228 protein-coding genes, 4 tRNA genes and 3 pseudogenes (1 of these 235 cut by a window edge) are annotated in these 224,764 nt (G+C 70.3%); 171 read left to right on the top strand and 64 right to left on the bottom strand.

Annotated features, from left to right (window positions below; translation table 11 throughout):
- Nucleotides 1-148: 148 nt before the first annotated feature.
- Nucleotides 149-1,540 (bottom strand): hypothetical protein, encoded by a 1,392-nt coding sequence (locus tag ACH34S_RS05825; RefSeq protein WP_395951302.1) that lies wholly within the window; start codon nt 1,538-1,540, stop codon nt 149-151.
- 286 nt (nt 1,541-1,826) lie between these two features.
- A complete protein-coding gene (locus ACH34S_RS05820) occupies nt 1,827-2,909 on the bottom strand; it encodes a hypothetical protein (RefSeq protein WP_395951301.1) in 1,083 nt (360 codons plus the stop codon).
- A 358-nt stretch (nt 2,910-3,267) separates the two neighbouring features.
- On the opposite strand from ACH34S_RS05820, the gene ACH34S_RS05815 reads away from it, so the two are divergent.
- The 4 genes and pseudogenes from ACH34S_RS05815 to ACH34S_RS05800 all read left to right on the top strand — a co-directional run bounded on the left by ACH34S_RS05815 (nt 3,268) and on the right by ACH34S_RS05800 (nt 6,381).
- Nucleotides 3,268-3,639: an NADH-quinone oxidoreductase subunit A gene (locus ACH34S_RS05815; protein WP_207937043.1), complete on the top strand. Its 372-nt coding sequence runs from the start codon at nt 3,268-3,270 to the stop codon at nt 3,637-3,639.
- Between the two features lie 162 nt (nt 3,640-3,801).
- Nucleotides 3,802-4,272, top strand: a pseudogene (locus ACH34S_RS05810) (NADH-quinone oxidoreductase subunit B); the annotation flags it as partial.
- A gap of 506 nt (nt 4,273-4,778) precedes the next feature.
- Nucleotides 4,779-5,435 (top strand): NADH-quinone oxidoreductase subunit C, encoded by a 657-nt coding sequence (locus tag ACH34S_RS05805; protein ID WP_395951300.1) that lies wholly within the window; start codon nt 4,779-4,781, stop codon nt 5,433-5,435.
- Nucleotides 5,428-6,381 (top strand): NADH-quinone oxidoreductase subunit H, encoded by a 954-nt coding sequence (locus ACH34S_RS05800; protein WP_395951299.1) that lies wholly within the window; start codon nt 5,428-5,430, stop codon nt 6,379-6,381. Before ACH34S_RS05805 ends, ACH34S_RS05800 begins: the two co-directional genes overlap by 8 nt.
- A gap of 15 nt (nt 6,382-6,396) precedes the next feature.
- On the opposite strand, the gene ACH34S_RS05795 is transcribed toward ACH34S_RS05800, so the two are convergent.
- The gene (locus ACH34S_RS05795; protein WP_395951298.1) at nt 6,397-6,993 is read right to left on the bottom strand and encodes a ComEA family DNA-binding protein; all 597 of its coding nucleotides are present in this window, start codon (nt 6,991-6,993) and stop codon (nt 6,397-6,399) included.
- A gap of 372 nt (nt 6,994-7,365) precedes the next feature.
- On the opposite strand from ACH34S_RS05795, the gene ACH34S_RS05790 reads away from it, so the two are divergent.
- The 7 genes and pseudogenes from ACH34S_RS05790 (at nt 7,366) to htpX (ending at nt 14,732) form a co-directional block, all read left to right on the top strand.
- Entirely contained in the window at nt 7,366-7,809 is a 444-nt protein-coding gene (locus ACH34S_RS05790; RefSeq protein WP_395951297.1) for a 4Fe-4S binding protein, read from the top strand.
- Nucleotides 7,810-7,858: 49 nt separating this feature from the next.
- The gene (locus tag ACH34S_RS05785) at nt 7,859-8,407 is read left to right on the top strand and encodes an NADH-quinone oxidoreductase subunit J (RefSeq protein WP_395951296.1); all 549 of its coding nucleotides are present in this window, start codon (nt 7,859-7,861) and stop codon (nt 8,405-8,407) included.
- Nucleotides 8,407-8,703 (top strand): annotated as a pseudogene (nuoK, locus tag ACH34S_RS05780) (NADH-quinone oxidoreductase subunit NuoK); the annotation flags it as partial. The gene ACH34S_RS05785 and the pseudogene nuoK, both read left to right, overlap by 1 nt.
- Nucleotides 8,704-8,801: 98 nt before the next feature.
- Nucleotides 8,802-10,784, top strand: a complete 1,983-nt coding sequence (locus tag ACH34S_RS05775; protein WP_395951295.1) for an NADH-quinone oxidoreductase subunit L — start codon at nt 8,802-8,804, stop codon at nt 10,782-10,784.
- The gene (locus tag ACH34S_RS05770; protein ID WP_395951294.1) at nt 10,781-12,319 is read left to right on the top strand and encodes a NuoM family protein; all 1,539 of its coding nucleotides are present in this window, start codon (nt 10,781-10,783) and stop codon (nt 12,317-12,319) included. The genes ACH34S_RS05775 and ACH34S_RS05770 overlap by 4 nt, the downstream gene beginning before the upstream one ends.
- On the top strand, nt 12,319-13,809 hold the full coding sequence (locus ACH34S_RS05765; protein WP_395951293.1) for an NADH-quinone oxidoreductase subunit N: 1,491 nt from the start codon (nt 12,319-12,321) through the stop codon (nt 13,807-13,809). Before ACH34S_RS05770 ends, ACH34S_RS05765 begins: the two co-directional genes overlap by 1 nt.
- 65 nt (nt 13,810-13,874) lie before the next feature.
- Nucleotides 13,875-14,732, top strand: a complete 858-nt coding sequence (gene htpX, locus ACH34S_RS05760; protein WP_395951292.1) for a zinc metalloprotease HtpX — start codon at nt 13,875-13,877, stop codon at nt 14,730-14,732.
- Here the strand turns inward: htpX and map (ACH34S_RS05755) are convergent.
- Entirely contained in the window at nt 14,729-15,496 is a 768-nt protein-coding gene (gene map / locus ACH34S_RS05755) for a type I methionyl aminopeptidase (protein WP_395951291.1), read from the bottom strand. The genes htpX and map (ACH34S_RS05755) overlap by 4 nt on opposite strands.
- Before the next feature lie 35 nt (nt 15,497-15,531).
- On the opposite strand from map (ACH34S_RS05755), the gene ACH34S_RS05750 reads away from it, so the two are divergent.
- Nucleotides 15,532-15,807 carry a helix-turn-helix domain-containing protein gene (locus tag ACH34S_RS05750; RefSeq protein ID WP_132181232.1) on the top strand — a complete coding sequence of 92 codons (276 nt, stop codon included), beginning with the start codon at nt 15,532-15,534 and terminating at the stop codon, nt 15,805-15,807.
- A gap of 65 nt (nt 15,808-15,872) precedes the next feature.
- Here ACH34S_RS05750 and ACH34S_RS05745 read toward each other — a convergent pair whose 3' ends face one another.
- Nucleotides 15,873-16,361, bottom strand: a complete 489-nt coding sequence (locus ACH34S_RS05745; protein ID WP_395951290.1) for a YajQ family cyclic di-GMP-binding protein — start codon at nt 16,359-16,361, stop codon at nt 15,873-15,875.
- Nucleotides 16,362-16,487: 126 nt separating this feature from the next.
- On the opposite strand from ACH34S_RS05745, the gene ACH34S_RS05740 reads away from it, so the two are divergent.
- The 10 genes from ACH34S_RS05740 (at nt 16,488) to ACH34S_RS05695 (ending at nt 24,968) form a co-directional block, all read left to right on the top strand.
- Nucleotides 16,488-16,569, top strand: a tRNA-Tyr gene (locus tag ACH34S_RS05740).
- A gap of 518 nt (nt 16,570-17,087) precedes the next feature.
- On the top strand, nt 17,088-17,456 hold the full coding sequence (locus tag ACH34S_RS05735) for a hypothetical protein (RefSeq protein WP_395951289.1): 369 nt from the start codon (nt 17,088-17,090) through the stop codon (nt 17,454-17,456).
- A gap of 313 nt (nt 17,457-17,769) precedes the next feature.
- The gene (locus ACH34S_RS05730) at nt 17,770-18,120 is read left to right on the top strand and encodes a hypothetical protein (protein WP_395951288.1); all 351 of its coding nucleotides are present in this window, start codon (nt 17,770-17,772) and stop codon (nt 18,118-18,120) included.
- 108 nt (nt 18,121-18,228) lie between these two features.
- Nucleotides 18,229-19,125: a hypothetical protein gene (locus ACH34S_RS05725; RefSeq protein ID WP_395951287.1), complete on the top strand. Its 897-nt coding sequence runs from the start codon at nt 18,229-18,231 to the stop codon at nt 19,123-19,125.
- 360 nt (nt 19,126-19,485) lie between these two features.
- Nucleotides 19,486-19,989 carry an FBP domain-containing protein gene (locus tag ACH34S_RS05720; protein WP_395951286.1) on the top strand — a complete coding sequence of 168 codons (504 nt, stop codon included), beginning with the start codon at nt 19,486-19,488 and terminating at the stop codon, nt 19,987-19,989.
- A 262-nt stretch (nt 19,990-20,251) separates the two neighbouring features.
- Nucleotides 20,252-20,617, top strand: a complete 366-nt coding sequence (locus ACH34S_RS05715; RefSeq protein ID WP_395951285.1) for a hypothetical protein — start codon at nt 20,252-20,254, stop codon at nt 20,615-20,617.
- Nucleotides 20,618-20,623: 6 nt separating this feature from the next.
- The gene (locus ACH34S_RS05710) at nt 20,624-22,396 is read left to right on the top strand and encodes a tetratricopeptide repeat protein (protein WP_395951284.1); all 1,773 of its coding nucleotides are present in this window, start codon (nt 20,624-20,626) and stop codon (nt 22,394-22,396) included.
- A 95-nt stretch (nt 22,397-22,491) separates the two neighbouring features.
- Entirely contained in the window at nt 22,492-23,211 is a 720-nt protein-coding gene (locus tag ACH34S_RS05705; RefSeq protein WP_395951283.1) for a MerR family transcriptional regulator, read from the top strand.
- Nucleotides 23,205-24,032, top strand: coding sequence for a hypothetical protein (locus ACH34S_RS05700; RefSeq protein ID WP_395951282.1), 828 nt, complete (start codon nt 23,205-23,207; stop codon nt 24,030-24,032). Before ACH34S_RS05705 ends, ACH34S_RS05700 begins: the two co-directional genes overlap by 7 nt.
- A 213-nt stretch (nt 24,033-24,245) precedes the next feature.
- Entirely contained in the window at nt 24,246-24,968 is a 723-nt protein-coding gene (locus ACH34S_RS05695; RefSeq protein WP_395951281.1) for a hypothetical protein, read from the top strand.
- 3 nt (nt 24,969-24,971) lie between these two features.
- Here the strand turns inward: ACH34S_RS05695 and ACH34S_RS05690 are convergent, their stop codons facing one another.
- The gene (locus tag ACH34S_RS05690) at nt 24,972-26,003 is read right to left on the bottom strand and encodes a hypothetical protein (protein WP_395951280.1); all 1,032 of its coding nucleotides are present in this window, start codon (nt 26,001-26,003) and stop codon (nt 24,972-24,974) included.
- Between the two features lie 169 nt (nt 26,004-26,172).
- Between ACH34S_RS05690 and ACH34S_RS05685 the strand changes: the two genes are divergently transcribed.
- From ACH34S_RS05685 to ACH34S_RS05655, 7 genes are all read left to right on the top strand, one after another.
- Nucleotides 26,173-26,245 (top strand) — tRNA-Thr (locus ACH34S_RS05685).
- A 330-nt stretch (nt 26,246-26,575) separates the two neighbouring features.
- Nucleotides 26,576-26,649 (top strand) — tRNA-Met (locus tag ACH34S_RS05680).
- 121 nt (nt 26,650-26,770) lie between these two features.
- Nucleotides 26,771-26,935 (top strand): 50S ribosomal protein L33, encoded by a 165-nt coding sequence (gene rpmG / locus ACH34S_RS05675; RefSeq protein ID WP_026404241.1) that lies wholly within the window; start codon nt 26,771-26,773, stop codon nt 26,933-26,935.
- Nucleotides 26,936-27,238: 303 nt separating this feature from the next.
- The gene (locus tag ACH34S_RS05670; RefSeq protein ID WP_395951279.1) at nt 27,239-27,676 is read left to right on the top strand and encodes a MaoC family dehydratase N-terminal domain-containing protein; all 438 of its coding nucleotides are present in this window, start codon (nt 27,239-27,241) and stop codon (nt 27,674-27,676) included.
- 1 nt (nt 27,677) lies between these two features.
- The gene (locus ACH34S_RS05665) at nt 27,678-28,103 is read left to right on the top strand and encodes a MaoC/PaaZ C-terminal domain-containing protein (protein WP_395951278.1); all 426 of its coding nucleotides are present in this window, start codon (nt 27,678-27,680) and stop codon (nt 28,101-28,103) included.
- A gap of 38 nt (nt 28,104-28,141) precedes the next feature.
- A complete protein-coding gene (locus ACH34S_RS05660) occupies nt 28,142-29,209 on the top strand; it encodes a UDP-N-acetylmuramate dehydrogenase (RefSeq protein ID WP_395951277.1) in 1,068 nt (355 codons plus the stop codon).
- A gap of 260 nt (nt 29,210-29,469) precedes the next feature.
- Nucleotides 29,470-30,051 (top strand): TMEM165/GDT1 family protein, encoded by a 582-nt coding sequence (locus tag ACH34S_RS05655; RefSeq protein ID WP_395951276.1) that lies wholly within the window; start codon nt 29,470-29,472, stop codon nt 30,049-30,051.
- A 13-nt stretch (nt 30,052-30,064) separates the two neighbouring features.
- On the opposite strand, the gene ACH34S_RS05650 is transcribed toward ACH34S_RS05655, so the two are convergent.
- Entirely contained in the window at nt 30,065-31,135 is a 1,071-nt protein-coding gene (locus ACH34S_RS05650) for an adenosine deaminase (RefSeq protein ID WP_395951275.1), read from the bottom strand.
- A gap of 220 nt (nt 31,136-31,355) precedes the next feature.
- Between ACH34S_RS05650 and ACH34S_RS05645 the strand changes: the two genes are divergently transcribed.
- From ACH34S_RS05645 to ACH34S_RS05635, 3 genes are all read left to right on the top strand, one after another.
- Nucleotides 31,356-32,357 carry a hypothetical protein gene (locus tag ACH34S_RS05645; protein ID WP_395951274.1) on the top strand — a complete coding sequence of 334 codons (1,002 nt, stop codon included), beginning with the start codon at nt 31,356-31,358 and terminating at the stop codon, nt 32,355-32,357.
- A gap of 207 nt (nt 32,358-32,564) precedes the next feature.
- Nucleotides 32,565-33,074, top strand: a complete 510-nt coding sequence (locus ACH34S_RS05640; protein ID WP_395951273.1) for a SigE family RNA polymerase sigma factor — start codon at nt 32,565-32,567, stop codon at nt 33,072-33,074.
- Between the two features lie 3 nt (nt 33,075-33,077).
- Complete coding sequence (locus ACH34S_RS05635; protein WP_395951272.1) at nt 33,078-33,821, top strand: hypothetical protein; 744 nt, start codon at nt 33,078-33,080, stop codon at nt 33,819-33,821.
- Nucleotides 33,822-34,014: 193 nt separating this feature from the next.
- On the opposite strand, the gene ACH34S_RS05630 is transcribed toward ACH34S_RS05635, so the two are convergent.
- Nucleotides 34,015-35,226: a pyridoxal phosphate-dependent aminotransferase gene (locus tag ACH34S_RS05630; protein ID WP_395951271.1), complete on the bottom strand. Its 1,212-nt coding sequence runs from the start codon at nt 35,224-35,226 to the stop codon at nt 34,015-34,017.
- A gap of 289 nt (nt 35,227-35,515) precedes the next feature.
- On the opposite strand from ACH34S_RS05630, the gene ACH34S_RS05625 reads away from it, so the two are divergent.
- The 27 genes from ACH34S_RS05625 to ACH34S_RS05495 all read left to right on the top strand — a co-directional run bounded on the left by ACH34S_RS05625 (nt 35,516) and on the right by ACH34S_RS05495 (nt 66,090).
- A tRNA-Trp gene (locus ACH34S_RS05625) sits at nt 35,516-35,588 on the top strand.
- A gap of 109 nt (nt 35,589-35,697) precedes the next feature.
- Entirely contained in the window at nt 35,698-35,961 is a 264-nt protein-coding gene (secE, locus tag ACH34S_RS05620) for a preprotein translocase subunit SecE (RefSeq protein WP_395951270.1), read from the top strand.
- 81 nt (nt 35,962-36,042) lie between these two features.
- Nucleotides 36,043-36,921: a transcription termination/antitermination protein NusG gene (nusG, locus tag ACH34S_RS05615; protein WP_395951269.1), complete on the top strand. Its 879-nt coding sequence runs from the start codon at nt 36,043-36,045 to the stop codon at nt 36,919-36,921.
- Nucleotides 36,922-37,301: 380 nt separating this feature from the next.
- Complete coding sequence (rplK, locus tag ACH34S_RS05610; RefSeq protein WP_138644186.1) at nt 37,302-37,730, top strand: 50S ribosomal protein L11; 429 nt, start codon at nt 37,302-37,304, stop codon at nt 37,728-37,730.
- Nucleotides 37,731-37,790: 60 nt separating this feature from the next.
- Complete coding sequence (gene rplA, locus ACH34S_RS05605) at nt 37,791-38,507, top strand: 50S ribosomal protein L1 (RefSeq protein ID WP_395951268.1); 717 nt, start codon at nt 37,791-37,793, stop codon at nt 38,505-38,507.
- Between the two features lie 128 nt (nt 38,508-38,635).
- Nucleotides 38,636-40,180: a class I adenylate-forming enzyme family protein gene (locus ACH34S_RS05600; protein ID WP_395951267.1), complete on the top strand. Its 1,545-nt coding sequence runs from the start codon at nt 38,636-38,638 to the stop codon at nt 40,178-40,180.
- Between the two features lie 189 nt (nt 40,181-40,369).
- Nucleotides 40,370-41,221: a hypothetical protein gene (locus ACH34S_RS05595; RefSeq protein ID WP_395951266.1), complete on the top strand. Its 852-nt coding sequence runs from the start codon at nt 40,370-40,372 to the stop codon at nt 41,219-41,221.
- Nucleotides 41,222-41,380: 159 nt separating this feature from the next.
- Nucleotides 41,381-42,268: an LppX_LprAFG lipoprotein gene (locus ACH34S_RS05590; RefSeq protein ID WP_395951265.1), complete on the top strand. Its 888-nt coding sequence runs from the start codon at nt 41,381-41,383 to the stop codon at nt 42,266-42,268.
- Between the two features lie 362 nt (nt 42,269-42,630).
- Entirely contained in the window at nt 42,631-43,224 is a 594-nt protein-coding gene (rplJ, locus tag ACH34S_RS05585; protein WP_395951264.1) for a 50S ribosomal protein L10, read from the top strand.
- 51 nt (nt 43,225-43,275) lie between these two features.
- Nucleotides 43,276-43,662, top strand: a complete 387-nt coding sequence (gene rplL, locus ACH34S_RS05580; protein WP_395951263.1) for a 50S ribosomal protein L7/L12 — start codon at nt 43,276-43,278, stop codon at nt 43,660-43,662.
- 425 nt (nt 43,663-44,087) lie between these two features.
- Complete coding sequence (locus ACH34S_RS05575) at nt 44,088-45,221, top strand: ABC transporter ATP-binding protein (protein ID WP_395951262.1); 1,134 nt, start codon at nt 44,088-44,090, stop codon at nt 45,219-45,221.
- 65 nt (nt 45,222-45,286) lie between these two features.
- Nucleotides 45,287-46,078 (top strand): MlaE family ABC transporter permease, encoded by a 792-nt coding sequence (locus ACH34S_RS05570; protein WP_395951261.1) that lies wholly within the window; start codon nt 45,287-45,289, stop codon nt 46,076-46,078.
- Entirely contained in the window at nt 46,078-46,926 is an 849-nt protein-coding gene (locus tag ACH34S_RS05565; protein ID WP_395951260.1) for an MlaE family ABC transporter permease, read from the top strand. The genes ACH34S_RS05570 and ACH34S_RS05565 overlap by 1 nt, the downstream gene beginning before the upstream one ends.
- A 7-nt stretch (nt 46,927-46,933) precedes the next feature.
- On the top strand, nt 46,934-48,241 hold the full coding sequence (locus ACH34S_RS05560) for an MCE family protein (RefSeq protein ID WP_395951259.1): 1,308 nt from the start codon (nt 46,934-46,936) through the stop codon (nt 48,239-48,241).
- Complete coding sequence (locus ACH34S_RS05555) at nt 48,238-49,269, top strand: MCE family protein (RefSeq protein ID WP_395951258.1); 1,032 nt, start codon at nt 48,238-48,240, stop codon at nt 49,267-49,269. The genes ACH34S_RS05560 and ACH34S_RS05555 overlap by 4 nt, the downstream gene beginning before the upstream one ends.
- Nucleotides 49,270-50,307, top strand: a complete 1,038-nt coding sequence (locus tag ACH34S_RS05550; protein WP_395951257.1) for an MCE family protein — start codon at nt 49,270-49,272, stop codon at nt 50,305-50,307.
- A gap of 37 nt (nt 50,308-50,344) precedes the next feature.
- Nucleotides 50,345-51,592, top strand: coding sequence for an MCE family protein (locus tag ACH34S_RS05545; RefSeq protein WP_395951256.1), 1,248 nt, complete (start codon nt 50,345-50,347; stop codon nt 51,590-51,592).
- On the top strand, nt 51,589-52,881 hold the full coding sequence (locus ACH34S_RS05540) for an MCE family protein (RefSeq protein ID WP_395951255.1): 1,293 nt from the start codon (nt 51,589-51,591) through the stop codon (nt 52,879-52,881). Before ACH34S_RS05545 ends, ACH34S_RS05540 begins: the two co-directional genes overlap by 4 nt.
- The gene (locus ACH34S_RS05535) at nt 52,878-54,350 is read left to right on the top strand and encodes an MCE family protein (RefSeq protein WP_395951254.1); all 1,473 of its coding nucleotides are present in this window, start codon (nt 52,878-52,880) and stop codon (nt 54,348-54,350) included. Before ACH34S_RS05540 ends, ACH34S_RS05535 begins: the two co-directional genes overlap by 4 nt.
- Complete coding sequence (locus ACH34S_RS05530) at nt 54,347-54,835, top strand: hypothetical protein (RefSeq protein ID WP_395951253.1); 489 nt, start codon at nt 54,347-54,349, stop codon at nt 54,833-54,835. Before ACH34S_RS05535 ends, ACH34S_RS05530 begins: the two co-directional genes overlap by 4 nt.
- Nucleotides 54,832-55,866 carry a hypothetical protein gene (locus tag ACH34S_RS05525; protein WP_395951252.1) on the top strand — a complete coding sequence of 345 codons (1,035 nt, stop codon included), beginning with the start codon at nt 54,832-54,834 and terminating at the stop codon, nt 55,864-55,866. Before ACH34S_RS05530 ends, ACH34S_RS05525 begins: the two co-directional genes overlap by 4 nt.
- Nucleotides 55,867-56,219: 353 nt before the next feature.
- Nucleotides 56,220-59,687 carry a DNA-directed RNA polymerase subunit beta gene (gene rpoB / locus ACH34S_RS05520; protein ID WP_395951251.1) on the top strand — a complete coding sequence of 1,156 codons (3,468 nt, stop codon included), beginning with the start codon at nt 56,220-56,222 and terminating at the stop codon, nt 59,685-59,687.
- A gap of 20 nt (nt 59,688-59,707) precedes the next feature.
- Nucleotides 59,708-63,580, top strand: a complete 3,873-nt coding sequence (locus tag ACH34S_RS05515) for a DNA-directed RNA polymerase subunit beta' (protein WP_395951250.1) — start codon at nt 59,708-59,710, stop codon at nt 63,578-63,580.
- 66 nt (nt 63,581-63,646) lie between these two features.
- Nucleotides 63,647-64,093: a nitroreductase family deazaflavin-dependent oxidoreductase gene (locus ACH34S_RS05510; protein ID WP_395951249.1), complete on the top strand. Its 447-nt coding sequence runs from the start codon at nt 63,647-63,649 to the stop codon at nt 64,091-64,093.
- A 115-nt stretch (nt 64,094-64,208) separates the two neighbouring features.
- Nucleotides 64,209-64,439 (top strand): hypothetical protein, encoded by a 231-nt coding sequence (locus tag ACH34S_RS05505; protein ID WP_395951248.1) that lies wholly within the window; start codon nt 64,209-64,211, stop codon nt 64,437-64,439.
- A gap of 396 nt (nt 64,440-64,835) precedes the next feature.
- Nucleotides 64,836-65,471, top strand: a complete 636-nt coding sequence (locus ACH34S_RS05500) for a DUF4360 domain-containing protein (RefSeq protein ID WP_395951247.1) — start codon at nt 64,836-64,838, stop codon at nt 65,469-65,471.
- Between the two features lie 55 nt (nt 65,472-65,526).
- Nucleotides 65,527-66,090, top strand: a complete 564-nt coding sequence (locus ACH34S_RS05495; RefSeq protein WP_395951246.1) for a dihydrofolate reductase family protein — start codon at nt 65,527-65,529, stop codon at nt 66,088-66,090.
- On the opposite strand, the gene ACH34S_RS05490 is transcribed toward ACH34S_RS05495, so the two are convergent.
- Nucleotides 66,069-66,467, bottom strand: coding sequence for a hypothetical protein (locus tag ACH34S_RS05490; RefSeq protein ID WP_395951245.1), 399 nt, complete (start codon nt 66,465-66,467; stop codon nt 66,069-66,071). The genes ACH34S_RS05495 and ACH34S_RS05490 overlap by 22 nt on opposite strands.
- Nucleotides 66,452-66,841, bottom strand: coding sequence for an ATP-binding protein (locus tag ACH34S_RS05485; RefSeq protein WP_395951244.1), 390 nt, complete (start codon nt 66,839-66,841; stop codon nt 66,452-66,454). The genes ACH34S_RS05490 and ACH34S_RS05485 overlap by 16 nt, the downstream gene beginning before the upstream one ends.
- 161 nt (nt 66,842-67,002) lie before the next feature.
- Here ACH34S_RS05485 and ACH34S_RS05480 point away from each other — a divergent pair, with 161 nt between their 5' ends.
- From ACH34S_RS05480 to ACH34S_RS05470, 3 genes are read left to right on the top strand one after another with little or no spacing between them, the layout of a single operon-like run.
- Nucleotides 67,003-67,818: a Scr1 family TA system antitoxin-like transcriptional regulator gene (locus tag ACH34S_RS05480; protein WP_395951243.1), complete on the top strand. Its 816-nt coding sequence runs from the start codon at nt 67,003-67,005 to the stop codon at nt 67,816-67,818.
- Nucleotides 67,809-67,991 (top strand): DUF397 domain-containing protein, encoded by a 183-nt coding sequence (locus ACH34S_RS05475; protein ID WP_395951242.1) that lies wholly within the window; start codon nt 67,809-67,811, stop codon nt 67,989-67,991. The genes ACH34S_RS05480 and ACH34S_RS05475 overlap by 10 nt, the downstream gene beginning before the upstream one ends.
- A 3-nt stretch (nt 67,992-67,994) precedes the next feature.
- Nucleotides 67,995-68,180, top strand: a complete 186-nt coding sequence (locus ACH34S_RS05470) for a DUF397 domain-containing protein (RefSeq protein ID WP_395951241.1) — start codon at nt 67,995-67,997, stop codon at nt 68,178-68,180.
- Here ACH34S_RS05470 and ACH34S_RS05465 read toward each other — a convergent pair.
- Nucleotides 68,177-68,386, bottom strand: a complete 210-nt coding sequence (locus ACH34S_RS05465; protein ID WP_395951240.1) for a hypothetical protein — start codon at nt 68,384-68,386, stop codon at nt 68,177-68,179. The genes ACH34S_RS05470 and ACH34S_RS05465 overlap by 4 nt on opposite strands.
- A gap of 203 nt (nt 68,387-68,589) precedes the next feature.
- On the opposite strand from ACH34S_RS05465, the gene ACH34S_RS05460 reads away from it, so the two are divergent.
- The 8 genes from ACH34S_RS05460 to ACH34S_RS05425 all read left to right on the top strand — a co-directional run bounded on the left by ACH34S_RS05460 (nt 68,590) and on the right by ACH34S_RS05425 (nt 76,405).
- Nucleotides 68,590-69,189 carry a hypothetical protein gene (locus ACH34S_RS05460; RefSeq protein ID WP_395951239.1) on the top strand — a complete coding sequence of 200 codons (600 nt, stop codon included), beginning with the start codon at nt 68,590-68,592 and terminating at the stop codon, nt 69,187-69,189.
- Nucleotides 69,190-69,411: 222 nt separating this feature from the next.
- On the top strand, nt 69,412-69,873 hold the full coding sequence (locus ACH34S_RS05455; RefSeq protein WP_395951238.1) for a hypothetical protein: 462 nt from the start codon (nt 69,412-69,414) through the stop codon (nt 69,871-69,873).
- Nucleotides 69,874-69,905: 32 nt separating this feature from the next.
- Nucleotides 69,906-71,912, top strand: a complete 2,007-nt coding sequence (locus ACH34S_RS05450; protein ID WP_395951237.1) for a serine/threonine-protein kinase — start codon at nt 69,906-69,908, stop codon at nt 71,910-71,912.
- Between the two features lie 75 nt (nt 71,913-71,987).
- Nucleotides 71,988-73,799 (top strand): alkyl/aryl-sulfatase, encoded by a 1,812-nt coding sequence (locus tag ACH34S_RS05445; protein ID WP_395951236.1) that lies wholly within the window; start codon nt 71,988-71,990, stop codon nt 73,797-73,799.
- Between the two features lie 29 nt (nt 73,800-73,828).
- The gene (locus ACH34S_RS05440) at nt 73,829-74,509 is read left to right on the top strand and encodes a GAP family protein (protein WP_395951235.1); all 681 of its coding nucleotides are present in this window, start codon (nt 73,829-73,831) and stop codon (nt 74,507-74,509) included.
- 58 nt (nt 74,510-74,567) lie between these two features.
- Nucleotides 74,568-74,951: a hypothetical protein gene (locus tag ACH34S_RS05435; protein WP_395951234.1), complete on the top strand. Its 384-nt coding sequence runs from the start codon at nt 74,568-74,570 to the stop codon at nt 74,949-74,951.
- Nucleotides 74,952-74,969: 18 nt separating this feature from the next.
- Nucleotides 74,970-75,707, top strand: coding sequence for a prolyl aminopeptidase (gene pip, locus ACH34S_RS05430; protein WP_395951233.1), 738 nt, complete (start codon nt 74,970-74,972; stop codon nt 75,705-75,707).
- 230 nt (nt 75,708-75,937) lie between these two features.
- Nucleotides 75,938-76,405 carry an NUDIX hydrolase gene (locus ACH34S_RS05425; protein ID WP_395951232.1) on the top strand — a complete coding sequence of 156 codons (468 nt, stop codon included), beginning with the start codon at nt 75,938-75,940 and terminating at the stop codon, nt 76,403-76,405.
- A gap of 33 nt (nt 76,406-76,438) precedes the next feature.
- Here ACH34S_RS05425 and ACH34S_RS05420 read toward each other — a convergent pair whose 3' ends face one another.
- The 5 genes and pseudogenes from ACH34S_RS05420 to ACH34S_RS05400 all read right to left on the bottom strand — a co-directional run bounded on the left by ACH34S_RS05420 (nt 76,439) and on the right by ACH34S_RS05400 (nt 79,630).
- Nucleotides 76,439-76,819 carry a transcriptional regulator gene (locus ACH34S_RS05420; RefSeq protein WP_395951231.1) on the bottom strand — a complete coding sequence of 127 codons (381 nt, stop codon included), beginning with the start codon at nt 76,817-76,819 and terminating at the stop codon, nt 76,439-76,441.
- A complete protein-coding gene (locus ACH34S_RS05415; RefSeq protein WP_395951230.1) occupies nt 76,816-77,286 on the bottom strand; it encodes a hypothetical protein in 471 nt (156 codons plus the stop codon). The genes ACH34S_RS05420 and ACH34S_RS05415 overlap by 4 nt, the downstream gene beginning before the upstream one ends.
- 69 nt (nt 77,287-77,355) lie before the next feature.
- Nucleotides 77,356-77,736 (bottom strand): hypothetical protein, encoded by a 381-nt coding sequence (locus tag ACH34S_RS05410; RefSeq protein WP_395951462.1) that lies wholly within the window; start codon nt 77,734-77,736, stop codon nt 77,356-77,358.
- Nucleotides 77,737-77,851: 115 nt separating this feature from the next.
- Nucleotides 77,852-78,028, bottom strand: a pseudogene (locus ACH34S_RS05405) (ankyrin repeat domain-containing protein); the annotation flags it as partial.
- Nucleotides 78,029-78,160: 132 nt separating this feature from the next.
- Nucleotides 78,161-79,630, bottom strand: coding sequence for an MFS transporter (locus ACH34S_RS05400; RefSeq protein WP_395951229.1), 1,470 nt, complete (start codon nt 79,628-79,630; stop codon nt 78,161-78,163).
- A gap of 96 nt (nt 79,631-79,726) precedes the next feature.
- Here ACH34S_RS05400 and ACH34S_RS05395 point away from each other — a divergent pair, with 96 nt between their 5' ends.
- The 3 genes from ACH34S_RS05395 to ACH34S_RS05385 all read left to right on the top strand — a co-directional run bounded on the left by ACH34S_RS05395 (nt 79,727) and on the right by ACH34S_RS05385 (nt 82,020).
- The gene (locus ACH34S_RS05395; RefSeq protein WP_395951228.1) at nt 79,727-80,410 is read left to right on the top strand and encodes a TetR/AcrR family transcriptional regulator C-terminal domain-containing protein; all 684 of its coding nucleotides are present in this window, start codon (nt 79,727-79,729) and stop codon (nt 80,408-80,410) included.
- A gap of 56 nt (nt 80,411-80,466) precedes the next feature.
- Nucleotides 80,467-81,486 (top strand): DNA polymerase IV, encoded by a 1,020-nt coding sequence (locus tag ACH34S_RS05390; RefSeq protein ID WP_395951227.1) that lies wholly within the window; start codon nt 80,467-80,469, stop codon nt 81,484-81,486.
- A gap of 99 nt (nt 81,487-81,585) precedes the next feature.
- Nucleotides 81,586-82,020 carry a hypothetical protein gene (locus ACH34S_RS05385; RefSeq protein WP_395951226.1) on the top strand — a complete coding sequence of 145 codons (435 nt, stop codon included), beginning with the start codon at nt 81,586-81,588 and terminating at the stop codon, nt 82,018-82,020.
- A gap of 51 nt (nt 82,021-82,071) precedes the next feature.
- Here ACH34S_RS05385 and ACH34S_RS05380 read toward each other — a convergent pair whose 3' ends face one another.
- The 3 genes from ACH34S_RS05380 to ACH34S_RS05370 form a co-directional block, all read right to left on the bottom strand.
- Complete coding sequence (locus tag ACH34S_RS05380; protein ID WP_395951225.1) at nt 82,072-82,722, bottom strand: NADPH-dependent F420 reductase; 651 nt, start codon at nt 82,720-82,722, stop codon at nt 82,072-82,074.
- 67 nt (nt 82,723-82,789) lie between these two features.
- Nucleotides 82,790-83,140 (bottom strand): winged helix-turn-helix transcriptional regulator, encoded by a 351-nt coding sequence (locus ACH34S_RS05375; RefSeq protein WP_395951224.1) that lies wholly within the window; start codon nt 83,138-83,140, stop codon nt 82,790-82,792.
- Between the two features lie 33 nt (nt 83,141-83,173).
- Nucleotides 83,174-83,656 carry an Lrp/AsnC family transcriptional regulator gene (locus ACH34S_RS05370; RefSeq protein WP_395951223.1) on the bottom strand — a complete coding sequence of 161 codons (483 nt, stop codon included), beginning with the start codon at nt 83,654-83,656 and terminating at the stop codon, nt 83,174-83,176.
- 34 nt (nt 83,657-83,690) lie between these two features.
- Between ACH34S_RS05370 and ACH34S_RS05365 the strand changes: the two genes are divergently transcribed.
- The 32 genes from ACH34S_RS05365 (at nt 83,691) to ACH34S_RS05210 (ending at nt 105,431) form a co-directional block, all read left to right on the top strand.
- Entirely contained in the window at nt 83,691-84,512 is an 822-nt protein-coding gene (locus ACH34S_RS05365; protein WP_395951222.1) for an EamA family transporter, read from the top strand.
- 12 nt (nt 84,513-84,524) lie between these two features.
- Nucleotides 84,525-85,505 carry an aldo/keto reductase gene (locus ACH34S_RS05360; protein ID WP_395951221.1) on the top strand — a complete coding sequence of 327 codons (981 nt, stop codon included), beginning with the start codon at nt 84,525-84,527 and terminating at the stop codon, nt 85,503-85,505.
- A gap of 150 nt (nt 85,506-85,655) precedes the next feature.
- Nucleotides 85,656-87,188 carry a hypothetical protein gene (locus tag ACH34S_RS05355; RefSeq protein WP_395951220.1) on the top strand — a complete coding sequence of 511 codons (1,533 nt, stop codon included), beginning with the start codon at nt 85,656-85,658 and terminating at the stop codon, nt 87,186-87,188.
- A gap of 596 nt (nt 87,189-87,784) precedes the next feature.
- Nucleotides 87,785-88,159 (top strand): 30S ribosomal protein S12, encoded by a 375-nt coding sequence (rpsL, locus tag ACH34S_RS05350; protein ID WP_067889275.1) that lies wholly within the window; start codon nt 87,785-87,787, stop codon nt 88,157-88,159.
- Nucleotides 88,159-88,629: a 30S ribosomal protein S7 gene (rpsG, locus tag ACH34S_RS05345; RefSeq protein ID WP_021597494.1), complete on the top strand. Its 471-nt coding sequence runs from the start codon at nt 88,159-88,161 to the stop codon at nt 88,627-88,629. Before rpsL ends, rpsG begins: the two co-directional genes overlap by 1 nt.
- Nucleotides 88,630-88,669: 40 nt before the next feature.
- A complete protein-coding gene (gene fusA, locus ACH34S_RS05340) occupies nt 88,670-90,781 on the top strand; it encodes an elongation factor G (RefSeq protein ID WP_395951219.1) in 2,112 nt (703 codons plus the stop codon).
- An 88-nt stretch (nt 90,782-90,869) separates the two neighbouring features.
- Nucleotides 90,870-92,063 (top strand): elongation factor Tu, encoded by a 1,194-nt coding sequence (tuf, locus tag ACH34S_RS05335; protein ID WP_395951218.1) that lies wholly within the window; start codon nt 90,870-90,872, stop codon nt 92,061-92,063.
- Nucleotides 92,064-92,237: 174 nt separating this feature from the next.
- Entirely contained in the window at nt 92,238-92,546 is a 309-nt protein-coding gene (rpsJ, locus tag ACH34S_RS05330) for a 30S ribosomal protein S10 (protein WP_018657599.1), read from the top strand.
- A gap of 13 nt (nt 92,547-92,559) precedes the next feature.
- Nucleotides 92,560-93,210 (top strand): 50S ribosomal protein L3, encoded by a 651-nt coding sequence (rplC, locus tag ACH34S_RS05325; RefSeq protein WP_395951217.1) that lies wholly within the window; start codon nt 92,560-92,562, stop codon nt 93,208-93,210.
- Nucleotides 93,207-93,809, top strand: coding sequence for a 50S ribosomal protein L4 (gene rplD / locus ACH34S_RS05320; RefSeq protein WP_395951216.1), 603 nt, complete (start codon nt 93,207-93,209; stop codon nt 93,807-93,809). Before rplC ends, rplD begins: the two co-directional genes overlap by 4 nt.
- Nucleotides 93,810-93,821: 12 nt before the next feature.
- Nucleotides 93,822-94,121 (top strand): 50S ribosomal protein L23, encoded by a 300-nt coding sequence (gene rplW, locus ACH34S_RS05315; RefSeq protein WP_395951215.1) that lies wholly within the window; start codon nt 93,822-93,824, stop codon nt 94,119-94,121.
- Between the two features lie 41 nt (nt 94,122-94,162).
- Nucleotides 94,163-94,996, top strand: coding sequence for a 50S ribosomal protein L2 (rplB, locus tag ACH34S_RS05310; protein WP_395951214.1), 834 nt, complete (start codon nt 94,163-94,165; stop codon nt 94,994-94,996).
- Nucleotides 94,997-95,008: 12 nt separating this feature from the next.
- Nucleotides 95,009-95,290: a 30S ribosomal protein S19 gene (gene rpsS, locus ACH34S_RS05305; protein WP_131963170.1), complete on the top strand. Its 282-nt coding sequence runs from the start codon at nt 95,009-95,011 to the stop codon at nt 95,288-95,290.
- Nucleotides 95,291-95,316: 26 nt separating this feature from the next.
- Nucleotides 95,317-95,700: a 50S ribosomal protein L22 gene (gene rplV / locus ACH34S_RS05300; RefSeq protein WP_131963169.1), complete on the top strand. Its 384-nt coding sequence runs from the start codon at nt 95,317-95,319 to the stop codon at nt 95,698-95,700.
- Nucleotides 95,700-96,575, top strand: coding sequence for a 30S ribosomal protein S3 (gene rpsC / locus ACH34S_RS05295; RefSeq protein WP_395951213.1), 876 nt, complete (start codon nt 95,700-95,702; stop codon nt 96,573-96,575). Before rplV ends, rpsC begins: the two co-directional genes overlap by 1 nt.
- Before the next feature lie 6 nt (nt 96,576-96,581).
- Nucleotides 96,582-97,001: a 50S ribosomal protein L16 gene (rplP, locus tag ACH34S_RS05290; protein ID WP_395951212.1), complete on the top strand. Its 420-nt coding sequence runs from the start codon at nt 96,582-96,584 to the stop codon at nt 96,999-97,001.
- On the top strand, nt 97,001-97,240 hold the full coding sequence (gene rpmC, locus ACH34S_RS05285; protein WP_395951211.1) for a 50S ribosomal protein L29: 240 nt from the start codon (nt 97,001-97,003) through the stop codon (nt 97,238-97,240). Before rplP ends, rpmC begins: the two co-directional genes overlap by 1 nt.
- Nucleotides 97,237-97,521 carry a 30S ribosomal protein S17 gene (gene rpsQ, locus ACH34S_RS05280; RefSeq protein WP_395951210.1) on the top strand — a complete coding sequence of 95 codons (285 nt, stop codon included), beginning with the start codon at nt 97,237-97,239 and terminating at the stop codon, nt 97,519-97,521. Before rpmC ends, rpsQ begins: the two co-directional genes overlap by 4 nt.
- A gap of 64 nt (nt 97,522-97,585) precedes the next feature.
- Nucleotides 97,586-97,954, top strand: coding sequence for a 50S ribosomal protein L14 (gene rplN / locus ACH34S_RS05275; protein ID WP_021596728.1), 369 nt, complete (start codon nt 97,586-97,588; stop codon nt 97,952-97,954).
- Complete coding sequence (gene rplX / locus ACH34S_RS05270) at nt 97,954-98,274, top strand: 50S ribosomal protein L24 (RefSeq protein ID WP_395951209.1); 321 nt, start codon at nt 97,954-97,956, stop codon at nt 98,272-98,274. The genes rplN and rplX overlap by 1 nt, the downstream gene beginning before the upstream one ends.
- A 5-nt stretch (nt 98,275-98,279) precedes the next feature.
- A complete protein-coding gene (gene rplE, locus ACH34S_RS05265) occupies nt 98,280-98,870 on the top strand; it encodes a 50S ribosomal protein L5 (protein WP_132169037.1) in 591 nt (196 codons plus the stop codon).
- Nucleotides 98,871-98,874: 4 nt separating this feature from the next.
- Nucleotides 98,875-99,060 carry a type Z 30S ribosomal protein S14 gene (locus tag ACH34S_RS05260; protein WP_131963156.1) on the top strand — a complete coding sequence of 62 codons (186 nt, stop codon included), beginning with the start codon at nt 98,875-98,877 and terminating at the stop codon, nt 99,058-99,060.
- Nucleotides 99,061-99,205: 145 nt separating this feature from the next.
- Nucleotides 99,206-99,604, top strand: coding sequence for a 30S ribosomal protein S8 (rpsH, locus tag ACH34S_RS05255; RefSeq protein WP_067454634.1), 399 nt, complete (start codon nt 99,206-99,208; stop codon nt 99,602-99,604).
- A 15-nt stretch (nt 99,605-99,619) separates the two neighbouring features.
- Nucleotides 99,620-100,156 carry a 50S ribosomal protein L6 gene (gene rplF, locus ACH34S_RS05250; RefSeq protein WP_395951208.1) on the top strand — a complete coding sequence of 179 codons (537 nt, stop codon included), beginning with the start codon at nt 99,620-99,622 and terminating at the stop codon, nt 100,154-100,156.
- 2 nt (nt 100,157-100,158) lie between these two features.
- Complete coding sequence (gene rplR, locus ACH34S_RS05245; RefSeq protein ID WP_395951207.1) at nt 100,159-100,545, top strand: 50S ribosomal protein L18; 387 nt, start codon at nt 100,159-100,161, stop codon at nt 100,543-100,545.
- Between the two features lie 31 nt (nt 100,546-100,576).
- Complete coding sequence (gene rpsE, locus ACH34S_RS05240; RefSeq protein ID WP_021596721.1) at nt 100,577-101,197, top strand: 30S ribosomal protein S5; 621 nt, start codon at nt 100,577-100,579, stop codon at nt 101,195-101,197.
- Nucleotides 101,194-101,376, top strand: coding sequence for a 50S ribosomal protein L30 (gene rpmD, locus ACH34S_RS05235; RefSeq protein WP_395951206.1), 183 nt, complete (start codon nt 101,194-101,196; stop codon nt 101,374-101,376). The genes rpsE and rpmD overlap by 4 nt, the downstream gene beginning before the upstream one ends.
- Before the next feature lies 1 nt (nt 101,377).
- Complete coding sequence (gene rplO, locus ACH34S_RS05230; protein WP_395951205.1) at nt 101,378-101,857, top strand: 50S ribosomal protein L15; 480 nt, start codon at nt 101,378-101,380, stop codon at nt 101,855-101,857.
- A 224-nt stretch (nt 101,858-102,081) separates the two neighbouring features.
- A complete protein-coding gene (secY, locus tag ACH34S_RS05225; RefSeq protein WP_395951204.1) occupies nt 102,082-103,380 on the top strand; it encodes a preprotein translocase subunit SecY in 1,299 nt (432 codons plus the stop codon).
- Nucleotides 103,381-104,031: an adenylate kinase gene (locus tag ACH34S_RS05220; RefSeq protein WP_395951203.1), complete on the top strand. Its 651-nt coding sequence runs from the start codon at nt 103,381-103,383 to the stop codon at nt 104,029-104,031.
- 105 nt (nt 104,032-104,136) lie between these two features.
- Nucleotides 104,137-104,973 carry a type I methionyl aminopeptidase gene (map, locus tag ACH34S_RS05215; protein WP_395951202.1) on the top strand — a complete coding sequence of 279 codons (837 nt, stop codon included), beginning with the start codon at nt 104,137-104,139 and terminating at the stop codon, nt 104,971-104,973.
- Between the two features lie 14 nt (nt 104,974-104,987).
- The gene (locus ACH34S_RS05210) at nt 104,988-105,431 is read left to right on the top strand and encodes a DUF1707 domain-containing protein (protein WP_395951201.1); all 444 of its coding nucleotides are present in this window, start codon (nt 104,988-104,990) and stop codon (nt 105,429-105,431) included.
- Nucleotides 105,432-105,503: 72 nt separating this feature from the next.
- Here ACH34S_RS05210 and ACH34S_RS05205 read toward each other — a convergent pair whose 3' ends face one another.
- Both ACH34S_RS05205 and ACH34S_RS05200 read right to left on the bottom strand, forming a co-directional pair.
- Nucleotides 105,504-106,319 (bottom strand): phosphodiesterase, encoded by an 816-nt coding sequence (locus ACH34S_RS05205; RefSeq protein ID WP_395951200.1) that lies wholly within the window; start codon nt 106,317-106,319, stop codon nt 105,504-105,506.
- Between the two features lie 254 nt (nt 106,320-106,573).
- Nucleotides 106,574-107,131, bottom strand: a complete 558-nt coding sequence (locus tag ACH34S_RS05200; protein WP_395951199.1) for a hypothetical protein — start codon at nt 107,129-107,131, stop codon at nt 106,574-106,576.
- Between the two features lie 260 nt (nt 107,132-107,391).
- Between ACH34S_RS05200 and infA the strand changes: the two genes are divergently transcribed.
- From infA to truA, 8 genes are all read left to right on the top strand, one after another.
- Complete coding sequence (gene infA, locus ACH34S_RS05195; protein WP_018657567.1) at nt 107,392-107,613, top strand: translation initiation factor IF-1; 222 nt, start codon at nt 107,392-107,394, stop codon at nt 107,611-107,613.
- Between the two features lie 65 nt (nt 107,614-107,678).
- A complete protein-coding gene (gene rpmJ, locus ACH34S_RS05190) occupies nt 107,679-107,792 on the top strand; it encodes a 50S ribosomal protein L36 (protein WP_131963138.1) in 114 nt (37 codons plus the stop codon).
- A 220-nt stretch (nt 107,793-108,012) separates the two neighbouring features.
- Entirely contained in the window at nt 108,013-108,393 is a 381-nt protein-coding gene (rpsM, locus tag ACH34S_RS05185; protein ID WP_395951198.1) for a 30S ribosomal protein S13, read from the top strand.
- A 48-nt stretch (nt 108,394-108,441) separates the two neighbouring features.
- Nucleotides 108,442-108,843, top strand: coding sequence for a 30S ribosomal protein S11 (rpsK, locus tag ACH34S_RS05180; protein WP_021596710.1), 402 nt, complete (start codon nt 108,442-108,444; stop codon nt 108,841-108,843).
- A 20-nt stretch (nt 108,844-108,863) separates the two neighbouring features.
- On the top strand, nt 108,864-109,490 hold the full coding sequence (gene rpsD, locus ACH34S_RS05175) for a 30S ribosomal protein S4 (RefSeq protein ID WP_395951197.1): 627 nt from the start codon (nt 108,864-108,866) through the stop codon (nt 109,488-109,490).
- Nucleotides 109,491-109,598: 108 nt separating this feature from the next.
- Nucleotides 109,599-110,612: a DNA-directed RNA polymerase subunit alpha gene (locus ACH34S_RS05170; protein WP_131963133.1), complete on the top strand. Its 1,014-nt coding sequence runs from the start codon at nt 109,599-109,601 to the stop codon at nt 110,610-110,612.
- 95 nt (nt 110,613-110,707) lie between these two features.
- The gene (rplQ, locus tag ACH34S_RS05165; protein ID WP_395951196.1) at nt 110,708-111,226 is read left to right on the top strand and encodes a 50S ribosomal protein L17; all 519 of its coding nucleotides are present in this window, start codon (nt 110,708-110,710) and stop codon (nt 111,224-111,226) included.
- Nucleotides 111,227-111,551: 325 nt separating this feature from the next.
- Nucleotides 111,552-112,469, top strand: a complete 918-nt coding sequence (truA, locus tag ACH34S_RS05160) for a tRNA pseudouridine(38-40) synthase TruA (RefSeq protein WP_395951195.1) — start codon at nt 111,552-111,554, stop codon at nt 112,467-112,469.
- 18 nt (nt 112,470-112,487) lie between these two features.
- Here truA and ACH34S_RS05155 read toward each other — a convergent pair whose 3' ends face one another.
- The 3 genes from ACH34S_RS05155 to ACH34S_RS05145 form a co-directional block, all read right to left on the bottom strand.
- The gene (locus ACH34S_RS05155) at nt 112,488-113,975 is read right to left on the bottom strand and encodes a hypothetical protein (protein WP_395951194.1); all 1,488 of its coding nucleotides are present in this window, start codon (nt 113,973-113,975) and stop codon (nt 112,488-112,490) included.
- 24 nt (nt 113,976-113,999) lie between these two features.
- Nucleotides 114,000-115,115, bottom strand: a complete 1,116-nt coding sequence (locus ACH34S_RS05150; protein ID WP_395951193.1) for a hypothetical protein — start codon at nt 115,113-115,115, stop codon at nt 114,000-114,002.
- Between the two features lie 106 nt (nt 115,116-115,221).
- Complete coding sequence (locus ACH34S_RS05145; protein ID WP_395951192.1) at nt 115,222-116,220, bottom strand: CAP domain-containing protein; 999 nt, start codon at nt 116,218-116,220, stop codon at nt 115,222-115,224.
- A gap of 451 nt (nt 116,221-116,671) precedes the next feature.
- Here ACH34S_RS05145 and rplM point away from each other — a divergent pair, with 451 nt between their 5' ends.
- The 3 genes from rplM (at nt 116,672) to glmM (ending at nt 119,577) form a co-directional block, all read left to right on the top strand.
- Nucleotides 116,672-117,124 carry a 50S ribosomal protein L13 gene (gene rplM / locus ACH34S_RS05140; RefSeq protein WP_395951191.1) on the top strand — a complete coding sequence of 151 codons (453 nt, stop codon included), beginning with the start codon at nt 116,672-116,674 and terminating at the stop codon, nt 117,122-117,124.
- A 100-nt stretch (nt 117,125-117,224) separates the two neighbouring features.
- Nucleotides 117,225-117,728, top strand: coding sequence for a 30S ribosomal protein S9 (gene rpsI / locus ACH34S_RS05135; protein ID WP_395951190.1), 504 nt, complete (start codon nt 117,225-117,227; stop codon nt 117,726-117,728).
- A gap of 505 nt (nt 117,729-118,233) precedes the next feature.
- The gene (gene glmM, locus ACH34S_RS05130; RefSeq protein WP_395951189.1) at nt 118,234-119,577 is read left to right on the top strand and encodes a phosphoglucosamine mutase; all 1,344 of its coding nucleotides are present in this window, start codon (nt 118,234-118,236) and stop codon (nt 119,575-119,577) included.
- Here the strand turns inward: glmM and ACH34S_RS05125 are convergent.
- Nucleotides 119,574-119,882 carry a hypothetical protein gene (locus ACH34S_RS05125; RefSeq protein ID WP_395951188.1) on the bottom strand — a complete coding sequence of 103 codons (309 nt, stop codon included), beginning with the start codon at nt 119,880-119,882 and terminating at the stop codon, nt 119,574-119,576. The genes glmM and ACH34S_RS05125 overlap by 4 nt on opposite strands.
- A gap of 23 nt (nt 119,883-119,905) precedes the next feature.
- On the bottom strand, nt 119,906-120,577 hold the full coding sequence (locus ACH34S_RS05120; RefSeq protein WP_395951187.1) for an HNH endonuclease family protein: 672 nt from the start codon (nt 120,575-120,577) through the stop codon (nt 119,906-119,908).
- Between the two features lie 108 nt (nt 120,578-120,685).
- On the opposite strand from ACH34S_RS05120, the gene ACH34S_RS05115 reads away from it, so the two are divergent.
- From ACH34S_RS05115 to ACH34S_RS05090, 6 genes are all read left to right on the top strand, one after another.
- Nucleotides 120,686-121,642 carry a DUF389 domain-containing protein gene (locus ACH34S_RS05115; RefSeq protein WP_395951186.1) on the top strand — a complete coding sequence of 319 codons (957 nt, stop codon included), beginning with the start codon at nt 120,686-120,688 and terminating at the stop codon, nt 121,640-121,642.
- Between the two features lie 86 nt (nt 121,643-121,728).
- The gene (locus tag ACH34S_RS05110) at nt 121,729-122,682 is read left to right on the top strand and encodes an ABC transporter ATP-binding protein (RefSeq protein WP_395951185.1); all 954 of its coding nucleotides are present in this window, start codon (nt 121,729-121,731) and stop codon (nt 122,680-122,682) included.
- Nucleotides 122,683-122,732: 50 nt separating this feature from the next.
- Nucleotides 122,733-123,611, top strand: coding sequence for an ABC transporter permease (locus tag ACH34S_RS05105; protein ID WP_395951184.1), 879 nt, complete (start codon nt 122,733-122,735; stop codon nt 123,609-123,611).
- On the top strand, nt 123,608-124,519 hold the full coding sequence (locus tag ACH34S_RS05100; protein WP_395951183.1) for an ABC transporter ATP-binding protein: 912 nt from the start codon (nt 123,608-123,610) through the stop codon (nt 124,517-124,519). Before ACH34S_RS05105 ends, ACH34S_RS05100 begins: the two co-directional genes overlap by 4 nt.
- Nucleotides 124,516-125,232, top strand: a complete 717-nt coding sequence (locus ACH34S_RS05095; protein ID WP_395951182.1) for an ABC transporter permease — start codon at nt 124,516-124,518, stop codon at nt 125,230-125,232. Before ACH34S_RS05100 ends, ACH34S_RS05095 begins: the two co-directional genes overlap by 4 nt.
- An 87-nt stretch (nt 125,233-125,319) precedes the next feature.
- Entirely contained in the window at nt 125,320-126,708 is a 1,389-nt protein-coding gene (locus ACH34S_RS05090) for an alkaline phosphatase PhoX (RefSeq protein ID WP_395951181.1), read from the top strand.
- Here ACH34S_RS05090 and ACH34S_RS05085 read toward each other — a convergent pair.
- The 3 genes from ACH34S_RS05085 to coaA form a co-directional block, all read right to left on the bottom strand.
- Nucleotides 126,705-127,754 carry a hypothetical protein gene (locus ACH34S_RS05085; protein ID WP_395951180.1) on the bottom strand — a complete coding sequence of 350 codons (1,050 nt, stop codon included), beginning with the start codon at nt 127,752-127,754 and terminating at the stop codon, nt 126,705-126,707. The genes ACH34S_RS05090 and ACH34S_RS05085 overlap by 4 nt on opposite strands.
- Nucleotides 127,754-128,953, bottom strand: a complete 1,200-nt coding sequence (locus ACH34S_RS05080; protein ID WP_395951179.1) for an agmatinase family protein — start codon at nt 128,951-128,953, stop codon at nt 127,754-127,756. The genes ACH34S_RS05085 and ACH34S_RS05080 overlap by 1 nt, the downstream gene beginning before the upstream one ends.
- A gap of 108 nt (nt 128,954-129,061) precedes the next feature.
- Nucleotides 129,062-130,003 (bottom strand): type I pantothenate kinase, encoded by a 942-nt coding sequence (coaA, locus tag ACH34S_RS05075; RefSeq protein WP_395951178.1) that lies wholly within the window; start codon nt 130,001-130,003, stop codon nt 129,062-129,064.
- 123 nt (nt 130,004-130,126) lie between these two features.
- On the opposite strand from coaA, the gene glmS reads away from it, so the two are divergent.
- The 3 genes from glmS to ACH34S_RS05060 all read left to right on the top strand — a co-directional run bounded on the left by glmS (nt 130,127) and on the right by ACH34S_RS05060 (nt 134,112).
- Complete coding sequence (glmS, locus tag ACH34S_RS05070; protein WP_395951177.1) at nt 130,127-131,971, top strand: glutamine--fructose-6-phosphate transaminase (isomerizing); 1,845 nt, start codon at nt 130,127-130,129, stop codon at nt 131,969-131,971.
- A 79-nt stretch (nt 131,972-132,050) separates the two neighbouring features.
- A complete protein-coding gene (locus tag ACH34S_RS05065) occupies nt 132,051-133,079 on the top strand; it encodes an ABC transporter ATP-binding protein (protein ID WP_395951176.1) in 1,029 nt (342 codons plus the stop codon).
- A gap of 7 nt (nt 133,080-133,086) precedes the next feature.
- The gene (locus ACH34S_RS05060) at nt 133,087-134,112 is read left to right on the top strand and encodes an ABC transporter permease (RefSeq protein WP_395951175.1); all 1,026 of its coding nucleotides are present in this window, start codon (nt 133,087-133,089) and stop codon (nt 134,110-134,112) included.
- 93 nt (nt 134,113-134,205) lie between these two features.
- On the opposite strand, the gene ACH34S_RS05055 is transcribed toward ACH34S_RS05060, so the two are convergent.
- The 3 genes from ACH34S_RS05055 to ACH34S_RS05045 all read right to left on the bottom strand — a co-directional run bounded on the left by ACH34S_RS05055 (nt 134,206) and on the right by ACH34S_RS05045 (nt 135,779).
- Nucleotides 134,206-134,412: a DUF397 domain-containing protein gene (locus ACH34S_RS05055; RefSeq protein WP_395951174.1), complete on the bottom strand. Its 207-nt coding sequence runs from the start codon at nt 134,410-134,412 to the stop codon at nt 134,206-134,208.
- A gap of 247 nt (nt 134,413-134,659) precedes the next feature.
- On the bottom strand, nt 134,660-134,881 hold the full coding sequence (locus ACH34S_RS05050) for a DUF397 domain-containing protein (protein ID WP_395951173.1): 222 nt from the start codon (nt 134,879-134,881) through the stop codon (nt 134,660-134,662).
- A 37-nt stretch (nt 134,882-134,918) separates the two neighbouring features.
- On the bottom strand, nt 134,919-135,779 hold the full coding sequence (locus ACH34S_RS05045; RefSeq protein WP_395951172.1) for a helix-turn-helix domain-containing protein: 861 nt from the start codon (nt 135,777-135,779) through the stop codon (nt 134,919-134,921).
- A 241-nt stretch (nt 135,780-136,020) separates the two neighbouring features.
- On the opposite strand from ACH34S_RS05045, the gene ACH34S_RS05040 reads away from it, so the two are divergent.
- From ACH34S_RS05040 to tsaD, 8 genes are all read left to right on the top strand, one after another.
- Nucleotides 136,021-137,511 carry an NAD(P)H-hydrate dehydratase gene (locus ACH34S_RS05040; protein ID WP_395951171.1) on the top strand — a complete coding sequence of 497 codons (1,491 nt, stop codon included), beginning with the start codon at nt 136,021-136,023 and terminating at the stop codon, nt 137,509-137,511.
- A 129-nt stretch (nt 137,512-137,640) separates the two neighbouring features.
- Nucleotides 137,641-138,765, top strand: a complete 1,125-nt coding sequence (gene alr / locus ACH34S_RS05035; RefSeq protein ID WP_395951170.1) for an alanine racemase — start codon at nt 137,641-137,643, stop codon at nt 138,763-138,765.
- A gap of 13 nt (nt 138,766-138,778) precedes the next feature.
- Nucleotides 138,779-139,852: an alpha/beta fold hydrolase gene (locus tag ACH34S_RS05030; RefSeq protein ID WP_395951169.1), complete on the top strand. Its 1,074-nt coding sequence runs from the start codon at nt 138,779-138,781 to the stop codon at nt 139,850-139,852.
- 5 nt (nt 139,853-139,857) lie between these two features.
- Nucleotides 139,858-140,319: a tRNA (adenosine(37)-N6)-threonylcarbamoyltransferase complex ATPase subunit type 1 TsaE gene (tsaE, locus tag ACH34S_RS05025; RefSeq protein WP_395951453.1), complete on the top strand. Its 462-nt coding sequence runs from the start codon at nt 139,858-139,860 to the stop codon at nt 140,317-140,319.
- Between the two features lie 126 nt (nt 140,320-140,445).
- Entirely contained in the window at nt 140,446-141,339 is an 894-nt protein-coding gene (locus ACH34S_RS05020) for a hypothetical protein (protein ID WP_395951168.1), read from the top strand.
- Nucleotides 141,340-141,392: 53 nt separating this feature from the next.
- Nucleotides 141,393-142,073 (top strand): tRNA (adenosine(37)-N6)-threonylcarbamoyltransferase complex dimerization subunit type 1 TsaB, encoded by a 681-nt coding sequence (gene tsaB / locus ACH34S_RS05015; protein ID WP_395951167.1) that lies wholly within the window; start codon nt 141,393-141,395, stop codon nt 142,071-142,073.
- Nucleotides 142,074-142,078: 5 nt separating this feature from the next.
- Complete coding sequence (gene rimI / locus ACH34S_RS05010; RefSeq protein WP_395951452.1) at nt 142,079-142,564, top strand: ribosomal protein S18-alanine N-acetyltransferase; 486 nt, start codon at nt 142,079-142,081, stop codon at nt 142,562-142,564.
- A complete protein-coding gene (tsaD, locus tag ACH34S_RS05005) occupies nt 142,561-143,595 on the top strand; it encodes a tRNA (adenosine(37)-N6)-threonylcarbamoyltransferase complex transferase subunit TsaD (RefSeq protein ID WP_395951166.1) in 1,035 nt (344 codons plus the stop codon). The genes rimI and tsaD overlap by 4 nt, the downstream gene beginning before the upstream one ends.
- Before the next feature lie 9 nt (nt 143,596-143,604).
- Here tsaD and ACH34S_RS05000 read toward each other — a convergent pair whose 3' ends face one another.
- The 3 genes from ACH34S_RS05000 to ACH34S_RS04990 all read right to left on the bottom strand — a co-directional run bounded on the left by ACH34S_RS05000 (nt 143,605) and on the right by ACH34S_RS04990 (nt 148,371).
- Nucleotides 143,605-144,543: a phosphotransferase family protein gene (locus ACH34S_RS05000; RefSeq protein WP_395951165.1), complete on the bottom strand. Its 939-nt coding sequence runs from the start codon at nt 144,541-144,543 to the stop codon at nt 143,605-143,607.
- Between the two features lie 330 nt (nt 144,544-144,873).
- Entirely contained in the window at nt 144,874-146,523 is a 1,650-nt protein-coding gene (locus tag ACH34S_RS04995; protein ID WP_395951164.1) for a hypothetical protein, read from the bottom strand.
- Between the two features lie 630 nt (nt 146,524-147,153).
- Entirely contained in the window at nt 147,154-148,371 is a 1,218-nt protein-coding gene (locus tag ACH34S_RS04990; RefSeq protein ID WP_395951163.1) for an SAM-dependent methyltransferase, read from the bottom strand.
- 315 nt (nt 148,372-148,686) lie between these two features.
- On the opposite strand from ACH34S_RS04990, the gene groES reads away from it, so the two are divergent.
- The 4 genes from groES to ACH34S_RS04970 all read left to right on the top strand — a co-directional run bounded on the left by groES (nt 148,687) and on the right by ACH34S_RS04970 (nt 152,671).
- Entirely contained in the window at nt 148,687-148,998 is a 312-nt protein-coding gene (groES, locus tag ACH34S_RS04985; protein ID WP_199487366.1) for a co-chaperone GroES, read from the top strand.
- 85 nt (nt 148,999-149,083) lie between these two features.
- On the top strand, nt 149,084-150,709 hold the full coding sequence (groL, locus tag ACH34S_RS04980; RefSeq protein ID WP_395951162.1) for a chaperonin GroEL: 1,626 nt from the start codon (nt 149,084-149,086) through the stop codon (nt 150,707-150,709).
- 364 nt (nt 150,710-151,073) lie between these two features.
- Nucleotides 151,074-151,661, top strand: coding sequence for a sigma-70 family RNA polymerase sigma factor (locus ACH34S_RS04975; protein WP_132169069.1), 588 nt, complete (start codon nt 151,074-151,076; stop codon nt 151,659-151,661).
- Nucleotides 151,658-152,671 (top strand): hypothetical protein, encoded by a 1,014-nt coding sequence (locus tag ACH34S_RS04970; protein ID WP_395951161.1) that lies wholly within the window; start codon nt 151,658-151,660, stop codon nt 152,669-152,671. Before ACH34S_RS04975 ends, ACH34S_RS04970 begins: the two co-directional genes overlap by 4 nt.
- Before the next feature lie 296 nt (nt 152,672-152,967).
- Here the strand turns inward: ACH34S_RS04970 and ACH34S_RS04965 are convergent, their stop codons facing one another.
- A complete protein-coding gene (locus ACH34S_RS04965; protein WP_138649375.1) occupies nt 152,968-153,357 on the bottom strand; it encodes a DUF5319 domain-containing protein in 390 nt (129 codons plus the stop codon).
- A gap of 241 nt (nt 153,358-153,598) precedes the next feature.
- Between ACH34S_RS04965 and guaB the strand changes: the two genes are divergently transcribed.
- The 4 genes from guaB (at nt 153,599) to ACH34S_RS04945 (ending at nt 159,051) form a co-directional block, all read left to right on the top strand.
- The gene (gene guaB / locus ACH34S_RS04960; RefSeq protein WP_395951160.1) at nt 153,599-155,092 is read left to right on the top strand and encodes an IMP dehydrogenase; all 1,494 of its coding nucleotides are present in this window, start codon (nt 153,599-153,601) and stop codon (nt 155,090-155,092) included.
- Nucleotides 155,093-155,470: 378 nt separating this feature from the next.
- Entirely contained in the window at nt 155,471-156,586 is a 1,116-nt protein-coding gene (locus ACH34S_RS04955) for a GuaB3 family IMP dehydrogenase-related protein (RefSeq protein ID WP_395951451.1), read from the top strand.
- A 111-nt stretch (nt 156,587-156,697) separates the two neighbouring features.
- A complete protein-coding gene (locus ACH34S_RS04950; RefSeq protein ID WP_395951159.1) occupies nt 156,698-158,431 on the top strand; it encodes a glycerol-3-phosphate dehydrogenase/oxidase in 1,734 nt (577 codons plus the stop codon).
- A 65-nt stretch (nt 158,432-158,496) separates the two neighbouring features.
- The gene (locus ACH34S_RS04945; RefSeq protein ID WP_395951158.1) at nt 158,497-159,051 is read left to right on the top strand and encodes a dihydrofolate reductase family protein; all 555 of its coding nucleotides are present in this window, start codon (nt 158,497-158,499) and stop codon (nt 159,049-159,051) included.
- A 282-nt stretch (nt 159,052-159,333) separates the two neighbouring features.
- Here ACH34S_RS04945 and ACH34S_RS04940 read toward each other — a convergent pair whose 3' ends face one another.
- Nucleotides 159,334-159,981 carry a TetR/AcrR family transcriptional regulator gene (locus ACH34S_RS04940; RefSeq protein ID WP_395951157.1) on the bottom strand — a complete coding sequence of 216 codons (648 nt, stop codon included), beginning with the start codon at nt 159,979-159,981 and terminating at the stop codon, nt 159,334-159,336.
- Nucleotides 159,982-160,209: 228 nt separating this feature from the next.
- Here ACH34S_RS04940 and ACH34S_RS04935 point away from each other — a divergent pair, with 228 nt between their 5' ends.
- Both ACH34S_RS04935 and ACH34S_RS04930 read left to right on the top strand, forming a co-directional pair.
- Complete coding sequence (locus ACH34S_RS04935) at nt 160,210-161,790, top strand: succinic semialdehyde dehydrogenase (protein ID WP_395951156.1); 1,581 nt, start codon at nt 160,210-160,212, stop codon at nt 161,788-161,790.
- 9 nt (nt 161,791-161,799) lie between these two features.
- Nucleotides 161,800-163,551, top strand: a complete 1,752-nt coding sequence (locus ACH34S_RS04930) for a GMC oxidoreductase (RefSeq protein WP_395951155.1) — start codon at nt 161,800-161,802, stop codon at nt 163,549-163,551.
- Nucleotides 163,552-163,653: 102 nt separating this feature from the next.
- Here ACH34S_RS04930 and ACH34S_RS04925 read toward each other — a convergent pair whose 3' ends face one another.
- On the bottom strand, nt 163,654-164,082 hold the full coding sequence (locus ACH34S_RS04925) for a hypothetical protein (protein WP_395951154.1): 429 nt from the start codon (nt 164,080-164,082) through the stop codon (nt 163,654-163,656).
- 141 nt (nt 164,083-164,223) lie between these two features.
- On the bottom strand, nt 164,224-164,925 hold the full coding sequence (locus ACH34S_RS04920) for a zinc metalloprotease (RefSeq protein ID WP_395951450.1): 702 nt from the start codon (nt 164,923-164,925) through the stop codon (nt 164,224-164,226).
- Between the two features lie 372 nt (nt 164,926-165,297).
- Between ACH34S_RS04920 and ACH34S_RS04915 the strand changes: the two genes are divergently transcribed.
- Nucleotides 165,298-166,020 carry a DNA alkylation repair protein gene (locus tag ACH34S_RS04915; RefSeq protein WP_395951153.1) on the top strand — a complete coding sequence of 241 codons (723 nt, stop codon included), beginning with the start codon at nt 165,298-165,300 and terminating at the stop codon, nt 166,018-166,020.
- A 20-nt stretch (nt 166,021-166,040) separates the two neighbouring features.
- On the opposite strand, the gene ACH34S_RS04910 is transcribed toward ACH34S_RS04915, so the two are convergent.
- Nucleotides 166,041-167,018: a zinc metalloprotease gene (locus ACH34S_RS04910; RefSeq protein ID WP_395951152.1), complete on the bottom strand. Its 978-nt coding sequence runs from the start codon at nt 167,016-167,018 to the stop codon at nt 166,041-166,043.
- 252 nt (nt 167,019-167,270) lie between these two features.
- Between ACH34S_RS04910 and guaA the strand changes: the two genes are divergently transcribed.
- From guaA to ACH34S_RS04890, 4 genes are all read left to right on the top strand, one after another.
- Nucleotides 167,271-168,896: a glutamine-hydrolyzing GMP synthase gene (gene guaA, locus ACH34S_RS04905; RefSeq protein ID WP_395951151.1), complete on the top strand. Its 1,626-nt coding sequence runs from the start codon at nt 167,271-167,273 to the stop codon at nt 168,894-168,896.
- 251 nt (nt 168,897-169,147) lie between these two features.
- Nucleotides 169,148-172,663 carry a CDP-glycerol glycerophosphotransferase family protein gene (locus tag ACH34S_RS04900; protein ID WP_395951150.1) on the top strand — a complete coding sequence of 1,172 codons (3,516 nt, stop codon included), beginning with the start codon at nt 169,148-169,150 and terminating at the stop codon, nt 172,661-172,663.
- Nucleotides 172,664-172,684: 21 nt separating this feature from the next.
- Nucleotides 172,685-176,257: a CDP-glycerol glycerophosphotransferase family protein gene (locus ACH34S_RS04895; RefSeq protein ID WP_395951149.1), complete on the top strand. Its 3,573-nt coding sequence runs from the start codon at nt 172,685-172,687 to the stop codon at nt 176,255-176,257.
- Between the two features lie 87 nt (nt 176,258-176,344).
- Nucleotides 176,345-177,565 carry a serpin family protein gene (locus tag ACH34S_RS04890; RefSeq protein WP_395951148.1) on the top strand — a complete coding sequence of 407 codons (1,221 nt, stop codon included), beginning with the start codon at nt 176,345-176,347 and terminating at the stop codon, nt 177,563-177,565.
- Between the two features lie 7 nt (nt 177,566-177,572).
- On the opposite strand, the gene ACH34S_RS04885 is transcribed toward ACH34S_RS04890, so the two are convergent.
- The 9 genes from ACH34S_RS04885 to ACH34S_RS04845 form a co-directional block, all read right to left on the bottom strand.
- On the bottom strand, nt 177,573-178,268 hold the full coding sequence (locus tag ACH34S_RS04885) for a class I SAM-dependent methyltransferase (RefSeq protein WP_395951449.1): 696 nt from the start codon (nt 178,266-178,268) through the stop codon (nt 177,573-177,575).
- 115 nt (nt 178,269-178,383) lie between these two features.
- Complete coding sequence (locus ACH34S_RS04880) at nt 178,384-179,241, bottom strand: SRPBCC family protein (RefSeq protein ID WP_395951147.1); 858 nt, start codon at nt 179,239-179,241, stop codon at nt 178,384-178,386.
- Between the two features lie 113 nt (nt 179,242-179,354).
- On the bottom strand, nt 179,355-180,209 hold the full coding sequence (locus ACH34S_RS04875) for an FAD binding domain-containing protein (RefSeq protein ID WP_395951146.1): 855 nt from the start codon (nt 180,207-180,209) through the stop codon (nt 179,355-179,357).
- Complete coding sequence (locus ACH34S_RS04870) at nt 180,206-182,647, bottom strand: xanthine dehydrogenase family protein molybdopterin-binding subunit (protein WP_395951145.1); 2,442 nt, start codon at nt 182,645-182,647, stop codon at nt 180,206-180,208. The genes ACH34S_RS04875 and ACH34S_RS04870 overlap by 4 nt, the downstream gene beginning before the upstream one ends.
- Nucleotides 182,644-183,135: a (2Fe-2S)-binding protein gene (locus ACH34S_RS04865; RefSeq protein WP_395951144.1), complete on the bottom strand. Its 492-nt coding sequence runs from the start codon at nt 183,133-183,135 to the stop codon at nt 182,644-182,646. Before ACH34S_RS04865 ends, ACH34S_RS04870 begins: the two co-directional genes overlap by 4 nt.
- 267 nt (nt 183,136-183,402) lie before the next feature.
- Entirely contained in the window at nt 183,403-184,110 is a 708-nt protein-coding gene (locus ACH34S_RS04860) for a peptidoglycan-binding protein (RefSeq protein ID WP_395951143.1), read from the bottom strand.
- A complete protein-coding gene (locus ACH34S_RS04855) occupies nt 184,107-184,229 on the bottom strand; it encodes a hypothetical protein (RefSeq protein ID WP_395951142.1) in 123 nt (40 codons plus the stop codon). Before ACH34S_RS04855 ends, ACH34S_RS04860 begins: the two co-directional genes overlap by 4 nt.
- Before the next feature lie 360 nt (nt 184,230-184,589).
- The gene (locus tag ACH34S_RS04850) at nt 184,590-184,919 is read right to left on the bottom strand and encodes a hypothetical protein (RefSeq protein ID WP_395951141.1); all 330 of its coding nucleotides are present in this window, start codon (nt 184,917-184,919) and stop codon (nt 184,590-184,592) included.
- A 25-nt stretch (nt 184,920-184,944) separates the two neighbouring features.
- The gene (locus ACH34S_RS04845; protein ID WP_395951140.1) at nt 184,945-186,531 is read right to left on the bottom strand and encodes an alkaline phosphatase D family protein; all 1,587 of its coding nucleotides are present in this window, start codon (nt 186,529-186,531) and stop codon (nt 184,945-184,947) included.
- A gap of 248 nt (nt 186,532-186,779) precedes the next feature.
- Between ACH34S_RS04845 and ACH34S_RS04840 the strand changes: the two genes are divergently transcribed.
- Complete coding sequence (locus tag ACH34S_RS04840; RefSeq protein ID WP_395951139.1) at nt 186,780-187,217, top strand: cysteine dioxygenase; 438 nt, start codon at nt 186,780-186,782, stop codon at nt 187,215-187,217.
- Nucleotides 187,218-187,237: 20 nt separating this feature from the next.
- Here ACH34S_RS04840 and ACH34S_RS04835 read toward each other — a convergent pair whose 3' ends face one another.
- Nucleotides 187,238-187,456, bottom strand: coding sequence for a hypothetical protein (locus ACH34S_RS04835; protein WP_395951138.1), 219 nt, complete (start codon nt 187,454-187,456; stop codon nt 187,238-187,240).
- A 16-nt stretch (nt 187,457-187,472) separates the two neighbouring features.
- A complete protein-coding gene (locus ACH34S_RS04830) occupies nt 187,473-188,846 on the bottom strand; it encodes a PspC domain-containing protein (RefSeq protein WP_395951137.1) in 1,374 nt (457 codons plus the stop codon).
- Nucleotides 188,847-189,042: 196 nt separating this feature from the next.
- On the opposite strand from ACH34S_RS04830, the gene ACH34S_RS04825 reads away from it, so the two are divergent.
- From ACH34S_RS04825 to ACH34S_RS04815, 3 genes are all read left to right on the top strand, one after another.
- Entirely contained in the window at nt 189,043-190,266 is a 1,224-nt protein-coding gene (locus ACH34S_RS04825) for a PspC domain-containing protein (protein WP_395951448.1), read from the top strand.
- Nucleotides 190,263-190,904, top strand: a complete 642-nt coding sequence (locus ACH34S_RS04820; protein WP_395951136.1) for a LuxR C-terminal-related transcriptional regulator — start codon at nt 190,263-190,265, stop codon at nt 190,902-190,904. Before ACH34S_RS04825 ends, ACH34S_RS04820 begins: the two co-directional genes overlap by 4 nt.
- Before the next feature lie 374 nt (nt 190,905-191,278).
- Entirely contained in the window at nt 191,279-191,917 is a 639-nt protein-coding gene (locus tag ACH34S_RS04815; RefSeq protein ID WP_395951135.1) for a DUF4190 domain-containing protein, read from the top strand.
- 82 nt (nt 191,918-191,999) lie between these two features.
- On the opposite strand, the gene ACH34S_RS04810 is transcribed toward ACH34S_RS04815, so the two are convergent.
- The 3 genes from ACH34S_RS04810 to ACH34S_RS04800 form a co-directional block, all read right to left on the bottom strand.
- Complete coding sequence (locus ACH34S_RS04810; RefSeq protein WP_395951134.1) at nt 192,000-192,962, bottom strand: serine hydrolase; 963 nt, start codon at nt 192,960-192,962, stop codon at nt 192,000-192,002.
- Between the two features lie 210 nt (nt 192,963-193,172).
- Nucleotides 193,173-193,700 (bottom strand): SRPBCC family protein, encoded by a 528-nt coding sequence (locus ACH34S_RS04805; protein ID WP_395951133.1) that lies wholly within the window; start codon nt 193,698-193,700, stop codon nt 193,173-193,175.
- Between the two features lie 151 nt (nt 193,701-193,851).
- Entirely contained in the window at nt 193,852-194,535 is a 684-nt protein-coding gene (locus ACH34S_RS04800; protein ID WP_395951447.1) for a PIG-L deacetylase family protein, read from the bottom strand.
- Between the two features lie 167 nt (nt 194,536-194,702).
- Between ACH34S_RS04800 and dhaK the strand changes: the two genes are divergently transcribed.
- From dhaK to dhaM, 3 genes are read left to right on the top strand one after another with little or no spacing between them, the layout of a single operon-like run.
- On the top strand, nt 194,703-195,698 hold the full coding sequence (dhaK, locus tag ACH34S_RS04795; protein WP_395951132.1) for a dihydroxyacetone kinase subunit DhaK: 996 nt from the start codon (nt 194,703-194,705) through the stop codon (nt 195,696-195,698).
- Nucleotides 195,695-196,399 (top strand): dihydroxyacetone kinase subunit DhaL, encoded by a 705-nt coding sequence (dhaL, locus tag ACH34S_RS04790; RefSeq protein ID WP_395951131.1) that lies wholly within the window; start codon nt 195,695-195,697, stop codon nt 196,397-196,399. Before dhaK ends, dhaL begins: the two co-directional genes overlap by 4 nt.
- Nucleotides 196,399-196,785, top strand: coding sequence for a dihydroxyacetone kinase phosphoryl donor subunit DhaM (dhaM, locus tag ACH34S_RS04785; RefSeq protein WP_395951130.1), 387 nt, complete (start codon nt 196,399-196,401; stop codon nt 196,783-196,785). The genes dhaL and dhaM overlap by 1 nt, the downstream gene beginning before the upstream one ends.
- Before the next feature lie 38 nt (nt 196,786-196,823).
- Here the strand turns inward: dhaM and ACH34S_RS04780 are convergent, their stop codons facing one another.
- Nucleotides 196,824-197,120, bottom strand: coding sequence for a protealysin inhibitor emfourin (locus ACH34S_RS04780; protein WP_395951129.1), 297 nt, complete (start codon nt 197,118-197,120; stop codon nt 196,824-196,826).
- 35 nt (nt 197,121-197,155) lie between these two features.
- Nucleotides 197,156-198,628, bottom strand: a complete 1,473-nt coding sequence (locus ACH34S_RS04775; protein ID WP_395951128.1) for a hypothetical protein — start codon at nt 198,626-198,628, stop codon at nt 197,156-197,158.
- A 404-nt stretch (nt 198,629-199,032) separates the two neighbouring features.
- Here ACH34S_RS04775 and pcrA point away from each other — a divergent pair, with 404 nt between their 5' ends.
- Complete coding sequence (gene pcrA / locus ACH34S_RS04770; protein WP_395951127.1) at nt 199,033-201,288, top strand: DNA helicase PcrA; 2,256 nt, start codon at nt 199,033-199,035, stop codon at nt 201,286-201,288.
- A gap of 465 nt (nt 201,289-201,753) precedes the next feature.
- On the top strand, nt 201,754-202,983 hold the full coding sequence (locus ACH34S_RS04765) for a DUF222 domain-containing protein (RefSeq protein WP_395951126.1): 1,230 nt from the start codon (nt 201,754-201,756) through the stop codon (nt 202,981-202,983).
- A gap of 667 nt (nt 202,984-203,650) precedes the next feature.
- Here ACH34S_RS04765 and ACH34S_RS04760 read toward each other — a convergent pair.
- Both ACH34S_RS04760 and ACH34S_RS04755 read right to left on the bottom strand, forming a co-directional pair.
- Nucleotides 203,651-204,061 carry an HIT family protein gene (locus ACH34S_RS04760; RefSeq protein WP_395951125.1) on the bottom strand — a complete coding sequence of 137 codons (411 nt, stop codon included), beginning with the start codon at nt 204,059-204,061 and terminating at the stop codon, nt 203,651-203,653.
- A gap of 315 nt (nt 204,062-204,376) precedes the next feature.
- On the bottom strand, nt 204,377-205,018 hold the full coding sequence (locus ACH34S_RS04755) for a TetR/AcrR family transcriptional regulator (protein WP_395951124.1): 642 nt from the start codon (nt 205,016-205,018) through the stop codon (nt 204,377-204,379).
- A gap of 49 nt (nt 205,019-205,067) precedes the next feature.
- Between ACH34S_RS04755 and ACH34S_RS04750 the strand changes: the two genes are divergently transcribed.
- The gene (locus tag ACH34S_RS04750) at nt 205,068-205,631 is read left to right on the top strand and encodes a GNAT family N-acetyltransferase (protein WP_395951123.1); all 564 of its coding nucleotides are present in this window, start codon (nt 205,068-205,070) and stop codon (nt 205,629-205,631) included.
- 383 nt (nt 205,632-206,014) lie between these two features.
- On the top strand, nt 206,015-206,782 hold the full coding sequence (locus ACH34S_RS04745; protein ID WP_395951122.1) for a sulfite exporter TauE/SafE family protein: 768 nt from the start codon (nt 206,015-206,017) through the stop codon (nt 206,780-206,782).
- Between the two features lie 36 nt (nt 206,783-206,818).
- Here ACH34S_RS04745 and ACH34S_RS04740 read toward each other — a convergent pair whose 3' ends face one another.
- Nucleotides 206,819-208,231 (bottom strand): glycoside hydrolase family 15 protein, encoded by a 1,413-nt coding sequence (locus ACH34S_RS04740; protein ID WP_395951121.1) that lies wholly within the window; start codon nt 208,229-208,231, stop codon nt 206,819-206,821.
- A 692-nt stretch (nt 208,232-208,923) separates the two neighbouring features.
- Here ACH34S_RS04740 and sucC point away from each other — a divergent pair.
- The 3 genes from sucC to ACH34S_RS04725 all read left to right on the top strand — a co-directional run bounded on the left by sucC (nt 208,924) and on the right by ACH34S_RS04725 (nt 213,121).
- Complete coding sequence (gene sucC, locus ACH34S_RS04735; protein WP_395951120.1) at nt 208,924-210,102, top strand: ADP-forming succinate--CoA ligase subunit beta; 1,179 nt, start codon at nt 208,924-208,926, stop codon at nt 210,100-210,102.
- Nucleotides 210,103-210,105: 3 nt separating this feature from the next.
- Nucleotides 210,106-210,993: a succinate--CoA ligase subunit alpha gene (gene sucD, locus ACH34S_RS04730; RefSeq protein WP_395951119.1), complete on the top strand. Its 888-nt coding sequence runs from the start codon at nt 210,106-210,108 to the stop codon at nt 210,991-210,993.
- Nucleotides 210,994-211,183: 190 nt separating this feature from the next.
- Nucleotides 211,184-213,121, top strand: coding sequence for a DUF6350 family protein (locus ACH34S_RS04725; protein WP_395951118.1), 1,938 nt, complete (start codon nt 211,184-211,186; stop codon nt 213,119-213,121).
- Nucleotides 213,122-213,130: 9 nt separating this feature from the next.
- Here ACH34S_RS04725 and ACH34S_RS04720 read toward each other — a convergent pair whose 3' ends face one another.
- Nucleotides 213,131-213,676, bottom strand: coding sequence for a hypothetical protein (locus ACH34S_RS04720; protein ID WP_395951117.1), 546 nt, complete (start codon nt 213,674-213,676; stop codon nt 213,131-213,133).
- Nucleotides 213,677-213,821: 145 nt separating this feature from the next.
- Between ACH34S_RS04720 and purN the strand changes: the two genes are divergently transcribed.
- The 3 genes from purN (at nt 213,822) to ACH34S_RS04705 (ending at nt 216,441) form a co-directional block, all read left to right on the top strand.
- On the top strand, nt 213,822-214,553 hold the full coding sequence (gene purN / locus ACH34S_RS04715) for a phosphoribosylglycinamide formyltransferase (RefSeq protein ID WP_395951446.1): 732 nt from the start codon (nt 213,822-213,824) through the stop codon (nt 214,551-214,553).
- Nucleotides 214,534-216,099 carry a bifunctional phosphoribosylaminoimidazolecarboxamide formyltransferase/IMP cyclohydrolase gene (gene purH, locus ACH34S_RS04710; protein ID WP_395951116.1) on the top strand — a complete coding sequence of 522 codons (1,566 nt, stop codon included), beginning with the start codon at nt 214,534-214,536 and terminating at the stop codon, nt 216,097-216,099. The genes purN and purH overlap by 20 nt, the downstream gene beginning before the upstream one ends.
- A 165-nt stretch (nt 216,100-216,264) precedes the next feature.
- Nucleotides 216,265-216,441 (top strand): hypothetical protein, encoded by a 177-nt coding sequence (locus ACH34S_RS04705; protein WP_395951115.1) that lies wholly within the window; start codon nt 216,265-216,267, stop codon nt 216,439-216,441.
- A gap of 31 nt (nt 216,442-216,472) precedes the next feature.
- On the opposite strand, the gene ACH34S_RS04700 is transcribed toward ACH34S_RS04705, so the two are convergent.
- Nucleotides 216,473-217,066, bottom strand: coding sequence for a GNAT family N-acetyltransferase (locus ACH34S_RS04700; protein ID WP_395951114.1), 594 nt, complete (start codon nt 217,064-217,066; stop codon nt 216,473-216,475).
- 226 nt (nt 217,067-217,292) lie between these two features.
- Between ACH34S_RS04700 and ACH34S_RS04695 the strand changes: the two genes are divergently transcribed.
- Nucleotides 217,293-218,144, top strand: a complete 852-nt coding sequence (locus tag ACH34S_RS04695) for a bifunctional methylenetetrahydrofolate dehydrogenase/methenyltetrahydrofolate cyclohydrolase (RefSeq protein ID WP_395951113.1) — start codon at nt 217,293-217,295, stop codon at nt 218,142-218,144.
- 154 nt (nt 218,145-218,298) lie between these two features.
- Here ACH34S_RS04695 and ACH34S_RS04690 read toward each other — a convergent pair whose 3' ends face one another.
- On the bottom strand, nt 218,299-219,009 hold the full coding sequence (locus ACH34S_RS04690; protein ID WP_395951112.1) for an FHA domain-containing protein: 711 nt from the start codon (nt 219,007-219,009) through the stop codon (nt 218,299-218,301).
- 285 nt (nt 219,010-219,294) lie between these two features.
- Here ACH34S_RS04690 and ACH34S_RS04685 point away from each other — a divergent pair, with 285 nt between their 5' ends.
- The 3 genes from ACH34S_RS04685 to ACH34S_RS04675 all read left to right on the top strand — a co-directional run bounded on the left by ACH34S_RS04685 (nt 219,295) and on the right by ACH34S_RS04675 (nt 222,357).
- The gene (locus ACH34S_RS04685; protein WP_395951111.1) at nt 219,295-219,852 is read left to right on the top strand and encodes a DUF3017 domain-containing protein; all 558 of its coding nucleotides are present in this window, start codon (nt 219,295-219,297) and stop codon (nt 219,850-219,852) included.
- A gap of 94 nt (nt 219,853-219,946) precedes the next feature.
- Nucleotides 219,947-221,164, top strand: coding sequence for an NADP-dependent isocitrate dehydrogenase (locus ACH34S_RS04680; RefSeq protein WP_395951110.1), 1,218 nt, complete (start codon nt 219,947-219,949; stop codon nt 221,162-221,164).
- Nucleotides 221,165-221,367: 203 nt separating this feature from the next.
- Nucleotides 221,368-222,357, top strand: a complete 990-nt coding sequence (locus tag ACH34S_RS04675; protein WP_395951109.1) for a malate dehydrogenase — start codon at nt 221,368-221,370, stop codon at nt 222,355-222,357.
- A 51-nt stretch (nt 222,358-222,408) separates the two neighbouring features.
- Here the strand turns inward: ACH34S_RS04675 and ACH34S_RS04670 are convergent, their stop codons facing one another.
- The gene (locus ACH34S_RS04670) at nt 222,409-223,071 is read right to left on the bottom strand and encodes a hypothetical protein (RefSeq protein ID WP_395951108.1); all 663 of its coding nucleotides are present in this window, start codon (nt 223,069-223,071) and stop codon (nt 222,409-222,411) included.
- A 50-nt stretch (nt 223,072-223,121) separates the two neighbouring features.
- Nucleotides 223,122-223,730: a hypothetical protein gene (locus ACH34S_RS04665; protein WP_395951107.1), complete on the bottom strand. Its 609-nt coding sequence runs from the start codon at nt 223,728-223,730 to the stop codon at nt 223,122-223,124.
- A 508-nt stretch (nt 223,731-224,238) separates the two neighbouring features.
- On the opposite strand from ACH34S_RS04665, the gene ACH34S_RS04660 reads away from it, so the two are divergent.
- Both ACH34S_RS04660 and ACH34S_RS04655 read left to right on the top strand, forming a co-directional pair.
- Complete coding sequence (locus ACH34S_RS04660) at nt 224,239-224,631, top strand: trypco2 family protein (protein ID WP_395951106.1); 393 nt, start codon at nt 224,239-224,241, stop codon at nt 224,629-224,631.
- 1 nt (nt 224,632) lies between these two features.
- Nucleotides 224,633-224,764 carry the start of a tetratricopeptide repeat protein gene (locus ACH34S_RS04655; protein ID WP_395951105.1) on the top strand. The gene runs 2,520 nt beyond the window's last position, so the window shows 132 of its 2,652 coding nt (coding positions 1-132); the start codon lies at nt 224,633-224,635; the stop codon falls past the right edge of the window.

Here is a 224,764-nt window from a genome sequence, read left to right as displayed (position 1 = left end):
CCGCGGCTCCCTCGGGGCGTGGGGTTCACGTCCCGAAGTGTAGACAGCCGGGCTTGAGCGCGGCTGAAGCGCCCCTGCCCCGGACCGCGTCGCCGGTCGGCCACGGCGCCGGTTTCGGGCGGCTGGTACGGCGTGGCTTCGCCGTCCGCTACGGCGTCGCTTTCGGGGTCGGGGTCGTCGGCGCCGGGGTCGCCGGGTTCGTGATGGTGCGGCGTTCGCGGTCGACCAGGGCGAGCAGCTTCTGGACGCCGTCCGGCGCCACCGCCTCCCCGACCAGGTGCGCCGTCGCCGCGTACGGGTACGAGCCGGGGCGGTCGAGCGCGGCGCGCACCCACCTGCCCCACAGCCCGCCGGTCACGGTGCAGCGCAGCGTCAGCGCCCGGTCGGCCGGAACCGGCGCGGACGCCGTGCACGAGCCGAGCGGCCGGCCCCGGGAGTTGAGCGCCGCCCGCAACGCCGCCCGCGCGCCGGACGGCACCGTGCCCTGCGGCGTTGTCAGCGTGGCCGGGACGGTGACCGTGCAGCCGTTGGTGTTCAGATCGCAGTTGCTGAACGTCAGCGTTCCAGGACGGAAGCGCAACGACGGGTCGGCGGCGCCGCCGAGCGCGGCGACGCGCGACCTGAGCTCGCCGAACACCCCGGTGGGCGCTGCTAGCGGTGTTGCCGTGAACCACGGCGCGTTCCGGCCGACCGCGCGCACGGACACCAGCCGGTGCGGCGCCGCCTTCGCCACCAGGTACTCGGCGGCCCTTGTCTTGATCTTGTAGGTGGGGACGCCGTTCACGGTCTCCGTGGGCGTCTTCGGCGCCGCCCGGGTGATGGCCTGGGCGATGGACTTCGGGCCCAGGACGTCCGGGACGTCGAAGCCCGGGATGGACGCGGGGGCCTTGGACCACCGTCCGGCGTAGTACTCCGGGTGACGCGCCTCACCTGCGTAGTCGCGCCAGAAGGTCATTCCGGCCTTGATGTAGGTGGTGCCGTCGATCGCGACGACGTCCGCTTTCAGCATGCCTGTCGTGAGCGTTCCGGTCGCCATGCCTGCGGGAGTGACGCGCAGATTCGCCTGGACGGGCCTGCCGCCCACCGTCATGGCCCCGTCGTAGCGCATGCCCTTCCCGGACGTGAGCCACTGCCCCGCCTTCAGCGACCACGCGGGCGGCCCGGCCGGCGCGGTCGGTTCGCCTGGACGTTCGGGCCCGTCCTCGCCGCGCGCGAACACGACGGCCAGCACCACGCTGACCAGCACGACCATCGCCGCCGCGCCCGCCGCGAAGATCAGGCCCCGCTGCTGCCGCAGCCGCTCCGGGCCGGGCGGAAAGGGCGGCGTGCCGGGTGAGGGAGGAGGCGGGGGTGCGGCGTTCGGCGGAGGCGCGGCGTTTGCCGAGGGCGCGGCGTTCGGTGGGGGCGCGGCGTTCGGTGGGGGCGCGGGCTGCGGCGGGTACGGCGTGTTCGGCGGGAAGGGCGCGTTCGGCGGGTACGGGGTGCCCGGCTGCGGGCGGGAGGCGGTCGTCGAGGACGCCTCGTCCTGTCCAGGGCTCACGTGGGGGCTCACTCTGCTCACTTCCCGGGGCCCGGTTTCCGGGCCCGACAGTCAGGCCAAAGCAAGGGTCTGAAGGCGTCCTCCGGGGGATGCCGACGTGCGTGCTGCGAGGGGGAGGGGCGCCGTCGGCCCTGGAGCGGCGTTCTCAAGAGCATAAAGGGTGCCCGGTGGCGCTTTCCCCACGTCGGGGGAGAGCGCCACCGGGCACCCATGGTTCCCGGATCAGCGCGCGAGACGCGTCACCTGCGGTCCGATCTGCGGCCTGACCTGCGGTTCGGCTGCCGCCTCACTCGCTGTCGAGCCCGCTCTGCATCGACTGGACCTCTTCGGTCGTGGCGCCGATCACCTTGTACGACGCGTGCTTGTAGAAGGTTCCACCGCTGCCCTTGGCCCAGCTCGTCCACGCGCTGCTGGCGACGCGGCAGCTCGCCCACTGCGGGAGCGAGCTGGTGATCGTGATGCGGGTCGTGCAGTTGCCGAGATCACGGCCGGTCAGCGTGTTCGCGGTGATCCGGAACCGGACGTCGATGGTGACGGGCGTCTCCACGTCGTACGGCGGACGGATCTTGGCCTGCACCGTGCAACCGGAGTCGCCGTTGCAGCCGCCGCGCTTCCACTCCGACACGCGCGGCTGCGCCGCGCTGTTGAAGGAGTCCTTCAGCTCGCCGATGTTGGTCCGCATCGTCGAGATGATCGACGACGCGTCCCCGGCGCTCTTCGGGGTCACGTCCACGCGGACGCGCGGCACGGTGGACTCGAAGCGCAGGAGCTCGGAGTCGTCCTCGTCGGTGATGTAGACGGTCGAGGAGAACGAGCTGAACTTCAGCGCCTTCTGGCCCTGCCACGTCGTCTTGAGCGGCTTGATGGTCGTCGACCTCGCCGAGCGCATCTTGCCCGCCAGCGCGTCCGGCGTGAGGTGCTGCTTGAAGTCGACGTTGATCTCGTCGGGGTCCAGCCGGCCCCACTGATCGCCGGAGGTCAGGTAGAACGCCTCGTCGGAGGACGAGATCTCCCGCTTCCAGTAGGACTGGTCGGCCTTCACGAACAGCTTCCCGTCGGCCGACAGGACCGTGACGCGGCTGCCGTTCATGGTGACGTCCCCGGACGCACGGCCGCCCTTGGTGACGTTCAGCTCACCGTTCAGTGCCCCGGCGCTGCCGAAGGAGCCCTTGAGCCCCACGGCGCGGGCCGTGGCCATGCTGGTCGCCGCCGTGGCGAGCTTCTCCTCGGGCGTCTTGCCGCCGCTCGCGGCGATCACGAACACCACGACGCCGATGAGGACCAGGACGACGAGGCCGCCGCCGAGCAGGGCCGCGATCAGTACCCCGCCACCACCGCTGCGCCGCGGCGGCGGCATGCTCGGGCCCATCGGGCTCCCGGGCGGTGGGGGGAAGAACGGCGGCGGTGTGCCTTGGCCGCCGTAGCCGCCGGGGGGCGGTGGCGCCCCCGGACCGCCCACTCCACCGGGCCCGCCCGGGCTTCCGGGTCCGCCCGGCCCAGCGGGCGGTGGCGGAGGAGGCCAGGAGGCACCGCCCGGGGATTCCCACCCCGGGGGCGGCGGAGGGTTGCTCATCTGGTCACGTCCTTCCAGGTCAACTGACCCCAATGCAAACCTAGTGTGCAGTAAAACTGTGACATCGCGCGCCTCGGATGTGGAGGTGCTCGGTCACATTCCCCCGGACCCCGTTCCGGGGGATACTTGCTACGACGCAGGCGAGGAGGGTCTGGTGCATAACTATTTCGACACATATGTCGTCGTAGTCGTACTGCTCGTCGTCGGTGCCGGGATCGTCGTCGGCGGTCTCGCCGCGAACCGGATGCTGCGTCCGCACCGTCCCACCGTCGAGAAGCTGACCACCTACGAATGCGGTGTCGACCCTGTCGGCGAGGGCTGGGCGCACTCCTACGTCCGGTACTACGTGTTCGCCTACCTTTACGTCGTGTTCGCAGTGGACGCCGTGTTCCTCTTCCCCTGGGCGACGGTCTTCTCCGCGCCAGGCTACGGTGCCACGACGCTCGGCGAGATGTTCGTCTTCCTGGCGTTCCTCGCCGCCGGGCTGGGCTACGCGGGCAAGAAGGGCGTCCTGTCCTGGGTTTAGGGCCTGCCGTTTCCGGGTTTAGGGCCTGCCGTCAGGGGTGTGGGGCCTGCCATCGTGCGCCTGAGGCCCGGTCGCATGGTTCCGGACGGGCCGGATCGTTCCGGCCGGGATTGATCGCCTTGGGCCTCTGGCCAGACGGCGAGGGGCTGTAACAATGCTCCCGTGGGCACCATCGATCTACCTCCGCCGAGCGTCGGGCCGCTGTCGCGGCTCGCGCCGAAGCCGGTCAAGTTCGTGCTCAACTGGGGACGCCGCTACTCGCTGTGGGTCTTCAACTTCGGCCTGGCCTGCTGCGCCATCGAGTTCATCGCGACGTCGATGGCCCGGCACGACTTCATCCGGCTCGGCGTCATCCCGTTCGCGCCGGGGCCCCGGCAGGCCGACCTCATGGTCGTGTCCGGCACGGTCAGCGACAAGATGGCGCCCGCCATCCGCCGCCTCTACGAGCAGATGCCCGAGCCGAAGTACGTCATCTCCTTCGGCGCCTGCTCCAACTGCGGCGGCCCGTACTGGGACTCCTACTGCGTGACGAAGGGCGTCGACCAGATCATCCCGGTGGACGTGTACGTGCCCGGCTGCCCGCCCCGCCCGGAGGCGCTGCTGCACGGGATCGTCCGGCTGCAGGAGAAGATCGCGGGCGAGTCGCTCGGCGACCGCTACACCGCGAACGGGCCGGGCGGCGAACCGGTGTCCCCGCCGCCCGCGCCGCGCCCGCTGTCGCCGACCGTCCTGCGCCGCCCGATCCAGCCCCCGCCGCCCCCGGTCGTCGACGAGGCCCCCGGCGAGGCTCCGGGCGGCGCGACGACGGAGCTGCCGGAAGGCGGCAATGAGGCGGGCCCGAACGACGAGACCGTGCCCGTCTGGCCCCTGGGCGAGCCCGACCCCGAGGGGCAGGGCGAGGGCCCCGCGGCCGAGACCGCGGAGGTCCCGATCTTCGGGGAGCTGGCCGCGGAACCCGACGGGCCGACCGTCGAGGTGCCGGTCGTCGCGGAGATCCCGCCCGGCGTGCATCCGGCCGATGACGTGACCATGCCCGTCCCGCACCTGGAGGACGACGAGGCCGCGACCAACGACCATGACCCGTCGATCATCCCGGGGCTGACCGACGACGGCCACGACGACGAGATCGGCCGCTACCGGTGAGCGCCGGAGCGGAGGGCCGGCCCGTCCAGCAGGAGCTGGTGGACGCCTGGACGGCCCGCTTCGGCGACGAGATCACCACCGAGGAGACGACCGGCGGCCTCGCCGTCGGGGTACCGCCCGAGCACTGGCTGGACGCGCTGGTCTTCGCCCGCGACGACCTGTCCTGCGGCTTCTTCGACTGGCTGACCGGCGTGGACGAGCTGGACGAGGGCTTCGCCGTCGTCGTCCACGTCTACTCGCTGGAACGCCGCCACCATCTGCTGGTCAGGACGCGCGTCCCGAAGCGGGCGCCCGTCCTGCCGACCGCGACGGGCGTCTACCGCGGGGCGGAGTGGCACGAGCGGGAGACGGCGGAGATGTTCGGCGTGCTGTTCGAGGGCCATCCGAACCTCGTCCCGCTGCTGCTCCCGGACGGGTTCGAGGGCCATCCGCTCCGCAAGGACTTCGTGCTCGCCGCCCGCGTCGCCAAGCCGTGGCCGGGCGCCAAGGAGCCGGGCGAGTCGGGCCACGGCGCGCCGAGCCGCCGCCGCGTCCGCCCGCCGGGCGTGCCCGACGAGGGCGCCTGGGGCGCCGCGGCCGAACGCGCCGGACGCCGCGCCGCCCCGCCCGCGCAGGACGCCGCCCCGCCCGCGCAGGAGGCGCCCGATGCTTGAGATCGTCGTCAAGCTGGCGCTGGTCGCCGCCGCGTTCGCGCTGCTGCCGCTGCTCGTCGGGCAGGCCGAGCACAAGGTCATGGCGCACATGCAGGGCCGTCTCGGCCCCATGTACGCGGGCGCCTTCCATGGCTGGGCGCAGCTCGTCGCCGACGGCGTGAAGTTCGCGCAGAAGGAGGACGTGGTCCCGCGCGACGCCGACCGGTGGGTGTTCAAGCTGGCCCCTGGCGTGGCGCTCGTCCCGTACCTGCTGGTCCTGCTCGTGATCCCGATCGGGCCGGGCGGCCAGGTCGCGCTCGACCTCGGGCCCGGGATCTTCTTCGCGCTCGCCGTGATGGGCGTCGGCGTCATCGGCGCGATCATGGCGGGCTGGGCGAGCGCGAACAAGTACTCGCTGCTCGGCGGGATGCGGGTCGCCGCGCAGCTGATGTCCTACGAGCTGCCGATGGTGTTCGCGGCGTCGTCGGTGGCGATGGCGGCCGGGACGCTGTCGCTCCAGGGCGTCGTGGACGAATGGCGCTGGTACTGGCTGCCCTGGCAGGCGGTCGGCGCCGTCGTCTTCTTCGTCGCGGGCCTCGCCGAGCTGCGCCGCCCGCCGTTCGACATGCCGGTCGCCGACTCCGAGATCATCTTCGGCCCGTACACGGAGTACGGCGGGCTGCGGTTCGCGCTGTTCCTGCTCGCCGAGTACGCCGGGATCGTGGTGCTCTGCGGGCTGACGACCGTGCTGTTCCTCGGCGGCTGGAAGGGCCCGTTCCTGAACACCGAGCTCGGCTGGCTCTGGACGCTGCTCAAGGCCGGCGTGCTGGCGTTCTGCGTGATCTGGTTCCGCGTCAGCTACCCGCGCATGCGCGAGGACCAGCTGCAGAAGCTCGCCTGGGCGTGGCTGGTGCCGCTCTCGCTGGCCCAGCTCGCGCTCACCGGCGTCCTCAAGGTCGCGCTCTGACCCGCCTGCCCGGGGTCACCTGAGGAAGATGGTGAAGTCGGCCATCTCCGGGAGGACGTCCGGCGGGATGTCGACGTCCACCGCCATCTCCTCGACGGACACGAACCCGCCGTGCTCCTCGCGGTGCCGGACGACCCGCTCCGCCAGCTCGGGCGTCATGCCGGGCAGCGCGGCGAGGATCTCCGCGGGCACGTGGTTGACGTCCACGAGCCCGCCGTCGTCGTAGGTGCGGGGCACGTCCGGGCGGCCGATCCGCAGCTCGCGGGCGAGCGCCGGGTCTTCGGCGGCGAGCGCGCGGGCCTGCTCGCGCAGCGACCTGCGGTACTTGGCGAACTCGATCGCGTGCTCGTTGAGGCGGTTGCGCGGCACCTCGCGGGGGAAGACCGACGACCGCACGGCGAACGCGTGCGCGGTCCCCGAGATCCACAGCAGGATCGCGATGAACGTGCCGAGCACGGTGAGGATCACGTTGTCCAGCTGCAGGAGCGTGATGACGCCCGCCGTCCCGGCGCCGTATCCGGCCGCCGTCGCGCCGAGGTTCCACGAACCCCGGCGGATGGCCGCGTAGAGGAACGAGAACGGCGTCCCGTACCCGAGCGTGATGAACGGCACGAACGCCCACAAGATGCCGCGCGCAGTCTCGCGCGGCGCGCCGGGCGCGGGTGGAACCGGACGGACCGGAACCGGTGGAAGGGGCGCCCCCGGATACGGGCGCCATCCGGGCTGACCGTAAGGCCGCTGTGCGGGCCGCCGCCCAGGGTGGTCTGCGTGATGACTCACATGCCCTCCCTGCCCGCGACCCACGCCATGACCTCGGGGCCTATGCCTGGTTGGACGAACGCGGAGCCGAGCGCGTTCCCCCGAAGGCGATCGTGCGCAATCATGGGGCGCGTGGGACGGCTACCAGGAGGCGGGCTGGCCAAGGGGCTGGCGGTCACGTTGCGAACGATGACGCGGCGTTCCATAACGCGTCAATACCCGGAAGTGCAGCCTGATCTGCCTCCGCGCAGCAGGGGCGTCATCGCGCTTTTCGAGGAGAACTGCACCGTCTGCATGCTGTGCGCCCGCGAGTGCCCCGACTGGTGCATCTACATCGACTCCCACAAGGAGACCCTCCCCGCCGAAGGCGGCGGACGCGCCCGCACCCGCAACGTCCTCGACCGGTTCGCGATCGACTTCGCGCTGTGCATGTACTGCGGCATCTGCATCGAGGCATGCCCGTTCGACGCGCTGTTCTGGTCCCCGGAGTTCGAGTACGCCGAGTACGACATCGCGGAGCTCACCCACGAGAAGGACCGGCTGCGCGAATGGATGTGGACGGTCCCGCCGCCGCAGGCGCACGACCCGTCCGGTGAGCCGCCGAAGGAAGTCACCACCGCCGAGAAGGCCGCCGCCCGCGCCCGCCCTTCGCGCGGGGAGCAGAAATGAGCGAAGCGAACCGGGGGGCGTGGGGGGTCGCCCCCCACAGGAGGAGCGCATGAGCGGCCAGGAGATCGTGTTCGCGCTGCTCGGCGTCGTCGCCGTCGGGTCCGCGATCCTGGTGGTGACGACGCGGAACCTCGTCCACGCGGCGCTGTGGCTGGTGGTGTCGTTCGGCGCGCTCGCGGGCGGCTACCTCGTCCTCACCGCGGAGTTCGTCGCCTGGGTGCAGGTGCTGATCTACGTCGGCGCGATCGTCGTGCTGCTGCTGTTCGGGATCATGCTGACCCGGGCGCCGATCGGCGAGTCCGCCGACCTGGACTCGGGCAACCGGTGGGCCGCCGCGACCGTCGCCACCGCCACCGCCGCCGTGCTGGTCACCGTGATGATCATGGGGTTCCGGGACGAGCGGATGCCGCTGCGCGAGGGCGCCGGATCGGCCGAGGAGCTCGGCGCCGCCGTGTTCCGGACGTGGGTGCTGCCGTTCGAGGTGCTGTCGGTGCTGCTGCTCTCGTCGCTGGTCGGCGCCATCGTCCTGTCCCGCTCCGACATAGGCCCGCAGCCCGAAGCGGGCGCGAAAACGGCGGACGAGGAGGGCGACGGCTGATGCATCTCGCCTACCCGACGGTCGTCGCCGCGCTGCTGTTCTCCGTCGGCGTGTACGGGGTGCTGGCGCGGCGCAACGCGATCCTCGTCCTGATGTCGGTCGAGCTGATGCTGAACGCGGTGAACCTCAACCTCGTCACCTTCGACATCTGGTACCGGGACCGGCTGCACGGCGGGCAGGTCCTCACGCTGTTCACGATCGTGATCGCGGCGGCGGAGGTCGGGCTGGGGCTGGCGATCGTCCTGCTGGTGTACCGGAACCGGCGGATGGTGGACGTCGACCGCCTCCGCACCCTGGCGGAGGATCCGTCCCGTCCCGCCGCGGCTGAACCCGAACCCGCGGATGCCGCCGAACCGGAGGCCCGGAAGGCCGGCGCGGTCGAGGAGGCCGCCCCGTGATCTGGCTAGCCACGCTGGTGGCGCTGCTGCCGTTCGTCGCCGCGTTCGTCGGGATGCTGTTCGGCCCCTCCCTGACCCGCCTCCTCGGCGGCCGCCGTCCCAGCGAAGGGACACCGCCGGCGCCCGCCCGCAACGGGCCCGCGCTGATCGCATGCCTGCCGATCGCGGTGTCGCTCGTCCTCGCCGCGATCATCGCGTTCACCGTGTGGCGCGAGCCCGGCGAGCGCATGGGCTCGCTGACGCTCATCGAGACCGGCTCGGTGCCGATCCGGGTCGGGCTGCAGGTGGACGGCCTGTCCGCCGTCGTCGGGCTCATGGTCTGCTGCGTGGCGCTCGCCGTCCAGGTGTACTCGATCGCCTACATGAGGGACGACAGGCGCTACTCGTCCTACGCCGCGTTCATCTCGATGTTCACGGCCGCGATGCTGCTGGTCGTCTACTCCGGCGATCTTCTGGTCCTGTACGCGGGCTGGGAGGTCATGGGCATCTGCTCGTACTTCCTGATCGGCCACCACTGGGAGGACCGGGCGAACTCGCGGGCGGCGGTCAAGGCGTTCCTCGTCACCCGGCTCGGCGACGCCGGGTTCCTGATCGGCGTGCTCGTCCTCGGCATCGGCGCCGGATCGTTCGAGATCGGCACCGTCCTGCAGAAGGTGTGGACGATGCCGGACGCGACGGTCACCGCGGGCGCGCTGCTGCTGCTCGCCGGCGTCGCGGGCAAGAGCGCGCAGTTCCCGCTGCACACCTGGCTCCCGGACGCGATGGCCGGCCCCACCCCGATCAGCGCCCTGATCCACGCCGCCACGATGGTCGCCGCGGGCGTCTACGTGGTCGCCCGCGTGTACGAGGTGTTCGTGTCGGCGTCGGCGGCGCTCGCCGTGCTCGGCGTCCTCGCGGTGGTCTCCATGGTGGGCTCCGCGCTCGCGGCGCTGGCGCAGGACGACATCAAGCGCGTCCTCGCGTACTCGACGATCAGCCAGCTCGCCGTGATGGCCGCCGGGCTCGCGGTCGGCGCCAAGTCCGCCGCGATCTTCCACCTGCTGACGCACGGCGCGTTCAAGGCGCTGCTGTTCCTCGCCGCCGGATGCGTGATCGTCGTGGCGGGCTCCAACATGCTGGCCCACTACGGCGGGATGCGGCGCGGCATGCCCATCACGTTCTGGTCGATGACGGTCGGGCTCGCCGCGCTCGCGGGCCTCCCACCGTTCAGCGGCTGGTTCAGCAAGGACTCCGTCATCGAGGCGGCCCAGCACGCCGCCCTCCACAGCGGCCCGGCCGAGGCCGTGCCCGGCTCCGGCCACCCGGCGAGCGGCACCATCATCGCCTTCACCGGCGAGACGCCCGTTCCGACCTTCCTTCCCAACTCCTCGTACGACGTCGGCCTCTCGGGCGGGGTCGCGTGGCTGGTGTATCTGGGGCTGCTGCTGACGGTCGCGCTGACGGCGGCGTACGCGATGCGCGCCTGGCTGATGACGTTCTTCGGCGAGCCGCGCGGGACGTTCGAGATCCGCGAACCGTCCAGGTTCATGGCGTGGACGGTCGCCGTCCTGGCCGTCCCCGCCGCGATCCTCGGCTTCTTCGGCCTCGGCGCCGAGGAACTGCGCCCCCACCTCGGAGCGGCGCTGCTGAGCCTGCTCCTGGTCGTGCTCGGCGGCGGCGCCGCGTTCCTTGTCTGGAACCGTGACCCCGCACTCGATCCTGCACGCGTGCTCGGCCCTGCCCGCCCGGTCTTCGCGCGAGCCTTCTACGTGGACGAGCTGTACGCGCTGACGATCGTCCGGCCAATCCGGGCCCTGGCCCGCCAGGTCGTGACCTTCGACGCCCGCCGCGTGGACGGCGCCGTCGTCGGGGCCGGACGCGGCGCCCGGTGGCTCGGCGGGTTCCTCCGCGTCCCGCAGAACGGCAACGTGCAGAACTACCTGACCGGCCTGCTCGCCGGTGTCGTCGTCATCGTGGCCGGGGTGGTGATCTTCCTGTGATCTTCGTGCTGATGATGGCGATCCCCCTGGTGGGGGCGCTGGCGATGCTCGTCCCGGCGAACCGGTTCCTGCGCACCGACGTCGCGGTCCGGGTGTTCGGGACGGCGGTGTCCGGCGCGACCCTGCTCGTCGCGATCTCCGCCGCCACGGCGTTCGACTTCGGCGCCACGTCCCGCATGCAGCTCGAAGCCGACCGGGAATGGGCGCCGGCGATCGCGCTGCGCTTCCACCTGGGCGTGGACGGGATCTCCCTCCCGCTCGTCGTCCTGACGGCGCTGCTGACGTTCCTGTGCTTCCTCTACACGCTGCGGCACCCGCCGGCGGGAGGCCGTATCCGGCTCCTCACGGCGCTCCTGCTCGTCCTGGAGATCGGGCTGATCGGCACGTTCGTCGCGCTCGACCTCGTGCTGTTCTTCGTGTTCTTCGAGACCGTCCTGATCCCCATGTACGTGGTGATCATGCTGTGGGGCGGGCCGGGACGCCGCGCCGCCGCCACCAAGTTCATCCTCTACACGCTCCTCGGCTCCGGGCTTCTCCTCGCCGGGATGCTGCTCGTCGGCGCGAAGGCGGGCACGCTCGACATGACCGAGCTCGCCGCCCGGCACGGATCAGGGCTCTCGCACGGCCTCCAGATCACGGCGTTCGCGCTGATGGGCCTCGGTTTCGCGGTCAAGGCGCCGATGTGGCCGCTGCACACCTGGCTGCCGGACGCGCACACCGAGGCCCCGACCGTCGGGTCGGTCCTGCTGGCCGGGGTGCTGCTGAAGATGGGCACGTACGGCCTCGTCCGCGTAGCCCTCCCCCTGGCACCCGACGGAGCGGAGTTCTGGGCCCCGTGGCTCGGCCTCCTGGCGGTCATCGGGATCATCTACGGCGCTTTGGCCTGCCTCGCCCAGCGCGACCTGAAACGGATGATCGCCTACTCCTCCGTCGGCCACATGGGCTTCGTCCTGCTCGGCATCGCGACGCTCACCCCGGTCGGCGTCAACGCCGCGCTGTTCGGCAACATCGCGCACGGCCTGATCACCAGCCTGCTGTTCTTCCTCGCCGGATCGGTCAAGGAACGCTGGGGCACCGCCGACATGGACGCGCTCGGCGGCGGGATGCTCGGCACGTCCCCGCGGCTCGCGTCCGTCCTGACGTTCGCGTCCGTCGCCTCGCTCGGGCTGCCGGGCCTCGCCGGGTTCTGGGGCGAGATGATGGCGCTGCTCGGCGCGTACCGCCCGCACGGCGACCTGCCGCGCGAGACGTTCGTGACGTTCATGGCGGTCGCGGCGCTCGGCGCGGTGCTCACCGCCGCGTACTTCCTGCGCATGCTCGCCAAACTCACCCACGGCCCGCCGGACGGCGCGGCCAGCGTCCCGGCTTCGGAACCGGCCCCGGCTTCGGAACGCGCCCCGGCGGCGGCCGTCTCCCTGCACGAGTACGCGGCCTGGGTCCCGCTGATCGCGCTCACGCTGCTCGTCGGCCTGTGGCCGAAGACCCTGCTGGACGTGACCACCGAACCGGTCCGCGCCCTGTTCGGAGGCGGCTGATGATCCAGAGCATCGACTACGCGGCGATCGCGCCGCCGCTGATCCTCGCCGTGGCCGCCATCGGCCTCCTCCTGGCCGACGCCTTCGACGCGCCCCGCCGCGTCCTGTCCCTGCTGAGCGGCGGCTCCCTGGCGATCGCCCTGCTGGCCGTGATCGCCCTGGCCTTCGGCGACCGCCGCGACACCCTCTGCCTCCCGGACGGCCTACGCGGCAACGGCCCACGTTCCTGCTCCTACGTCGCCGACGACTTCACGCTCCTGTTCCAGGGCATAGTCCTGGGCGCAGCGGTCGTCGTCGTCCTGCTCTCCCTCCAGGAGATCACCGACTCCAAGATGCCGGTGGGGGAGTACCACTTCCTCCTCCTCGCCGCCGTGATCGGCGCGCTGACCCTCGTCGCCGCCCGCGACCTCGTCCTCCTCCTCGTCGCGCTGGAGACCCTCTCCCTGCCGGTGTTCGCGCTGGTGGCGCTGCGCCGCTACGACGGGACGGCGTCCGAGGCCGCGCTGAAACTCTTCCTCGTCTCCGTGGTCTCCACCGCGGTCATGCTCTTCGGGATCAGCCTCATCTACGGCGCGACGGGTGCCATGCACCTGGACCGCATAGCTCCCGCACTCTCCAAGCTCCCCGCTGACCTGGACCCGGTCGCCACCGCCGGATCGGTACTCGTCCTGGCCGGGTTCGCGTTCAAGGTCGCCGCCGTCCCGTTCCATTTCTGGGCGCCGGACGTCTACCAGGGCTCCCCGCTGCCCGTAGCCGCATTCCTGTCCGTGGTCTCAAAGGCCGCCGGATTCGCGGGCCTGGTGATCATCCTGGCCCTGGGCCTTCCGGCCTACGCCCACGTGTGGGGCCCGACGATAGCCGTGCTCGCCGCCCTGACCATGACCATCGGCAACCTGATCGCCCTGCGCCAGAAAACGGCGATCCGCCTCCTGGCCTGGTCATCCGTCGCGCAATCCGGCTACATGCTGGCGCCGCTCTCCGTCGGCGACGACCGGCTCCCGGAGGCCGTCGCCGCCACCACCGCCTACGTGGCGCTGTACGCCGTAATGAACATGGGCGCGTTCGCAGTAGTAATCGGCTTCCGCCGCCGCACAGCCGGTGCGCTCAGCCCGTCCTGGGACACCCTCGACGACTACCGCGGCCTCGCCCGCCGCAGCCCCGCCGTAGCCACCGCCCTGGCGTTCTTCCTCATCTGCCTCGCCGGCCTGCCGCCCGGCGTCATGGGACTGTTCGCCAAGGTCGTCGTATTCCGCGCCACCGTCGCCGGGGACGTCACCTGGCTGGCCGTCGTGATGGCGATCAACACGGCCATCGGCCTGTACTACTACCTGGTGTGGGCCGTGCGCCTGTTCACCCCAGCCGCCGGTCCGTCCTACGATCCGGCGCCCGGAATGCCGGTCCGCGCCGCGATCACCGCAACCGCGACCGCCGCGCTTGTACTCTCAGCCGCCCCGCAAATCGTCCTACAAACGGTGACTCAAGCCACCTAGCGGGAACGTTGACCCAGGTCACCCCGTTGTTCGGATTACGGGGGCCTACGGGGAGGCAGGCGGAAGTGCAGTTCAACGGCGTCAAGACGGCGGCGCTGATCGGCACGCTGTCGGCATTGATGCTGGCGGCCGGATGGCTGATCGGCGGCGGCGCCGGGCTGACGATCGCGCTGATCATCGCGCTCGCGACCAACGGCGTCGCGTACGCGTTCAGCGACCGGATCGCCCTGCGCTCCATGCGCGCGCACCCGGTCGGCGAGGTCGAGGCGCCGGTGCTGTACCGGCTCGTCCGGGAACTGGCGACGTCCGCGCACCAGCCGATGCCGCGCCTGTTCGTCTCCGAGACCCGCCAGCCCAACGCGTTCGCCACCGGCCGCAACCCGCGCAACGCCGCCGTCTGCTGCACCCGCGGCATCCTGCAGATGCTGGACGAACGCGAACTGCGCGCCGTCCTCGGGCACGAGCTGTCGCACGTCTACAACCGCGACATCCTCATCTCCTCCGTCGCCGCCGCCATCGCCACCGTGATCACCTACCTCTCCCACCTGGCGATCTTCATCCCCATCGGCCGCTCCGACGACGACGAGGGCCCCGGCCTGCTCGGCGCACTCCTCATGCTCGTCCTGGGCCCGGTGGCCGCCGCCGTCGTCCAGATGGCGATCAGCCGCACCCGCGAATACTCCGCCGACGCCGCCGGCGCCCGCCTCACCGGCGACCCGCTCGCGCTGGCCTCCGCCCTCCGCAAGATCGAGGCCGGCACCCGCGCGATGCCCCTGCCGCAGGACCCCGAGCTGGCCACCACCAGCTCCCTGATGATCGCCAACCCGTTCACCGGCGCAGGCATAGGCAAGCTGTTCTCCACCCACCCCCCGACCGCCGACCGCATAGCCCGCCTGGAACGCATGGCCGGCCACCGCCGCTAGAGAGCGGTAAGAATCATCGGCCCGTCCCCGGTGACCGCAATCGAGTGCTCGAAATGCGCCGCCCGCCCCCCATCAACGGTCGCCACCGCCCACCCATCATCGAGAACCCGCGTCGCGTCCCGCCCGCTCTCGGTTACCAGCGGCTCGATCGCGATCGTCAGCCCTTCCTTGATCCTCATCCCGCGCCCGGCCCGCCCCTTGTTGGGCACGGACGGATCTTCATGCATCTCCGTCCCGATCCCGTGCCCACCGGACCCGTCCGCGATCCCGAACCCGGCGGCCCGGGCAGCACCCTCGATCGCCGCCGCGACGTCCCCGATCCGGTTCCCGGGCACAGCCGCCGCGATACCCCGCTCCAGCGCACCCTTCGTGACCTCGATCAGCCGCAGACCACCCGCGTCGGCCGTCCCCACCATGAACGAGATCGCCGCGTCCCCGCAGTACCCACCAACCCGGGCCCCGGCGTCGACGGTCACGAGATCCCCGTCCTTCAACAGGCCCGTGCCCGGAATGCCGTGCACCACCACATCATTCACCGACACACAGATGTTCGCCGGATACGGCACCGGCGCCCAACTGGGCTTGTAGTGCAGAAACGGCGACGTGGCCCCATGCTCCTTGAGAACCCTCGCCGCCACCGCGTCCAGCTCGGCCAGCGGCACCCCGGGCTCCGCCACGTCCCGCACACTCGCCAGAATCCGGGCGACGACCCGCCCCGCGTCCCGCATGCGCTCCCACTCCCGTGGGCTTCGATAGGTCACCATGCAGAATATTTTAATACCAGTATTACAATGCTCGCATGGTCCGTACCCCGCTCACCGACGAACAGCGCGACCGCGGCAAGGCCCTAGGCCAGATCCTCCGCGCCGCCCGCGGTCCCCGTCCGGCCGCCGCCGTCGCCGCCGAGGCCGGCATCTCCCTCGACACCCTCCGCAAGATCGAACGCGGCGCCATCGCCGTCCCCGCGTTCTACACCGTCGCGTCCCTGGCCCGCGTCCTGGACCTCGACCTCACCGACCTCGCCAAAAAACTGGATGAATTCGACCGAACCATCCCGGAGTCAGCGGCGTCATAACACACGAGAGCGCGCCGGCCACTTCTGCGGGGGATGGGGCCGGCGCGCTCCCTGTATGCGGGCGACTACCTGTAGTTCACGAACTGCAGCGCAACATCCAGGTCCTTGCCCTTCAGCAGCGTGATGACGTCCTGCAGATCGTCCTTCTTCTTCGAGCTGACCCGCAGCTCGTCCCCCTGGATCTGCGCCTTGACGCCCTTGGGCCCCTCGTCCCGGATGATCTTGCCGATCTTCTTGGCGTCCTCCTGGGCGATGCCCTCCTTCAGGGCCACCCCCAGCCGGTGCACCTTCCCCGAGAGCTTCGGCTCGCCCGCGTCGATCGCCTTCAGCGAGATCCCCCGCTTCACGAGCTTGTCCTTGAACACGTCCAGCACCGCGTTCGCCCGCTCCTCCGTGTTCGCCTGGATCTCGATCGACTCCCCCGACCACTTGATCCCCGCGTCCACGTTCCTGAAGTCGAACCGGTTCGCCACCTCCTTGGCGGCCTGGTTCAACGCGTTGTCGACCTCCTGCCGGTCGAGCTTGCTGACGATGTCAAAAGAGCTGTCGGCCATCGCACACATCCCCTAACCAGCGCGGTTCACGATCCAGAGAGCCTAGCGCCCGGAGATCAAGCCCGATGTCACACCCGCTCCCACCGTCCGCTATCCTTTCCAGTGCCGTCGCGACAGCGACGCCACGGCGGGTTGCCCGAGTGGCCAATGGGAGCGGACTGTAAATCCGTCGGCTTAGCCTACGCAGGTTCGAACCCTGCACCCGCCACACCACCGAAAACAGCCCCTGACCAGGAGCAACCCGGTCCGGGGCTGTTCTCATTGCACCCACCGCCTCTGACCGCCAACGGCCGTCTCTCGTTCGCTCAACGCCGCCTCTCTGGCCCTGCGCCAGACCCAGAGGTACGTCCTGCCAGTCGTGATCCCGCCGCGGGGCCCAATAACAGCCGTCCACCCACCGGGGAAGATGAACGCCTCACGTGGTGGCACAGGAGCGTGACGAGCTCGGAATGGATTGGTACGGGCCGAGTCTCGCCGGGTGCCCGATGCTGTGAGCGGTTGCCGATCGGGAGGCTTGCCGCTGTCCGTCCACCGGATAGCTAGTTATCGCTTTCTGGCTCAGGTAATTCGCATATACGCCGTTGCTGGTTGACGGCGCCAGACCAAGAGCCCCCAGCTCGGGGTCTACAGGTCGAGCCCGCAAGCACGAGCTACAAGTTCGAGCCGTAATGGACGTAATAGGGTGGGCCTCCCGAGGGGTAACCCAGACCCATGAGGAGCACTGGTATGGCTGCTTCCATCATTAATAGGTGGGCGCCTCCGGAGGCGCGTCCCACCAGTCCTCCTGAATATGAGGCTGTGGCGCGCCTGTGGCGGGAACACGTGAGTGCGCCTTTCCCCGCACGACTGAATGGCGCGGACCGAGCAGGCTTCGACATGGTGATGCTCGACGCGGACCCCTCCGGTTGTGTTTGGACCTGGCTGACGCACGGCGGCTCTCTCGACGAACGCCGCCACCGCACCCTGCTCGTCAACATCGATCGGCTGGACCAGGTTCTGCCCTGCCTGGACGAGGCAGACGACCCGCCTTACTGGCGGCGCCTGCACCAGATGTCACAGCTGGTCGCGGACGCCATGGCGCGATCTACTGAATGAAGAGGGAGAAGGGCATGGTCGGCGTCCTCGTGGGCCCAGAGGCAGCGGTCGAAGTCACGCCGACGAACGCGGAGGCTGCCGTTCGGGACGATGCAGCCCGGCGCTCGCCCCTTCTGACGTCGGTCAGGACTTTGATCAGTGCCGGTTTGCTGTGTCCCAGTCGTTGCTTGCCTGAAGAGGGCGATCAGCTCTCAGGCTGTCTAGAAGCGGGTTGAACTGAGGTCCCATTTCGATTCTGGACCTTCGTGAATCGCGATGTTTCAGGCGGGCGATGCATATATCGTGCAGCTTTGTGACTCGATCGAAAGTCGCTGTGGCGACGGTACTCTTCTCGGTCATCGTGCTCGTCGGCTGGCATCCCGTGCTGGTCATTTACACGCTTGTGTTCGGCGAGCGCGGCACGGCCTGGGTGGCCGACTGCGAGGGCATCAGCACAGGGACCGACTGCAAGGGCACGTGGCGTACCGCCAGCGGAGAGCCAGGGGCCGGACACATCTCCGGGGTGTCCCACGGCGACGAAAGAAAATCCATCTTGGTGCGCGTGGGGCCGCTCGGGCCGTACTCCGACGATGTCGTCGACGCATTGCCGTCGTTCATCCTCCCGGTCATTGCGTTCGGCCTGTTCACGGCTGCTGCCTGGAAACTACGGCGTCTGGTCGGCTGATCTTTACGAAGGCGGCAGGTGGTTCGGTGTTTGGTCGGAGTACGTCGAGTTCGCCGGTCGTGATCGATTCACGAGACCTTGGTCGTCGTCGTCCGGGAGGAGATGGGTGTGGCGCTACTGAAGGACAGCAGGGCGTGGGAGCTGCCGTCGGGGATGGAGGTGACTGACGCGGGTTTGGTCACTCGCGATGCCCGAGTTCGGCTGGTGGCGGCTTGGCCGCCGGGTGCGGCGTGGCGGCGCTATGCGGGCGGCGCCCTGCCCGCCGCGGCGATCTGGCGGGCGGCGCGCGCCTACACCGTGCTCGCCGCCACGGCGGCGGTCGTGGGCGTCGGCGGTGGCCTGATCGCGGCCGGGATCAACAGCCTGGTCGCCCTCGGCATCGTGGCCGACGATCATGACAGTGCGGTGACGGTAATGCTGCAGGTCACGCTAGGAGCCGTCCCGGTGGCGGCCGTGCTGGGCTGGGTGGCGGCGTGGTTGCTGCGGCTGGCTCGCCGGGTGGACGCCAGCACCCCGCAGGCCCTGCCCGCCTCCGCGTACGCACCGGCGCAGATGACCGCGGATCTCGGCCAGGCCGGGGTCCGGTTCCCCTTCGCGCTGCCGACCTCATTCGCCCTAGTGAGCGTCGGCGTCTTCTTCCTGGCGTTCGTTCCCACCAATTTGGGCGGGGACGATGGCATGGCCGTGATCTTCGGAACCGGCTTTCTGGTCGTGATCCCGCTGACGATCGGCTCGATGTGGCTGCTGATGCTGCCCCGGGCGCTGCGTGGCGGGGTCTCCGCCGCGCGGCTCCGGGTCATCGGCTGGGTCTACATCACCGTTGGTGTGGTTCCTCCTGCCGTGTCTGCGGTGTCCATCGTCGCGATGTCGGGGGCGGATGCCCTTCCCTCGGGCCTGGCCCCCGTCATCTTCGGCGCCCTGCTGGTCGCGCGTGGCGTCAACCTGGCCAAAATCGCTCGCGACTTGGCCGACGCCGGGGCGGCACCCCTGCCGGGGCACACCTGACGGTTCCGGCGTGTGCGGGCCCGCAGCTGCCAGCGCTGGCACGCTTGTGAACCTGTGTGGACGTCTCGCTTGCCCTTCACCAGTAGGTCGAGCGCTAGCGCGTGCCGCCTGACAGGCGCTCACCCAGAGCCGACGCGCCCGGTTCTACGCCGCGTCGGCCGGCAGTTCCTCCTCGCGTACAGGCAATGCGTGGTGGACGGCCTGAGCGAGCTCCCGCACGATGGGGGCACCACGGCGCCTGAGGCGGTAACCCCCTCGACGCTTGAGACGGAGGCTGTCCACGGCGTCGGCTGCTCCCTGCTTCCGGCAGGCCGATAACCCTTTGCCTGTGCTGCGAATGCGAACCTAGGCTCGCAACTCATGCGAGCGATTACAGAGCACGACCTGCGGTCATGCTTCGTCAACTGCTCCAAGGGCGACGCCAAGCGCCTCAACCTCCCCAAGGATTTCGCCCAGTCGCCCTGGGACGACCTTGACTTCCTCGGCTGGCGAGACCCAAAGGCGCCCGAGCGCGCCTATCTGGTCGCCGAGACGGGCGGGCGGCTCACCGGGATCGCGCTGCGACTGGCGTCCACACCCGGCAAGGCTCGCGGGTTCAACTCGACCAGCCTCTGCTCGTTCTGCCAGACCGTGCACACCGGCGGCGGTGTCGCGTTGATGAGCGCGCGGCGCAGCGGTGAGGCCGGCAAGCGGGGCAACACCGTCGGGCAGTATTTGTGCACTGACTTGGCTTGCTCCCTATACGTGCGGGGCAGGAAGCAGACCCTCCTGAGCGACGGCCACGACGACGGCGTCCCCCTTGAGGAGAAGGTGGCGCGCATCAGGGCGAACCTGGATGCCTTCGTCGCCTCGGTCGTCGTCTGATCAGCAGGCGCGCGGGCTCGGCGGCGCGGCGTTCGCGCGAATGAGCACCCCGGAGCGTCGGTGGCCGGTGCAGGTTTGGACGGGCCGCTGAGCGGGGGACGCGGGTGGGTGTACCGGTTTCTGTGTTTACGTCCGAGAGTTGGAGTGGTGCGTCTAGCCTCCTGTGACGGTCGGTGGCCATGCGGTCACAAATGATCGTTTAGTGGAGAGTGCAGGGATGTCTGGGGATCTGGTGCAGTTAGCCGGGGATGTAACGCAGTACGTGACCATGGCAGCGGGCGCCTACGGGGTCGCGGTGCTGGCGCGCACGCAGGACCAGGCGGCCGACGCCACGGTGAGGTTCGGGCAGCGGCTGGCCCAGCGGATCTTCGGTGTCCGCGCGGAGGGCGAGGCGATCCCCGAGCCGCTGGCCGGTGTGATCGACGACCCCGACGACCCGGCCGCCTTGCGCCAGGCCATCCGGAAGGCCCTGGCCGCCGATGCCGAGCTGGCTGCGCAGGTCCAGCGGTGGGTCCAGGACGCGCACAGCACGTGGGCGCGCGTCCTGACGTCCGGGGAGCGGTCCCCGGCGGTGTACGCCAACCACGGCATCATCGCCACCGGCGATGGCCACACCTTCCCGCAGTGAGTCGCCATGATCGACGACACCGCGGAAGCCGGGCAGCGGGTCGGTTCCTCACTTGCCGCCGACCTTCAGACGTCAGGGGCCCGGTCGCCAGGGGTCGGTGTCAACTTCGGCAGCGTCAAGACCGGTGATGAGATCACGCAGGCCGCGGTGTCGCTCCCGGCGCCGGAGACGGTACGGCCCGCCGCGCGGATAGTCGGATTGCCGCGCCCGGCCACGCCGGTGTTCCTCGGCCGCCACGACGACTACCAGCGGCTTGAACAGGTGCTGGCCACCGCCGGTGAGACGGTGGTGGTGACGCAGGCCCTGTACGGCATGGGCGGCGTGGGCAAGTCGGAGATGGCGTTGCAGTACGCCCACCGGTCCCGGACGCGGTACGAGGCGGTGTGGTGGGTGACCGCCGAGAGCCCGCAGCAGGTCGAGGCCGGGTTGGCGGAGTTGACCCATCATCTGGTTCAGGACGCCGCGCGGGCGGCGACCACCGAGGACGCCGCCGCGTGGGCGGTCGGCTGGTTGCGGGCGCATCCGGGATGGTTGCTGCTGTTGGACAACGTCACCGACCCGACCCACGTCGACGAGCTGTTAGGACGCTTGGAGGGCGGGCACGCGCTGATCACCAGTCGCCGGGACGTGCGCTGGCCCGGCACCACGCGCACCCTGCGGCTGGGGTTGCTCGACCCGGGGCCGGCCGCCGAACTGATCACCACCATCACCGGGCGCACCACCCCGCACGACCGGCAGACGGCCGCATTGATCGCCGAGGAACTCGGCTATCTGCCCTTGGCGCTGGACCAGGCCGCCGCCTACATCCGTCAGACCCGCATCACGTTGGGACGCTATCTGAGGCGCCTGCAAGAGCGTCCGGCCCGCTACCACGCCAAGGCCGCCGACGGCGACAAGGCCCAGGCCACCATCGCCCGCCTGTGGGACATCACCCTGGAAACCCTCCAAGAGCAGGCCCCGGAGGCGGCCGAACTCGCTTGGGTACTGGCGCAGTACGCGCCTTCGGACGTCCCCCGGCTGATGCTCGGAGGCGGGGACGAGGAGGCCACCGAAGCCGCGGACGCGGCGTTGGGCGTCCTGGCCTCCCACAGCATGATCGACCTGACCGACGAGGTGGTGGTTATGCACCGCCTCACCCGAGCCGCCGTCCTGACCCGGGCCAAGGACTCCAGCGAAGATCACGCACACGGCGCGGTCCGTGACCTCGCCCTCGGCTGGCTCCAGACGACCCTTCCCGGCGACCCCGACTCCGATGTGACCGGTTGGCCTGTCTGGCGATCCCTGGTCGTCCATGTGGAAGCGATCGCCGCCGCGCTCGCCTCGTCCCGCCCGTCGGAGCAGCTCAGCCACGTGCTCGACCAGACGGGACTGTTCCTCATCGCGCAGGGCGAGTATCAACGCGCCAACTCCGTGCTCTCCACCGCGGCCACCATCGCCGAGGCCGCGCTGGGCCCCGACCACCCCGACGTCGCCACCCGGCTAGGGAACCTGGCCGCAACCCACCGCGCGCTGGGACGGGCCACCGAGGCGTTGCCGTTGGATCAGCGAGCGCTGGCCATCGCCGAGGCGGCGCTAGGCCCCGACCACCCCGACGTCGCCATCGGGCTGGGCAACCTGGCGGCCACCTACCGCGATCTGGGCCGAGCCGTCGAATCGCTCGCAGCGATCACCCGAGCCCAGCAATGCGCACTGGCCGCGCTAGGCACGCAGCACCCCACAACACGATCACTCCAGCAGTACGCCGACCACTTGAAGGACCTGTTCGGCGTCCCGGACTGAACCAGGGCCCACAGCGCACACCCGCAGCGAATCGCTGACGCGGGCGCAGTCCGCGACCTTGACCTTCACGTTGCGTCAACGTGTGTCATGGAGGCATGCGGATCGGCGAACTGGCCGCGCTGGTCGGGGTGTCCACCCGGACCGTGCGGCATTACCACCATCTGGGGTTGCTGCCCGAGCCCGAGCGGCTGGCGAACGGGTACCGGGAGTACCGGCTGCGGGACGCCGTCGTCCTCGCCCGGGTCCGGAGGCTGGCGGAGCTCGGGCTCACGCTGGACGAGATCAAGGACGTCCTCGCCGACGAGCAAGGCCGGGAGCTGCGTGAAATATTGGCCGAGCTGGACGCGGACCTGGCCAGGCAGCAGGAGACGATCCGGACGCGCAGAGCGCGGCTCGCCGTGTTGCTGGCGGACGCGGAACTGGACGCCGACTCGGCGGTGTCGCCGGAAATGGCGGACATCCTGCGCGTCCTGCCGGGCGACTCGGGGTTCGCCGACGCCGACCGGGGGATGCTCGCGCTTGTCGAGACCGCGGCGGGGCCCGGTTTCGCGGCGATGCTGCGGCCGCTGACGGAACCGGGAGCGGCGGCGCGGGCGGAACGGATCTACGCGCGGCTCGACGAGATCGCCGATGCGGCGACGGACGACCCCGGAATCCCCGGAATCGCCAAGGACATCGTTGACCTTCTCCCAGAAGACCTGGCGAGCCTCATGGTCACCGAAGAGGCGAGCAGCGAGTGGCTGGACGAGATGTCCCCCGCGCAGGCCGAAGTCTTCCGGCTGGTCCTGAAGATGCTGCAGGACAGGCCGTGCTGACCGTCGCGCGGGCCGCCCTGTACGCGGTGGTGCCGGCCGAGGTGATCTTCGCGGTGCTTCTCGTGGCGGGCGTGCCGCTGCCGCGCCTCGTGGTGGTGACCGGGGAGGCCCTGGTCACGGCGGTGATCGCGCTGGAGGCCATCGCCGCCGGCCGGCTGGTGTGGGAGCGGCGGCGGGACGGCGCCGGCTGGGGCGACGCCCTCCGCAGCGTCAATCGGCTTGTCCCGGAGCGGGTCCGCCGGATCATGGCGTTCGACATGAAGGGCCTGGTCAGCGTCGTGCTCCTGGTGGTGCGCCGGCGGCACGGGGTACCGCCGGGCGCCGTGGGCCTCCCGTACGCGGGCGGGCAGCTCACCCTGCAGCTGGCGTTTCTGTTCGCGATGGTCGTGGAGGCCGCCGTCGCCGAAATGCTGTTGCGCGGAGTCGGCGCGGCCGAGGGTGTGCGCTCGCTGGTCCTGGTGGTCGACCTGTACTCGATCCTGGTCGTGGTGGCGATCATCGCCGCCTGCGTGACCCGGCCGCATGTGCTGTCGGACGACGAACTGCGCGTCCGGTACGGGGCCTTCTTCGACCTGCGCGTGCCACGCGACCTGCTCTCGTCGGTCCGGGTGGCGCGGAACTTCAACGAGAGCGGCATGGTCAGGGTGGAGGACGAGCGGTTGTCGGTGGCGGTCGCGTCCCAGACGAATGTCGTCGTCGAGCTGAGCGAGCCGATCGTGGCCGTCCGCCCTCTGGGCAAGCGGGTCACGGTACGGACGGTCCGCTTCTTCACCGACGACCCGACAGCCCTGGTCAACGCCCTCACCGAAACCCAAAACTGATTTCGCCGGACGAGCCGTCTTGCGCTGGTCACCAGCCGCCAGTTCGTCGATCAGGCGTTGCTTGGACGGGGCCGACATCCTTCAGTGTCTGCGGGGCGGCGTTCGTCAATACCGGAGCGGGGCAGGTTGGCGGGACGCGGGGTGAGGGTTTGGTCTACCTGTCCCCGCCGGGCCGGTTCAGCGGGTAGACCTGCATCTGTGCAGGTGAGTTATGTGAGTGAGGCGACTCCGGGACGGGAGAACGAGGACTTCGTCGCGGCGGGGCCGGGGTGGGTCGTGCTGCTGGACGGGGCGACGGCGCCCGTGGGGGTGGACAGCGGCTGCCGGCACGACCCGGCGTGGCTGGTGCGGAGGCTGGGCGGGCGGATCGCGGCGCTGCTGGCCCTAGAGGACGGCAAGCCGCTGCCCGACCTGGTGGCCGAGGCGATCAAGGTGACCGGGGAGGCGCACACGAGGACCTGCGATCTGGAGAACCCGGACAGCCCGTCCGCGACGGTGTCGCTGCTGCGGCGCAGCGGGGAGGCGGTGGAGTGGTTCGTGCTGGCCGATTCGCCGATCGTGATGGACGTCGGCGAGATCCGGGTCTTCCGCGACGACCGTGTCGATCATCTGCCCAGCTACACGCTCGAAGGCGTCCGGAGGTCGCGGAACAGCCCGGGCGGGTTCTGGGTGGCCAGCACGAAACCGGAGGCCGCGTACGAGGGGCTGACCGGTGAGGTGCCGGTGGAGGGGCTGCGGCGGGCGGCGGTGCTCAGCGACGGCGCGTCCAGGCTGGTGGAGCGGTTCGGGCAGATGGGGTGGGACGACCTGCTCCGGCTGCTGGACGAGGAAGGCCCGCGCGAACTGGTCAGAAGGACCAGGGAGGCGGAGGCGTCGGCGGACGGCCCCCGAGGGAAGCGCTACGACGACGCCACCGCGGTCCTGGTCCGGTTCTGACCCTCAGTGCTTGGCGGGCGGGATGTGGGGCCACCAGTCGCCGAGGTGTTCGGGGAGGTGCGCGCCGTCGACGCGGATGGTGGCGGGCATCATCGGGAAGCGGCGTCCCGCCGGGAAGGTCCGCTCGTAGGACGGCGGGTCGAGCACGACGACGCGGGTGCCGTTGACGACCGGGATGTCGGCGGGCACGCCCTCGTTCCAGATCCATTCGCCGTGGGCGTCGACCAGGTTCCAGGGGCTGGAGACGATGGGCGGCCCGGGCGGGACGTCGGCGTTCAGGAAGCAGGCGAGGATCTCGGGGGCGGGACGGTCCCCGGTCAGGCCGTCCGGGCGTCCGATGAGGGCGCCGGCGAGCAGGACGTGCAGCTGGAAGTTGTCGCCGATGCCGCCGATGGTGACCGTCCAGCCCTTGCCGCTCGCACGGTCGAGGACGAGGAGGTTCTCGCCGTCCAGGACGCGCAGCAGCGCGTGGTAGTGGTCCATCTGCCCGAGGTACTGGACGGCCTGCCCCGCGGTGCGGGCGTGCAGGTCGCGGTCGGTCAGCCCGGCGCGGATGGACGCCGATTTCTGCAGCACCGTGCACCCCGCCATCACGTACTGCGGCAGCGCGAACCACGCCAACATCGCGCCGACCGCGCCGTCCTCGAGCTTGGGCCCGACCGTGTCGACGGCCTGCTGGGACGGCTGCTCGTCCTGCATGTCGGGCGGTTTGCCGCCGGTGGCCTCCTCCCATGCGTTGGCGAACGCCAGCGCCCCGGAGGTGACCTCGGTGATCCGCTCGACGACGGCCAGCCCGGCGGCCGAGTCGGCGTCGGCGCCGTTCTCGATCCAGGCGCCGGTCAGGACGGCGAGCCAGCCGCCGAGGTTCGGCGGCGCCTGGGCGATGCCCTCGGCGAGGCGGGGCATCGCGGCGCTCATGTCGGCGGGGGAGGCGGTCTGGGACGCCTCCATGAGCTGCGGCAGGAGGTCGCCGAAGGTCCTGTCCTCGACGATCGCCGCCCGGACGATCTGGTCAGCGAGATGGTTGAGAGCCATGGTCGATCACCCTGGCACAGCGAACCGGACGGACGCACAGCGGGGACGCATACCCGCCAAATCGCCGAATCTCATTCTGATGGGCGGGTCGGGGGGTGCCGTGCGGGGCCCAAACCGGTTCGCACCATCTGCTCGGGGCGTGTATGGTTTCACTGCGCGAACGGCGCAGGCCCCTTTAGCTCAGTCGGCAGAGCGTCTCCATGGTAAGGAGAAGGTCTACGGTTCGATTCCGTAAAGGGGCTCACGGCATTCCGGCCGCCATCCGACCAGGACGGCGGCCTTCGTCGTTCCAGGACTTTCCCGGCCGCGCCTAGGAGTCTCTCGGCTGCGTCTAGGAGTCTCCCGGCCGCCCGGGCGGCCCGACTGGCCCGGATTCGCTCCATACAGGGGGCTGTGGTACCGTCCCACCGGTTCCAGTCCGACGTTTCGCAGGTCATCGGCGCAGCCGGTAACCTGGGACACGGTTCGGGGGAGCCCTCGAAACCGATTCCCGATCATCAGCCGGGTTTTCGTGTTTCCGGGGTTCGGTGAGCATCCGGTATCCTTGCATTCCGGTCCACACCGACCAGCGCGGCGGGGTAGCTCAGTCAGGCAGAGCAAGCGGCTCATAATCGCTGTGTCGCCGGTTCAAGTCCGGCCCTCGCTACTACCCATGTCTCTCACCTCCGTCCCGGGGGTGAGCGGGCCTGGGTCCAACCGCCGGCCGCCCGCTCCGGGCGACCGACGTCCGAACGTTCCTTGTCCCCAGCTCAGAAAGGCACTCCATCGTGGCTGCCACCGACGTCCGGCCGAAGATCACGCTGGCCTGCCAGGAGTGCAAGCACCGCAACTACATCACGCGGAAGAACCGGCGCAACGACCCGGACCGCCTGGAGATCAAGAAGTACTGCCCCAACTGCCGGACCCACCGTCCGCACCGGGAGACCCGCTAGCCGATCCCGGACGGAGCCGCGGCCGCCCGAGAGCGCACGCGCCCGCGAGTCACCGTCCGCGCCGTGAAAACCGGCGGTCGCGCGAGCCAACCGCCCGCGACGCAGCGACTTCTTCACCCACCTGCCATCCGGCTTTTCGCCCGCTTGCCACCTGGCTTCACCGCGCACCTGCCAACCGGCTCCCTGCGCGCCTGCACGACCCGATCAGCCCGTCCTTGCCAGTGAGACCCGCGAGGGCGGGCTGAACGCTGTTCTGTTACCGTCCGTCCGAAGCCCCCCGCGCGACCTGGAGGACGGCACGGCATGGCACTGAACCGTGATTTCATCGGGCGGACCTTCCCGCCGAGCGAACCCTACGAGGTGAGCCGGGTGAAGATCCGGGAGTTCGCGGACGCCATCGGCGACCACAACCCGATCTACCACGACCAGGAGGCCGCCAAGGCGGCCGGCTATCCGGACGTGATCGCGCCGCCCACCCTGCCGATCATCGTCTCCTTCGGCGCCGCCGCCCTCAACGACCCCGACCTCGGGCTCAACTTCGCGATGGTCGTCCACGGCGAGCAGCGGTTCGAGTACACCCGCCCGCTCCGCGCCGGCGACGTGGTCATCACCACCACGACCATCACCGAGATCAAGTCGATCGGCAACAACGAGAAGCTCACCGCCGAGACCGAGGTCAGGACCGTCGAGGGCGAGATGGTCTGCAAGTCGTACAACACGATCGTGGAGCGAGGTGCCTGAGATGACCGCCACCGTGAAGTACGCCGACGTCGAGGTCGGCACCGAGATCCCCGCCCGGACGTTCCCGGTCGACCGCGCCGACCTCGTCATGTACGCGGGCGCGTCCCGCGACTTCAACCCGATCCACTGGCGCGAGTCCGCCGCGAAGGCCGTCGGGCTGCCGAACGTCATCGCACACGGCATGTACACGATGGCCCAGGGCGGCCGGTTCGTCACCGACTGGGCCGGCGACCCGGGCTCCGTGGTCGACTACGGGGTACGGTTCTCCTCGCCGGTCGTCGTCCCGGACGAGGGCGGCGCGACGCTGGAGATCAGCGGCGTGGTGGAGGAGAAACTCGACGACAACAAGGTCGTCGTGGCGCTCACCGCCAGGTCGGAAGGCCAGAAGGTCCTCACGCGCGCGAAGGCGGTCGTCAGGCTGGCCTGAGGGACGCGGGGCAGGCAGGTACGGGGAGGAAAGTCGACGTGGCGGTGTTCGCTGAAGAGGTGAACCTGGCCGGGTACACCACGCTGCGGCTGGGCGGTCCCGCCCGGCGCTTCGTCGAGGCGACGACCGAGGCGGAGCTCGTCACCGCGATCCGCGACGCCGACGACGCGGGCGAACCCGTCCTCGTGCTCGGCGGCGGCAGCAACCTGGTCGTGTCCGACGCGGGCTTCGCCGGCACCGTCGTGCACGTCGGGACCCGCGGCGCCGAGCGCGCCGGCGCCGACGGTGACAGGGTCCTCGTCCGCGTCCAGGCGGGCGAGGACTGGGACCCGTTCGTCGCCCGCTGCGTCGCCGACGGCCTGTCCGGTGTCGAATGCCTGTCCGGCATCCCCGGACGTGTCGGCGCGACCCCGATCCAGAACGTCGGCGCCTACGGCCAGGATGTCAGCGAGACGGTCGTCGGGGTCCGCGCCTACGACCGGCACACCCGCGCCCTCGTCACCCTCGACCGCGACGCATGCCGGTTCACCTACCGGCACAGCGCGTTCAAGGGCCACGACCGGTACGTCATCCTGGACGTGACGTACGCGCTGCACGAATCCGAGGAATCGCAGCCGATCGCCTACGCGGAGCTGGCGAGACGGCTCGGCGTCCAGCCCGGTGACAGGGTGACGCTGAAGGAGGCGCGCGACGCCGTCCTCGAACTGCGCCGCGGCAAGGGCATGGTCCTGGACGCCGCCGACCCCGACACCCGCAGCGCCGGATCGTTCTTCACCAACCCGATCCTGGAGCCGGACCGGCTCGCCGACCTGGAACGCCGCGTCGCCGAACGCCTCGGACCTGACGCGGCCTTCCCCCGCTACCCGGAGACCGGCGGGCGGATCAAGACGTCCGCCGCCTGGCTCATCGACCGCGCCGGCTTCGCCAAGGGCCACACCCTCGGACCGGCGCGGATCTCCACCAAGCACACCCTCGCCCTCACCAACCCGGGCGGCGCCAGCACCGCCGACCTGCTCGCCCTCGCCCGCGAGGTCCGCGGCGGCGTCCGCGACGCGTTCGGCGTCGAGCTGGTGAACGAGCCCGTCCTGATCGGCGTGACCCTCTGACCCGCCCCGTCGCCCGGCTCCGGTGTGACGTTTCGAACATTGGGCCAATGGGCGGCGCTTGATACCGTCGAAACGTCGAGGGGGAGTAGTCCCAATCGCGTTGATCGACATACTGGCGCCGCCTGTGGCGCCCGGTCACGCGGGCCCGGCCCTGACAGGGGCGGGCGGACGAGACCTTCGGCCTGGCAGTAATGCCGGGCCGAGGTCGTCTGCTCCAGAAGCTCCCGCCCTCCGCTCGGCATCCGAGCGAGAGGGAACCGGTGTCCGCCTTCCTCATCAGCCTGGCCGTGATCTTCGTCGCCGAGCTCGGCGACAAGAGCCAGCTCATGGCCATGACCTTCGCCACCCGCTTCCGGGCGCTCCCGGTGCTGATCGGCATCACCGCCGCGACCGCGCTCGTCCACCTGGCGAGCGTCGCGGTCGGCGCCGCGCTGGGCGCCGCGCTCCCGACCGGCCCGATCTCGATCCTCGCCGGTCTCGCCTTCATCGGCTTCGCGCTGTGGACGCTCCGCGGCGACGAGCTGGACGACACCGAACGCGACAAGGCCCGGCTCGCCACCGGCTCGGCGATCCTGGCCGTCGGCGGGGCGTTCTTCCTGGCCGAGCTGGGCGACAAGACGATGCTGGCCACCGTCACCCTCGCCGCCGACAACGGCGGGCTCCTCGCGCTGACCGGCGTGTGGGCCGGTTCGACGATCGGCATGGTCGCCGCCGACGCGCTCGCCATCGTGGTCGGTCAGATCCTCGGCCGCAAGCTCCCCGAGCGCGTCATCAAGTACGGCGCGGCCGCCGGGTTCGCGATCTTCGGCGTCCTTCTCCTCATCGAAGGCGCAACCGCGTAGAAGCGTCGTCCGATCAGTCGTTGAGCCAGGCGTCGACGCCGGCCAGCAGCCGGCGCCGGACGTCGTCGGGCGCCGCCGAGGCCCTGATCGACTGGCGGGCCAGCTCCGCCAGCTCGGCGTCGGAGAAACCGTGCTCCGCGCGGACGAGGTCGTACTGGCGGGCCAGCCGCGACCCGAACAGCAGCGGGTCGTCGGCGCCGAGCGCGATGGGCGCGCCCGCCTCGTACAGCCGCCGCACGGGGACCTCCGACGCCGTCGCCGCCACCCCGAGGCTCACGTTCGACGCCGGGCAGACCTCCAGCGTCACGCCCCGCTCGGCGATCGCCGCGACCAGCCGCGGGTCGGCGGCCGCACGGATGCCATGGCCGATCCGGTCGGCCCGCAGCGTCTCCAGGCACTCCCGGACGCTCGCCGGCCCGAGCAGCTCGCCGCCGTGCGGGACCGACAGCAGCCCGCCGCGCTTCGCGATCCGGAACGCGCCCTCGAAGTCGTAGGCCCGGCCCCGCCGCTCGTCGTTGGACAGCCCGAACCCGACGACGCCCTCGCCGGCGTACCGGACCGCCAGCCGCGCGAGCGTCTTCGCGTCCAGCGGGTGCCGGGTCCGGTTCGCCGCGATCACCACGCCGATGCCGACGCCGGACGCCTCCGCCGCCTGCCTGGCCGCGTCCAGCACCAGCTCGACGGTCGGGGTCAGCCCGCCGAACATCGCCGCGTAGCCGCTCGGATCGACCTGGATCTCCAGCCAGCCCGAGCCTTCGGCGGCCTCGTCCTCGGCGGTCTCGCGGAGCAGGCGGCGCAGGTCGTCCGGCGTCCGCAGCACCGAGCGGGCGATGTCGTACAGGCGCTGGAACCGGAACCAGCCGCGCTCGTCGGTCGCGTGCAGCCGGGGCGGCCAGTCCTCGACGAGCGCGTCCGGCAGATGGACGCCGTGCACGCCGGCGAGCTCCACCAGCGTCGTGTGCCGCATCGAGCCCGTGAAGTGCAGGTGCAGGTGCGCTTTCGGGAGCAGGGCCACGTCCGGGCGGGGGGAGCCGCACGCGACGCGTGGGTGCTCCGAGCGGGGTGAAACGGTACGGGCCTCCATGAGCCAATGTTGCCGGATCTTCGCCTCCGCCGGACCCCGGCCCGCAAAGATCACCACACCGGACTACCTCGCATGACACGGCACGGCCATCCCGCCCATGGCATCTCCGAAAAAACTTTGGAATCACGTGCAACCCCGTCCGGGCACCGTGCGTATACGAGGGGCGCCAGAGAGAAACAAGGCACACCCCCGCATGGAAGACGGGCAGAAGGGATACACGATGATCACGCTGAAGGCCGCTCTGATCGCGGCGTCCGCCATCGGCACCGTTGCCGTGGGCGGCGGCGCGACGTGGGCGATGACCGGCGCCTCCGACCCCGCGACCACGCTGCCCGCGGGCGCCAAGGCGCCCGCGGCCGAACGCCAGGTCCAGGGCAAGGCGCCCGCCACGCCCCCGACCTGCCTGCCGGCCCAGCCGGGCCTGCCCGGCGCGAAGCTCCCGGACGGCAAGCTCCCCGACGCCGCCGCCAAGAAGGAGATCGAGAAGCACCTCAAGCAGAACCCGGCCGGCAAGAACCTGCCGCAGGGCCAGCTGCCGAAGCCCGCCGTCCCGGCCGTCCCCGGCGCGCCCGCCGCCCCCGCCGTTCCCGCCGTTCCCGGGGCGCCGAACCCGGGCGTCCCCGGGAACCTGCCGAAGGCCGACGTCCCGAAGACCGACGTCCCCGGCGTCAAGGCCCCGGACGCCAAGACGCTCCCCAAGAACCTGCCGTCGTGCGCGCCGTCCACCGGTGACCTCGGCAAGAACCTCCCGGCGCCCGCGCCGGAGAACGGCCGCGTCCCCGGCAAGCCCGGCCTGCCGTCCGTCCCCAAGCTCGACTGCAGCAAGCTGAAGCCGGCGGTGAAGGTCGGCAGCCCGGTCGAGAAGGCCGTCATGCTGACCAAGGGCCTGCGCTACACCTCGGCCGTCCCGGGCTCCGCTGAGCTGCGCAAGCACAACGTGTGCGCCGTCACGCAGAAGTGGACCGGCACCGGCGGCCAGTGGATCACCGTCGAAACGCTGAAGACCCCGGCCGGGATGACGCAGAATCAGCTCCGGCAGGCGCTGAACCTCCCGCAGGGCGGCACCCCGATCACCGTGTACGGGGCGGCCGGCTGGATGGGCCCGGGCGGCAGCGGTGTGCTGCTGTTCGACCCGAACGGCTACTCGATGTTCGTCAACGGCAGCCCGGTTCTCGCGGGCGGTCTCAAGGACGTGACCACCGCGCTGCGCCAGGCCCAGTAGAAGCCAGGCCCAGCTGAAGAAGGGACGCGGGCGGCCTGAGGGACGCAGGCCGCCCGCGTCAAGCCCGCGAAGCGTACCGGCTGCACACATCGCGCGGGGGAGCCGGTACGCGGGCGCGACAAAGAAAGACGCGGGCGGGCGGCCCGGCGCGGAGGCCGCCCGCTCTCGGTAACACGCCGAATCCGCTCTAGCCGGGACGGAGCACAGGTGGGGCGTCGAGAAGACGGATCGTTCGTGGAGTTCGTGACGGAACGCGGCGATGCCCTGCTGCGCACCGCGGCACTGATGTGCGGGGCCAGGCAGGACGCCGAGGACATCCTGCAGACCGCGCTGGAGAAGGCCTACCGGCACTGGGGCCGGCTGGAGGCGGGCAGCGATCCGGAACCCTACGTCCGCCGGATCCTGGTCAACCTCGTGATCAGCCGGTCCCGCCGCTGGAAGGTGCTACGGGAGATCCACATGGCGAGGCTTCCGGAGACGCCGGCCGTCTCGCCGAACCACGCCGTCGAGCTGAGGGGGACGCTCATGGACGAGCTGCGCAAGCTCGGGCCACGGCAGCGAGCCGTCCTGGTCCTGCGTTTCTGGGAGGACCTGTCGGAGGCGGAGACGGCGCAGGCGCTCGGCTGTTCGGTCGGAACGGTCAAGAGCCAGGCGTCCCGGGGGCTGGCCAGGCTCCGGGAACGCCTCGACAAGAACCTGGCGCCACTGGGGAGATGAGCGATGGATCTGGAGAACGAACTGCGGAAGGCCATGGCCGAGCAGGTGGCCGGCGCGTCCGCGTCGCCGTCGCTCGTCGCGGACGTCAGGCGCCGCCACCGGCGCCGGAAGACCCGGATCCACGCGGCCGCCGGAGCGGTCGCCGCGTCGGTCGCCGCGCTCGCCCTGGTGCCCACCTATCAGTCGTTCCGGGCCACACCTGCCGGAAACTCCGAGACGACACGTCCGACGAGCAGTGTCTCGGCGTTCCAGCAGCCGGAACGGCCGCCCGCCCCGGGCCAGTCCCGGCCCCCGTCAGCAAAGGAACGGCCCGGGGCGGGTCCGACCAGGCATCCGGAGGGTCACCCTCCCGGCGTCCCCGGCGGGCCGCGCAAGCCCGGCATCGGCGGGCTGCCCGCCGTGCCGAGCTGGGTCACCTACCTCCCGGACGGCCTCACCGCCGCCGCGCCGTGCGCCACGACGGGCACCGCCAAGCGCAAGACGACGACCTGCAAATGGCACGGGGACGCCGGCTGGGTGGAGATCGTCCTGGTGAAGGGCGCGCTCGCCGGGCCGCAGGAGCTCATGAAGTCGACGGGTCTCCCCGGCCGCACCTCGGTGCGCGGGACGCCCGCGCTCACCGGCGACCTCCCCGGCTCCGGACGCCAGATCTCCTGGCTGGCCGGGCCGAACCTCGGCGTGACAGTGTCCGCCGCCGGACCGGTCAGCGGCCAGCTCATGCGCATCGCCGAAGGCGTCCGCCCATGAACCTGAAAAGCCGTACGACGGCCAGATGACCCCGCTCCGGCGGGACGTTCCGAAGCGGAGAGGGGCCGCTCGGAACGTCCCGCCGGACATCCGGGAACGGGATCAGGAGGCGGGCCCGTTCCACACGAGACCGGCCCCGGGCAAATTGTGTGCGCCCGGGGCCGGCTCGTGAGAAGAGGTCGGTGAGGGCGGGTCAGCCCGCTTCGGAGAGCAGCTTCGCGACCCGCGAGACGCCCTCGACGAGGTCGTCGTCGCCGAGCGCGTACGACAGGCGGAAGTACCCCGGCGTGCCGAACGCCTCGCCCGGCACCAGCGCGACCTCCGCCTCCTCCAGGATCAGCGACGCCAGCTCCACCGACGTCTCCGGACGCTTCCCGCGGATCTCCCTGCCCAGCAGCTCCTTGACCGACGGGTAGGCGTAGAACGCGCCCTCCGGCTCGGGGCACACCATGCCCGGGATGTCGTTCAGCATCTTCACGATCGTCTTGCGGCGCCGGTCGAAAGCCTTGCGCATCTCCGCCACCGCCGACAGGTCGCCGGTCACCGCGGCGAGCGCCGCCGCCTGCGACACGTTCGCCACGTTGGACGTCGCGTGCGACTGGAGGTTCTGCGCGGCCTTCACCACGTCCGCGGGGCCGACCATCCAGCCGACCCGCCAGCCCGTCATCGCGTACGTCTTCGCGACGCCGTTCAGCACGAGCGTCCGGTCGGCCAGCTCCGGCACCACCACGGGGATGGAGTGGAACTCGGCGTCGCCGTACACGAGGTGCTCGTAGATCTCGTCCGTGATGACCCACAGGCCGTGCCCGTCGGCCCAGCGGCCGATCGCCTCGACCTCGTCGCGCGAGTACACCGCGCCGGTCGGGTTGGACGGCGACACGAACAGCAGCACCTTCGTCCGGTCGGTGCGGGCCGCCTCCAGCTGCTCGACGCTCACCTTGTAACCGGTGGTCTCGTCGGCGACGACGTCCACGGGCACCCCGCCCGCCAGCTTGATCGACTCGGGGTAGGTCGTCCAGTACGGCGTCGGGACGAGCACCTCGTCGCCCGGGTCGAGCAGCGCCGCGAACGCCTCGTACACCGCCTGCTTGCCGCCGTTGGTGATCAGGACCTGGGAGGCGTCCACCCGGAATCCGGAGTCGCGCTCGGTCTTCTCGGCGACGGCGGCGCGCAGCTCGGGCAGCCCGCCCGCCGGCGTGTACTTGTGGAAGCGGGGCACCCTGCACGCGGTGACCGCCGCCTCGACGATGTAGCCGGGAGTCGGAAAGTCGGGCTCGCCCGCGCCGAACCCGATGACCGGGCGGCCCGCCGCCTTCAGCGCCTTGGCCTTGGCGTCGACGGCCAGCGTGGCGGATTCGGATATCGCGGCGATGCGCTTGGAGATGCGAGGACGGTCGATGCTCATGCCCCTATCGTTACAGACGCCGTCCGGGCACCCGAGCCATATATCGCCGCCGGTGGGACGGCACGCTCCGCCGCACGTCCCGCCGTGCGCCGGCGGCGCCGCGCGCCCGCGCGCGGATCTCCGGCGCATCCGGTTCGACGCGGGCGCCTTGTGCCCGTAGACTCACCGTCCTAGTGACGCGTCCCCGCCATATGAGCCTGTCCGCACACCGATGCCGGACGAGGTCGTAAGCTGGGACGCGGCACCACCCGGCCCAATGGCCGGGGTTCTCCTCACCAGGAGAAACTGAAGGGCAGTGGCTCAATTGGCAGAGCTCCGGTCTCCAAAACCGGCGGTTGGGGGTTCGAGTCCCTCCTGCCCTGCGAGGTGCGGTGCGCGCACCCGTGCCCGCTACCCGTGGCACCCCACGGCGCGGGACCGCGCGGCAACCACATGGTGGTTGGATCACGACCGATGAGGTGAACGGCGGCAATGGCTACCGAGACTGACGAGCGCGACGAGCCCGAGGCCAAGGACGAAGGCAAGGGCAAAAAGGAGAGGTCTTCCTCCAGGCGGACGTCTCCGGCGCTTTTCGTGCGCCAGATCGTCGCCGAGCTGCGCAAGGTCATCTGGCCGACGCGGCGGGAGCTGGTCACCTATACGACGGTGTCCCTCGTCTTCGTGCTGATCATGGTCGCGTTCGTTTCCGCCGTGGACTACGGGCTGCAGGAGGGCGTCTACGCCGTCTTCGGCTAGCCGCCGCGGCCCGAGTCGTCACCCGGCGACCGCCCGCACCATCGCAAGTTCATCACCGAAGCACCGAGAGAAAGAGTCACCGTGTCCGAGCCCTCACAGCCCTACGACGAGGCCGTTGACGAGGCCCAGTCCGCTGCGGCTGCTGCGGCGGACCAGGCGGCGCAGCCCGCAGAAGAGACGGCCGAAGCGGTCGTCTCCGCCGGCGACGCCGAACCCGCGGACACGAAGCTCGAGGGCGAGGGCGCCGAGGAGCCGGGCGACGCCGAAGAGGCCGGCGATCTCGCCGCCGCCGTCACGGGCGAGGAGGACGCCGACGAGAAGGCGGACGAAGCCGACGCGGAGCCCGAGGCTCCCGCCGAGCCGCCCGTCGACCCGTACGCCGACTTCAAGCTGCAGCTCCGCCTCCAGCCGGGCGACTGGTACGTCGTGCACTCCTACGCGGGGTACGAGAACCGGGTCAAGACCAACATCGAGACCCGCACCCAGACCCTCAACATGGAGGACTACATCTTCCAGATCGAGGTCCCGCAGCACGAGGTCACCGAGATCAAGGGCGGCAAGCGCCAGAAGGTCAACGAGAAGGTCCTGCCGGGCTACATCCTGGTCCGCATGGAGCTCACCGACGAGTCGTGGGCCGCGGTCCGCAACACGCCTGGTGTGACCGGGTTCGTCGGGCTGCTGAACAAGCCGTCCCCGCTGAGCCTGGACGAGGTCGCCAACCTGCTGGCCCCCGAGCCGGAGGAGGGCACCGCGCCCGCCAAGGAGGCCGCGAAGGCCGCCGCCGCGACCGTCGACTACGAGGTCGGCGAGTCCGTCACCGTCATGGACGGCCCGTTCGCCACCCTCCCCGCCACCGTCAACGAGATCAACGCCGAGCAGCAGAAGCTCAAGGTCCTGGTTTCGATCTTCGGCCGCGAAACGCCGGTCGAGCTCAGCTTCAACCAGGTCTCCAAGATCTGAGGGCCGACCGGCCCACGTCCGGGCCGTCCCCGCCAACGCGGAGACGGCCCGTTCGCTTGTCCGAGGTTCTCGCGTCCGAGGTTTCGCTCGGCCAGGCCAGCACGGCGGACGACTCACTTCGCCAAGGCCGTATCCTGGACGGGTTGTCTCCGTTCACGCGGGGACATAGCTCATGGTTCGCGGCCGTCGATAGCGATGTTCCCCGCACATGCGGGGATGGTCCGGTCCAGCTCCAAGCCGGACAGGCGACGCCAGCGATGCTCCCCGTGCATACGGGGTTGTGAGTTTCAGATGGTCCCCACACGGCGGGTCAGTCCCGCCGCCGTGTTGCCCGCGAACCGGGAGTCGGGATCAAAGCCAATTGGGACCAAGGGGTTCACGTGCCTCCGAAGAAAAAGATTGCCGCGCTCGTCAAAGTGCAGTTGCAGGCTGGGCAGGCCACGCCGGCGCCGCCGGTCGGTACCGCGCTCGGTCCGCACGGCGTCAACATCATGGACTTCTGCAAGCAGTACAACGCTGCTACGGACTCCCAGCGCGGCAACGTCATCCCCGTAGAGATCACCATCTACGAGGACCGCTCGTTCACCTTCGTCACCAAGACCCCGCCGGCCGCGCAGCTCATCCTGAAGGCCGCGGGCGTCGAGAAGGGCAGCGGCGAGCCGCACAAGACCAAGGTCGGCTCCGTCACCCGCGACCAGGTCCGCGAGATCGCCACGACCAAGATGCCCGACCTCAACGCCAAGGACCTCGACGCCGCCGAGAAGATCGTCGCCGGCACCGCGCGGTCGATGGGCATCGAGGTCAAGTAAGTCACCCCAGTGGCAGGGCCGGCGCTGGCCCGTACCACGAGTTCCAGTGGAGGAACGCACATGAAGCGCAGCAAGGGCTACCGCCAGGCGGCCGAGAAGATCGACCGGGAGCGGCTGTACAGCCCGGCGGAGGCCGTGAAGCTGGCCAAGGAGACGTCGGTCGTCAAGTTCGACCCGACCGTCGAGGTCGCGCTGCGGCTCGGCGTCGACCCGCGCAAGGCCGACCAGATGGTGCGCGGCACCGTGAACCTGCCGCACGGCACCGGTAAGACCGCCCGCGTGCTGGTGTTCGCGGTCGGCGCGAAGGCGCAGGAGGCGGAGTCCGCGGGCGCCGACCTGGTGGGTTCGGACGACCTGATCGAGCGGATCCAGGGCGGCTTCCTGGACTTCGACGCGGTCGTGGCGACGCCCGACCAGATGGGCAAGGTCGGCCGCCTCGGCCGGGTGCTCGGCCCGCGCGGCCTGATGCCGAACCCGAAGACGGGCACGGTCACCATGGACGTGGCGAAGGCCGTCACCGACATCAAGGGCGGCAAGATCGAGTTCCGGGTCGACCGGCACGCGAACCTGCACTTCATCATCGGCAGGGCGTCCTTCGACGAGCGCCAGCTGGTGGAGAACTACGCCGCCGCCGTCGACGAGATCCAGCGGCTCAAGCCGTCCGCGGCCAAGGGCCGGTACGTCAAGAAGGCGGTCCTGACCACCTCGATGGGTCCGAGCATCCCGGTGGACCCGAACGCGATCCGCAACCTGACCGCGGAGCTCGAAGAGGTCTGACCGAGGCCGAGCGTCATCGAGCAGGGCGTCCCCGCTTTCCGCGGGGGCGCCCTGCCGCTTTGTGCGACCTCCTGTGCCGACCGGCCGTTTGGTAGATTCGGCGGCGCGGCGAGCGAGGGGAGCGATCGATGGACGGAACGCGGCGAACGCGGCTCTACGACGTGCTCGACGCCGCCGCACGGAACGCTCCCGACGCCCCGGCGCTGTCCATGGACGGCACCACATGGACGTTCCGCGAGCTCCGCCGCCGCACGGACGCGCTCAGCGCCCACCTCGCCGCCCGCTGCTCGGCCGGGGCGCGGGTGGCGCTGCTGGCGCACAACCGCCCGGAGTACGTGGCCGCCTACTACGGGGTGCCGCGGGACGGCCGGATTCTCGTCCCGCTCAACCAGCGGCTGCATCCGCGCGAATGGGCCGACCAGATCGTCCGGAGCGGCGCGGAACTCGTCATCGGCGAATCCGACCTGCTCGACCGCCTCGCCGCCGAGGGCGAGTTCCCCGGCGGGCGTCCTCCCGTGGTCGCCGTCGATGAAATCCCCTGGGACGCTCCCGCCGCCTCCCACCGCGAGACCGCGACAGGCTCGGACTCCGACGTCGCCTGGCTGATGTTCACCAGCGGGACGACCGGCCGTCCCAAGGGGGTGCGGCTCACGCACAAGAGCCTGCTGGCGGGCATCGAGGTGTCGGCGTCGGGCAGGCCCGTGCGGCCCGGCGACGTGTTCCTCACCCCGTTCCCGCTCTGCCATGTCGCCGGCTACCAGGTCATGCTGCACCACCTGTTCCGGCGGCATGCCGTCGTGCTGCGCCGGTTCACCCCGGCCGCCCTCGTGGAGGCGGCGCGGCGGCACGTGGTGACGAGCCTGTCCCTCGCCCCGACGATGCTGGAAGACCTGCTCGCGCACGTGGAGGCCGACCCGGCGGCACGCGACGTCCTGCGAACCAGCCTGCGAGTGATCTCCTACGGGTCGGCGCCGATGCCGGTCCCGCTCCTTCGCCGCGCCGTCGACGTGCTGGGCTGCGATCTCAACCAGGGGTTCGGCATGACCGAGCTGTCCGGCAACGCCACGTTCCTCTCGCCCGCCGACCACCGCACCGCCATCGCGTCCAGGCCGGAGCTGGCGGCGTCCGCGGGACGGCCCGGCGACGGCGTGGAGATCGCGGTGATCGGCGCGGACGGGACGGCGCCCCTCCCGCCCGGGACGCTGGGCGAGGTCGTCGTCCGGGGCGCGCAGGTCACGACCGGCTACTGGGACGATCCAGACGCGACCGCGGAGGCGTTCGCCGGCGGCTGGTTCCGCACCGGCGACGTCGGCCGCATCGACGCGGACGGCTATCTCTACCTGGTCGACCGCCTCAAGGACGTGATCATCACGGGGGGCGAGAACGTGTCGTCGCGCGAGGTCGAGGACGTGCTGCGCACGGTCCCCGGCGTCGGCGACGTCGCCGTGGTCGGGCTGCCCGATCCGCGCTGGGGCCAGTCGGTGTGCGCGGTGATCGTGCCCGACGGCGTCCAGCCGGACGGCGCCGAGCTGATCGGCGCGTGCCGGGCCAGGCTCGCCGGGTTCAAGGCGCCGCGCCGCATCGAGTTCGCCGACGCGCTGCCGCGCACCGGCACCGGCAAGATCCGCAAGTCCGCCCTCCGCGCCCGCCTGAGCGAAGGCCGTCCCACCTGAGCGAACGCCCCCGGAACGCCCGGGAACGCCGCCCGGGCGCCGATCCGGCACTGGCCATTCGGCTCCCATGGGGCTACGCCGAGGGTCGTACCGCCGTCGCGGGCATTCGTACCACCGGGGGATGTAGTGCCGTTACCGCCTCGGGAGACTGGGAACACCAGCAGGGCGATCAAGGGAGGCTCAACCCTCATGAACCGACGACTCATGGTGGCGGCCGGTGGCACCGCCGTGGGTGCCGCGCTCTTCCTGTCCGGATGCGGCGGGGACGGGACGACGAGCACCGAGAACATGAAACTCAGCGCCGGTCAGGCGTTGCTGAAGGCGTCCCAGAAGACCGGTCAGACCGACACGTTCAAGGCCGACCTGACGGTGACGGGCACCGGCGAGCACGGCGGCAAGGTCCATGCCAACGGCCAGTTCCAGCTGCGCCCGAAGCTGAAGTTCAGCGCGAAGCTCGACGAGTTCAGCAGCAACGGGCGGACCGTCCCGGGCGCCAAGGGCCAGGCGCTGTTCACCGACAACGTCCTGTACGCGAAGGTCCCGCAGCTCGCCCAGTTCGTCAGCGGCGGCAAGCCGTGGCTGAAGATCGACGTCAACCAGATGGCGCAGCGGACCGGGTTCGACGTCCAGAGCCTGCTCCAGCAGGTCCAGCAGGTCGACCCGGCCGAGCAGACGAAGATGTTCACCGGTTCCAAGGACGCCCGCCGGGTCGGCACCGAGACGGTCGACGGCGTCAAGACGACGCACTACACCGGGACGGTGACCGTCCAGGACGCGCTGAACCAGCTCGACGCCCAGTCCCGCGAGAAGGTGAGCAGGTGGCTGCCGAAGGACCGCGCGAACAGCAAGATCAACTTTGATCTGTGGACGGACGGCGACAACCTGCCCCGCAAGCTCGTCTCCACGGCGACCGGCCCGCAGGGCGAGAAGGGCACCGTGACCGTCCTCTACAGCGACTACGGCGACTCGTTCAGCGTGAACGCGCCGCCGTCCGACCAGGTGGGGCAGCTGTCGCTCGGCGGGATGTTCGGCGGCAACTGAGCACTCGTCACGCCCGCCATTTTCGGACTTATGTGAACCTGCGGGGTCTCCTCAGCGTCTGATCCAGCATTCGGCTCTGACGGCAAATGGTTCGCCCACAGCGGCCCTGAGCTGGCAAGATCGGACCCGTTTGCAGAACAGACCAAGGAGACCCCCCACATGATCCGTCGTTTCGCCGCGGGCACTGCGCTGGCGACCGGCCTCGTCCTCTCGCTGACCGGCTGTCTCGGGGACGCCGGCAACAAGGTGGACCAGGCCGGCAAGAACCTGAAGCTGTCGGCCGCGCAGGTGCTGGGCAAGGCAGCGGAGAAGACCGGCAGCGTCGACTCGTTCAAGGCCGACCTGTCGATGCAGATGACCGGCGGCAGCGACGGCAACGTCAACGCGACCGGCCGGATGCAGTACCGGACGAAGCCCGACCTGGCCTACAGCATGAGCTTCGACCAGATGTCGGTGGGCAGCCAGTCCATGGGCGGCATGGAGTACCTGCTGGTCGACCGGACCATGTACATGAAGATCCCGATGCTGTCGCAGCTCGGCGGCGGGTCCGCGGGCAAGCCGTGGCTGAAGATCTCGCTGGACGAGCTGGGCCGCAAGTCCGGGATGAACATCGAGCAGCTGCTCCAGCAGTCGCAGCAGATGGACCCCGTCCAGAACACGAAGATGCTCACGGCGTCCAAGGACGTGCGCGAGGTCGGCAAGGAGACGGTGAACGGCGTCGAGACGACGCACTACACCGGCACCTACCGGCTGGAGGACGCGCTCGCCAAGCTGCCCGCCGACTCGCGGGAGATGGTCCGCAAGAGCTACGCGGAAAGCGGCATGCAGAACATGACCTTCGACCTGTGGGTGGACGGCGAGCAGCTTCCGCGCAAGATGGCGATGAAGTCGGCGCAGACGGCCGCCGGTGTCATGAACATGACGATGACGTACCACGACTACGGCAAGCCGGTGCAGATCACCGCGCCGCCGGAGAGCGAGACCACCGACTTCAGCAAGATGCTGGAGGGCCTCGGCGGCGGCGGTACCGGCCTCCCCGGCACCTGATCCTCGCCAGCGATTCCCGAACGACGGAAGGGCCGCGCCGGAACACCACCGGCGCGGCCCTCACCGCGCGGCCTTCGCCGCGCCTGGCCTGGGGACCCGCGGATTTGGTTTAGTTGTAGTCCATACGTATGCTGTTCTCTGCCGAAGACCGCCGGTCGTCACTTCGCAAGAGGTGGCCGAAGGACCCGAACTCGTTCGGGCGGCCTGCGCAGGTGAGACGAGAGCTTCCGCATGGCCTCCCGTGCCGTGCCTGGACGCCCCGCGCGCCTGCGCCGGGGCGTTTTTTGGTCGATCCGAACCTTCCCGGACGTTGCCGGGACCGGCGAGGGTCGTGACCACCCAGGTAATCGGAAGGAGGCCGCATGGCCAAGGCCGATAAGGACGCGGCGATCGCCGAGCTCAAGAACGAGTTCGAGAGCTCCAACGGCGCCGTGCTGACCGAGTACCGCGGGCTTACCGTCGCGCAGGTGCAGGAGCTGCGCGGCAACCTCGGCGAGACCGCACGGTTTCGCGTGGTGAAGAACACGCTGACCAAGCGCGCGGCGAACGAGGCCGGTGTCGACGAGCAGTTCCGTGAGCTGCTCGAAGGCCCGTCGGCCATCGCGTTCGTCCACGGCGACGTGGTCGAGGCCGCCAAGGGCCTGCGCGACTTCGCCAAGGCCAACCCGATGCTGGTGATCAAGGGCGGTTTCATCGACGGTCAGTCGATGGACGCCAAGGAGATCACCAAGCTGGCGGACCTGGAGTCTCGCGAGGTGCTCCTCGCGAAGCTCGCCGGTGCGATGAAGGGCTCCATGGCGAACGCGGCCGCGCTCTTCAACGCCCTGCCGACGCAGGCGGCCCAGCTCGCCGAGGCGCTGCGCGTCAAGCGCGCGGAGGCCGGCGAGACCGTCGAGGCCCCGGCCGCCGACGCGCCCGCCGACGAGGCTCCGGCCGCCGAGGCGTCCGCCGAATAGGCACCCGCGGTTCGTAATCCCCAGTTCTCAAGCCATAGCGGAGGAAAGATCATGGCGAAGCTCAGCACCGACGACCTGCTCGATGCGTTCAAGGAGATGACCCTTCTCGAGCTCTCGGACTTCGTGAAGCAGTTCGAGGAGGTCTTCGACGTCAAGGCCGCCGCCCCGGTCGCGGCCGTGGCCGCGGCGCCGGGCGCCGCCGCCCCGGCCGAGGAGGCCGCTGCCCAGGACGAGTTCGACGTCATCCTGGAGGGCGCGGGCGACAAGAAGATCCAGGTCATCAAGGAGGTCCGCGCGCTCACGAGCCTCGGCCTCAAGGAGGCCAAGGATCTGGTCGACGGCGCGCCGAAGCCGCTGCTGGAGAAGGTCAACAAGGAGGCCGCCGACAAGGCCAAGGAGGCCCTGGAGAAGGCCGGCGCGACGGTCACCGTCAAGTAAGGCGCTCCAAGCCACCCGCTTCACAGGGAGGCGGTCGTCCCACCACCGCGTGGGTACGGCCGCCTCTTTTGCGTGGCCGGGGGGCGTCTTTGCGTGGCCGGGAAGGCGTCGCGTACCGTCCGGTTTCCGGTGTTCGTGGCCACACCTGGCCGTCCAGGTCTTGGACCGCTAGTCTCATAGGGCTCTAAGTAACGATTGTCTTACGACGTCGCATTTAGCCGCTGATCTGGGCTGGAACCCCTTCCATTTGGCCGGGGTGCCGCTACGGTAGGGGAACCCTCCCGGCTACCGAACGGTAGCAATGTGGTGGCCACAGAGTGTGACGACAGGACGTGCGACTGACAGACAGAGCGTGACAGACAGAGCCTCTGTGCTACTCGCTCATTGGTTCGGGATTTCCCCCCGGCCTGGACGAAAGGTGACGAGTGGGCGTCGAGATCAGAGTCGAGGGCCTGACCAAGTCCTTCGGCCGCCAGGTGATCTGGCAGGACGTGTCGCTGACGATCCCCGCCGGCGAGATCTCCGTGCTGCTGGGGCCGTCCGGCACCGGCAAGTCGGTCTTCCTCAAGTCGCTCGTCGGGCTGCTCAAGCCCGACCGCGGCCACATCTGGATCGGTGACCGGGACCTGCCCCGCCTGCCCGAGGCCAAGCTCTACGAGACGCGGAAGCTGTTCGGCGTCCTGTTCCAGGACGGCGCCCTGTTCGGCTCCATGAACCTCTTCGACAACATCGCCTTCCCGCTGCGCGAGCACACCAGGAAGCGCGAGTCGGAGATCAAGAACATCGTCCTCGAGAAGATGGACATGGTCGGCCTGCTCGGCGCCGAGCACAAGCTGCCCGGCGAGATCTCCGGCGGGATGAAGAAGCGCGCCGGGCTGGCCCGCGCGCTGGTGCTGGACCCCGAGATCCTGCTGGTGGACGAGCCCGACTCCGGCCTCGACCCCGTCCGCACCGCGTTCCTGAACCAGGTCTTCATCGACCTCAACGCGCAGATCGGCGCGACGTTCCTCATCGTCACCCACGACATCAACACGGCCCGGACGCTGCCCGACAACATCGGCCTGCTGTACCAGCGCCACCTCGCGATGTTCGGCCCGCGGGAGATGCTGCTGACCAGCGAGGAGCCGGTCGTCCGGCAGTTCCTCAACGCCAGCAAGGTCGGCCCGATCGGCATGTCCGAGGAGAAGGACGAGTCCGAGCTGGAGGCCGAGGCGAAGCTCGGCCACGACCCCGGCAAGCTGCCGCCGATCCCGCCGCAGCAGATGCCGAGCAACGGGATGCTCCGCGCCGGGATGCACGCGCCCGGCGCCTGGTGCGCGGCGCACGGCGTCGTCCCGCCGCCCGGCTCGTTCGTCGACGACCTCGGCCGCAACTGGGTGGACGAGTGGCCGCGGTACGTGGCGTCCATGACCCCGGTCGGCGCCTCCGGCATGGCCGGCGGCCCGGCCGGTACCGGCGGTTCCGGTGGTTCCGGTGCGCCCAGATTGCCGGGCGGTCCCGGCGGGCGGTTCCCGGGCAGCCCGCCGCCAGGCGGCCAGGGATCGGGTGCTGGGTACTGATGACCAATCCCGATACCGGTATCGGCGCGAGCCGGCGGAGGGGTGGGAAGGGCGGCGGCTCTTCCATGACGTTCCGCAAGATCGGCGACGGCGCTGCCAACGTCCTGGTCAAGGAGCCCGGACGGTTCTTCGCCCTGTGCCTGGACACGGGCCGCGCGATGTTCAAGATGCCGTTCCAGTGGCGCGAGTTCATCCAGCAGGCGTGGTTCATCGTCAGCGTCACCGTCGTCCCGACGATGCTGGTCGCGATCCCGTTCGGCGGCATCCTGTCGCTGCAGGTCGGCGGGCTGATCCGGCAGTTCGGCGCGCAGTCGTTCACCGGTGCGACGGCCGTGGCGGCGATCGTCCGGGAGGCGAGCCCGCTGGTCACCTCGCTGCTGGTGGCGGGCGCCGCCGGGTCGGCGATCTGCGCCGACATCGGCTCCCGGAAGATCCGCGAGGAGATCGACGCCATGGAGGTGCTGGGCATCAACCCCCTGCACCGCCTGGTCGTCCCGCGGATGCTCGCGTGCGCGTTCGTCGCGCTGTTCCTGAACGGCCTGGTCTCGGTGGTCGGCCTGATGGGCGGCTACTTCTTCAACGTCATGCTGCAGGGCGGCACCCCGGGCGCGTACCTGGCGTCGTTCAACGCGATCGCGCAGCTCCCCGACCTGCTCCAGGCCGAGGTCAAGGCGTTCGTGTTCGGCATCACCGCCGGGCTCGTCGCCGCCTACAAGGGCCTGAACGCCAAGGGCGGCCCGAAGGGCGTCGGCGACGCGGTCAACCAAACCGTCGTGATCACGTTCATGCTGCTCTTCGTGGAGAACTTCCTGATCTCCAGCCTGTACTTCCAGCTCGTCCCGTCGAAGGGCATGTGATGGCGGCGCCTGGAAAGACGGGGAAGGCGGTCACCCGGGCGGTGAACGCCCCACTGCAGCGGCTCGACGACTTCGGTCACCAGATCTCGTTCTACGTCCGCGCGTTCGCGTGGACGTTCCGGGTGCTGCGCCGCTACCGCGCCGAGGTGCTGCGGCTGCTGGCCGAGGTCAGCCTCGGCACCGGCGGCCTCGCGGTGATCGGCGGCTCGGTGGTGATCGTCGGCTTCATGACGTTCTTCACCGGCAGCCAGGTCGGGCTGCAGGGCTACGAGTCGCTGAACCAGATCGGCACGGCCGCGTTCACCGGGTTCGTCGCGTCGTACTTCAACACCCGCGAGATCGCGCCGCTGGTGTCGGCGCTGGCGCTGTCGGCGACGGTCGGCTGCGGGTTCACCGCGCAGCTCGGCGCGATGCGGATCTCCGACGAGATCGACGCGCTGGAGGTCATGGCCGTCCCGTCGATGCCGTTCCTGGTCACGACGCGGATGCTGGCCGGGATGATCGCGGTCGTCCCGCTCTACATCGTGGGGCTGCTCGCGTCCTACGGCGCGACGCGGGTGATCGTGACCGTGTTCTACGGGCAGTCGACGGGCACCTACGATCACTATTTCCATCTATTCCTACCGCCTGATGACATTCTCTGGTCATTCGGAAAAGTGATCGTCTTCTCGGTGCTGGTGATGCTGATCCACTGCTATTACGGCTACCACGCGAGCGGCGGCCCGGCGGGCGTCGGCGTCGCGGTGGGCCGCGCCGTCCGCACCAGCATCGTGGTGATCAACGTGGCCGACCTGCTGCTCGGCATGGCGATCTGGGGCACCAGCACCGGCGTACGGATCGGCGGGTGACGGCGCGGTGAGCGAACGGATCAGGTACCGGCTGCTGGGCACGGCGATGCTCGTCGTGATCGCGCTGCTGCTGGCGCTGACGGTCGCCTTCTACAACAAGGCGTTCACCCCGGTGACCGAGGTGACCGTGGACGCCGAGCGCGCCGGCCTGCAACTGCTCCCGCAGTCGGACGTGAAGGTGCGCGGCCTTATCGTCGGCGAGGTGCGCGAGATCGACGCGACCGGGAAGGGCGCGACGCTGCATCTCGCGCTCGATCCCGGCAAGGCGAAGCTGATCCCGGCCAACGTCCAGGCGCGGCTGCTGCCGAAGACGCTGTTCGGCGAGAAGTACGTCGACCTGCAGATCCCCGCGCAGCCGGGCCGGCTGGGCCTGGCGGAGGGCGCGGTCATCCAGCAGGACCGCTCGCAGGCCGCCGTAGAGATCGACAAGCTGCTGAACGACCTGCTGCCGCTGCTGCGCGCGGTGAAACCGGCGCAGCTGAACGCCACGCTCAACGCCCTCGCCACCGCCCTGCAGGGACGCGGCGACCAGATCGGCCAGAACCTGGAGCAGGCGGACGCGCTGCTGAAGAAGATCAACCCGCAGCTCGGCACGCTGGTGCACGACCTGAACGGCCTCGCGGACGTGTCCGACATCTACAACGCCGCGGCGCCCGACCTGCTGAAGACGCTCCGCAACCTCAACGTGACCAGCAAGACGATCACCGACGAGAAGGCGACGATCGAGCAGCTGATCCCCGCCACGACCGCGCTGGCCCGGGACGGTGACACCTTCATGCGGCACAACGCCCCGAAGATCATCGGCGTGAACATCGCGAACCGCGACGTGCTGGGCCTGGTCGCCCGCTACTCGCCCTCCCTGCCCTGCGTGTTCGCCGGGCTTAACAAGATCAGGCCGGACGCCGAGGAGGCGGGCGGCGGCAACGGCTCCAAGACCTTCAACCTGACCATCGAGATCGTCAAGCCGCGGCCGGGCTACAAGTACCCGCTGGACTCGCCCGAGGCCAAGGACCAGCGCAACCCGCGCTGCTACGGCCTGCCGAACCCGAAGGTCCCCTTCCCCGACTACCTGGCCCTGGACGGCACGCAGGACGACCTGTGGTGGAAGAACCCCGATGACCCGAACGCCCCGGCCACCGGACGGGGCCGGGCGCTGTCCAACGTGTTCGTCGACCCGGGCTCGATGAGCGAACAGGAAAAGATCAAGAACGTGGTCGGGCCGATGACGCGGACCCCCGCCGGCGAGGTCTCCGACGTGGCCACGCTGCTGTTCGGCCCGCTGCTCGCGGACGGATCGGTGGTGACGATCAGGTGAGGACGACCAGCGCCGCGATCAAGCTGACGATCTTCGTGGTCGTCACCTCGGTGGCGACCGGCGTGCTGGCGATGACGATCGCCAACATGCGGTTCCGGGACACGATCGAGTACAAGGCGATCTTCACGGACGTGACCGGGCTGCTCGACAACGACGACGTCCGGGTCGCCGGCGTCAGGGTCGGGCAGATCGAGGGCGTCCGGCTGTACAAGGGGAACCAGGCGGAGGTGACGTTCAGCGTCGAGGAGGGCGGCGTGTTCAGGAACGGGCTGCCGTCGTCCACGAAGGCGCAGATCCGCTACCGCAACCTGATGGGCCAGCGGTATCTCGCGCTGACCGACGGCGCGGGCGCGTCCAACGCCTACCTCGACCCCGGCGACACGATCCCGGTCACGCAGACCTCGCCCGCGCTCGACCTGACGACGCTGTTCAACGGGTTCCGGCCGCTGTTCCGCGCGCTGGAGCCGAAGGACGTCAACACGCTCGCCATGCAGCTCGTCCAGGTGCTGCAGGGTGAGGGCGGGACGATCAACAGCCTGCTCGCGCACGTCGCGTCGCTCACCAACACCCTCGCCGACCGCGACCGGGTCATCGGCCGGGTGATCGACAACCTGAACACCGTGCTCGGCACCATCGACCAGCGGCACGCCCAGGTCGACCGGCTGATCAGGGATCTGCGCAGCCTCGTCAGCGGCGTCTCCGCCGACCGGCAGGCGATCTTCGACTCGGTCACGGCGATCAACGGCCTCACCGGCACCACGCAGGATCTGCTCGCCGGCGCCCGCCCGAGCCTCCAGAACGACATCGCGGGGCTCCGCAAGCTGACCGCCACGCTGGACGCCAACAAGCGCGACCTCGACAAGGGCCTGCAGCGGACGCCGGAGCGGCTGGAGAAGCTGGTCAACATCTCGTCCTACGGGTCCTGGTTCAACATGTACATCTGCGGCATGGACGCGAAGGTGCGCCTGCCCGGCGGCCCCGTCTACCAGACACCCGCGATCATGAACGAGAACGCGAGGTGCAAGTAGATGAGGGTCTCGTTCCGGGAGCGCAACCCGGTCCCCATCGGCCTCTCCGGGTTCGCGATCATCATCGTGCTGGTGGTGCTGGCGCTGAACCTGGAGAGCCTCCCGCTGATCTCGGGCGGCGAGACGCACACCGCCGCGTTCAAGGAGGCCGCCGGGCTGAAGAAGGACGAGGAGGTCCGCATCGCGGGCGTCAAGGTCGGCAAGGTCACCGATCTCGAACTCGACGGCGACCACGTCAAGGTCACCTTCAAGGTGGACGACGGCGTCCGGCTCGGCGACCGCACCGAGGCCGGTATCAAGATCAAGACGGTGCTCGGCGCGCACTACGTGGCGCTCACCCCGCGCGGCAAGGGCAGGCTCGGCCGCCATATCCCGATCGAGCGGACGCACGTCCCGTTCGAGGTCGTCCCGGCGATCAGCGAGCTGAGCCAGCGGGTCGGGGCGATCGACGTCCAGCAGGTCGCGAAGTCGTTCGACGTCCTGTCGGACACGTTCAAGAACTCCCCGGAGGAGGTCCGCGCGTCCTTGCAGGGCCTGCGGCGCCTCTCCAACACGGTCGCCTCGCGCGACGACCAGCTCCACGAGCTCGCCGGGCGGGCCAAGGACGTGTCGAAGCTGCTGGCCGACCGCAACCAGGACTTCGCCAAGCTCGTCGCGGACGGCGACAAGGTGCTCCAGGCCGTCCAGGCGAGGCGCGCGGTCATCCACCAGCTCCTCCTCAACACCGTGGCCCTGTCCCAGCAGGTCAACGCGCTGATCCAGGAGAACGAGAAGCAGCTGCGGCCGATGCTGGACGACCTGGCCAAGGTCAACCAGGTGCTCCTCAAGAACCAGAACAACCTCGACCGGATCCTGCAGCTGTTCGCGCCGTTCGCGCGGCAGTTCGCGGACGTCACCGGCACCGGACGCTGGTTCGACTCCTGGATCCAGAACCTCGTCCCGATCCCCGCGTCGATCCAGCCCCCGAAGAGCGGTACCACCGGCAGGCAGGGCGGCCAGACCGGCAACACCGACAACCCCCTCCCCTTCCTCCCGTGACCCCCGATGACTCCCTCCGTGACCAGGCAGGTTCGTAGTGCGTAACCCGGCAACCATCCTTCGCCTCGGCGGCGCGGTCCTCGCCGTCGCGGTGCTGGCGGCCGTGCTCCTGCCGATGTTCCAGGGGCCGGAACAGCGCCACATGACCGCGTACTTCACCAAGACCGTCGGCCTGTACAAGGGCGCGGACGTCCGCATCCTGGGCATCCCGGTCGGCGAGGTCACGAGCGTCGAGCCGGTCGGCAACGCGGTGAAGGTCGAGCTGAAGTACGACGCCAAGTACAAGGTGCCCGCGACCGCGCAGGCCGTCATCATCAACCAGACGCTGGTCGCCGACCGCTACATCCAGCTCACGCCCGTCTACAAGGGCGGCCCCGTCCTGGCCGACAAGGCGACGCTGACGGTGAGCCGCACCGCCGTCCCCGTCGAGGTGGACGAGGTCGGCGGCAGCCTGAACGACCTGTCCAAGGCCCTCGGCCCGCAGGGCGCGAACGCCCCAGGCCCGAACGGGCAGGAGGGCTCGCTGTCGCGGCTGCTGCAGGTCGGCGCGGCGAACCTGAACGGGCAGGGCGACGACATCCGGCAGACGATCGAGGACGCGTCCAAGGCGCTCAGCACGCTCAGCACCGACCGCGGCGACGTCGCCGAGACGATCAGGAACCTGCGGATCATCACGGACGCGATGAAGGCGAACGACCAGCAGATCAAGTCGTTCAGCGGGCACCTCAACGGCGTGTCCGGGCAGCTCGCGGGGGAGAAGGAGGAGCTCAGCGCGGCCCTCAACACCCTCGCCCCGACGCTGCGGAACGTGCAGCGGTTCGTCAAGGACAACCGGACCGAGCTGGCCGCGAACGTCCGGCAGCTCGCGCAGATCACCGGCGTGCTCGTCAAGGAGAAGGACGCGCTCGCCGAGATCCTCACGGCCGGCCCGCTCGCGATCAACAACCTGGCCCGCGCGTACGACCCGATCAGCGGCACCATCCACACCCGCGACAACTTCCGCCAGTTCCACAACCTCGCCGACTGGATCTGCTCGCTCGCCTACTCGGTGGGGACGCCGGCGAAGCAGTGCCTCGACTTCGTCCGCCCGTACAACGGCATCGGCAAGGCGCTGACGGGCTTCAGCCTCGACCTGTCGTGGATCACGGCGCTGACCACGCACTACGACCCGGTCCCGATCCCGCCGGACGCCTACGGCCCGCAGGGGCCGCCCAAGTCGGGCACTCCCAACAACGCGTCCAGGCCGACCGACCTCAGCGCGCTCCTGCCCGGAGGTGGCCGATGACCACGAGACGGCGGAGGTGGCTGGCCGGTGTCGCCGCGGCGGCCGCGGGCGCGGTGGCCCTGTCGGGCTGCTCGTTCAACGGCGTCGAGTCGATCCCGCTGCCCGGCGGCGCCGACCTCGGTTCCAACCCGAAGACCGTGAAGATCGAGTTCGCGAACGTGCTGGACCTCGTCCCGCAGTCGGCGGTCAAGGTCAACGACGTCTCGGTCGGCCGGGTCGACAAGATCGACCTCGCCGGCGGCGCCGCGGGGACGGGCGGGCGGAGCGGCTGGCACGCCGTCGTCACCGTCAAGGTGCGCGGGGACGTCAAGCTGCCCGACAACGCCGTCGCCACGATCGGCCAGACCAGCCTCCTCGGCGAGAAGTTCGTGCAGATCGAGCCGCCCCGGAACGAGGCCCCGGCCGGTGAGCTGGCCTCGGGCGACCTGATCCCGCTGAACCGCACGATCCAGGGCACCGAGATCGAAGAGGTGCTGTCGGCGATGTCGCTGCTGCTGAACGGCGGCGGGCTGGAGCAGGTCTCCACGATCAGCCACGAGCTGCAGGCCGCGATGCGCGGCCGCGAGCCCACGATCAGGTCGGTGCTGTCGCAGGTCAACACCTTCGCCGGGACGCTCGACCGCAACCGCGCCGCGATCACCCGCGCGCTGGACAGCATCGACCGGCTGACCGGCAAGCTGTCGGCCGAGCGCAAGACGATCCAGGACACGATCGACGAGACGGGCCCGGCGATCTCCGTCCTGAACCGCAACCGCGCCGACCTGACCAAGATGCTCGTGGCGCTGGACAAGCTCAGCCGCACCACCACCTTCGTGATCAACGAGTCGAAGGCCGACCTGCTGGCCAACCTCCGGGACCTCGACAAGATCCTGCGCAACCTCAACAAGGCGGGCGCCGACCTGCCGAAGTCGCTGGAGTCGCTGATCACCTTCCCGTTCCCGGCGACGTTCGGGAACACGATCGAAGGCGACTACGGCAACGTCCGGCTGACCCTTGAACTCGACTTCGAGTCCATCGCGCAGAACCTGCTCGGCGGCACCGACCTGGAGGGCCTGCTCGGCAGCGGCCACCAGATGCGCAACATGCTCCAGGTGCCGAACGTCACGCTGCCCGACACGCCGCTCGGCGTGCTGCCCGAGATGCCCGGCGACACCGGCACCGGCGGCGCGGGCGGCTCTGGCCCCGGCGGCCTGCTGCCGGGCCTCCCCGGCCTGCCGGGCGTTCCGGGCGCGACCACTCCGGCACCGACGAAATCACCGTCCGGCACGAAGAAGAGGGGGACCCCGTGATCCTCAAGCGCGGCGTCATCCTCCAGCTGATCGCGTTCGCGGTCATCACCGTCGTCGGCGTGACGATCGTGTCGGTGAACTACATCGGCATCGGCCGCGACCTGCTCGGCCGCCAGTACATCGCCTACGTCGACCTCACCGACTCCGGCGGCGTGTTCACCAACGCCGAGGTCACCTACCGGGGCGTCCCGGTCGGGCGGGTCGGCCCGATCGAGCTCACCAAGGACGGAATCCGCGTCAAGCTCCTCCTCGACCGGGGCGAGCGGATCCCGCGCGACGGGACGAAGGCGGTCGTCGCGAACCGGTCGGCGGTCGGCGAGCAGTACGTCGACCTGGAGCCCATCAAGAAGACCGGCCCCTACCTGGACGAAGGCGACCCGTACACGATCCCGCGCAACCGCACCACGCTGCCCGTGTCGACCGCCGAGCTGCTCCGCAACGTCGACTCGCTGGTCGGCTCGGTGAACACCAAGGACGTCGGCGTCATCGTGGACGAGCTCGACAAGGCGTTCTCCGGCTCCGCCGAAGATCTCCAGTCGATCCTGGACGACACCGACCGCCTGCTGAAGACCGCCGAGGCCGCCTACCCCGACACCAAGCGGCTTCTGGACAACAGCGTCACCGTCCTGGCCACCCAGCGCGGCGAGGCCGCCAACATCCGCGGTTTCGCCCGCAACCTGAACGACCTCACCACCTCGCTGCGCAACGACGACCCGGCCCTGCGCAAGACCATCGAGAACGCACCGGGCGCCGTAGACGAGACCCACAAGGCCATCAACCAGCTGGCGCCCACGCTGCCCGTGTTCCTGGCAAACCTCACCACCACGGGCCAGATCATCTCGTCGCGCAAGGCGGGCCTGCGTTCGCTGTTCATCCTTTATCCGGTGACGGTCGCGGGCGCGTCCACGGTGAATCCGGGCGATGGAACCCAGCACCTGGGCCTCGCACTCAACATCGACGATCCGCCCGCGTGCACCGAGGGCTACGAGAAGACCAAGCACCGCTGGCCGCAGGACACGTCCAAGAAGAAGCCGCGCCTGGACGCCGGGTGCAAGGCCCCGCACGACGCGCCCACGGGCGTGCGCGGCCCCCGCAATTTCCCGCGCGACGCCATCGCGCCGTACCCGCAGGTCCCGCCGGGCGCGACCGCCGGCGCCGGATTCCCGGAAGGCGGCGCCACCGGAGGCGACGGCGAAGGTAAGAACCAAGCCAAGCCCTCGGGTCAGAACACCACCCCGAATTCCGGAAAGACCAGTACCGCCGCGGCCCCGACCGGCCGGCTGTCCGATGGACGCCTCTACCTGTCGTATCCGGCCGATTCAGTCGAATTCGCTGGATACGATCCAACGACCGGTGCGGTCTATGGCCCCGATGGCAAGCGATACCTCATGCCCCGCAGCGCCGGTACCCGTCAGTTGGGAGAGGAATCCTCGTGGAAGTGGCTCCTTCTCGGACCGCTGAGCCAATGAGGCGCGGACTGTCTCCGACGATCACGATCGTCCTGAGCGTCGTCGTGATCGGCCTCGCCGTCGCGTCCGGCTGGCTCGGCGTGATCACCCTCCAGAACCGGGACGAGGCCGACCAGAAGGCCAAGGCGATGCAGTCGGCGCGGCAGATGGGCGTCAACCTGATGTCGCTCGACGCGGCCACCGCCCAGCGCGACCTGGACCGCATCGTGTCCGGCACCACCGGAAACCTGAAGAACAAGCTGGGCTCCCAGTCGAAGGCCTTCCTGGACCAGATCACCAAGTACAAGGCCAAGTCGACGGTCAGCGACGTCGACGCCGCACTGGTCTCCATCGACGACGATTCCGCCGAGGTGATGGTCTCCCTCAACGGCACCGTCACGAACGACAAGGTGAAGAACGGCACGCCCCAGGGCTACCGGTACCAGATGGACCTTTCGCGGGTCGGCGACCGGTGGCTCGTGTCCGGACTGGAGGTCGTCCCGTGACGATCAAGCCGAAGGACCGGGCGGCGGAACAGGCCGCCAAGGCAGCGGAGGCGGCGGAAGCGGCCCGGCTCGCCGAGGAGGCCGCCGAGACGGCCCGGCTTGCCGAGGAGGCGGCCGAGACCGCGCGGATCGCGCAGGAGGCCGCCATCGCGGCCCGCGAGGCCCGCGAGGCCGCGCGCCTGGCGAAGATCGCCGCGGACAGGGCCGCCGCCGAAGCCGCCGAAGCCGCTGAGGCGGAGCAGGCCGACGAGGCGCCCGAAGAGGTCGAAGCGGCCGATGAGGACGAGGAGGCCGAAGAAGCCACCAAATCCCTCCAGAAGCCACAAGACCCCTCGGACGACTCCGAAGGCGCGTCCGACGGTGACAGCGCGCCAGGAGACGGCTCAGCGTCCCCGGAGGACGCCTCCGCCCCTGCGGACGCCACCAAAGCCGACGAAGACCCCAAAAGTGCAGCGAAGTCGGTCAAGCTCCGGAAGACCGCGGCGCGCAAGACGGCCAAGAAGGCCAAGGCCGCCGACTCGCCCCGTCGGCGCCGGTTCGGTTCGGGGAGCATGGGGACGGTCATCGCCGTCCTGACAGTCCTCGTGATCGCGTTCGGTGCCGGCACCGTCGCGCTCGCCCTGAAGGTCCGCGAGCAGAATGCGACCGAGGCGGCGGGCAAGGACGCCGCGCAGGCCGCGTCGCACGCGGCGCAGAAGCTGTCGTCGTACGACTACCGGACGCTGGACGCCGACCTGAAGGAGGCGTCCGCGACGACGACCGGCAAGCTGCACACCGACTACGACAAGCTCGCCCAGCAGCTCAAGACGGCCGCCGTCCAGCAGCAGGCCGTCGCCACCACCACGGTCATCAAGGTCGGCATCGTGAGCGCGACGCCCGACAAGGTCGTGGCGCTCGTCTATGCGAATCGATCGTCGGCCACCAAGAACGACAAGCAGCAGCAACTGCCCGAGCCGCTTCGCATGCGGATGACGTTGCTGAAGCAGGACGACGGGAAGTGGCTCGCGTCCGAACTCGTCGTCATCTCCTGACCAGCCAGCATCAGCTCGCGACACGTGTTTCGCCAGTACGGCGGCCGGCCTGCCCGGAGGCTTAAACTATGGCCTTCCTCACTGCAGGTCAGGGCCCGAAAAGTCCAACCTCGCTCTTGACTGAGAGGCGCTGAGGGGCGATGCTCCATGGCAACGTGATGCATACTGCGGCGCTAGAGTTGCGAGCGGTGTGGCATGTCGGCTACACTGCCCCTTTGCGCTGCCCTCTGACTATCCGCGTGTGAGAGAACCCCTGCCCTGGTCCGTTTTGGACCTCTCTGTGCAGGTCTCGGACGTGGATCGTCTGGCGTGCGTGTCACCAGTTACGCCGCGAGCCCTCGGAAGGACCACTCTTGGCAGCCTCGCGCAACGCCTCGAATACCGCAACCGGTCCGAACCGCGTCTCCTTCGCGCGCATCAAGGAGCCGCTCGAAGTCCCGGACCTCCTTGCTCTGCAGACCAACTCGTTTGACTGGCTGCTGGGCAACGAGAGGTGGAAGGCCCGGGTCGAGGCGGCCCAGAAGGCCGGAAGTAAGAGCGTCCCGACCCAGTCGGGACTGGAGGAGATCTTCGAAGAGATCAGTCCGATCGAGGACTTCTCCGGGACCATGTCGCTGTCGTTCCGCGACCACCGGTTCGAACCGCCCAAGTACTCCGTCGAGGAGTGCAAGGACAAGGACATGACCTACTCCGCCCCGATGTTCGTCACGGCGGAGTTCATCAACAACACCACGGGTGAGATCAAGAGCCAGACGGTGTTCATGGGCGATTTCCCGCTCATGAGCCCGAAGGGCACGTTCATCATCAACGGCACCGAGCGGGTCGTCGTCTCCCAGCTCGTCCGGTCCCCGGGCGTGTACTTCGACCGCGCGCTCGACAAGGCGTCCGACAAGGACATCTACGGCTGCCGCGTCATCCCGAGCCGCGGCGCCTGGCTCGAGTTCGAGATCGACAAGCGCGACAACGTCGGCGTGCGCATCGACCGCAAGCGCAAGCAGCCCGTCACCGTGCTGCTCAAGGCGCTCGGCTGGGACGAGGCGCGCATCCGTGAGCGCTTCGGCTCCTACGAGTCGATCAACGTGACCCTGGAGAAGGACCACACCTCCGGCCAGGACGACGCGCTCCTCGACATCTACCGCAAGCTGCGCCCGGGCGAGCCGCCCACGCGCGAGTCGGCGCAGACGCTCCTGGAGAACCTGTACTTCAACCCGAAGCGCTACGACGTCGCCAAGGTCGGCCGCTACAAGATCAACAAGAAGCTCGGCCTCGACCTGGACATGAACCAGGGCACCCTCACCGAGGACGACATCGTCGGCACGATCGAGTACCTCGTCCGGCTGCACGCCGGTGAGGAGGAGGCGACCCTCGGCGCCGTCCCCGTCCCGATCGAGGTCGACGACATCGACCACTTCGGCAACCGGCGGCTGCGCACGGTCGGCGAGCTCATCCAGAACCAGGTCCGGCTGGGCCTGGCCCGGATGGAGCGCGTCGTCCGCGAGCGGATGACCACCCAGGACGTCGAGGCGATCACGCCGCAGACGCTGATCAACATCCGGCCGGTCGTCGCCTCCATCAAGGAGTTCTTCGGCACCAGCCAGCTGTCCCAGTTCATGGACCAGACCAACCCGCTGGCCGGGCTGACGCACAAGCGTCGCCTGAACGCGCTCGGCCCCGGTGGTCTGTCCCGTGAGCGGGCCGGCATGGAGGTCCGCGACGTCCACCCGTCGCACTACGGCCGCATGTGCCCGATCGAGACGCCGGAAGGCCCGAACATCGGCCTGATCGGCTCGCTCGCCGCGTTCGGCCGCGTCAACCCGTTCGGGTTCGTCGAGACCCCGTACCGGCGCGTCACCGACGGCATCGTCACCGAGCAGATCGACTACCTGACCGCCGACGAGGAGGACCGCTACGTCATCGCGCAGGCCAACTCCCTGCTCAACGACGACGGCACCTTCATCGACGACCGGGTCCTGATCCGCCGGAAGGGCGGCGAGGTCGAGCTCGTCCCGGCCCGCGAGGTCCAGTACATGGACGTCTCGGCCCGGCAGATGACCTCGGTCGCCACCGCGATGATCCCGTTCCTGGAGCACGACGACGCGAACCGCGCGCTGATGGGCTCCAACATGCAGCGCCAGTCCGTCCCGCTGCTGCGCAGCGAGGCGCCGCTGGTCGGCACCGGCATGGAGTACCGCGCGGCGACCGACGCCGGCGACGTCATCACGGCCGAGAAGGCCGGCGTCGTCGAGGAGGTCTCCGCCGACTACGTGACCGTCATGAACGACGACGGCACCCGGACGACCTACCGCGTCTCCAAGTTCAAGCGGTCGAACCAGGGCACCTGCTTCAACCAGAAGCCGATCGTCGAAGAGGGCGCCCGCGTCGAGCTGGGTCAGGTCATCGCCGACGGTCCCTGCACCGACAACGGTGAGATGGCGCTCGGCAAGAACCTCCTCGTGGCGTTCATGCCGTGGGAGGGCCACAACTACGAGGACGCCATCATCCTCAGCCAGCGCCTGGTGCAGGACGACGTCCTCTCCTCGATCCACATCGAGGAGCACGAGGTCGACGCCCGCGACACCAAGCTCGGCCCCGAGGAGATCACCCGGGACATCCCGAACGTCTCCGAGGAGGTCCTGGCCGACCTCGACGAGCGCGGCATCATCCGCATCGGCGCGGACGTCGTCCCCGGCGACATCCTGGTCGGCAAGGTCACGCCCAAGGGCGAGACGGAGCTGACCCCGGAGGAGCGGCTGCTGCGCGCGATCTTCGGCGAGAAGGCCCGCGAGGTGCGGGACACCTCGCTGAAGGTGCCGCACGGCGAGCAGGGCAAGGTCATCGGCGTCCGGGTGTTCTCCCGCGACGAGGGTGACGAGCTCCCGCCCGGCGTGAACGAGCTGGTCCGGGTGTACGTCGCGCAGAAGCGCAAGATCACCGACGGCGACAAGCTGGCCGGCCGGCACGGCAACAAGGGCGTCATCTCCAAGGTCCTCCCCGTCGAGGACATGCCGTTCCTTGAGGACGGCACCCCGGTCGACATCGTCCTGAACCCGCTCGGCGTCCCCGGACGCATGAACGTGGGCCAGGTCCTGGAGACCCACCTCGGCTGGGTCGCGTCCCGCGGCTGGAAGATCGAGGGCGACGACGAGGACTGGAAGAAGGCGCTCAACGCCATCGGCGCGTCCGAGGCGCCGCCGTGGACGAACACCGCCACGCCGGTGTTCGACGGCGCCCGCGAGGACGACGTCACCGGCCTGATCGAGAGCACCCTGCCGAACCGCGACGGGGAGCGTCTGGTCGGTCCGGGCGGCAAGGCGAGGATGTTCGACGGCCGCACGGGGGAGCCCTACCGGGACCCGATCTCGGTCGGCTACATCTACATCCTCAAGCTGCTGCACCTGGTCGACGACAAGATCCACGCCCGCTCGACCGGACCGTACTCCATGATCACCCAGCAGCCGCTCGGCGGTAAGGCGCAGTTCGGCGGCCAGCGCTTCGGTGAGATGGAAGTGTGGGCGCTGGAGGCCTACGGCGCCGCCTACGCCCTGCAGGAGCTCCTCACCATCAAGTCCGACGACGTCCTCGGCCGCGTGAAGGTGTACGAGGCCATCGTCAAGGGCGAGAACATTCCCGAGCCCGGCATCCCCGAGTCCTTCAAGGTGCTCATCAAGGAGATGCAGTCGCTGTGCCTGAACGTCGAGGTGCTCTCCAGCGACGGCATGTCCATCGAGATGCGCGACACCGACGAGGACGTCTTCCGCGCAGCGGAGGAGCTCGGCATCGACCTGTCCCGGCGTGAGCCGAGCAGTGTCGAAGAGGTCTGATCAACTCAAGGGGAATTCTGTTGCTTGACGTCAACTTCTTCGACGAGCTACGCATCGGCCTGGCGACCGCTGACGACATCCGCCAGTGGTCGCACGGCGAGGTCAAGAAGCCGGAGACGATCAACTACCGCACCCTCAAGCCGGAGAAGGACGGGCTCTTCTGCGAGAAGATCTTCGGTCCGACCCGCGACTGGGAGTGCTACTGCGGCAAGTACAAGCGCGTCCGGTTCAAGGGCATCATCTGTGAGCGCTGCGGCGTCGAGGTGACCCGGGCCAAGGTGCGCCGTGAGCGGATGGGCCACATCGAGCTGGCCGCGCCGGTCACGCACATCTGGTACTTCAAGGGCGTCCCGTCCCGGCTCGGCTACCTGCTGGACCTGGCCCCGAAGGATCTCGAAAAGATCATCTACTTCGCGGCCTACATGATCACCAGCGTGGACGCCGAGCGGCGCGACCGCGACCTGCCGACGCTGGAGGCCCACATCTCCGTGGAGCGCCAGCAGATCGAGCAGGCCCGCGACGCGCAGGTCGAGGCCCGCCAGCAGAAGCTGGAGGGCGACCTGGCGGAGCTGGAGGAGGCCGGCGCGAAGGCCGACCAGAAGCGCAAGGTGCGCGATGGCGCCGAGCGGGAGATGAAGCAGCTGCGCGACCGTGCGCAGCGTGAACTCGACCGTCTCGACGAGGTGTGGAGCCGCTTCAAGAACCTCAAGGTCCAAGACCTGGAGGGCGACGAGCTGCTCTACCGCGAGATGCGCGACCGGTTCGGCAAGTACTTCGAGGGCGGCATGGGCGCCGCGGCAATCCAGGCCCGGCTCCAGAACTTCGACCTCGACGCCGAGGCCGAGCGGCTGCGCGACGTGATCCGCACCGGCAAGGGCCAGAAGAAGGCCCGCGCCCTCAAGCGGCTCAAGGTCGTCTCGGCGTTCCTCAACACCCGTAACAGCCCGCTCGGCATGGTGCTGGACTGCATTCCGGTCATCCCGCCGGACCTGCGTCCCATGGTGCAGCTCGACGGCGGCCGTTTCGCGACGTCCGACCTGAACGACCTGTACCGCCGTGTCATCAACCGAAACAACCGGCTCAAGCGGCTGCTCGACCTCGGTGCGCCCGAGATCATCGTGAACAACGAGAAGCGGATGCTGCAGGAGGCCGTCGACGCGCTGTTCGACAACGGCCGCCGCGGCCGTCCGGTCACGGGTCCCGGCAACCGTCCGCTCAAGTCGCTGTCCGACATGCTCAAGGGCAAGCAGGGCCGTTTCCGGCAGAACCTGCTGGGCAAGCGCGTCGACTACTCGGGCCGTTCGGTCATCGTCGTCGGCCCGCAGCTGAAGCTGCACCAGTGCGGCCTGCCCAAGCAGATGGCGCTGGAGCTGTTCAAGCCGTTCGTGATGAAGCGGCTCGTCGACCTCAACCACGCGCAGAACATCAAGTCCGCGAAGCGCATGGTCGAGCGTGCCCGCCCGGTGGTGTGGGACGTCCTCGAAGAGGTCATCACCGAGCACCCGGTGCTGCTGAACCGGGCGCCGACCCTGCACCGTCTCGGCATCCAGGCGTTCGAGCCGCAGCTGGTCGAGGGCAAGGCCATCCAGATCCACCCGCTCGTCTGCACCGCGTTCAACGCGGACTTCGACGGCGACCAGATGGCCGTGCACCTGCCGCTGTCCGCCGAGGCGCAGGCCGAGGCGCGGATCCTGATGCTGTCGACGAACAACATCCTGAAGCCGTCCGACGGCAAGCCCGTCACCATGCCCACCCAGGACATGGTCATCGGCCTGTACTGGCTGACGACGCAGAAGGACGGCGCGGAGGGCGAGGGCCGCGCGTTCGGCTCGGTCGCCGAGGCGATCATGGCCTACGACCGGAACGAGCTGGACCTGCAGGCCAAGATCCAGATCCGGCTGAAGGACATCCCGCCGCCGCGCGAGTGGATCGCGCCTGAGGGCTACGACTCGGGCCAGCCGTACCGGCTGGAGACGACGCTCGGCCGCGCCATCTTCAACGAGACGCTGCCGGACGACTTCCCGTTCGTCGACGACGAGATCGGCAAGAAGCAGCTCTCGGCGATCGTCAACGAGCTGGCGGAGACGTACCCGAAGGTCGCCGTCGCCAACGCGCTCGACGCGCTGAAGAGCACCGGCTTCCACTGGGCGACCCGGTCCGGCGTCACGATCGCGATCGACGACGTCATCACGCCGCCGAACAAGGCGGAGATCCTGGGCGGCTACGAGGCCCGTGCCGAGAAGGTGCAGCGGGAGTTCAACCGCGGCCTGATCACCGACGATGAGCGCAAGCAGGAGCTCATCGAGATCTGGAACAAGGCCACCGCCGACGTGGCGGTGGACATGGAGCAGGCGTTCCCGAAGGCCAACCCGATCTGGATGATGATCCAGTCGGGCGCCCGCGGTAACCCGCTGCAGCTCCGCCAGATCGCCGGTATGCGCGGCCTGGTCTCCAACCCGAAGGGCGAGACCATCCCGCGTCCGATCAAGTCGTCGTTCCGTGAAGGGCTGTCGGTCGTCGAGTACTTCATCTCGACGCACGGCGCCCGGAAGGGCCTCGCCGACACCGCGCTGCGCACCGCCGACTCGGGTTACCTGACCCGGCGCCTGGTGGACGTCGCGCAGGACGTCATCGTCCGCGAGGAGGACTGCGGCACCGACCGCACGATCCCGTTCGAGATCGTCGAGCGGCAGACGGACGGTTCGCTGATCAAGCTGCCGACCACGGAGACCAGCCTGGCGGGCCGGACCATCGCCGAGGACGTCGTCGTCGACGGCACGGTCATCTACCCGGCCGACACCGACCTGTCCGACGCGGTCGTGTCGCGGCTGTTCGAGGCCGGGATCGAGAAGGTCCGGACCCGCAGCGCCCTGGTCTGCGAGGCCAAGATCGGCGTCTGCGCCGCCTGCTACGGCCGCTCGCTGGCCACCGGCAAGCGGGTGGACGTCGGTGAGGCCGTCGGCATCATCGCCGCGCAGTCCATCGGCGAGCCCGGCACCCAGCTCACCATGCGGACCTTCCACACCGGCGGTGTGGCGGGCGGCGACATCACGCACGGCCTGCCGCGCGTGCAGGAGCTGTTCGAGGCCCGCATCCCGAAGGGCGTCGCCCCGATCAGCGAGGTCGCCGGCCGCGTCAAGATCGACGAGACGGAGAAGGCCCGCAAGGTCGTCATCGTCCCGGACGACGGCTCCGACGAGATCGCCTACCCGGTGCCGATGCGGTCCCGCCTCCTGGTCAAGGAGGGCGAGTCCGTGGGCGTCGGCCAGCAGCTCATCGCGGGTGCGATCAACCCGCACGAGGTGCTGCGCATCCTCGGCCCCCGCGCGGTGCAGCTGCACCTCGTCCAGGAGGTCCAGGAGGTGTACCGGTCGCAGGGTGTGTCGATCCACGACAAGCACATCGAGATCATCGTCCGCCAGATGCTGAAGCGGGTGAACATCCTCGAGTCGGGCGACACCGACCTGCTCCCGGGCGACCTGGTGGAGCGTCCGATCTTCGAGGAGACGAACCGCAACGTCGTCGCCGAGGGCGGGGTCCCCGCCGCCGGCCGTCCCGTCCTGATGGGCATCACCAAGGCCTCGCTCGCGACCGAGTCGTGGCTGTCGGCGGCGTCCTTCCAGGAGACGACCCGGGTTCTCACCGAGGCCGCGATGCACGCCAAGAGCGACCCGCTGCTCGGCCTCAAGGAGAACGTCATCATCGGTAAGCTCATCCCGGCCGGTACCGGCATGCCGCAGTACCGCAACGTCCGGGTCGAGCCGACCGAGGAGGCGAAGGCGGCGGTCTACTCCGTCGGCTCCTACGACGACGGCGCAGAGTACGCCTTCGGCCAGGGCTCCGGCGAAGCCGTCCCGCTGGAGGAGTACGACTTCGGCCAGTACAACCGGTAATTCCAACGCACGAAAGGCCGCTCCCGGAATCCGGGGGCGGCCTTTCGCCTTGCCGTAGGAGAAATGATGACCGCGCAGGATGACCAACCGATCCACGACAACCCCACCGGCTGGGTCGCGAACCACATCCGCACTTATGTCGAGACCGGCGGGAAACGGGGTCACCTCTACCAGGGGCGCCGTTCGCTGCTGCTCACGACCCGCGGCCGGAAGTCGGGCCTGCTGCGCCGCACCGCCCTGTTCTACGGCGAGGACGGTGGCCGCTATCTGCTGGTGGCCTCCAACGGCGGAGCGGCCCGGCAGCCCGCCTGGTACCTCAACCTCAGCGCCGACCCCGACGTGACCGTCCAGGTCGGCGCGGACGAGTTCGCCGCCCGCGCCCGGACCGCGGCCCCGGAGGAGAAGCCGCCGCTCTGGCGGGTGATGGCCGAGATCTTCCCGCTGTACGACACGTACCAGCGCAAGTCGGCTCGCGACATCCCCTTGGTGATCCTGGAGCGCGCTACCCCGTGACCTGGGAGAATGCTCGATTTTCTTGACCTTTTGCTGTGTTTTGTCCTGGTTCGGGCGGGGAGGAACCCTCTCGTTGACGAACTACGCGACGGGGGGAACGTAGATGAAGAGGGTCATGACCGGGGCATTGATCGTCGCCGTCCTGGGGATCGGCGGAGCGGGCACCGCGACGGTCGCCTCGGCGACCGGTGGCGAGCCCACGCGCCAGGACTGCCGCACCTACTCGGGTGTCACCCAGTGCGGCGAGCCGCAGCTCAACGAGAAGCAGCGGGCGTGCGTGACGACGGCGGTCCAGCAGGGCATGACCGAACGCCGCGCCGAGGTGGAGTGCCGCGCCTTCGGCTAGCGCGCCTGGACGGTCCCGGTGACCACCCAGCGATGTTCGCCCCGGCGGCGGGTCCGCCTGAGCCATGATTCTCGAATGCGGACACTGATCGACCGGCCTTCGGTGTCTTCGGGATGGTTTTCGACGGTCCCGCCGCCGAGCCGCGGCGGCTTTTTTGATGCGCGGGAGCGCGAAGTCAGGCGCGGTGGCCCTGTCCAGGGGCTTACGCGTTAACGGGTCGTGCTCTTAGCTCGTCGCGGACAGGCCCTGACACCCCGGCAGAGCGCCACATCCGGCTGCCACCTGGGCCGACGGGAAAAGTGAAAAGTTGAATGTGGATCGAAAGGCGTTGCTGTTGACGCCTTTCTTCGGGCGCAATTACTCTCGCGAGGCAATCTCGAAATCCGGAGGCATGCCATGACGCATGTCAGGCGCAAGGCGCTCGCGATACTCGGCGTCGTTCTCGTTCCCTCCACCTTGACGGCTCCCGTAGCGTCGGCGGCCACTGTGGATCCGCCGCCGGCCGGGGTGAGCATCACCGTGGTGAGCGTCAGCGACGGCTGTGAGGTCGGGGAGGTGACGGTGCACCCGACCTCGACCAAGTTCACCGTCCACTATTGGGCCTTCCATGCCCTCGCGGGCGCTGACACGTCGCCGGAGGACAACCAGGCGAAGTGCCAGGTCGTGCTGCGGGTGAACAGTGCGGCGGGCTTCACCTACGCGATAAGCGGGGCCCAGTTCGTCGGGTCGGCCGAACTGGCGGCCGGGGCGAGCGGCGAGGTGAAGGCGCAGCACGGCTTCGCGGGGACGCCGCCGTCCCAGACCTGGGCCCACAAGCTCCCCGGGCCGCACGCCGCGCCCTTCACGTTCGAGGACAAGACCTCCCTCGACCAGTTGGTCTTCAACTCCTGCAGTGAGAGGCGCGACCTCACGCTCGACTCCGAGTTGAGCGTGACGGCGGGCACGGCTGATCCGTCCAAGGCCAACATCATGGGCATGGACACCCCCGACGACTACGTCACCTACGACCTCTTCTGGAAGCCTTGCGTGTGATGCCGCGCGGCTAAGGCACCGATGAGTTCGGCGGGCTCGGCTGGTCAGAGTTCGTATGCGCAGACTCATCGTCCAGGAGCTCATCACGGTCGACGGCTATGTCGCCGGGCCTCAAGGGGAGCTCGACTTCTTCGACTCCGTCTCCGACTACAGCCATGTCGACCGGGACAACCTCCAGGTTCTGGAGGACGTGGACACCGTCCTGCTGGGGGCGGCCACCTACCGGATGTTCGTGCAGTACTGGCCAACGGCCGACGAGACGGTCGCCACCATGGTCAACACCATGCCCAAGCTGGTCTTCTCCTCGACGCTGGACGAAGCGCCGTGGGGGACGTGGCGTCCTGCCCAGGTCGTCAAGGGCGACGCGGCCGCCAAGGTCTCCGACCTCAAGCGGCAGCCCGGCAAGGACATCATGGTCTGGGGCAGCCTCTCGCTGGCCCGCGCACTGACCAGGGCGGGCCTGCTGGACGAGCTCCAGCTCCGCGTCGTCCCGGTCGCCATCGGCGACGGCCGCAGGCTCTTCCCCGATGACCTCGACCGCCTGGACCTGGACCTCGTCGAGGCCAAGCCCTACCCGTCGGGGATCATCTCGACGCGCTACCGCCCGAGAAACTCCTGACGCTGTCCACGGAGGGCGGCCGTGCACATCCGCTGCCTGAGCAGGTCGTCGATCACCGCGGCCGCCACTATCGCGTCCCCACACGGATACAGGTAGCCGCGCCGCCCACGCGCCGCCTCGTGGTACGCCCACGTCCCGCCCGGAGTGGCGAGGACGCTCACCACGACCCCGATGTCCTCGGCCCCGTTCGCGTAGACCCACAGCAGCGGAAGCGGAACGAGGAATTCCTCCGACCGGTAGTACCCGACGAACCGCCAGCCCTGCGGACGGAGCGCCATCGCGAGCGCGTCCAGGTAATCCATCGCGGTTTCCCGCCCCATACGCGTCCGCCACCAAAGCAGCAGGCGCTCCGCCCGGATGCTCAGCACTTCGCCCACGTGGCCTTCCCGTTTTCGAGCAGCGGCCGCGTGCCCCAGGCCGTCGCCAGCAGCGACACCATCAGCAGCCCGCGCCCGCTCTCCGCCCCGTGGTCCTCCGGCTGGACCACGGGCTGCCCGGCACCGTCGTCCCACACCTCGATCACGGGCCGCCCGTCGCTCTCGTCCCACGGCAGCCGGACGACGATCTGCCCGTGCCCGTGCTGCAGCGAGTTCGTGACCAGCTCGGACACGATGACCAGCGCATCCGCGACGTCCCCGATCCCCCACCGCCGGAAGTGCTCGGCGACGAACGCCCGCGCCGCCGCCGGAGCCCGCCTGGTCGGCGGAAGAACGGTCGTCGGCACCTCAGGCGCCACAACTCTCGGACTCATCAGGCACCACCTTTTGACTGTGACGAAAATTTCCAGCCACAGTCAGCCACAATGAAAGTACTCTGCGTTACAAATCGCAGACCATGCGTGGCAAGTCAGGTGCCCTGTGCCCGACTCACTTGGGTGTTGGTTGGGCGCCCTTTACGAGGGAGGATGAGGACATGGCTCCACAGCGGAAGCGCGGGACCGTCTCGCCGACGCTGCTCGCTTTCGGCCGCCGATTCCGGCGGCTCCGTGAGGCCAAGGGCTGGACGCAGGACGCCCTGGCGCGACGCGCGAACCACGGCCAGGGCGTAACGCCGCAGTACATCGGCGCCGTCGAGAACGGCCGCACCCGCTGCACCCGCGAATTCGCCGAGGCGATGGACCACCACCTCGACGCGAACGGCGAGCTCCTCTACCTCTACGACGACCTCGTCAAGGACGCCACGTTCCCCACGTGGTTCGACTGGCACACCGTCGAGCCCGAGGCCGACATGCTCCAGTCGTACCAGCCGCTCCTCATCCACGGCCTGCTCCAAACCCCCGCCTACGCCTCCGCGCTCCTCAAGGGTGACAAGGAGGCGGTCGACGCGCGTATCAACCGCCAGAGCATCTTGACCAGGGAGAACCCGCCGCCGCCTAACTTCTCCGTCCTCCAGGACGAGGTGTCCCTGACCCGGCTGGTCGGCAGCCCCGAGATCATGAAGGAGCAGTTGGAGTACCTCGTCGACGTCGCAGAGCGAAGCGTCGTGACCCTTCAGGTCGTCCCGAGCAATGGTGAGCACGCCGGTAACAGCGGCGCATTCACCCTCGCTACGCTGCCTGACAGAAGCGAGGTCGCCTACGCGGACATGGCTGCTCGCGGGCTCACTCTCAGTGACCCCGAGGACATCGCATTCGTCAGTGGGACGCTCATAGCGATTCGCTCTCTCGCTCTGCCCGTGAACCAATCGATCGAAGCAATTCGTAAGGTGGTGCAAGAAAGATGGACCTGACCAGGGCCGTTTGGCGTAAGTCCAGCTACACAACTTCCAACGGTGGGGAATGTGTTGAGCTGGCCTCAGTCCCCGACATGGTGGCCGTCCGTGACAGCAAGGATCCAGAAGGCCCGAAGCTGTTGGTGACCCGTCGCGCTTTCGCCGCGCTGCTGTCCGACCTCAAGCGGTAGACGATGGACCTGACCAGGGCCGTTTGGCGTAAGTCCAGCTACACCACCTCCAATGGAGGTGACTGCGTGGAGCTAGCCTCCGTTCCCGGGACGGTGGCCGTCCGTGACAGCAAGGACCCGGACGGGCCGAAGCTGCTCGTGACTCGGCGTGAGTTCCGGCGGCTCGCGGACGTGATCAAGAGCATCTAGGACGACCCGACCCCCTTGCCCATCCGCGCACGCAAGGGCTCACAACCGAGCGGTATGACCGTTGGCTGGACGACCTTCTGGCGGGTCTGCCCGAACGCGGGCACGTCTTGGACATCGGGTGCGGGTGCGGCGTCCCGGTAGCCCGGCGGCTGCGTCCAGGCGGCTGGCTCGGCCACCATGTGGTGGAGCCACATCGACGCCACCACCTATCGGTCCTGGCTCGGCGAGAGCGGCCTGCACTTCACCGACCAGCAGTTCGTCTCTGCTGCCGCGATACGCCTGGACGATTCGGTGAGCGGTCGCGATTCGTCACGGAACCGGTCATCCGCAGGGCCCCGGTGCGCGAATTCCCCGAGTAGCCCGTGCGCGGGCCACGCATCGATCAGTGTCTACCTGCTGAGGAGATCGGATGCGACGATTGAGCGCAGTCTTCGTGCTGCTGGCCGCAGTGCTCGGAGGTTTGCTGACCGGGGCAGGCGCCGCCCACGCCGAGGGGGCCGACCCCATCTGCGGACCGGCGCAGGCCGGCACACCCGAGGTTCTTTGCGCCGTCCCCGCGGAATTCGACAATCAGCCGGTCTCGTCCACCGAATGGACGAAGGATGGCAACTCCCTTCCTCAGTTCAACAACATCCGGCAGATCATAGTGAGTTGCACACCCGGCCAGGCGGTCGGGATCGGGTTGACGCTCGGCTTCGCCGACGGCCGCATTCCCCGCCTGGGGAGCACGCGAATCACGTGCCCGGGCAAGCCTCTCAAGCTCACTTACTTCGACTGCGACACCGGCAGCGCGCTTCTCGTCTGCAGTGTGATCTTCGAGGGTGGGGCGTCACCGATCACCGTCTCGTGGAACATCAACGGTGCGGAACGTCCGGACCTGCTGAACAACACCGTCGCCAGGACCGGCTGCGTGGTAGGCAGACCCTACAGAGTGATAGTCACGGTGCGAGATCCTTTCGTCACCCTCACGGATATCCAGGGCCTCACCTGTAGCAAGAAGCAGCAGTAGTCCCCATAGAGGCAGGGCAAACGCTCGAGCGGTTGCCCTGCCGGCGGCCGTCGACCTCAGCCTTTGGACTCCGCCGATGGGTTGCTTTCTCCCGCATCACCGCCGTTGTACGCCGACAGGAGTCGGCCCGCCACGTCATCCGCTCGCCGATGTCGTGCGAACTACTGCCGACGGCGGCGTTGCCGCCGCTCGATTCGCGCGAATCCAGCGAAAAGGAAGCCCATGAGCCGAAGAACTGTCCTCGCGCCCGCGACCCTTCTGGCGGCGGTGGTCCTCGCGCTTGTCGCGATGGTCGGGGCCTACGCTCCCCAGTCGCACGCGTCGGGGCCGACCGCGCGCATCGCGCAGACCGCCACGACGCTCGAAACGACGAACCAGGCCGCGGCCGCCGACGGCTTCGCCATCAAGTCCTTCACGTGTTCTTCGAAAGAACAGCAGGGCAAGTTCGTAGTTTACTGTAAGGCAGTGTGGGTCGGGGGCGAGGGCCCGTTCTCTCCGATATTCGACGTCCCCCTCAGGACATTCTTCAATCCAGAAGTGAGATCGTCGGATGCGACCCGGACCGCGGAATTCAACTTCGGATGCCTCGGCGGCCAGGAGTACCGAGTGACCCTCAAAATCCGCGATAGGGGCGGCATCGAAACCCCAAGCCAGGAACGCTCTTTCATTTGCGGCGGCTGGTAACCCGGCTGGAGTGACCGGCGAAGTGGCCGACAGTGAGGCGGCGGCGCGGATACCACCACCCTGGTCATCCGCGCCGTCAGCGCTCCGGACATCAGGCAACGACGGGCGGCCGTGCCACCGATAGTGGTGTTCCTGAAAGACCAAGGGTGCGCGTTTTTGCCCTTTCCGGGGCTTTGCGCAACCGTAAGGACCTGGGACGGTCCGAGTCTCTGTCCTGGGAGGGGTGGCGCCTGGTGGTGGGGGATTGGCGGGTTGCTGATTTTGTCGAGGTGCGTGAGTTGGGGGCAGGGGCTCAGGGGCGGGTGGTGCTGGCGCGGCACCGCACTGCGGGGACGCCGGTGGCGATCAAGTATCTGACGCGTCGTCCCGGCGATGCCGAGGCGTTGGAGCGGCTGCGTGCGGAGGCTGTGCTGCTGGGGCAGGTGTCCGATCCGTACGTGGCTCGGTTGTATCGCATGGTGGAGAGCCCGCGCGGTGCGGCGATCGTCATGGAGGCGGTCGACGGTGTCTCGTTGAAGAGGGTTCTGGCCGAACATGGGGCGCTTGGCCCGGAGGCGTCGTTGTTGGTGCTCAAGGGCTCGTTGCTGGGGCTGGCCGCCGCGCATGAGGCCGGGGTGGTTCACCGTGACTTCAAGCCCGCGAACGTGGTCGTCCGGGCGGACGGGCTCAGCAAGCTCATCGACTTCGGCGTGGCGGCGCTGGCCGGTGATGAGGCCAGGGGAGGCACGCCCGCCTACATGGCGCCCGAACAGTGGCGCGGGGAACCGGCCGTCCCGGCGACTGACGTGTATGCCGCCACCTGCGTGTTCTTTGAATGCGTGACCGGCCGCCGTCCGTATCCGGGCTCCGACCCGGCGGAGTTGATGAACGGGCATCTGACCGCGCCGATTCCCGTGGCCGAGCTTCCGGAGGCGTTGCGGCCGCTGCTGGAGCAGGGCATGGCCAAGGACGCGGCGCAGCGTCCAGGCGATGCGATGGCGCTGGTCGCCGAGCTTGAGCAGGTCGCCGTCTCGGCCTACGGCGCGGCGTGGGAACAGCGCGGCGTGCGGGCGCTGGCCGGTGCCGCCGTGGGCTTGGCCGCGCTGTTCCCCCTGGTGGCGTCCGCGATCGGCGGCGGATCGGCCGCCGGAGGAGCCGCCGCCGCGACGGCCGCCGGAAGCACCGCGGCAGGGACCGCGGCAGGCACGGCGGCCGGGGGCGGTGCGGCGGGGGCGGGGGCGGCCGCCGGGATCGATGGCAAGATCGCGGCGGCGATCGCGGGCGCCACCGTGGTCGCCGCCGCCGGAGGCGCGGGGACCTACGTCGCCACCCGGGACACCGGCGGCCCGCCCGAGGGCCGGCAGGTGCGCGTCTCGCTGGTGTCGTCGGTCCAGCGGGGCGGCTATTGGGACCTGACCACGCAGTACGTCAAGGTGGACGGCGTACGCGACCCGAGCGTGCAGACCAGGATCAACACCGTGCTCCGGGAGACGGCGGACGCCCTCACCCGTCCCTGGGTGGACGGGGTCCGGCGGTACGGGCCGGGACCCACCGAGGAACGTGTGCGGGGCACGGCCACCGCGAACTTCGGCCTGCGGGGACCGAAGATCCTCTCCATCTCCTACTACCTGGTCGACAACGAATCGGCCGCCGGATTCACCGCGGGCTCCGGCGTGGTCGTGGACCTGTCGGACGGGCGGCGGCTCGGCGCGCGGGACCTGCTGCTTCCGGCCGCCCTGACCACGCCCGGAATCCGCGACCTGGCCCGCACGATCGTCCTGGTCAAGGACGGTCCGGAGGGCGTCGCCCAGATCGCGCCCGGTGCGGTGTGCGGTCCGGGACGCCGCATCACCGAGGCCGACCTCGTCCCGGAAAGGCTGATGGTCCTCCCGACGCGGGACGGCCTGAGCTTCATCATCAACGGATACAACGAGCTCGACTGCGCCGGAGTCGACCGCGGGCTGAAGATCAATGTTCCGTACGCGCGCCTGCGCGGGGTCGTGCAGCCCGGCATCGTCGCCCAGGCCACGGCCGCGTCGCCGACGCCGACGCGTTCCTGAAGCAGCGACCCCGGCGCGCGGAGTCTTTGCTGTTTCTGGGGCTTTGCGTTGGTGTGGGGTGGATAGATCGTCGGCATGGGGGATCTTGCGTTCGGGGATCGGACGGATTTCGAGAATGCTGAGCGAGGGCTGGTGGCGTCGCTGTCGCCAGGTGTGGTGAAGGACGCCGACGGAAAGGTCGTGTGGGACAACGACGTCTTCGCGTTCCTCGACGGGCCAAGTCCGGAGACGGTGAATCCGTCGCTGTGGAGGCAGTCGCAGCTGTGCGCCAAGCAAGGGCTGTTCGAGGTGACGGACGGCATCTACCAGGTCCGCGGGCTGGACCTGTCGAACATGACGCTGGTCGAGGGCGAGCGCGGGGTCATCGTCATCGATCCGCTGGTATCGGTGGAGACGGCGGCCGCCGCGCTGGCGCTGTACCGGGAGCACCGGGGCGACCGGCCCGTCACCGGGCTGATCTACACGCATTCGCACGTCGACCATTTCGGTGGCGCGGAAGGCGTCATCAAGCCGGGAAATCCGGACGGGGTGCCGATTCTGGCTCCGGCGGGTTTTCTGGAGAACGCCGTGGCGGAGAACGTGTACGCGGGGACCGCGATGGCGCGTCGCGGCGTGTACCACACGGGCGCCAACCTGGAGCGGAGCCCGGACGGGATGGTCGGGACGGGGCTCGGGCAGACGGCGTCCTCGGGACGGGTCTCGCTCGTCCCGCCGAACAAGGACATCACGCGCACCGGGCAGGAAGAGGTCCTGGACGGCGTCCGGATCAGCTTCCAGCTGACGCCCGGCACCGAGGCCCCGGCCGAGATGAACTTCCACTTCCCGGAGCGGCGGGCGTTGTGCCTGGCCGAGAACGCCACGCACAACCTCCACAACATCCTGACCCTGCGGGGCGCGCTGGTGCGCGACGCGCGGGTCTGGGCGCGGTACCTGGACGAGGCGATCACCCTGTTCGCCGGCGACACCGACGTGGCGTTCGCGTCCCACCACTGGCCGACGTGGGGACGCGACGACATCGTGTCGTTCCTGTCGCAGCAGCGGGACCTGTACGCCTACCTGCACGATCAGACGCTGCGGCTGCTCAACCAGGGGCACACCGGCATCGAGATCGCCGAGATGATCGACCTGCCGCCCGCGCTGGCAGGTGCCTGGCACGCCCGCGGCTACTACGGCTCGGTCAGCCACAACGTCAAAGCGATCTACCAGCGCTACATGGGCTGGTTCGACGGGAATCCCGCACACCTGTGGGAGCACCCGCCGGTCGAGGCGGCGGAACGGTATGTGGAGTGCATGGGCGGCGCGTCCAAGGTCATGTCCATGGCGCGCGACTACGCGAGCCAGGGTGACCTGCGGTTCGCCGCGACGCTGCTGAACCATGTGGTGTTCGCCGACCCCGAGAACGCCGACGCCAAGCGCGATCTGTCGGACGTCTACCAGCGGCTCGGCCAGGGCGCGGAGTGCGGGACGTGGCGCAACTTCTACCTCACCGGCGCGATGGAACTCCGCGAAGGCGCCAAACCCCTCCCGACGAGCATCGCGGGCGGGATGGCGGCGGGCCTGACGGTCGAGCAGGTCTTCGACTCCATGGCGATCCGCGTGAACGGCCCCAAGGCGTGGGACGAGCATCTGACCATCGACTGGGAGTTCACCGATACGGGTGACCGGTACCGCATGGCGCTGTCCAATGGCGTCCTCATCCATCGGCGCGTCGCCGGTGGGGGCGGTGGCGCCGACCTGACGCTCACGCTGACCCGTCCGCAGCTGTTCGCGCTCATCGCGGGCGGCGGCACCGAGGGCATCACCAGCACCGGCGACGCGGCGGCGTTGCACCGGCTGCTCGCCGTCATGGACGGTCCCGAGCCGGACTTTCCCATCGTCACGCCCTGACCGCCGCGGGCATCGGAGAGGGGGCCGACATGGGCGAGGTCATCGGGAACCTGCTGCCGCTGGCGGTCGGGGTCGCGATCAGCCCGATCCCGATCATCGCGGTGATCCTCATGCTGCTGTCGCGGCACGCCCGCACCACCGGGCCGGGGTTCCTGGCCGGATGGGCGGCCGGGATCGTGATCGCCACGACCCTGCTGGTGGTGATCGCGAACGCCATCGGGATGAACGGCCCGGCCGGCGAGCCCAAGACGCCGGTCTCGTGGATCGAGCTGCTGCTGGGCGTCCTTGTGCTGACCCTGGCCGCCAGGCAGTGGACGTCCCGTCCCCGTGAGGGGACGCAGCCCGAGGTGCCCTCGTGGATGAAGGCGATCGACGAGGTCACCCCGGCCAGAGCGGCGTCGCTGGGGCTGCTGCTGTCGGCGGTGAATCCAAAGAACCTGATGATGTGCGTCGCCGCTGGCATCGCCATCGCGCAGGGGGAGCTGGGCATAGGCGAAGAGGTCGGGGCGGTCGCCGTCTTCAGCGTGATCGCGGCGTGCAGCGTGGCGATCCCGGTGCTGGTGTACGTCATCGACGCCGAACGGATGCGCGGACCGCTGGACGAGCTGAAGGTATGGCTGGAAAGCAACAACGCCACGGTGATGTTCGTCCTCCTGCTGGTCATCGGCGTCGTCCTGCTCGGCAAGGGCATCGGCGGCCTCATCAACTGACCGCGTACCGCCCCGGGCCGACCCGGAAATGTCGGCCCGGGGCGGTACGTTCCTGGGCGTGGGCGAGTCCTGGACGTTCGAGAAGGAGCCCGAGTCCCTGACGCCCGATTCGGTGGTCGACGAGCTTCGCGCGCGGATCGGGCGAGGCGCGCTGGAGTGGTGGCTGACCAGCTCGTCCGGCCGGTTCCTCGCCTTCGTGACGAACACGGAGCGGGCGATGGTCGTGCTGCTCGACGGCGAAGGCGACCCCGGCGAGCATGCGGTGACGCCAGGGGCGGAGGGCGTGAGCGACGGGTTCGTCCTGTCCAACGGCCAGTACGACGAATATCCCGATGCAGACACGGTTCCCTTGGCGGAGGGGTACCGGATCGTCCGGCACATCCTCGCCCACGGCACACCGCCACCGGACGCCCCCTGGACGATCGATCGCGAACCGACCTAGACCGGCGAAGGAGGCTGATTGGGGCACCTCTACCCGCAGATCGAACCGCATGATCACGGCATGCTCGACGTCGGCGACGGCCATCGCGTCTACTGGGAGACCTGCGGCAATCCGCGCGGGAAACCCGCCGTCGTGCTGCACGGCGGGCCGGGATCGGGATGCACGCCCGGCTGGCGCAGGTACTTCCATCCCGATCTCTACCGGATCGTGCTGTTCGACCAGCGGGGCTGCGGCCGGAGCACACCGCATGCCGCCGACCCGGCCGCCGACCTGACGACGAACACCACCCACCATCTGCTGGCCGACCTTGAACACCTGCGCCGCCACCTGCGGATCGACCGATGGTTGATCTTCGGAGGCTCATGGGGTTCCACGCTCGGCCTCGCCTACGCCCAGGCCCACCCCGAACACGTCTCCCAGATCGTGCTGTTCAGCGTCGTCACCACCACACGCCGCGAGATCGAGTGGGTCACCCGCGACATGGGACGGATCTTCCCGGCCGAATGGGCACGCTTCCGCGACGGCGTCCCCGAGGCCGACCGCGACGGCGACCTCGCCGACGCCTACAGCCGACTACTGGCAAGCCCAGACGCGACCGTCCGGGAAAAGGCCGCTCGCGACTGGTGCACCTGGGAGGACACCCACGTCGCCACCAACCCCGACCACAAACCCTCGCCCCGCTTCCAAGACCCCACTTTCCGGCTGGCGTTCGCCCGCCTCGTCACCCACTACTGGCGGCACGCCGCCTGCCGCTGAGCCCCCGCCCCATTGCTAACCCCGTCTGCAGTTGAGCCCCGGCGGCCGATGTGCGCCGCTCGACGCTAACCCCGGCGACCGCTTGACTCCAGGCGACCGCCTGCTCCCTGCCGCTGGCAAGGGCAGCTCCGGCGGATGGCCGAGCGATGGCGCATTAATGTGATGTTCGTGGCGCGACGGGCGAACCTCATCCGATCCCGAGAGAAAACCCACGACATGGGTTCTTCCTGGTGTGCTCGGGATATCTCGTCGAAGAAGGGCGCGTCCTGCTCGTCCATCACAACCGGTTCGACAAGTGGGTGCCGCCGGGCGGGCACCTCGACCCGGGGGAGACGTTCGCGGCCGCCGCCGCGCGGGAGTTCACCGAGGAAAGTGGTCTGCAGGTCGAAGCCCTGTCCGCGCAGCCGGTCATTCACCCTGGCGATCCCGGTGCCACACCCGAGCCCGCCCCTTTCTACGTGGACATCGAACGTCCTGAAGGCTTCCCGATCCCTGCCCTGACCCAGTTCTTCTACGTCAAGCGGGTGGACGGTGCCAGGGGCCGGGCGGTCGAGCCGCAGCTCGCCGAGGTCCACGACGCCGCCTGGTTCGGCCTGCACGATCTGGACGCGCTGCCGACGTTCGAGCAAGTCCGATCCCTCGCCCGATTCGCGCTGCTGAACTATCCGATCGGGTCCGAGCGAGCGACCGTCGCCTGAAATCGGCCGGTGCGCTCGCTGGCGGCGGGGGCGCTACTCCGGTGACTGGTCGACGATCTTGCGGAGGGCGGCGACATGGCCCCGGTAGGCGGCGCGGCCCTCGGCGGTGAGTTCGAGCCACACCCGCTGCCGGGTGTCGCGGACGGCCTTGCGCTGCTCGACGTACCCCGCGTCCATCAGCACGCTCACGTGCTTGCTGAGCACCGACGCGCTGACCCCCAGCCGCTCCTGCACCAGGCTGAACTCGACCTGGGTCACCGCGTCCAGCATCGCGCAGATGCGCAGCCGCTGGGGCGCGTGGATGACGGCGTCGAACTCGTCGGACTCCTCGGAGCCGCCCGCCGGGGCCGCCCGCTCCGAGCGGGCAGGACGCGTCGACCGAGCCGGACGGTTCGGCCGGGCCGGACGGGTCATGCCGACCGGCCGCCCGCCAGCCGGTGATGCACGCCGAAGGCGACGATCCCCGCCGCGACCACCACGGTGACGCCCTCGAACCCCCAGGGCAGCTCGACGGCGCTCTGCAGCAGCGCGTACCCGATCAGCAGCGGAAGCATGATCACGGCCAGCGGGCGCATCTGCCGTTCGTTCAGCCACACCAGGACCCGCATCCGCTTGACGACCACGTGCATGAGCATCCCGAGGCCCGCCGCCCAGACCGCCACCCCGGCCAGGAGGATCACCGCCCCGGCCGGCGGGTCCGGAGTGATCGACACCAGGGGGCCGATCGGTGCGGTCCAGAGGCCGAGGGCGAGGAAGTACCACAGCGGCGTCCGGATGCCGGAGACCGCCTCCCGCCCTTGCTCGGCCTCTTCCAGCGCCGCCGCGGCTTCGCTGGGAGTGGGACGGGAGGCCCCCGCGCCTTCATCCTTGTGTGTTTCCATGCTGGAAACTATGGCCCTTAGTTTCCATCTCGTCAACTCACAACTTTCCGTCACGGCAACTGGGCGGCCTCATCCGCTGCCGGTCGTGTCGAGGCGCAGCCAGACGTCGGGGTTTTCCAGGCAGTCGGTGGAGCCGGCGTCCGGGTCGTAGCCGGGGTGCAGGTCCCACCCGATTGTCCGGCCGTCCTCGATGATGCATCCCTGGTTGCCGCTCTTGGGATTGGCGTACATGCCATAACTGATGGTCTCTTGTGCCACCCGTCCCATCGCCTCGCGGGCGCGGAACGCCCATGGTTGGGCGATCACACAGGCGCCAGGCACGTCGGTGACGCCGACGATTTCTACGTCGCCGCAAAAAGGCCGTTCGTACCAGGGCGCACCGCCGTCCACGACGAAAAGTTCGGCGACGTCCATTCGCAGTACCGCCTCGGCAGCCGTCACTGCTTTCACGCCCGCTAACGAGAATCCGTCGTAGGCGACGCCGGAGAACAGGCCGGCCAGTTCGGGGCCCGACTCGGCCGAGCCGCCCCGGTGACCAGCCGTCCATCATCGGGCGTTGCGGGTCCGCGCCCAGGTCGAGCAACACCGAGGCGTTGTCCTCGCGGTGGTGGTAGACGGCGTTCCACAGGGCGCTGCGGCCCTCGCAGAGGGCGTCGAAGTCGCGGGCGCCGCTCGCCAGTTCAGCGACAACGTCCGCCGAGCCCTCCTTGACGGCGGCGTGTAGCGGGTTTCGAAACTCCATAACTCGCCGAGCGGGTCGGCTCCCGCATTCAGGTATTGCCGGACCTTTTCCAGGTCGGTGAAGTCGCCGTGAGCGATCCCGGACCAGTCCGCCTGCGCGTCCGTCACGGTCCATTCCCCTTTCAACTAATGATCACGTGGAATGACCGTATTGCATGCTCTTTTCGCTCTCGTCGGATGGGGGCGCCTCGATGGGGTGCCGGCGTGACCGGCGGGTGACGAGGAGGGGGATGGCGAGGAGTGCGGCGGCGAGGAGGATGGCGAAGGCGATCATGAGGGCTGTGGTGTAGCCGTGGACCACCGCCGCCGCGGGGGTGGCCTTGGGGTGTGCTGCGAGGTAGGACACGGCGGTGCTGGCCGCGACCGTGTTGAGCAGGGCGGTACCCAGGGCGGCGCCGAGCTGCTGGGACGCGTTGTACGCCGCTGATGCCGACCCGATGTCCTGATGGTCTATCGCGGTGGTGGCCAGACCGGCGGTGGGTGGCATGACGAGGCCGATGCCCAGGCCGGTGAGCACCAGGGCGGGGACGAGGTACAGGGCGAAGACGTCTGTGGTGGATGCGGTCAGCCGCGTCAGGAGCAGCATCCCTGCCGCCGCGGCGAGCAGGCCCGGGAGGATGAGCGCGGCCGGCGGGACGCGGCCGTGCAGGCGTCCGGCGATGAGCGTGGAGGCGAGCAGGGCGGCCAGGGCGTTGATGATCAGGGTGAGGCCCGCCTCGACGGGCGAGTAGCCGAGGACGGTCTGCGTGTAGTAGCTCATGAAGAGGTAGAAGCCGAACATCGCGACGAACATCAGCGTGATCGAGAGGAAGGCGCCGGCCCGTGCCCTGTGCAGCAGGATCCGCATGGGGAGGAGCGGGCGGCGTGTGCGCAGTTCGACGATGACGAACATCGTCAGCAGGACGGCTCCGACGAAGAGGGCCAGCGCAGCGTTCCGCTTGTCGGACTCGGCTTCGGCGAACGCGTAGACCACCGCCGCGAAGCCCGCGGCGCTCAGGAGCGCGCCCGGCACGTCCAGGCCCTGGCCGCCGCGGTTCGGACGGTCGCGAGGCACGAGCGTCGTGCCGAGGACGGCGAGCAGTGCGACGGGGACGTTGATGTAGAGGCACCAGCGCCAGCTCGCGTACTCCGTCAGCAGGCCGCCCGCGATCAGGCCGATGGCCGACCCCGCGGCGCCCACCGCCGCGAACACTCCGAAGGCGCGGCCGCGTTCGCGTCCCCCCGTGAAGGTGATCGTCAGGAGCGAGAGGCCGGCGGGGGCCAGCGCGGCGGCGAACACCCCCTGCAGGGCTCGTGCCCCGAACAGCAGCTCGGGGCCTGTCGCGGCGCCGCCCAGTGCGGACGAGCCCGCGAAGCCCAGCAGGCCGATGATGAACGTGCGGCGGTGCCCCAGCGCGCCGCTGATCCGGCCGCCGATCAGCAGGAGGCCGCCGAAGGCCAGCGCGTACGCGGTGATGGCCCACTGCCTGGCGGTGTCGGACATCCCAAGCGCCTGCTGCGCGGACGGCAACGCGATGTTGATGATCGTCCCGTCCAGCACCACCAGGAGCTGGGCCGCGCTGACCGCGAGAAGCGTTGCCCAGCGCCTTCGACCGTCTTCCACTGTGTCTCCCTAACGTCGTTTGGGATTGCCTAACGTTGTTCGGTGCATCGAACACTGTAGCCTGAGGAAGCGACCGGTTGGGCTGGGAGGGGTGCGATGGGCAAGTCGAGCGAGGTGCGCAGCGTCTGGCTGCGGCCCCGGCGCGAGCAGCGGGGGGAACCGCCGCTGACGCACTCCCGCATCGTCGCGGCGGCGGTGGCCCTGCTGGACGAGGAGGGCATCGACCGGCTCACCATGCGGCGGCTCGCGGAGCGGCTCGATGTCGTCGCGCCGTCGCTGTACTGGCACGTCGACACCAAGGACGACGTGATCGATCTCGCGGTCGACGCGATCTTCGGGGAGGCCCCGCCGGAGCCGGGCGCCGGGCGCGCGGAGGAGTGGCGCGACGACGTCACGGCGGTCCTGGCCGGCTGGCGGGCCGCACTGCTGCGCCACCCCTGGGCCGCCGCGATCCCGGCGCGGCGGCGTCCCACCGTCGGCCCGAACTTCCTCGCCGGGATGGAGATCCTCCAGGCGACGCTCGCCCGCGCCGGGTTCACCGGCCGGAGCCTCTCGGCGGCGACCTGGGCGCTCTACAACCACGTCATGGGGTCAGCCTCGTCGCAGACCACACTGCACATCACCGACGAGGAGCGCCGCCTCGGCCAGGAACAGCTGCGGGCGGCCCGTGACCGGTATCCGACCCTGGCCGCCAACGGCTATCTCTACGACGACGACTGGGATGGGAGCTACAGCGCGGGTCTGGCCTACATCCTCGACGGCCTGGAGGCGCAACTGTAGGCGGGCCCACGGGAGGCCCCCGCACTGTTTCCGCTGGTAGGAGGGACAATGGTGGGGTGGCTCAGTGGGTCCTGCACGTCGATCTGGACCAGTTCATCGCCGCCGTCGAGGTGCTCCGCCACCCGGAACTTCGCGGACGGCCGGTCGTCGTCGGTGGAGACGGCGACCCCACGAAACGCGGCGTGGTGAGCACGGCTTCCTACGAGGCCCGCGCCTACGGCGTGCACTCCGGGCTGCCACTCCGGACGGCCGTCCGCCGCTGCCCCGACGCCGTGTTCCTGCCCGTGGACAGAGAACTCTACGAGTCCGTATCGGACCAGGTCATGGCGACGTTGCGGAGCCTCGGCGTCGTGGTCGAGGTGCTCGGCTGGGACGAGGCGTTCCTCGCCGTTGACGGCGACCCGGAAGCGATGGCCCACGAGATCCGCGACCGGGTACGCGCCGCGACAGGGCTCGAATGCACCGTGGGAATCGGGCAGAACAAGCTCCAGGCGAAGCTGGCGACCGGCTTCGGCAAGCCCGCCGGGATCTTCCGGCTCACCACGGAGACCTGGTTCGACGTGCTCGGCGACCGTCCGGCGGACGCGCTGTGGGGCGTCGGCGCGAAGACCGTCAAACGGCTGCGGAAACTCGGCATCGCGACGGTCGGCGAACTCGCCGCCGCCGATCCCGGCGTCCTCGCCAAGGAGTTCGGCCCCACCAACGGGCCGTGGCTGGTGCTGCTCGCGCGCGGGCTCGACAATTCGCCGGTGAGCGACGCGCCGCACGTCCCGAGGTCGCGCGGCCGGGAGACCACGTTCCAGGACGACCTCCCCGACTGGGCCGACGTGCGCCGCGAGATCTCCAAGCTGGCGCGCCGGCTCGCCGATGACGTCGCCGAGGAGGGGAGGGACGTCGCCCGCGTCATCGTCAAGGTCCGGTACGCGCCGTTCATCACCCAGACCCACGGCCGGACGCTGGACGCCCCGTCCACCGACGCGGACCTGATCGAGCAGGCCGCCCTCGCCGCGCTCGACGCGTTCACCGGCCGCCGTCCCGTCCGGCTCCTGGGCGTCCGTGCCGAATTCCGGCGCTGACGCGATACCCCGGCGCTGACGCGATCTTCTGAGGGTGTAGCCCTTCGGCGGATGCCGGACATCTCTGGGTGACATCGACATCGGACGAAGGGAGCCGGGATGCCCGACCTGCCGCGAGACCCGGATCTGCTGCTGCGGCACGTCCGCCTCCGGTGGGTGGGCGCGAACCGACCCGGCAGCAGGATTTTCGCCGTTCTCGGCTCCACGCTGGCCAAGGGCGTCCTGCCGAACGCGCAGGAGGCGACCATCTACCGGGCACTGGCCAGGTTGGACGGGGTGACCCTGACGAAGGGGACCACCGACATCCAGGGCCGCCCAGTGCTGACCCTCTCGCACGTCTCCGAGGGCTGGCTTCGCCAGGACATCCTGCTGGACCCGGAGACCTACACCTATCGCGGCCACCGGAGCGTCGTGGTCAAGGGCCACACCCGCGTCCCGGACGGGCACGGCGGGACGCTCAAGAAGGGCACGATCGAAAGCCAATCGGCGCTGGTGGCAGCGGGAGTCGTCGACCAGCCAGGGCAGCGGCCCTGACCGATGGGGCGGGCCCGCTCCGGTGCGCGGGGCGGGCCTTCGTGCCGCCCGTCAGCGCTCCTCGGCCGCCGCCGAGCGGAAGGCGAAGACCGACAGCGGGCCGGCGCCGGAGTGCAGGAGCCGGATGACGACGATCGCCATGGCCTCCAGATGGCGGGCCTGGGTGAGGTCGCCCGCGTCCAGCGGCGCGGCGCCGAGATCCGTGATCAGCGTGCGGGCGACCGGCTTGCCCTCGTCCGCGCCCGCGATGGGGACGGCCAGCGGATGCCCGTCGAAGACCGGCGGCCGCATCCGCCACACATCGGCATGCGCCTGGTTGAACGCCTTGACGACATGGGCGCCCGGGGCCAGCCGGGCGATCTCCTCGGCCATCGAACCGCCGCCATCGTACGTGACCTGCGAGAAGTCGCTCACGTCAACGGCGTTGCCGCAGTCGATCACCGTCTTGCCAGCCAACGTGCCCTCGGGCGCGCCCGCCGCGCGGAGCGTCTCGTCCAGCCCGGCGAGGAGCACCGCGACCAGGACGGCGTCACCGAACTCGGCCGCCTCGCGCAACGTCCCGGCGCGGGCGCCGATCCGCTTGGCGAGGTCGGCGGCCTTGTCCGGCGTGCGGCCGCCGACGAGCACGTCATGCCCGGCGCGCACCCAGCCGGCCGCCAGCGCCTCCGTCATCCGCCCGGCTCCGAGCACACCGATCTTCATCGCGTCCTCCGTAGGTTCGAGGTCCTGCCGCAGGACGCTAGAAAGCCGTGAGGAACCGCGCGGTTCCCTACGGGAGGGCCTCGCGGGCGTCCAGGAGCTCGGCCGTGTTGTCCTCGGCCCACCGGGCCAGCGCCGACACAGGGACCAACAGGCTGCGGCCCAGGTCGGTGAGGCTGTACTCGGTGCCGGGCGGGGCGGTCCGCAGGGCGCGCCGCTCGACGAGGCCGTTGTCGCCGAGCCGGCGCAGCGTCTGCGTCAGCATCTTGTTGCTGATACCGCCGACCGTGCCGCGCAGCTCGGTGTACCGGGCCGGACCGCGGCCGAGCGCCACGATGACGACCACGGACCACGTGTCGGAGATCAGGCCGAGGGTCGTCCGGGCGGGGCAATCGGCGAGGAACACGTCGTAGGCGACCACGACGGAAGCGTAAGCCGGAGGCGGCCGCTCGCCTCATTCGAGGGGAAGCGGGCGGCGCGGGACGGGGGCCGACTGGAGGATCGACGTCGTCGTCCGGGCGAACGGGGTGAAGCGGTCGAGGATCGGCTCCAGCTCCTCGACCGTCCGCAGGTGGGCGATGAAGTAGAAGCAGTCGTCGCCCGTGATCCGGTGGCATTCGACGATGGCCGGGATCTCGTCGGCGATCTTGGGGATGCGGCTCAGCTCGCGCGGGCTCGGATTCACCCGGACCAGGATCGTGATCGGGAAACCGAGCGCGACCGGGTCGACGGCCGCGTGGTACCCCGTGATGACGCCCGTCTCCTCCAGCCGCTGGACGCGCTCGGCGACCGCGGGCGCGGACAACGCCACGCGCCGCCCCAGGTCGGCAAGGGTGGCGCGGCCGTCCCGCTGCAGCTCGGTGAGGATCTTTAGGTCGATCGCGTCGAGCGGCTTCGGTTCGTAGGCGCGGCCCGGCCGGCCCCTTCGGTTCGCCATTCCTCCAACTTACGAACCCGCCGACGATACGGCCATGTCCTTTCCGCCCTGGTCGTACTTCGTCGGCAGCGCGGTCTTCCACTATCTGGGGCCGTCGTTCGCCGTCCTGCTGTTCTCCCGCGTCGGGCCACTGGGCGTCGCCGGTCTGCGCATCTGGAGCGCCGTCCTGGTGTTCCTGCTGTGGCGCCGCCCCTGGCGGACGTTCAATCGCGGCACCTGGAAGACGATCGTGCTCTGGGGCGCGGTGCTCGCGCTGATGAACTCGTCCTTCTACATGGCGATCGACCGGCTTCCGCTGGCGACCGTGGCGGCGATCGAGTTCCTGCCCGTCATCGGGCTGGCGGCCCTGGGAATGCGGACACGCCGTAACCTGGCCGCCCTCGCCGCCGCAGTCGTCGGCGTCTACCTCCTGACAGACGTACGCCTGGAAGGGGAACCGCTCGGCTTCGTCTTCGCCTTCGCGAACGCGGCCCTCTTCGCTCTGTACGTGGTGGTCGCGCACAGGGCCGCCCAATCAGACGCGGGAGGCATCGACGGGCTCGCCATGGCGATGGTGGTCGCGACGGTGTTCGTTCTGCCAATTGGCGGCGTCCAAGCAGCGACAGTCCTGACAGACCCAGTCGTGCTCGCCGCGGGCATAGGGGTGGGCCTCTCGTCGTCCGTCATCCCCTACGTGTGCGACCAACTGGCAATGGCGCGCCTAAGCCGCGCCACGTACGCGCTCATGGTCGCTCTGCTACCCGCCACAGCGACCGTGGTCGGGCTGGTCGTGCTACGACAGGTGCCGGTCCCCACCGAACTCGCGGGAATCGGGTTGGTGATCGCCGGTGTGTCGTTGCACCGTGGAGAGCAGTGAAAGGAGCCGTTCATGGAACAGGTACGTCTCGGCACGACGGGAACGAAGGTCTCCCGCATATGCCTCGGGATGATGAGCTACGGCGACCCGTCCAAGCGGGCATGGATCCTGGACGAGGACGCCGCGGAGCCGTTCGTCCGGCGGGCCGTGGAAGGAGGCGTGACGTTCTTCGACACCGCCGACGTGTACGCGGAGGGCACCAGCGAAGAACTGACCGGGCATCTGCTCCCGAAGTTCTTCGCCCGGCGGGACGACTACGTCCTGGCCACCAAGGTCTGCCTCCCCATGGGACCGGGGCCCAACGACCGAGGGCTGTCGCGCAAGCACATCATGGCGAGCATCGACGATTCACTGCGGCGGCTCGGCGTCGACTATGTCGACCTCTACCAGATCCACCGATGGGACTACGGGACGCCCATTGAAGAAACCATGGAGGCTCTGCACGACGTCGTGAAATCGGGCAAGGCCCGATACATAGGCGCGTCCAGCATGTTCGCGTGGCAGTTCGCCAAGGCGCAGCACGTCGCGGACACGCACGGCTGGACGAAATTCGTCACCATGCAGAACCACTACAACCTCATCTACCGCGAAGAGGAGCGGGAGATGATCCCGCTGTGCCTCGACCAGGGCGTGGGTCTCATCCCGTGGAGTCCGCTTGCCCGCGGGATGCTGGCCGGGAACCGGGAGCGCGGCGGGGAGCGCAAGACCGTCCGGTCCCAGAACGACGCCTACGGCGACAGCCTTTACACGGATGACGATTTCGATGTCGTCGACGTGGTCCGGGAGGTCGCGGGGGAGCGGGGCGTCCCGGCGGCGCAGATCGCGCTCGCGTGGCTGCTCGGCCGTCCCGGGGTGACCGCACCCATTTTCGGCGCGACGAAACTCACCCACCTGGAGGACGCCATCGCCGCCGAGCGCCTGGAGCTGGACGAGAAGGAGGTCGCGCGGCTGGAGGCGCCGTACCGGCCGCACCCGATCCTCGGGCATTCCTGACATAACGCGGGCGCTGGACGTCCCCAGGCAGGAACGGTCCGGGGACGTCCGGCGTCTATCCAGGGTGGTGATTTGCGATACCACGGGCGATCGGGGCAGGCTGGAGGCCAGAACGCCCACCGACGGCAAGACCGCTGAAGGAGCCCGACGATGACCGAGAACGACGGCACGCAGGGACCGCAGCGGCCGTTGCCGGAGGACGAGGGGCAGCCCACGCCGCCGGACGCGACGGAGCCGCCCGCCCGGCCGCTCGGCGACCGCACCGTGGTGTTCGGGGCGCCGCAGCTCGGCGGGGCCGGAGCGGCCCAGCCCGCATCGCCCCCCCAGCAGCCGGAACAGCCGGAGACCCGCGAGGAGGAGCGGCCGCCGCCGCCCCCTCCCACGATGGTCGAGCAGCCCATCCAGCAGTTCGGCGAGCAGCCCCCGCCGCCGCCCCCGTCCCCGTTCGGCGGCCCGCAGGAGCAGCAGGCCCCCTACGGCCAGCCGCCCGCCGGGCAGATGCCCTACGGCGCGGCCCCAGGGCCCGGCGGGTACCCCCCGCCGCAGGAGCAGCAGCAGTACGGCCAGCCCCAGCCCGGCTTCGGGCAGCCGCCGGAACCGCCGCCGTACGGCCAGCAGCCGCCTGAGCAGCCCTACGCGCAGCAGCCGCCCGCCTATCCGCAGCAGCCGATGCACGGCGCCGCCCAGGAGACGGCCCAGGAGCCGCTGCCGCAGTTCGGCCAGCAGCCGCCGCAGGGCGAGGAGCCGCAGGACTCCCTGACCGACCGCACGATGATCGTCCCCGGGCCGTCGTCCGACGCGCCGGAGCCCACGCCGCCGCGGCCTGTGATCGACGACCAGGCGACGCTGCACTGGTCGCCCGGCACCGACATCCCGGTCGCCACCGGCCCCGAGCGCAAGCAGGAGCCCCCGGCCGAGCCGTGGCAGGCGCCGACGCCGCCGGCCACGCCCGAGCCGTGGTCGCCGGAGTCGTCCCAGCCGGGCGGCGTCCAGCCCGGACAGCAGGGCCAGCACGGACAGCCCGGCCAGCAGGGCCAGCACGGACAGCCCGGACAGCAGGGCCAGCACGGACAGCCCGGACAGCAGGGCCTGGACGCTGAACGGACGATGATGGTCCCGCCGCCCGAATCCGGCTTCGGTGCCCCTGCGCAGCCGTCCGTCCCGCAGGAAGACCCGTACCGTCCGCACAGCGAGAGCGGTCCGGAGGAGGCGCCCGCCACCGAGGTGTTCAACCCCGGAGCCCAGGGCGCCCAGCCCGCCGAGCCGCAGGGCATGGCGGACCACACCCGGATGGACATCGGCCAGCAGCAGTGGGGCCAGCAGGCCCCGCAGCAGCAGCCCCAGCAGCAGCAGCCCTACGGCCAGCAGCAGCCCGGCCAGTACGGCGAGCAGCAGCAACAGCAGCAACAGCAGCAGGGGTACGGCCAGCAGCCCCAGCAGCAGCCCTACGGGCAGCAGCAGGGTTACGGCCAGCAGCAGTACGGCCAGCCGGGTCAGTACGGGCAGCAGCAGCCCGGCCAGTACGGCCAGCAGCAACCTGGCCAGTATGGGCAGCAGCCCGGCTACGGGGCGGCGGGCACCGGTGAGAGCAAGGGCGGCAAGAACACGCTCCTGTTCATCGTCGGCGGCGTCGTCGCGGTCGTGGCGCTCCTCGCCGTGGTCTACCTCGTCTTCCTCGCGTAGACGACCCACCGGCGGCACGGGGGTAAAACCTCGTTCACGTCTTCCCCAACGGCCCTCACCTGGGACACAATGCCGACGGGTCCCCTTCTCCGGCTCGACGCCGGAGCCGGGAACACCCGTCGGCATTCGGGCGTTTACAGCTTGGGGAGAAGTCTCCCCACAACCGAACGATCCTTGCCGGGCTTGCGTCGGAGGGTGTGCTCGCGGTAGTGCGCGCTCACTTTGCACTTTCGCGCGGCGCTCGGTAATCTCTTCACTTGTGCCCGCTCTGCGGGCCGCTGTGCGTGCGCGTCGGAGAGGCCGGCAGGCCAGCGCCAGCGCCGCATCACATGAGGCTCTCTCATCCTCGGTGGGCTTGGTGGTTCAGTGCCGCCTGGGCGCGCCAGATGGTAGAGACTCGCTCCCCGGCTTGATTCGGCCCTAAATACGGGCCGGGCGGTCTGTGTCGGTTTCGCGCGGCTGTATTTCCGTGTGGCGGCGACACGCCCGACCGCGGGGGTCGGAGAGGTCGGGAAACCGGCAGGTCACAGCCTCGCCTGAGGTGGTGATTGCAGCAATAAGACTTACCGGCTCGGTACGAGGAAGACGGAGACGCGGTGCCCACGATCCAGCAGCTGGTCCGCAAGGGCCGCCAGGACAAGGTGACCAAGAACAAGACGCCCGCGCTCAAGGGCAGCCCCCAGCGCCGGGGTGTCTGCACGCGCGTCTACACGACGACGCCCAAGAAGCCGAACTCGGCGCTCCGCAAGGTCGCCCGTGTCCGGCTGTCGAGCGGGATCGAGGTCACGGCCTACATCCCCGGCGTCGGCCACAACCTGCAGGAGCACTCGATCGTGCTCGTCCGCGGCGGCCGTGTGAAGGACCTTCCCGGCGTCCGGTACAAGATCATTCGCGGCACGCTGGACACCCAGGGCGTCCGGAACCGCAAGCAGGGCCGCAGCCACTACGGCGCGAAGAAGGAGAAGGGCTGATGCCGCGTAAGGGCCCCGCTGGCAAGCGCCAGCTCATCGCTGACCCGGTGTACAACTCGCCGCTGGTCACCGCGCTGATCAACAAGATTCTCCTCGACGGCAAGCGCTCGATCGCGCAGAGCATCGTCTACGACGCTCTGGAAGGCGCCCGCGAGAAGACCGGCAACGACCCGGTCGTCACGCTGAAGCGCGCGCTCGACAACGTCAAGCCGACCCTGGAGGTCCGCAGCCGCCGCGTCGGTGGCGCGACCTACCAGGTCCCCGTCGAGGTCCGCCCGGCGCGCAGCACCACCCTCGCCCTCCGGTGGCTGGTGGTGTACGCCCGGCAGCGGCGCGAGAAGACCATGACCGAGCGGCTCATGAACGAGCTGCTCGACGCGAGCAACGGCCTCGGCGCTTCGGTGAAGAAGCGGGAGGACACCCACAAGATGGCGGAGTCGAACAAGGCCTTCGCCCACTACCGCTGGTAACCCCGGCGAACAGCACCGACGAGACGACGCGAGGACGACAGTGGCTACCAAAACCGGTGTAGACCTGGCCAAGGTCCGCAACATCGGGATCATGGCCCATATCGACGCGGGCAAGACCACGACGACCGAGCGCATCCTCTACTACACGGGGATGAGCTACAAGATCGGCGAGGTCCACGACGGCGCCGCCACCATGGACTGGATGGAGCAGGAACAGGAGCGGGGGATCACCATCACCTCCGCCGCCACCACCTGCGAGTGGCCCGTCGACGAGGTCAAGCACACCATCAACATCATCGACACCCCGGGCCACGTCGACTTCACCGTCGAGGTGGAGCGCAACCTGCGGGTGCTCGACGGTGCGGTCGCGGTGTTCGACGGCGTCGCCGGTGTGGAGCCCCAGTCCGAGACCGTGTGGCGTCAGGCCGACCGGTACGGCGTCCCCCGCATGTGCTTCGTCAACAAGCTCGACCGGGTCGGCGCGGAGTTCCACCGCTGCGTCGACATGATCGAGAGCCGGCTCAACGCGACCCCGCTCGCGCTGCAGCTGCCGATCGGCGCCGAGGCCGACTTCAAGGGCGTCATCGACCTCGTGACGATGAAGGCCCTCGTCTGGAACGAAGAGGCCAAGCTCGGCGAGATGTACGACGTCGTCGACATCCCCGACACGCACGTCGAGACGGCTCGCGAGTACCACGACAAGATGGTCGAGACGCTCGCCGAGAACGACGACGACATCATGGAGCTGTACCTGGAGGGCGAGGAGCCCACGGTCGAGCAGCTCTACGCGGGCATCCGCCGCGCGACGATCGCCGCGAAGCTCACCCCGGTGCTGTGCGGCACGGCGTTCAAGAACAAGGGCGTGCAGCCGCTGCTGGACGCGATCGTCCGCTACCTGCCCTCCCCGCTGGACGTCGAGGCCATCGAGGGCCACGCCGTCCGGGACGAGGAGAAGGCGCTCGCCCGCAAGCCGAGCGAGGACGAGCCGTTCTCCGCGCTCGCGTTCAAGATCATGAGCGACCCGCACCTGGGCAAGCTCACCTTCGTGCGCGTCTACTCGGGCGTCATGGAGTCCGGCGCGAACGTGATGAACTCCGTCAAGGAGCGCAAGGAGCGCATCGGCAAGATCTACCGGATGCACGCCAACAAGCGCACCGAGATCGAGCGTGCGGGCGCCGGTGACATCGTCGCGGTGATGGGGCTCAAGCAGACCACCACCGGCGAGACGCTGTGCGACGACAAGAACCCGATCGTGCTGGAGTCGATGAACTTCCCGGCACCGGTCATCCACGTCGCGATCGAGCCGAAGACCAAGGCCGACCAGCAGAAGCTGGGCACCGCGATCCAGCGGCTCGCCGAGGAAGACCCGTCCTTCACGGTCCGCACCGACGAAGACACGGGCCAGACCGTGATCTCCGGCATGGGCGAGCTCCACCTGGAGATCCTCGTCGACCGGATGAAGCGCGAGTTCAAGGTCGACGCCAACGTCGGCAAGCCGCAGGTCGCCTACCGGGAGACGATCACCCGCAAGGTCCAGAAGGTCGAGTACACCCACAAGAAGCAGACGGGTGGCTCCGGCCAGTTCGGCCGCGTGATCATCGACCTGGAGCCGCTCGGCGGCGGGTCGGACGGCTACGAGTTCGAGAACAAGGTCACCGGTGGCCGCATCCCGCGGGAGTACATCCCGTCGGTCGACGCGGGCTGCCAGGAGGCCGCCGAGTTCGGTGTCCTCGCCGGCTACCCGATGGTCGGCGTCAAGGTCACCCTGCAGGACGGCGCCTACCACGAGGTCGACTCCTCGGAGATGGCGTTCAAGGTCGCCGGTTCCATGGCGTTCAAGGAGGCCGCCCGCAAGGCGTCCCCCACGCTGCTGGAGCCGATGATGGCGGTCGAGGTCACCACGCCCGAGGACAACATGGGCGACGTGATCGGCGACCTCAACAGCCGCCGAGGTCAGGTCCAGTCCATGGACGAGCGGCACGGCATGCGCGTCATCAAGGCGCTCGTTCCGCTGTCCGAGATGTTCGGCTACGTGGGTGATCTGCGCAGCAAGACCCAGGGCCGGGCTGTCTTCACGATGCAGTTCGACTCCTACGCCGAGGTTCCGTCGAACGTCGCCCAGGAGATCATCGCCAAGGCACGGGGCGAGTAATAACCCGGCCTGCCCCAACACAGATCACCAGAACGCACATCGAAACGGTCGTCGAGGACGGCCGAGGATCGCAAGCAAGGAGCAACCAGTGGCGAAGGCCAAGTTCGAGCGGACGAAGCCGCACGTGAACATCGGCACCATTGGACACATCGACCACGGTAAGACGACGCTTACCGCGGCGATCACCAAGGTGCTCCACGACAAGTACCCGGACCTCAACCCCTTCACGCCGTTCGACGAGATCGACAAGGCGCCGGAGGAGCGCGAGCGCGGTATCACCATCTCCATCGCGCACGTCGAGTACCAGACCGAGGCCCGGCACTACGCGCACGTGGACTGCCCCGGTCACGCGGACTACATCAAGAACATGATCACCGGTGCGGCGCAGATGGACGGCGCCATCCTGGTGGTCGCCGCCACCGACGGCCCGATGCCGCAGACCAAGGAGCACGTGCTCCTCGCCCGCCAGGTCGGCGTGCCCTACATCGTCGTCGCGCTGAACAAGTGCGACATGGTGGACGACGAGGAGATCCTGGAGCTCGTCGAGCTCGAGGTCCGCGAGCTGCTCACCGAGTACGAGTTCCCGGGTGACGACGTCCCGGTCGTCCGCGTCTCCGCCTTCCAGGCGCTGCAGGGCGACGAGAAGTGGGCGGCGACGATCGGCGAGCTCATGGACGCCGTCGACGAGAACGTGCCGGAGCCGGTGCGTGACGTCGAGAAGCCGTTCCTGATGCCGATCGAGGACGTCTTCTCGATCACCGGCCGCGGCACCGTCGTGACCGGCCGCGTCGAGCGCGGTGTCGTGAACGTCAACGAGACCGTCGACATCATCGGCATCAAGAACGAGAAGACCACGACGACCGTCACCGGCGTCGAGATGTTCCGCAAGCTCCTCGACCAGGGCCAGGCGGGCGACAACGTCGGCCTGCTCCTGCGCGGTGTGAAGCGCGAGGACGTCGAGCGCGGCCAGTGTGTCATCAAGCCGGGCACCACGACCCCGCACACCGAGTTCGAGGCGCAGGTCTACATCCTGTCCAAGGACGAGGGCGGCCGCCACACGCCGTTCTTCAACAACTACCGTCCGCAGTTCTACTTCCGGACCACCGACGTGACCGGCGTGGTGCACCTCCCCGAGGGCACCGAGATGGTCATGCCGAGCGACAACACCGAGATGCGCGTCGAGCTGATCCAGCCCGTCGCCATGGAGGAGGGCCTGAAGTTCGCCATCCGCGAGGGTGGCCGGACGGTCGGCTCGGGTCGCGTCATCAAGGTCATCAAGTAACACCCCGTCGTAGCAGCGGCGGCCCGGCCGCCAAGGCAGGGCCGCCGCTCCTACGCCACCAGAAGTATCCAGCGGCACTTGAGTGGTTTTCCTCCGGCGTTCGGCAGAGGCCGAAAAAGTCGAACGAACCGAGGAGGAAAATTACTCACTACAGCAAAGGACACCGAGGCCACCATGGCGGGACAGAAGATCCGCATCCGGCTCAAGGCCTACGACCACGAGGTCATCGACACCTCCGCGAAGAAGATCGTAGAGACGGTGACGCGGACGGGCGCCAAGGTCGCGGGCCCGGTGCCGCTGCCGACCGAGAAGAACGTGTACTGCGTCATCCGCTCGCCGCACAAGTACAAGGACAGCCGCGAGCACTTCGAGATGCGCACGCACAAGCGGTTGATCGACATCATCGACCCGACGCCGAAGACGGTCGACTCGCTCATGCGGCTCGACCTTCCCGCCGGCGTCGACATCGAGATCAAGCTCTGAGGGACGCACCGACATGAGTACGCAGAGGAAGGGCGTCCTGGGCGAGAAGCTCGGCATGACCCAGGTCTTCGACGATGAGGGCCGGATCGTTCCGGTGACCGTCGTCCAGGCCGGGCCGTGTGTCGTCACGCAGCTCAAGAGCCAGGAGAAGGACGGCTACGCCGCCGTCCAGATCGGGTTCGGGCAGATCGACCCGCGCAAGGTGAACAAGCCGCGCGGGGGTCACTTCGAGAAGGCCGGCGTCACGCCGCGCCGCTACCTCGTCGAACTGCGCTCCGACGACACCACCGGGTACGAACTCGGCCAGGAGATCACCGCCGACGTCTTCGAGGCCGGCCAGAAGATCGACGTGACCGGCACGAGCAAGGGCAAGGGCACCGCCGGTGTCATGAAGCGCCACGGGTTCAAGGGCCTCGGCGCCTCGCACGGCACCCAGCGCAAGCACCGCTCGCCGGGTTCGATCGGCGGCTGCGCGACCCCTGGTCGCGTCTTCAAGGGCCTCCGCATGGCGGGGCGGCACGGCAACGCCCGCACCACCGTGCAGAACCTGACCGTCCACGCCATCGACGCCGAGAAGAACCTGCTGCTGATCAAGGGCGCGGTTCCCGGCCCCAACGGCGGCGTGGTCCTGGTCCGCGACGCGACGAAGGGGACGGGCAAGTGACCGCCAAGCTCGACATCGACCTGCCCGCCGAGGTCTTCGACGCGAAGACCAACATCCCGCTGATCCACCAGGTCGTGGTGGCTCAGGAGGCGGCGGCCCGGCAGGGCACGCACTCCACCAAGACGCGCGGCGACGTGCGCGGCGGTGGCCGCAAGCCGTACCGGCAGAAGGGCACCGGACGCGCCCGCCAGGGCTCGACCCGCGCGCCCCAGTTCGCCGGCGGCGGCATCGTGCACGGCCCCCAGCCGCGCGACTACACCCAGAAGACGCCCAAGAAGATGAAGGCGGCGGCGCTTCGCGGCGCCCTGTCCGACCGCGCCCGGCACGACCGGGTGCACGTGGTCGACGGCCTGATCGAGGGCGACACCCCGAAGACGAAGACGGCGCTGAAGGCGCTGCGCGAGGTCACCGAGGCCAAGCGCGTTCTCGTGGTCGTCGACCGCGAGGACGAGCTGACCTGGCGGAGCCTGCGCAACGAGCCTGCCGTGCACGTGCTCGTCTCCGACCAGCTCAACACCTACGACGTGCTGGTGAACGATGACGTCGTCTTCACGAAGGCGGCGTACGACGAGTTCATCTCGCGTGCGGCGAAGAAGTAAGGAGGGTCGCACATGGAGAAGATCGCCGACCCCCGCGACGTCATCATCGCGCCGGTCGTCTCGGAGAAGAGCTACGGGCTGCTCGACGAGAACAAGTACACGTTCGTCGTCCGCCCGGACGCCAACAAGACCCAGATCAAGCAGGCGGTCGAGGCGGTGTTCGGCGTCAAGGTGACGAGCGTGAACACGCTCAACCGCCAGGGCAAGCGCAAGCGCACCCGGTTCGGCTACGGCAAGCGCAAGGACACCAAGCGCGCCATCGTCAGCCTGGCCGAGGGCGAGCGGATCGACATCTTCGGCGGCCCGGCCTAACCGGCCCGGGTCCCGAAGCAGACAAGGGATGAACGAATAAGATGGGCATCCGTAACTACAAGCCGACGACTCCGGGTCGTCGCGGCTCCAGCGTGGCCGACTTCGTCGAGATCACGCGCACCGAGCCCGAGAAGTCGCTGCTGCGTCCGCTCCCCAAGAAGGGCGGCCGCAACAACCACGGCCGCATCACCACCCGGCACCAGGGCGGTGGCCACAAGCGCGCCTACCGGATCATCGACTTCCGGCGGCACGACAAGGACGGCGTCCCGGCGAAGGTCGCGCACATCGAGTACGACCCGAACCGCACCGCCCGGATCGCGCTGCTGCACTACGTGGACGGCGAGAAGCGCTACATCCTCGCCCCGCGCGGCCTGAAGCAGGGCGACCGGGTCGAGAACGGGCCGGGCGCGGACATCAAGCCGGGCAACTGCCTCCCGCTGCGCAACATCCCGACCGGTACCGTCATCCACGCCATCGAGCTGCGGCCCGGCGGCGGCGCCAAGATCGCCCGCAGCGCGGGCGCGGGCGTCCAGCTGCTGGCCAAGGAGGGCAAGTACGCCACGCTGCGCATGCCCTCCGGCGAGATGCGGATGGTGGACGTGCGCTGCCGCGCCACGGTCGGCGAGGTCGGCAACGCCGAGCAGTCGAACATCAACTGGGGCAAGGCCGGCCGCATGCGGTGGAAGGGCAAGCGCCCGACCGTCCGCGGCGTGGCCATGAACCCGATCGACCACCCGCACGGTGGTGGTGAGGGCAAGACCTCCGGTGGCCGGCACCCGGTGAACCCGGCCGGTAAGAAGGAAGGCCGCACTCGCCAGGCGAACAAGTCGAGCGACCGGCTGATCGTCCGTCGTCGCAGCAAGAAGAAGCGGTAGGAGTCGCTCGTCATGCCACGTAGCCTTAAGAAGGGCCCGTTCGTGGACGACCACCTCATGAAGAAGGTGGACGACCAGAACGAGAAGGGCACCAAGAACGTCATCAAGACGTGGTCGCGGCGCTCCATGATCGTGCCGGACATGATCGGTCACACGATCGCCGTGCACGACGGCCGCAAGCACGTCCCGGTGTTCATCACCGACTCCATGGTGGGGCACAAGCTCGGCGAGTTCGCGCCGACGCGCACGTTCCGCAGCCATGTCAAGGAAGACCGCCGCAGCCGTCGCGGCTGAGCAGGCCAGCAGAGAGAGGGAAAGCGATGGAAGCCAGGGCCCAGGCGCGGTTCATCCGCGTCACGCCCAGGAAGGCCCGCCGCGTGGTGGACCTCATCCGCGGCCTCCCGGCCGCGGAGGCTCAGGCGGTGCTGCGGTTCGCCCCCCAGGCTGCGAGTGAGCCGGTGGGCAAGGTGCTGGCGAGCGCCATCGCCAACGCCGAGCACAACTTCAAGCTCGACACCGACACGCTCGTCGTCAGCCGGGCGTACGTGGACGAGGGGCCGACGCTGAAGCGTTTCCGTCCCCGCGCCCAGGGCCGGGCTTACCGCATCAACAAGCGCACGAGCCACATCACCGTGGTCGTGGAGTCGCGGGACGAAGCTTCGTCCGCGTCCGGCGGCGGTAAGAAGACGAGGAGGGCCCGGTAGTGGGTCAGAAGATCAACCCGCACGGGTTCCGGCTCGGCATCACCACCGACCACAAGTCCGTGTGGTTCGCCGACAAGCTCTACAAGGACTACGTCAAGGAAGACGTCCAGATCCGGCGCATGCTGCAGAAGGGCATGGACCGGGCGGGCATCTCCAAGGTGGAGATCGAGCGGACCCGTGACCGTGTCGAGGTCAACATCCACACCGCCCGGCCGGGCATCGTCATCGGCCGCCGCGGCGCGGAGGCCGAGCGCCTGCGCGGCGACCTGGAGAAGCTGACCGGCAAGCAGGTCAGGCTGAACATCCTCGAGGTCAAGAACCCCGAGATCGACGCGCAGCTCGTCGCGCAGGGCGTGGCCGAGCAGCTGTCGAGCCGGGTCGCGTTCCGCCGCGCCATGCGCAAGGCGATCCAGTCCGCGATGAAGTCGGGCGCCAAGGGCATCAAGGTGCAGTGCGGCGGCCGTCTCGGCGGCGCCGAGATGTCGCGGTCGGAGTTCTACCGCGAGGGCCAGGTCCCGCTGCACACGCTCCGCGCCGAGATCGACTACGGCTTCTACGAGGCCCGGACGACGTTCGGCCGCATCGGCGTCAAGGTGTGGATCTACAAGGGCGAGGCCGCGGCGACGCGCGCCGAGCGCGAGCAGAAGGCCGCGCAGCAGCGCGCCGCGGGCGGCGGCGGTGGCCGTGAGCGCCGCGGTGGCGGCGGCGGTGGCGGCGAGCGCCGTGGCGGTGGCCGCGGTGGTCGTGGCGGCCGCGGCGGTGCCGGTGGCGGCGAGCGCGGCGGCGCCGGTGGCGAGCGCGCGCCCAAGCAGCAGCAGAGTTCCGAGCAGCAGGCGCCGGCCGCCGAGGCTGCTCCGCAGGGTGAGGGGAGCTGACAACCGATGCTGATCCCTCGCAAGGTCAAGCACCGCAAGCAGCACCACCCGAAGCGCCGCGGCATGGCCAAGGGCGGCACGAGGGTGGTGTTCGGGGAGTACGGCATCCAGGCCGTCGAGCCCGCCTACGTGACGAACCGGCAGATCGAGGCCGCGCGTATCGCGATGACCCGGCACATCAAGCGTGGCGGCAAGGTCTGGATCAACATCTTCCCGGACCGTCCGCTGACCAAGAAGCCCGCCGAGACCCGCATGGGCTCCGGCAAGGGCTCCGTGGAGTGGTGGGTCGCCAACGTGAAGCCGGGCCGCGTGCTGTTCGAGATCTCCTACCCGAACGAGCAGATCGCTCGGGAGGCGCTCACCCGCGCGATCCACAAGCTGCCGATGAAGTGCAAGATCGTGAAGCGAGAGGTGGGTGAGTCCTGATGGCCAAGGGTCTTACCGCTGACGATCTGCGGACCGAGCCCGACGACGTCCTGGTCGCCAAGCTCAAGGAGGCCAAGGAGGAGCTGTTCAACCTCCGCTTCCAGGCCGCCACCGGCCAGCTTGAGAGCCACGGGCGGCTCCGCGAGGTCAAGCGCGAGATCGCCCGCATCTACACCGTGCGGCGGGAGCGTGAGCTCGGCATCGTCACGGTCGAGGACGCCGCGGAGGAGGGCGAATGACCGAGCAGCAGACCGAGCAGTCCGCCGGGCAGCGGAACAGCCGCAAGATCCTTGAGGGTCTGGTGGTGAGCGACAAGATGGACAAGACCGTGGTCGTGTCCGTCGAGGACCGCGTGAAGCACGCCAAGTACCACAAGGTGATCCGGCGGACGAAGAACTACAAGGCGCACGACGAGGCCAACGAGTGTGGCGTCGGCGACCGCGTCCGTCTCATGGAGACCCGCCCGCTGTCGGCCACCAAGCGGTGGCGCGTGGTGGAGATCCTCGAGAAGGCCAAGTAATTACTGGTTCCACCAGGCTGCCGCCCCTTTCGCGGCAGAACCGGTGTGACGAACAGGAGTTGACGTGATCCAGCAGGAGTCGCGACTCAAGGTCGCCGACAACACGGGTGCGAAGGAGATCCTTTGCATCCGCGTTCTCGGCGGCTCGGGCCGGCGCTACGCGGGAGTCGGCGACATCATCGTCGCGACGGTGAAGGACGCCCTTCCCGGCGCGGGCGTGAAGAAGGGCGACGTCGTCAAGGCGGTCGTCGTGCGCACCCGCAAGGAGCGCCGGCGCCCGGACGGCTCCTACATCCGCTTCGACGAGAACGCCGCAGTGCTCATCAAGGACGGCGGCGACCCCCGCGGCACCCGAATCTTCGGCCCGGTGGGCCGCGAACTGCGCGAGAAGAAGTTCATGCGCATCATCTCGCTCGCGCCGGAGGTGCTCTGATGAAGATCCGCAAGGGCGACGAGGTCATCGTCCTCGCCGGCAAGGACAAGGGCGCGACCGGCAAGGTCCTGCGCACCATCCCCCGCGAGGAGCGGGTGGTCGTCGAGGGCGTCAACCTCATCACCAAGAACATCAAGGCCGACGCGCAGCGGGCCGGCAAGGAGAGCGGCCGAGTCACGGTCGAGGCGCCGCTGCACGTCAGCAACGTCGCGATCGTGGAGGACGGCAAGCCGGTCCGGGTCGGATACCGCATCGACGAGAACGAGGACGGGACCACGACCAAGGTCCGGATCTCGCGACGCAGCGGTAAGGAGATCTGAGACCGATGACCGACACCGTCACCGAGACGCAGACCGACGCGCGTCCCGTGCCGCCGCCGCGGCTCAAGGTCCGCTACCGCGAGGAGATCGCGGGGCAGATGCGGGAGCAGTTCGGCTACGCCAACGTCATGCAGATCCCCACCCTCACCAAGATCGTGGTGAACATGGGGGTCGGCGACGCGGCCAAGGACGCCAAGCTGATCGAGGGCGCGATCCGCGACCTGTCGCTGATCACCGGCCAGAAGCCGGCCGTGAACCGGGCCCGCAAGTCCATCGCGCAGTTCAAGCTGCGCGAGGGCATGCCGATCGGCGCGCACGCCACGCTGCGCGGCGACCGCATGTGGGAGTTCCTGGACCGGCTGCTCGCGACGGCGCTGCCCCGCATCCGCGACTTCCGCGGCCTGTCGCCGAAGCAGTTCGACGGCAACGGCAACTACACGTTCGGGCTGACCGAGCAGGTCATGTTCCACGAGGTCGACCCCGACAAGGTCGACCGGCAGCGCGGCATGGACATCACGGTCGTGACGACCGCGAAGACCGACGACGAGGGCCGGGCGCTGCTGAGGCTCCTCGGTTTCCCGTTCAAGGAGAACTGACCACATGGCGAAGAAGTCGATGATCGCCAAGGCGGCGCGGAAGCCGAAGTTCGGCGTCCGTGCGTACACTCGATGCTCGCGCTGCGGGCGTCCGCGCTCCGTCTACCGGAAGTTCGGCCTGTGCCGCGTGTGCTTCCGGGAGATGGCCCACCGCGGCGAGCTGCCCGGCATCACGAAGTCCAGCTGGTGACCGCGTCCCGGGGCGCGGCCCCGGGATGCCGGGGAACCGGCCAGAAAATGACCGACCGGGCGTCCGCGAGGACGCCCACGACCGCGCCGAAGGTCCACGGGCGCACCCGTCTGAGGAAACCGCGGCGAGGGAGGGCCAGTAGGCCATGACGATGACCGACCCGATCGCAGACATGCTGACGCGTCTGCGGAACGCGAATTCGGCATACCACGACCAGGTGGCGATGCCGTACTCGAAGATCAAGGCGCACATCGCCGAGATCCTCCAGCAGGAGGGCTACATCTCGGGCTGGAGCGTGGAGGACGCCGAGGTCGGCAAGAAGCTCAACATCGAGCTCAAGTTCGGGCCGACGCGGGAGCGTTCGATCGCCGGTATCAAGCGCGTCTCGAAGCCGGGTCTGCGCGTGTACGCGAAGAAGGACAACCTGCCGAAGGTTCTGGGCGGGCTGGGCGTCGCGATCATCTCGACGTCCTCCGGCCTGATGACAGACCGGCAGGCGGGCAAGCGCGGCGTGGGCGGCGAAGTCCTCGCCTACGTGTGGTGAGGGGGGTACTGACCAATGTCTCGAATCGGACGTAGCCCCATCGCCGTGCCCGGCAACGTCGAGGTCAAGCTCGACGGCCGGGAGGTCACCGTCAAGGGGCCGAAGGGCACCCTGTCGCACACGGTCGCCGAGCCCATCGAGGTCAAGCAGGAGGACGGCAAGATCGTCGTCTCCCGGCCGAACGACCTCAACAAGGTGCGCGGCCTGCACGGGCTCACTCGGACGCTGATCAACAACATGGTCGTCGGGGTCACCGACGGCTACAAGAAGACCCTGGTCATCCAGGGCGTCGGCTACCGCGTGGTGGCGAAGGGCAAGAACCTGGAGTTCTCGCTCGGGTACAGCCACCCGATCACCGTCGAGCCGCCCGAGGGCATCAGCTTCACGGTGGAGCGCCCGACCCAGCTGATCGTCGAGGGCATCGACAAGCAGAAGGTCGGCGAGGTCGCCGCGAACATCCGCAAGCTGCGCAAGCCCGACCCGTACAAGGGCAAGGGCGTGCGGTACGAGGGCGAGCAGATCCGCCGCAAGGTCGGAAAGGCTGGTAAGTAGTCATGGCAGGCACCAAGACCCTGGCCGGAAAGGCCACGTCGGCGCGGGCCAAGTCCCGCAAGCGCCGGCACCTCCGGGTCCGCAAGAAGGTCCTCGGCACCGCCGAGCGTCCTCGCCTGGTCGTGACCCGTTCCAGCCGGCACGTGTTCGTCCAGGTCATCGACGACGACAAGGGCCACACGCTGGCCAGCGCGTCCACCATGGAGGCGGACCTGCGCGCCGACGCCGGCGACAAGACCGCCAAGTCCCGCAAGGTCGGCGAGCTCGTCGCCCGGCGGGCCCAGGACGCGGGTGTCGCCGCGGTCGTGTTCGACCGGGGCGGCAACAAGTACCACGGCCGCATCGCCGCCGTCGCGGACGGTGCGCGCGAGGGGGGCCTCCAGCTGTGATGGCCCTTAACCAGAACGAGAGGAACCACTGATGGCAGCGCAGAGGCGTGGCGGCGGTCAGGGTGGCGACCGTCGCGATCGCCGCGACGACCGCCGCGGTGGCGCCGACAAGGGCCAGTCGTACATCGAGAAGGTCGTGGCGATCAACCGTGTCGCCAAGGTCGTCAAGGGCGGGCGTCGCTTCAGCTTCACCGCCCTGGTGATCGTCGGTGACGGCAACGGCACCGTCGGCGTCGGCTACGGCAAGGCCAAGGAGGTGCCCGCGGCGATCGCCAAGGGCGTCGAGGAGGCCAAGAAGCACTTCTTCAAGGTCCCGCGGATCCAGGGCACCATCCCGCACCTGGTGCAGGCGCGGGACGCGGCGGGCGAGGTCCTGCTGCGTCCGGCGAGCCCCGGTACCGGCGTGATCGCGGGTGGCCCGGTGCGCGCCGTGCTGGAGTGCGCCGGCATCCACGACGTGCTGAGCAAGTCGCTGGGCAGCGACAACGCGATCAACATCGTGCACGCGACGATCGCGGGCCTGAAGGCGCTGAAGCGTCCCGAGGAGATCGCGGCCAAGCGCGGTCTGCCGATCGAGGACGTCGCCCCGGCCGCGATGCTGCGGGCCCGTGCCGCGGGCAGCGAGCCCAGGGCGGAGGCCGCGGCGTCATGAGCCAGCTGAAGATCACCCAGACCAAGTCGGTGATCAGCGAGAAGCAGAACCAGCGTGCCACGCTGCGCACCCTCGGCCTGAAGAAGATCGGGCAGAGCGTGGTCCGCGAGGACCGCCCCGAGGTGCTCGGCATGATCCGGACGGTGGCGCACCTGGTCACCGTCGAGGAGGTCGACTGAGATGGCTGATCTCTCCAAGGACGCCCCCGAGGCGGAGGGCACTCCGCTGAAGGTGCACGACCTGCGTCCCGCCCCGGGCGCGAACCGCAAGAAGACCCGCAAGGGCCGCGGCGAAGCGTCCAAGGGCAAGACGGCGGGCCGCGGCACCAAGGGCACCAAGGCCCGCAGCACCGTGCCCGTCGGGTTCGAGGGCGGCCAGATGCCGCTGATCCGCCGGGTGCCGAAGCTCAAGGGCTTCAAGAACCCGAACCGGGTCGAGTACCAGGTCGTGAACCTGGACAAGCTCGCCGCGCTCTACCCCGAGGGCGGCGAGGTCACGGCGGACGACCTGGCGGCCAGGGGCGCGGTGCGCCGCAACCGGCCGGTCAAGGTCCTCGGCACCGGCGAGATCTCCGTCGCGGTTCAGGTGAGGGTGCACGCCTTCTCCGGCGCCGCGAAGGAAAAGATCGCTGCGGCCGGCGGATCCGCCGACGAGCTGTAAGAAGGACCACGTCAGATGCCGGGGCCGTTCTCGCCAAGCGCCCGGGGCCGCAAGGCCGCCGGGTTCGGTGGGACGGCCCCGGTCGCATCTGCTGTTAGAGTCACACCGGCGGAGTTCCGCGTGAGATTGCACACTCCCACCTCTCACCCGGTATTCTCCGCCCGACGTCTTGGACCTGTAACCGGCCCCTCGGCGGCCATGAATTCGCCAGTCACGCAGGAGGAATGGTGCTGACCGCGTTCACCAGGGCTTTCCGTACCCCTGACCTGCGTAAAAAGCTGTTGTTCACGTTGTTCATCATCTTGGTGTTCCGGCTGGGGTCGATCATCCCGACGCCGAACGTGAACGTCGAGGTGTTGAAGAAGACGGCGGACGACGCCAAGGATGCCAACAACCTCTACGGCCTTGTCGACCTGTTCAGCGGTGGTGCGCTGCTGAAGCTGTCGATCTTTGCGCTGGGCATCATGCCGTACATCACGGCGAGCATCATCCTGCAGTTGCTGACGGTGGTGATCCCGCGGCTGGAGGCCCTGAAGAAGGAGGGCCAGGCCGGCACGACGAAGATCACCCAGTACACCCGCTACCTGACGGTCGGGCTGGCGATCCTCCAGGCGACCGGCATCGTCGCGATGGCGAGCACCGGGCAGCTGTTCTCCGGCATCTCCGGCAGCGACGACATCCTGTACGAGACCGGCCTGTTCCCGATCATCACGATGGTCATCTGCATGGTGGCCGGCACCGCGACGATCATGTGGCTGGGCGAGCTGATCACCGACCGCGGCGTCGGCAACGGCATGTCGTTGCTGATCTTCACGCAGGTCGTCGCGGTCTTCCCCGCCCAGTTCTGGAGCATCTACAAGTCGAAGAACGGCTTCGTCTTCGCGGTCGTGCTGCTCGTCGGCCTCGCGATCATGGCGGGTGTCGTGTTCGTCGAGCAGGCCCAGCGGCGCATCCCCGTGCAGTACGCCAAGCGCATGGTGGGCCGCCGCATGTACGGCGGGACGTCCACCTACATCCCGCTGAAGGTGAACCAGGCCGGCATCATCCCGATCATCTTCGCGTCGTCGCTGCTCTACCTGCCCGTCCTCGCGACGCAGTTGTGGCCCAACACGAAGTGGCTGCAGAAGGTCCAGCCCTACCTGCAGCAGGACAACCCGTGGCACATGGCGATCTTCTTCGTCTTCATCATCTTCTTCACCTACTTCTACGTGGCGATCACGTTCAACCCCACTGAAGTGGCCGACAACATGAAGAAGTATGGTGGATTCATCCCAGGTATCCGTCCTGGTCGGCCGACCGCCGAATACCTCGACTTCGTGCTGACTCGGATCACCACACCCGGTGCGCTCTACCTGGGGCTCGTTTCGCTGATCCCCATGGTGGCGTTCGCACTCCTGGACGCCACTCAGGACTTCCCCTTCGGCGGGGCGAGCATCCTCATCATCGTCGGCGTCGGACTGGATACCGTGAAGCAGATCGAGAGTCAGCTCCAGCAACGCAACTACGAGGGCTTCCTTCGGTAGATGCGTATCGTCCTGGTGGGCCCCCCGGGTGCGGGCAAGGGGACGCAGGCCCAGTTCATCGCATCGCATCTGTCCATCCCGAAGATCTCGACAGGTGACATCTTCCGCGCCAACGTGAGCGGTGGTACCGAGCTCGGCCGGCAGGCCAAGCAGTACATGGACCGTGGCGATCTGGTGCCCGACGAGGTCACGATCGCGATGGTGCGCGACCGGCTCGCCGAGGACGACGCCCGCGACGGGTTCCTGCTGGACGGGTTCCCGCGCAACGTCCCGCAGGCGGAGACGCTGAAGAAGATCCTCGCCGAGTGGGACGCCAAGCTCGACATGGTGCTCGAGCTCGTCGTCGACGAAGACGAGGTCGTCCGGCGGCTCTCCGGCCGCCGGACCTGCGACAAGTGCGGCCGCATCTGGCACGTCGACTTCGACGACAAGCAGGACGACATCTGCGACGACTGCGGCGGCCACCTCTTCCAGCGCGACGACGACAAGGAAGAGGTCGTCATGCATCGCCTGGAGGTCTACAAGCACGACACGGCCCCGCTCGTGCAGTTCTACGCCGACGAGCACATCCTCGTCGGCATCGACGCGACGGGCCCGGTCGAAGAGGTCACCAAGCGCGCCCTGACCGCGCTGCGCCCCCTGGAGAAGTAGGGGGCGCCAGGCCCGCCGGAGCGGTGTCAGGCAAGCCAGCGAAATGACGGTGAGGACGCGGGGACCCGGAACGGGCCCCGCGTCCGCCCGCGTTCAGGGGGAGAGATGATCAAACGGCGCAGGCCCGGAATCCAGATGAAGACCGCCGAGCAGATCGAGCTGATGCGCGCGGCCGGGCTCCTGGTCGGCCGGACGCTGGAGCTGCTCCGCGACGCCGTGAAACCCGGGATCACCACCCTGGAGCTGGACGAGCTCGCCGAGCGGCACATCCGCGACAACGGCGGCGTCCCGTCGTTCAAGGGCTACCACGGCTTCACCGGGACGATCTGCGCGTCCGTCAACGAGGAGATCGTGCACGGCATCCCGCGGGCCGGGAAGATCCTCGCGGACGGCGATGTCATCTCCATCGACTGCGGCGCGATCGTCGAGGGCTGGCACGGCGACGCGGCGATCACCGTCCCGGTGGGGGAGATCACCGCGGAGCGGCGGCGGCTCCTGGAGGTCACCGAGGCGTCCCTGTGGCACGGTCTGGCGGCCGGGAGGGCCGGGGCCAGGCTCTCGGACATCTCGCACGCGATCGAGGCTCACATCCGCTCTCAGGGCGCCTACGGCATCGTCGAGGGGTACGGCGGGCACGGCATCGGGACCGAGATGCACATGGACCCGCTCATCCCGAACCACGGGCCGCCCGGGCACGGGCCCGTGCTGGAGCCCGGGATGTGCTTCGCGGTCGAGCCGATGGTGAACCTCGGCGCCAAGGACACCGTGGAGCTGGACGACGGCTGGACGGTCGTCACCGTCGACGGCCGCTCGTCGGCGCACTTCGAGCACACGTTCGCGGTCACCGCCGACGGCCCGCGCGTCCTGACCGCGCTGGACGAGGGCGAAGAATGGCTCACCAAGCTCGGATTCGTCCAGAATGGAACCGAGACCTCGTCCTGACGAGCGGAGGAAACATGGCGCCGAACCCTGACCTCCGGGCCTCGGACGCCGACCGCGACCGTACGGCTGAGAGCCTTCGGGAGCACTGCGCCGAGGGCCGGATCACCATGGACGAGCTGCAGGAGCGGCTGGAAGCGGTGTACGCGGCGAAGACGCTCGGGCAGCTCCAGGAGGTCACCTCCGACCTGCCGGAGGAGGACCTCTACCAGCTTCCCGTCCCGGCGTCGCAGGCGAAGAGCACCGCGTCGCCCGCCGTCCGGAGACCGTCGGGCGAAGTCCGGCGGCTGCAGGCGATGTGGGGCGCGTGGGCGGTCGTCGGCGGGATCAACTTCGCCATCTGGCTGGTCATGGTGGTGCTGGGGGCCGGAGAGGTCTACCCGTGGTGGATCTGGGTGGCGGGCCCGTGGGGCGCGCTCCTGCTCCTGCGCACGGTCATCGGACGCGACCGGAACGGCTGACGCCTTCGCGGCGGCCCCCCGCCGCGGCCACCACCTGCCCGTTCGCTCCCGACCCCATCACTCCCTGCCCGGTCACTCCACGTCCATCAGCGGGCGGTAGTTCCCGGTCGGCGCGAAATGCGTGGTCGCCGAGCCGTCCAGGCCGATGAGGTGGATGGCGAACCCGGCGGGCTCCCCGGTGACGGCCGCGCGCCCCTGCGACGTCAGGTCCAGGAACAGCTGCCGGTAGGTGCTCGGGCACGTGGTGCTGACGGTCCCCGCCAGCGACCCGACCGACGCCCGGTGGACGTGCCCGGAGATCACCCGCACCACCTGCCGGTGCCGGGAGATCACCGACGCGAACCCGGCCGGGTCGACGAACCGCAGGTCGTCGATGAACCGCATCCCGATCCGGTACGGCGGATGGTGCGTGGCGACGACGGTCGGCGTGTCGGGGACGGCGCCGAGCGTCTCGTCGAGCCACGCGAGCCGCTCCTCGCTCATGTGCCCGTGGGCGTGCCCGTTCACGGTGGTGTCGCAGCAGACGAGCCGCACGCCGGCCACGTCCACGGCGTACTGCACGGGCGCCTGCGGGAACGTGCCCGTGCCGGTCACCTCGGGATGGTCGTCGAACACCTTCCGCAGCTCGTCGCGGTCGTCGTGGTTGCCGCACATCGGGTAGACGGCCATCGGCAGCGGCGACAGCAGCGCCCGCAGCCGGGCGTATTCGGCGTGCTCACCGCCGTCGGCGAGGTCGCCGGTGATGACGACGGCGTCGGGCCGCGCGGGCAGCGAGAGCAGGCTCGACACGGCGGCCCGCAGCGCGCGCACCGGTCCCGAGCCGTCGTCCACCTCGCCGCCCCGGCCGGCCGCCAGGTGGATATCGCTCAGCTGCGCGATGATCGCCATCGATCGTCTCCCCCTTGCCCAAGCACATCACGGACCTTCGGTTCAGGCACCCCCCGGATGGCACCGGGACGATCTTCGCCCCCACCTGCCCGCACTGTCGACTCGGGGTCTCCACCGGCCGCCCGTCCGGCTCCGGGCGCCGTCACGCAGCGGCACCCCGCCCCGACCCTGGGCAAGGACGGACCGGACGTTCGTACACGCAGGACCGCAAACAGGGCTCACGCGAAGCAGAACCGGGCCCACGCAAAACAGGCTTACGCGACGTGCGGGATCACCAGCGAGAGGGCCGAGGTGACCTCTTCGGCGGCGGGCGCCACGTCGGGGACGACGTCGCGCAGCGCGAGCCAGCCGTTGATCGCCTGGACGGTCGGCTTGGCCTCCACGAGCTGCGGGTCGTCCAGCCCGTAGTAGGCGGCCACCTTGGACCAGCGCCACAGCCGGTGCCCGGCCGTCGACATCTCCGAGGAGGGGAAGCCGACCGCGCCGCGGGTACCGGTGATCGCGTGCCGGACCGAGTCGAGCGACCGCCCGACCCGCTCGGCGATGTCGCGGATCGTCAGCAGGGGGTCGGCCTCGACCTGCTGGACGTGCACGCCGGGCGCGCTGACCTCGACGTGCTCCACCACCTCCATGATCGCCGCGGCGAGGGTGGGGCCGGGCCAGGAGCAGGACGCGTTGCCCGGACGGTCGGCATGCTGCGGCTCGCTGATGATCGACACGGTGACGGCGCCGTAGGTGCGGCCGAACAGCGGGTCCAGCTCGTCCTCGTAGAGGGGACGGCTCAGGATCAGCGCGAAGTCATAGCTCGGCATGCTGATCCTCCTCGAACGTATCTCTCCTGAAAGGTACAACGCGCACGCGATGTATGCTTGAGTCGGGAGGAGTCTCCGCGCCCGTGTCTTGTGCTGATTTCGCATTGGACGGCCGGTTGACGTACACTCCCTAGTCGGTCCGTCGCCGACCGCTCTTGTTCCCCTTCCTGACGCTTCTCGCGTCGCGGTGTGGACTGCGGTCGATTCTCCTCCGGGAGCCGGGCCGAGTCCAATGAGCCGATCAGCGAAGCGCGGAGGACATGCCCAAGAAAGAAGGGGCCATCGAGATCGAGGGCACCGTCATCGAGTCCCTCCCGAACGCCATGTTCCGGGTGGAGCTCGACAACGGGCACAAGGTGCTCGCCCACATCAGCGGCAAGATGCGGATGCACTACATCCGGATCCTGCCGGACGACCGCGTCGTTGTGGAGCTGAGCCCCTACGACCTCACGCGCGGTCGGATCGTCTACCGCTACAAGTAGTCCCACTGGGGTTGCCTTCCCCGTGCGTGGCGGCGCGGGGGTGACCCTGATCTCTAGGAGACCCAGTGAAGGTCAAGCCGAGCGTCAAGAAGATCTGCAAGAACTGCCGCATCATCCGGCGGCACGGCCGGGTCATGGTCATCTGCTCTGACCCGCGCCACAAGCAGCGCCAGGGCTGACACGGGCCCGCAAGGGCCGGTAGAGACCGAGCGCCGCACAACAGCAAGCGCATCGCAACCTTCACATAGGCCGCCGTACGACCCGTCGAAAGATCGGTTCGTGCGGCACCGCCGTGTGAGGACCACCCCCGGATCGTCGGAGGCCGGGGCCGCCACCCGGGCAGGGTGTTCGCGGAAGCGACGCGTCCATACCTCCGCGTAACGAAAGGGAACTGCCCACATGGCACGCCTCCTCGGCGTCGACCTCCCGCGCGAAAAGCGCCTGGAGGTCGCTCTCACCTACATCTTCGGCATCGGCCGGACGCGCGCGCTCGAAACCCTCGCGGGCACCGAGATCAGTGGCGACATGCGGGTGCACCAGCTCGGCGACGACGAGATGGTGAAGCTCCGCGACTGGATCGAGGCGAACTACAAGATCGAGGGTGATCTTCGCCGCGAGGTCCAGGCGGACATTCGCCGCAAGATCGAGATCGGGTGCTACCAGGGCATCCGGCACCGCCGCGGGCTCCCCGTGCACGGTCAGCGCACGCAGACCAACGCACGCACCCGCAAGGGCAAGAAGAAGACCGTGGCCGGCAAGAAGAAGGCCGGCAAGAAGTAGTCCGGAGTCGGTCCTCCGGATCGATGACCTCAAGAGTAGAGAGAGCAGATGCCTCCTAAAAGCCGTGTCGGCGCGAAGAAGGTGCGCCGCAAGGAAAAGAAGAACGTCGCTCACGGGCACGCCCACATCAAGAGCACGTTCAACAACACGATCGTCTCGATCACCGACCCCAACGGCAACGTGATCTCCTGGGCCTCGTCCGGGCACGTCGGCTTCAAGGGCTCCCGCAAGTCCACGCCGTTCGCCGCGCAGCAGGCCGCCGAGGCCGCCGCCCGGCGCGCGATGGAGCACGGGATGCGCAAGGTCGACGTCTTCGTGAAGGGCCCGGGCTCGGGCCGCGAGACCGCCATCCGGTCGCTGCAGGCGACCGGCCTGGAGGTGGGCTCGATCCAGGACGTCACGCCCGTTCCGCACAACGGCTGCCGCCCGCCGAAGCGTCGCCGGGTCTGAGGCAGGGGAGATCTAGAACAATGGCTCGTTACACCGGTGCGGACTGCAAGCTCTGCCGCCGCGAGAAGATGAAGCTGTTCCTCAAGGGCAGCAAGTGCGAGGGCCCCAAGTGCCCGATCGAGATCCGTCCCTACCCGCCGGGTGAGCACGGACGCGGCCGGCCGAAGGAGACCGAGTACCTGCTGCAGCTTCGCGAGAAGCAGAAGGCGCGGCGCATCTACGGCGTGCTGGAGCGGCAGTTCCACAACTACTACGTCGAGGCGAACCGCCAGCAGGGCAAGACGGGCGAGAACATGCTCGCCCTCCTGGAGCGCCGCCTCGACAACGTGGTCTACCGCGCGGGCTTCGCCAAGTCCCGCGACATGGCCCGTCAGCTCATCCGCCACGGCCACATCAGGGTCAACGGCAAGAAGGTCAACATCCCGTCGGCGCTGGTGACCGAGGCCGACATCGTTGACGTCAAGCCGAAGTCCCTGGAGATGACGCCGTTCCAGGTCGCCAAGGCCGAGGTCGGCGACCGTCCCGTCCCGGCGTGGCTCGGGGTGGACGGCGAGAAGATGCGGGTCTTCGTCCACTCGATGCCGGTCCGCCAGCAGATCGACGCTCCCATCCAGGAGCAGCTCATCGTCGAGTACTACTCGAAGTAAGAGATCCACCTCGCCGGGATTCCGCGGGTTTCCCGTGGGATCCCGGCGAATCGGGGAACAGTCACAGACGCGGTAGTCAAATAGCGGGCACCGCGGAAAGAAGGCACCATGCTCATCGCTCAGCGTCCGACTCTCACAGAAGAGCAGGTCGACGAGTACCGGTCGCGGTTCACCATCGAGCCGCTGGAGCCGGGCTTCGGCTACACGATCGGCAACTCGCTGCGTCGTACCCTGCTCTCGTCGATCCCCGGTGCGGCCGTCACCAGCATCCGCATCGAGGGCGTCCTCCACGAGTTCTCCACCGTTCCGGGGGTGAAGGAGGACGTCACCGACATCATCCTGAACCTCAAGGAGCTCGTCGTCTCCTCCGAGCACGACGAGCCCGTGGTCATGTACCTGCGCAAGCAGGGCCCGGGCGAGGTCACCGCGGCCGACATCGCGCCGCCCGCGGGCGTCGAGGTCCACAACCCCGACCTGCACATCGCCACCCTGAACAACAAGGCCAAGCTGGAGATGGAGCTGACGGTCGAGCGCGGCCGCGGCTACGTCTCCGCCGCGCAGAACAAGCAGCCGGGCCAGGAGATCGGCCGGATCCCGATCGACTCCATCTACTCGCCCGTGCTGAAGGTCACCTACAAGGTCGAGGCGACCCGAGTCGAGCAGCGCACCGACTTCGACCGCCTCATCCTCGACGTGGAGACCAAGCAGGCGATGCTGCCGCGCGACGCGGTCGCCTCCGCCGGCAAGACCCTCGTCGAGCTGTTCGGGCTGGCCCGGGAGCTCAACGTCGAGGCCGAGGGCATCGACATGGGCCCGTCCCCGACGGACGCGGCGCTCGCCGCCGACCTGGCCCTGCCGATCGAGGAGCTGAACCTCACGGTCCGCTCCTACAACTGCCTGAAGCGCGAGGGCATCCACTCGGTGGGCGAGCTCGTCGCCCGCTCCGAGCAGGACCTCCTCGACATAAGGAACTTCGGCGCCAAGTCGATCGAAGAGGTCAAGCAGAAGCTCAACGACATGGGCCTGTCGCTGAAGGACTCCCCGCCCGGGTTCGACCCGAGCGCGGCGGCCGACAGCTACAGCGACGACGACCAGAGCTACGCCGAGACCGAGCAGTACTAGAAACCAGATCCGCGACGGCCGGGGGCGCGTTCCCCGGCCGTCCGCGGACCAGCTGACACCGGTACCTGACACGGCCGGTGCAGGAAGGAAGCACCATGCCCAAGCCCACCAAGGGCGCCCGCCTCGGCGGCAGCCCCGCGCACCAGCGCCTCATCCTCGCGAACCTGGCGACGGCGCTGTTCGAGCACGGCCGCATCACCACCACCGAGGCCAAGGCTCGCCGGCTCCGCCCGCTGGCCGAGAAGCTGATCACCAAGGCGAAGAAGGGCGACCTGCACAACAGGCGCCTGGTCGCCAGGACGATCCGCGACAAGTCGGTCATCCACGAGCTCTTCACCGAGATCGCGCCGCGCTTCGAGACCCGTCCCGGCGGCTACACCCGGATCACCAAGATCGGCCCCCGTAAGGGCGACAACGCGCCGATGGCCGTGATCGAGCTGGTCCAGGAGCAGATGCCGTCCGTCACGACCACCAAGTCCGCGCCCGCCGCCAAGGCCGCGCCGGCGAAGGCGGCCGAGGACGAGGCCCCCGCCAAGGACGAGACCGAGGTCGAGGACACCAAGGCCGAGGACACCAAGGCCGAGGCCGACGACAACGAGGGCGACGCCAAGTAAGACGCCGATTGCCAAGGGTGCTCCCCGCGCACGCGGGGATGATCCCCATCACGTCTGCCTAGACCCTTAGTGGATTAGGTGCTCCCCGCGCACGCGGGGTAGATCCACTCCCTTGGCAATTGCGTGGATGGTTTCGGCCGACATGATGACATGGCCCGCCGCTTCCCCTCCGGGACGGCGGGCCCTGTCTTTGCCAGACTTGATCGCATGGTCACGTCAGGGGGGCGAGCGTACGCGGGGGAGCGTGTCAGGGGAGTGCCCGTAGGGCGGTGCGGCTCATCGGGAGACGGGACGAGGAGTGACAGAGAAGGACAGCTCAACTGACATGACCGCTTTGGTACGACTCCGGCTCGATATCTCCTATGACGGGTCGGACTTCGCGGGCTGGGCGCGGCAGCCGAACCAGCGAACCGTCCAGGGGGTCATCGAGGACGCGCTGGCACGCATGATGCGCCTTGACCCGCCGCCCATGCTCACCGTCGCCGGCCGCACCGACGCCGGCGTCCACGCGCGGGGCCAGGTCGCGCACCTGGTGGTGCCCGTCGCCGCGTACTCGGCGATCAACGGGACGATGCCGCGCCGGCTCGCCGGGCTGCTGCCGCCCGACGTCCGGGTGTGGCGCGTGTCGATCGCGCCGGAAGGGTTCGATGCGCGCTTCTCCGCCCTGTCCCGCCGCTACGTGTACCGGGTGTGCGACAACCCGGTCGGGGTGGAGCCGTTGCGGCGCCATGACGTGCTGTGGCATCCGCGTCCGCTGAACCTGGCCCGCATGAATGATGCCGCGCGGCGGTTGCTGGGCGAGCAGGACTTTGCCGCCTACTGCCGAAGGCGGGAGGGCGCGACGACCATCCGGGAGCTGCTGCGCTACGAATGGGCCCGCGACGACCGTGACCCGCACCTGGCGCTCGCGACCGTGGAGGCGGACGCGTTCTGCCATTCGATGGTCCGCGCGCTGGTGGGCGCGCTGCTGATGGTCGGGGACGGGCGGCGCGAGGTGGAGTGGCCCGCCGAGGTGCTCGCGGCGCGCGTCCGCGACTCCGGTGTGAACGTGTCGCCCGCGCACGGACTGTCGCTGGAGGAGATCCGCTACCCGGCGGACGACAGCATGGCCAAGCGCGCGCAGGAGACGCGCCGCGTCCGGACGCTCAACGCCGTCGCGGCCGCGGAAGCCGCCCAGGCCGCCGAGGCGGAAACCGCGGGACCGGAAGGAACCGACACGTCGTCCCAGCGGGAAACGTCCTAGCGGGGTGCGGCGGGCGGGTCAGCCTCCGGTGCGGGCGACGATCGGGCGGAGGTCGTAGTCCAGGAAAAGCTGGGCGGCCTGCTTGATCGTCGGGTCGCCGGGCTTGGCCTTCTTGCCGTTCGCCCACTGCACGTAGGCGTAGGCGACGTACCGGCCGCGGACGGTCGCGGCGGCGTATCCGCCGGCCCGGTCCAGGTCCGGGGCGTTCTTGCCGCCCAAGCCGCGGAACCACTCGTACTTGGCGGGGTTCCCGGCCTTGCTGATCGCGAGCGCGGCCTCCCGCGTCGGCATCACCGCGACGCCGGAGGTGACCGCGAGCGAGCTCGCCCGGTCGATGTACGTCGCGCGGACGATCTTGCGGACCTGCTGGCGCTCCAGCGCCTTGAGCATCGCGCCCCTGGCCGCGTACGACGCCTCGAGGTTCAGGGACCAGCGCTCGCGGGTGAAGGTCCGTCCGCCGAGGTTGATGACCTCGGTGGGGAACACGTCGCGGAACGTCAGGTCCTTGGTGTCGGACTTCTCGTTCGTGATGTCCACGGGCGTGGACGGGACGGCGGGGCCGGACGGGGGCGCCGCCGGTGTGGACTGCGTCGCGGCGGGCGACTCGACCGCCTGGCCCTTCCCCTGGCCGCCGGAGCCCGGCCCGCCGATGACGAACAGGGCGGCGGTGGCGGCGAGGACCGCGGCAGCGCCGCCGCCGATCAGCAGCGGCCTGCGCCTGCCGCCGCCTCCGCCGCGCCGCGCGGGGGCTCCGGGCGGGGGCGGGGTGCCGATCGGGGCGCCGCCCTCGGCGTGGTAGACCGGCGTGATCACCTGGACCTGCTCGGTGGTCGCCGCGGCCTCACCGGCGGCGCCGGTGTGCGGGAACGGTCCGCTGCCGGTGGGCGGCTCGACGCCGGGCGGCAGGATCGCGTCCGGTACGAGGACCGGTGCGAGCGACGCCGACGTCGCGTTCTCGGCCTGCTTGGCCTTCTCGAACGCGGGATCCGGTTCGGGCGGGGCGGTGAGGGTCTCCCCGGCCTGGGCGGGCTGCTGTTCTACGGGAGCGTCCACAGCGGTCTCCTCCGGTGCGGCGCCGTCCGGACGGACGGGCGGGAAGCCGTCGGGATCGGTGTCGCCGCCGGCGGGCGGACGCTTCACGATCGGCTCGGCGGGCACGGCACGCCGGGAGTCGACGCTGGGGACGCCGACTCCGGCGACGAGCGTCCCGGGCGGGACGCCGGTGGTCTCGGACCCGGCCGGACGTTCCTCGGCGGTCACGTCGGCGGAGTCGTCGGCGGAGACGTCCGTGGAGTCGTCCGCGGCCGGGGTGTCCTCGGGAGCGTCCCCGGCCTCGGCGGCCCACCAGGGCGCCTCCAGGCCGAACGCGGGCGGCCTGAGGGAGGGGCTCGGCGTTTCCGCGACGGGGGCGTCCGCGTCGCCGAAGCTGGGCGGCACCGAACCGGCGGGGACGTCGGACGTCCCCGCCGGATCGGCGGACTCCCGGGTGTCTCTAGGTCCAGACATAGGCAGAGAGGGTATTCAAACAGGTCACTTTTGGAGGGGTTTGCCTTCGGTTTCTCTGTAGTGCAGCGCGAGAGCCAGGTTGCTGCCCTTCACCATCTGCGTGCCGAAGACACGGACGGCGGCATGGTACTTGCTGGCGATCTTCTTGCCGTCCGGCCGCTGCACCCACGTCATCACCAGGTAGTGGCCGCGCGCCTGGAACGTGCCGAGCGCCTCGCCCTTGCCGTTGCTCTTGGAGACGCCCTTGCCGGGCAGTGCCAGCAGGAAGGCGTCCTTGTCGGCGGCGGCCTTGGCGGCCAGCTCGGCCGCGGCCTGGGTCTCGAGGTTGAACACGCCGACGGTGCCGATGAGCGAGCCGGTGGTGAGCGCGTAGGTGGCACGCAGGCCCTGGGTGCAGCCGCCCTTCTTGAGGGCCTTGTCCAGCCGGTCGCCGCCGGCGATGCCGGTGCAGTTCTTGGTCGAGGCCGCGGCCGTCCGCACGTACCTGTACTTGCCGACCTTGAACTTCCCGTTGCCGAAGACCTCCTTGAGCGTCAGCGGGTTCGGGTCGGTGGTGCGGCTCTGCAGCTTCACCGGCGCGAGGACGGGCTGCGGCGGGGTCGGGGTGGCCTGCTGCGGCTGCTTGGACTCGGCGGCCTTGGGCGACGCCGGCTTGGAGTCGTCCTTCAGCGCCGACGACAGCGCGACGCCGCCGCCGATGAGGAGGAGCCCGGCGGCCACCGCGCCGCCGATGACCAGCGGCATGCCGCGGCGCCGCTCGGGCTGGTCCGGCGGGAAGGGCCGGTCTGAGGGGTCTGAGGGGAAGGACTGGTCTGGCGGGAAGGAGGGGGGTGCGTTCCCTGCGGCGGGCTCGTCGGCCCATGCGGCGGTCTGATCCGCCGCCCCGCCGTACGGTTCGCCGCCGTACGGCTCGCGACCGTGTGGCTCGTTGCCGAAGGATTCGCTGCCGTACGGCTTGCCGCCGAAAGGCTCGTTGCCGTACGGCATCGCACCTGGCCCCTCGTCGCGTGGCGCGAAGGGGGCTTCGTCGTTGTCGTGGCCGTACGGCGGCGCTTCGGCTCCGGGTCCGTACGGCGCGTGCGGCGGCTGATGATGAGGGGGCCAGCCGCCGGGCTTGCCTTGATCGCCCGGATAACCCATGGCTTGGACCTTACCGTTCCTCGTTCAGGGCTCTGGACCTACAAGACACCCACATGACATGGGGGCGAACCGGACGCCGGAGATTTCGCGAAGGTCACGGCCGGGTTCATCGCCAGCCGAAGTCCTGTGTCCACAGTGGGCCGCCGGGCCCGGACGCCTTCCCGACGCCGATGGCGCGCAGGTCGCAGTTCAGGATGTTGGCACGGTGTCCCGGGCTGTCCATCCATCCCTTCATCACGGCCGCGGCGGTCGAGTAGCCCTTCGCGATGTTCTCCGCGCCGGGGCTGGGGTAACCGGCGTCCTCCATCCGCTGCCACGGGCTGTCGCCGTTGCGCGAGGTGTGGTCGAAGTAGCGGTTGGCGGCCATGTCGGCGGAGTGCTTGCGGGCCGCGGTGACGAGCCGCTGGTCGACGTGCAGCGGCCGGCAGCCGGCCTTGGCACGCTCGGCGTTGGTGAGCGACACCACGGCGGCCTCCGCGTCGGCCGACCCGGCCGAACCGCCGGGCGCGCGGGCACCGTCGCCCGGTGTCCTGCTCCCCTCGGGCGGAGTGCCGGGCTCGGACGGCTTGTTCGGCGTGCCGCCAGGGGCGCGCATCGTCTTCAGCGGCGGTGTTGGCACGCCCGCGTTGGGGGCGGGGGCGCTCGTGGGCTTCTTGGCGCCGCCCGCGGTGCCCGGTTCGGGCTGGGGGCCTGTCGACGGGTCGCTCTGCGGCCCGGGCTCGACGATGCCGGGCGGGCGTTCCCCGGGCCCGGACGCGGTGGTCCGCTCCGAGCGCAGCTCCGGCAGCAGCAGCCGGTCGATCGCGACGCCGATGCCGAGGGCGACGGTGGACGCGGTGACGGCCACGACGATCCCGGTCGCGCTCTTGCGCCGGCGAGGCGTCCGGCCGCCTTCTTTCCCGCCCTGTGGCGGGCCGGTGCGGGGCGCGCCGCGGCGGGGGCGGCCACTGGCGACGAGCTCGTCGCCATAGGGATTGGTGCGGCGGGGGGCGGCGGCAGGGGACGCGGCGCCGGGTCGCCCGTGGTACCCGGGCTGGCGGCGTCCGGCGGGATCACCTGGTCTGCGGGGAGTGGACAGCGGGGGCTCCCGGGTGCGGGCCGGCACAAGCCGGCGTGGACCGGTCGCCCGGCACAATATCCCGCTATTCACCCCCTGTTACCAAGATAGACCAAAAAAGATCAAACGAAGTACGCAGAGTAACTTGACCGGCGCTGACCGTTCCCATTTGAACCGCTGGAACGAGCCACGGAACGGTCGCGAGGCCCCGAGGGCGCGGGCCGTTTTGACCCCTGCCCAAGGGGCCGAGTATCCTGCCTGTTTGTTGTGTGCGTCGTGCCCGCCGTCGGCGGGCTGGATGACGACGCGACGTCGGTGTGCTCCAAGAGTGTTCACGTCAGGCGACGTGAGCGCCGGTCCGGGCCCCGGCATCCCGGAGCGCCAGGTCGGACGATCCTCTGATCGGCGCGAGCAGGATTTCCGCTGACGGCGCTCGCCCGTGAGGGCGGGCGAGGATCGAAACCGCCTGTAAGTCGACGAGAAACGAAGGCCTACGACCGTGCGCACGTACACCCCTAAGCCCGCTGACGTCCAGCGTCAGTGGTACGTCATCGACGCGACCGATGTCGTGCTTGGCCGTCTCGCCAGTCAGGTCGCGCAGCTGCTGCGGGGTAAGCACAAGCCGATCTACGCGCCGCACCTCGACACCGGTGACTTCGTCGTCATCGTGAACGCCGAGAAGGTGGCGCTGTCCGGCAACAAGCTGGAGCAGAAGCGCGCCTACCGGCACTCGGGCTACCCGGGCGGCCTCCGCTCGGTGACCTACGCCGACCTGCTGGCCAAGCACCCCGAGCGGGCCGTCGAGAAGGCGATCAAGGGCATGCTGCCCAAGAACTCCCTCGGCCGGAAGATGTTCGGCAAGGTGAAGGTCTACGCCGGGCCGGACCACCCGCACCAGGCGCAGAAGCCGGTTCCGTTCGAGATCACCCAGATCAGCCAGATCAAGAAGTGACACCCGCGCACGCCACCCGCGTGCGCACCCGGAAACAGTGGCCGCCGGGGCACCCGTGAGACGGGCCAGCCGCCCTGGCTAGAACACCCCAAGGAGAACCGTGGACGAGATCACCGAGCCGGCCGTCGAGGCCGACTCGTACGAGGACGCGCCGTCCGAGTACAGCACCGAGACCCCCGAGACCGCGGGCGAGAGCCTTCTCGGCCAGCCCGTCGCGACCGGCCCCGCCGCCGGCACCGGCCGCCGCAAGCAGGCCATCGCGCGGGTCCGCATCGTCCCCGGCACCGGCCAGTGGAAGATCAACGGCCGCACCCTGGACCAGTACTTCCCGAACAAGGTCCACCAGCAGATCGTGAACGAGCCGTTCGTGCTGCTGAGCCTGGAGGGCCAGTTCGACGTGCTCGCGCGCGTGAACGGCGGCGGCACCACCGGCCAGGCCGGTGCGCTGCGCCTCGGCATCTCCCGCGCGCTGCAGTTCGGCAACATCGAGCACCGCCCGGCCCTGAAGAAGGCCGGCTTCCTCACCCGTGACGCGCGGGTGCCGGAGCGCAAGAAGGCCGGCCTCAAGAAGGCCCGCAAGGCTCCTCAGTACAGCAAGCGCTGAGTTTGCCCAGGGGGGCGACCCCCTGGAACCCCCGTCAGGCACGGTGGGCACGTTTCCCGAGCCGCTGGCGCGTCCCGTGAAACGCACCCACCGTGCTCGGGTCCTGCGACCTCCGGCGCTGGAGCGCCTCCGGCCGCACGACCCGTGACCTTGGCTTAGGTTCGAGCGGCCGGGTCATGGGCGCCTCCGGCCGCACGGCCCGTGATCTTGGCTTGGGTTCGAGCGCCCGGGGGTCATGGGCGCCCTCCGGCCGCACGGCCCGTGGCCTTGGCTTGGGTTCGAGTGCCCGGGGGCATGGGCGCCTCCGGCCGCACGAACCGTAGCCCGGCTGAGGTCTCTTCCAAGGGGTGGGCTGGTCACTCCAGACGTCGTCGTGGACGGTCTACGCCGGTTGTTGGGGGTTCGCAGGGGCGGTGGCCACTAGATTTGACCGCGCGGAGCGGGTCGGGGCGTGAGTCCCGGCTCTGGTCCGCGCGGTCTTTCTTCTTTTATCGGGAGTGAAACTGTGGGTCGTCTCTTCGGGACCGATGGCGTACGTGGGCTCGCCAACCGTGATCTGACCGCCCCGCTCGTGATGGACCTGTCCGTCGCGGCGGCGCGGGTGCTGGGCGAGCAGGGTGCGTTCAAGGGGCACCGGCCGCTGGCGGTGGTCGGGCGCGATCCGCGGGCGTCCGGCGAGTTCCTGGAGGCGGCCGTGGTGGCGGGGCTCGCGAGTTCCGGGGTGGACGTGCTGCGCCTCGGCGTCCTGCCGACGCCCGCGGTGGCGCACCTCACGCACCAGCTGGACGCCGACCTCGGCGTGATGCTGTCGGCGTCGCACAACCCGGCCCCCGACAACGGCATCAAGTTCTTCGACCGCAGCGGCCACAAGCTGCCCGACGAGCTCGAAGACCGCATCGAGGCGCGGCTCGGCGAGGTGTGGGACCCGCCGATCGGCGCGGGCGTCGGGCGGGTCCGCGAGGCGCACGGCGCGGTCGAGCAGTACGTTGCGCATCTGCTGTCGACGGTCCCGGTGTCGCTGGACGGCCTGCGCGTCGTGGTCGACTGCGCGAACGGGGCGTCCAGCGACGTGGCGCCCGAGGCGCTGCGCCGCGCGGGCGCCGAGGTGATCACGATCGGCACGGCGCCGGACGGGCTGAACATCAACGCGGGCTGCGGGTCCACGCATCTGGAGGCGCTGCAGCAGGCCGTCCGGGAGCACGGCGCGGACGTGGGCATCGCGAACGACGGCGACGCCGACCGCTGCCTCGCGGTGACCGGGTCCGGCGAGATCGTGGACGGCGACCAGATCATGGCGATCCTGGCGCTGGACCTGCGGGAGGCGGGCGCGCTCGCCGCCGACACCGTCGTCGCGACCGTGATGTCGAACCTCGGGTTCAAGCTCGCGATGCGCGAGGCCGGGATCACCGTGGTGGAGACGGCGGTCGGCGACCGGTACGTGCTGGAGGCGATGAAGGAGGGCGGGTTCGGCTTCGGCGGCGAGCAGTCCGGGCACGTGATCATGCTGGATCACGCGACGACGGGCGACGGCGTCCTGACGGGCCTGCACCTGCTCGCCGCGATGGTGCGCCGCGGCCGGCCGCTGGACGAGCTGACGAAGGTGATGACGCGGCTGCCGCAGGTGCTCATCAACGTCAGGGACGTCGACAAGAACCAGGCGAAGACCTCGCCCGAGCTGGCCGCGGCCGTCGCCGCTGCCGAGGCCGAGCTCGGGGAGACCGGGCGCGTCCTGATCCGGCCGAGCGGTACCGAGCCGATGGTCCGGGTGATGGTCGAGGCGGCGTCGGAGTCTCAGGCGCAGTCGGTCGCCGAGCACCTGGCCGGTGTGGTGAAGACCGCGCTCTCCTAGGTCTCGTCGATCTCCAGTCGTCCCACCTTGAGGTGCCTGATCTCCACGGTTCCGGCTTCGAGGTGGTCGATGAGGGCGCGCTTGACGACGAGCTTTCCGATCGCGACGGCGCCGATCGCCAGCGCGCCTACCGCCATCGAGCCCAGCGCGAGCGCCCCGAGGGCGTTGCCGGGGCGCAGCGTGAAGCCGGTGAGGGACGCGCCGGTCACCTCGGCGCCCGTCGCACGCGCGCCCACCCCGCGTTCTGTCCGGACGCGGGGCCGCTCGTCGCGCTTGTCCTGCTCGTCGTGGGATTCGCTGCTCATGCGATGAGCATAGGAGTGCCGGGCTAGCACCTTCCGAGGAACGTCTGGAGCGCGTCGTGGTCGGCGCGGGTTATGGGGAGTGAGTACTTCTTCGCGACGGCGACGTATTTGATGCCGTAGGTGCACTGGAACGCCTTCCGCGGCTTCCATTCGCCCGGGCCGGAGTCGCTCTTCTGCCGGTTGGGGACGCCCCACACGGCCAGCAGGTTGGTGTGGTCGTTGGCGAACCGTTCGCGCCGGTCCTCGCTCCAGCGGGACGCGCCCATCCGCCAGGCGAGCGCGAGCGGGTAGAGGTGGTCGATCTGCACCTCGTCCGCGTCCTGTTTGGAGAAGGAGATCTCCTTGCCGGAGTAGGGGTCGCGCAGGCGCCCGGACAGGACGACGCAGCTGCCCCGTTTCCCGACCGCCGTCAGATCGCGGGCGAGGACGTCGTTGCGCTGGTCGCAGCCGTTGCGGTCGATGTCCTTCCAGCGCGTCCCGAACCTGTCGCGCTCGTAGCCGCCGCCGTCGGTCTCGGAGGCGATCCGCAGGCCGGACAGGTCACTGCGGGCCCGCGCCTCGTCCTTGGAGCCGGCTTCGCCGCTCGTGGGCGTGGTGCTGGGCTCGGAGAGCCCGACGTCGGCGCTGCAGGCGGCCAGCGGGGCGGTGAGCGCCAGGCAGGCCAGGGTCGCGCGTCCGGCCGCCCACCGTGTCATGACCTCACCGTCCTGGTTTTTCCATGTTTTTACCCATTAGGGACGATCAAAGCGTACGGAGTGCCGTCGGGGTCACGCCCGTCCGCGGATTGCGGCAACATGTGCCGGGTGCTGCATCTCAGAGCGATCGTCCCGGCCGACCGGACCGAGGCGGTCTGCGACGCGCTGGCGGAGTGCCCCGGGGCCACCAACGTCGTCGTCCTCGCCGGTGCCGCCCGGTCCCCGCGCGGCGACCTGGTGACCGCCGACATCGCCCGCGAGTCCGCCAACGAGATCCTGGACGCGCTGCGCGCCCTCGGCGTCGACCGCGACGGCTCCATCGCCCTCGACAAGGTCGACCTGACGCTCTCCGACAAGGCCGAGGAGGCGATGGAACGTGCCCCCGGCCACGGCGACGACGCCGTCGTCTGGGAGGAGCTCGACCGGCAGGTCAGCGAGGGGACGGCGCTCACCTGGTCGTTCGTCGCGTTCCTCGCGCTCGCCACGCAGCTGGCCGGGATCGCGGCGCTGATCGACTCGCCGATCCTGGTGGTCGGCGCGATGGTGCTCGGGCCGGAGTTCGCCGCCGTCGCGGCGATCTGCTACGGGATCCTGCGGCTGCAGCCGCGGCGGATCGTGCAAGCGGTGCGGGCGCTGGTCATCGGGTTCACCGTCGCGGTCGTGATCACCTATGTGTGCGCGCTGGTCAGCCGGTGGATCGGCGTGATCGAGCTGGACCGGCTGCCCGAGCAGCGCCCGGCCACCGCGTTCATCTACAGCCCGGACCGCTGGTCGTTCATCGTCGCGCTGCTCGCCGGGGCCGCGGGCGTGCTGTCGCTCACCGCGGGCAAGTCGTCGGCGCTGGTCGGGGTGTTCATCTCCGTCACCACCGTGCCCGCCGCCGGGAACCTCGCGGTCGCGCTGGCGCTGCGGCACGGCAGCGAGATCACCGGGTCGCTGCTGCAGCTCGCCGTCAACTTCGCCGGCATGATCATCGCGGGGACGCTGACGCTGCTGGTCCAGCGGGTGCTGTGGGCCGCGGTGCTGCGCGGGCAGGACAGAAGGGTGGCCCGCGGGCGAACTTAGGTCGATCCGGAGTTTGGCCGAAAGGCTGACGCAGATCGCTCTTTAGGCTGACGTGAGGCGCCGAGCCAGCCACTAGGTTCGGGAACATGCCGATCATCGCCACCCAGGGCCTGACGATGAGGTTCCCCCGGGTGACCGCCCTGGACGACCTCTCCTTGGCCGTCGAGCCGGGCGTCGTCGGGCTGGTCGGCGCCAACGGCGCCGGCAAGTCGACGCTCATCAAGATCCTGCTCGGGCTGCTGCCCCCGACCTCCGGGACCGCGTCCGTGCTGGGCCTCGACATCGCCCGCGACGGGCTGCGCATCCGCGAGAGCGTCGGGTTCATGCCCGAGTACGAGTGCCTCCCGCCCGACGTGTCCGCGACCGAGTTCGTCGTCCACATGGCCAGAATGTGCGGGCTGCCGCCGACCGCGGCCCGCGAACGCGCCGCCGACACGCTCCGGCACGTCGGCCTGTACGAGGAGCGCTACCGCCCCATCGGCGGCTACTCCACCGGGATGCGCCAGCGGGTGAAGCTCGCGCAGGCCCTCGTCCACGACCCGAAGCTCGTCTTCCTCGACGAGCCCACCAACGGCCTCGACCCGGCCGGACGCGACGAGATGCTCGACCTCATCCGCCGGATCGGCGCCGAGTTCGGGATCAGCGTCCTGGTCACCTCCCACCTGCTGGGCGAGCTGGAGCGGGTCTGCGACCACGTCGTCATCATCGACGGCGGGAAGCTGCTGCGCTCCCAGGCCGTCGAGGCGTACACGACCGCGAGCGGCGTGCTCACCGTCGAGGTGGAGGAGGGACGCGACCAGCTCGGGCAGCACCTGCACGAGCGGGGCGTCACCGTCCATCCGGAGGGCCGGTTCCTCGTCGTCGACATCGCCGGCGAGACGACCTACGACCTGATCCGCGACGGCGTCGCCGACCTCGGGCTGCACCTGATCCGGATGGAGCAGCGCCGCCACCACATCGAGGAGGTCTTCCAGACCGGGCCCGAGCCGCCGGGGCCGTCTGACCCCGCCGGGAGCGTCCCGCAGGAGGTGTCCGGATGAGCGAAGCGAACCGGGGGGTGTGGGGGGTCGACCCCCCACAGGGAGCAGGGATGAGCACGAGCACCATCCATGACATCGGGTACCGGCACTACGAGGGGCGCCGCAACGGCCGCTCCTACGTGCTGCGGTCCCTGTACGTGCACAACCTGCGCGCCGCGTTCGGCCTCGGCCGCCCCGCCCGCGCGAAGATCATGCCGTTCATCCTCGGCGCGCTCATGCTGCTGCCGGCCGCCGGGTCGGTCGCGGCGTTCGCGTTCACCAACGAGGAGGACGCGCTCATCCCGTACTCCGAGTACGCGGACCTCATGCAGGTGATCTTGGCGATCTTCCTGGCCACGCAGGCGCCGGTGCTCGCCTCGCGGGAGGTGCGCTTCCACGTCATCCCGCTGTACTTCTCCCGCCCGGTCGGCCATCTCGACTTCGTCCTGGCCAAGGGCGGGGCTATGGTGACCGCGCTGTTCGCGATGCTGGCGGTGCCCGTCGCCGTCCTGTACGTCGGCGGGCTGGTCACCAAGGCGCCCGACTCGGGGGAGCAGCTCCTGAAGTTCCTCGGCGCGCTCGTCGGCTGCGTGCTGTACGCGCTGGTCCTCGCCGCCATCGGGATGGTCGTCGCGGCGTTCACGCCGCGGCGCGGCTTCGGCGTCGCCGCGGTCATCGCCGCCTACATGGTCCCGACCGCGGTCGCGGGCGCCGTCCAGGGCATCGCCGAGGCGGAGACGAACTTCACCCTCCAGGGCTGGATGGGGCTGCTGGCGCCGTTCAACCTGGTCGACATCGTCGAGGTCCGGCTGCTCGGCGCCGAGTCGTCGTCGCCCGGGATCGCGCCCGGGATCACCGGCGGCGTGGTCGCGCTGGCGGTGTGCGCCGCCCTCGTCCTGGGCTCGATCGCGATTCTCTACCGCCGGTTCCGGAAAGCGGGCCTCTCATGAGTGAGCTGATCCTCGACAAGGTGTCGCGCTGGTACGGCAACGTCGTCGCCGTCAACGGCGTGTCGATGACGGTCGGGCCGGGCGTGACCGGGCTCCTCGGGCCGAACGGCGCCGGGAAGTCGACGCTCATCCACATGATGGGCGGGTTCCTGGAGGCGTCGTCCGGGTCCGTCACGCTGGACGGGACGCGGCTGTGGCAGAACCCCGGCGTCTACCGCAAGCTCGGCCTCGTCCCGGAGCGGGAGTCGGCGTACGACTTCCTCACCGGCGAGCAGTTCATCGTCGCGATGGCCAAGCTGCACAAGCTGCCCGACCCGGGCGCCGCCGCGCGCCGCGCCATCGGCCTCGTCGAGATGGAGTACGCCGCCTCCCGGCAGATCGGCAACTACTCCAAGGGCATGAAGCAGCGCATCAAGATGGCGTCCGCGCTGGTGCACGACCCGCCCGTCCTCCTGCTGGACGAGCCGTTCAACGGCATGGACCCGCGCCAGCGGCTCCAGCTGATGGACCTCATCCGCCGGATGGCCGACGAGGGCCGCACGATCCTGTTCTCGTCGCACATCCTGGAGGAGGTCGAGCGGCTCGCGACCCATATCGAGGTGATCGTCGCGGGGCGGCACGCCGCGTCCGGCGACTTCCGCAAGATCCGGCGGCTGATGACCGACCGGCCGCACATCTTCCTCGTCCGCTCCTCCGACGACCGGCGGCTCGCCGCCGCGCTCATCGCGGACGGCTCGGCCCGCAGCGTCCAGCTCACCGAGAAGGGCCTGCAGATCGAGGCCGTCGACTTCCAGCGCTTCACCTGGCTGCTGCCGCAGGTCTCGCGGGACGCCGACGTGCGGCTCTGGGAGGTCTCCCCGGCGGACGAGTCCCTCGAAAGCGTCTTCTCCTACCTGGTGGCCCGATGAACTCCACGATCGCGATGATCACGTTCCGGTCGATGCTCGGCCGCAAGCGTGCGCTGCTCCTGCTCGGACTGCCGCTGATCCTGCTCGTCCTGGCGGCCATCCTCCGCGTGACCGGCAACAACGACCTGGACGTCTCCTCCGAAGTCCTGCAGCAGTTCGGTCTCGCGACCCTGCTGCCGCTGCTCGCGCTGATCGCCGGCACGGGCGTGATCGGCCCGGAGATCGACGACGGCCAGATCATGTACGTGCTGACCAAGCCGATCCCGCGGGAGGTGATCGTGCTGACCAAGCTGGTCGTCGCGATCATCCTGGTGACGGTGTTCGCGGTCGTCCCGACGCTGCTGGCGGGGCTGGTGCTGATCGGCATGACCGCGGAGGTGACGGTCGCGTACACGGTCGGCGTCCTGGTCGGCGGGGTCGCCTACAGCGCGGTGTTCGTCGCGCTCGGCGTCGCCAGCCGCAACGCCGCCACGATCGGCCTGCTGTACGCGCTGGTGTGGGAGACGCTGCTCGGCAGCTTCGCGCCGGGCGCCAAGTCGGCGTCCATCCAGCAGTGGTCCCTGTCGGTCACCGACTCGCTCACCAGCGCGTCGCCGGTCGAGTCGACGGTCAACCTGACGGTGGCGATCTCGCTGCTGGCGGCGGTCACGCTCGTGGCGACGTTCCTGGCGGCCGTCAAGCTCCGCACCCTCACGGTCGCCAGCGCCGACTGACCGGCGGCGCGTGCGCCCCTGCGGCTCGCATCGGCCCGGACGTGTTACAACGGGCTGGAGGGTTCGTCCAGCAGGGGAGTGTGCGCCGTGCCAGTCTCAGGGTCGGTCTCGCGCCGTCGGTTCCTGGCCGGGACGGGCGCGGTGGGGGCGGGGATCGCCATCGGCGGCGCCGTCGAGGAGCTGTTCGCGGGGGACGCGGACGCCGCGCCGATCGGCGCCCGCGACGGGTACGGCCCCCTGGTGCCCGACCCGAAGGGCCTGCTCGATCTGCCCCGCGGCTTCCAGTACACCGTGCTGTCCCGGGAAGGCGAGCCGCTGCGGTCGGGGGAGGGGCCGGTGCCGAGCAACTGCGACGGCATGGCGGCCTTCCCCACCTCCGGCGGCGGCACGTGGCTCGTCCGCAACCATGAGAACCGGCGGGACGCCGAGCACCGGGTCCCGCCGGTCCAGGGCCTCACCTACGACCCCGAGGGGCTCGGCGGCTGCACGGCGCTGCAGCTCGACGGCGCCGGACGGGTCCGCACCGAACGCGTCGCCATCGCCGGGACGGCGGTGAACTGCGCGGGCGGCCCCACCCCGTGGAACACCTGGCTGACCTGCGAAGAGACCGAAGACCGGGCGGGCACCGACGGCTACACCAAAGATCACGGGTTCATCTTCGAGGTCGACCCGTACCGGCCGGACCGGACCGTCCCGGAGCCATTGGCCGCGATGGGACGCTTCCAGCACGAGGCGGTCGCCGTCGACCCCCGCGACGGCGCCGTGTACGAGACCGAGGACGCGTTCGACAAACCGTTCGGCCTGTTCTACCGGTTCCTGCCGGAGAAGCCGAAGGGCGGGGCCGGGAGCCTGCGGGCCGGTGGACGGCTTGAGGCGCTGCGCGTCCGCGACGTCCCCGACCTGTCGGTGGTGCAGAAGCCCGGCACGGTGTTCGACCACGTCGAGTGGGTGCCGGTGCCCGACCCGCTCGCCAGGGAGACGCCCATCCGCTTCCAGGACTTCGGGCCCGGCGGCATCACGCACGCGCAGAAGCTGGAGGGCTGCTACTGGGGCGGCGACCGCGTCTACTTCGTGTCGAGCTACGCCCGGACGAAGGAGGGGTCGCGCGCCGACCACTTCGGGCAGGTGTGGTCGTACGAGCCGTCCCGGCGCCGCCTCACCCTGGTGATCGTGTTCGGCCCGGACACCGACGTGGAAGCGCCCGGTGATTCGCCGGACAACATCTGCCTCGCCCCGCAGGGCGGCCTGATGGTCTGCGAGGACGGCGGCGGCGCCCAGCACGTCTACGGCGTGACCCGGCGGCGCACGGTGTATCCGATGGCCCGGAACAGGCAGAACATCGGCACGGACGACAAGCCCGAATGGGGCGAGTTCGCAGGCGTCACGTTCTCCCGCGACCGTCACCCGACCATGTTCGTCAACGTCTACGAACCAGGCACGACCTTCGCGATCACCGGCCCCTGGGACCGCCGCTAGTGCAGGAGCTGGACCAGCTCTCCCGCGACGATGCCGTAGAACGGGTTGCTGAACGCGGTGACGGTCAGCGCGACGCCGTCCGGCAGCTCCTCGACGTCGCCGACGTTCTCGGGCAGCACCACGAACGCGCCGACGACGATGAGGAACCCCGCGACCGACTCCAGCGGCACCCAGCGGCCCACCCGCTCCACGAGCCCGGCCCCGGCGAGCACCGCCATCACCGTGGCGAAGATCACCATGGACGCGACGGGCATCGCCGTCTCGGCCGTCGGTGACGGGGTCGGGTCGAGCGGCGGCCCGCCGAGCAGGGCGCTCGCCAGGCTCGCCGCCCCGTTGATCAGGAACGCGCCGTTCAGGTCGGGCTCCTCGCCGGGCGCCAGCTCGCCGTTGACGGTCTCGTACGACACGACCGTGCCGAGCCGCAGCGCGAACAGCGACAGCGCGCCGACGAGCACCGGACGCGCGATCATGTCCCGCCAGCGGAGCGGGATCAGGCTCGGGCGTTCCACGTCCGGCGCCTCCTCATCCGGCTCCTCGCCGAACCGGGCGCCGAGGAAGTGCGCGGCGAGGGAGCCGCTCGCGATGGACGTGACGACCGTGACGGTCAGGTCCTCGGTGAGCAGGAACGCCGCCACCCCGAACACCGTCGACACCCCGCCCGCCACCTTGCGGTCGCGGATGTAGCCGAACCCGACCGAGGCCAGCAGCACACCGACGCCCGCCACCGCGCCCGCGACCACGCCCGCGTCGAACAGCCCGATCAGCGGCTCGTACAGGCCGGTGGCGCCGAGCACGACCGTGGGCACCGACGCCAGCAGCACGATGTAGAAGATCTGCGGGCGCTCCTTCGCCGCCTGCGTCGCGACCGCGACGGACTCGGCGGTGAAGTTCATCGGGGTGACGACCCGGGTCAGGGCGCCGAGCACCGCCGCGATCGCGAAGCCGATCGCGGCGGCCCGGCCCCGGTAGCCGTGCCGGACGGCGTACAGCCCCTCGCCGATCCCGTCGGCGCACATCCCGAGTGCCGCGATGACGGCACCGAGCATCAGCCGTCGCGGCCCTGTGCCGCGGCCCGCCGCTCCTCGATCTCGCGGGCGCGGGCGGTCTGCGGGGTGCCGCCGCGGTCCCGGCCGAGCTTGCCCGCCGCCACCGACGACGCCAGCACCTCGCAGATCAGCCGCACGCCGAGCAGGCTCGTCACGTCCGACTGGTCGTAGGGCGGCGAGACCTCGACGATCTCCATGCCGAGCAGCCCCTCGGCGGCGAACCGGCGGACGAGCTTCAGCACCTCGCGCGGGTAGAGCCCGCCGGGCTCCGGCCATCCCGTCCCGGGCGCGAATCCGGGGTCGACGGCGTCGATGTCGAACGACAGGTACACGCCTTCGGCACCGCCGCTCCAGGCGACCTCCAGCGCGAGGTCGGCGGTCTTCTCCACGCCGAGCCGCTCGACGTCCTCCGCCGTCATCACCAGCGAGCCGCCCTCGCGTGCGGGCGCGACACCGGGCCGCGGGACCTGCCAGCCGCCGATCCCGATCTGCACGAGGTTGCCCAAGTCGAAGTGGTGCTCGTGCGCGGCCCAGTACCAGGGCGTGGTGTGCATGCGCTCGTCGAGGTCGCGCTTCTGGGTGTCGAGGTGCCGGTCGAAGTGGATGACGCCGATCTTCTTGCCGAAGGCGTTCATCACGCCCCTGGCGGTCGGGAACCCGATCGAGTGGTCGCCGCCGAGCACCACCGGGAACGTCCCGTGCGCCACCAGGTGCTCCAGGCCCTTGGTGATCTGGTCGAACGCCTTCTCGATGTTGGCCGGGGTGATGAAGATGTCGCCGACGTCCACCATGTCGAGCTGCTCGCGCAGGTCGATGCCCTTCTCGAAGTAGTACGGCGAGTACAGCGAGGAGATCCGCCGCATCCCCTCCGGCCCGAACCGGGGGCCTGGACGGTAGGTGGTGCCGGTGTCGAGCGGCGCGCCGACGACGGCGACCTCGTGCTCGCCGACCTTGGTGACGTCCTCCAGGAACGGCGCCTTCAGGAACGTGTTGATGCCGGAGAAGTGCGGCAGCTCGCCGCGCTGGAAGGTGGACGCCATCGCCTTGTCCTCGATGGAGTCCGCCGGGGGCAGGCCGAGCCGGTGCGTGCGGCGCAGCTCCTCCTGGAACCGGTCGTCGGTGAGCTCGGCCTCCAGGTGCTTGGCCTTCTCACCGTCCAGGCTCGCCCGTGGATCCTCGTCCTCGCCTCGCCCGCCCATGCCGCCCTCCCGACTCTGGGTGATCACGCGTACGCAGGCGGTGCTTCCCAGCGGATGTGGCGTTAGCGCAAAGGCGAGGTAGCGCTTCGGTCAGAGGCGGCCAGGGGGCTAGATGCGGCGCAGGCGGACGCGCTGGACGGCGTGCTCGCGGTCCTTGTGCAGGACGAGGGTGGCGCGGGCGCGCGTCGGGAGGATGTTGGAGACGAGGTTGATCTCGTTGACGTCGCGCCAGACGCGCTGGGCGAACGCGGCGGTCTCGTCCTCGTCCAGGTCCTTGGCGTACTTGTGGAAGTAGGAGCGCGGGTCGGTGAACGCGGTGCGGCGCAGCGCGAACAGCCGGTCGATGTACCACTGCCGGATGTCCTCGACGCGGGCATCGACATAGATGGAGAAGTCGAAGAAGTCGGATACGCCGAGCGCGCCGGGCGGCGGGGCCTGCAGCACGTTCAGGCCCTCGACGATCAGGATGTCGGGCCGCCGGACGGTCTGGATCGCGTCCGGGACGATGTCGTACTCCAGGTGCGAGTACACCGGGATCGTCGCCTCGTCCGCGCCCGACTTGATCGACGAGACGAACCGGACGAGGGCGCGCCGGTCGTAGGACTCGGGGAAGCCCTTGCGGTCCAGGATCCCGCGCTCGGTCAGGACGGCGTTCGGGTGCAGGAAGCTGTCGGTGGTGACCAGCTCCACGGTCGGGTGCTCCGGCCAGCGGGCGAGGAGCGTGCGCAGCAGCCGCGACGTCGTGGACTTGCCGACGGCGACGCTGCCCGCGACGCCGATGATGAACGGGGTGGGCTGCACCTCGCCGCCGAGGAAGCCGCTGACGGTGTCGCGAAGCCGCCCGTCCGAAAGGAAGAAAAGGTTCAGTAACCGGGAAAGCGGCAGGTAGACCTCCTCGACCTCGGTGATGTCGATCGGGTCCTTGAGGCCGCGCAGCGCGTCCAGTTCGCCGGGCGTGAGGGGCAGCGGCGTGTTCTCGCGCAGGCCCCGCCAGGCGTCCCGGGAAAGTTGCACGTAGGGGCTCGGCACGCTGTCCCATCCGGTCGTCATGGCTGAACAGTAACCGGGTGGCTGAACCGGTCACGGCGTTTTCACCGGTCGTCCACGTTAGCGTCACCCGGCTACGTCACTCGCAGTAGGCCCCTGGTCGGAGCACCGAATAGAGTTGCCGCCATGTGCGGAATCGTGGGGTACGTAGGCGGCCGTCCGGCGCTCGACGTGGTCGTGGAGGGCCTGGCGCGGCTGGAGTACCGCGGCTACGACTCGGCCGGGGTGGCCGTGCTGGCCGACGGGAAGCTGGCGACGGCGAAGCGCGCGGGCAAGCTCGCGAACCTGCGGGGTGCGCTGGACGAGGAGCCGCCGCCCGCCGGGACGCTCGGCATGGGGCACACCCGGTGGGCGACGCACGGCCCGCCGAACGACCGCAACGCGCACCCGCACGTCGACTGCACCGGCTCCGTCGCGGTGATCCACAACGGGATCATCGAGAACTTCGCCGAGCTGCGCGCCGAGCTGGCGGAGGGCGGCCACGGGCTCGCCTCCGACACCGACACCGAGGCGGTCGCGCACCTGCTGGAGGACGAGCTGAAGGCGGGCGGCGGCCTCGCCGACGCGATGCGCCGCGTCTGCCGCCGGCTGGACGGCGCGTTCACCCTGGTCGCGGTGCACACCGGCGACCCTGACCTGGTCGTCGGCGCCCGCCGGAACTCGCCGCTGGTCGTCGGGGTCGGGGAGGGCGAGAACTTCCTCGCCAGCGACGTCGCCGCGTTCATCGCGCACACCCGCGACGCGATCGAGCTCGGCCAGGACCAGATCGTCGAGCTGCGCGCCGGCGGCGTGACGATCACCGACTTCGAGGGACGTCCCGCCGAGGTGCAGGAGTACCACGTCGACTGGGACGTGTCGGCCGCGGAAAAGGGCGGCTACGACTACTTCATGCTCAAGGAGATCGCCGAGCAGCCGCGGGCGGTCGCCGACACCCTCCTCGGCCGGATCGGCGCGGACGGCCGCCTCCGCCTGGACGAGATGCGCATCCCCGACCGCGAGCTCCGCGAGGTCGACAAGATCATCATCGTGGCCTGCGGGACGTCCTACCACGCCGGGCTGATCGCCAAGTATGCGATCGAGCACTGGGCCGGGCTCCCGTGCGAGGTGGAGCTGGCCAGCGAGTTCCGCTACCGCGACCCGATCCTGTCCCCGGCGACGCTGGTCATCGCGATCTCCCAGTCGGGGGAGACGATGGACGCGCTGATGGCCGTCCGGCACGCCCGGGAGCAGAAGGCGAAGCTGCTGGGCATCTGCAACGTCAACGGGTCGACGCTGCCGCGCGAGTGCGACGGCGTCCTGTACACGCACGCGGGGCCGGAGATCGCGGTCGCGTCCACGAAGGCGTTCCTGACGCAGCTCGTCGCCGTGTACCTCATCGCCCTCTACATCGCGCAGGTGCGCGGTACCAAGTGGGGCGACGAGGTGTTCGCGATGGTGCAGCTCCTGGAGCGGATGCCGGAGAAGGTCGCGAAGGTGCTGGAGACGATGGAGCCCGTCCGGGAGCTGGCCCGGTCGCTGGCGGGCGAGCGGTGCGTGCTGTTCCTCGGCCGCCACGTCGGCTTCCCGGTCGCGCTGGAGGGCGCGCTGAAGCTCAAGGAGCTCGCGTACATGCACGCGGAGGGCTTCGCGGCGGGCGAGCTGAAGCACGGCCCGATCGCGCTGATCGAGGAGGGCCTGCCGGTCGTGGTGATCGTGCCGCCGCGGGCGCGGGACGTCCTGCACGACAAGATCGTCTCGAACATCCAGGAGATCCGGGCCCGCGGCGCCCGGACGATCGTGATCGCCGAGGACGGCGACGAGTCGGTCGTCCCGTACGCGGACACGCTGATCGGCGTCCCGGCCGTCCCGACGCTGCTGCAGCCGCTGGTCACGACCGTCCCGCTGCAGGTGTTCGCGTGCGAGCTGGCCACCGCGAAGGGCCATGACGTGGACCAGCCCCGCAACCTCGCCAAGTCCGTCACGGTCGAATAGGGCGGATTGCCCGGAACCTTCCGCCGCCGGGTCGCGTCCGACGAAGATCGGGATCGGGCCGGTGTCGGGAGGCGGGCGGGTGGCAGCACACGGTGACCTGGGGAACGGCGACGCCGCAAGCGGCGGCGGCGACCTCATAGACCGCAGGTACCTCGACGAACACGACGACCACGGCGAGTTCGGCATCGAGGCGCGCGGTGTGACGCGCGGCTTCGGCACGGTGCAGGCGCTCGGCGGGCTCGATCTCACCGTCCCGTACGGGCAGGTCACGGCGCTGGTCGGGCCGAACGGGGCGGGCAAGACGACGCTGCTGCTCATCCTCGCGACGCTGCTGGCGCCCGACTCGGGCGTGGTCCGGATCGCGGGCCACGACGTGCGGCAGAGCCCGGCCGCGGCCCGCGACGCGCTCGGCTGGATGCCGGACACGTTCGGCGTCTACGACCAGCTCACCGTGGACGAGTACCTGGCGTTCTTCGCCGAGGCATACGGGCTGCCCAGGGAGGAGCGGCAGCGCCGGGTCAGGGCGCTGCTCAGCCTCGTCCACCTGGACGACCGGGTCGGGCAGCCCGTCCACGCGCTGTCGCGCGGGCAGAAGCAGCGGCTCGGCCTGGCCCGCGCGCTGGTGCACCGCCCCCGCGTCCTGCTCCTGGACGAGCCCGCCTCCGGCCTCGACCCCCGCTCCCGGATCGAGCTGCGCGACCTGCTGCGCTCGCTGGCCGCGGACGGTGCCGCGATCCTGGTGTCGAGCCACATCCTCAGCGAGCTGGAGGAGATCGCCGACCGGGTCGTCCTGGTCGACAACGGGCGGACGGCGGGCGACCACGCCATGGCGGACCTCGCCGGCGTCGAGGCCCGCGTCCGCTGGCGGATCCGCTCGCTCGACCCCGCGCTGCTGGCCACGACCCTCGCCCGCGTCCTCGACGGGCGCGAGGGCCTCGCACCGGCCGCCGACCTGCCGGGCGCGACCGAGGTCGGCCCGCTCACCGAGGCCGAGGCCGCGGCGCTGCTGGCCGAGCTGGTCGCCGCGGGCGTCCCCGTCACCGGCCTCGCGCCCGCCGGCAGCGCGCTCGAATCGGCCTATCTCGCGATGACCGAGAACCGGAGGTGAGGCGGCCATGACCGCACATGGGATCGGCCTGGTGGCCCGGCAGGAGGTCAGGACCCGGCTGCGGACGGGCCGCTGGAAGATACTGCTGGCCGCCTGGTTCGTGATCGTCAACGGGCTGGGGCTGCTGCTGCGGCTGGCGCTGGAGGTCGACGAGACCTCCACCTTCGGCGACCCGGGCGTGTCGATGTTCGGCACCGTGCTGTTCGGCGTGCTGGTGCTGACGCTGCTGGTCACCCCCGCGCTCAGCGGCCAGTCCATCAACGGGGACCGCGAGCGCGGGACGCTCGCCACGCTCCAGGTCACCCGGCTCACCCCCGCCGACATCGCGCTCGGCAAGCTCGCCGCGGCCTGGGGGACCGGGCTGCTCACGCTGGTGCTCACCCTGCCGTGCGTGCTGTGGCCGGTCGCGGAGGGCGCGATCGGGGTCGGCCGGGCCGTGGTCGTCCTGCTGGTCAGCGCCCTGCTGATCGGTGTGGTGTGCGCGGTGTCGCAGGCGTGGTCGGCGCTGCTCGCGCGCAGCATCACCTCGGTGCTCATGGCGTACATGACGGTCTTCGGGCTGCTGGCGGGCACGCCGCTGCTGTACACGCTCGCCGTTCCGATCACCACCGACCACAAGCGGGTGTACTCCGACTACGGCTCCTACGAGCGGTCGATCGAGCACACCGAGCGGGTCTGGTGGCTGCTGGCGCCCAACCCGGTGGTGATCCTGGCGGACGCGGCGCCACGCCTGCCCGAGCGCCGGTACGTCGTCGACGGCCGGGTGTTCGAGCGGTCGCCGTCGAACGACCCGCTGGGCGACCTCAGCCGCGAGGTCCGCGACATCCGCGAGGGGGACAAGCCGCAGGTGGTCTACTCGGCCCATCCCGGGGCCGTCGGCGGCCACGGCAGTTCCGAAAAGGACGACGGTAACGCCGTCTGGGTGTACGGCCTGCTATTCGACCTGGCCCTCGCCGCCGGCGCCGTCACCATCACCGCCATGCGTTTGCGAACACCGCTTCACCGTGTGCCACGCGGTGTTCGCGTGGCGTGAGAATCGGGATTGCGCACACCGTTGTGCGCAATTCTCCGACACTCTGAGAATCTCAGTAAAGTGAAATTTGCAGGGATGTTTTCAGGGTCGCTTTCAGGGATGGTCGAAACGGCCGTCCCGTACCCGGCGGACGAACTCTCGCCATTCACCGAGGTCGAACGCGAGGCGAGGCCCGGCGTCCGCGGTGTCCCGTACCGATATCGCGCCCTCGTCGAGGCGTGCGATCTCGACGCATGCGTTGCTGGCGCCGCATCGGGTGCTCCGCCTCCATCGGGCGGGCGGTGATCCATGGAAACTCATTCCGGCTCCTGCCTCGAAAGTTGCATTTGTCCGCGGCCGCGCTGCCGGTGCCAAGCACAAGGTAACAAGATCACAAAAAACTGCTGATCACACCCGGGTCAGGACGGTGCTCCTGTGGCCAGAGTGCTGAGGAAGATGCAAAGTTTCCGGTGTGACGGCTACGAGCCGAGTCCCGTGCGGACCCGGCTCGTTCGCTGCGCTGCCCTACTGCGCCCTCGTGAGGCACCGAACGGGGCTCATTCGCACGTCATCGGCCCAAATCGAATTCGCCGTTCTTGGCTCGTTCGACGAACGCCCGCCACTCTCGCTGGGAGAACGACAGGACCGGGCTCTGCGTGCCGTACTTGGCGTCTCGTGCACCAATGAAATCGGACGAACCGACCAATGAGGCAACTTCGACGCATGTGTTGCTCGCCCCGCAGTGGGCGCTTCTCCTCCATTGTGGAGCAGGAGTGGCGAAACGGGACACTCGGTGCCTTTCGCAAGGTTGGGCCACTTTGCGGGCCCTACCAGGCGTCCCTGGCCTCGATGATGCGCTGCCGTGATTCAGTGGCGTCGAGGGCCTGGTCGGCCAGGCTTTTATAGGCAAGCCTGTACATATAAGTAACAGCCTCTTCCGCAAGGTGGCTGATCGTCAGAGATTCGGTGTGCACGATATCAGGGAATACGATGTCGTGCACCGGTGAGAATTGCAGCAGGATAAATGACTCGGCCAACACCGAGTGTGCCGTGTTCAAAGGCAGTATCCGCACCGTCACGTTCGGATGCTCGGTCATCCGGAGGAGGTGTTCGAGCTGCTCTCGCATGACCTTCTGGTCGCCGATCCGGCGCAGCAGAACCGACTCGTCGAGAACCGCCGACAGCTCCAGCGGATGCGCCCGGTGCAGCACCTCCCGGCGGCGCATCCGAACGTCCAGCCTGCGTTCCAGTTCCTGCGGGGGCAGGGTGGCCAGGTCGCTCCAGCCGCCGATCACATTCCGCGCGTAGTCCTCGGTCTGGAGCAGGCCGGGAAACACGGTGCTGCCCCATTCCCGCATGGCCGTGGCCTCGGACTCCAGGGCGACGAAGTCGGCCAGCTCGCTCGGCAGATCGCGGTATTCCTCCCACCATCCGCGACGTGCCGCGTCGTGCGTCAGCGAGACCAGGTCGTCGCGGCGCGGGCCGTCGATCTCGTACAGATCGAGAAGCTTCAGCACATCACCGATCTTCGCGCCGGTCCGGGCATTCTCGATGCGCGACACCTTCGCGGTGGACCAGGTCAGCCGGTCGGCGACCTCGTCGCCGGTGAGCCCATGCCGCTCGCGCAGCCGGCGGAGTTCCGCGGCCAGCCGCCGCTGCCGGACGGAGGGACCTCGGGAAGTGCTCATTGATCAGGCCTCTCCAGTCCCTGCGGACTGATCAGGGCGCATTCCGCCGCACCCGCGTGCGGCAATGCGAATACATCGGACCGGATGTGGAAGATTCTACGGCTGATCATTCTTGGCCGCACGTGACATTGAAAGTTGCACTGCAAGGTACAAATGCCCTGGGGGCAAGGTTGCGGAAAGCGAGCCCGTGGCACCCTGAGGTTGTGATCGACGGGTGTGTGATCAGCGTGGGGAGCCGCGGATGAGGTACGCGCACGAGGTCGGCAAGGTGCGGGCGGCGGAGCAGGCTCTGATGGCCCGGCTCCCGGACGGCGCCCTGATGCAGCGCGCCGCCGCCGGGCTGGCGTCGGTGTGCGCCCGCGTGCTGCCCGCCGTGTACGGGTCGCGTGTCGTCCTGCTCGTGGGCGGCGGCGACAACGGCGGCGACGCGCTCTACGCGGGCGCCAGGCTCGCCCGGCGCGGCGCGCGCGTCCGGGTCGTCCAGGCCGGGACCAGGATCCACGAGCAGGGCCTGGCGTCGCTTCGCCTCGCCGGCGGGCGGCTCCTCCAGGACGGCGAGATCGACGCGGCCATCGCCGATGCCGACCTGATCATCGACGGGCTGACCGGCATCGGCGGGACGGGCGGCCTCCGCGAACCCCACGCCCGCTACGCCGCGCTCGCCTCCGCGTCCGCGGGCCTCGTCGTCGCCTGCGACGTGCCGAGCGGCGTCGACGCGAGCACCGGCCGCGTCGAGGGCGCCGCCGTCGAGGCCGACGTCACGGTCACGTTCGGAACGCACAAGCCGGGCCTCTTGATCGATCCGGGCGCGTCCTACTGCGGCGTGGTCGAACTGGTCGACATCGGGCTCGGCCCCGATCTGCCCGACCCGGACGTCGTCGCGCCCCGGTCGGTGGACGTCCGGCCGCCCGAGCCGGGCCCCGAGTCCGACAAGTACCGCCGCGGCGTCGTCGGCGTCATCGCCGGCGGCGACGAGTTCACCGGCGCGGCGGTACTGAGCGTGGGCGGCGCGCTGCACGGCGGTGCCGGGATGGTCCGCTTCGCCTCCGTCGCCCGGCCGGTCGAACTCGTCCGGCGGCGCTGGCCCGAGGCCGTCACCACGGTCATCGACCCCGGCCCGCACGAGCCGAAGGTCCTCGAGCGGATCGGGCGCGTCCAGTCCTGGGTCGTGGGCCCGGGGCTCGGCACCGGCGACGCCGCCGAGTCGCTGCTGGAGGCCGTCCTCACCACGGAGCTACCCGTGCTGGTGGACGCCGACGGCCTCACCGTGCTGTCCCGCCGCCGCGACCTCCTCGCCCGCGCCGCCCCGACCGTCCTAACGCCGCACGCGGGAGAGCTGTCCCGCCTCATCGGCGCCGGCCGCGAGGACATCGAGGCCGCCCGGCTCGACCACGTCCGGCGCGCCGCCGCCGAGCTCTCCGCGACCGTCCTGCTCAAGGGCTCCACCACGCTGGTCGCCGAGCAGGACCGTCCCGTCCGCGTCAACCCGACCGGCACCCCGCGCCTCGCCACCGCCGGGACGGGCGACGTCCTGTCCGGCCTCATCGGCGCCCTCCTCGCCGGGGGCCTGCCCGCCATGGACGCGGCCGCCGCCGGCGCCTACCTGCACGGCCTCGCCGCCCGCCTCGCCACGGCCCCGTCCCCAGGCCCGGAAGCCCCCATCACGGCCCCCGACGTGATCTCGTTCCTCCCGGCGGCGTTCCGCACCGTCCAGGGCGGCGGCGCGCCTTGAACTCGTGAACGGGCAATCGCGTCTTATTGGACGGGGAGTGCCGTTGGAGCGCTCCCCGTCGGCACGGACTGGCCATGACCTGGGCCGTGATGCCCCGGGCATGGCAGCGAGGGCGGCAGACTGGTGAGCATGAACGTTCCTGCTGAGGCACGCGTTGATCTCGACGCGATCGTCGGCAATGTCGGGCTGCTGCGCGAGCGCGCGCAAGGAGCCGAGGTCATGGCCATGGTGAAGGCCGAGGCCTACGGGCACGGCCTGGCCGAGGCCGCCGGGGCCGCGCTCGCGGGCGGCGCCTCCTGGCTGGGCGTCGCGAAGCTCGTCGAGGCGCTGCGGCTGCGGGACGCGGGCTTCACCGTCCGGACGCTGGTGTCGGTGGGCGTGCCCGGCGAGCCGTACGAGGAGGCCGTCGCGCGGGACATCGACCTGACCGTCGGCGCCCCGTGGCTGCTGGAGGAGGTCGTCCAGGCGGCGGAGCGGACGGGACGCGCGGCGCGGATCCATCTGAAGGCCGACACGGGCATGTCGCGCGGCGGGGCGCACGGCCGTGACTGGGAGGAGCTCGTCGACGCGGCCCTGAAGGCGGAGGCGTCCGGACGGGTGCACGTGGTGGGCGCCATGTCCCACTTCGCCTGCGCGGACGAGCCGGGTCACCCCTCCATCGCTGCGCAGGTAGGCGCGTTCACCGAGATGGTGGCGTACGCGGAGAAGGCCGGGGCGCGGTTCGAGGTCCGGCACCTGGCGAACTCGGCGGGGGCGCTGACGGTGCCCGAGGCCAGGTTCGACCTGGTCCGCCCGGGGATCGCCATGTACGGGCTGACGCCCATACCGGCGCTCGGCACGTTCGGGCTGCGTCCCGCGATGACGCTGGTGGCGGACGCGGCGCTGGTCAAGCGGGTCCCGGCGGGCAGCGGCGTGTCGTACGGGCACACCTACCACACCGAGCGGGAGACGACCCTGGCCGTCGTCCCGGTCGGGTACGGCGACGGGATTCCCCGGCACGGGTCGAACCTGCTGCAGGTCCTCGCGGGCGGCGCCCGCCGGACGATCGCCGGACGCGTCTGCATGGACCAGTTCGTCATCGACCTCGGCGATGATCAACTGGCCGCGGGCGATGAGATCATCTTGTTCGGCCCGGGTGACCGGGGCGAGCCGACCGCTCAGGAGTGGGCGGACGCACTGGGCACGATCTCGTATGAGATCGTCACCCGCATCGGGTCCCGGGTACCGAGGGCGTACCCGGGAGGGGCGCTGTAGGAGGCGCGCGCGAATGGGCAGCAGCAGGCGCAGGATCGGCATCGTCGGCACCGTCGCCGGTGTCGGCGCGGCCGGGGTGGGCGCGGCCGTCGGCCTGCGCCGCGTCGCGGTCGGCCGGGTGCGGCTGCGGCCCGACCCGGACGCCGGCGAGCCGTTCGGCGAGCTGCGCGGCCGGGAGCTGACCGTCGAGGCGAGCGACGGCCTCCCGCTGCACGTCGAGGTGGACGGCCCCGACGACGCCGACCTCACCATCGTGTTCAGCCACGGCTACACCCTCAACCAGGACTCCTGGCACTACCAGCGCCGCGACCTGCAAGGCTCGCTCCAGATGGTTTTCTGGGACCAGCGCAGCCACGGCCGGTCCGGGCGCAGCGACCCCCGCAACGCGACGATCGAGCAGACCGGCGACGATCTGCACGCGGTGCTGAAGGCGACCGTCCGGCGCAAGCAGCCCGTCATCCTCGCCGGGCACTCCATGGGCGGCATGTCGATCATGGCGCTGGCCGACCGGCATCCCCAGCTGTTCAAGCGGCAGGTCGTCGGGGTGGCGCTGGTCAACACCTCCTGCGGCGACCTGGCGGAGATGACGCTCGGGTTGCCGCTGGTGCTGGCGAAGGTCGTCCGGCCGCTGGCGCCGCGGACGCTGCGCGGTCTCGGCCGCCAGGCCGAGCTGGTGGAGCGGGCCCGCGGCCTCGGCGCCGACCTGGCGTTCGTGGTGACGCGGAAGATGGCGTTCGCCGACAAGCAGGTGAGCCCGACCGTCGTCGGCTTCCTGGAAGAGATGATCAGGGCGACGCCGATCGACGTGATCGCGGAGTTCTATCCGGCGCTGATGGCGCACGACAAGATCGCCTGCCTGGACGTTCTCGGCCGCGTCCCGACCCTCGTCCTCGCGGGCGGCCAGGACCGGCTCACCCCGGCCGGGCACTCGCGCCGCATCGCCGACGCGCTGCCGGACGCGGAGCTGGTAGAGGTGGAGGAGGCCGGGCACGTGCTGCCGCTGGAGTATCCGGGCGTGGTGACCGGCGGGCTGCGCCGGCTGATCGACCGAGTCCGGCCGGAGTACGAGGAGGAGCGCACCGCGTGAACGAGATCACGGTCACCGTGCCCACGGCGGAGGACATGCGCGAGTTCGGCGTCCGCCTGGCGGGCCTGCTGCGCCCGGGCGACCTGCTGGTCATGACGGGCCATCTCGGCGCGGGCAAGACGACGCTGACGCAGGGCATCGGCGAGGGCCTGAAGGTGCGCGGCCCGATCACCTCGCCGACGTTCGTCATCGCGCGGGTGCATCCGTCGCTGGCCGGCGGGCCCCCGCTGGTGCACGTGGACGCCTACCGGCTGGGCGGTTTCGCGGAGCTGGACGATCTCGATCTCGACGCCTCGGTCGAGGAATCGGTGACGGTCGTGGAATGGGGCGAAGGGCTCGCGGAGGGCCTTGCGGAAGATCGCCTGGAATTGACCATCGCGCGCGGGAACGGTCCCGGAGAAGATCGCGAAGTGCGGCTCGTCGGGGTGGGTCCGCGCTGGTCAGACCTGGAGCCGGTGGCCGGCTGAGCCCGCGGGCCTCCTTAAAGTCTTTACCGCCGGGGCTGGGCAACTTTACGGCGAGATGTCGTATTCTTTGCCGGAACGAACCTCGCGTTCGCGACAAATCGATTCTCGCAGCGGGAGTGGGATCCGGTGAGTGGCAGCCATCGCGGCGGCGGTGACCGCGGCACGGGCGGGACGGGCGAGTACCCGCGCCGGCCCGGCCATGACCCGCGCCGCCATCCGGCGCCCGGCGACCGGACGTACCGCACCGAAACCGGCCCCCACCACCCCGGGACCTACCGTCCCGGCAGCGGAGGTCACGCCGGGGGGCGCCGGCCCGGCGGCCGCCGCGCCGCCCGCGCACGCCGCCGCCGGAGCGGCTGGCGGTGGGCCGTCATCCTCGGCTCCGTCGGGGCCGGGGTCGGCATCTGCCTGTTCGCCGTGTTCGCCGTCCTGACGGGCGGCGACCCGGACGCCGGCCGGTCCGCCGGCGGCGCCGCCACCGAGAGCAGCCCGTCGCCCTACGGCGAGCGCACCGCGGTCCCCGACTCGTGCGCGATCGTCGCCCAAGGCCTCGTCAACAGGCTCGCGCCGGGCGCCGAGCGCACCGAGGCCGACAAGAACGAGGGCGACGACCGGCAGAGCCAGTGCGTGTGGGGCGCCTACGCCGGCGACGCCATGCGCCAGCTGATCGTCGAGCTCCGCGCGATCCCCGGCACCAGCGGCCGGACGCCCACGGAGGCCGCCCGAGCCACCTTCACCTCGGAACGGACCGCCGACGAGACCGGCAAGGCGGTCCTCACGGGCCAGGAGATCACCGACCAGAACCGCCTCACCGGCGTCGGCGACGACGCGTACGTCGTCTACAGCGTCGACAAGGGGCAGGGGTCGGGTGAGGCGGTCTCCAACGTGCTGCTGGGGAACGTCCTCATCACCATCCACTACTCCGGCTCGGACGACGGCGAACCGCTGTCGTCGCAGACCGCCAAGGGCGGCGCCGTCGACGTGGCGAAGGCCGTGATCCAGAGCATGGACCGCGCCTGACCGGCCCTCTCCCGGCCGCCGTCACAGCGGGCGGACCTGTAGGCTTTCAACCCGTGCTGGTCTTGGCTTTCGACACCGCGACCGCCGCGATCACCGTGGCGCTGTACGAGTGGACACCCGGGGAGGGCGCCGTCCGGCGCGGCGCGGCCGAGGCGGTCGACCGGCGCAGGCACACGGAGCTTCTCACCCCGTCCATCGCGAGCGTGATGGCGGAGGCCGGAGCCGCTCCAGACGATCTCAGCGCGATCACCGTCGGCGTCGGCCCCGGCCCCTACACGGGGCTGCGCGTCGGGCTGATCACCGCCCGTTCCATGGGCGGCGCGCTCAGCATCCCGGTGCACGGCATCTGCACGCTCGACGTCATCGCCTGGGCCACCGGCTCGGAAGAGCCGTTCGCCGTCGCCACGGACGCCCGCCGCAAAGAGGTCTACTGGGCGCGGTACCACTCGTTCCGCGCGCGCGCCACCGCGCCTGCCGTGGGCCCACCTGCCGACGTCCTGGACGGGGCGCCCGAGGGCCTCGCCGTCGTCGGTGAAGGCGCCGCCCTGTACCCGGAGATCCTCGGCGATTCCGGGCACGAGCCGCTGCTCCCCACCGCCGGCGCCCTCGCCGAGCTGACCGTCGCGCGCCTGGCCGGGCTGAAGGGCCCCGAGCTCCTTCCGCCCGAGCCCCTCTACCTCCGCCGTCCCGACGCGAAGGAGCCGGGCCCGCGCAAGAAGGTGACGCGGGCGTGAGCGATATCGTCCTGCGGGCGATGTCCGACGCGGACGTCCCCACCATCCACGCGCTGGAACAGTCGCTGTTCCCAGAGGACGCGTGGAGCGAGGAGATGATCGCCGGCGAGCTCGCCGACCAGCCGCGGACCCGGCACTACGTCGTCGCGGAGGCGCCCGGCGGCGAGATCGTCGGCTACGCGGGCCTCGCCGCGGCCGGTGGGCAGGCCGATGTGCAGACCATCGGCGTCCGCGCCGACCAGCGCGGCTCGGGCGTCGGCGCGGCGCTGCTCACCGAGCTGCTGGACGAGGCCGCCCGCCGGGGCAGCGAGGCGGTGTTCCTGGAGGTCCGCGCCGACAACGCCGCCGCGCGCCGCCTCTACGAGCGGTTCGGCTTCGACGAGGTCGGCATCCGCAAACGCTACTACCAGCCCTCCGACGTGGACGCGATCGTCATGTGCCGCACGCTCCGCGAACGTCCGTCCTTCGGCTTCACCAGGGAGAACACGTGATTCCGGACGAGCCGCTGGTGCTCGGCATCGAGACCTCCTGCGACGAGACCGGCGTCGGGATCGTGCGCGGCCACACCCTCCTCGCGGACGCGATCGCCTCCAGCGTCGACGAGCACGCCCGGTTCGGCGGCGTGGTGCCCGAGGTCGCCTCCCGCGCCCACCTGGAGGCGATGGCGCCGACGGTCGAGCGGGCCCTCGCCGACGCGGGCGTGGCGTTCACCGACATCGACGCGTTCGCGGTGACGGCGGGCCCCGGGCTGCCGGGCGCGCTGATGGTCGGCGTCGCCGCGGCGAAGGCGTACGCGCTGTCGCTGGGCAAGCCGCTGTACGGCGTCAACCATCTGGCCGCGCACGTGTGCGTCGACCAGCTCGAACACGGCCCGCTGCCGAAGCCGTGCGTGGCGCTGCTGGTGTCGGGCGGGCACTCGTCGCTGCTGCTGGTGCCGGACGTGGCGGGCGACGTCCGCTCCCTCGGCACCACGGTCGACGACGCGGCCGGCGAGGCGTTCGACAAGGTCGCCCGCGTCCTCGACCTCGGCTTCCCCGGCGGGCCGGTCATCGACCGGATGGCCCGCGACGGCGACCCGGCCGCGATCCCGTTCCCGCGCGGCAAGTACAACGACGGCACCTACGACTTCTCGTTCTCCGGCCTGAAGACGGCCGTGGCGCGCTGGGTGGAGGCCAAGGAGCGGGCGGGCGAGCCGGTGCCGGTCGCGGACGTGGCGGCGTCCTTCCAGGAGGCCGTCGTGGACGTCCTGACGCAGAAGGCGCTGAAGGTCTGCAAGGACAACGGCGTCCACGACCTGCTGATCGGCGGCGGTGTCGCGGCCAACTCGCGGCTGCGGGCCCTCGCGGCGGAACGCTGCGAGAGGGCGGGCGTGCGGCTGCGCGTCCCGCGTCCGAAGCTCTGCACCGACAACGGCGCCATGGTCGCCGCCCTCGGCTCGGAACTGCTGGCCGCCGGGGCGTCACCGTCCGACCTGGAGCTCCCCGCCGATTCGAGCCTCCCGATCGGCTCCGTCCTGCTCTGACCGCAGTGGTCAGCAGTCGGACAGGAGCTTCGAGAGGTAGTCCTCGTAGAGCGGCACCTGGGCTTCGTCTATGACGCGCGTGTCGTCTTCGGGCAGGAGGTCGAGGAGGCTGCGGACGTCCCAGTACGGGTCGTGCGGGTGGCCGCCGGAGACCTGGTCGAACGCCGACAGGAAGCGGTCGGCGATGGCGGGGCCGTAGCGGAGGGCGAGCCCGCGGCGCATGTGGGCGATGTCGACGGCGATCGGCCCGGACGAGGCGTCCGACCAGTCGACGACCCCGGTGAGCTTGCCGTAGGACCAGAGCGTGTTGTCGGCGTGGTAGTCGCGGTGGATGAACCGGACAGGCGCCTCGGGCGCGGGCCGGGCCGCGATCTCGTAGGCGCGTTCCCACAGCTCGGGACGGTGCGCGTGCCTGGGCGGGCACCGCTCGTCGAGCCGGTTGTAGGGGACGTACGGCGGCATCGTGGACGCGCCGTTCAGCGTGTGCACCGACAGGAGCGCGGCCGCCAGCTGGATGAGGTACTCGGGCAGGTCGTCGGGGGACGGGCGCGGCGGGTGGCCGGTCAGCCGGGTGATGAGCAGCGCGGGGACGTCGCAGTACGCGCCCGCGGGGTCGGCGGCGACGAGGGCCGGGGTCGGGATCTCGCACGCGGCGAGGAGCGCGAGCGCGGCGATCTCGCGTTCGGGGGAGAACTCGGAGCCGTGCGGGCGGCGCGCGGTGACGGGTTCGCTGGACGTCCAGCGGCGCAGGACGAGCCGGTGCGCGCTGCCGGAGCGGCTCTCCACCAGCAGGGCGTGGTTGGCGTGCGCGGTTCCGCCCGCGAGCGGCCGCACCATGCGGACCTCGGCGCCCTTGCCGAGACACTCCTCGACCCAGCGCAGGGTGGCGTGGCCGGGTGGAGCGCCGGTCGGCAGGACGGCAGCCGGTGTGCGAGTCACCTGATCCATGAAAACGGATTCCGAAGGGTATTGGGAGTGATTTTGCGAAGACGGAACGTAACAAGATGCACGTCATCGCGGTGCTTTGGCGGAGCACCTCCGGTCATTACGGCGGTTGGCCGGACAAACGTCGCGCATTCCGGTGGGTATCCGAATACCCCCCGGAGCGGGCCCGATGGGAATGGCAAAAGATCGGGTGGGGCCACCGCCCGTGGCGGCCCCACCCGATCGATGTCGCAACGGCTACCGCTCAGTGTCTTTCTGGGGGGCGACCCCCAGACCCCCGAAGGGGACTGACCGGCCTCCTTCGCTCCGCCGGCGCTCCGCGAAGAAGACCGGTCAGTCCTTGGACTCTCGGCGCGGGCGCAATAGCGCCTCGGCGAGGGCGAGCATCGTCTCCTCCAGATTGGACAGGCGCTTGAGCACGTCCTCGTGCACGGCGTTGACCTGCTTGGAGACGTCGTCGTGGACGCCGTCGACCTTCCGGCCGACCTTGTCCTCGACGTGCGAGAAGCGCTTGGCGAAATCGGCCTGCGCGGCGTCGGCGCGGCGGACGGCCTCGTCCTGCATGCCCTCCACGCGCCGGGCCAGCTCTTCGTGGACGCCGCCGACGTGCCGGGTGACGTCCTCCTGCATGTTGCCGACCTGCTTGGCGACGTCCTCGTGGATGGCGCCGACCTGCCGGGTGACGTCGGTGTGGATGTCGCCGATCCGCTTGCCGAAGTCGTCGTGGACGCCGCTGATCTGCCGCGACACCTCCGTGTGCACGGACTCGACCTGCTTGGTGACGTCGGCGTGCACCGACTCGACGCGGCGGGACACGATCTCGACCTGCGTGGTGAACTCCTCCAGTGCCCCGTCGACCCGCTTGGCGACGTTGTCGTGGATGCCCTCGACGCGTTTGCGGACGTCGTCGTGCACGTCCTCGAACCGGCGGGAGAACTCGTCCATGCGCTTGGCGACGTCGCCGTAGGCCGCCTCGGCGATCTGCGCCATCGACGCCCTGATCTCGTCGCGGTCCGGCCGGGCGCGCAGCTCCTCGACCAGCGGGACGACGGCCTCGGCGAGGTGCTTCTCCAGCGCGTCGAAGCGGTCGCCGTGGTCGGCCGGGGCGCGCTGGACGAGCTCGCCCAGCAGCCGGTGCACCTCGGCGATCTCCAGCGTGGCCGGGAGCCGGGTGATCCGCTCGCCGACGCCGTCGATGCGGCCGTCGATGCCCTCGAACCTGCCGTCCAGGCCCTCCAGCTTGCCGGACACCCCTTCGAGGCGGCCGTCGACGCCGTCCAGCCGCCCGTCGAGCCCGTCGAGCCGGCCGCCGACGCCCTCGACCCGGCCGTTGACCGCCTCCAGGCCCTGCTCCATCCGCTCGGCCATCTCGCCGAGCGCCTGGTCGACCCGCGCGGTGACGGCGTTGATCGAGTGCTCGAGCCGCTCGGACCGGTGGCCGAGCTCCGCCAGCGACTTGTCGAGCCGGTTGAACCGGACGGACGCGGCCTCCATGCTGCCCTGGAGCTTGTCGAGCCGCTTGGTCATCTCGTCCATGCGCTGCGACGCCTGCTGCGTGGCGTCGGCGATCTGCTGCGCGGAGTCGAGGACGGCCTGGATGCGGGTCAGGCCCTCGTCGACGTTCTCGGCGACGACACCGACGTCGGCCCACAGCGCGGGCAGTTCGGCGACGGGTTTGACCCGCTCGCCGAACGCCTCGAGGTGCTCGGCCAGCCCCTCGATCCACTCCGGGGGCTTGCCCGCCATCTCGTCCATCTGCCCGCGGACGCTGTCGAGTTGCCCGGTCAGCCCGCTCAGCTCCCGCTCGCGGACCTCACGGAGCAGCCACTCCATCCCTTCCAGCCGCTGCCGAATCTCGTCGAGGACCTGACCCTGTGAGCGCTGTTCATAGACGTGGTCCTGCGCCGCACGGGCGAGCAACTCCCGCATCCGATCCGAGACCGGTTGACCCCCCGTCTGCAGGAAGTTGTGATTCGTTTCCACCCGATGCTCCTTCGTGTGCCGGCGCGACGAAATGACGCACGGCAATGAATCTCTGGAGCCGCCACTGTAGTGCTTACGGGGGGTCCCTATAACGGGGAGCAGAGAACATTGTGAGTTCTGTGTAATGTGCCTGTTACCCGGCTGGGGCGAATAGCGAGAGTTCTCCGGCAGCTAGGCATTTTACCGCTTTGTGCCAATCGTGCTGATTGTGGCGATGAGTGAGCCGGGCGGGCCTGGCGCGGGCCGTCTCGGGCCAGCGTTCTGTCCGTACATCTCGTCCGACATGGGCAGTTGGCGGACGGCACTCGCATACGGCCTCGGCGACACGTGTCAGCGGAATGTCATACCGTTCCGGCGGGCTCAGGCCATTTCGGTGGCGTATTCGGGAGCGCCGAAGCCCCCGCCGCCGAACCCGGCTTGGTGTTTTCCGTCCGCCCCGACCCGGCGCGTCGATTTGCATGCGCTGTTACGGCCTTGCCGGGCGCCCGCAATCGCCGGTGAAGCGATACCGGAAAGGGACGATGATTTGCCCGGACGTTGCGCGTCGCCCGGTCTCGCTTGGCGCGACCGGACGGCGGGAAGATCTTTGGACTCGATCGCCGCCGCGCACCGCTCCGGGCGGGTCCCAGGTCACCGGACGGGACGTGTGAGGAGCGCGACCGGGTCCCGCCCGACACGGGTCACCACGAGCGTCAGCTCCGCCGCCGGGCCGCGCGGCGTGCGGCGGCCGCCGAAGCCGAGGTCGCGGCGCAGCCGGTCGACGTCGACCGCCGAGCCGCGCTTCTTCACGGTGAGCACGCCGACGCCTCGCCGCCGCACCTCCGCGCGCAGGCGCTTGACCGAGAACGGCAGCACGTCCTCTATCTCGTACGCGGACGCGAACGGCGTCGGGCGCAGCTCGTCGGACGTGACGTACGCGATGCGCGGGTCCGCGAGCCCTCCGTCGACCAGCGCCGCGACCTCACCGACGAGATGGGCGCGGATCACGGCCCCATCAGGCTCGTACAGATAGCGGCCCCAGGCGCGGACGTCCGGTTCGCCCAGCCCCTGCGGGGTGAGCGTCGACACCTGCGCATCGCCGTCGGACGAGAGCAGCGTGGCCCGCCGACCAACGTCCCCGGCGAGGTCGCCTAGCCACAGGGCCGCTTCCTTGACGTCTCCGCCCACGGAGACCCACTCGGCCTCTGCCCCGTCTGGGACGGCCTCGTGCGGAATGCCAGGGGCGACCTTCACGCATGCCCCCGGCGCCCGAGAGCCCTTGTCCAGGACGACGTCCAGCGGCGGCTCATACGCGCGAGGATCGAAAACCCTGCCTCGTGCCGTGCGCCGTCCAGGATCGGCGAAGACGGCATCGAACCCGTCCACCTCTCCCTTGGTCGCATCACCCACGCGTACAGAGGCGAGACCGTCCAGCCCAAGGGAGGCCACGTTCGCCAGCGCCACCTCAGCCGTCAGCGGGTCGAGTTCCACACCTTCCCCGACCAGGCCCAAGCGCGCGCGTGCGATGAGGTCGGCGCCTATCCCGCACCCCAGTTCCAGCACACGCGCGCCAGGCAGACGGTCAGCGAACCGTCGCGCGCGATGCGACGCCACACTCGCCCGTGTCGACTGCTCCAGCCCCGCCTGGGTGAAGTACATGCGATCGGCGTCGTCGCCGAACTTCGCCCGCGCCCGCATGCGCAACCGCACCTGCGTGAGCGCGGCGGCGACGAGCGCCGGATCGTGCCGTTCGCGGAGCCGGGACGCCGCCGCGAGCAGACCGTCCTCGCTCACGTCCAGCCCCGCCGCCTCGCCGAGCAGCGCCTGACCGGACGGGCCGAGCAGAGCCCGGAACGACGCGATGTCCATGGAAGGACGTTAGCGGCGCACGCGGACGGGCAGGGGAGGGCCAGCGGTGACCCCTGTTCGGCCAGTTGGCGGCACGTGAAGTTAGCCTGCGGTGAACACGGGCAAACGGCTCCCGGCCTCCCCGTGTCCGTGTTGACTGCTTACCGGCCACGGCATAGTCTCCATGACTGGCACTCTCCGAGGGAGAGTGCCAACAACAGCGACGAAGGTCGGTCTGGCACCCGCGACGACAGGCCGGTCCAGGGTCGCCTCTTCTGTCACATGTGCTGGCCGGCCCGCCATGGCCGGCCGAGGACCAATCGAAGGGGAGGTCAGATCGTGACGACCGCCACCAAGGTTGTTCTCAAGCCGCTTGAGGACCGTATCGTCGTCCAGCCGCTTGAGGCCGAGACCACCACCGCGTCGGGCCTGGTGATCCCGGACACCGCGAAGGAGAAGCCCCAGGAGGGGACCGTCATCGCGGTTGGCCCGGGCCGGGTCGACGACAAGGGCGAGCGCGTGCCCGTCGACGTCAAGGTCGGCGAGGTCGTGCTTTACAGCAAGTACGGCGGCACCGAGGTCAAGTACAACAACGAGGAGTACCTCGTCCTCTCGGCCCGCGACGTGCTCGCGGTCATCGAGAAGTAATCACCGAGAACGTGATGCACCCGCCCCGGTCGGCGCCGCCTTCGGCGGGCCGGTCGGGGCGGATCGCGTAAAGAGGAGTATCCGCATGGCGAAGATCCTGGAGTTCGAGGAGGACGCTCGCCGGGCTCTTGAGCGCGGCGTCAACGCTCTCGCGGACGCCGTCAAGGTGACGATCGGCCCGCGCGGCCGCAACGTCGTCATCGACAAGAAGTTCGGCGCGCCGACGATCACCAACGACGGCGTCACCATCGCCCGCGAGGTCGAGCTGGAGGACCCCTACGAGAACCTCGGGGCCCAGCTCGCCAAGGAAGTGGCGACCAAGACCAACGACATCGCGGGCGACGGCACCACCACGGCGACCGTCCTCGCGCAGGCGATGGTCCGGGAGGGCACCCGCAACGTGGCGGCCGGCGCGTCGCCGCTCGCGCTCAAGCGCGGCATCGACGCCGCCGCCCAGTACGTGTCCGACCAGCTGCTCAAGTCGGCCCGCGAGATCGTCGAGAAGGACGAGATCGCGCACGTCGCGACCATCTCCGCGCAGGACCCGAAGATCGGCGAGCTGATCGCGGAGGCGTTCGAGAAGGTCGGCAAGGACGGCGTCATCACCGTCGAAGAGGCCCACACGATGGGCCTGGAGCTGGAGTTCACCGAGGGCCTCCAGTTCGACAAGGGCTACCTGTCGCCGCACATGGTGACCGACCCCGAGCGCATGGAGGCCGTCCTGGAGGACGCCTACGTGCTCATCGTGGACGGCAAGATCTCCAACGTGCAGGAGTTCCTGCCGCTGGCCGAGAAGGTCGCCCAGACCAAGAAGCCGCTGCTCGTGGTGGCCGAGGACGTCGAGGGCGAGGCGCTGGCCCTGCTCGTCGCCAACAAGATCCGCGGGACGTTCCTGTCCGTCGGGGTGAAGGCGCCGGGCTTCGGCGACCGCCGCAAGGCGATGCTGGGCGACATGGCCACCCTCACCGGCGGCCAGGTCGTCAGCGAGGCCATCGGCCTCAAGCTCGACTCCATCGGCCTGGAAGACCTCGGCCGCGCCCGCCGCATCACCGTCACCAAGGACGCCACCACCATCGTCGACGGTGAGGGCGCCGCGGACGACATCACCGCCCGGATCAACCAGATCAAGGTCGAGATCGAGAACTCCGACTCCGACTGGGACCGGGAGAAGCTGCAGGAGCGCCTCGCCAAGCTGGCCGGGGGCGTCTGCGTGCTGCGTGTCGGCGCCGCCACCGAGGTGGAGCTGAAGGAGAAGAAGCACCGCCTGGAGGACGCCATCTCGGCGACCCGCGCGGCGATCGAGGAGGGCATCGTCGCCGGCGGCGGCGCCGCCCTGGTGCACGTCGCCAAGGAGGGCTTCGACGCCCTCGGGCTGTCCGGCGACGAGGCGACCGGCGCGGAGGCCGTCCGCCGCGCGCTGGACGAGCCGCTGCGCTGGATCTCCGAGAACGCCGGCCAGGAGGGCTACGTCGTCGTCTCCAAGGTGCGCCTGCTGCAGCCGGGCCACGGCTACAACGCCGCCACCGACGAGTACGGCGACCTGGTCGCGCAGGGTGTCATCGACCCGGTGAAGGTGACGCGCAGCGCCGTCACCAACGCCGGCTCGATCGCGGGCATGCTGCTCACGACCGAGGCGCTCGTGGTCGACAAGCCGGAGGAGGCCGAGGAGGCCGCCGGCGGTCACGGCCACGGGCACGGCCACGGCCACTGATTCCGGCGCCTGTCGGCGACACCGGAGAGCATCGGCAGACCCCCGTCCGCACGGACGGGGGTCTTGCCTTTTGATGTCGAACATGCTGTCTGTTGATCAATGAGCTGTTTCCGCCCCTTCGTCGGGTGTGGGACGGAAGAAAAACGAGAACGCCACGAAGTGGATCAGCTACACCACGTAGTAACCCCAGGAAAGCTCCAGCACTGTGACCATTCCGTTGTAGAGCACGGTGGAGACACACCCGGGCGCGCTGGGCATCATGCTTGACGTGACCGAGGGATGCTACGCCGGGACCATGACCGCGAGCGCCGCCGAACCCTCGGGAGGGCTCGCCCCTCCGATACCCCACGACACCGGCCGTGGGATAAGGGTTCTGCGCGCGGCGAAAGCGGCGGACGGTGACCTCCGAGAGCTGACCAGCCTCGCCGTCCAGGGCGACCCCGGGGCCATCGAGGTCCTCATCGCCGAGGTACGGCCGATGATCGTCCGGTACTGCCGGGCCCGTCTCGGACGGGTCTCCGGGCAGTACCACATCGCGGACGACGTCGCCCAGGAGGTCTGCATCGCCGTCCTGTCGGCCCTGCCCCGCTACCGGGACATGGGCCGCCCCTTCGCGTCCTTCGTCTTCGGCATCGCCTCCCACAAGATCGCCGACGCGCTGCGCAGTGCCGTCCGCGCCGCGGTGCCGACCGAGGACCTGCCTGACGGCCCGGACGACCGTCCGGGGCCCGAGGAGACGGTGGTGCGCTACATCGAGGCGCAGCGCGCCCGCGACCTGCTGACCCGCCTCCCCGAGCACCAGCGCGAGCTGGTGCTGCTGCGGGTGGTGGCGGGCCTGTCTGCCGAGGAGACCGGTAATGTACTGGGCATGTCCGCGGGGGCGGTACGGGTCGCGCAGCACCGGGCGCTGGCCCGGCTTCGGGCGATGGCCAGAGAGGAGTCGATCGCTTGACGGAGCGCGGCCCCTTCACCGGCATGCGGGGCGCCCCGGGTCCGGCCGAGCCTTCGACCTCAGGCGGTACCCCCGCGCCGGCGAGCCCGCCCCAGGCCGTTCCCGGCCTGCCGGCGGACCTCAGCGCCGTTCGCCGCACGGACGCGATCATCGACTCCCTGGCGGCCCGGCGCGCTGCCGGCTCCGCCGCCCGCTCCGAGGCGGCGGCCCCCACGGCGGGCCCTGAAGGCCCCTGCCCGGCCGAGCCCGATTCCCAGGCCGCCGCTTCGGCCGAGCCCGGATGCGGGCGCCCGCGCCCGGCCGACGACCCCGACCCGGCCGTCCGGCTGCTGCGCGCACTGATCACCGACGTGGACGACCAGAGCCCCAGCGCCGAACCGGCTCCGCCGCCCCAGCCCGCGCCGCCCGGGCCCGGCTCGGGCCCGCGCCGCCGTGGCCCCCGCACCATCGTGGCCCTCGGCGTGGCCGGAGCCGTCCTCGCCAGCACCGGCGTCGCCGCCGCGGGCGGCGGCGTGGTCGACGGCACCACCGCGTCCCCGCCGCCGAAGTCCGCCGGCGTGGCCGACGACGCCGACAAGTCCGGCATCGACGACACCGACGCCGGATGGCGCGACGACCGTTCGCGAGCGCCCGTCCGTGCCGTCCCGCAGCGCAAGACGCCCGGCGAGCACCGGCTCTACGAGCCGGTCAACACGCGCCTGCCGAACGTTTACCCGCCCCAGCGGCACCCCCACCGCCCGGACGGCGCGCCGACGAACGTCTACGGCACCCCCGGCGCCCCGGCGCCCACCCCCGGCGTTCCGGTCATGCCCGGCAAGCCGGCCACGCCCGGCCCCGGGACTCCCGGCACCCCGGCCACCCCCGGCACCTCCGCCCCCCCGACCGCCCCGCCCGAAGGATCCGAGATCCCGCCGCCTCCACCGGACGACGGCACGGGCGACCTGAACGACCTCCAGGAGCGTCCCCAGAAACCCCCGCCCGAGAGCACCCCTAGCCCCGACAAGGACTAGGGCGGCCCGCGAACAGGCCGTCACCCACGCACAGACCCGCCGGCCTCGACCCCGGCCCAGTGACGCGGAAGCAGGGCTGAGCGGGCATCGCATGAAGCAAGTCACGCTCGCTTGCGTCGTAGGGGCGTCGGCTGTGCGCCGGGCGTGCGCCTCGCCCCGGTCGGGCCTGCGCCGAGCGCTGCGGTGAACCCGAAACCGCGCTCGCTCAATGCCGTGGCTCAGGCGGCGCGAGCCATCAGGGGGCGCCGCAACGGGACGATGCGCCCCTGGCCCCGCCCGACCCGTCAACGAACGGGTCAGTTCTCGTCGCGGCCCTCTTCGCTGTCGATCACGCCGTCGACGTAGCCGCGCGCGTACTCCCAGCTCACGTAGTCGACGGGATCGGGGGCCAGCGCGGGCTCGTGGACGCGCGGCAGCCCCTCGTCGAGCAGGTGGCGCAGGTTTCCGTGCAGCAGTTCCCAGTCGATGTAGTGGAGCTTGCCGCAGTCGCCGCAGTCGACGGTGAGCCCGCGCACGCCGAGCGGTTCCAGCAGGGCACGGAAGACCTCCAGGTCGGCGAGGTCGGCCAGCACGTCCTCCCGCTCCGTCACGCTGAGCGGAGCGGTGTCGTCGCCCGGGTCGCCGAGCGCCGCCGCCGGGTCCTCCGGGTCTCCCGCGAACGGGTCGAGCGGAGCATCGTCGTGCACACACCCACGCTACTGCCACGCGCCCGAGGTGTTGCACCCCCCTGCCCTCTCCGTGCGCGAGCGACCACGGGGCGTGCGCGCGAGCGGGAATGTGCGGGGCCGCCGCCCTTGTTGCGAGATGTCATCAAGGCCACGTGGCCGCCGCCGGCAAAGCCCGTCCGCCCGCGGGTTCACGCCCTACCATGGGGACAGGGTCGCCGTGACCTGGCCCGATGCCGCCACCTCTTACGGGAAGGTAGTCATGAACCCCGCCGAGCCCGACAAGTTCCTCCCGCAGGGCCTGACCTTCGACGACGTGCTCCTGCTGCCGGGCTACTCCGACCTGCAGCCCGGCGAGGCCGACACCACGACCCGGCTGACCCGGCGGATCTCGCTGCGCATCCCGCTGCTGTCCGCGGCCATGGACACGGTCACCGAGGCCCGCACGGCGGTCGCGATGGCGCGGCAGGGCGGCATCGGCGTCCTGCACCGGAACATGTCGATCGAGGAGCAGGCGGAGGAGGCCGACCGGGTCAAGCGCTCCGAGGCCGGGATGATCACCAACCCGGTGACCTGCCTGCCGGACGCGACGCTCGCCGACGTCGAGGAACTTTGTGCCCGCTACCGGATCTCGGGCGTGCCGGTCACCGACGTACGGGGCGTGCTGGTCGGCATCGTGACGAATCGCGACATGCGCTTCGAGACCGATCCGTCCCGTGCGGTGCGCGCGGTCATGACGCCGATGCCGCTGGTCACGGCGCCGGTGGACGTGACGCGCGAGGAGGCGTTCCGGCTGCTGGCGGGCAACAAGGTCGAGAAGCTCCCGCTGGTGGACGCCGACGGCCGCCTCAAGGGCCTCATCACCACCAAGGACTTCACCAAGAGCGAGCAGTACCCCGACTCCACCAAGGACGCCGACGGGCGGCTCCTGGTCGCCGCGGCCGTCGGCGTCGGCGCGGACGCGATCCGCCGCGCGCAGGCCCTCATCGAGGCCGGCACCGACGTGATCATCGTGGACACGGCGCACGGCCACTCCAAGGGCGTCGCCGACACGATCGCCACGATCAAGTCCAACTCGGGCGTCGAGGTCATCGGCGGCAACATCGCCACCTACGCCGGCGCGAAGGTCCTGGTCGAGGCGGGCGCCGACGCGGTCAAGGTCGGCGTCGGACCGGGCTCGATCTGTACCACCCGCATCGTCGCGGGCGTCGGCGTCCCGCAGCTCACCGCGATCTCCGAGGCGGCCCGCGCCGCCCGCGAGGCCGGCGTCCCGGTGATCGGCGACGGCGGCGTCCAGTACTCCGGCGACATCGCCAAGGCGATCGTCGCGGGCGCCGACACGGTCATGCTCGGCTCGCTCCTCGCGGGCGTCGAGGAGTCGCCCGGCGAGCTGATCTTCGTCCACGGCAAGCAGTACAAGTCGTACCGCGGCATGGGCTCGCTCGGCGCCATGCGCAACCGCGAGCGCGGCGGCTCCTTCTCCAAGGACCGCTACGCGCAGGCCGACGTCAGCGCCGAGGAGAAGCTGATCCCCGAGGGCGTCGAGGGCCAGGTGCCCTACCGCGGCCCGCTCGCCAACGTCGCGCACCAGCTCGTCGGCGGCCTCCACCAGTCGATGTGGTACGCGGGCACCCGCACCATTCCCGAGCTGCAGGAACGCGGCCAGCTCATGCGCATCAGCTCCGCCGGCCTCCGCGAGAGCCACCCCCACGACATCCAGATGACGGTAGAGGCCCCCAACTACCAGGGCCGCTGACCCGGCCCGCACGCCTGCCGGTCGCGCAGCATCGTCGTGCGCCCGTCCAGTTGAGGCATACCGCCGCGACGTCTCCGCGGCCGTTCCAGGCGGCCGCCACCCACCCGTGGCCCCCTGGCGCTTCCGTCCGTCACTGGCGCGGACGCCCAGTCATGAGCGGTCCCGCCATGGCGGCGCGTCTCTGCGGGACGCGTCCCCGCGCGGGCGCCGCGGCCTGGCCTGACCGGCGTGTGCCCGTCGGGTCTGGTGCCGTGTCGGCCGCGCCGGGCGCTGACGTAAGCTCATCCGGGGCTTGTTCCCGCGGCTCGCGGGAACGTCGAGCAGGACGAGGACCGGCACGGCGCCGGGGTGAGGAAGAGGGGCGCAGTGGCTGCTGAGGTGGAGATCGGCCGGGGCAAGAGCGGCCGCCGGGCGTACGCCTTCGACGACATCGGCATCGTCCCGTCCCGCCGGACGCGCGATCCCGAGGAGGTCAGCGTCGCCTGGCAGATCGACGCCTACCGGTTCGAGATGCCGCTGGTCGTCGCGCCGATGGACAGCGTGGTCAGCCCCGCGATCGCGATCGCGGTCGGGCGGTTCGGCGGCCTCGCCGTCCTCGACCTCGAGGGCCTGTGGACGCGCTACGAGAACCCCGAGCCGCTGCTCGCCGAGATCGCCTCCCTGGACGACGTGCGCGCCACCCAGCGGCTCCAGGAGATCTACTCCGAGCCGATCAAGGAAGATCTGATCGGCCGCCGGATCCAGGAGATCCGCGAGGCCGGCGTGACCGTGGCGGCGCGGCTGTCGCCGCAGCGCACCGCGCAGTTCCACAAGGCCGTCATCGACGCGGGCGTCGACCTGTTCGTGATCCGCGGCACCACCGTGTCCGCCGAGCACGTGTCGGGACGCGCCGAGCCGCTGAACCTCAAGCAGTTCATCTACGACCTGGACGTCCCCGTCATCGTCGGCGGCTGCTCCACCTACACCGCCGCGCTGCACCTCATGCGCACCGGCGCCGCCGGGGTGCTCGTCGGGTTCGGCGGCGGCTCCGGGCACACCACGCGGACCGTCCTCGGCGTCGCCGTCCCGATGGCCACGGCCGTGGCGGACGTGGCCGCCGCCCGCCGCGACTACATGGACGAGTCCGGCGGACGCTACGTCCACGTGATCGCCGACGGCGGCATGGTCAACAGCGGCGACATCGCCAAGGCGTTCGCGTGCGGCTCCGACGCCGTGATGGTCGGCTCCCCGTTCGCCCGCACCACCGAAGCGCCCGGACGCGGCTACCACTGGGGCAGCGAGGCCCACCACGGGGACGTCCCGCGCGGCACCCGCCTCGAACTCGGGACGATCGGGACGATGGAGCAGATCCTGCACGGCCCGTCCCATGTCGCGGACGGCTCGATGAACCTGATCGGGGCGCTGCGCCGCGCGATGGCGACCTCCGGCTACACGGAGCTGAAGGAGTTCCAGCGCGTCCAGGTGGTCGTGGCCCCGCGCCGCTTCACCGACTGACGAGATCAGGCTGAGACCGAGCCCACGCGGAATCGGCCGCTTCCGGGGTGGTCCCGTCCCTACTCTGGGGTAGGAAACGCTCGAAACCGAACCGCTCTGGGGGGAATCGCGATGACGGGATCACCTGTGACGGGCCTGGGCAGCTCCCGGCTGGGCCCGGCCGAACGGGCGGCGGCGCTCGACCGCATGGCGCGCGAGGAGTTCGACGTGGTCGTCGTGGGCGGCGGCATCGTCGGCGCGGGCGCGGCGCTCGACGCGGCCACCCGCGGCCTGTCCGTCGCGGTGGTCGAGGCGCGGGACTTCGCGTCGGGGACGTCCTCCCGCTCGTCCAAGCTGATCCACGGCGGGCTCCGCTACCTGGAGCAGTACAACTTCGACCTCGTCCGCGAGGCCCTCACCGAACGCGGGCTCCTCCTCCAGCAGATCGCCCCGCACCTGGTGCGGCCCGTCCCGTTCCTCCTGCCCACCACGCATCGCGTGTGGGAGCGCGCGTACTTCGGCGCCGGGGTGGCGCTGTACGACGCGCTCGCGTTCCAGATGGGCAGCACGCGCGGCGTCCCGCACCACCGGCACCTGACCCGGCGCGGCGCGCTGCGGCTCGCCCCGTCCCTCCGCAAGGACTCCTTCGTCGGCGCGATCCAGCTCTGGGACGCCCAGGTGGACGACGCCCGCTTCGTGATGATGGCGCTCCGCACCGCCGCCGAGTACGGCGCGCAGATCGCGTCCCGCACCCAGTGCCTCGGGTTCCTGCGCGAGGGCGAGCGCGTCACCGGCCTGCGCATCCGCGACCTTGAGGGCAACACGACCAGCGAGGTCCGCGCCAAGCAGGTCGTGAACGCCACCGGCGTCTGGACGGACGACATCCAGGAACTCGTCGGCGGCCGCGGCCAGATCCACGTCAAGTCGTCCAAGGGCATCCACCTCGTCGTCCCGAAGGACCGCATCCACTCCGCGACAGGCATCCTGCTCCGCACCGAGAAGTCGGTCCTTTTCGTGATCCCGTGGGGCCGCCACTGGATCATCGGCACCACCGACACCGCCTGGGATCTCGACAAGGCGCACCCCGCCGCGTCCAAGGCCGACATCGACTACGTCCTGGACCACGTCAACAGCATCCTGAACACGCCCCTCACCCACGACGACGTCGAAGGCGTCTACGCGGGCCTCCGCCCCCTCCTCACCGGCGAGACCGAGGAGACCTCGAAACTCTCCCGCGAACATGTCGTCGCGCATCCCGTTCCGGGGCTGGTCCTCGTCGCGGGCGGCAAGTACACGACCTACCGCGTCATGGCGAAGGACGCCATCGACGCCGTCGCGCACGGACTCGACGGGAAGATCCCCGAGTCCTGCACCGACCGCATCCCGCTCGTCGGCGGCGACGGCTTCCAGGCCATGTGGAACGCCCGGCACCGTCTCGCCGCCCGCTCCGGCCTCCACGTCGCCCGCATCGAGCACCTCCTGCACCGCCACGGCACGCTCCTGGACGACCTCCTCGAACTCATCTCCGAGAAGCCCGACCTCGCCAAGCCCCTCGCCGGCGCCGAGGACTACCTCCGCGCCGAGATCGTCTACGCCGCCAGCCACGAGGGCGCCCGCCACCTCAACGACGTCCTCGCCCGCCGCACCCGCATCTCCATCGAGACCTGGGACCGCGGCGTCGGCGCCGCCCAGGAGGCCGCCGACCTCCTCGCCCCCGTCCTCGGCTGGTCCAAGAAGCAACGCGACCGCGAGATCGAGTACTACCGCAAGCGCGTGGAGGCCGAACGCGCCTCCCAGACCCAGGAAGACGACCAGGAGGCGGACGCCCACCGCCGAGGCGCCCCCGACATCGTCCCCACCGCCTGACACCGATGATTCTCACCCGTCCCCGGTCTCTGTCCCTGTGACGGAACCTCGACGAGGAGGACGCGATGAGACGCGTGGTGCTCTACATGATGACCAGCGTGGACGGCTTCATCGCCGGCCCGGACGGCGACCTCGACTGGATGATCTCACCGGACGAGGACAGGCAGGCCGAGGCGCTGGAGCAACTCGACGCGATCGACACCGCCCTGATCGGCCGCGGCGTCTACGAGGAGATGGTCCGCTACTGGCCCACCGCCACAGACGAATACGCGAACCGCATCAACGCCATGCCCAAACTGGTCTTCTCCCGCACACCGGAGAACCTGCGCTGGAACAACGCGCACATCGTCCCCGTCACCGATGACGCGGACCTGGCCGATCAGGTGACCCGCCTGAAGAGCCGCCCAGGCCAGGACATGGTGCTCTTCGGCGGCGCGCGACTGGCACAGTCCTTCGCACGCCTGTCCTTGGTGGACGAGTACCGCCTATGCACCCAGCCCGTGGCCCTAGGCACCGGGCGCCCCCTCTTCAGCAACAGAACCCCGTTGACCTTGACCGCAACCCGCCCCTTCCCCTCAGGCGCAACCCTGACCACCTACCAACCCCCAAGCCCCAGCTAACCCACCAGTCCAACGACAACCCCCGCCACCCCCCGTTCCCTCGGCCCGTGCGCCCCGTTCCCTCGGCCCGTGCGCCCCGTTCCCTCGGCCCGTGCGCCCCGTTCCCTCGGCCCGTGCGCCCCGTCCCCTCGCCCCCCGTTCCCTCGCCCCGCCCCCGGTTTCCCGGCCTCCGCCCCCGGTTTCCCGGCCGCCGTTCCCGCACGCCGCCCCGCTCTGCGCGGCGGCCGCCCGGCCACGAGGCGAACTGGATTGCCGGGCAGATGGGGTTCGGGTTTGTGTGGGTCAGTGGTGGGGGCGGCCTTGCATTAGGGCCTTGCCGGTTTTGTAGAGGTTGGTGGGGACTCGGGTGGGGTCCAGGAGGTGTTGGAAGGCGAGGCCGAAGTCGAGGGCCATGGTGAGGGTGGCGCGGTCGTCGGGGGTCAGGGCGTGGGCGGGGTCGAGTTGGCTGGCCAGGCGGGCGCGGCGTTCGGCGTACCAGTCGGCGATGCGCCAGCCGGCGGCGTAGTCGCGCATGCCGTAGAGCCAGAATTCGACGAGGAGCAGGGCGAGCTGGCGGGGGCGGTCGTCGGGGGCGTGGCGGGCGGAGGAGCGGCCGGTGGGGGCGGAGTCCTTTTCGGCGGCGTGGAGCTCGTCGCAGACGTCGGTGTGGGCCGGGTCGCTGGTGAAGCGTTCCATCAGGGTGAGCAGCAGATCGGTCTTGCCGGCGAAGTTGGAGTAGACGGCGCCCTTGGTGAGGCCGGCCGCGGCGGCGATGTCGTCGAGCGACGCGCCGTGGATGCCGCGTTCGGCCCAGAGGCGTTCGGCGGCGGCGAGCAGTGCGGCGCGGGTCTCGTCGCGGCGGTCCCGGCGGCGGGCGCCGTCGGACGGTCGCGGGGGTCGGGGCTCCGCCGTGTCACCCTCGGGCCGATGGCCGCCGTGGGCGTCGCTCATGCGTTGTTCCCTCCGTTGGCGGGGGACGCGCGTCCGAGCCGGCAGGCCGCGCGCCGGGATTCTCCTCCTGTTCTTCGGAATACACCGGTCGGACATGGTCAGTCCCCGAGTTGCGGAACTCAGCCTGGTTTGGAACGGTCCGGGAACTGGGAGTTGCACGGCATACCGTGCAAGTCGTGCGTTACTTGCGGGTAGCCAAGAGCGGTCAGCGGGTCCTACGCTGCGTGCATGGCATCTCCGACCGTCCGTGCCGAAAGCGCGGTAGAGCGTACGCTGCCCCAGACCCTGATCGACCGGCTGGTAGCTCATATCGCCTCGGACGGTGCCGGCACGGCGGTGATCCCGTGCCCGTTCACCGGCGAGGCCCTCGCGACCGTTCCGCTGTCGAGGGCCGAGGACGTCGGCAGGGCGTACGAGCGGGCCCGGGAGGCGCAGGCGGCGTGGGCGCGGCTGCCGGTGGGCGAGCGGGTCAAGCCTTTCCTCCGGCTCGCGGACGCGCTGGTCGACCGGCGCGAGGAGATCCTGGACATCATCCAGCTGGAGACCGGCAAGGCGCGGCGCCACGCGATGGAGGAGTTCCTCGACGTGACGCTGTGCTCGCTGTACTACGCGCGGCGGGCCGCGCGGCTGCTGAGGCCGCGGCGCAGGCAGGGCATGATGCCGGGGCTGACCCGGGTGCAGGAGCTGCGGCACCCGAAGGGCGTCGTGGCGCTGATCGCGCCGTGGAACTATCCGTTCGCGCTGGGGGCGAGTGACATCGCGCCGGCGTTGATGGCGGGGAACGCCGTCATCCACAAGCCGGACACCCAGACGTGCCTGTCGAGCCTGTGGGTTCTGGATCTGCTGGTCGAGCTCGGGTTGCCGCGGGGGTTGTGGCAGGTCGTGGTGGGGGAGCCGGCCGAGATCGGTGACCCCCTGGTGGAGAACGCCGACTACGTGTCGTTCACCGGGTCGACGCGCGGCGGCCGGGCCATCGCGGAGAAGGTCGCGCCGCGGCTGGTCGGGTACTCGCTGGAGCTCGGCGGGAAGAACCCGATGATCGTGATGGCGGACGCCGACGTCGAGCGGACCGCACGCGGCGCCGTCCGTGCTTGCTTCACCAATGCCGGACAGCTGTGCATCTCGATCGAGCGCATGTATGTGCATGAGGACGTGTACGAGAAGTTCGTTCCACGGTTCGTCGAGCTGGTGAACGGCATGAAGCTCGGGACCGGGCTTGATTTCGACGCCGACATGGGGTCGCTGACGTACGAGCGGCAGCTGGACGCGGTGACGCGGCATGTCGACCAGGCCGTCGAGCGGGGCGCCACGGTTCTGGCCGGGGGGAAGGCGCGTCCGGACGTCGGGCCGCTGTTCTACGAGCCGACGGTGCTCGCGGACGTCAACGGCGACATGGACCTGTGCGCGAACGAGACGTTCGGGCCCGTCGTCGCGCTCTACAAGTACCGGGACGAGGACGACGTCGTCGCCCGCGCCAACGACACGCCGTACGGGCTGAACGCGTCGGTGTGGACGAAGAACGCCGCGCGGGGGCGCCGTCTCGCCGCCCGCATCCAGGCCGGGACGGTCAATATCAACGACGGGTACGGGGCCGCGTACGCGTCGTACGACTCGCCCATGGGCGGGATGAAGCAGTCGGGCGTGGGGCGCCGCCACGGGGCGGAGGGGCTGCTGAAGTTCACCGAGGTGCAGACCGTCGCGAGCCAGCACATCATGGACCTCGAACCGCCGGGTGCGCTCGGCTACGACCGGTTCGCCGACGTCCTGGCGACCGGGATCAAGGTCATGAAGAAGCTGCGGATCAAGTAGGGATCGCCCGTGAAGCATGACTTCGACGTGCTCGTCATCGGGTCCGGGTTCGGCGGCAGCGTGTCGGCGCTGCGGCTGACCGAGAAGGGCTACAAGGTCGGCGTGATCGAGGCGGGCCGCCGTTTCGACACCAACCCGTCCGGGGCGCCGGGGTCGCGGTATCCGGAGCTGCCGAAGACGAACTGGCGTATCGGCCGCTACCTGTGGGCGCCGGCGCTCGGGCTCACCGGCATCCAGCGGATGCACCTGATCCGGGGCGCGAAGTCGAGCCGGGTGATGGTGCTGGCGGGCGCGGGCGTCGGCGGCGGGTCGCTGAACTACGCCAACACCCTGTACGTTCCGCCGGAGCCGTTCTTCAAGGACCGGCAGTGGGCGCACATCACCGACTGGCAGGACGAGCTGGCGCCCTTCTACGAGCAGGCCAAGCGCATGCTCGGCGTCGTCCAGAACACGACCACCACCGAGGCCGACAAGGTCATGAAGAAGGTCGCCGACCGGATGGGCAAGGGCGACACCTACGTCCAGACCCCGGTCGGCGTGTTCTTCGGGCAGGGCGCCGGGATCGAGAGCGCCGACCCGTACTTCGGCGGGACGGGCCCGCGCCGCCGCGGCTGCCTGGAGTGCGGCGAGTGCATGGTGGGCTGCCGCCACGGCGCGAAGAACATGCTCACGGAGAACTACCTGTATCTCGCGGAGAAGGCCGGGGCCCGGGTGATGCCGCTCAGCCGTGTCACCGGCGTCCGGCCGCTCGCCGGTGGTGGCTACGAGGTTGAGATCGTCCGGACGGGCTCGTTCGGACGCAACCGCAAGACGTTCACCACCGGGCAGGTCGTCTTCGCCGCCGGTACGTATGGGACGCAGAAGCTCCTGCACAAGCTCAAGGCGACCGGCCGCCTCCCGCGCCTGTCCGACCGGCTCGGCGCGCTGACCCGCACCAACTCGGAGGCGATCCTCGGCGGTGGCCGCGCCAACGGCAGGCCGGGCCCCGACTTCTCGCAGGGCGTCGCGATCACCTCGTCGTTCCACCCGGCGCCGGACACCCACATCGAGCCCGTCCGGTACGGCCGGGGCTCCAACCTGCTCGCCGCTCTCCAGACGCTGCTCGTGGACGGCGACCGGCCCGGCGAGAAGCACACGCCCCGCCTGCTGAAGTTCGTCCGCGAGGCGGCGCGCCGCCCCCGCCATCTGATCCAGCTGCTGGACCTGCGGCACTGGTCCGAGCGGACCGTCATCGCGCTGGTCATGCAGACCCGCGACAACTCGATCACGCTGCGGCCCGAGCGGGGCCCGTTCGGCTGGGACGTCCGCGCGTCCGCGGGCCACGGGGAGCCCAACCCGACGTGGATCCCGGAGGGGCACGAGGCGACCCGGCTGATCGCCGAGGAGATCGGCGGCATGGCCGGCGGCACGTGGGGCGACCTGTTCGACGTCCCGATGACGGCGCACTTCCTCGGCGGATGCGCGATCGGCGACTCGCCCGAGTCGGGTGTCATCGACCCCTATCACCGCGTCTACGGGCACCCCGGCCTGCACGTCGTGGACGGCTCCGCCGTCTCCGCCAACCTGGGCGTCAACCCGTCCCTCACCATCACCGCCCAGGCCGAGCGCGCGATGTCGTTCTGGCCGAACCGCGCCGAGGACGACCCGCGCCCAGCCCTTGGCGACGCCTACCAGCGCCTCAAGCCCGTCGCGCCGAAGAATCCCGCCGTTCCGGCGGACGCGCCCGGCGCCCTTCGGCTCCCGATCGTCGACATCACCTGACACGAACGCCCCACCCCGAATCCCGTGGCGAACCTTGTGGCTGAATTCTCGGGGCGGGCTGGGGCGGATAGAAGTAGAACGGCGTTCTGTGGATAACGCCGGTCAGGCCTTGGTCACGAGGTGTGCCGACGGGCCGTAGTTGATCTTCCAGTCGGTGTAGACGCCCAGGGTGCCGTCGGCGAGGCAGCGGAGGCCCAGGCTGACCCAGCGGACATCACCGTCCGGGCGTAGGGAGAAGCCCACGGCGGCGGCGAATTCGTCGCCTCCGCATGGGCATTCGCACTCGTCCGGTTCGGCCTCTTCCCAGTAGTCGGCGCTGTCGACGATGAACTCGGACGTCCCGCAGCCGGTGCAGGTTCGCTGGGCCGCGTCCTGCCCGGCCAGCACGCGGAAGGCCCGTCCTCCGCACTGCCCGCAGACGGACTCGGTGACTTCGCCGACGGCATAGCCCTCCGCCTGGTACTCGCGGATGAACGCCGCGAGATCAGCGAAGTCCTCGCCGCGCCACAGCTCGCCTGATGTGTCGATCACGCGCCCATCCTGGACGAAGCCGCCGACAATTCACGCACGCAAGCGTCCGGCACCGGCACGCAAGCGTCCGGCGCCGGAGCGGCTCCTGCACGCCCGGGGGGAAGGCGTCTGCCAGAGCGCTCCGGCGCCGGACCGTGGTGGCTAGGCCCTGTAGGCCGCCCACTGGGACTGCATGCGCTGGTTCTGGCCGGGAGTGAACTCGGTCATGCAGGCGTCGTAGCTGTAGTCCATGAAGTTGTGGATCGGGTCGGCGCCGGCTGCGGGGCAGGTGTCGCGGCCGGTGGGGCACCCGGACGCGGGGCTCTGCTCGGCGGGGGTGTCGGCGACCTGGTCGCCCTGGCCGCTGCAGCCGCCCTGGAACGTGTGGTACAGGCCCATCCAGTGGCCCACTTCGTGGGTTCCGGTGTCGCCCTCGTTGTAATTACCGAGCGAACCGCCCGGGAGGCTCTGGTAGTGGACGACGACACCGTCCATCGCGGGCTGGGACTGGTAGCTGCTCGGGAACGTGGCCCAGCCCAGGAGGCTGTTGCCAAGGTCGGCCGTGTAGAAGTGGAGGTCCTGCGCGTTGCCCGTGCGCAGGGCGGTCTTCATCTGGCGCTCGTTGCCCTCGGGGTCGGAGAACCAGGCCGCGTTCTGCGTCCGTTTGATCTCGGCGAGCGTGAACGTGACGTCGCTCGACTTGTAGGCGGCGTTGAGGATGTCGAGTTGCTTGTTGAGCGTCGCGTCCGGGATGTTGCCCGCACTGCCGTATATGACCTGGAAATGCACGCGGACGGTGAGGGCGGCCTTGGGCTTCTTGTTCTTCCGCAGCTTGGAGACGCGGTCGTGGAAGTCCTTCTCCATCGCCGCCACCTGGGCCGCGCCGGGCTGGTTCCGTTCGGTGACGTGGGAACCGGCCCGGACACGTGCCTCTGCGGGCTGGTCGGCGCAGTCGGCGGACGGGCCGGCCGTGATGGCGGGGGCGGGAGCGGCCAGGACGGCGGTGGGCGTGGACGCGCTGAAGGCGGCGAGCACGCCGAGGACGCTGGCGATTCCGGCGCGTTTCATGGAACTCCTCGGGGAGCGGCGCGCGGGCAGGGGGTTCGCGCGGGGAGCCGAGTTAGTGCTGGATCAAGAGTGGAGGCGAACGACCATCTCGTCTTTGGCAAACCTGGACGAATCAGGACGTCTAACGCTGAATACGGCGCCCTAGCGCGGACGGCGTAGCGTGTCCGCATGGACGTCGAGGGCGAGGCGGCGCGGATCCTGGGGGAGTTGCGGACGCAGGCCGACCCGGTACGCGCCGAGAACGAGAAGCGCTATCTGAAGAGCGATTTCGCGCACATCGGCGTGACCGTCCCGGCGTTGCGGAAGGTGGCCGCACCGGCGGTGAAGACCAAACCCGCACGGGACGAGTTGGTCGCTCTTGCCAAGACCCTCTGGGACGTGACCGACGAAGGACGTCCCGTGCATGAGGCGCGCATGGCCGCCATAGAAATCCTTGTCAGGCGCGTCTCTCTGCTGGAACGGCGCGACCTTGCGATGGCGGAACGGCTCGTCCGCGATTCGGCGAGTTGGGTGTACGTGGACCAGATCGCGGAAAAGGTCGTCGGCGGACTGGTCCTGCGGTACCCGGAACTGGCCACGGTGCTGGACGCCTGGGTCGGTGACCCCTACATGTGGATACGGCGTACGGCCGTCCTGGCCCTGCTCGCAGGCGTCCGGGCGGGAAACCCGGATCTGGAAAGGCTCGACCGGTTCGGGGACGCCCTGATCGGCGAACGCGAGTTCTTCATCCGCAAAGCCCTCGGGTGGGTCTTGCGCGAGCTGTCGAAGAAGGACCCGGAATGGGTGGCGGCGTGGGTCGAGCCACGCGTAGGCGTCATGTCGGGGGTCACGCTGCGGGAGGCGGTCCGGCGCCTACCGGCCGAGGACGCCGCTCGCATCCTCGGCCGGTAGCTGTTGGCGGAAGTCGCCGATCAGGCGCGGTACGCCTTCCACACCTTGTGGATCCGGGCGCCCTGACCGGCGGTGAAGGACGTCATGCACGTGTCGTAGCTGTAGTCCATGTAGTTGTGCACTGGGTCGTCCCCAGGGGACAGGCACGTGTCCTTGCCGGACGGGCAGCCGTTCGTGGGGTCGCGCTCGGCAGGGGTGTCGGCGACCCTGTCGCCCTGGGCGCCGCAGCCGTCCTGGAACGTGTGGTAGAGCCCGAGCCAGTGGCCGACCTCATGGGTGGCGCTGAAACCCTTGTTGAAGTTGTCGATCGGCCCGCCCGGCATGCTGCCGTGGTGGATGGTCACACCGTCCATCTTCGGCTCGGACTTGTACTTCCATGGGAACGTCGACCAGCCGAGCAGGTCCCCGCCTATGCGGGCGCTGTAGAGGTTCAGCGTCGCCTTATCGCCCTTGCGCAGCCTCGGCTTGTACGTCCCCTCGTACTGTTCGGGATCGTTGAACCAGGCGGCGTTGTCCGTACGGCTCACTTCGCGGAGCTTGAAGGAGACACGGGTGTTCGCGCCTCCGTTACGTCCCCCGTAGGAGCCGTTCAAGGTGCTGATCTGCCGCTCGACCGCCGCCCGGGACACGTTGCCCTCGGAACCGTCGTGCAGCACATGGAAGTAGACGGGGATGTCGATCGGCTCAGCGGCGCGCAGTTCGGCGCCGGTCGACTGGGCGTCCGTGGCGCCCGCCGGGCCGAGGCCGAGACCGTCCAGGATGCGGTTGAGCTGCTGCTCGACGGCGGCGGCCTGCCCGGGCGTCAGGTCGTTGTGCTCCCGGCCGTGCCCTCCCGGCCGGAGGCGCGCCCCCGCGTTCGTGTCCACGCAGTCGTCCTGGTGTGCGGCGCCCAGGCGGGCGGCGCCCGCAGCCTGGACCGCGGTGCCCGGTGGCGGGCCGGACGGCACGGCGGCCGGGACGGCGGCGGCGATCAAGGCGGCGATGGCGAGCAGCTTCACGGCACTCCTAGGGCCCAGGAAAGACGCTTGCGGAATCATCCGAATACAGGACGTCATCAACAGGTATCAGAGCGAAGTCATGCCGTGAGTGTGATCAAGGTAAATGGATGCCGACCGTTATCGGAGGATCGCACCATGTGATCGGGTCATGTGATCGCTCCCCGGCCGGCCTCGCAGGGGCGCGCGCATTGGCGCTGGCAGCGGGCCCGTAGACTGGAGGGGTCGTTCCGGGCCGTGCGAAAGGCGTTCTTGGTGGCCGCAGACCAGTCCTTTGACACCGTGCTCGTCGTCGACTTCGGCGCGCAGTACGCGCAGCTCATCGCGCGGCGCGTCCGCGAGTGCCACGTGTTCAGCGAGATCGTGCCGTCCACCATGCCGGCCGCGGAGATGCTCGCCAGGCGGCCGAAGGCGATCATCCTGTCGGGCGGCCCGTCGTCGGTGTACGAGAAGGGCGCCCCGGTCGCGCCGGACGGCCTGTTCGACCTGTCGCAGCGGCAGGGCGTCCCCATGTTCGGGATCTGCTACGGCCACCAGGTGATGGCGCAGGCGCTCGGCGGGACGGTGGAGAACTCCGACGTCGCCGAGTTCGGCGGCGCGACCGTCACCGTCACCTCCCCCGGCATGCTGTTCGCGGGGCTGCCGCACGAGCAGCCGGTGTGGATGTCGCACCGCGACTTCGTCAGCCGCGCCCCGTCCGGCTTCACCGTCACGGCCAGCACGGACGTGACGCCGGTCGCCGGCATGGAAGACCTCGAACGCGGCCTTTTCGGCGTCCAGTTCCACCCGGAGGTGCTGCATACCGCGCACGGCATGGAGGTGCTGCGGCGGTTCCTCTACGAGGGCGCCGGCTGCCGGCCGAACTGGACGATGGTGAACATCGCGGACGAGTCGATCGAGGCGGTGCGGGAGCAGGTCGGGCACAAGCGGGTGATCTGCGCGCTGTCGGGCGGCGTCGACTCGGCGGTCGCCGCCGCGCTCGTCCAGCGCGCCATCGGCGACCAGCTGACCTGCGTGTTCGTCGACCACGGGCTGCTGCGCAAGGGCGAGCCCGAGCAGGTCGAGAAGGACTTCGTCGCCGCGACCGGGGTGAACCTGCACGTCGTGGACGCCCAGGACCGCTTCCTCGCCGCCCTCGACGGCGTCGCCGACCCCGAGGACAAGCGCAAGATCATCGGACGTGAGTTCATCCGCGTCTTCGAGGAGGCGGCCCGCGAGATCGTCAGAGGCGGTTCCGGGGGGTCTGGGGGGTCGTCCCCCCAGAAGGGCGCGGAGGATGCCGCCGAACCGGTCGAATTCCTCGTCCAGGGAACTCTTTACCCGGACGTCGTCGAATCGGGCGGCGGTACCGGCGCGGCCAACATCAAGTCGCACCACAACGTCGGCGGCCTCCCCGACGATCTGCAGTTCAAGCTGGTCGAGCCGCTGCGGAGCCTGTTCAAGGACGAGGTCCGCGCGCTCGGCGAGCAGCTCGGCCTGCCGACCGAGATCGTCTGGCGCCAGCCGTTCCCCGGCCCCGGCCTCGGCATCCGCATCGTCGGCGCCGTCACCCGCGACCGCCTCGACATCCTGCGCGACGCCGACGCCATCGCCCGCGAGGAGCTCACCAACGCCGGTCTCGACCGCGACATCTGGCAGTTCCCCGTCGTCCTGCTGGCGGACGTCCGTTCGGTGGGCGTGCAGGGGGACAGCCGCACCTACGGCCACCCCATCGTGCTGCGCCCCGTGACGAGCGAGGACGCGATGACGGCCGACTGGGCGAAGCTCCCCTACGAGCTTCTGCAGCGGATCTCGACGCGCATCACCAACGAGGTTCGCGAGATCAACCGCGTCACGGTCGACATCACGTCCAAGCCCCCGGGCACCATCGAGTGGGAATGATCTCCTCCTAGCCCTGGCCCGCCCCGCGCGATCAATGCGGTTTCCGCACGCGCGGGGCGAAGCATTTGTGCGGTTGCGCGGTGCGGGGCGGTGCGGCGGGGGCCATGCGGGGCGCGGGCCATTCGGTCATCTGCCGGTAAATGGCGGCCAGGTGAGGTCAAGTCTGCGTCAGGGGACGGACTGGCAATCGCGATGCGCGTTCATGTGGCGACAGAACGTCACCATGCTCGGTGGGGCGAGGAGGAGGCCCCATGTCCCCGAAGCTCAGCGTCGTCGTGCCGTTCCACAACACCGAGGAGTTCATCCAGGAATGCCTGGAGTCACTGGCCGGCCAGACGCTGCGCGACCTTGAGGTGATCATGGTGGACGACGGGTCCGTCGACAACGGGGCCGTCATCGCCAAGGAGATGTGCGCCAGGGACCCGCGGTTCCGGCTGGTGACGCGCGACAACGAAGGACCGGGGCCCGCGCGCAACGCGGGGGTGCGGCAGGCGAAGGGCGAGTACCTGGCGTTCGCCGACGCCGACGACGTCGTCGAGCGTGAGGCCTACGCGCGGCTGGTCGGTTCGCTGGAGCGGACGGGGTCGGACATGGCGTCCGGGAACGTCCACCGGATGGACGCGGACAGGGACTGGCAGTCGTACCTGCACGACGGCGTGTTCTCTGAGTCGTGTTCGCGGACGCATGTGTCGTCCAAGCCGGACCTCATGCGCGACCGGACCCCGTGGAACAAGGTCTACCGGCGCGAGTTCTGGGACAGGGCCGGCCTGGAATTCCCCAAGGGCTACTACGAGGACCCGCCCGTCACGGCGCGCGCGCATGCGTTGGCACGGTCCGTGGACGTGCTGAGCGAGACGGTCTACTTCTGGCGTAAGCGACCGGGGTCCATCACTGAGGAACGCTACGACTGGGACAACATCACCCAGCGGCTGGCGTCCGCGCGTGCACTGCGCGACGAGATGGCCGAGTACGCTCCGCGGCTTCTGAACGCCTACGACGAGCACGTCCTGGTCCCGATCGAGCTTCGCGTCCTGTTCGAGGCGCTTCCCAGGACGCCGGACGCGCAGCAGGAAGAGCTCGTCGCCATCGGCGCGGATCTGGCGCAGCGGATAGGCCCGCGCGTTCTGAAACGGCTTCCCGCGATAACGCGCCTGCAACTGCACCTGCTGTGCAGGCGGATGCTGCCGGAAGTGCTGGAGGTGCTGCGCTTCGTCCTGCTGAAGAAGGCGCAGGACGCCCCGCGGGTGCGGCGCGGGCTGCGGCGCCGGTGGTACGCGGAGTACCCGTACTTCGAGGACGACGAGCGTGCCGTCCCGCGGCACGTGTACGACGTGACCGCCGAGCTCAGGCCGTTCGCGGCGATCGACCGGACCGAATGGGTGGACGGGCGCCTGCGCATCGAGGGGCACGCCTACATCCGGCACCTGGACTCCTCCAGCGAGGACGGCTCACGCATCAGGGTGTTCCTTCTGGCGGCGAACAAGCGGGGGCTGAGGCGCGTCCCGGTCGAGCGGGTCCGCCGCCCGGACGTGACGGCGCGGTCGCGGCAGTCGGCGGTGTCCTACGACTGGTCCGGGTTCGTCGCGGACGTCGACCCGTCGTCGCTGCGGATGTTCGGGCGCTGGCGGGACGTCGACTGGATCCCGTGCGTCGAGATCGCCAACCAGGGGCTGCGGCGGCGGGCCACGTTCTCGATCCCGCGGCTGACCGGCCCGCAGTGGCCGGCCGACCAGGAATGCGCGCCCGGCGTCCGCGTGCAGGGCGTCGCGGGCAGGCGCCGGTTCGTGCTGCAGGTGCGGCGGACGGCGGCTGCCGTTACCGGCTGCCGGCTGCAGGGCGGCCGCCTGGAAGGCGGGCACCTGGAGAGCGGCGAGCTGTGGCTGGACGGCTGGAGCCGCGTCCCGCTCGGTGAGGATCCGAAGGTGGTCGCCGTGCGGAAGGACGGGCGCGCCAAGGTGACCGGTCCTGTCGAGCCGTTCGGCAGCGGTGACTCCGGCGATGGAGAGATGGGCAGCACACGTTTCCGGGCCAGGCTGCCGGTCACGGGGCTGGCGGGGCGGCCCGGCGACTGGGAGATCACCCTGCCGGGCGGGGTCAAGCCCTACCTGGAAGAGGTCCCGGCCGGTACCGCGTACCGGATCCCAGGGGGAGAGGTCGAACTCGCCAGGACGCGGCGCAGCACGATGCGCGTCGTCGTCCGCGAACCGGTTCTGGCCGTGGACGAGGTGTCCTGGTCGGACGACGGTGCCTTGTATCTGACGGGGACGTGCACCGACCAGGCAGGACGGCCGGACGCGTTGATTCTCCGTCGGCGGCGCTCGTCAGAGGAGCACGCGGTCACGCTCTGCTGGGAAGGCGACCGCTTCACCACCAGATTCTGCCCCGCGCGTATGCCGGTGCTGGGAGTGTCCCGCCCGCTCGCCTCCGGTCGCTGGGACGCCTTCGCAAGCGTCGGTGGGCGGGAACAGCCCGTCGTCGTGAGGCGGCACACCCTTCGCGACGTTCCGGGGCCGTTCGAGGTGGGCCTGCACAGAATCACGACGCGCACACACAAGACCGACCAGTTGCAGCTCCAGGTCGAGACCGCTCTGGACGACGACGAACGCGGAGCCTACGCGCAGAGCCGGATACGGTCCGGGCACTACCGGCGCCATCGGAATCTGCCCGTCCGCGAACTGGCCCTGTTCGACGCCTACAAGGGACGCCAGTACTCGTGCAACCCGCGCGGCATCTATGAGGAGCTCCGGAGGCGCGAACCCGACATGGAGTTCGTGTGGGTCACCGAGAACGGCCAGTTCGGCAAGCCGGCCGGTGCGCGGACCGTCCTGACCGGCACGCGGGAGTACTACGAGGCGCTGGCCCGCGCGCGCTACGTCATCGGCAACTGGTCCCAGCAGGACTGGTTCACCAAACGCGATGACCAGACGTATGTGCAGTGCTGGCACGGGACGCCGCTGAAGAAGCTCGGATATGACGTCAAGCGGATGCCGTACAAGCGCACCGAGGGCGTCGACTGGATGGAGCACGACGTTCCCCAGTGGGATCTGCTTCTCGCGCAGAACGAGTTCTCCGTCCCGCTGTTCCGGCAGGCGTTCGGCTATGAAGGCGACGTCCTCGTCAGCGGATACCCGCGCAACGACATCCTGCACAGCCCGCACCGGGAAGAAATCGCGTCGGCGGTGCGCCGTCGGCTCGGCATTCCTGAGGGCAAGAAGGTCGTCCTGTACGCGCCGACTTGGCGGGACGACTTCCACCACGCCATCGGCAAGCGGGCGTTCCGCCTGGAGTTCGACATCGACCGCTTCAGGTCGACGCTGGGACGCGACCACGTCCTGCTTCTGCGCACGCACTACCTCGTCACCGACCGGCCCAAGCTGCGGCCCGGCGACTGCGTCATCGACGCGTCCGTGTACCCCGACATCTCCGAGCTGTACCTCATCAGCGACGTGCTCGTCACGGACTACTCGTCGTCCATGTTCGACTTCGCCGGCACCGGCCGGCCGATGGTGTTCTTCACCTACGACCTGGAGCGCTACCGCGACCATGTGCGCGGTTTCTACTTCGACTTCGACGCTGAGGCCCCCGGGCCGCTGCTGAGCACCTCGCAGGAGGTCATGGACGCCCTGCGCGAGCCGGGCGCGCTCGATGCCGGGTACCGCGACGCGCGCGCCGCGTTCGCGGCCCGGTACTGCCCGCACGACGACGGCCATGCCGCTGCCCGCGTGCTCGACCGGGTCCTCCGGCGTCCGGTACAGCCCGCCCACTGAACACAACACGGAGAGCCGCTCGTGTCACCTCGGATCAGCATCGTCGTCCCCTTCCGCAACGCCGGAGACCACCTCGCGGAATGCCTGGAATCGCTCGCCGGGCAGACGCTCCACGATCTCGAGGTGCTGCTCCTGGACGAAGGGCGGGGGAACGGCGGCGCGGCCGCCATCGCCAAGGACTTCGCAGCCCGGGACGGCCGTTTCACCCTCGTCGAGCCCTCCGCCGGGGGATCGGGGCTGGACGCCGGTGTCGAGCAGGCGACGGCCCCGTACCTCGCCTTCGTCGACGGCGACGACGCGTTGCCTCCCTACGCGTACGAGCTCATGGTCGGGATGCTGGAGTCGACCGGGTCCGACCTCGTCGGCGGGAACGTCATGCGGCTGGACGGCACACAGGTGCAGGGGTCCCCGATCCACGCCGAGGCTTACGCAGAGACGTTGACGACGACGCACGTCACCCATCACCCAGCCCTCCTCCAGGACAGGACGCTCTGCAACAGGGTGTTCCGGCGCGCCTTCTGGGACGCCCACGGCTTCACGCTCCCAACGACGTACGACACGTTCACGGCCCTGCAAACCCAGCTTCTGGCCAAGACCGTGGACGTGCTCGACACGCCCGTGTACTTCTGGCGGGTCCGTCCGGTAACGGCGACACGGCTCCGTCACGACCCGGCGGCCGTCACCGAGCAGATGGCCACCGTCGCGAAGGTCCGGGAACTCGTCGCCGACCACGCGCCGGACCTCCTGACCGTCCACGACAGGTACGCGCTGGACCTGGACGTCCGCTCGCTGATCCTCGCCTTGCCCGGGGCCACCTGGCAGGAGCGCGAGCGTCTGGTCGAGCTGGGCGCCGGGTTCGTCAACTCGGCCGCGCGGTCCGCCGCCGCCGGGCTGGCGTCGATCAGGCGGCTGGAGACGCACCTGCTCGGCGAGCGGATGCTGCCCGAACTGCTGGAGGTGCTCAGCGCGGAGGGCGGTCTGCACGACGTCCAGGTCGTGCGGCGGGGCCGCCGCAGGCAGCGCTGGTACGCCCGCTACCCCTTCTACGGCGATGTGGAACGCGCCATACCCGAGGACCTGTACGACGTCACCGACGAGATCCGCCTGCACGCGGACGTGGACCGCGTCGAATGGGACGTCGACACCCTCATCGTCGAGGGCCGCGCCCACTTCGACCGGTTCGACGTGTCGTCGGAGACGGACTCCCGCATCCGCGTCTGGATGCGCGACGTCAGGACCGGCAAGGAGATCCGGCTCAAGGTGGAGCGGGTCCGCTGCCCGGAGGCCACCGCCCAGGCCGCTCGCTCGACCGTCTCCTTCGACTGGTCCGGTTTCTCCGCGCGGGTGGAGCCCGACTACCTCCTGGACGGCGACGAGTGGCGCACCGCCACCTACGAGCTGTACGTCGAGGTGACCACGGCGGGGCGCAAGGCGGTCCAGCGGCTGACGGCGGTGGCACCGGCCGTGCGGTGGACGGTCGCGCGGCACGTGGACGAGCACGTGGCCGTCCAGCCGGCCGCGGGCGACGACGACGTGTTCGTCGTCCACGTCAAGCGCTCCAAGGCCGTCCTCACCGGGGTCCGCTGCGACGGCGACATGCTCGAACTGACCGGCTGGACGCGGCGGGCCCTCGGCGCAGACGCCGCCCTGGTCGCCGCACGCAGGCACGGCGGCGCGGAGGTTCACGGTGAGGTGACGCTGCGGCCGTCGTCCGTGCTGCGCATGGCGGCGGGCACCGGTTTCGACTTCAAGGCGAAGCTGCCCATGCAACGCCTGATCTCCGTTCTTGACGGCGACGAACGCGAAGCCACCGTCGTGCACCTCCGCGACGTCATCGACTGGGACATCCGGCTGACGGGCGAAGGCGGCCCGATGCGGCTCACCGTCGCGGCCAACGTCGACCCCGTCCGGTACGTCCTGCCGACCGGCGCCAAGCGCGCGCGGGAGTTCGCGCTGACGCGCACCGCGTTCGGGAACCTGCGCGGCATCGAGCGGACAGTCCGGCCCGTGGTGACGGACGCCGGATGGGACGAGAAAGGTCTCCTCACCCTTTCCGGCGAGTCCGCAGACCCGGGGGACCGCCCGGATCATTTCATCCTGCGGCGGCGCCGTTCCGGCGACGAGCATCGCATTCCCGTCACCTGGGAACGCGACCGATTCACCGCCGCGTTCACCCCCGCGGCCATTTCCGTGTTCGGGACGGACCTCCCACTGAGCAGCGGAACATGGGAACTGCTGGCGCGCACGCGTTCCAGCGAGGTCGCAGAGGGCACCGAAACCGCCGAGGTCGCCGTCGTCGCCGAACGTGAGGCCATCCCCGGGCTTCCTGGCTGGCGCCGAGAGGGAACGCACGAATTCGAGGTCGGCGTCTACCAGAAGGACGCCGTGCAGCTCCGCAGCCGCCCCGCCCTGGACGACGACGAACGCGGCGGCCACGCACAACTGCTCCTCCAGCAGCGCGACTACCCCGTCTACCTGCGCAGCCCGCTCGCCGACGTCGCCGTGTTCGACAGCCACGGCGGCATGCAGTACAGCTGCAACCCGCGAGCCATCTACGAGGAACTGTCCCGCCGCAAGACCGACCTGGAATGCGTGTGGATTTCCCTGGACGGCCAATTCACGGTCGACGGGAAGGCCAGAGTCGTTCAGGCGGGAAGCCGTGAGCATTACCGCGTCCTCGCGCGCGCCCGCTACATCGTCACCAACCACGGACTGCCGCCCTGGTACGTCAAGCGCGAAGGGCAGACCTACGTCCAGACATGGCACGGCACCCCGCTGAAGCGGGTCGCCCACGACCTCAGGGACATGCCGTACCAGGGCATCGAACGGTTCGACTGGACGGACGGGGAAGTGCCGCGGTGGGATCTGCTGCTGTCCCAGAGCCCGTTCGCCACGCAGGTCATGCGCCGCGCGTTCAAATACGACGGGGACGTCCTGGAGACCGGATACCCGCGCAACGACATTCTCAGCGCGCCCGAATGGGAGAGCATAGGAAGCCGCGTACGCAAGCGCCTGGGAATCCCCGACGGGAAGAAGGCCGTCCTGTACGCGCCCACATGGCGGGACGACCGGCACCACGCCCCCGGCTGGCTCGGCTTCTCCATGGAACTGGACGTCGACACGATGCGCCAGGTCCTCGGTGACGACCACGTCCTCCTCCTGAGGACGCACCACCTCACCACCGACCGGAACCGTCTGGCGATGGACGATTTCCTTATCGACGTGTCCCGTTACCCGGACATCGCCGAGCTCTACATGGCCTCCGACGTGCTCGTCACCGACTACTCGTCCGTCATGGTCGACTACGCGGTCCTGGGCAGGCCGATCGTCCTCTACGCCTACGACCTGGGCCGCTACCGCGACCATCTGCGCGGCTTCACCTTCGACCTGGAGGCGGAGGCGCCGGGGCCGATCGCGACGACGTCCGCGCAGGTCGCCGAGGCGGTCGCGGGAGCGTCCGACCTGGAGGAACTCCATGCGGACGCCTACGACCACTTCCTGGTGAAGTACTGCCCGCAGGACGACGGCCGGGCGGCGGCCAGGGCCGTCGACCGCATCTTCGGCGAAGCCCTGGGCGGCGGCTCCGGCGGCTAGCCCGCCCCGGCTCCGCCGCATGGGGACAAACCGCCGCGTTGTTCACTAAGATCAACACCTCGCCCGCCGATGGCAGAGGGAGCGCGCATGAGCGGTGAACTCGTCCCCGCGTCCAACGCCCTGACCGCACGGTGGGTCAAGGAGGTCTGCGACGGCACGACCACGGTCCTGTCCGGCGCCGGGGTGTGGCCGCTGCTGGCGTTCCTGGCGGCCGCGTCGCGGGAGCCCGGCCGCGCGGAACTCCAGCGCGCCATCGGCGTCGACGCCGCGGGCGCCGACCGGCACGCGCGCGTCGCGCTCGGCATGCTCGACAGCTCGACGGCCGCCACCGGCGCGTTCGGCGTGTGGACGCACGCCGGGCTGCCCGTGGAGCCGTGGTGGCACAAGATCGTCCCGGCCAGGGCGCGCGGCGAGCTGACCGGCGACACCGCCGACGACCAGGCCAGGCTGGACGAATGGGTCCGGCAGAACACGGGCGACCGCCTGTCCCGGCTGCCGATCGGCGTGGGGCCGGACACGGCGCTCGTGCTCGCCACCGCGCTGACCGTCGACACCCGCTGGAAGGAACCGTTCGAAGACGTCCCCCTCACCCCCGAGGAGGGCCCCTGGGCGGGGCGCGCCGAGCGGCTCGCGGGCCTGACGCACAACACGACCGACACCAACCGGCTGACCCTCGCCGAAGAGACCCCGGCGGGGCCGGTCACCCTGCTGACCGTCCATGGCGAGGACGACGTCGACGTGATCCTCTGCCTGGGGCAACCCGACCGCCGCCCCGGTGACGTCCTCGCCGCGGCGATGGCGGCCACCGACGGGCAGATCAGGCTCCGCCGCGGCGAGCGGCTGCTCCAGCGGGCCCTCGCCGAGAAGACACCCGGCCTCCGCGTGGACAAGGCCCTCGCGTTCGACCCCCGTCCGACGCTGACCGCGACCACCGTCCGCTTCGACATCGCCGCCGAGCACGACCTGCTGGCCCACGCCGGGGTGTTCGGCCTGGAGACCGTCTCCACCCAGGACCGCCGCGGCCACCTGCCCGGCATCAGCCGGACCCCGCTGGCCGTCGGCCAGGCCGCCCAGGACGTCAACGCCACCTTCAGCGCCGAGGGGTTCAGGGCGGCGGCCGTGACGGCGATCGGCGCGGTGCCCGCGGGCGCACCGATGGCGGAGGCGCAGGTACTCAACGTCACCTTCGACCGGCCGTTCGGGTTCCTGACCTGGCACCGGCCGACCGGCCTGATCCTGCTCGCCGGCTGGGTCGCCGAACCCGAGAACTGGACGGAGCCCGACCCGGAGCCGGAGCTGACTCGCTGACGAGCGGTCAGCCGGGGCGGCGGGCCCGCGCGAACAGCTTCGTGCCCGGCCACCCGTCGCACACCGGCAGGCGCCGTTCGAGGACGGCCGTCACCCGCAGCGCCTCGTTGACGGCCGGATGCAGCGGAGCGAGATCGTCGCGGCGTGCCGTCCGGTGCCTGAGCCGGCGCAGGAACGGGCGCAGCAGCACGCCCCTGCTCCACACCCGCTCCAGCACCAGCCCGGCGCCCTCGATCAGCTCCACGAGCGCGCCGCGCGGGTAGCGGCGGACGCGGCCGAGCGCCACGTCCTGCGCCGACCACAGCGCCATGTCGGACGGGACGGACACCAGCGCCGTCCCGCCCGGCCGCAGCACCCGGGTGATCTCCGCCGCCGCCCGCGCGTCGTCCTCGATGTGCTCCAGGACGTCCAGCGCCAGCGCCAGGTCGTACCGGCACGGCTGGAGCGGCAGGTAGCGGGCGTCGCCCTCGTAGGCGTCCACGCCGTGCGCGCGGGCCAGCGCGACGGCCGCCGGGTTCAGGTCGATCGCGATGGCGTCCCAGCCGTGCTCGGCGAGCACCCGCGAGGCCGTGCCCGCCGCCGCGCCGATGTCGACGGCCGTGCCCGGCGCGCCGAGCCGCAGCAGCTCCGCGGACAGGACCTTGCGACGCTCCCGGTACCACCAGTTGTCGTTCTCGATCAGCGCGATCCGCCGCAGCTCCATGGTGTCCACGGGACAAGCCGACGATATGGACGCGGCACGTTCCACCGGCGACGCCGTCCACGACCCATCGTTGACCGGCGCTTGACCCCGCCCGGACCTCAGCGCTGTCGCGGCGTCAGCGCTTCTTACGGCGGCGACGGCGCCGCACCATGAAGCGCACGGCCAGCAGCAGCGCGACCAGCCCGCCGGCCGCGGGCGCGGCCCGCTTGGCGACGGACGGGCCCGCGACCTCCAGCAGGTCGATCGCGTCGTCCTCCCGCGCCACCCGCAGCGGCCGCTCGGCCCGCGCGGGACGCTGCGGCGCCTCGGCGGCGGGCCGCTCCGGCGCGACGTCCGGCAGGGGGGTGACGACCTCGGCCGTCGCCGGGCCGGGCTTGTCGGCGGGCTCGGGCTTGTCGGCGGCGGGCTCGGTGTCGGGCTCGGCGGCGGCCTCAGGCTCGGGGGCGGGCTTCACGGGCGTCGCGACGGCCTCCGGCGCGGCCTCCGCCTCGACCCCGGCCCCGGCCCCGGCCTCTGGCGCGGCCTCGCCGGACGTTTCCAGCTCGGCCGCCAGCGCCTTGGCGAACCGGTTGATGATCTTGGAGCCGACCTCGGACAGGATGTTGCGGCCGAACTGCGCGGGACGTCCCGTCACGTTCAGCTTCGTGTGGACGGTCACGCGCGTCGTGCCGTCCTCCCCGTGCAGCCTCGCCTGGACGGTCGCCGACGCCGTCCCCGAGCCGCGGGCCTCCTTGGCGGACGCCTCCAGCGTCACCGTGCGGGACGGCTCGTCGGCGGAGACGATCCGCGCGGTGCCGCGGTAGGTGATGGTCATCGCGCCGACCTTCACCTTCATCCGCCCCTTGTACTCCTCGCCCTCGACGGAGTCGAGCGTCGCGCCGGGCATGCAGGTCGCGACGCGTTCCACGTCGAGCAGCACCGACCAGGCCTGATCCACCGGTACGGGGACGGTGAAATCGTGGTCGAGTTCCATGATCTTGTCCTTATCGTCCGGAGAACTACCCGTGACCCTACGGCGGTCGCCGGTTCGGTCGCCAGTCGGGCGCCGGGTACCCGGATCCGGGTACCCGGCGATCCGGCGAGCAATCAAACGGCCGCGGCGGTCAGGGCCCGCGAGGTCAGCACGGCCGCCAGATGCGACCGGTACTCCGCCGATCCGTGCAGGTCACCCGGCGGCTCGGTGCCCTCTGTCGCGTGCTGGGCCGCGGACCTGAACGTGTCCTCCGAGACCGGACGCCCGCGCACCGCGTTCTCCACGCCACCGGCCCGCACCGGCACCGGACCCATGTTGGTCAGCGCGACGCGTGCCTCCTCTACGGCGCCGCCATTGCGGCGCACAGCGCACGCGACACCGACGATGGCCCACGCCTGGGCCGTCCGATGGAATTTCTCGTAGTGGACGCCCCAGCCTGGGCCCATCTTGGGCACCCGCACGCCGACGAGCAGTTCGTCGGGCTCCATCGACGACGTCATCCAGTCGACGAAGAACTCCGATGCCGGGATCTCCCGCTCGCCGCGCACGGACCGGACGAGGAACACCGCGTCCAGCGCCAGCGCGACGGCCGGGAGGTCGCCCGCCGGGTCGGCGTGCGCGAGCGACCCGCCGAACGTGCCGCGGTGCCGGACGGCCGGGTCGGCGACCGTCTCCGCCGCGGCCACGATCAGCGGGGCGTGCTCGCGCACAAGCGGATGGCGGATGATCTCGTGGTGGGTGGCCATCGCGCCGATGACCAGCGCGTCGCCGTCGTCGCGGATCTCGCGGAGCGCGCCGATCCGGCCGACGTCGATCAGCGCGTCCGGGATGGCGAGCCGGAGCCGCAGCAGCGGCATCAGGCTCTGCCCGCCGGCGAGGATCTTCGCGTCCTCGCCCGCGCCGGACAGCACCCGGACGGCCTCGTCCACCGAATCGGGCCGTGCGTAGTCGAAAGCCGCGGGAATCACTGTGCACCTCCTGCCGAGCCGGAGCCGGGGCTCGACGCCGAGCCGAGCCCGCCGCCCGCGCCGGGCTCCGCCGTGTCCGGTTTCGCTTCCGCGCGCAGCGCCCGCCACACCCGTTCCGGTGTGCACGGCATCGGGACGTCGTTCACCCCGTACGGGCGCAGCGCGTCGACGATCGCGTTGACGACCGCCGGGGTGGAGGCGATCGTGCCCGCCTCGCCGACGCCCTTCACGCCCATCGGGTTGGACGTCGCGGGCGTCTCCGTCCGGTCGGTGGTGAACGTCGGCAGGTCCGCGGCGGACGGGACGAGGTAGTCGGCCATGGTGGTCGTGGTCAGGTTGCCGTCCGCGTCGTACACGGCCTCCTCGAACAGGGCCTGCGCGATGCCCTGCGCAAGCCCGCCGTGCACCTGGCCCTCCACGATGAGCGGGTTGATGACCTTCCCTACGTCGTCCACGGCGACGTACTTGCGGAGCTTCACCATCCCCGTCTCGGTGTCGACCTCGGCCGCGCACAGGTGCGTGCCGTGCGGGAAGGAGAAGTTCTCCGGGTCGAACGTGGCGTCGGAGTCCAGCGAGGGCTCGACGCCTTCAGGGAAGTCGTGCGCGGCGAACGTGGCCGCCGCGATCTCCTGCAGCGTCTTGCCCTCCTCCTGGACGCCGCGCACGCTGAACCGCCCGCCGCTGAACTCCAGGTCCTGCTCGGCGGCCTCCAGCAGATGCGCGGCGACCTTGCGGGCCTTCTCGACCACCTTGTCGCAGGCCGAGAACAGGGCAACGCCGCCGATGGCCAGCGAACGCGACCCGTAGGTGTCCATGCCCTTGGGCGAGACGGCCGTGTCGCCGTGCAGGACCCGCACGTCCTCGAACGGGACCCCGAGCCTGTCGGCGGCGATCTGCGCCCACGCCGTCTCGTGGCCCTGCCCATGCGGCGACGACCCGGTGACCACCTCGACCTTGCCCGACGCCAGCATGCGCACTGACGCGTGCTCCCAGCCGCCCGCGCCGTACGACAGCGAGCCCAGGACGCGGGACGGCGCGATGCCGCACATCTCCGTGAACGTCGACACACCGATGCCCAGCTGCACCGGATCCCGCCGTTCGCGCCGGTCGGCCTGCTCGGCACGGAGCTTGTCGTACTCGAACAGCTCCAGCGCCTTGTCGGTCGCCGCCTCGTAGTTGCCGGAGTCGTAGGTGAGCCCCGCGATGGTCTCGTACGGGAACTCCTCGTGCGCGATCCAGTTGCGGCGCCGTATCTCGATGGGGTCGACGCCCAGTTCGGCGGCGAGTTCGTCCATCATCCGCTCGATGGCGTAGGTGGCCTCCGGCCGGCCCGCGCCCCGGTACGCGTCCGTCGGGGTCTTCGTCGTGAAGACGCCCCTACAGGTGAACGAGTACGCGTCCATCTTGTAGATGCCGTTGTACATGAACGCGCCCAGGATCGGGATGCCCGGCGTGACGAGCATCAGGTACGCGCCCATGTCGGCAAGGATGTCCGCCTTGAAACCGCGGATCCGTCCGTCGCGGTCTGCGGCGAGCGTGAGCCGCTGTATCTGGTCGCGCCCGTGGTGGACGGTCATGTTGCCTTCGCTGCGCGACTCCGTCCATTTCACCGGGCGGCCGAGCCTGCGGGCCAGCAGCAGCGCGAGGACCTCCTCGCCGCACACCTGCAGCTTGGAGCCGAACCCGCCGCCGACGTCCGGTGCGACGACCCGGATGCGGTGCTCGCCGATCCCGGTGACGGTCGCCAGCATCAGCCGCAGGATGTGCGGGATCTGCGTCGCCGAGTAGAGGGTGAACTCGTCCCCGTCCGGGACGCACAGCACCGCCCGCGGCTCCATCGCCGTAGGGATGAGCCTCTGCTGGATGTACTCGCGTTCGATGAGGACCGGCGCGTCCCGCATCGCGGCGTCGAGATCCCCGTTCTCGAACACCCACGTGTAGGACTTGTTCGTTCCCAGGTCGTCATGGACGAGATCGGCCCCTTCCGCAAGGGCCGCGTCCATGTTCAGGACCGCGGGCAGCGGCTCGTAGTCGACGTCAATGTCGTCTAGGGCGTCGAAGGCCGCGAACTTGTCCCGGGCCACGACGCACGCCACCGGCTCGCCGACGTACCGCACCTCGCTCACCGCCATCGGCGGATGGTCCGGATGCTTCATGTCGTCGGTCACGGGCCACGCGCACGGCAGCGACCCCTGCTCGCCGGCGAAGTCAGCGCCGCTCAGCACGGCGACCACGCCGGGACGTCCCTTCGCCTGCGAGGTGTCGACGCGGACGATCCGCGCGTGCGCGTGCGGGCTGCGCAGGAACGCCATATGCAGCGTCCCCTGCGGGGTCATGTTGTCGGTCCACTGCGTCTGGCCCCTGATGAGCCGGGCGTCCTCCGACCGCTTCCTTGGGGCGCCGATCTCCGCCCTGGTGTCGCCTTCCTGGATCGTCACGGCGTCACCTCCTGGCCCGCGGGCTCACGCATCTCCTTAGCGGCGCGCCGGACGGCCTTGACGATGTTCTGGTAACCGGTGCAGCGGCACAGGTTGCCCTCAAGGCCCTCCCGGACCTCGGTCTCCGACGGGTCGGCGTTCTCGCGCAGCAGGTCGAGCGACGCCATGATCATGCCTGGGGTGCAGTAGCCGCACTGGAGCGCGTGCTCCTCGTGGAAGGCCCGCTGCATCGGATGGGCCGTCCCGTCCATGCCGAGGCCCTCGACGGTCGTCACGTCGGTGCCGTCCGCCTGGACGGCGAGCACGGAGCAGCTCTTCACGCTCATCCCGTCCATCAGGACGGTGCAGGCTCCGCAGTTGCTGGTGTCGCATCCGACCGGGGTACCGACCTTCCCCAGCCGTTCGCGCAGATAGTGGACGAGCAGGAGGCGCGGTTCGACGTCGTCTTCGTACGTCGCACCGTCGACCTCGACACGGATACGTGGCATGCGTTCCTCCCAGGACGTCTCGGGGTGACTCGAAGCGAGACGTCCCTGGGCGGTGCGCGTGGTTCCGACCAGGTCATCGGGGCCCTGCCTTTCTGGGGGCAACCCCCAGACCCCCCGAGGCGGGTGGCCGATGATCCTCGCTTCGCTGTGGTCATCGGCCACCTCCGCAGAAGGCGACCCTACGAACCTATGCCGGTGTCGAATCCCGTACTAGCCCCTGGACAAGCCTATTTACTTATCTGAGGCCAATGCATGGCCCCGTCCCTGCTAGTGCACGCGGAGCAGAACCGGCCAGGTCTTCGGGCCGACGATCCCGTCGTCGTCGACGCCGCCCCAGCGCTGAACCGCCTTCACGGCCGCCTCGGTCGCGTCGTCGAACCGGCCCGACATCTTGATCTCCGGGTGGCTGCGCGCCATGAGCAGCCCCTGCAGGCTCTGCACGTGCTCACCCGAGTCGCCCTTGTTCAGTTCGGGAAGCTTCTTCACCAAGTCCTCCGTCCAGTTGCCCCCGCCGTACGCGGGACGTCCGTAACCGGCGATCACGCTGGAATTCCTGACGCGGCGCTTCACCGCGTCGCTGGTGTTGGCCTCGATGGTCTGCAGGCGCCCGCCGCCGAGGACCCTCTCGACCACGCCGACGTGGTCGATGGCGCCGATGGCGTTGGTGGCGCCCCAGTCGAAGAAGACGATGTCGCCGGGCTTGGCCTGGTTGACGCTCGCGGTCGTCCCGCTGTGCCAGCGCCCGGCCTTCTGGAAGTCCTGCGCGTGCCAGACCGTGTAGGCGCGGTCGCCGCCGGGCAGGACCGCCGACGTGTTCCCGCTGTGCCGGGCCCAGTAGGTGATGGCCATGTCGCACCAGGACGCGCGCAGGAACTCGTCCCCGTGCCTGGAGGCGTACTCGCGTGTGATCTTGTTCGGCCGGCCCGAGGTGCCGATCCACTTGCGGGCCTCGGCGATCATCCCCGCCGCGCTCATCCGGATTCCTCCCCGCGGAAGTACCCGTCGACGGGCTCGCCGTACAGCTCGGCGAGGATCTGCTCCTCGTCGGACTCGGTGGACTGGTGGGCGCCCGGATTGACGTCCACCTCGTCCATGAGTGCCGCTTCTGCGCTATCTGTTCTGTTCTGGGGGGTCACGTGCTCCTCCTGGAGCCTTTGTCTCCGCCGTCCCGTTCCGTAAGGGACTCCCTACCGACCGTAATGGGGTGACCCCTTACTTCTCTGGCTTTCGCCCCAAATCAAACCCGAGCGCGGTATCTGCCTCTCCAGCAGGTAAGAGTTTCGGCAACCTGGTGGTTCGCCGCGCCCTTGGAGCGTGCGAAACCCGGCAGTTCCGGGGAAGAGGCGTTCTATGTTCTTTTTCTCGTCCCGACTGGGATGTCTCGGTTCGCTGGCCGTGACCCTCGTCCTGACCTGGTTCGCGTACCTGATCCTCAGCCGCTGAGGGCCGGGGCTTCAGCCGCTGCGCTCCTGGCGGCAGGTGCTGCGGATCTCCTCGGTCGCCTGGGCGAACCGGAACGTCTCCTCGTCGGACATCCTGTCCTTGCCGCCGGAGGCGATGACGGTGTCGACCTGCTCGGCGAGGTCGTCGTCCTGCAGATCGGGACGGACCTTGCGGAGCGCGTCGAGGACCTGCTCGGCGCTCGGATCCGGGGTCCTCGCCAGCGCGGCCGAGATCTTCGCGCAGTCGGCCTTGCGCTCGGCGGCGCCGTCCGAGCAGCCCACCAGGACAGGGCCGCCCCCGAGGGCGAGGCAGAGAACCACCGAGGCGTAGGCGCGCTTCACGCCGACGATGGTCCCACGAACGGTCTCAGCGCCGGGGCGTAAGAGCCTGGCTGTAGAGGGCCTTGCCGTCGAGGTCCCGCAGATGGACGGTCAGTGTCTCGGTGTGCGCGTCGATCTCCACGTCGCCGAAGAATTGGTAGCCCTCGGCAGGCGAGGTGTTGGCCCGCGGCGGCGCCTGCACGAACTTGAGCTGCGGGCCGAACGTCCCTTCGAGCCTGTTGGGGCCGAAGGCGCCGGCGTTGAGGGGGCCGGAGACGAATTCCCAGAACGGATCGAAGTCGCCGAACCCCGCCTTGGACGGGTCGTAGAAATGCGCCGCCGTGTAATGGACGTCCGCCGTCAGCCAGACCATGTTCCGGACGCGGTGCCGCCGCGCGTAGGAGAGCAGATCGGCGATCTCCCGCTCGCGGCCCAGCGGCGCGCCGTCATCGCCCTGCGCGACGCCTTCCTGCGCGGCGGAGCCGTCGGGGACGATCAAGCCGATCGGCAGGTCGGCCGCCATGACCTTCCAGGTCGCCGTCGAGCGGCGGAGCTCGCGCTTCAGCCACGCCGACTGCTCGGCGCCGAGGAGCGCGTTCTCCTGCGCCGGGGAGTTGTTGGCGTCGTTCGGCGACTTGTAGGTGCGCATGTCGAGGACGAAGACGTCCAGCAGCGGCCCGTAGGAGATGCGGCGGTAGATGCGCCCGGTGCGCGACGACCGCATCGGCGTGTACTCGAAGGCGGCGCGGCGGGCGTGGGCGGCCAGGACGTCCACGCGCTTCTCGGTGTACTGGGGAAGATCGAGGATCTCGCCCGGATACCAGTTGTTCACGGTCTCGTGGTCGTCCCACTGGTAGATCATCGGGACGCGTGCGTTGAAGGCCCTGAGGTTGGCGTCCAGCAGGTTGTAGCGGAACTGGCCGCGAAATTCGGCAAGGGTCTGCGCGACGGCCGACTTCTCCGGCGTCACGAGGTTGCGCCACGTCCGGCCGTCCGGCAGCGGCACCGTTTCGGCGAGCGGGCCGTCGGCGTAGACGAAGTCGCCGCTGCACAGGAAGAAGTCGGGATCGACGGCGGCCATCGCGTTGAAGATCCGGAAGCCGCCGAGGTCGGGGTTGATGCCCCAGCCCTGGCCCGCGAGGTCGCCCGACCAGACGAAGCGGACGTCCCGGCGGCGGTGCGGCGGCACGGTGTGGAGCGGCACGGTGTGGAGCGGCGGCGTGCGGAAGCGTCCCGTCACCGGCTCGGACGTCAGACCGGCGCGGTCGAGGTCGGCGAGCCGGACGCGGTAGTGCAGCTCCTCGCCGTCCGGGAGGCCGCGCAGGAGCGTCTTGCCGGTGAGGTCGGTCCCGGGCGTCAGGACGGGCCCGTGCACCGTCCGGGCATGGCGGAAGTCGGGGCGGCGGCTCACCTCCACCAGCATCCGCGCGGGACGGTCGGAGCGCACCCACACCACGCCCTCGTGTGCCGTCACGTCGCCGCTCTGCACGCCGTGCGTGAGCCGCGGCCGGCCGCTGCGCACGAGCGCCGCCGCCGTGCGCGTCCCCGCGCCCGCCGATCCGCCGCCGAGCAGGGCGATCGCCGCCCCGCCCGTCGTGGCGAGGCCACCGCGCAGCACGCTTCGACGGTCCATGAACGCTCCATCCCTCGTTCCCGTGTTCCGGAGGCATGATCCGCGCGCCGGGCGGATCTTCGGTGGACACCCGGTGATCGGCTTGACAAGGTTCGGTTACCGAGTGTCTCCTTGGACGCATGTCGGCGCGCACCCTCTACTGCCCCGTGGCCCTCGGCCGCGTGGCCAGCGCGCTGTGTCCTTCGTGTTGTCGCTGAAGCCGATTCGCCTTCCCTTTCCAGCAGACACACGAATACGAAGGACCTCCCATGGACCTTTCCGTGGCTCCCGACATCACGATGCTCGGCCAGGACGACCCGCATGACCGCGCGCTCACCCTCCGCCCTCCGACGGTGGGGCAGCTCGCCACCCGGGTCGCCGACCTCGCCGGGCGCCCCGCCGAATGGTGGCGGCTCGTCGACTTCGACGCCTCCGGCCCCGTGCACGTCGAGCTGGCCGGGCTGGTGTGGCTCACCACCTGGCCGCCCGGCCACGGCGGGACCGTGCACGGGCAGGTCAGCACGCTGATCGCGGGCGAGCTGGCGGAGGTGACGATCGCGGCGTGCGGCGTCACCGAACGGCCGCTGCGGGCCAACCGGGTCAGGGTGCACGGCGGGCCGCACACCGCCCTGACCAATCCCGGGCCCGCGTACGCCGTCAGCCTCCACGCGGGCACCACGCCCCCGTCAGGACGCTCAGCAGCGTGATCGGGCCCCGTCCGCGGGGGTCAGCGCAGGTCGCGGCGGCGTGACCGGGTCAGCACCCGGACCGTGCCGACCACGCCGAGGCCGGTCAGCCCCACCGACAGCAGCGTCGTCACGGACAGGACGTTCTCGTCGGCCAGGCCGTCCGCGAGGAACAGTCCCGCGAGGGCCAGGAAGAACAGCCCGGTGACGGGCCCCGCCGGATCGAACCGGCGCCGTCGCCGTTCGGGTGGCTTCCGCATCTCCGTCCTCCCCATGTCAGCCACGGTGCACGTTCACGTCGCCGACCTTGCCGCGTATCCGCAGGACGATCACCGGAGGGTTGCCGTCCGGGGCGCCGTCGGGTTCCAGCGTCCGGATGACCTTGGCGCGCGGGCCGCCGGTCGTCCGGTTGTCGACGTTCACGTCACCGAGCGCGATCCGCGCGTCCACCTGGACGCGGGCCGTGCGCGGCACGCGGACGGCCAGCCCGCCGAGCGTCACCTCGGCCTCGATCGCGACGCGCTGCCCGGCGGCCAGCCGGAGCGAGGTGAGATCGAGATCGCCCTGCCCGACACCGACCTTGTAGACCTGGTCCGTCTGCGTGACGTCCGTCGGGCGCCACTCGACCTCGCCGTACTCGGCGTTGCGCGGCGCCTCGCCCGCGACCGTGGTGGTCAGCATGGCCAGGGTCAGCACGGTGCCCGCCGCCGCGAGGCCACGGGTGCGGAACCAGCCGCCGACGACCATGCCGATCCCGATGACCGCGAGCGCGGGCGCCATGACGATCAGCGTGGAGTCCGGGTAGGGGTGGCTCCGCGCGACCGGGATCATCGCGGCCCCGGCGGCCATGGCGGCGAGCAGCGAGATCGTGGCGACGGGAGAGCGGCCGGAGCAGCCCGAGCCGCCGGAGCGCTTGTCCGGGCGGTCGTCCTTCCGGTCGCCCGGCGGGGTGTCGGCCTGCGCCGCCGAGTACGCGGCCAGATCGATCATGCCCGCGGGCAGGCCGCTGCCGCCAGGCGTGGCCTCTGCGCCCTTGGAAGACCCTGCGCCCTGAGAAGACGATGCGCCCTTGAACAGGGACACGCCGCCGCCGGCGGTCCCCGGCTTCGCCGGATCCGCGGACGGCGCCGGCGGGTGCCCGGCCAGCCGCTCCGGGACGGACCGCGCCACCGCCACCAGGTCCACGCCCCGCGAGTGCGCGACCAGCAGCGCCAGCCCGAACACGACCAGCAGCGCGATCGTGTCGGTGACCTCGGCGCCGAACAGGCTGAACACGACGCCCGCGGCCAGCAGCGCGCCGAGGGCCGTCAGCACGGCCGCCGCGTCGAACCAGCGCTTGAACAGCTGCTCCGCGATCGACGACCGGCCCGCGCTCGGCGGCATCAGCAGCGCGGCCGCGACATAGAGGAAGACGCCCTGGCCGTGCGCGAGGACCAGGACCGCGAACCCCACGCGGAAGACGACCGGGTCGATGCCGGTGTAGCGGCCGAGGCCGCTGCACACGCCGGCCAGCATGCGCCATCCGCCGTCCCGCGCCAGCCGCTGGTATCCCTGGACGTACTGGTGCCCGGCCTCGTGCCGTCCGCCCTCGTGGCGGCCGCTTTCCTGCTCGCTGCCCATGACGACCATCCTGACGTGCACGTCGCGCACGCGGTATCGGGGACGTCCCTGAGCCGACCCTGAGGGAAGCCCGGGGTGCGCCCCTGATGCGGTCAGCGGCCCTGCATGTGACGATCATTTACGTGGGAGAACCTTGGGAAGGGCTGCGGTGAGCGAGGACAGGGCAGCGGACCGGCTCGGCGCGACGGCCGCCACGTCCGCCACGTCCGCGCCGGGTGCGACGGCCATTTCCGCCGCGCCGCCGACGCCGGACGCCTCCGGACGGCTGCAGCGCACCACCGGAGGCAAGCTCATCGCCGGGGTGTGCAGCGGCCTGGCCGTGCACCTCGGCATCGAGGTGCTGATCGTCCGCGCCGCGTTCGTGCTGCTGACGGTGGCGAGCGGGCTCGGCGTCGCCGCCTACATCGCGTTCTGGATCCTGATCCCCGCGCCCGCGAAGCCCGAGGCTCTTGAGACGCCCGAGGAGGCGGCGCCCGCGGGGTCGGTGACCTCGGTGGACACCCGGCGGCGCGGCCGGGACTGGGGCCAGCTGCTGGCGTACGCGGCGGTCACGCTGGGCCTTGCGGTGCTCCCGTGGGGTGCGGCCGGGGCCGTCCAGTGGGCGCTGTGGCCGTTCGTCGTCGGCGGTGTCGGCGCGGCGATCCTCTGGCAGCAGGCCGACCGCGACCAGCGGCAGCGGTGGACGCTCCCGCTGCGGCAGCGCTGGCTGCGCAGCGTGCTCGGCCTCCTGCTGGTCGTCGGCGGCATCGGCGGGTTCGTCGCGCAGAAGGTCGAGGCCACCCAGGCCCGCTCCGTCGTCATCGCCATGCTGATCATCCTCACCGGGGTCGCGGTGATCGCGACGCCGTGGATGGTCCGGCTCTGGCAGGACCTCGACGCCGAGCGGCACGAGCGCATCCGCTCCCAGGAGCGCGCCGAGCTGGCCGCGCACATCCACGACTCGGTCCTGCACACGCTGACGCTCATCCAGCGGAACGCGCACGACACCCGGGAGGTGCAGCGCCTCGCCCGGTCGCAGGAGCGGACGCTGCGTACCTGGCTCTACCAGCCGCGCGCCGACCCCGACCAGACGTTCGCCGCCGCGATCCGCGAGGTCGCGGGGGAGGTGGAGGACGACCACGGCGTGCCGATCGAGATCGTCTGCGTCGGCGACACGGCGCTGGACGAGCGGCTCGGCGCCACGCTGCAGGCCGCGCGGGAGGCGATGGTGAACGCCGCGAAGTACGCCGAGGCGCCGTCGGTGTCGGTGTACGCGGAGGTGGAGGGCGACGAGGTCGCGATCTTCGTCCGGGACCGCGGCAAGGGATTCGACCTCGACCAGGTCCCCGGCGACCGGATGGGCGTCCGAGGGTCCATCATCGGACGTATGGAGCGCAACGGCGGCAAGGCCACCGTCCGGACGTCGCCGGGCGAGGGCACCGAAGTCCGGTTGGAGATAAAGAAGTCATGAGCGAGGCGTTGAAGAAGGTCGTGCTGGTCGACGATCACCAGATGTTCCGGACCGGCGTCAAGGCGGAGCTCGGCGGCGGCGTCGAGATCGTCGGGGAGGCCGGCGACGTGGACGAGGCCGTCTCGGTGATCCGCGCCGCGCGGCCGGACGTGGTCCTGCTGGACGTGCACCTGCCCGGCGGCGGCGGGATCGAGGTGCTGCGGCGGCTGCACGGCGCCGTGTCGTCGAAGTTCCTCGCGCTGTCGGTGTCGGACGCGGCCGAGGACGTGATCGGCGTCGTCCGGGGCGGGGCGCGCGGCTACGTCACCAAGACGATCTCCGGGCCGGAGCTCACCGACGCGATCGGACGGGTCGCCGACGGCGACGCCGTGTTCTCGCCGCGCCTGGCCGGATTCGTCCTGGACGCGTTCGCCGCCACCGACATGCCCGCCGTCGACCCCGAGCTCGACCAGATCACCCAGCGGGAGCGGGACGTGCTGCGGCTGATCGCCCGCGGCTACGCCTACAAGGAGATCGCCAAGGAGCTGTTCATCTCGGTCAAGACGGTCGAAACGCATGTCAGCAGCGTCCTGCGGAAGCTGCAATTGTCCAACCGGCACGAGCTGTCGCGCTGGGCCGCCGCCCGCCGCCTTGTCTGACCCGCCGAGGCCGCCTGGCCCGCGCCCGAAAACCACGCCCCGCTGGTCTCGAGCGAACCACAATGGATGCCCGTTCGGTGACATGGCGTAAACAATTTCGGGCCAAATGTAAGCAAATTGTCATATTCGTTTTCAGCGCATCATGATCGTCTCCGGTGCCGGGTGTGGGACAGTCCCTTTTCATGAGCTATCCCCCCGGACCCGGACAACCCGGTCCTGCTCCACATGATCCGTTCCAACCTCCGCCCGCCCCGGGCGGACCCGGGGCCTACCCGCCGCCGCCCCTGCCCGGACAACCAGGACAACCCGGCCCGCCCGGCCCGCCTGGTCCTTCCGACTACGGACGGCAGTCCCAGGACGGCAAGACCAACGGCATGGCCATCGCCGCCTTCGTCACCGGCCTGCTCGGCTGCTTCGGCATCGTCGGCCTCGTCCTCGGGGTCATCTCCCTCAAGCAGATCGGGGAGCGCGGCGGCAAGGGCCGCGGTCTCGCGATCGCCGGGATCATCCTGTCGTGCCTGTGGCTCGTCGGCGGCGGCATCGCCGGCTTCGCGCTGCGCGACTCCGGCTCCGGTACGTCCACGATCGGCAACCCCGGCACGGCCCGCCCCACTCCCGGGCAGACCAAGCCGCAGGAGGTCGGCGTGCAGACGATGAAGGTCGGCGACTGCATCAACGACGACAAGGTCGCCTCCAACACCACCGGCGAGTCCGTCGAGGTCGAGAGCGTCAAGATCGTCCCGTGCCAGGGGCCGCACCACGGCGAGGTGCTGGCCGTCTTCAAGCTGCCCGGCGACATCCTGCCGTCGGAGAACCAGCTGAGCCGGCTGGCCGAGGAAGGCTGCCAGAAGCGCATCGGCGGCAAGATCAGCCGCGACCCGGCGGCCAACTCGCTCGCCACCTCCATGTACTACCCGACGCTCGAGCTGTGGATGTCGGGCAAGCGCGATGTCACCTGCGTCGTCGTGCACGCCACCGAGGGCAAGAAGCTCACCCGCCCCCTCCGCGGCTGACGGACCGGTTCCTTCGCTGGGCGGCCGGCCCGCCGCCTGGCCCGAACCTCCGGACCACGCCCGAGTTCTAGGGACGCGAGGTCTAGGGACGTGAGACGCGCAGGGCGTCCACCACCATGTCCGAGACGTGCTCGACCGTGGCCACCCCGGCCTCCATGGTCGGGCTGTCGCCGCTGCACACCGCGATGAGGAAGTCGTGATCGCGTCCGGTGATGCGGCCGATGCTGTTCACCGCCCAGCCGTTCCCCTGGTCGTGGACCGGCGTCCACCCGTTCTTCAGCGCCACCCGCTCGCCCGGAAGCGCCGCCGCGCTGATGCCCCACGCCTGCTCGGCCACGACGGAGCCCATCAGGCCGAGGATGTACCGGCGGCCGGACGCCTCGATCGGGCTCCTGTCCGACGTCAGGTTCGTGAGCAGCCGGACCTGGTCGGCCGGGCTCGTCCAGGACGACCCCCACGACGTGGCGAACGGCTTCGTGTCCGTCATCCCGAACCGCTTGTTGGCCTTCCGGACGCCCGCGCTGAGACCCGCGGCCGAGTACAGGGCGTCCGCCGCCGTGTTGTCGCTCTCCCGGATCATCTGGCTCGCCAGATCGCGCTGGCCGTCCGACAGCCCCAGGTCGCGCTCCCCGCTCGCCGGGTTCAGCCCGCGCCCGCCGCCGGTCGCCGGGCCCCGGCCGGCGCGCTGCTGCCGCTGCAGGAGCAGGCTCGCCAGGATGTCGACCTTCATGACGCTGGCGCTGACGAAGTCGCCCTTCTCGTTCTCCCCGAAGGACAGGCCCGTGCGCAGGTCGGTGGCCATCACGCCCGCCTTGCCCGGACGCCCCCCGAGGTAGGCCCGGACGGTCCGGCGCAGCCCCGCCCGGTCGAACGGCCGGGCCCCGGCCACGTCCGCTCCGCGTCCGGCCGCCGGGCTCCCGATCGACTGCGTGGCGCCCATGACGGCGCCCTTGCGCTGCGGCACGTCGGAGACGAGCTGGTGGACGGTGAGTCCCGCCCCGGTGGCGCCCGCCGCGACGGCGAGCGCGATGATATGGCGTCGCATCGATCCCCCCGAATTCGTGCGACTTCCCCCGACTCATGCGGGGCTTCTCCGCGAAACCGCGCTGCTGCACGGCGCCGCCGCAGATCAGCAGGCGCCGCCGCAGGTCGGCGAGCGCCGGTCAGCGCGGCGGTCAAAGGGCGCCGATCACAGCGCCTCGCTCACAGGGCGCAGGTCAGCGCGGCGGTCACAAGGCGCAGGTCAGCGCGCCGGTCACAGGGCGCCGGGCAGGCGGGCCGGGCAGCCGGGTTCGCAGTGCTCGGAATGCCGCGCCACGCGGCGGGCGTACGCGCCGAACCGGCGGCGCAGCAGCGCCCGGGTCAGCGAGCCGGTGCCCGGGAACCCGTGGAACGCGCCGCGCCAGCGGATCAGCGTGCCCGCGGCGTGCGGCTCCAGCAGGACGTCGGCCCGGAAGCGGCGCGTCGGCGGCGCGGCGAGCACCAGGCACGCGACGAGCGCCGGGTAGCTCGCGAGCGCGGTGTACCCGTAGTGCCGCGGCGGATCCCAGGCCACGACCTCCTCGCGCCGCGCCGGGACGTACCGGACGGCCCCGATCCCGTTCGGATGCTCCTCGCCCGCGGACTCCCGCCTCGCGCGCGTCCAGAACCCGCCCCACTCGGCCCACGCCTCCGGCACGCACAGATGCTTGAAGATCACGTCCGGCGCGGCGCGGGAGGTGGCGGTGGCCTCGACCTCCTGCGCCCCGTCGCCCTCCCGAGCCCCGTCGCTCCCCTGCGGCATGTCAACCCCCCGAGTTCCGTCACATGGGGTACATGCCCGATCTGCTCTTCATTACGGCGCGTGAGTGAACATATTTGACGAGTGATGACCGTCGATCACCCGCTCCGGCAACGTCGATCACTTGCGCGGGCGGCCCGCTCGGGCGGCCCGCTCAGGCGGTGTCGATGACCTGGAACGACTCGGCCAGCCGGCCCGCCGGCAACCCGGCCGCGGCGGCGTTGCCCGTCAGCCAGCCGCGCAGCATCTCCGGCAGCTCGTCGCCCATGTGCCCGGTCTGGCTGGCATGCGCCCGCAGCGCGTTCACCTTCCGGTCGAACCGCTCGGTGATGTCGACGTAGTGGTTCGCGGTGGGCCCGCCGGTGAACCACACCTCGCGCGCCGTCCAGGCGCCGAGGCCCTCGTCGGCGAGCAGCTCGGGGAACGCGTACGGGTTGCGCGCGTCCGGGTAGACGGCGTCGAGCGCGGCCGAGCCGACCGCCCGGTGGTCGGGGTGGCTCGGATAGATCCGCTCGTAGTTGCGTTCCGGGCTCGGCATCAGCACCCGGTCCGGCCGCACCTGCCGGATGACGCGCGCGATGTCGCGGCGCAGCTCCAGCGTGGCCTCGACGCGCCCGTCCGGATAGCCGAGCCACCGGACGTCGCTCACCCCGACGCACTTGGCCGCCGCGCGCTGCTCCTCGCGCCGCAGCACGCCCATCTCCGCGCGCGTGATCCCGTCGTCGAACCCGCCCGCGTCGCCGTCGGTGACCATGAGGTACACGACCTCGATGCCCCGGTCCGTCCAGCCCGCCACCGTTCCGGCGGCGCCGAAGTCGACATCGTCGGGATGCGCCATCACTGCCAGGATCCGCTGCAGCTCGCCGTCGTCCAGAACATCGGTCACGTTTCAACTGTAAGGACTCTGAACCGTAACTGGTACACCCGGAGATCAGCAGAGATCTATATGGGGATGATCGGTGATTGGGTCTGGGACGTCCGCCCACGCCAGGGTAGAGCTGATACATGCGCAAACTCATCAACGCCCCGGCGGACGTGGTCACCGACGCGCTGCGCGGCCTGGCCGCCGCGCATCCCTCGCTGAAGGTCGACCCGGACGTCGGGACGGTCGTGCGGGCGGACGCGCCGCGCGCCGGGAAGGTCGCCCTGGTGTCGGGCGGCGGGTCCGGGCACGAGCCGCTGCACGCCGGATTCGTCGGCCACGGGATGCTCGACGCGGCCTGCTGCGGCGCGATCTTCACCTCTCCGGTGCCGGACCAGATCGTCGCGGCGACGATGGCGGTGAACGGCGGCGCCGGCGTCGTCCATCTAGTGAAAAACTATACAGGCGATGTAATGAATTTCCAGATGGCCGCCGAGCTGGCCGAGGACGAGGACATCGAGGTCACCTCCGTCATCGTGGACGACGACGTCGCCGTCGAGGACAGCACGTTCACCGCCGGGCGGCGCGGCACCGGCGCCACCCTGTTCGCCGAGAAGATCGCCGGTGCGCTCGCCGAGGAGGGCGCCGGCCTCGCCGCCGTGGCGGCGGTGGCGCGCGAGGTGAACGAGCGCAGCCGGTCGTTCGGCGTGGCGCTGTCGTCCTGCACCGTGCCGGCCTCCGGGGCGCCCACGTTCGAGCTGGGCGAGGACGAGATGGAGCTCGGCATCGGCATCCACGGCGAGCCGGGCCGCGAGCGGGTCAAGGCCGGCACCGCCGTGGAGATCGTGGACGCGGCGCTGAGCGCGATCGACGCCGACATGCCGCTGTCGGGGTCCGAGGTGCTGGTGCTGGTCAACGGCATGGGCGGGACCCCGCTCATCGAGCAGTACGTCGCCTACGCGGCCGCGGCCGAATGGCTGGACGGGCACGGCGCGACCGTCGCCCGCCGGTTGGTCGGGCCGTTCGTGACGAGCCTGGAGATGGCCGGATGCATGATCAGCGTGTGCCGCCTGACGCCGGAGCTGACCCGCCTCTGGGACGCCCCCGTCGAGACGCCCGGGCTGCGGTGGGGCCGATGAACGCGGGCGACTCCATGAACGTCGCGGACCTCGTGTCCTGGATCAGGCACGCCGCCGACCTGATCTCCGCCGACGTCGACCGGCTCACCCGGCTGGACGCGGCCATCGGCGACGGCGACCACGGCCACAACCTCGACCGCGGCTTCCGCGCCGCCACCGAGGCCGTGTCAGGCGGGACGCTCCCCGGCGACGCTTCGCCGGACAAGGTGCTGGTCGCCGCGGGCCTGGCCATCCTGTCCAAGACGGGCGGCGCGTCCGGCCCCCTCTACGGGACGGCCCTGCGCCGCGCCGGCAAGGCCCTAGGCGAAGCCGCCCCTGACGCCGCCCTCGACGCCGGTTCCGACACCGCCCCCAACGGCGCCGGGGTGGACGCAGCCGCGCTCGGCACCGCGCTCCGGGCCGCGCTGGACAGCGTCCAGAACCTCGGAAAGGCGGCGGAGGGCGAGAAGACGATGATCGACGCGCTCGCCCCGGCCGTCGCGGCCTACGAGACCGCCCTCGCGGCCGGCTCCGGCCTCGCGGCCTGCGTGCGCGCCGCCGCCGACGCCGCGGCGGCGGGCGCCGAAGCGACCGTCCCCATGCAGGCGCGCAAAGGCCGTGCCAGCTACCTGGGCCCGCGAAGCGTCGGGCACATGGACCCCGGCGCGGCCTCCACCGCCCTGATCCTGCGCGCGCTGGCCGATGTCACGGGGGAGGGGTGATGGTCGGGATCGTGATCATCTCCCACAGCCGGACGCTCGCGGAGGGCGTCGCCGAGGTGGCCCGCTCGATGGGCGTCGGCAAGGCGGTCGTGGAGCCCGCCGGCGGCGACCTGGAAGGACGGCTCGGCACAAGCATCGACCTCGTCGAGACCGCCGTCGCGGCGGCGGACGGCGGCGACGGCGTGCTGCTGCTCGCCGACATCGGCAGCTCCGTCCTCACCGCCAGGATGCTCATCGAGGACGCCGGCGGCGAGGACCTGCTGCTCGCGGACGCGCCGCTGGTCGAGGGCGCGATCGCCGCGGCCTCCCTGGCCGCGACCGGCGCGGACCTGGCCGCCGTGCGAGCCGCCGCGGAATCCGCCTACGACCACCGGAAAACCCACTGACCCGGGGCCTGGGACGGGACGGGACGGGACGGAGGGTCCTACTCGGACGCGGCGTTGAGGAGGACGTCGAGGAGCGACGAATCACCCATCGGGTCTTCCTGCACCTCGTACACGCGGATCTTCCCGCCGGGCTCGTCCTCGACGCTGATCCGGTAGACGAAAAGGTCGGCACCGATGTTGCGGCCCTCGTCACCGCGCTCCCGTGCGGCGTCGAGCGCGTCCAGCGCCTCCCGGACGCGCTCGGCCCGCCCGGCGGGAAGGTCGGCGAGGTCGTACAGCGCGACGAGCTCTTCAAGGCCGGCGAATCCGCCGGTTCTTTCGATCTTCACGCGCATGTCCTGCCGCACCTTCCCGCCGGTTCTCCTGCCGCCTACTTGCTGAAGGCCCGGCGCAACTCGTCGAGATCATCACGGAGGATGTCATCGTCCTCCAGCGACCCGCGCTTGGCCAGCTTTTCGGCGTCGACGACCTGATACTCGGGCATCTGCATCGTCCCGCAGCAGCGGGACCTGTCCTGCTCGGCCCGCAGGCTCGCCGACAGCTCGTCGAGCGCGTCGACCTCCGTGACGTCGTGCCCGTCGCCGGTGTAGTCGGCCTCCGTCATCTTCATCCGGCCGCTCATCAGGTCTGTCAGCGGCGTCACCGCCGTCGTGACCTCCCGGACGGCGAACCGGTTGCGGATGAACGTGCGGTAGATCGCCGGGTCGCTGCGGCTCGCCGAGATCTGCAGCATCTTGTTCGCCACGTCCACGTACCGCGCGCCGGTCGCCGGGGCCGCCACGATCGCGTCGAACACCAGCCGGCACAGCGCGGACGCCGTCTCGATCAGCACGACCGACGGGTCCTTGGTGCGCCGTTGCCGCGCCATCTCGAACGCGAAGACGTCCGCGAGCACGTCGTAGATCGCGCCCGTGAACACCTGCGAGATCGCGTGCACCTCGTTGCCGACCTGGCTGAGCTTGAGGTCGTTGTCGGCGTTGCGCAGCCCGCCCGGCATGCCGAGCGCCCGGCCGAACTCCTCGGCGACGTCCGCCAGGAACGACTTGTCGTGCAGGTTCGCCTTGGTGAGCGCGACGAGCGCCTCCGCCTGGTCCGGCTGCGCCAGCGCCAGGAAGATCGCCGTGAGGTCGCCGAACGACTCGTGCAGCCCGCCCGTCTGCGGCGGCCCGGCCGCCGACAGCCAGCCCGGCTTGAGCCCGTCGAGGAGCGCGTGGCCCGTCTCGTGCGCGACGATGTCGAACGACCGGCAGGTGTGGACGACCCGCGTCGGGGGCTGCCCCTCCGGGGTGAAGAACAGGAACTTCAGCGCCTTCGCCGTCCGGCTGTAGAACGCGTTCGCGCCGACCCCGGCACGCGGGAACACCGAGAGGCGGTCGGTGTTGCCGCCCACGTTCCACGCGAACGGGATCGGGTTGCCGCCGTTGTGCCGCTCGTACATGGCGATGGCCTGCCGGACGACCGCGAACGTGTGCGCGCAGTCGAACTGCGGGGTGCCGGGGGCGAACACGAAGTCGCCGTTGACGTTGCGGGCCACCGGGGTGACGCCCTGCATCTCCGTCCGGACCCGCGCGTCCGTCGGCCCGTTCAGCACCACGGTCGGGACGTAGGCCAGCCGCGCGCCGAGCTCGGTGACCGACGGGTCCTGCTTGTAGATCAGGAAGCGGTGACCGGTCCGCACCGGCACCGGGACGGGCACCGGCCGGGGGACGGCCTGCGGAGCCGCCGGGACCGCCCCGCGCAGCGCGGCGGTCCGGGACACCGGTCCCGGACGTTGTGCCGGCACCTCGATCTGCGTCGCTCCGGCGGTCTGGCTCTCCTGGAAGTCTTGCTGGTGGATCGTCATCGAAGCCACCTCCCTTTACGGTGCGCGAGTCCCTGTTGACCCTGCGCTCCCGGGGGTGGACACGCCTGTCCGAGCCTGCTGTATGCATGGCGTTCGCTATACGCCGCTGGAGGCGGTGCTCTGTGTACGGCGCGCGCCGTGTGGCTCTGGAGTACGGGCCGGCCGGGTCCGGCGGGTCGTGTCCGCCCCGTCGCGCCAAACGCTCCGCCGGTCAGGAGATCGAGTCAAGCCAGGGGGTTCAAAAGGCCTGTCATCTGTCCACATGCTGCCGCGGGACGTCCACATGTTGCCAAGGGGGGTGACAAGCCGCGGAGTCGTGCAGGTGCGGGTCGGGTAGGCGCGATCGGGGTGCGGGGGAGTGGAGACGCCGAAATCGTCGGTGTGGAGCCGTAGACTCGCACGTGATGTCGAAGACCGAAGCCAACCCCTTGCTCGACGGGCTCAATCCGCAGCAGCGCGAGGCCGTGCTGCACTCCGGTGGGCCGTTGCTGATCGTCGCGGGCGCCGGATCGGGCAAGACCCGGGTCCTGACCCACCGCATCGCCCACCTGCTCGGCGAGCGGGAGGTGCACCCCGGCCAGATCCTCGCGATCACCTTCACCAACAAGGCCGCGGCCGAGATGAAGGAACGGGTGGACGCGCTGGTCGGCCCGCGTTCGCGTGCCATGTGGGTGATGACGTTCCACTCGGCGTGCGTGCGCATCCTGCGCCGCGAGGCCAAGCGGCTCGGCTTCCCGACCAGCTTCTCGATCTACGACCAGGCCGACGCGAACCGCCTCATGGCGCTCGTCTGCCGCGAGCTCGACCTCGACCCGAAGCGGTACCCGCCGAAGGCGTTCAGCGCGCAGGTGTCGAACCTGAAGAACGAGCTGATCGACTACGAGACCTTCAAGGCGCGGGCGTCCACGCACATGGAGCAGACGCTCGCCGAGGCGTACGAGATGTACCAGGCGCGGCTCCAGCAGGCCGGCGCCATGGACTTCGACGACCTGATCATGATGACGGTCAACCTGCTGCAGGTCTTCCCCGAGGCCGCCGAGCACTACCGGCGCAGGTTCCGGCACGTCATGGTCGACGAGTACCAGGACACGAACCACGCGCAGTACGAACTCGTCCGCGAGCTGACCGCCCCCGTCGAGGGCATCGGCGCGGCCGAACTGTGCGTCGTCGGCGACGCCGACCAGTCGATCTACGCCTTCCGCGGCGCGACGATCCGCAACATCCTGGAATTCGAGCGCGACTACCCAGAAGCCACGACCATCCTGCTGGAACAGAACTACCGCTCCACGCAGACGATCCTGTCGGCCGCCAACGCCGTCATCGAGCGCAACGCCGACCGCAAGCCGAAGAAACTCTGGTCCGACCAGGGCGAAGGCCACAAGATCACCGGCTATGTCGCCGACAACGAACACGACGAGGCCGCGTTCGTCGCCCGCGAGGTCGACCGCCTCAGCGACGACGGCGACGCCCGCCCCGGCGACGTCGCCGTCTTCTACCGCACCAACGCGCAGTCCCGCGTCTTTGAAGAGGTCTTCATCCGCGTCGGCCTGCCGTACAAGGTCGTCGGCGGCGTCCGCTTCTACGAGCGCAAGGAGATCCGCGACGCGCTCGCCTACCTGCGCTGCCTCGCCAACCCCGAAGACGCCGTTTCCTTGCGCCGCATCCTGAACGTCCCGAAACGCGGAATCGGCGACCGCGCCGAGGCGTGCGTCGAGGCGTACGCGTCCCGCGAGCGCATCTCGTTCTGGCAGGCGCTGCGGGTGCCCGAGGACGTGCCCGGCATGGCGACCCGCTCGATCAACGCCGTCCGCGACTTCGTGGTCCTGCTGGACGAGCTGCGCGCCGCTGCCGAGTCGCTGACGCCCGCGGACTTGGTCGCCGAGATTTTGAAGGCGAGCGGATACCTGGCTGAACTGCAGGCGTCCAAAGACCCGCAGGACGAGACCCGCGTAGAGAACCTGCACGAACTTGAAGCCGTCGCGCGGGAATTCGAGGAGCGGTTGGATGGCGAGCCCGCCGAGGGCCGTCTCCCTGAGTTCCTGGAACAGGTGGCGTTGGTCGCCGACGCCGACTCAATCCCGGGCGGCGCGAAGGGTGGCCCGGTCCCGCCCGGTGAACAGCCGGAAGAGACGGAGGGCGGCGTCGTCACGCTGATGACGCTGCACACCGCCAAGGGCCTGGAGTTCCCCGTCGTCTTCCTCACGGGCATGGAGGACGGCGTCTTCCCGCACCTGCGTGCCATGAGCAACCCGAAGGAACTGGAAGAGGAACGCCGTCTCGCCTACGTCGGCATCACGCGCGCTCGGCAACGGCTGTACCTGTCGCGTGCCGCGATGCGCAGCGCATGGGGCGCGCCACAGGTCAACCCGCCGTCGCGATTCCTCGGAGAAGTGCCGAAGACGCTGGTGGACTGGGAGCGCGAGGCGTCGTCGACGTCTGGTTCGGCCATGGCTCAAATGGCGTCCAGGCCGGGCGTCCGGTCGCCTGGCAACCGCCCTGTTCCGTCTCTCGCGCCCGGCGACAAGGTAACCCACGACGCCTTCGGCCTGGGCACGGTCGTCTCCGTCTACGACGGCGGCCAAAAGGCCAGCGTCGACTTCGGCGGCGACTACGGCGTCCGGACGCTAGTCCTCCGCTACGCCACCATCGAGAAGCTCTAGCCTTTAAGTTTCAAAGGGCCTGAGCGTCTTTGTTCTATGTTTTTCTAGGTGGTTTCCTACGTTGTGTTCTGTGTTGTTTTCTGTGTTGTGTTCTAATGTTGTGGTTCTAGTGTTTTAGTGTTCTAGGGTTCGGGGTGGGGTGGCGCTGCGTACGGGGCCGCCCCTCCAAAGTCAAGGGCGCCTTCGGCGTCGCTTCGCGATGGGACTCCGTCCCACCCTTGACTTCGGAGCCTCTACGGCCCCTAGGCGCAGCTTACGTCGGGCAGGCTCCGCCTGCCCCCCGCCCGACGCGCCACCCCACCCCCCCAAGTCCCCAAAATCGAAAAAAGGGGAAGAAGCAGTCTTGGAAACCGGTGCCCGCCAGAATACGGTTCCGGTCTCACTTGACTCCGACTATCCAATCGGTGACAAAAACCCAACCCGTATTCGGTGCGTAGCCACCCCATTACTTGATATTCTTTGGATATGGGTTCGGTTGAGGTTGATCTCGCAGCAGCGTCCACCATGGAATTGGTGAACGCCATCGCGCAGATCACCCACGAACTCGCCCAGCGCGACGCCCCCGACTCACCCGCCGCCTGCATGCACATCGCCGAATCGTTGGCGGCCGCGACCGACCGGCAGGAAAGCGCGCTGGCCGCGTTGATCGGGCGGGTGGACGCCTCGGGGGAGATGCGGCGGTGGGGCCTGCCCTCCACCCAAGCGTGGCTGCGCACCCGCCTGGGCATGCGCGACACCCGCGCCAAAGAGCGGGTCACCCTGGCCCGGCAACGCCACCGCCTCCCCCGCGTCACGGCAGGGCTCGCCGCCGGGGAGCTGTCCTACGGGTATGCATCGACCGTCGCCGACGCCGTCGCGCGTTTGGACGACGCGGACTGCGCGACCGCGGAGAGCCTGCTGCTCGATATGGTCGGGCAGGGGTTCTCGGCCGGGAAGGTCGCCTCGTTCGGGCGGCGTATCCGGGATGTGATCGCTGAACGTGACGGCACCGACAAGCCTGATGCCGAGTCGCGGCGCGGGTATGAGCGGTCCTGGGTCACCTCCACCCGTTCTCTGGACGGTGGCCGTTATGTGAAGGGCTGGCTGAACGCCGAGGACGCCGCCGTCTGGGACGGCACCCTCGCACCGCTGGCCAAACCCGCCGGGACCGATGACCGCCGTGATCTGTCCGAGCGGACGGCCGCAGCGCTGACGAGTGTGCTGGCGGGCGGGCACCGCGCCACCAAGGTCACCGTGATCTGCGATCTGGACACCCTCACCGGCGGCACTACCCCCGGCCGCCTCACCGACGGCACCCCCATCCCCGCCGCACACGTCCGCCGCATCGCCCTCAGCGCGGGCGTCTCACCCCTGATCCTCGGGCGCGGCCATGTGCCGTTGTATCTGGGCCAGCGGGTCCGGTTCGCCACCCCCGCGCAACGCCAGGTCCTCGAAACCCTGTATCCGACGTGCGCGGTGCAGGGGTGTGAGGTGCCCGGCACCCTGTGCGAGGTGGATCACGTCACCGGCTGGGCCCTCGGCTCACCGACCGACATCGACCGGCTCGCCCTGTGCTGCGGGTGGCACAACCGCTTCAAGCACACCAACGCCGAGCAGATGAACATCGTCCGTGACAGCACCGGACGCTACATCTACCGCGTTCTCCCACCACCGGACGCGCATGGGCCACCCGTCCACCTCGCCCAAGCCGCCTAACAACCGCCCGCCCCCCAGCGACTCCCCGGCGTGCAGTCGCAATCTCAAGCGACCTGCCTGTGAAGGGCTATCCGACGGGCAGTCAGCCAGCCTTCTTATCGCTGTAGCGAGTCGGGGCTCCCTGCTCCCTACTGGCGGACGTCTCATCTGACATTGGTGGTCGCGGGAGCGTCCAGAGCTTCCGAGGCATACGTCCACGCGCTTCACCTTCGGATCCGACCTCAACGGCGTCTCGGAAATCTCTCCACTGTGACGAATCACCGACGCGCTCTGGTCGCAACCAACGTGACAGGTACCGCCTGCCAGGGAGCGCTACCCGACCCATGTGACGGGCTCTGGGGGCTGGACCGGATCACTAGCACGTGCGTGCTTCGAAGTGGGCCTCAGTCGTGTGCGAGCGTCCACCTCGCCTGGTCCAGCGCCGCCGAAGCGGGCTGACTGACGTTCATGAGGCAAGGCGGCATTCGATCACGGCCCGGCTCGGGCTCGGACTCGGGCTTGGGGGCGAGTCGCTAGCCGATCGCCGTGTGACAGGACTTGAGACGCCGACGGTGGTCGCGTTGCTGCAGGTCAGTGGGTCAGTGGGTCAGATCGTCGGTAGCCAGGAGTTCGGTGTCCGGCGGCAGTCGGTGTCGCTGCCGGGCCGTGGTGATTTGCTCCTTGGCGCTTAGCCGTCCTTCAGTGCGTCGGCCAGCAGTGCGATCGGATCGGAGGCGATGGGGTGGTGGGACCGTCCGGTCGGCCAGGTCGAGAATCCGTCGTCCGGCCAGCGCGGGACCACATGGAAGTGCAGATGCGGAACCGATTGCTCTGAGCCTGGGCCGCTGGCATGAAGTACGTTCACGCCGCCCGCACTCAACGCGGTGCGCATCACCGTGGCCAGGCGCTGGACCAGGGCCATGGCATCGGCGAGCGGGCCGGGCGGTGTATCAAAAATATCGGTGTAGTGGTCGATGGAAATGACCAGCGTATGTCCGGGGGCTAGAGGACTAAGCGGCGCGAACGCGGCGATGGAGCGGCCACGTGTGATCCAGCGCGCGATATCCGACTTGATCAAGTCGCAGAAGATGCATTCCATGGCAGGCGACACTGCCAGAGCCAGGCAGTAGGGGAGATGCCAAACCCCACTAGTCGAAATTAGGTACTTGGAGACGGTGGGGTGGCGCGTCGGGCGGGGGGCAGGCGGAGCCTGCCCGACGAAAGCTGCACCCAGGGGCCGTAGAGGCTCCGAAGTCAAGGGTGGGACGGAGTCCCATCGCGAAGCGACGCCGAAGGCGCCCTTGACTTTGGAGGGGCGGCCCCGTACGCAGCGCCACCCCACCGCCGATTTAGAACATTAGAACCGGAGGGCACCAGCCAAAGGCATCATTAACGGCCGCAGCCCAGGCAAAACTCAGCAGTCGTCACCCGAAAGCGAAGCCAGAAAAGCGTCCAAGATCTCGATCTGGCGGCCGGGCGGAAAGCGCTCTGGATCGAAGAGAGCCTGGACGACCAAACCATGAGTGAAAGCGGCGACGCTGACCACAACATCATCGACATCCGAAGACCCGCGCAGCGGCAGTTCACCCCGCTCGACGGCAGCGGCCACGTGAGGACGAAGTCGCTCGCGCCATTGCTGATACCGCTTCCTCTCCCGAACCGCCAGCTCGGAGTCGGCCAGCGCACCGTCCCATGAACTGACCCAAATGCGGTTCATGTCAGCAGAGTCGGCAGTGAGCGGCAGGACGGCCAAAAGCGCCGAACGTAACGCGGCCAGCCCCTCAGTAGGCCCCCCGGCCGACCCCTCCGCCGGCCGCCCCTCCAGCTGGACGCCACTAACACGCCGGTTCGCAGTGCGTTCGTCGGCGACGTCGAGGGCGTACGTAACAAGGGCCTTCTTGTTCGGAAAGTAATGGGTGAGCAGCCCCGTCGAAGCGCCCATCTCCGCCGCGACGGCGCGCAGCGTCAGGCCGCCGAAGCCGCGGTCGGCGAGGACGCGCCATACGGCCTCGGAGACGTCGCGGCGGCGGGCGTCGTGGTCACCTCGGGCTGGCATTCCCGTATCGTACATAACAAACGTTCGGTACGTACCCTTGGGAGATCCCATGTTCGCTCGCCACCTCGCCGACGGTGCGGAACTTCGTCCGCTGGAGCCTTGGCAGGCCGCCGAGTTCGCCGAGCACGCGGACAGGGTCCGCCAGGACATCGACTACTACATCCCGTGGGCACGCACGGTCGTGGACGAGGCGTCCGCTCGCGAGTTCCTACAGGCGTATGCGTTCAAGCAAGCCAAGGACCAGGGACGTATCTACGGAATCTGGCTGGACGGCGTCCTCCAAGGAGGGACGGTGTTCCGCACATTCGACCCCGCGATGGGCGTCTGCGAGGCAGGCGTGTGGCTCGCCGCGGAAGCTCGCGGACACGGCCTGATCACCACTGCCGTCCAGCACATGATCGACTGGGCGATCGTGGCCCGCGGGATGCACCGGGTCGAATGGCTCTGCGACCCGCGGAACACCGCCAGTTCGGCCGTGGCGAAGCGGCTGGGGATGACCTGTGAGGGCGTCCTGCGCCAGGCGTTCGTCCTAGATGGCGACCGCCGCGACGTCCAAGTCTGGTCGCTCCTCGCCGACGACTACCGCACCAACGGCCAGCAGTCACCCGAGTAATCACAGCTCAGCCACCACCAACGACCACCCGATTGACCGCGCCCGCCCCCAGGCGCGACCGGTCGACCAGGAGATCGAGAGCCGGCAAGGGCCGGTGAGGCGATCGATCGCGGGACGAGGTGGTGACAGCGGCGTGCGCGGCGCACTCTGCGACGGCGTGGGAGCAGTCGGGCGATCGGGTATCGGGTGATCGCGGGACAAGGGCCTGGAGAAGTTCGGCGACCGGAGTGACTGAGCGTGTAGGTCGAGGCGGGTGGCTGGAGCCAGTTGGTAGGCCCGCCCTTGGCGACTCCGCCGATTGATTGCGGGGCCGGTGGTCAGCAAGGGTGGCACGTCGCGGTAACTTGTTTCTTTCGTTTACTCCTTACCCCCCGGGAGTTCGGTTGGAGGTCGAGCATGTGCTCCTGCTGTTGGCCGCTGCTGTTGCGGCCGGGTGGGTCGATGCGGTGGTCGGGGGCGGCGGGCTGATCCAGTTGCCTGCGTTGCTGCTGGTCAACCCCGGACAGCCGGTGGCGACCGCGCTGGCCACCAACAAACTCGGCTCGATCATGGGGGTCTCGTCGGCCGCGGTCGCCTATGCGCGGCGGGCCAAGCCGGATCGTCCGGTCGCGTTGGCGGCGGCGGGGGTCGCGGTGTGCTGTGCGGCGGGCGGTGCGCTGTGCGCCGCCGCGATCTCCTCGGACGTCCTCAAGCCCGTCATCATGGTCGTTCTGCTGGTCGTCGCCGCGGTGGTCGTGCTGAAGCCGGATCTCGGACGGGTGCCGGAGCCGGTGCTGCGCACGCGGCGGCGGGTCGCGGCGGCGGTGCTGGTTCCGGGTGTGGTGATCGCCTTCTATGACGGGCTCGTCGGGCCCGGTACCGGGACGTTCCTCGTGGTCGCGTTCACCGTGTTGCTGGGCATGGACTTCGTCAACGCGTCCGCCACCGCGAAGATCATCAATGCCGGCACCAACCTGGGGGCGCTGGCCGTCTTCGCGGTTCAGGGGCACGTGCTGTGGACGATCGGCATCGCCATGGGCGTCTGCAACATCGCGGGCGCCCAGATCGGCGCTCACATGGCCATCAACCGAGGGGCCGGGTTTGTCCGGGCCGTGCTGCTCTGCGTGGTGACGGCGCTGGTCGTCAAGCTCGGGTTCGAGCAGTTCGGCTGATCCGCGCCGACGCCGACGCCGGGGGCGGGGCCGTCGTCATCCGCTGGGCGGGATGGGCAGCGGCTTCTCCAGCGCCGAAAGGGTCAGCAGCACCAGCGACGCCGTCCAGCCGAGCGGGGCCGGGCCCGCCTGCTTGCCGGTCGGGCCGACCTTCTCCGGCAGGACGCCCAGGGTCGTGCGGTGCGCGGCGAGCCAGTCCAGGCGGCCGATCGCCTCGGTGGCGCGGCCGGAGGTGGCGGCGTTGAGGCCGAACAGGGCGGTCTCGGGCGTCCAGGCGACGTCGGGGGTGCCGGACCAGCGTTCGCCCGGCAGGACACCGCCGTTCGGCAGCGCCTGCTTGCGCTGCGCGTCGGCGATCGCGGCGGTCACGCCTTCGTCCACCTGCGCGAACGGTGGGGCGAGGAAGGTCACCGAGGTGTCCATCAGGCCGCCGCGGATGGGCGAGCGCGGGTAGCCGTAGGGCGCGAACTGGCGGGCGACCGCGTCCGACACGCGCTGGGCGGCGCGCCGCCATTCGGCCGCCTGGCCGTTCTCGCCGCGGGCCCGGGCGAGGTCCGCCGCGGACCGCAGGCCCGCCAGCACCGGCGCGACGACCCCGAGGGTGGGACGGCGCGGGTCCTCCTCGCGGCGGTGGTCGCGCTCCCAGTAGTCGGACGAGGCGGGCGGCAGGCCCTCGGCGTCCAGCGACCGGGCGAGGTGGTTCGCGCCGCGCTGGACCATGGGCCACAGGTCGGGCAGGTCGTCGGACGACGACTGCGTCTGGGCGCGGTAGAACCACGTCGCCCACAGCACCCAGCCGACCGAGTCGAGCTGCGGCGCCCGGCCGTCGGTGACCGCCGTCCCGTCGGGGTTGTAGCGGGCGGCCCACATGCCGTTGCCGTGCTGGGCGCGGGCGAGGAAGCGCAGGACGCGGCGGGCCTCGGACGGGTGCCCGGTCGCGGTGAACGCGGCGACGGCGAACGCGGAGTCGCGCGGCCAGCAGTACCGCCACTTGGTGTACCAGGACGCGAGGGACGCGCCGTTCGGGCGGGTGAGGAGCCGCAGGTCGAGCAGGGCGCGGGCGGCCATGTCGCGGTAGTCCCCGTGCTGCCCGAGGGCCGGGCCCGTCGCTGCAGCGGGGGCCGCCCCGCCCGTCGGGACGACGCCCTGCGCCAGCCACGCGCTGTCGGACCTGATCGCCTGGCCGACCCTCGGGTCGGACATCTCGACCGTGATGGGCGCCTCGCCACCGGACGGGATCAGCCGGACGTGCCCGTCCGCGAGCCGCACGACCGAGCTGTTCGGCAGGTAGGACGCCCCGGCGGCCTCGTCGGGGGTCAGCGGGGCGCCCGCGAACGGCCAGCCGCCCCCGCCGACCAGCCCGGGGCTCGCCCAGCCGGGGCCGGCGGGGTCCGGCACGTTGGCGCCGCCGGTCGCGATGATCGCGGCGGCGACGAGCAGGGCGGTCACGCGGCGAAACGCCCGGGCCGAAGCATGTTTGGCGGGACGTTTGCGAACGGTCGATCGCTTCCGAGCCCCCGGGCTCAAGGGCTCCGGGCTCAAGGGCTCCGAGGCCAAGCGCGACGGGGCCGAGGGCGGCGGGGCCGAGCGCGATGGGGTCGAGGGCGGCGGGGCCGAGCGCGGCGGGGCCGAGCGCGATGGGGTCGAGGGCGCTGGGGCCGAAGGCGGCGGGGCCGAGGGCGGCGGGGTGGCCGAGGGCGCTGGGGGCGCTGGGGGCGAAGGCGGGGCTGCGGTGAGGGCGGTCTTCTCGGCCGAGATGATTCCGCTCGGGACGGGTGCTTCGGCGGGGAGCGGGCCGATCAGGACGGACGCCGCGACGGTCGTGTCCCGTTCCTCCGCCCTCGCCATGCGTCCGCCCCCTTTCACCGCACCGGCCGCCGCACCATCGCAGAAGCGAAATAAGTACATCAAACTACGTCATTTGGTTCATCCTCCTCACGTGCCACTTGTGCCCACCCGTAGGGCGGACATACCCCCCGTTTAGGTAACACTCGCTGGTATAGGGACCCGGCGGCCTCACCACGGATGCGGGTTGACTAGGCTGCATCGACGGAGCGGACCGCAGAGTGCCGGCCGCACGGACACCCGTGTAACCCCCACTCGTGTGGTCGATCGACTGTCGATCCGTTAAAGGACGCCTCGTGGACCTGTTCGAACATCAGGCGAAGGATCTCTTCGCCGAGTACGGGGTACCGGTGCCTACCGGCAAGGTCGCCCATACACCCCAGGAAGCAAGGGCCATCGCGGCGGAGCTGTTCGCCGCGGGAAGCTCGAAGGTCGTGGTCAAGGCCCAGGTGAAGACCGGTGGCCGCGGCAAGGCCGGCGGCGTGAAGCTGGCCGACTCGGCGGACGAGGCGCAAGCGCTCGCCGGCCAGATCCTCGGCATGGACATCAAGGGCCACACGGTCCATAAGGTCCTGATCGAGGAGGGCAGCGCGATCGCGCAGGAGTACTACTTCTCCTTCCTGCTCGACCGCGCCAACCGCACCTTCCTGTCCATCTGCTCGGTCGAGGGCGGCGTGGAGATCGAGGAGGTGCCGCACGACCGGCTGGCGATGGTGCCCATCTCGCCGCTGCACGGCGTCGACCGGGCCAAGGCCCGCGAGATCGCCGAGCAGGGCCGGCTCCCGCAGGAGGCCCTGGACGGCGCCGCCGAGCTCATCGAGCGCCTCTGGGCCGTGTTCGCCGACGAGGACGCCTCCCTCGTCGAGGTGAACCCGATGATCCTCACCGCCGACGGCCGGGTGGTCGCCCTCGACGGCAAGGTCACCCTGGACGACAACGCGGACTTCCGCCAGCAGGACCACGAGAAGCTCGAGGACAAGGGCGCCGCCGACCCGCTGGAGGCGGCGGCGAAGGCCAAGGACCTCAACTACGTCAAGCTCGACGGCAGCGTCGGGATCATCGGCAACGGCGCGGGCCTGGTGATGTCCACGCTGGACGTGGTCGCCTACGCGGGCGAGGAGTTCGGCGGCCAGAAGCCCGCGAACTTCCTCGACATCGGCGGCGGCGCGTCCGCGGAGGTCATGGCGAACGGGCTGGAGATCGTCCTGTCGGACGACGCCGTGAAGTCGGTCTTCGTGAACGTCTTCGGCGGCATCACGGCCTGCGACGCCGTCGCGACCGGCATCGTGTCGGCGTACAAGCTGCTGGCCGACCGCGGCGAGAGCGTCAACCGGCCCCTCGTCGTCCGGCTGGACGGCAACAACGCCGAGCTCGGACGCACGATCCTCACCGACGCGGCGCTCCCCGGCGTCCAGCAGGTCGACACCATGGACGACGCGGCGAGGCGCGCCGCCGAACTCGCGGCAGGTGCATGAGCGATGGCCATCTGGCTCACCGAGAACAGCAAGATCATCATCCAGGGCATCACGGGCTCCGAGGGCACCAAGCACGGCCGCCGGATGCTCGCGTCCGGCGCGCAGGTCGTCGGCGGCGTGAACGCCCGCAAGGCCGGGCAGACGGTCGACTTCGACGGCACGACCCTCCCCGTCTTCGGGACGGTCAAGGAGGCCATGGAGCAGACGGGCGCGGACGTCTCCGTCGTGTTCGTCCCGCCGAAGTTCACCAAGGACGCCGTCGTCGAGGCCGTCGACGCGGGGATCGGCCTCTGTGTCGTGATCACCGAGGGCATCCCCGTCCACGACACCGCCTACTTCTGGGCGTACGCGGAGGAGAAGGGCAACAAGACCCGCATCGTCGGGCCGAACTGCCCGGGCATCGCGTCGCCCGGCAAGTCGAACGCGGGCATCATCCCGGCCGACATCACCACGCCCGGCCGGATCGGGCTCGTGTCCAAGTCGGGCACGCTGACCTACCAGATGATGTACGAGCTGCGCGACATCGGCTTCTCGACCTGCGTCGGCATCGGCGGCGACCCCGTCATCGGGACGACCCACATCGACGCCCTCAAGGCGTTCCAGGACGACCCGGAGACCGACGCGATCGTCATGATCGGCGAGATCGGGGGCGACGCGGAGGAGCGCGCCGCCGCCTACATCGAGCAGCACGTGACCAAGCCGGTCGTCGGCTACGTCGCCGGGTTCACCGCGCCCGAGGGCAAGACCATGGGCCACGCCGGCGCCATCGTGTCCGGCTCCGCGGGCACCGCGCAGGCGAAGAAGGACGCGCTGGAGAAGGTCGGGGTCCGCGTCGGCAAGACGCCGAGCGAGGCCGCCGTCCTCATGCGGGACATCATGAAGAACCTCTGACGGCCTTCCACCGCGCCCGAAAGACGGGTCTTCCGTTACGCCGAAAGACGCCCGAGCCGCCCGCGCGGCCGGGCGTCTTTCGCGTCGGACGGCAGCGGCGGCGGCCGGGCGCGGCGGATGCGCGACGACAAAGGCGACACGCCGGGCGAGGGGGCGTCCGGGAGGCGGGCGTGGTGTCAGCATGGTCCGCGTGAGCGATGCGAGCCCTGGACAGCGCGCGGCCTCCGGTACGGCGGGACGGACCGCACCGCGTCCACCCCGCGACGCGCAACCCAAGCCCCCGCCCAAGTCCCCGGCCAAGCCCCAGCCCCAGCCCGAGCCCGACGACCCCCAGCCGGATCCGCCGCTGACGGCGGCCAGGCCGCTGTACGTGACCGGGCTCATCACGGCGCTGTGGTGCATCGGCATCGGGCTCACCCTGCTCACCACCGTCACGCTGATCGGATGGATCGCGGCCCCGAGGACGGCGTTCGGCGACGGCATGACCGGGGTGTTCCGGACGGCCGTGAACTTCTGGCTCGTCTCCCACCACGCGGGCTTCTCCTACGGGCACGGACGGGTCGGCCTGCTGCCGCTCGGCGTGATCGTCCTGCCGGGGGCGCTGCTGTACCGGGGCGGCGGCTGGATGATCCGCGCCGCCGGACTGCCGTACCGGCCCCGGACGGCGGTCGTGCGCGTCGCGGTCGCGCTGGCCGTGCCCTACGCGGCGCTGGCCGTGCTGCTCGCGCTGGCGGTGTCGTCGCCGGAGGTGCGCCCGTCGGCGTGGCAGGCGCTCGTCGGGTGCTTCCTCATCGCGGTCATCGCGGGCGGGCTCGGCGCCGCGCGGGCCGCCGTCGCGGCGCAGGTGGCGGCGGAGGCGCGGGGGCGGCGGGTCAGGTCCGGGCTCGGCGCGCTGCTGCGGCTGCTGCCGGACCGGCCGCGCTCACTCGTGATCGGCGTGGCGGGCTCGCTCGCCGTGCTGCTCGCGTCGGGGGCGCTGCTCGTGGCCGTGTCGCTCGCCGTGCACATGTCGGAGGCCGACCACCTGTACGACCTGCTTGCCCCGGGCGTCGTCGGTGGCATCCTGCTCTTCCTGGTCGAGCTGGCGTTCCTGCCGAACGCGGTGATCTGGGGGATGGCCTACGCGATCGGCCCCGGCTTCTCGATCGGCGCCGGGACGAGCGTGTCGCCGACCGGCGTGGTCCTCGATCTCGTCCCCGCGTTCCCGCCGCTCGCCGCGCTGCCCCAGCCGGGCCCGGCGCCCGCGGTGTCGCTGCTGGCGCTGGCCGCGCCGTTTCTCGCGGGCGCGGTCGGCGGCGCACTGACGATCCGGTCGATGCCGGCCCGCGTGTCGGAGGGGGCGCCGATGTGGGGCTTCCTGTCCGGCGCGCTGACGGGCGCCGTGGTGGCGCTGCTGAGCGCGCTGTCCGGCGGGCCGCTCGGCGACGGGCGGATGGCGACCGTGGGGCCGTCCGCGTGGCAGGTCGGGCTGCTGGCGGCCCTTGAGGTCGGCATCTCGGCGGCGATCGCGGCCTGGGTGGCGAACTGGATGGTGCTGCGCCGTCCCGCCCGCGCGCCGTCCGAGACCCGGAGGAAGTCGAAGTCCAGGTCCAAGGCGGCGAAGGGGACCGGGAAGAAGGCCGCGAAGCAGCCCGCGCGGAAGCGTACGCGCGAGGTCGCGACGCCGATGCCGGGGCCGGTGCCGCTGTCGGCGCCCGTTCCCGGCGACTACGAGACGAAGATCCCCGGACCGCGGGCCACCGGCACCCCGTCCGGCCCGGCCGGTGCACCCAAGGCGCCCAGGGCACCGCATGCGCCGGATCCGTTGCAGTTCGAGGAGGCGGAGCCCGTCCTCGCGCCGCGCCGCCGGGCCCGCCGGTCGCCGGACCCGCTGCCCGAGCTGATCGAAGAGCGCCCGGAACCGGAGCCAGAGCCAGAGCCCGAACCGCAGCCGGAACCCGAACCAGAGCCCGAACTTGAAGCGCGGCAGCAGGAGCGGGACGGGACGGTCGTCGTCGAAGGCCACATCGTCGACGAGCCATCAGCTCCGATGCCGCTCCCGCCCGAGGATCCCGAGCGCACCGAGAACAGGGGCGGCGCGATCTACGTCCTGCGGGAAGAGCCCGACCAGTCCGATCAGGGCGACTGATCCCGACGGCTAGAGCAGGTCGCCGTACCTGTCCATGCTGCCGTCGGGCAGGCCGAGCTTGTCCTCGATCTTCGGGAAGTACTTCTCCTGGCAGGACTGCTTGTCGGTGGTCGTGTTGGACCCGCTGAGGCAGTTCTGGTAGCCGCTCAGCTCCGTCCACAGGAACGCCGTGAGCGACACCGACAGGATCGAGAACGCCAGGCCGACCGAGCCGAGGACGATGCCGGGCACGGCGCCAGGCGCGGCTCCCCGGGCGCGGCGCGCGGACCGGCGGGCGCGGATGCCGACGACGAGCGCGGCGACGCCGAGGACCAGGCCGAGCGGGTAGAAGAAGAACGCGGTCAGCAGCGCGATGGCGCCGAGCCACAGTGCCCGCCACCCGGTCCGCTGCGGCTGCCCCGGACCCGGGCCCGCGGGCTGCCCCGGCGCCCCGGGCTGCCCTGGCTCCGCCGGTGGCGTCGGCCCAGGCTGCGGCCCCTGCCCCGCCGGCGTCTGGTCCGGCTGCGGGGCCTGGTCCGGCTCCGGCCGCCGGTCTGGCTCCGGCTGCTCGCTCACGTTCTCTTCCTCCTGGACGGTGATGTCGATCCCCCCTGATCCCGTGTTCCGGGGGCGCCGAGCGGGCCCGATAGGCTGCATGTCGGCCCGTTCGACGGACCTCCGCCGATCCCCGCCGTCCACCAGCATCGTCCACCAGGGAGTCATGGTGTCCGCCCGGCTCGTCGTCCTCGTCTCCGGCGCGGGGACCAACCTACAAGCGCTGCTCGACGCGTGCGCGGATCCAGCTTATGGGGCGAAAGTCGTGGCCGTGGGCGCGGACCGTCCCGATATCGGCGGAACCGCCCGTGCCGAACGCTCCGGTGTGCCCGCTTTTACCGTGTGCGTCCCCGATTTTCCGTCTCGGGATGACTGGGACGCGGCGCTGACCGACGCGGTGGCGCGGCACGAGCCCGATCTCGTGGTGTCCGCCGGGTTCATGAAGATCCTCGGGCCGCGTTTCCTGTCCCGGTTCGGCGGCCGGACGGTCAACACCCATCCCGCGCTCCTGCCGTCCTTCCCCGGCGCCCATGCCGTACGGGACGCCCTGGCGTACGGGGTGAAGGTGACGGGCTGTACGGTTCACTTCGTCGACGAAGGGGTGGACACCGGGCCCGTCATCGCCCAGGAGACCGTCCCCGTGCGCTGGCACGACGACGAGGACTCCCTGCACGAGCGGATCAAGCAGGTGGAGCGCGGTCTTCTGGTCGACGTCGTCGGACGCCTCGCCCGCGACGGCTGGACGGCGCACGGCAGGCGGGTCTCGTTGAAGTGCGGGACCTGCGGCGACGCAGGCGGCGCGAACAACGCGAACGATGCGAACAACGCGAACGATGCAGGCGACAGCGGTACGTCCGATCAAGAGGGGAGCTCGGCCGGTGAGTCGGGTGGCGATTAAGCGCGCGCTGATCAGCGTGTACGACAAGTCCGGGCTGGAGGAGCTGGCCCGGGGCCTGCACGAGGCGGGCGTGGAGATCGTCTCGACCGGGTCCACGGCGGGACGGATCGCGTCCGCGGGCGTCCCGGTGATGAAGGTGGAGAAGCTCACCGGGTTCCCCGAGTGCCTGGACGGGCGGGTCAAGACCCTGCACCCGGCGGTGCACGCGGGCCTGCTCGCCGACCGCCGCAAGGAGGACCACCTCCAGCAGCTCGAAGACCTGGCCGTCGAGCCGTTCGACCTGCTGGTGGCGAACCTGTACCCGTTCGCCGAGACGGTCGCGTCGGGAGCCTCGCCGGACGAGTGCGTCGAGCAGATCGACATCGGCGGCCCGACGATGGTGCGCGCCGCCGCGAAGAACCACGCGAGCGTGTCCGTCGTCGTCGACCCGTCCGGGTACGGGGCGGTGCTGGACGCCGTCCGGGCGGGCGGGTTCACGATCGAGGAGCGGCGCCGGCTCGCCGCGCAGGCGTTCGCGCACACCGCGTCCTACGACGTGGCCGTCGCGTCGTGGTTCGCGAGCGGCTACGCGCCCGACGAGACCGCCGCCGAGACGCGGTGGCCCGACTTCCTCGGCGCCACCTGGGAGCGCTCGAACACGCTCCGGTACGGCGAGAACCCGCACCAGCGGGCCGCGCTGTACCGCACGCCCGGCGAGTCCGGGCTGGCCGGGGCCGAGCAGTTGTACGGCAAGGAGATGTCCTACAACAACTACGTGGACACCGACGCCGCCCGCCGCGCCGCCCACGACTTCACCGAGCCCTGCGTCGCGATCATCAAGCACGCCAACCCGTGCGGCATCGCGGTCGGCGCAGGCATCGCGGAGGCGCACCGCAAGGCGCACGCCTGCGACCCGGTGTCGGCCTACGGCGGCGTCATCGCGGCGAACCGCCCGGTCACCGCCGAGATGGCGCGGCAGGTCACGGAGAGTTTCGCGGAGGTGCTGGTCGCGCCGTCGTTCGAGGACGAGGCCGTGACCATCCTCACCGGCCGGTTCAAGAACATCCGGCTGCTGGTGTGCCCGGACGCCCCGTCCGGTGCCGTCGAGTACCGGCGCATCGACGGCGGCCTCCTGCTGCAGGGCGTCGACCAGGTCGACGCGCCGGGCGACGACCCGTCCACCTGGGAGCTCAAGACCGGCCCGGCCGTGGACGCGGTCACGCTCGCCGATCTGACGTTCGCGTGGCGGGCGATCCGCTCGGTCAAGTCGAACGCGATCCTGCTCGCCGCCGACGGCGCCACCGTCGGCGTCGGCATGGGCCAGGTCAACCGGGTCGACTCCGCCAAGCTCGCCGTCGCGCGGGCGGGCGCCGAGCGGGCCGCGGCCGCGGTCGGCGCGTCCGACGCGTTCTTCCCGTTCCCGGACGGCCTCGAGGTGCTGACCGCGGCGGGCGTCCGCGCGATCGTCGAGCCGGGCGGTTCCGTCAAGGACGACCTCGTGATCGAGGCCGCCGCGAAGGCCGGGATCAGCCTCTACTTCACCGGCGTCCGGCACTTCTTCCACTGACGCCCGGCCCGCGCCCAAGGGAACCCGGTGTGGCGGACGACACCGCCACACCGGGTTTACCTTTGGTTTCTTTACTTTCTGCGGCAGGTAGCCTCGCCATGGCCGCGCCTCATGCCCCCTTCCGGACCCACCCCCCTGGCGCGGGCGAATCCGTGTGGAGGCGCGATGGATCTGCTGATGTCCCTCATGCTGGTGGCGGTGTACCGTGCGGACGCGCTGCTGATGGAGTCGCGGCAGGTGATCGGCCTGGCCGCGGCGTTCCTCGCCGCGATGCTCGCCGCCCAGCTCGGCTGGCACGGCACCGACCGCATCCTCGCCTGGCGCCAGCGCTCCGAAGACTGACGGCTCACCCGGCTCACTCGGCTCATCCAGCTCAGCGGAGCCTGGCGCGCAGTGCGGCCGCCGCCTCGGGCCAGTCGTCGTCCGTCATCGCGTAGGTGGCGGTGTCGCGGATCGATCCGTCCGCGCGGACCCGGTGCTTGCGGTGGACGCCCTCGAACGACGCGCCGAGCCGCTCGATCGCCGCGCGCGACCGCTCGTTGCGGACGTGGGTGTGCCAGCCGACCCGCATCGCCCCGAGATCGTCGAAGGCGCGTCCCATCAGCAGCAGCTTCGCCTCCGTGTTGAGGCCCGACCGCTGCCACCGCGTCCCGAGCCATGTGTAGCCGATGCACAGCCCGCGATGGGACGGGATGATCTCGTAGTACGACGTCGTCCCGGCGACCTCGCCGGTCGCGACGTCGAGCTGCGCCCACGGCACCCGGAACCTTCGCTCGTACAACGCGAGGGCGTCCCCGATCTGCGCGCGCATCTCCTCGACGGTCGCGGGCTGCCGCTCGTTCATCCACGCCCAGACCGCCGGGTCCTTCGACGCCGCGAACAGGCCCTCGGCGTGTTCCGCCGTGAGCGGCTCCAGCCGCACGTACCGCCCGGTCAGGACGGGCCGCTCGAACCATGCGTCACTCATGCGACTCACGCTAGGAGCGGACCGGCGGCGTCCGGCAGGGCCACTTTCGACCGATTTCTGCGAACCACTCCGCCGTCGCCGCGCACCGCAGTGCCGCCCCGGCCGCCGGATAGCATGGGCGTTCACGCGACTGGCGCGGTCAAGGTGGGGCACCACCGGGGAGCGAACGACAGTCCGGACACCGCGCGCCTGGGTGGACGGGAGCCATTCCCCCGCGGAGGAACGCATGACGGCACAGATTCTGGACGGCAAGGCCACGGCCGCCGAGATCCGCTCGAACCTCAAGGTCCGCGTCGAGGCGCTCCGCGACCGCGGCGTGACCGTCGGGCTCGGCACCGTCCTCGTCGGCGACGACCCCGGCAGCCATTCCTACGTCAACATGAAGCACCGCGACTGCGCCGAGGTCGGCATCGAGAGCATCCGCCGCGACCTGCCCGCCACCGCCACGCAGGACGACGTCGAACGCGCCGTCGCCGAGCTGAACGCCGACCCGTCCTGCACGGGCTACATCGTCCAGCTCCCGCTCCCGAAGGGCCTGGACGAGCAGCGCGTCCTGGAGCGCATCGACCCGGCCAAGGACGCCGACGGGCTGCACCCCACGAACCTCGGGCGGCTGGTCCTCATGCAGCCGGGCCCGCTGCCGTGCACGCCGAAGGGCATCATCGAGCTGCTCCGCCGCTTCGACGTCCCGATCAAGGGCGCCGACGTCACGGTCGTCGGCCGCGGCATCACCGTCGGACGCTCCCTCGGCCTCCTGCTCACCCGCCGCACCGAGAACGCGACCGTCACCCTCTGCCACACCGCGACCCGCGACCTGGCGGCCCACACCCGCCGCGCCGACATCGTCGTGGCCGCCGCGGGCGTCCCCGACCTCATCACCGGCGACATGATCAAGCCGGGCGCGGCCGTCCTGGACGTGGGCGTGTCCCGCGTGGACGGCAAGCTCGCCGGGGACGTCGCCGCCGGCGTCCGCGAGGTCGCCGGCTGGGTCGCGCCGAACCCGGGCGGCGTAGGCCCGATGACCCGCGCGATGCTGCTCGCCAACGTCGTCGAAGCCGCCGAGCAGCAGCCCGCCTGACACACGTGCGAGGGCCGCCACCAGCACCCTGGTGGCGGCCCTCGCCCTGCGCTTCGCCGGCCGGAGCCGCGCTGTCACCTGCGCGGCCCCGGACGGGCACGTTCAGCGATCGCCCTCGAAACGCGCGCTGCCGGAGAGCGATCGCACGTTCAGTTCAGCTGGCCCTCCGTCCCGCCGCGCTGGGTGCGCGGCCGGGTCCGGTGACGTGCGCGTGGCCCGCGCCCGTCCGCCGGGTCTCGGCCGTGCCCCGGACCCCGGGGACCCGCCCGTCCATCGGCGGGCGGCCCTGCGGGACGTGCACCGGCGGCAGCGGCCGGACGAGGCCCATCGCGATGACCTCGTTGGCGAGCCGGGTACGCCGGTTGGCGCCCTCGGGGATACGGAACTTCTGGTAGAGGCGCAGCAGGTGCTGCTTGACGGCCGCCTCCGTCACCACCAGCTCTCCGGCGATGTCGCGTGCCGTGGCCGGGGCCACGAACGCCTCGTCGGACAGGGCGGGACGGCAGAGCGAGGTGAGCACGTCGACCTCGCGGCGGGTGAGCTCGGGTGCGACGGCCCGGCGCAGTTCGACGTCCGGGTCGACCTCCTCACGGGGGATGCCCCCCATCCGGCAGCGCGCCGTGCCGAAGCTCACGACGTCACCGTCCTCCAGGACACGGCGGGCGATCGGCCGGCCGTTGACGCGGGTCCCGTTGCGGGACAGGCCCATGTCCACCACGTAGACGTACGGACCGCGTCGGACGATCTCAGCGTGCAAGCGGGACACACTCGGGTCGTCGAGGCGGATGTCGACTCCTCTCCCTCTCCCGACCGTCGTAACGTCGGGGCGCAGCGGCATCACCAGCCCGCTGTCCTCGATCCGCATGAACGGCCCCTCCACGGCAGTCCTCCCAGCTAGTTAGCGACCCCTGTCTGCCGGGTTACCCGGGCGCGTCACCGTCACACCCTCCTACTGGCGAGTAGGACCGATGGCGCAGGGGATTCGGGCCTCTCCGGCATCACCGGCGCCCCATCCGCCCCGTCCCCGGCCGCCGGACCGCACCGCGCCGGACCTGCGGCCGCGCGGGCGATCCGGGCACGGCGCGGGCACGGGCGATCAGGTGCGCGGACGATGTCGTGCCGCCATCCGATTCCCTATACCGTGAAGCCCATGAGCACCGAGGTGCGTCGGCGCAGGCGCAGGGCGCCCAGCCGCCGCGGAGCCGCGCCGCACTGGCTGGCGCAGCTCCCGTACCTGATCGTGCTCAGCGGCGTCGGCGCCGGGCTCACGCTGTGCGCCTTCAACTACTTCCGCAAGGGGTCCGGGCTGATGGCGGCCGCGCTGCTGCTCGGGGCCCTGGCGCGGCTCCTGCTGCCGGAGTCGCAGCTCGGGCCGCTCGCCGTCCGCAGCCGGTCCATCGACTGCTGGACGCTCGTGATCCTCGGCGAGATGGTCGCGTTCGTGTCGCTGAGCGTCCCGCCGATGAACAAGCCGGGCCTCGCCCTCGCGGGCGCCTTCGGCGTGCTGATCCTCCTGGCGATGGTGGCGCGCGCCGCACGGCTTCTCATCACCGGCCGCCGCGACCGCCCACCATCCTCACCCGGCGCCCCCGGCGCGCCACCGGGCACCCCCGGCGCGTCCCCGCCCGGCGCGTCCCCGCCCGGCGTGTCAGGCCCGCCCGGCGCACGGCCGGGCCCGCCGGGACCGCCCGGACCAGGCCAGGTCTAGACCTCAAGTTGGCCTCGGCTAGCCTTGCCAGTTGAGCCTTACAAGGTCTGAAGTCTTCACAGCTGGCCAGGTGTAGGAAAGGGACAGCAGCAGCATGCCCAAGATCAAAGTAGCGGGCCCGGTCGTCGAACTCGACGGCGACGAAATGACGCGGATCATCTGGAAATTCATCAAGGACCAGCTGATCCTGCCCTACCTCGACGTCGATCTGAAGTACTACGACCTGGGAATCGAGCACCGTGACGCCACGGACGACCAGGTCACCGTCGACGCGGCCAACGCCATCCGGGAACACGGCGTCGGCGTGAAGTGCGCCACCATCACCCCCGACGAGGCGCGCGTCGAGGAGTTCGGCCTGAAGAAGATGTGGCGGTCCCCGAACGGGACGATCCGCAACATCCTTGGCGGCGTGGTGTTCCGTGAGCCGATCATCTGCTCCAACATCCCCCGGCTCGTCCCCGGCTGGACCAAGCCGATCATCATCGGTCGCCACGCGCACGGCGACCAGTACCGCGCCACCGACTTCGTCGTTCCCGGCCCGGGCAAGGTGACGATCACCTACACCCCCGAGGACGGCTCGCAGCCGATGGAGTTCGAGATCGCGAACTTCCCCGGCGGCGGCGTCGCGATGGGCATGTACAACTACGACGACTCGATCCGCGACTTCGCGCGGGCGACGATGCGGTACGCGCTGGAGCGCGGGATGCCGCTGTACATGTCGACGAAGAACACGATCCTGAAGGCCTACGACGGCCGCTTCAAGGACATCTTCCAGGAGATCTACGAGTCGGAGTTCAAGTCCGCGTTCGAGTCCAAGGGCCTCACCTACGAGCACCGGCTCATCGACGACATGGTCGCGGCGGCGCTGAAGTGGGAGGGCGGGTTCGTCTGGGCCGCCAAGAACTACGACGGCGACGTCCAGTCCGACACCCTCGCGCAGGGCTTCGGCTCCCTCGGGCTGATGACGTCCGTGCTGATGACCCCGGACGGCAAGACCGTCGAGGCGGAGGCCGCGCACGGCACCGTGACCCGGCACTTCCGGCAGCACCAGCAGGGCAAGCCGACGTCGACCAACCCGATCGCGTCCATCTTCGCCTGGACCCGGGGCCTCGAACACCGCGGCAAGCTCGACTCCCAGCCCGAGGTCGCGAACTTCGCCCGCACCCTGGAGCAGGTCTGCGTCGAGACGGTCGAGAACGGCCAGATGACCAAGGACCTGGCGCTGCTCGTCGGCAAGGACACGCCGTTCCTGACGACCCAGGATTTCCTGGAGGCGCTCGACACCAACCTCCAGAAGAAGATCAACGGCTGAGAAACGCCGGTCGGAGGCCGTCCCGGATTCGTCCGGGACGGCCTTTCGCGTGTTCGGGGCGCGGGGCATGCCGGGTGGTGCACCTGCCCGGCGGTGGGTAGGGGGTGCGCGATAGCCTGAACCCCGGAATATCTCGATAGCGAGAGAACCCGCGCGGCGGCGGGCCGGCGGTACAGGACCCAGCAGGAGAGAAGAAGAAGGCAATGACGCGCACCCCAGTCACCGTTACCGTCACCGGCGCCGCGGGCCAGATCGGCTACGCGCTGCTGTTCCGCATCGCGTCCGGGCACCTCCTCGGCGCGGACGTACCCGTACGCCTGCGCCTCCTGGAGATTCCGCAGGCGGTGAAGGCCGCCGAAGGCACCGCCATGGAGCTGGACGACTGCGCGTTCCCGCTGCTGTCCGGCATCGACATCTTCGACGACCCGGCCAAGGCGTTCGCGGGCGCGAACGTCGCGCTGCTGGTCGGCGCCCGCCCCCGGACGAAGGGCATGGAGCGCGGCGACCTGCTGGAGGCCAACGGCGGCATCTTCAAGCCGCAGGGCGAGGCGATCAACGCGGGCGCGGCGGACGACGTCAAGGTCCTGGTGGTCGGCAACCCGGCCAACACCAACGCCCTCATCGCGCAGCAGCACGCCCCGGACGTCCCGGCCGAGCGGTTCACCGCGATGACGCGTCTCGACCACAACCGCGCGCTGGCGCAGCTGTCGAAGAAGGCGGGCGTGTCCGTCGCCGACATCCGCAGGATGACGATCTGGGGCAACCACTCCGCGACGCAGTACCCGGACGTCTTCCACGCCGAGATCGCGGGCAAGAACGCGGCCGAGACGGTCAACGACCAGTCCTGGCTGGAGAACGACTTCATCCCGACCGTCGCCAAGCGCGGTGCGGCGATCATCGAGGCGCGCGGGGCCTCCTCGGCGGCGTCGGCGGCGTCCGCCGCGATCGACCACGTGCACACCTGGGTGAACGGCACCGCCGACGGCGACTGGACGTCGATGGCGGTCGTGTCCGACGGCTCCTACGGCGTGCCCGAGGGCCTGATCTCGTCCTTCCCGGTCACCACGAAGGACGGCAAGTGGGAGATCGTCCAGGGTCTGGAGATCGACGAGTTCTCCCGCGGCCGGATCGACGCGTCCGTCGCCGAGCTGTCGGAGGAGCGCGAGGCCGTCCGCAAGCTCGGCCTCATCTGACCTCGCACGGAACCGAGCCCCGGGCCGCGATGGCCCGGGGCTCGATCGTGCTCAGTTCTTCGCGACCTGTTTCTGAACGCGCTGCTTCAGTTGCGCGAGGGACCCGATCTGCTTCCACTCGCCTTCGAGTTCCTCGATTCCACCGAGGAGCCTGCCGCCGTCCTCGAAAATGATTCCCTGCACGTCCGGCGTCATGATCTTCGCACCCGCCGGAGCGCCCTTGACGCCGGCGCCGCCCGCCTGCGGCTGAAGGAAGAGCATGACGGTCGTGCCCTTCGGAATGGCCTTGTTCCATTCCTGGAGGGTGTATTCCGGGGTGCCGTTCGCGTCGTTGTAGCGCGGTCCCTGCCACAGCCCGACGTAGACGGCGCCGTCCTTGACCTGACCGGCGGCGCGCACCCGGTATTCGTCTGTGACGCGCACCTTCATGACGACCTGCAGGAGCCCCTGCTCGTCGCCCGCCTGAAGGGGGGCCTCGCCGCCCTGCTGGATGCCCTCGACCGTCCCCGCCGCGATCACGGCGTGGCGGCCGGTCTTGACCAGCGCCTCCGGTGACGCCGCGGGCTCGAAGTCGTGGTGTGACTCCCGCAGCGGGGAGACGTCGACCCGGGTCTGCCCGGACGCGGCGGGGGCGCCGCCGCTCTCTGCCGAACCGCATCCGGTGACGGCCAGCGCGGCGACCATGACGGGTGCGAGGATCCGTGCCCGCAACATTCTTCCCCCAGACCGTAATTCACTGCCGTGAGTTCGCATCGCCGACCCCATCAGAACCACCCGTTGATGTGGCCGCGGTGGTGGGACTCCCACGTCCGGATCCATGAACTGGTGACCGTGCCGACCCAGCCGGACCGCTGGCAGCTGCCGGTGTAGAGGTCGTTGTCGCCGCTGCCGTTCCGGTCGTCCCACGTCCGGTAATGGTTGAGTCCAAGGGTGTGCCCGAGCTCGTGGCAGGCGGTCTTCCGGTACTGCCGGTTGCGATGTGTCGAGCTCGAGTAATGGTCGCGCACGAGCGCGCCGTTGATCCGCACGAAGTAGCGGTCGCACTGCCCGTTCGACCATTTGACGACGCACCGCGCCGAACCGATCCAGCTGTCGCCGGTCCCGCCTTCTTCTCGCCACACCACGTCGGTCTGGCCGGCGCCGCTCAGATCGCAGGACGAGTGGTATTTGCGATCCGCCTGGGTGCTGTCGGTCATGTACTTCATGGCCGCGCTGATCCCGCTTCGCACGGCGCTGGAGGGTGTATCCACCGACCAGCAGTAGTTGTGATTACCCTTGTCCGGCCTGAAGTTGCTGTTGAAGGGCCACGTGTCCGCGGCAGCGGGTGCCGCGAAGGCCACGTGAACCACCGGCGCGGCGACGACGGCCCCCATGACGACACCGACGGATCGGGCTTTTCTCCAGCGCTTTAACGCCACTGGAATCCCCCATTCATCTCTCGAACTGCCCCCGGAACGTCCGCACGGAACGTCCACTCGAAGTGGCGATGGGTGGACCCAGTCGTGACTCTCAAGTCCGACCTATGTTGTCAACCCCCGCGATCATGAACATAACAGAAAATTTGTGGAGGAAAAGGGCGTGACCGTATGAGGTCAAATCACCGTGCTCAGGGCCTGAGCTGACCGTAAGTAACAATTCGCAGGTCACGGCACTGCTATTCGGGTCAAGGCGCGACCACCGGGTTGGTGGGCGCGTCGAGCCATATCCGCTGGTCGTCCGACGTGACTGTGAGCCCGAAGCGCATCAGCGGGGGACGCCTCCAGCGCAACCACTGGAAGTAGGCGGCCTCAACGCTCGTCCCACAGGCGCCGTGCCACGGCGGCCTCCGGCTCGCCGCGGATTGGCCTCCTCCGGCCGTTTGTCTCCGAGCCGCTCCTCTGCGTGACGAAGGTCGTGGAGGATCGCAGCGCGGGCGCCCGGCCGCGCGAGCGCCCGGCGCACCGTCGGCGGATCGCGGACACGGGAGAGTTCATGGGTGAGCTCGGGCTCGCAGAAAGCATCGAGGCACTCCGGGCCGAGTTGATGGAGGCTCTGGAGGCGGGAGGAGACGCGGAGTTCGGTTTCGGCGTCGGCCAGATCCAGCTCGAATTCCATGTGGGCGTCACGCGGCAGGCGGGCGGGTCGGGCAAGGCGAAGTTCTGGGTCCTCGAGCTGGGCGGCGACGGTTCGTACCGGCGGGAGGAGATCCACCGCGTCACGGTGACGCTGGAGCCGCCGCTCGACGACGACGGCCGTCCGATGAAGGTGACCCGCAGGCTCAGGGAAGAGCACTGAGATGCCCGAGCTGACGGCCCGCGCCGTCGAGGTGCTGCGCCGCGGCCCCGGCGGCGAACGGACCGTGGGCTCCGGCTTCCTGGTCGGAGGGCGGTGGGTGCTCTCGGCGGCGCACAACGTCCTGGACGCCGCG

This window comes from Actinomadura sp. 3N508 (assembly GCF_044326375.1).
Classification (GTDB): Bacteria; Actinomycetota; Actinomycetes; order Streptosporangiales; family Streptosporangiaceae; genus Spirillospora.
This window is presented reverse-complemented; position numbering and strand designations above follow the sequence as displayed.

Coding starts and splice junctions, on each gene's coding strand:
- ACH34S_RS05745 (WP_395951290.1), bottom strand. CDS start 16,361: ATGGCCGACAGCTCTTTTGACATCGTCAGCAAGCTCGACCGGCAGGAG.
- ACH34S_RS05735 (WP_395951289.1), top strand. CDS start 17,088: ATGGCTGCTTCCATCATTAATAGGTGGGCGCCTCCGGAGGCGCGTCCC.
- purN (WP_395951446.1), top strand. CDS start 213,822: ATGGTGTCCGCCCGGCTCGTCGTCCTCGTCTCCGGCGCGGGGACCAAC.
- rplW (WP_395951215.1), top strand. CDS start 93,822: ATGGAGAAGATCGCCGACCCCCGCGACGTCATCATCGCGCCGGTCGTC.
- ACH34S_RS05125 (WP_395951188.1), bottom strand. CDS start 119,882: ATGAGCAGCGAATCCCACGACGAGCAGGACAAGCGCGACGAGCGGCCC.
- rpmC (WP_395951211.1), top strand. CDS start 97,001: ATGGCCAAGGGTCTTACCGCTGACGATCTGCGGACCGAGCCCGACGAC.
- pcrA (WP_395951127.1), top strand. CDS start 199,033: ATGTCGAAGACCGAAGCCAACCCCTTGCTCGACGGGCTCAATCCGCAG.
- truA (WP_395951195.1), top strand. CDS start 111,552: ATGACCGCTTTGGTACGACTCCGGCTCGATATCTCCTATGACGGGTCG.
- ACH34S_RS05045 (WP_395951172.1), bottom strand. CDS start 135,779: ATGAGCACTTCCCGAGGTCCCTCCGTCCGGCAGCGGCGGCTGGCCGCG.
- ACH34S_RS04700 (WP_395951114.1), bottom strand. CDS start 217,066: ATGAGTGACGCATGGTTCGAGCGGCCCGTCCTGACCGGGCGGTACGTG.
- ACH34S_RS05080 (WP_395951179.1), bottom strand. CDS start 128,953: ATGGGCGGGCGAGGCGAGGACGAGGATCCACGGGCGAGCCTGGACGGT.
- ACH34S_RS05030 (WP_395951169.1), top strand. CDS start 138,779: ATGGGCAGCAGCAGGCGCAGGATCGGCATCGTCGGCACCGTCGCCGGT.
- ACH34S_RS05570 (WP_395951261.1), top strand. CDS start 45,287: ATGACGTTCCGCAAGATCGGCGACGGCGCTGCCAACGTCCTGGTCAAG.
- ACH34S_RS05095 (WP_395951182.1), top strand. CDS start 124,516: ATGAACTCCACGATCGCGATGATCACGTTCCGGTCGATGCTCGGCCGC.
- ACH34S_RS04840 (WP_395951139.1), top strand. CDS start 186,780: ATGGACCTTTCCGTGGCTCCCGACATCACGATGCTCGGCCAGGACGAC.
- ACH34S_RS04670 (WP_395951108.1), bottom strand. CDS start 223,071: ATGTTGCGGGCACGGATCCTCGCACCCGTCATGGTCGCCGCGCTGGCC.
- ACH34S_RS04675 (WP_395951109.1), top strand. CDS start 221,368: ATGACGCGCACCCCAGTCACCGTTACCGTCACCGGCGCCGCGGGCCAG.
- rpsJ (WP_018657599.1), top strand. CDS start 92,238: ATGGCGGGACAGAAGATCCGCATCCGGCTCAAGGCCTACGACCACGAG.
- ACH34S_RS04750 (WP_395951123.1), top strand. CDS start 205,068: ATGTTCGCTCGCCACCTCGCCGACGGTGCGGAACTTCGTCCGCTGGAG.
- ACH34S_RS05505 (WP_395951248.1), top strand. CDS start 64,209: ATGACCGGGGCATTGATCGTCGCCGTCCTGGGGATCGGCGGAGCGGGC.
- ACH34S_RS05785 (WP_395951296.1), top strand. CDS start 7,859: ATGAGCGGCCAGGAGATCGTGTTCGCGCTGCTCGGCGTCGTCGCCGTC.
- ACH34S_RS05630 (WP_395951271.1), bottom strand. CDS start 35,226: ATGAGCATCGACCGTCCTCGCATCTCCAAGCGCATCGCCGCGATATCC.
- ACH34S_RS05380 (WP_395951225.1), bottom strand. CDS start 82,722: ATGAAGATCGGTGTGCTCGGAGCCGGGCGGATGACGGAGGCGCTGGCG.
- ACH34S_RS04900 (WP_395951150.1), top strand. CDS start 169,148: ATGTCCCCGAAGCTCAGCGTCGTCGTGCCGTTCCACAACACCGAGGAG.
- ACH34S_RS05365 (WP_395951222.1), top strand. CDS start 83,691: ATGTCCTTTCCGCCCTGGTCGTACTTCGTCGGCAGCGCGGTCTTCCAC.
- ACH34S_RS04950 (WP_395951159.1), top strand. CDS start 156,698: ATGACGGGATCACCTGTGACGGGCCTGGGCAGCTCCCGGCTGGGCCCG.
- rplJ (WP_395951264.1), top strand. CDS start 42,631: ATGGCCAAGGCCGATAAGGACGCGGCGATCGCCGAGCTCAAGAACGAG.
- ACH34S_RS05600 (WP_395951267.1), top strand. CDS start 38,636: ATGGACGGAACGCGGCGAACGCGGCTCTACGACGTGCTCGACGCCGCC.
- ACH34S_RS05155 (WP_395951194.1), bottom strand. CDS start 113,975: ATGTCTGGACCTAGAGACACCCGGGAGTCCGCCGATCCGGCGGGGACG.
- ACH34S_RS05595 (WP_395951266.1), top strand. CDS start 40,370: ATGAACCGACGACTCATGGTGGCGGCCGGTGGCACCGCCGTGGGTGCC.
- rplB (WP_395951214.1), top strand. CDS start 94,163: ATGGGCATCCGTAACTACAAGCCGACGACTCCGGGTCGTCGCGGCTCC.
- ACH34S_RS04685 (WP_395951111.1), top strand. CDS start 219,295: ATGAGCACCGAGGTGCGTCGGCGCAGGCGCAGGGCGCCCAGCCGCCGC.
- ACH34S_RS05260 (WP_131963156.1), top strand. CDS start 98,875: ATGGCGAAGAAGTCGATGATCGCCAAGGCGGCGCGGAAGCCGAAGTTC.
- rplR (WP_395951207.1), top strand. CDS start 100,159: ATGGCAGGCACCAAGACCCTGGCCGGAAAGGCCACGTCGGCGCGGGCC.
- map (WP_395951291.1), bottom strand. CDS start 15,496: ATGGTGACCTATCGAAGCCCACGGGAGTGGGAGCGCATGCGGGACGCG.
- ACH34S_RS05210 (WP_395951201.1), top strand. CDS start 104,988: ATGGCGCCGAACCCTGACCTCCGGGCCTCGGACGCCGACCGCGACCGT.
- ACH34S_RS05540 (WP_395951255.1), top strand. CDS start 51,589: ATGACCACGAGACGGCGGAGGTGGCTGGCCGGTGTCGCCGCGGCGGCC.
- ACH34S_RS05635 (WP_395951272.1), top strand. CDS start 33,078: ATGGATCTGGAGAACGAACTGCGGAAGGCCATGGCCGAGCAGGTGGCC.
- ACH34S_RS05100 (WP_395951183.1), top strand. CDS start 123,608: ATGAGTGAGCTGATCCTCGACAAGGTGTCGCGCTGGTACGGCAACGTC.
- ACH34S_RS04800 (WP_395951447.1), bottom strand. CDS start 194,535: ATGGCGCATCCCGACGATGTCGACTTCGGCGCCGCCGGAACGGTGGCG.
- ACH34S_RS05445 (WP_395951236.1), top strand. CDS start 71,988: ATGGGGGATCTTGCGTTCGGGGATCGGACGGATTTCGAGAATGCTGAG.
- rpsH (WP_067454634.1), top strand. CDS start 99,206: ATGACGATGACCGACCCGATCGCAGACATGCTGACGCGTCTGCGGAAC.
- ACH34S_RS05000 (WP_395951165.1), bottom strand. CDS start 144,543: ATGGATCAGGTGACTCGCACACCGGCTGCCGTCCTGCCGACCGGCGCT.
- rplF (WP_395951208.1), top strand. CDS start 99,620: ATGTCTCGAATCGGACGTAGCCCCATCGCCGTGCCCGGCAACGTCGAG.
- ACH34S_RS05500 (WP_395951247.1), top strand. CDS start 64,836: ATGACGCATGTCAGGCGCAAGGCGCTCGCGATACTCGGCGTCGTTCTC.
- ACH34S_RS04760 (WP_395951125.1), bottom strand. CDS start 204,061: ATGGAATGCATCTTCTGCGACTTGATCAAGTCGGATATCGCGCGCTGG.
- rplP (WP_395951212.1), top strand. CDS start 96,582: ATGCTGATCCCTCGCAAGGTCAAGCACCGCAAGCAGCACCACCCGAAG.
- ACH34S_RS05440 (WP_395951235.1), top strand. CDS start 73,829: ATGGGCGAGGTCATCGGGAACCTGCTGCCGCTGGCGGTCGGGGTCGCG.
- ACH34S_RS04940 (WP_395951157.1), bottom strand. CDS start 159,981: ATGAGCGACGCCCACGGCGGCCATCGGCCCGAGGGTGACACGGCGGAG.
- ACH34S_RS04935 (WP_395951156.1), top strand. CDS start 160,210: ATGGCATCTCCGACCGTCCGTGCCGAAAGCGCGGTAGAGCGTACGCTG.
- ACH34S_RS05060 (WP_395951175.1), top strand. CDS start 133,087: ATGACCGCACATGGGATCGGCCTGGTGGCCCGGCAGGAGGTCAGGACC.
- guaB (WP_395951160.1), top strand. CDS start 153,599: ATGAACCCCGCCGAGCCCGACAAGTTCCTCCCGCAGGGCCTGACCTTC.
- rplV (WP_131963169.1), top strand. CDS start 95,317: ATGGAAGCCAGGGCCCAGGCGCGGTTCATCCGCGTCACGCCCAGGAAG.
- ACH34S_RS04860 (WP_395951143.1), bottom strand. CDS start 184,110: ATGAGCGCGGCGGGGATGATCGCCGAGGCCCGCAAGTGGATCGGCACC.
- ACH34S_RS05765 (WP_395951293.1), top strand. CDS start 12,319: ATGATCCAGAGCATCGACTACGCGGCGATCGCGCCGCCGCTGATCCTC.
- rplO (WP_395951205.1), top strand. CDS start 101,378: ATGGCTGATCTCTCCAAGGACGCCCCCGAGGCGGAGGGCACTCCGCTG.
- dhaM (WP_395951130.1), top strand. CDS start 196,399: ATGGTCGGGATCGTGATCATCTCCCACAGCCGGACGCTCGCGGAGGGC.
- ACH34S_RS05205 (WP_395951200.1), bottom strand. CDS start 106,319: ATGGCGATCATCGCGCAGCTGAGCGATATCCACCTGGCGGCCGGCCGG.
- ACH34S_RS04695 (WP_395951113.1), top strand. CDS start 217,293: ATGACGGCACAGATTCTGGACGGCAAGGCCACGGCCGCCGAGATCCGC.
- ACH34S_RS05650 (WP_395951275.1), bottom strand. CDS start 31,135: ATGGAGGCCCGTACCGTTTCACCCCGCTCGGAGCACCCACGCGTCGCG.
- ACH34S_RS04805 (WP_395951133.1), bottom strand. CDS start 193,700: ATGCCGCAGGGGAGCGACGGGGCTCGGGAGGGCGACGGGGCGCAGGAG.
- rplE (WP_132169037.1), top strand. CDS start 98,280: ATGACCGACACCGTCACCGAGACGCAGACCGACGCGCGTCCCGTGCCG.
- ACH34S_RS05480 (WP_395951243.1), top strand. CDS start 67,003: ATGGCTCCACAGCGGAAGCGCGGGACCGTCTCGCCGACGCTGCTCGCT.
- ACH34S_RS04680 (WP_395951110.1), top strand. CDS start 219,947: ATGCCCAAGATCAAAGTAGCGGGCCCGGTCGTCGAACTCGACGGCGAC.
- ACH34S_RS05665 (WP_395951278.1), top strand. CDS start 27,678: ATGACCGCCACCGTGAAGTACGCCGACGTCGAGGTCGGCACCGAGATC.
- ACH34S_RS05705 (WP_395951283.1), top strand. CDS start 22,492: ATGCGGATCGGCGAACTGGCCGCGCTGGTCGGGGTGTCCACCCGGACC.
- ACH34S_RS05110 (WP_395951185.1), top strand. CDS start 121,729: ATGCCGATCATCGCCACCCAGGGCCTGACGATGAGGTTCCCCCGGGTG.
- ACH34S_RS05670 (WP_395951279.1), top strand. CDS start 27,239: ATGGCACTGAACCGTGATTTCATCGGGCGGACCTTCCCGCCGAGCGAA.
- rpsS (WP_131963170.1), top strand. CDS start 95,009: ATGCCACGTAGCCTTAAGAAGGGCCCGTTCGTGGACGACCACCTCATG.
- rpmD (WP_395951206.1), top strand. CDS start 101,194: ATGAGCCAGCTGAAGATCACCCAGACCAAGTCGGTGATCAGCGAGAAG.
- ACH34S_RS05395 (WP_395951228.1), top strand. CDS start 79,727: ATGGGCAAGTCGAGCGAGGTGCGCAGCGTCTGGCTGCGGCCCCGGCGC.
- ACH34S_RS04780 (WP_395951129.1), bottom strand. CDS start 197,120: ATGCGCGTGAAGATCGAAAGAACCGGCGGATTCGCCGGCCTTGAAGAG.
- ACH34S_RS05150 (WP_395951193.1), bottom strand. CDS start 115,115: ATGGGTTATCCGGGCGATCAAGGCAAGCCCGGCGGCTGGCCCCCTCAT.
- ACH34S_RS05720 (WP_395951286.1), top strand. CDS start 19,486: ATGCGAGCGATTACAGAGCACGACCTGCGGTCATGCTTCGTCAACTGC.
- dhaK (WP_395951132.1), top strand. CDS start 194,703: ATGCGCAAACTCATCAACGCCCCGGCGGACGTGGTCACCGACGCGCTG.
- ACH34S_RS04835 (WP_395951138.1), bottom strand. CDS start 187,456: ATGCGGAAGCCACCCGAACGGCGACGGCGCCGGTTCGATCCGGCGGGG.
- ACH34S_RS04915 (WP_395951153.1), top strand. CDS start 165,298: ATGGACGTCGAGGGCGAGGCGGCGCGGATCCTGGGGGAGTTGCGGACG.
- dhaL (WP_395951131.1), top strand. CDS start 195,695: ATGAACGCGGGCGACTCCATGAACGTCGCGGACCTCGTGTCCTGGATC.
- ACH34S_RS04755 (WP_395951124.1), bottom strand. CDS start 205,018: ATGCCAGCCCGAGGTGACCACGACGCCCGCCGCCGCGACGTCTCCGAG.
- ACH34S_RS05495 (WP_395951246.1), top strand. CDS start 65,527: ATGCGCAGACTCATCGTCCAGGAGCTCATCACGGTCGACGGCTATGTC.
- ACH34S_RS05485 (WP_395951244.1), bottom strand. CDS start 66,841: ATGAGTCCGAGAGTTGTGGCGCCTGAGGTGCCGACGACCGTTCTTCCG.
- secY (WP_395951204.1), top strand. CDS start 102,082: ATGGTGCTGACCGCGTTCACCAGGGCTTTCCGTACCCCTGACCTGCGT.
- ACH34S_RS05170 (WP_131963133.1), top strand. CDS start 109,599: ATGCTCATCGCTCAGCGTCCGACTCTCACAGAAGAGCAGGTCGACGAG.
- coaA (WP_395951178.1), bottom strand. CDS start 130,003: ATGACGACCGGATGGGACAGCGTGCCGAGCCCCTACGTGCAACTTTCC.
- ACH34S_RS05750 (WP_132181232.1), top strand. CDS start 15,532: ATGGTCCGTACCCCGCTCACCGACGAACAGCGCGACCGCGGCAAGGCC.
- ACH34S_RS05370 (WP_395951223.1), bottom strand. CDS start 83,656: ATGGCGAACCGAAGGGGCCGGCCGGGCCGCGCCTACGAACCGAAGCCG.
- ACH34S_RS05460 (WP_395951239.1), top strand. CDS start 68,590: ATGCGACGATTGAGCGCAGTCTTCGTGCTGCTGGCCGCAGTGCTCGGA.
- ACH34S_RS05055 (WP_395951174.1), bottom strand. CDS start 134,412: ATGAGTTTCCATGGATCACCGCCCGCCCGATGGAGGCGGAGCACCCGA.
- rplA (WP_395951268.1), top strand. CDS start 37,791: ATGAAGCGCAGCAAGGGCTACCGCCAGGCGGCCGAGAAGATCGACCGG.
- ACH34S_RS05565 (WP_395951260.1), top strand. CDS start 46,078: ATGGCGGCGCCTGGAAAGACGGGGAAGGCGGTCACCCGGGCGGTGAAC.
- ACH34S_RS05510 (WP_395951249.1), top strand. CDS start 63,647: ATGACCGCGCAGGATGACCAACCGATCCACGACAACCCCACCGGCTGG.
- ACH34S_RS04690 (WP_395951112.1), bottom strand. CDS start 219,009: ATGCGGATCGAGGACAGCGGGCTGGTGATGCCGCTGCGCCCCGACGTT.
- ACH34S_RS04855 (WP_395951142.1), bottom strand. CDS start 184,229: ATGGACGAGGTGGACGTCAATCCGGGCGCCCACCAGTCCACCGAGTCC.
- ACH34S_RS04775 (WP_395951128.1), bottom strand. CDS start 198,628: ATGACGATCCACCAGCAAGACTTCCAGGAGAGCCAGACCGCCGGAGCG.
- ACH34S_RS05415 (WP_395951230.1), bottom strand. CDS start 77,286: ATGGAAACACACAAGGATGAAGGCGCGGGGGCCTCCCGTCCCACTCCC.
- ACH34S_RS05120 (WP_395951187.1), bottom strand. CDS start 120,577: ATGACACGGTGGGCGGCCGGACGCGCGACCCTGGCCTGCCTGGCGCTC.
- alr (WP_395951170.1), top strand. CDS start 137,641: ATGAACGTTCCTGCTGAGGCACGCGTTGATCTCGACGCGATCGTCGGC.
- ACH34S_RS04880 (WP_395951147.1), bottom strand. CDS start 179,241: ATGGAACTCGACCACGATTTCACCGTCCCCGTACCGGTGGATCAGGCC.
- ACH34S_RS04665 (WP_395951107.1), bottom strand. CDS start 223,730: ATGGGGGCCGTCGTCGCCGCGCCGGTGGTTCACGTGGCCTTCGCGGCA.
- ACH34S_RS04820 (WP_395951136.1), top strand. CDS start 190,263: ATGAGCGAGGCGTTGAAGAAGGTCGTGCTGGTCGACGATCACCAGATG.
- ACH34S_RS05220 (WP_395951203.1), top strand. CDS start 103,381: ATGCGTATCGTCCTGGTGGGCCCCCCGGGTGCGGGCAAGGGGACGCAG.
- ACH34S_RS05800 (WP_395951299.1), top strand. CDS start 5,428: ATGCTTGAGATCGTCGTCAAGCTGGCGCTGGTCGCCGCCGCGTTCGCG.
- ACH34S_RS05710 (WP_395951284.1), top strand. CDS start 20,624: ATGATCGACGACACCGCGGAAGCCGGGCAGCGGGTCGGTTCCTCACTT.
- ACH34S_RS05105 (WP_395951184.1), top strand. CDS start 122,733: ATGAGCACGAGCACCATCCATGACATCGGGTACCGGCACTACGAGGGG.
- ACH34S_RS05200 (WP_395951199.1), bottom strand. CDS start 107,131: ATGCCGAGCTATGACTTCGCGCTGATCCTGAGCCGTCCCCTCTACGAG.
- groL (WP_395951162.1), top strand. CDS start 149,084: ATGGCGAAGATCCTGGAGTTCGAGGAGGACGCTCGCCGGGCTCTTGAG.
- ACH34S_RS05820 (WP_395951301.1), bottom strand. CDS start 2,909: ATGGGCCCGAGCATGCCGCCGCCGCGGCGCAGCGGTGGTGGCGGGGTA.
- rpsK (WP_021596710.1), top strand. CDS start 108,442: ATGCCTCCTAAAAGCCGTGTCGGCGCGAAGAAGGTGCGCCGCAAGGAA.
- ACH34S_RS05590 (WP_395951265.1), top strand. CDS start 41,381: ATGATCCGTCGTTTCGCCGCGGGCACTGCGCTGGCGACCGGCCTCGTC.
- rpsM (WP_395951198.1), top strand. CDS start 108,013: ATGGCACGCCTCCTCGGCGTCGACCTCCCGCGCGAAAAGCGCCTGGAG.
- ACH34S_RS05355 (WP_395951220.1), top strand. CDS start 85,656: ATGACCGAGAACGACGGCACGCAGGGACCGCAGCGGCCGTTGCCGGAG.
- rpsQ (WP_395951210.1), top strand. CDS start 97,237: ATGACCGAGCAGCAGACCGAGCAGTCCGCCGGGCAGCGGAACAGCCGC.
- ACH34S_RS05455 (WP_395951238.1), top strand. CDS start 69,412: ATGAGCCGAAGAACTGTCCTCGCGCCCGCGACCCTTCTGGCGGCGGTG.
- ACH34S_RS04810 (WP_395951134.1), bottom strand. CDS start 192,962: ATGCGACGCCATATCATCGCGCTCGCCGTCGCGGCGGGCGCCACCGGG.
- ACH34S_RS04845 (WP_395951140.1), bottom strand. CDS start 186,531: ATGGACCGTCGAAGCGTGCTGCGCGGTGGCCTCGCCACGACGGGCGGG.
- map (WP_395951202.1), top strand. CDS start 104,137: ATGATCAAACGGCGCAGGCCCGGAATCCAGATGAAGACCGCCGAGCAG.
- glmS (WP_395951177.1), top strand. CDS start 130,127: ATGTGCGGAATCGTGGGGTACGTAGGCGGCCGTCCGGCGCTCGACGTG.
- rplC (WP_395951217.1), top strand. CDS start 92,560: ATGAGTACGCAGAGGAAGGGCGTCCTGGGCGAGAAGCTCGGCATGACC.
- ACH34S_RS05475 (WP_395951242.1), top strand. CDS start 67,809: ATGGACCTGACCAGGGCCGTTTGGCGTAAGTCCAGCTACACAACTTCC.
- rpsD (WP_395951197.1), top strand. CDS start 108,864: ATGGCTCGTTACACCGGTGCGGACTGCAAGCTCTGCCGCCGCGAGAAG.
- ACH34S_RS05040 (WP_395951171.1), top strand. CDS start 136,021: ATGAGGTACGCGCACGAGGTCGGCAAGGTGCGGGCGGCGGAGCAGGCT.
- ACH34S_RS05470 (WP_395951241.1), top strand. CDS start 67,995: ATGGACCTGACCAGGGCCGTTTGGCGTAAGTCCAGCTACACCACCTCC.
- ACH34S_RS04945 (WP_395951158.1), top strand. CDS start 158,497: ATGAGACGCGTGGTGCTCTACATGATGACCAGCGTGGACGGCTTCATC.
- rplQ (WP_395951196.1), top strand. CDS start 110,708: ATGCCCAAGCCCACCAAGGGCGCCCGCCTCGGCGGCAGCCCCGCGCAC.
- sucD (WP_395951119.1), top strand. CDS start 210,106: ATGGCCATCTGGCTCACCGAGAACAGCAAGATCATCATCCAGGGCATC.
- ACH34S_RS05385 (WP_395951226.1), top strand. CDS start 81,586: ATGCCCGACCTGCCGCGAGACCCGGATCTGCTGCTGCGGCACGTCCGC.
- ACH34S_RS04865 (WP_395951144.1), bottom strand. CDS start 183,135: ATGCCACGTATCCGTGTCGAGGTCGACGGTGCGACGTACGAAGACGAC.
- ACH34S_RS04765 (WP_395951126.1), top strand. CDS start 201,754: ATGGGTTCGGTTGAGGTTGATCTCGCAGCAGCGTCCACCATGGAATTG.
- ACH34S_RS05530 (WP_395951253.1), top strand. CDS start 54,347: ATGAGGCGCGGACTGTCTCCGACGATCACGATCGTCCTGAGCGTCGTC.
- ACH34S_RS05420 (WP_395951231.1), bottom strand. CDS start 76,819: ATGACCCGTCCGGCCCGGCCGAACCGTCCGGCTCGGTCGACGCGTCCT.
- ACH34S_RS04705 (WP_395951115.1), top strand. CDS start 216,265: ATGGATCTGCTGATGTCCCTCATGCTGGTGGCGGTGTACCGTGCGGAC.
- infA (WP_018657567.1), top strand. CDS start 107,392: ATGCCCAAGAAAGAAGGGGCCATCGAGATCGAGGGCACCGTCATCGAG.
- ACH34S_RS04920 (WP_395951450.1), bottom strand. CDS start 164,925: ATGGAGAAGGACTTCCACGACCGCGTCTCCAAGCTGCGGAAGAACAAG.
- ACH34S_RS04890 (WP_395951148.1), top strand. CDS start 176,345: ATGAGCGGTGAACTCGTCCCCGCGTCCAACGCCCTGACCGCACGGTGG.
- rpsG (WP_021597494.1), top strand. CDS start 88,159: ATGCCGCGTAAGGGCCCCGCTGGCAAGCGCCAGCTCATCGCTGACCCG.
- ACH34S_RS05690 (WP_395951280.1), bottom strand. CDS start 26,003: ATGGCTCTCAACCATCTCGCTGACCAGATCGTCCGGGCGGCGATCGTC.
- secE (WP_395951270.1), top strand. CDS start 35,698: ATGGCTACCGAGACTGACGAGCGCGACGAGCCCGAGGCCAAGGACGAA.
- rplX (WP_395951209.1), top strand. CDS start 97,954: ATGAAGATCCGCAAGGGCGACGAGGTCATCGTCCTCGCCGGCAAGGAC.
- ACH34S_RS04885 (WP_395951449.1), bottom strand. CDS start 178,268: ATGGAGCTGCGGCGGATCGCGCTGATCGAGAACGACAACTGGTGGTAC.
- ACH34S_RS05645 (WP_395951274.1), top strand. CDS start 31,356: ATGATCACGCTGAAGGCCGCTCTGATCGCGGCGTCCGCCATCGGCACC.
- ACH34S_RS05085 (WP_395951180.1), bottom strand. CDS start 127,754: ATGCTCGGTGCCGTCATCGCGGCACTCGGGATGTGCGCCGACGGGATC.
- rpsE (WP_021596721.1), top strand. CDS start 100,577: ATGGCAGCGCAGAGGCGTGGCGGCGGTCAGGGTGGCGACCGTCGCGAT.
- ACH34S_RS04990 (WP_395951163.1), bottom strand. CDS start 148,371: ATGGACATCGCGTCGTTCCGGGCTCTGCTCGGCCCGTCCGGTCAGGCG.
- ACH34S_RS05550 (WP_395951257.1), top strand. CDS start 49,270: ATGAGGGTCTCGTTCCGGGAGCGCAACCCGGTCCCCATCGGCCTCTCC.
- ACH34S_RS05360 (WP_395951221.1), top strand. CDS start 84,525: ATGGAACAGGTACGTCTCGGCACGACGGGAACGAAGGTCTCCCGCATA.
- rplL (WP_395951263.1), top strand. CDS start 43,276: ATGGCGAAGCTCAGCACCGACGACCTGCTCGATGCGTTCAAGGAGATG.
- ACH34S_RS04815 (WP_395951135.1), top strand. CDS start 191,279: ATGGCCATCGCCGCCTTCGTCACCGGCCTGCTCGGCTGCTTCGGCATC.